Consider the following 225,972-nt stretch of genomic DNA (forward strand, 5'->3'; position numbering starts at 1 on the left):
GCCATCCAGGTGCATGGCGCGATCAAGGGGACGGTGCTGACGGCCTGGCGCATCCTGCGCTGTAACCCGTGGTCGCTCGGTGGCGTCGACCACGTACCTCCCCGGAAGCGTCCGGTCTGGCACCAGCGGCTGAGGAGCCGACTGGGCGGACACCCCGTAGCCGGGGCCGCCGCACAGCCCGAGACTCAGCCCAACGCCCAAGGAGCCTGATACGTGGACACGGTCCTCAAGCCCCTTTATTACGCAGTTTCCTGGATCATCGTCCAGTTCCACTCGTTCTTCAGCCTGATCTTCGACAAGAACAGCGGCTGGGCGTGGGGTCTGTCGATCGTCTCGCTGGTGGTCCTGATCCGCATCTGCCTGATCCCGCTCTTCGTGAAGCAGATCAAGGCCACGCGGAACATGCAGGCGCTGCAGCCGAAGATGAAGGCGATCCAGGAGCGCTACAAGAGCGACCGGCAGCGCCAGTCCGAAGAGATGATGAAGCTCTACAAGGAGACGGGCACCAACCCGCTCTCGAGCTGTCTCCCGATCCTGGCCCAGTCGCCCTTCTTCATCTCGCTGTACCAGGTCCTCAACCACATCGCGCAGGGCAAGACGGTCGGGTTCATCAACGAGGACCTGCTGGCCAGTGCCCGTGAGGCCCACATCTTCGGCGCCCCGCTGTCCGTGAAGTTCCTGGACAGCGCGGCCAAGATCGAGAAGCTCGGTTCCACCGTCACCGACGTCCGCGTCGTCACGGTGGTCATGATCGTCCTGATGTCGCTGTCGCAGTTCTACACGCAGCGCCAGCTGATGACGAAGAACGTCGACCTCACGGTCAAGACGCCCTTCATGCAGCAGCAGAAGATGCTGATGTACGTCTTCCCGATCATGTTCGCCGTCTTCGGCATCAACTTCCCGGTCGGTGTCCTCGTCTACTGGCTGACCACGAACGTCTGGACCATGGGTCAGCAGATGTTCATCATTCGCCGGAACCCCACCCCGGGCAGCCTCGCCTACCAGCAGCGCCAGGAGCGCCTGCGGGCCAAGGGCAAGCTCAAGGAGGACCCGGCCGAGGTCGAGGCCAAGCAGGCCGCCGAGGCCGCCCGCGCCGCCCGCCAGCAGCCCAAGCGGCAGCCGAAGGCCAAGCGCACCGCCACCCCGGCCGCCGGGCAGCAGCCGGCCGGCCGCCCGCAGGCCCGCACCAAGGCGTCGTCGGGCAACGGTGCCGCCACCTCGGAGAACGGTGCCAAGGAGAAGCCCGAGGACGCCAAGCCCAAGCAGGGCGGGGGCTCGTCCCGCGGTGCCAAGTCCGGGCAGCGCAAGGGCGGACCGCAGCGGCCCAAGCACCCGTCGTCCAAGAAGTAACGAAGGAGTCCCACCGTGACGGACACCCAGGACCAGACCCGTGCGGACGCCGCCGAGGGCACCGACCCGCTGACCCGCCTGGAGCAGGAGGGCGAGATCGCGGCCGACTACCTGGAGGGTCTGCTCGACATCGCCGACCTGGACGGTGACATCGACATGGACGTCGAGGCCGACCGGGCGTCCGTGTCGATCATCAGCGACTCCACCAGCCGGGATCTGCAGAAGCTGGTGGGCCGCGATGGCGAGGTGCTGGAGGCGCTCCAGGAGCTGACGCGGCTCGCGGTGAACCGGGAGACCGGTGACCGCAGCCGCCTGATGCTCGACATCGCCGGCTTCCGGGCCCGGAAGCGCGAGGAGCTCGCCAAGCTGGGTGCCCAGGCCGTCGCGGACGCGAAGCAGAGCGGCAAGCCGGTCAAGCTCGACCCGATGACGCCGTTCGAGCGCAAGGTCGTCCACGACGCGGTGGCCGCCGCCGGGCTGCGCAGCGAGTCCGAGGGCGAGGAGCCCCAGCGCCGCGTGGTCGTCCTGCCGGTGTGACCTGCTCCCGTTTCCCGGTAGCTTCGGCCCCGTCTGTGCGCAGACGGGGCCGATCCTTGTCAGCCTGACATCGGACTCCGGTGCTTGGAGTCCCACCGATTCGTCGATACGCAGAGTCGTCGATACAACGTGGTACGGAAGGACGGTTCACTGTGGAAGAGGCAGCGGAGCTCCCCCCGGCGCCCCCGGAGGCACGGGCGGTTTTCGGTGACCGCTTTCCGGACGCCGTCCGCTACGCCGAACTGCTCGCCGACGCGGGCGTCCGGCGTGGGCTGATCGGCCCGCGGGAGGTCCCCCGGCTCTGGGAACGGCACCTGCTGAACTGTGCGGTGCTCTCCGAGGCCGTCCCCGAGGACGTCTCCGTGTGCGACGTGGGCTCGGGGGCCGGCCTGCCGGGCATCCCGCTGGCCCTGGTCCGTCCCGATCTCCAGATCACCCTGCTGGAGCCGCTGCTGCGGCGGACGACCTTCCTCTCCGAGGTCGTCGAGTTGCTCGGCCTGGACCACGTCACGGTCGTCCGGGGGCGTGCCGAGGAGGTCCTGGGCAAGCTTCAGCCGGTGCACGTGGTGACGGCGCGCGCCGTGGCCCCGCTGGACCGGCTGGCGGGCTGGGGGGTGCCCCTGCTGCGGCCGTACGGCGAGATGCTGGCCCTCAAGGGCGACACCGCCGAGGAGGAGCTCAAGGGAGCCCGCGCCGCGCTCAGCAAGCTGGGTGTCGAGCGGACCTCGGTGCTCCAGGTCGGCGAAGGCGTGGTGGACCCGCCGTCCACGCTGGTGCGGGTCGAGGTCGGGGAGAGCCCCGGCGGTGTCCGCTTCGCGGCCAAGCGGGCCAAGGCCGCCCGGGTGAGCCGGTCGCGTCGGCGCCGCTGATTACTCCGCCCGGCGGCACCGGGAGTGCTCCATACAAGCTGCCTAAACTATGCATCACGGAGTGTCGTGATGAGGTAGCCCAAGGTCACGGGCATCGTGTTTCACGTGAAACATCGCTCGTTGCTGCAAGGGATCATCGGTCGTGGCCGTGCGGCCGCGGCTCGCGACCGCCGGCCGGCCGACGCTGTGGAACCTCCCCCGGTATCCACAGGAACGGCGGATTCATCCACAGGAGAGTGGGCCTCACTGGTTCGTACCCGGCGAACCATGGCAGGCTCTCCCCATCGCGAGCCTGATGTCGAGGAGAGTGAATCCTTGCGGTCCGACGCCAATATCGCGGGGCCGATGGCCGACCCGGTCCCCGGTCCCCGCCCCGCCGACTCCGAACCGGCGCCCGGCCCTCTGGGTGCCGCCGAGGTCGTTTCACGTGAAACCCGGATGCCGCGGCCCGACCAAACCCGGGTCATGGTGGTGGCGAACCAGAAGGGTGGCGTCGGCAAGACGACGACCACCGTGAACCTGGCGGCCTCCCTGGCGCTGCACGGCAACCGTGTGCTCGTCGTGGACCTGGACCCACAGGGCAACGCCTCGACCGCGCTCGGCATCGACCACCACGCCGATGTGCCGTCCATCTACGACGTCCTGGTGGACCAGAGAAAGCTCTCCGACGTCGTACAGCCGGTCCGGGACGTGGAGGGCCTCTTCTGCGCACCGGCCACCATCGACCTGGCCGGTGCCGAGATCGAGCTCGTCTCCCTGGTGGCCCGGGAGAGCCGGCTGGACCGGGCCATCAAGGCGTATGAGCAGCCGCTGGACTACATCCTCATCGACTGCCCGCCCTCCCTGGGGCTGCTGACGGTCAACGCGCTGGTCGCCGGCGCCGAGGTGCTGATCCCGATCCAGTGTGAGTACTACGCGCTCGAGGGCCTGGGCCAGCTGCTGCGGAACGTCGAGCTGGTGCGCGGCCACCTCAACCCGAAGCTGCACGTGTCGACGATCCTGCTGACCATGTACGACGGACGCACCCGGCTCGCCTCCCAGGTGGCCGACGAGGTACGCAGCCACTTCGGCCAGGAGGTGCTGAGGACCAGCATCCCGCGCTCGGTCCGCATCTCCGAGGCGCCCAGCTACGGCCAGACGGTGCTCACCTATGACCCGGGTTCCAGTGGCGCGTTGTCGTATATGGAGGCGGCCCGCGAGATCGCGCTCCGGGGCATCGGCGTGCATTACGACGACAGCAGGGCCCATACCGTGGGCCATCAGCCGGTGGGGCACCAGCCGGTGGGTCATCAGCAACAGCAGGACCAGCACAGCATGTCGGAGGGGCTGCAGTGAGTGAACGACGTAGAGGACTGGGCCGTGGGCTCGGGGCACTGATCCCGGCGGCGCCGAAGGGGGCGGAGATCGGCACCCCCACGGTGGGGCCCGGTGCCACGTCGCCCACTGCCGTGCCGCTGCTGACCGCTGAGCGGGGGCCCGCGCCGTCCGGCGTGATGCCTCTTGAGAGCGGGGCACCCGTGGCGGAGCCGGCGGACGTCCGGAAGCCCGAGCCGGAGGCCCAGGCCACGGAGACGGTGGCGGGGGCCCACTTCGCCGAACTGCCCCTGGACTCCATCACGCCCAACCCCCGACAGCCCCGGGAGGTCTTCGACGAGGACGCCCTGGCGGAACTGGTCACCTCGATCCGCGAGGTGGGTCTGCTCCAGCCGGTGGTCGTCCGGCAGCTCGCGCCGGAGCGCTATGAGCTCATCATGGGCGAGCGCCGCTGGCGCGCGTGCCGTGAGGCCGGGCTCGAGAGCATCCCGGCGATCGTCCGGGCGACGGAGGACGAGAAGCTCCTCCTGGACGCCCTCCTGGAGAACCTCCACCGTGCGCAGCTGAACCCGCTGGAAGAGGCCGCGGCCTACGACCAGTTGCTCAAGGACTTCTCCTGCACGCATGACGAACTGGCGGACCGCATCGGGCGGTCGCGCTCGCAGGTCTCCAACACGCTGCGACTCCTGAAGCTCTCGCCCGAGGTGCAGAACCGGCTGGCATCCGGGGTGCTGTCGGCGGGCCATGGACGGGCGCTGCTCGCCGTGGACGATGTCGAGGAGCAGGAGAAGCTCGCCCGACGCATTGTGCAGGAGGGTCTCTCCGTCCGGTCGGTGGAAGAGATCGTCCAGCTGATGGGGTCCCGGACGAAGAAGTCGGCCAAGGCCAAGGGACCGCGAGCCGGCGCCCGGGTGTCCCCGGCCCTCAGCGATCTGGCGTCCCGGCTCTCCGACCGCTTCGAGACACGGGTCAAGGTCGACCTCGGGCAGAAGAAGGGCAAGATCGTCGTCGAGTTCGCTTCGATCGAGGACCTTGAGCGGATCCTCAGCACGCTCGCCCCGGGCGAAGGCGGAGTGCTGGAGCAGAAGCTGTCGGACGGAAACACCGAGGACGCGGACGGCTAGGGTTTCGGCCGGGTCCACCCCCGGGGCGGGGCGTGTTCTACGGGAAACGCGATGTTTCACGTGGAACACGCCCCGCCCCTTTGCCTTTGTCGGCTGTCGGCTCAAACGCCCGGTGGATACGATGCGTTGAGGTATGGCACCACCACGTCGGGCATGCGAACGCAGTTGACGGAGGAACGAGGCCATGCGAACGGTGAGCCGGACCGGACTGGTGGCGACGGGCCTGGGCCTGGGCGCGGTCGGCGGTTTCGTCGGCGGCCTGCTCAGGGAGCGCAGCGCGCTGAGCGCCGCCCGCGGCGCGGCACAGGTAGGAAGTGAGGAACTGGCTCCATGGGGCGTCGCCTCGTACCGCTCACTCTGGACAATCTGCCGGACCTTCCCAAGCGCTGCCGGGCGTGCGTGTTCTGGGAGCTTGATCCCGTCAGCGGGGAGGCCGCGCTGAGGGCGGGCCGTCCCGAGCTGGAGAAGGAGGCGTGGATCTCCGCCGTGCTGCTGGAGTGGGGTTCCTGTGGCCGGGTCGTCTATGTGGACGACGAGCCGGCGGGGTTCGTTCTCTACGCTCCACCGGCCTATGTGCCGCGGGCGACGGCGTTTCCCACGAGTCCGGTGGCCGCGGATGCCGTTCAGCTCATGACCGCCTGGTTGGCACCGCGGTTCCAGGGCCAAGGTCTGGGCCGGGTCATGGTGCAGACCGTTGCCAAGGATGTGCTGAGGCGCGGGTTCAAGGCGATCGAGGCGTTCGGTGACGCGCGGTGGAAGGAACCCGCGTGTGTCCTCCCGGCCGACCATCTGCTGGCGGTGGGCTTCAAGACGGTGCGGCACCACCCGCGGTACCCCCGGCTCCGGCTTGAGCTGCGGTCCGCGCTGTCCTGGAAAGAGGATGTGGAGCTGGCGCTGGATCGACTGTTGGGAGCAGTGCAGAAGGAACCGGCGCTACGCCCGTTGTAGCCGGGGCATGAAACGGGGTCCGTCCCCTGAGGAGACGGACCCCGTTTCACGTGAAACGTCAATGCGCTTTTACTTGGTGTGGATGACGTCCGACAGCTCGCGCTCCAGGGCGGCCTTCGGCTTGGCGCCCACGATGGTCTGCACGACCTCGCCACCCTTGTACAGGTTCAGGGTCGGGATCGACATGACGCCGTACTTGGCAGCGGTGCCCGGGTTCTGGTCGATGTTCAGCTTGACGATCTCGATCTTGTCACCGTACTCGGCGGCAATGGCCTCGAGCGAGGGAGCGATCTGACGGCACGGGCCGCACCATTCGGCCCAGAAGTCCACCAGCACGGGCTTGTCGCTCTTGAGGACGTCCTCGTCGAAGGACGCGTCGGTCACGGCCTTGAGAGCCATTGCGGTCTCCTTGGTTGTTCTCTGTGGGGGAAAAGGGGTCAGGCGCTCTGCTCGGGCTCGCGGACGTTCTCGCCGTCGCCGAGGGCGGCGAGGTAGCGCTCCGCGTCCAGGGCGGCGGAGCAGCCGGTGCCCGCGGCGGTGATCGCCTGGCGGTAGGTGTGGTCCACGACGTCACCGGCGGCGAAGACGCCCGTGAGGTTGGTGCGGGTGGAGGGCGAGTCGACCTTGAGGTAGCCCTCGTCGTCCAGGTCCAGCTGACCCTTGAGGAGCTCGGTGCGGGGGTCGTGACCGATGGCGATGAAGAGGCCGGTCACCGGCAGCTCCGAGGTCTCGCCGGTCTTGACGTTGCGCAGGGTCAGCCCGGAGAGCTTGGCGTCGCCGTGGATCTCGGCGACCTCGCTGTCCCAGACGAAGGAGATCTTCGGGTCGGCGAAGGCCCGCTCCTGCATGGCCTTGCTGGCGCGCAGGGCCTCACGGCGGTGGATGACCGTGACCGACTTCGCGAAGCGGGACAGGAAGGTGGCCTCCTCCATCGCGGTGTCGCCGCCGCCGACCACAGCGATGTCCTGGTCCTTGAAGAAGAACCCGTCGCAGGTGGCGCACCAGGACACACCGCGTCCGGAGAGCTCGTCCTCGCGCGGCAGGCCGAGCTTACGGTGCTGGGAGCCGGTGGCCACGATCACGGCCTTGGCCCGGTGGACGGTGCCGGCGGAGTCGGTGACGGTCTTGATCTCCTCGGTGAGGTCGACGGCCGTGACGTCGTCCGGGATCAGCTCGGCGCCGAAGCGCTCCGCCTGGGCCCGCATGCTGTCCATGAGGTCCGGGCCCATGATGCCGTCGCGGAAGCCGGGGAAGTTCTCGACCTCGGTGGTGTTCATCAGCGCACCACCGGCGGTCACGGCGCCCTCGAACACCAGCGGCTTCAGCGAAGCACGGGCGGTGTAGAGCGCGGCCGTGTAGCCCGCGGGCCCGGAGCCAATAATGATCACGTTGCGGACGTCGCTCACGGGTGTCTTCCTTGTCTCTGCCGACTGCTGACTGGGTCCTTGCTGGGTCTCACCCCACCCAACGGATCCTACGGGGCGAGCATTCCCCCAGGGACATCGCAGCGGCCGGGGAGACGGCTCAGGAACGCGAGACCGTCTCGCGCGCCAGCACCTTTCCGGGGCTCCCGGAGGAGGTGACGACACAGTCCGCCGCGACGACATAGACGTCAACGAGTGCGGCGTCACGGGAGTGCGGGTAGATGACCAGGTAGGTATCCGTGCCGGTGAAGCGCTCTTGGCGCACCGCGAGGGCGCGGTCAGGGCGGCCGATGCCCTCGCGCACGCAGAAGGGGGCGCTGCCCTCCGAAGAGCCCTGGTAGGTCTCGGCGCCGTCCTGCGCGCGCATGCCGCGTGTCTCAGCTGGCTTGAGGTTCGACAGCGCGTCGTGGACTCGCGTCTTCAGCTCTGCCACGGCCACGGGGGACGCGTCCGTTTGCGGTGTGGCACGGTCCCCCCCATCGTCGCCCGCGCCCTGAATAAGGAAGCTGCCCACGCCGATGGCGGCCGCGGCGCAGGCCGTACCCAGAAGCGTGCGGCGCCAGCGCCGGCCGCGGGTGGGCGACTGGCGCCCTGGGCCGACGGCGCCGCGCGGGCGGCCGGCGGGTCGTTCACCGGCCGGTGTTTCACGTGAAACCAGACGCTCCACGTCGTGGGCGGGCTCATACGATGTTTCACGTGAAACAGGACCCGTGATCGCTGCCGCCGCTGTTTCACGTGAAACGGTCGCGACCGCCTCCTGGGGCGCCGTCGCGTCGAGCAGTGCCTCGGCGGCGAGAGCCGCGTCGATCCGGCCGGCGACGTCCGCCGGCATCCTGGCGGGACCGGGCAGGGTGCCCAGCAGCTCACGGATCTCGTCGAGGGAAGCCCGGACGTCGTCGCAGACCGCGCAGTCGGCCAGGTGCTCCCGCAGGTCCGCGCTGCGCGCGGGAGAGAGCACGCCCTCGGCGAGTGCGGAGATCTCGGAGACCTCCGGATGCCCGTCCGTGTCGGTCGTCGAGGTCACGCTCGCCCACCTCCGCCCTTCACTGGGTTCACGTCACTCCGTCCAGCCGGTGGTGGGACGGACGTCCCCTGCGACCGGTTCCTTTCCCTCTCGGTACGAGGGCTACCCCTGCCGCCGGGGTGCAGATGGGTGAGCAACGGCAGCAGTCTCGCCCGTGCTCTGGCGCACCGACTCTTCACCGTGCCCACGGGAACATTCAATACGGCCGCCGCCTCGGCGACGGGATAACCCTGCATATCGACCAGGACGAGGACGGCCCGCTGGTCGGGCGGCAGCGTCGCGAGGGCTCTCAGCAGCTCTCTGTGGAGATCGCTCCGCTCGGCCGGTTCGGCCGCCGACTCGTGGGGCTCGAGGAGATGCTCGAGCTTCTCGGTCTCGGCGAGCGGCGAGGTACGGCGTGCGGCGGCCTTACGCGCCCGGTCCAGGCAGGCGTTCACGGTGATCCGGTGCAGCCATGTGGTGACGGCCGACTGGCCGCGGAAGGTGTGAGCGGCGCGGTAGGCGGAGACGAGGGCGTCCTGTACGGCGTCGGCCGCTTCCTCCCGGTCGCCAAGGGTCCGGAGGGCTACGGCCCAGAGCCGGTCGCGGTGGCGCCGGACGAGTTCACTGAAGGCGTCGGGGTCCCCGGCGACATGCAGCGCGAGCAGCTCGCTGTCACTGTCGGCCGTCGGCGTCCGCTGCTGCCGTCCGTCCTCTGCGATGGCACTCACCCCGCCCTGAGAGCGCTGTCCCGCGCGCGATCTGTTGTTGGGACCAACTTAGAGAGGAGGGGGATTGACTGGGTAGGGGCCAGGGGTCTCTCGGTCAGCGGCCGCGGAAGCGGACTTCGGTGATGCCCTGCTTGTGGCCGGCCTTGCTCCACTCTTCCTGCGGAGCGTTGGGCATGGCCGTGATCCACACCAGGACGTACCGCGTCTTGGCGGGCTTCTTGAGCGAGAGCTTTGCCTTGACGCTGTTCTCCGTGACCTCGGACAGCTTCTTCAGGTCGCTGGGCGGGCCGGAGGGCGTCAGGCCGTCGCACGCGTAGAGCGTGATCGTGGTTCCTCCGGGGTGGAGCATGTCGATCTCCGCCTTGGTGACCTGTTCCTCCTTGCCGAGGTCATAGACGATACCGACGCCGTCCTTGTAGGAGTTGGGCGCGAGCTGGTCATTGAAGGAAAGCGTCCGCCAGGCTGTCCCGTCCTGCTTGTCATAGGTGTTCGGCACCTGCTTGGGATGCTGGAAACCCCCGTCCGTCGCGTACTCCTGCGCGTTACGGATCTTCAGCAGATGGCTGGTGACCTTCTTTTTGGCCTCGTTGTCCGACAGCTGTGACTGCTGGGGGTCGTCATCCGAGTCCGTGTGCTTCAGCAGCGTGTCCGCGAGCTGCCAGCTGCCCAGGCCCAGTGCCGCGATCAGCAGCGAGGAGACGATCCACTTGATGGCGGTGCCGGTACGGCTCTGCAGTGGAGGCGGCGGGGTGACCGGAGCGGAGTGGGCGGCCTGCGGGCCGTAGGCGCCGCCCGCCGGGGGGCGGGAGTAGGCCGGGGTGGCGGAGAAGGGCGTCTCCGGAGGGCGGATGCGCGGCATGGCCGAGACGGCCTTGGCGAGTTCCTCCGGCGTGGTGCAGGGCGGCTCCTGGCGGGACGCGGTGGCGCCGTCGTTGACGAGCGCGCGCATTGCCAGCTGGGAGAGCCCTCGGTGGACACCGGCCCGCACCTGGTCGGGTGGGATGAGACCGACGTCCTTGGGCAGGCCGGACAGGCCGTGGGCGTCGCCCTCGTACGGCCAGCGCTGGGTGAGGGCGGCGTACAGGAGGGCGCCGATGGCCTCGGTGTCGGTGCGCTGGGGGGTCTCGGAGGTGATGCCGCGGAGCGCCGCCATCACGGCCAAGCCGCGGATGCGGTACTGCCCGGAACCGGTGCGCAGCACACAGCCGGGGCCCAGGCGCAGATGGGAGAGGCCCTCGCGGTGGGCGGCGGCCATGGCCTGCGACACCTGGCTGACCAGCTGGTACGCGTCGAAGGCGTCCATGGGCCCGGAGGCCAGTACGGAGGTCAGTTCGGTGGCGTCGGGCAGCCACTCGTGGACGACGTAGACGAGGTCGTCCTCCTCGACGGCGTCGAGGACCTGGACGAAGCGCGGGTCACCCAGCAGCGCGGCGGAGCGGGCCGCCGAGAGTACCGTGCGGGCCCGTGGGTGCTCGGCCGGCAGCAGATGGACGCCGACGGCCCGGCGCAGCTTCTCGTCGACGGCACGCCAGCTGCTGAATCCCTCCAGACGGGTGACGCACTCCTCCAGGCGGTACCTTCCGGCGAGCTTGTGACCGCTGTGCAGTTCGGGCGCGCGGGGGCCGCGCGGGGCCTTTCCGCCTGTCGTGCGCTCGGCGCCCGAGGGCGCACCGGCGCCGCTCTCCTCGGTGTTCCCGGCCTCCGTCCCGTCGGCCGTGGCCTTGTCCGCCTTGGCGGTCAGCGACGGTTCGTTCTGCGCGTCGCTGCTGTCTGCCACGTCGACGGCAGCCGTGCTCCGTTCCGCCACCGTCGCTCCTGCCTCCCCGTCCGTTGCACCCTGTCCGCAGCCAAGACAATTGTGCCCACACTCCGTCGCCCTGCACGACACGCGACGACGGGTGATGGTTGTGCTCCGGTCAGCGTCCCAGACGCCCGCGGACCATGCCGACCATGGCGTTGACCTCTTCCACGCGCATGCGTTTGGCGGCGATGTAGAAGACGCCGAGCAGCATGACGCCACCGCCGATCAGGGCGGCGAGCGAGCCGAAGACGCCGGCGCCGAGGACCTGGCCGATGCCGTAGGCGATGGCGCCGCCGATGAGCGTGGCGGGGACGCACGCGCCGATGAGGCGGGCGTACGTACGCACCACGCGCGCGCCGTCCAGATCGCCGCCGAGCCGGTTGCGCAGCCTGCGCCATGCGACCCCCACACCGACGGCGTAGGCGAGACCGTAGGAGACGCCCATGCCGACCACGGCCCAGCGGGCGGGCAGCACGAAGTAGCTGAGCGCCGAGCCCGCGGCGTTGACCGCCGCGACGATGACCGTGTTGTAGAAGGGGGTGCGGGTGTCCTCGTACGCGTAGAAGGCGCGGAGGACGACGTACTGCACGGAGAAGGGGATCAGGCCGAGGCTGAAGCCCATGAGGGCGTAGCCGAAGAAGCGGGCTCCTTCGACGCCGCCGGATCCGAAGAGCAGCGTGCAGATCGGGATGCCGAGTGCCAGGAAGGCGAAGGCGATGGGCACGATCGCCACGGCCGAGGTGCGCAGGCCCTGCGAGATGTCGTCCCGGACGGCGCTGGTGTCACCGTCGACGGCCGAGCGCGACAGGCGCGGCAGCATCGCCGCCATGATCGAGACGGTGAGGATCGCCTGCGGCATGTTCCAGATGAGCTGGGCGTTGATGTAGGCGATGATTCCGGTGCCCTTCTGGCCGCTCTCGGCACCGGCGGCGGTGGCCAACTGCGTGACGACCAGGTTTCCCGCCTGGTTGGCGAGCACGAACAGCACGGTCCACTTGGCCAGCTTCGCGGCCTTGCCGAGACCGTGGCCGCGCCAGTCGAAGCGGGGACGGATCTTGAAACCGGCCGCCCTGAGGTAGGGGATCATCGCCAGGGCTTGGACGACCAGGCCGAGGAGAGTGCCGACGCCCAGAAGTCGGACGCCTTCTGGAGGGATCGTGTGCTCGCTGAGGTCCGAGCTCCCCGCTGTGCCGTACACCCAGAGGAACAGCCCGAAGGTGGCGATGACGACGACGTTGTTGAGGACGGGCGTCCACATCATCGCGCCGAATCGGCCTCGAGCGTTGAGAATCTGCCCCATCACCACGTGCACGCCCATGAAGAAGATGGTGGGCATGCAGTAGCGGACGAAGGTGACCGTCACCGAGTTCGCGTCGGGCTTGTTGGCGAAGTTGTTGGACATCAGGGGGACGAGATATTGGGCCCCCAGCACAGTGATCAGGGTGAGCACACCGAGGATCACCGCGACCAGCGTCAGCAGCCGGTTCGCGTAGGCGTCCCCACCGTCGGCGTCCTCCTTCATGGAGCGCACGAGCTGGGGGATGAAGACCGAGTTGAGGCCGCCGCCGATGGTCAGGAAGAAGATCATGGCGGGCAGCTGGTTCGCCACCGTGTAGGTGTCGCCCAGCACACCGGCGCCCAGGGCGGCGACGATCATCGCCTGCTTGACGAAGCCCAGCAGTCGGGACGCCATCGTGCCCGCCGCCATCAGGGCGCTCGACTTCAGCAGGCCCGCTGCCTTGCCGCCCTTCGCAGCCGGGGCCGCGGGGGCGGGTTCGGGCTCCACGAGGGGCTCGGCCGCGGGGGGCTCCACGGCGGGCACCATCGGCTGGGTGTGTTCCATCGAGGGAGACGTCGCGTGCTGGCCGGGTGCCGGGACCTGCCGACCCTGCGGGCGCTGGGGCTCGTAGGGCTGCTGCTGGTCGCGGTAGAGGTGGGCGAAGGCGTCGCGCTGGGGCGGGGTGGGCGCCGTCCGGTCGGGGAAGCCGCTCACGCTGCCGATGAGCTGGGTCGCGTCCTCGGAGCCGGGCTGTGGCGCGGGCGGCCACGCCTGCTGCTGCGGGTACGAGGGCGCGGGCGGTGGGGGAACGGGGGGCCCGCCCTGCGGCTGCCCGTACTGCTGCTGTCCGTACGCGGACTGTCCGCCCTGGGGGAAACCGCCCTGCTGCGCCGCGCTCTCGTCGGTCGGCGCCTGGCCGGGGTACGGCTCGGCGGGGTAGGGGTCTCCGAGGTACGGGTCCGGGGCGTACGGGCCCGGCTGCGGCGGCTCCTGGGCACCGGGCGGCGCCGGCGGGTACTGGTCCCGTCGGTCACCTCCCGCGCCCCGGCCGCGGTCACCGTCGTACGGCGCGTTCATCCCTAGCCCACCTCATCCGTCCGCGGCCGACCGGCCCCACGACACGTCAACGTTCCACTTTCTCACCCGGCCGGGAGGGCGTACCGCTCCCCGTTCCGGTGTCCGCCGCCGGGTCCCCCGGCCGCTCGGGCTCGCCGCCGCCGTTGTCGCCGCCGTCCGAGGGGCCCTCGCCCCCGGCCTCCGGGCCGTCACCGGCGCCGTCATGGCTGCCCGATCGCTTGCGCTTCAGGTAGATGCGGAGACCCGCGAGGACGAGGAGGAGGACACCTCCGGCGATGACCAGCAGAACCATAGGGGTGATGGATGTGACATGCACAATGAAGTCCATCTCCTTGCCCACCTGCTGGCCGTCCGCAGTGTAGAGGCGGGCATGCACCTTGACCGGACCGTTTGCATAGGCCCGGGTCTCGAATTTCACCGACTGGCTGTGCCCGCCGTCGATCTTCACGGGCTGCTTGTCCGTGACCTTCAGTCGGTTCGGCTGCGTGGACTCCAGCTGCAGGTACAGGTGGTCGATGCCCTGGAGCAGCCCGTTCTTCACGGTCACCGGGATCGTGGCGCTGCGGCCGGAGAGGGTCGCGTCGGACTTCTCCACCAGCTTGACCTGGTCCTGCAGGGTGGCGAGGTAGGACTGCACGGCCGCGCGGAAGTCGGCGGCACCCGCCGGGTCACCGCGCCACGAGGTGGACATCTCGCGCATGATCGCGCTGCCGAAGGGGATGACGACCCGGTCCGGAGAGGTCAGGATCGTCTTGAAGGAGGACAGACCCTGCTGTGTCTTCTGGATCTCCGTGAACGCCTCGGTGGGCAGCTCCTGGGCGCGGAGGGCGTCCGGGTACGAGCCGGGGCCCGGAATCCGGCGGCCGGCGGCGGGGTCCGGCTTGGCCTTGGCCGCGTCGCTCAGCCGGTCGAGCGGCTGGGTCCAGCGCCCGGCGGACAGTCCGCCCAGCGCCGTCGCCATCGCCTGGGCCTGGCTGGTGGTCGGCATGCGCTGGGGAGCGACGACGATGCTGCGCTCGTTCTCCGGCGCCTGCTTGTTGATCATCAGGCTCTGGGCGAGGAACCGCTGCACCGCGAGCGAGGCGTCGCCCGCACGCGTCATATCGCCCTCGAAGGCCGTGGAGAGGCGGGCGTCGGCGACGATGGCCGTGTTCCCCCCGCCGATCTGGCGGGCCGCCGTGGGGGCGTACGGGGAGCCGTCCGGCTCCCTGAGGCTGTCGCTGCGCGTGATGATGTTGTGGGCGCCGGCCGAGGTGCCGACGTCGACGACGGAGCGGTCGATGGCGCCGTCGATCGGCCAGGCGAAGTCCGTGCGCGGCTTCACCTGGAGGATGGTGTCCACGGTCATGGCCGCGAGCTCGGTGGCCGACTGGAGGTGGCCGAGGTCGCCGCCGCGGTGCGCCAGCGAGGCGATGTCCGGATCGCCGAAGGGCAGGGCGACGACCTCCTTGCCGTCCACCGCCGTCTGGAGCTGGCTGAGCCACTGCTTGGCGACCGCCTGGCCCCGGCCGGGGACGTTCTTCCCGCTCGGTCCGGCGACCTGGTAGCTCTTGGTCATCGCCTCGACGGTGGCCAGCAGGTCGGGGTCGATCACCCAGGTGACGTGCAGGTCCTTGCCCAGCGCCACCAACTGCTGGAGGCGGCCGCCCGGGGCCAGCTCAGCGGCGAGGTCGTCGTTGGGGAAGATCGGCGTCTGCTGCTGGTCCGACTCGGTGCGGGCCGTGAGGTGCGTGTTGGAGATCAGCGGCCAGAGGAAGGTGACCTTGGTCTTCTTGCCCTCGGCGCCGGACGGCTGCCACGGCAGCAGAGTGCGGCGGATGCCCAGCACCCGCTCGTACTGCTGGTCGCTGGTCTGCCCGGAGAACGAGACGCCCAGCGGGTAGACGCCGTCCCGGTCCAGGTTGAGGTCCTTCGCGGGGACGGTCAGCGTGAACTCACGGGAGATCCCCGGCTGGAGCTTCCCGATCTTCTGCGTGTGACCGTTCAGCTCGGGGCCGTCGCCGCCCGAGGAGAAGGGCGTCCGGTCGCCGATGTCGTCGATCTCGCTGCGCGTCGAGAGCAGTCCTCCCACCCGCAGGCCGATGTGTCCGGCACTGACCGTGGACCGGCCCTTGTTGGTGACCGTGCCCGAGATCGTGATCTTGTCGCTCTGGGTGGGGGCGACCGGGGTCAGGGAGTCGATGGAGATCGCGACAGTGCGGGAGCCTGTGCCGTCGGCGCGCGCCGTGGGCGCGGTGGTGAGCTCGGTGGCGCCCAGGAGTACCAGCAGTACGGCGAGCAGGGGCAGTATCACCCGGATCCGGTGGAAAGCGGCAGGAGGCGTCGTCCCCCGGAACGTCTCCTGGAACTCTGCCGCCTCGGCCACGCGCTCGCCCGTCCCTCGTCGTCGTCAGTGGTCGTCGGATGTGCGTCCACGAATGGTAACGAGGCGCGCTGTGCCGAAGTGCTGCGGACCGGAGCGCAAGATCACCGGAGCGGGTCGATGCCCAGGCTGTGGCGGTTTATGACGGTCCTCACACAGCTCCGCCGATAGAGGGCGGCTATCGGCGTCCGGCCACGTACCCTTTCCTGTTGTGCCGAACGCCAACAACAGCCACTCCGTGCCGACGAACGAACTGAACCAGGTGCAGCGCCGCGCCGTGAGCGAGCTCCTGCGGGTGTCCCCCGTGGCAGACGACCTCGCCCAGCGCTTCCGCGCCGCCGGGTTCACCCTCGCCCTGGTCGGCGGCTCGGTACGGGACGCGCTGCTCGGCCGGCTCGGCAACGACCTGGACTTCACCACCGACGCCCGGCCGGACGACGTGCTGAAGATCGTCCGGCCGTGGGCGGACACGGTCTGGGAGGTCGGCATCGCCTTTGGCACCGTCGGCTGCCGCAAGTCCGGCTTCGATCTTGAAATCACGACTTATCGGTCGGAGGCGTACGACCGGACCTCCCGCAAGCCGGAGGTCTCCTACGGTGACTCCATCGAGGAAGACCTGGTCCGCCGCGACTTCACCGTGAACGCCATGGCCGTGGCGCTTCCGGAGAAGGAGTTCATCGACCCGCACAACGGCCTCGAGGACCTCGCCGCCCGGATCCTGCGGACGCCCGGCACCCCGGAGGAGTCCTTCTCCGACGACCCGCTGCGCATGATGCGGGCCGCCCGCTTCGCCGCCCAGCTCGACTTCGAGGTGGCGCCCGAGGTGGTCACCGCGATGAAGGAGATGGCCGAGCGGCTGGAGATCGTCTCCGTCGAGCGGACCCGGGACGAGCTCAACAAGCTCATCCTCTCCGACCACCCCCGCAAGGGCCTCCGGCTCATGGTCGACACGGGCCTGGCCGCCCTGGTCCTGCCCGAGCTGCCGGCCCTCCGGCTGGAGCGCGACGAGCACCACCGGCACAAGGACGTCTACGAGCACACCCTCATCGTCCTGGAGCAGGCCATCGACCTGGAGGCCCCGCGCGACGAGCCGGGTGGCGGCCCCGACCTCACCCTGCGGCTCGCCGCCCTCCTGCACGACATCGGCAAGCCGCGGACGCGCCGGTTCGAGAAGGACGGCCGGGTCTCCTTCCACCACCACGAGGTGGTCGGCGCGAAGATGACCAAGTCCCGGATGACCAAGCTCAAGTACCCCAACGAGTTGGTGAAGGACGTCTCGCGCCTCGTCGAGCTGCACCTCCGCTTCCACGGCTACGGCACCGGCGAGTGGACGGACTCGGCCGTCCGCCGGTACGTCCGCGACGCCGGGCCCCTGCTCGACCGGCTGCACAAGCTCACCCGGTCCGACTGCACGACGCGCAACAAGCGCAAGGCGCAGGCGCTCTCCCAGGCGTACGACGGGCTGGAGCGGCGCATCGCCGACCTTCAGCAGAAGGAACAGCTCGACGCCATCCGCCCGGACCTGGACGGCAACGACATCATGCGGATCCTGGGCATCGCTCCGGGGCCCCAGGTCGGCAAGGCGTACCAGCACATGCTGGAGCTGCGGCTGGAGAACGGTCCCATGGAGCACGACGAGGCCGTCGCCGCTCTGAAGGAGTGGTGGGCCGCCCAGGGCTGACCCTTCCGGCGGCGATGTTTCACGTGAAACGTCGGGGGTCGTCGGTGGGCTCCGGCTCGCTCTCGGGCGTCGATGTTTCACGTGAAACCCGGTCTCGGGCCGCCAGCGCGGTGGCCGTCACCGCGTAGAGCACGGCGACGGTGACAACCAAGGGCACGGACCGGCCATCGTGCGGCAGCATCAGGGCCGCCACGGCCGCAGCACCCACGAAGGCGACGTTGAAGAGGACGTCGTAGAGGGAGAACACCCGGCCGCGGAAGGCGTCGTCCACCGATGCCTGGACGACTGTGTCCGTCGAGATCTTGGCGCCTTGGGTGATGAGTCCCAGGATGAAGGCGGCGATCAGCATCGGGGTCGGCTCGAAGGGGAGCCCCAGGGCCGGTTCGAGTACGGCGGCGCCGCCGGCGCAGACGACCATCCAGCCGAGCTGTCCGAACCTGCCGACGGCCCAGGGGGTGATCAGCGCCGCCGCGAAGAAGCCGGCCCCCGAGACCCCGACCGCGAGCCCCAGCAGGGCGAGGCCGGCGGAGTCGGTGTCCGTCCAGGCATAGCGGCACAGCATCAGCAGGGTGACGGTCAGGGCGCCGTAGCAGAAGCGCATGAGAGTCATCGCGGCGAGCGCGTGGGCGGCGGGCCGGCGGTGGGCCAGATGGCGGAGTCCGGCCGTCAGGCCGCGGACGGTCACTCCGATGGCCGTCCGCAGGGTGGCCGGTGATCGGTTGGTGTCCGGGCCCAGCAGGCCGGGCGGCATCCGCAGGGCGCTGAGGCCCGCGCAGAGGTAGAGCAGGGCGCCGACCAGGACGACCAGGGCGTCGGAGGCGCTCCCCTTGGGGGCGGCGAGCCGGACCGCGAAGGCGATTCCGCCGCCGGCGGTGGCGGCGAGGGTGCCCGCGGTGGGTGAGACCGAGTTGGCCATCACCAGCCGCTCCCGGCTGTCGACGACGTGCGGCAGGGAGGCGGAGAGGCCGGACAGGACGAAGCGGTTGACGGCCGTCACCGAGAGGGCCGAGGCGTAGAAGAGCCAGTCGGGTACCGCGGCGAGGATGAGCACGGCGGTGCCGACGGCCAGGACCGAGCGGACCAGGTTGCCGTGGAGCAGCACCTGGCGGCGGCGCCAGCGGTCCAGAAGAACGCCGGTGAAGGGGCCCAGCAGCGAGTAGGGGAGCAGCAGGACGGCCATCGCCGAGGCGATGGCGGCGGGGGACGTCTCTTTCTCGGGGGAGAACACCACGTAGGCGGCGAGCGCGACCTGGTAGACGCCGTCCGCGGCCTGGGAGAGCAGCCGTACGGTCAACAGGTGGCGGAAATCGCGCAGTCGGAGCAGGACGCGGAGATCACGCACAACGGGCATGCCGCACAGCCTCACACACGGGACAGGCCCTCGGGGGGATTCCCTCCGAGGGCCTGTGCGGGACCTGTGTGGGTACCCGGAAGGGTCAGCGCTCGACTTCGCCCTTGATGAACTTCTCGACCTGGTCGCGCGCCTTGTCGTCGAAGTACTGCACCGGCGGCGACTTCATGAAGTACGAGGAGGCCGACAGGATCGGGCCGCCGATGCCGCGGTCCTTGGCGATCTTCGCGGCGCGGAGGGCGTCGATGATGACACCGGCGGAGTTCGGGGAGTCCCAGACCTCCAGCTTGTACTCCAGGTTCAGCGGGACGTCGCCGAAGGCGCGGCCCTCGAGGCGGACGTAGGCCCACTTGCGGTCGTCCAGCCAGGCCACGTAGTCGGACGGGCCGATGTGGACGTTCTTCTCGCCGAGCTCCCGGTCGGGGATCTGGGAGGTGACGGCCTGGGTCTTGGAGATCTTCTTGGACTCCAGGCGCTCGCGCTCGAGCATGTTCTTGAAGTCCATGTTGCCGCCGACGTTCAGCTGCATCGTGCGGTCCAGGATGACGCCCCGGTCCTCGAACAGCTTGGCCATCACGCGGTGCGTGATGGTGGCGCCGACCTGGGACTTGATGTCGTCGCCGACGATCGGGACACCGGCCTCGGTGAACTTGTCCGCCCACTCCTTGGTGCCGGCGATGAAGACCGGGAGGGCGTTGACGAAGGCGACCTTGGCGTCGATGGCGCACTGCGCGTAGAACTTGGCGGCGTCCTCGGAGCCCACCGGCAGGTAGCAGACGAGCACGTCGACCTGGCGGTCCTTGAGGACCTGGACCACGTCGACGGGGGCCTCGGGGGACTCCTCGATGGTCTGGCGGTAGTACTTGCCGAGACCGTCCAGGGTGTGGCCGCGCTGGACCGTCACGCCGGTGGCGGGCACGTCGCAGATCTTGATCGTGTTGTTCTCGCTGGCGCCGATGGCGTCCGCGAGGTCGAGACCGACCTTCTTGGCGTCCACGTCGAACGCGGCCACGAACTCGACGTCGCCCACGTGGTAGTCGCCGAACTGCACGTGCATCAGACCCGGCACGCGACCGTTCGGGTCGGCGTCCTTGTAGTACTCGACGCCCTGCACCAGCGAGGCGGCGCAGTTGCCCACGCCGACGATGGCTACGCGAACCGAACCCATTCCGGTTGCTCCCTGTTCGTTCTCGACGAAGCCCTGCTGTGTGCAGGGCTCACTGGTCCGGACCGGTGCGTCTGTCACGCCCGGCCCGCTCGCTCTCGATCAGCTCGTTCAGCCAGCGGACTTCGCGCTCCACCGACTCCATGCCGTGCCGCTGGAGTTCGAGGGTGTAGCTGTCCAGCCGCTCGCGCTCGCGGGAACGGGCGAGAGAGGCACGCATCTTCTCCAGCCGCTCCTCGAGCCGGCTGCGGCGGCCTTCCAGTACCCGCATCCGTACGTCCCGCGAGGTCTGTCCGAAGAACGCGAAGCGGGCGGCGAAGTGCTCGTCCTCCCACGCGTCCGGACCGGTGTGCGCGAGCAATTCCTCGAAGTGCTCTTTTCCCTCTGCCGTCAGCCGGTAGACGATCTTCGCCCGCCGTCCGGCCAGGGACGCCGCCTTGGCGTCGTCGGGAGCGCTCCCTTGCTCCTCCACCAGCCAGCCGTTCGCCACCAGGGACTTCAGGCAGGGATAGAGGGTGCCGTAGCTGAACGCCCTGAACACCCCGAGCGAGGTGTTCAGGCGTTTCCGCAGCTCGTAGCCGTGCATGGGGGACTCGCGGAGCAGGCCGAGGACGGCGAACTCGAGGATGCCGGAGCGTCTGCTCATGTTTCGCCTCCTTGTCCCCCACAGCCTAGTCCTTTGCTCCTGTGTCTTTACTGGTCCCTTATGCCGAGCTGATGTATCGACTCGATACATCCAGACGATAGAACGAGCCTCCTGAGTCGACAAGGGGAGGGACGGTGAACGAGGTCACATCACCGGTTCGTGGGACACGAGCGGCCTGAATTGGAGTGAACATCCCCAGTAGTCGCGATTTGACCGTGCGTACTCTGTGCGCCATGCAGACCACTGGGAACCGGGTGACGCGACATGACGTCCTCGTCCCGGATGCAGTGCGCCCGGCCGTTCAGGGGGCCGGATCGCACCGGGGGGAACGCAAGCCACCTGCCGCTTCCAGGCGATAGCGCCTGCCCGAGGAAGTAGTCGTTCGATGAGCGAGCATCGCCGTAAGCCGCCCCAGCCGCAGGGCGGCGGACGAGCCGCGGCCCGGCGGGCGGCGCAGCAGCCGACGCCCGGCCGCCGCGCCGCACCACGCGGCGGCCCTACGCTGCCCGGCCGGGGCCGGACCGAGGAGCCCCGGACGGGGAGCCGTGCCGAAGCCCGGCGGGCGGACCGGCGCGGGGCCGGGCCGGGAGGGCGCAGACGTCCGCCCGGCGGCGCGGGGCCGGGCCGGGCCCGGCGGGACGGCGGCAGGCCGGGGAAGAAGCGGTTCATCGACTACCCGCGGGCCGGCCGGGCCGGCTGGCGGCGCTGGATCCCGTCGTGGCGCCTGGTCACCGGGTCGATCGCGTCGTTCATCGGGCTGATCGTGGGCACGGTGGGCGTGGCCCTGGCCGTGGTGCAGGTTCCGAGCGCCCAGCTGGCTTCGAAGGTGCAGAAGAACGTCTACTACTGGTCCGACGGCAAGCAGATGGTCGTGGCCGGCGGCGGCAGCCTCAACCGGCAGATCGTGCCGATCTCGCAGATCCCGATGTCGATGCAGAACGCGGTGATCTCCGCCGAGAACGCCAGCTTCTACAAGGACTGGGGCGTGGACCCGATGGGCATCGCCCGCGCGGTCGTGAAGATGGCGCAGGGCGGTGAGACGCAGAGCGGTTCGACGATTACCCAGCAGTTCGTCAAGAACACGTACCTGAGCCAGGAGCAGACGCTCAAGCGCAAGGCCACCGAGCTGCTGATCTCGGTCAAGGTCGGGGCCACCCAGGACAAGCACGACATTCTCGCCGGCTATCTCAACACCGCCTACTACGGCCGGGGGGCCTACGGGATCCAGGCGGCGGCGCGCGCGTACTACGACAAGGACTGCGCGGACCTGACGCCGAGCGAGAGCGCCTATCTGGCGGCGACGCTGAACGGTCCGAACCTCTACGACCCCTACGGGGGCCAGGGGCCGGCGGCGACGCCGGAGAAGAACACCAAGCGGGCCACGGACCGCTGGAAGTGGACGCTGGACCGTGAGGTCCAGGTCGGCCACATGGAGGCCGCCGAGCGGGACAAGTGGGTCGGCCAGGGCTTCCCGCAGCCGCAGAAGCCGAAGCCGGCGACCAACCGCGCGGGGCAGATCGGCTACCTCACCGACCTCGCCGACAACTACATCACCGCCCACTCCACGATCAGCAAGGGCGAGCTGGACAAGGGCGGTTATCAGATCTACACGACCTTCGATCGGAAGAAGGTCAACGCCCTGGCGAAGTCCGTCGAGGACGTGCGGAAGGCGAACCTCAAGCCCGATGTGCGGGACGTCGACAAGTACGTCCAGTTCGGCGGGGCGTCGGTCGAACCGGGTACCGGGAAGATCGTGGCCATCTACGGCGGCGAGAACGCCCTGACCCACTTCACCAACAACGCGGACTACACCGGCGTCCAGGTGGGCTCGACGTTCAAGCCCTTCGTGCTGGCGGCGGCCATGACGCACGGGAAGCGGAACCCCGCCCTCGGGGCGCAGCAGAGCGACAGCCAGCGCACGCTCGTCTCACCGGAGAGCATCTACAACGGTGACAACAAGCTGACCCTGCGGATGTACAACGGGACCGTCTGGCACGACCAGGACGGCCGGGAGTGGCACCAGAAGAACGACGGTGACGAGGACAAGGGCCTGATCAGCCTCCGTACGGCCATGCAGTTCTCGGTGAACACGCCCTACATCCAGCTGGGCATGGACGTGGGCACGGACCTGGTCCGGGAGGCGGCGCTGGCCGCGGGGCTGGACAAGGAGCAGTTGGCCTCGATCACCCCGACCTTCTCGCTGGGCACCTCCGCGCCGAGCGCGATCCGGCTGGCGGGCGCCTACGCGACCTTCGCGGACAGCGGCCGGCAGATCGACCCGTACTCCGTCGAGAAGGTGGAGAAGGACGGCAAGCCGGTCTACCAGCACGAGAAGAAGAGCACCCAGGCGTTCAGCGCCAACGTCGCGAACAACGTCACCGACGTGCTGAAGACGGTCGTCGAGGCGGGCACCGGTACGGCGGCCAAGCTGGGCGCGCGGCCGGTGGCGGGCAAGACGGGGACGACGGACGGGAACCGCTCGGCGTGGTTCGCTGGGTACACCCCGCAACTCTCCACGGCCATCGGGATGTACCGCGTCGACCCGAACGCCAAGAACCAGCAGTTCCTGTCGATGCGCGGGGTGGGCGGCAAGCCCACCATCCACGGTGCCTCGTTCCCGGCGGAGATCTGGGCCGACTACATGGGCAAGGCCCTCAAGGGCACCCCCATCCGGCAGTTCGACCCGCCGCAGCCCATCGGCGAGAAGATCTTCGGCGACGGCGCCAGCCCGTCCCCGGCCCCCGCGCCGTCGGCGTCGCCGTCCGCGTCGCCCTCGGAGTCGGCGCCCGCGTCCCCGTCCGCTCCGCCGTCCCCGACGCCGCGCCCCACCCGGACCTGTGGGCTGCTCGACCCGCGGTGCCGGCTAGGTGACCACGGCCACAAGGACGACGGCGGGCCCGGTGGCGGCCCGGCCGGGTCCACGGGCGGTGAGCCCGGCGGGCCGGGCGGCCAGGAGGGCGACTCCGGAGGCGGCGACGATCAGATGCCGCCGGGCCAGAGCAGGCGGCAGGGCGGCGGCCTCTTCGGCGGGCCGTTCGGCTGACCGGCCAGCTGGTCGGCGGGCTGGTCGAACGGCGCCTCTGAGGGCGCACGGAAACGCGGGGACCGTTCCGTTCACTCGGAACGGTCCCCGCGTTTTCCACAAGTGCGGGCTTGTCCCCAGGTTGTCCACAGCCGCCAGCGGGCCCGGGAGACGTACGGCAGGATGGGCGCATGAGGAGCGTGCGGGACGACCGGTTGGTGCGGCCCACCCAGGAGGACGAGGTCGCCGCGGCCGGCAGTGAGCTGATCGGCGGACCGGCCGGACGGCGCGCGCTGCCCGGCGGGTGGCGGACGCCGGTGCGGGTGGTCGTGCTGGTGATGATCGGCATGTTCGCGCTCGGCATGGTGCAGAAGGTCCCGTGCTACGACCACGGCTGGTTCTTCGGCGCTACCACCCAGTACACCCACGCCTGTTACTCCGACATCCCGCACCTGTTCACGGGCCGCGGCTTCGACCGGGGGCTGATTCCGTACCTGGACGAGATCCCCCGGTCCATGGGCGACATGGACTACCTGGAGTACCCGGTCCTGACCGGGGCCTTCATGGAGGTCGCCGCGCTGCTGACACCGGGTGGCGGCGCTCAGCACCGGGCCCAGCTCTACTGGTTCGTCAACTCCGGGATGCTGCTGGTCTGCGCCGTGGTGATCGCCTTCTGCGTGGCCCGGACGCACCGGCGGCGGCCCTGGGACGGGCTGCTGGTGGCCCTCGCGCCGGCGTTCGCGCTGACGGCCACCATCAACTGGGACCTGTTCGCGGTCGCCCTGACCTCGGTGGCGCTGCTCGCCTGGTCGCGGGGGCGCACCGGTACGGCGGGGGTGTTCATCGGGCTGGCGGCGGCGGCCAAGCTGTATCCGGTGCTGCTGCTGTGGCCGCTGTTCCTGGTGTGCTGGCGGGCCGGCCGGTGGCGGGAGTTCCGGGCCACACTCTCGTCGGCGGTCGTCACCTGGTTGGTGGTGAACGTGCCGCTGATGCTGGTCGTGGACGGGCCGATGGCGCCGATCCGGGCCGGCTGGGCGAAGTTCTACACGTTCAGCCACGACCGGCCGGTCGACTACGGGTCGCTGTGGCTGCTCGTCTCCCAGCGCACGGGAGATCCGATGGACGACGTCAACGTCTATGCCTCCGTGCTGATGGTCGTCGGCTCGCTGGCGATCGGCGCGCTGTGCCTGTACGCGCCACGCCGTCCGCGCCTCGTCCAGTTGGCCTTCCTGGAGATAGCGCTCTTCGTCGTCGCCAACAAGGTCTACTCGCCGCAGTACGTGCTGTGGCTGATCCCGCTGGCGGTCCTGGCCCGGCCGCGGTGGCGGGACTTCCTGGTCTGGCAGACGTGCGAGGTGCTCTACTTCCTCGGCATCTGGTTCCACCTGGCGTACACGGGCGACGGCGACAAGCACCAGGGGCTGCCGCAGGACGGCTACCAACTCGCGCTGGTGCTGCACCTGCTGGGGACGCTGTACCTGTGCGCGCTGGTCGTGCGCGACGTCCTCAGGCCGGACCGGGACGTGATCCGGCGGGACGGCTCGGACGACCCGTCCGGCGGCCCGCTCGACCGGGCGCCGGACATATACGTCCTCGGCCGGACGCGTCCGCGGGAGTGGCGGGACGAGCGTCCGGAGACCTTGCGGGTCCAATGGGGCTCCGGGAGCGGCGGCACCGTCTAGCCGGCCGCCGCTCCGGGGCCGCTCACCACGGAGGGATCAACGGGGGGCTCAGTGATCCAGCAAACGGTCGAACTGGGTGGTGGTGTGCCGCAGGTGGGCCACCAGTTCGTCGCCGACCTGCGGCGCGGGGGCGTCGTTGGGCACGAAGAGGATCGACACCTGCATGTGCGGGGGCTCGGCGAACCAGCGCTGCTTGCCCGCCCAGACGAAGGGCGACAGGTTGCGGTTCATGGTCGCCAGGCCCGCGCGGGCGACGCCCTTGGCGCGCGGCATCATGCCGTGCAGCGCCTTCGGCGCCTCCAGGCCGACGCCGTGCGAGGTGCCGCCGGCCACGACGACGAGGTAGCCGTCGCCGGCCGTCTTCTGCTGGCGGTAGCCGAAGCGGTCGCCCTTGGAGACCGGCGTGACGTCCAGGACCGCGCCGCGGTACTGGGTGGCGTCGTGGTCGCCGAGCCACAGCCGGGTGCCGATCCGGGCCCGGAAGCGGGTCTGCGGGTACATCTGCTGGAGCCGGGCCAGGTCCTCGGACTTCAGGTGGCTGACGAACATGGTGTGCAGCGGCAGGTGGGCCGCGCGCAGCCGCTCCATCCACGCCGAGACCTCGTCGACGCCGGTGGTGCCGTCGGCGCGGTCCAGGGGCAGGTGTATCGCGAAGCCCTCCAGGCGCACGTCCTCGATGGCGGCGTGCAGCTTGGGCAGGTCCTCCTCGCTGATGCCGTGCCGCTTCATGCTGCTCATGACCTCGATGACGACGCGCGCGCCGACCAGGCCGCGCACCCCCTCGACCGAGGAGACCGAGCGGATCGCCCGGTCGGGCAGCGGCACCGGCTCCTCGCCGAGCCGGAAGGGGGTGAGCACCAGCAGGTCACCGCCGAACAGGTCCTTGGCACGGGCCGCTTCGTAGGTGGTGCCGACGGCGAGGGTGTCCGCGCCGAAGCGGATCACCTCCTCGGCGAGGCGTTCGTGGCCGAAGCCGTAGCCGTTGCCCTTGCAGACCGGGACGATGCCCGGGAACTGCTGGAGGACGGACTGCTGGTGTGCCCGCCAGCGCTGGGTGTCGACGTAGAGCGTGAGCGCCATGGCCGGTCCCGGAACCTTTCCCTGAGTGTGGATGGAGCTGTCGGATCAGCGGCGCGACATGTAGATGTCGAGGGCCTTGTGCAGCAGCTTGTTGAGCGGGAAGTCCCACTCGCCGAGGTACTCGGCCGCCTGTCCGCCCGTGCCGACCTTGAACTGGATGAGGCCGAAGAGGTGGTCGCTCTCGTCCAGCGAGTCGCCGATGCCGCGGAGGTCGTAGACGCTGGCGCCGAGCGCGTAGGCGTCGCGCAGCATCCGCCACTGCATGGCGTTGGACGGCCGGACCTCGCGCTTGTGGTTGGCGGAGGCGCCGTAGGAGTACCAGACGTGCCCGCCGACGATCAGCATCGTCGCCGCGGCCACGGCCTCGCCCTCGTGGATGGCGAAGTAGAGCCGCATGCGGTTGGGGTCCTCGGTGTTGAGGGCGGTCCACATGCGCTGGAAGTAACTCAGCGGGCGCGGGCGGAACTTGTCGCGCTCCGCGGTGATCTCGTAGAGGTGCTGCCAGGTGGCCAGGTCCTCGTAGCCGCCCTGGACGACCTCGACGCCGGCCTTCTCGGCCTTCTTGATGTTGCGGCGCCACAGCTGGTTGAAGCCCTTGTGGACGTCCTCCAGCGAGCGGTTCTCCAGCGGCACCTGGAAGACGTAGCGCGGCTGGACGTCGCCGAAGCCGGCCCCGCCGTCCTCGCCCTGCTGCCAGCCCATGCGGCGCAGCTTGTCGGAGACCTCGAAGGCGCGCGGCTCGATGAACGTGGGCTCGACGTCGCGCAGGCGCTTGGCGTCCGGGTCGGCGATGCCGGTCTTGATCGCGTTGGCGTCCCAGCGGCGGATGACGACGGGCGGGCCCATCTTCACCGAGAACGCGCCCTGCTTCTTGAGGTGGGCCAGCATCGGCTGGAGCCAGTCCTCGAGGTTCGGGGCGTACCAGTTGATCACCGGGCCCTCGGGCAGGTAGGCCAGGTAGCGCTTGATCTTGGGGAGCTGGCGGTAGAGCACCAGGCCCGCGCCGACCATCTGGCCGGTCTTGTCGAACCAGCCCAGGCTCTCCGAGCGCCACTCGGCCTTGACGTCCGCCCAGGCCGGCACCTGCATGTGACTGGCAGCGCGCAGGCTCTGGATATATGCCAGATGCTGCTGTCGGCTGATGGTCCTCAGGGTCAGGCTCATGCGGGGCGCTCCTCGGCAGGTGTGTCCCCAGGGTCGGGGCTCCGGCTCTCGCGCCGAAGCCTACTGCGACCGGGGAGCGCCCCGTTTGGGCGTACGGTCCGTTATCCGATCACACCTCCGAAGAGGCCGCCGTGGGCCATGCCCAGGAAGAAGCCGATGGCGGACGCGCCCAGGCCGATGATCAGCAGGAAGCGCTCGCCCGTGGTGGCGGAGATGAACTGGCCCCACGCCCCGGTGAGGATCCCCACCAGGCCGCTCCAGGAGCTGAGCAGGTGGAGGTTGGACCAGGCGGAGGAGACGATGGCCAGCAGGCCCAGGACGACCGTCGCCGCGACCAGGGTGTTCTCCCGTGGATGCGGCTTTCCGTCGCTGTTGAGCACCGTGTTGATGAACGAGCGGGGGTTCCTCGATGTGGGAGTCCGGCGGACTGCCTGTGTCATGGGTCTACCTCCTGAAGGCAGGCGGCGCGGTGTAGCGCCGGTCACACCCGGTGCGTCCAGAGTGAAGGGGCGGGCGGCCGGATTTCAACCGGACGCCGTGGTGCGGGTACTCTGGACGGTCTGCATCGGTATCTGCCCGGACCCGGCTTCCGTCCCGGGGGCGACCCAGGGACTTCCCGCTGATCGTCCGTGCGGTTGGCATCGGCCTCGGTGTCAGTGTCAGCCGATACCGTTGTTCACGCATCACGACCCTCCTGCCACGGATCGACCGTGGCCGCTGAGTCCAAAGGAGGTGGGTTCCACATGCGTCACTACGAGGTGATGGTCATCCTCGACCCCGATCTGGAGGAGCGCGCTGTCTCTCCCCTGATCGAGAACTTCCTCTCCGTCGTCCGTGAGGGCAACGGAAAGGTCGAGAAGGTCGACACCTGGGGCCGTCGTCGTCTCGCTTACGAGATCAAGAAGAAGCCCGAGGGCATCTACTCGGTCATCGACCTGCAGGCCGAGCCTGCGGTCGTCAAGGAGCTCGACCGCCAGATGAACCTGAACGAGTCGGTCCTCCGGACCAAGGTCCTCCGTCCCGAGACCCACTGAACCCCTTCGGTTCAGAGGTAATCGGGCTGTATCGCAACGAGTAGCAAGCAGCCAGCAGCACACCCGCCGAGAGGTTCACCCATGGCAGGCGAGACCGTCATCACGGTCGTCGGCAATCTCGTCGACGACCCCGAGCTGCGCTTCACCCCGTCCGGTGCGGCGGTCGCGAAGTTCCGCGTCGCGTCCACTCCCCGCACCTTCGACCGCCAGACCAACGAGTGGAAGGACGGCGAGAGCCTCTTCCTCACGTGCTCGGTGTGGCGGCAGGCGGCGGAGAACGTCGCCGAGTCGCTCCAGCGCGGCATGCGCGTCATCGTGCAGGGCCGGCTGAAGCAGCGGTCCTACGAGGACCGCGAGGGCGTCAAGCGCACGGTCTACGAGCTCGACGTCGAAGAGGTCGGCGCCAGCCTGAAGAACGCGACGGCGAAGGTCACCAAGACCACGGGTCGAGGCGGCCAGGGTGGTGGCTACGGCGGCGGCAACGGCGGTGGCCAGGGTGGCGGCGGCTGGGGCTCCGGTCCCAGCGGTCCGCAGGGCGGCGGGGCTCCCGCCGACGACCCCTGGGCGACCGGCGCTCCGTCCGGCGGCCAGCAGGGCGGCGGCGGAGGTGGCTGGGGCGGCGGCTCCGGCAACTCCGGCGGCGGCTACTCCGACGAACCGCCCTTCTAGGCCCTCAGGGTCTGGAGCCAGGCCCTCCGGGGCCCGGGCCGCCCTCCGTGGCGGTCCGTGGGCGACAGCAAAAACTTCTTGATCACACTGGAGAGAGACAATGGCTAAGCCGCCTCCGCGCAAGCCCAAGAAGAAGGTCTGCGCTTTCTGCAAGGACAAGACCGCTTACGTGGACTACAAGGACACGAACATGCTGCGGAAGTTCATTTCCGACCGCGGCAAGATCCGTGCCCGCCGCGTGACCGGCAACTGCACCCAGCACCAGCGTGACGTCGCCACGGCCGTGAAGAACAGCCGTGAGATGGCGCTGCTGCCCTACACCTCGTCCGCGCGATAAGGGAAGGGTGACCAAGTAATGAAGATCATCCTCACCCACGAGGTCTCCGGCCTCGGCACCGCCGGTGACGTCGTCGACGTCAAGGACGGCTACGCCCGCAACTACCTGGTCCCGCGCGGTTTCGCGATCCGCTGGACCAAGGGCGGCGAGAAGGACGTGGCGCAGATCCGCCGCGCCCGCAAGATCCGCGAGATCGCCACGATCGAGCAGGCCAACGAGGTCAAGGGTCAGCTGGAGGGTGTCAAGGTCCGCCTGGCCACCCGTGCCGGCGAGGCCGGCCGCCTGTTCGGCTCCGTGACCCCCGCCGACATCGCTGCCGCGATCAAGGCTTCCGGTGGTCCCGAGGTCGACAAGCGCCGTGTCGAGGTGGGTTCGCCCATCAAGACCCTGGGTGCCCACCAGGTGTCCGTGCGTCTGCACGCCGACGTCGTCGCCAAGCTCGGCATCGAGGTCGTCGCCGCGTAAGCGGAACGCCGCTCCCCAGTGGGGTGGTGTGAGGAAGGGCCGTACCCCTCGGGGTGCGGCCCTTCCGGCGTTCGGGCGGCGGGGGCGTCAGGCCCGTACCGCACCGGTGACGAGCCAGCGGCCGGAGCGAATGCGCAGCCACAGCGTGACCATCCGTACCGCCATCATCAGCGCCATCGCCCACCACAGAGCCGTGAGCCCGCCGCCCAGCCGCGGGACGAGCAGCGCCACGGGCGCGAAGATCGCGAGGACCGCCAGCATCGCCCAGGCGAGGTACGGGCCGTCCCCGGCGCCCATCAGCACCCCGTCCAGGACGAAGACCACCCCGGCCACCGGCTGGCTGAGCGCGGCCACCAGGAGGGCGGGCAGCAGCGTCCGGCGGACGTCCGGGTCGGCGGTGAACAGCGGGGTGAACAGCGGCCGGGAGGCCACCACCAGGATGCCGAGCAGGACGCCCGTGCCGATCCCCCACCGCACCATCCGCCGGCAGGCGGCCCGGGCGCCGTCGGTGTCACCCGCGCCCAGGTACCGGCCGATGATCGACTGGCCGGCGATGGCGATGGCGTCGAGGGCGAAGGCCAGCAGGTTCCACAGGGAGAGCACGATCTGGTGGGCGGCCACCTGCCGGTCGCCCAGCCGGGCGGCGACCGCCGTGGCGATCAGCATGACGGCGCGCAGGGCCAGGGTGCGGACGAGCAGCGGCACACCGGCCCGGGCGCAGGCCCGGATCCCCGCGGCGTCCGGGCGCAGCGACGCGCCGTGCCGCCGGGCGCCGCGGACCACGACGACGAGGTAGGCGGCGGCCATGCCGTTCTGCGCGACGACGGTCCCCCAGGCCGAGCCGGCGATGTCCCAGCCGGCGCCGTAGACGAAGACGAGGTTGAGCGCGGCGTTGGCGGCGAAGCCGGCGACGGCCACGTACAGCGGGGTGCGGGTGTTCTGCAGGCCGCGCAGGACGCCGGTGGCGGCGAGGACGGCGAGCATGGCGGGGACGCCCAGGGCGCTGATCCGCAGGTAGGTGACGGCGTGCGGGGCGGCGTCGGCGGAGGCGCCGAAGGCGTCGACGAGGGCGGGGGCGCCGGGGAGGACGGCGAGGGCGATGACGGTGCCGAGCAGCAGGGCGAGCCAGATGCCGTCCATGCCCTGCCGGATGGCGGCCGGGAGGTCGCCGGCGCCGACGCGGCGGGCGACGGCCGCGGTGGTGGCGTAGGCGAGGAAGACGCAGACGCCGACGGCGGTGGTGAGGAGCGGGCCGGCGATGGCGAGCCCGGCGAGGCGGTCGGTGCCGAGGTGGCCCACGATGGCGGTGTCGGCCATGAGGAAGAGGGGTTCGGCGACGAGCGCGCCGAAGGCCGGCACGGCCAGGGCGAGTATCTCGCGGTCGTGTCGCCGGGCGGGGCGCGGTTCGCGCGCGAGGGCGTCGCTCATATGTGCCATTCAATCTTCCACAGGTAATGAGCGCAACTGACAGGTGTCTATTACCTTGGATGGCGGGGTGTGATCTTCTCTGCGCCGTTTGTCGCGATCCGGCCCCGGCGGGAAAACTTTTTCTCCTCAACAGCCGGTGGATGGGAAAAGCCCAGGTCAGGGGCGCTTGGGCGGAGTGGGTGTGGGGTTGTCCACAGCGGTTTCCCCCGGCTCGTGCACAGGATCGGGGGAGTTCTCCACAGGATGGGGCCGGTCGTCCACACCTCCTGTGGATAACCAGATTGGCTGACGGTGCCCGCGGCCCTACCGTGGACCGGCGCCCGCCGTCCGTTCCCGTCCCGTCCCGCGCCTCCGGACCACCCCGTCCGGCTCCGCGCGGACCGTCGGAAACCGCGTCGAACCCGATGTGCCGGAACCGGAGTCGGGCGTCCTGTTTGTCGGTGCCGTGCCGTAAGAAAGAGGTGCACGGCGAGGTCCGCGCCGCGGACGGGAGGAGGTGGCGGGGTGAGCGTCCACGAGCCCATGGACGGCCCGTGGGGCGATGAGGGGCCGGGCGACCGGCTGCCGTTCCCCCGCTCCCGCCGGAACGACGGAAAGGGCCGCGGCGAGCGGCGCGACGGGGACGAGGGCGGCGACTGGCAGGGCCCGCAGGGCTCCCAGGGCGGTCAGGGAAGCGGCTTCGAGCGCGTCCCGCCGCAGGACCTGGACGCCGAGCAGTCGGTGCTGGGCGGCATGCTGCTCTCCAAGGACGCCATCGCCGACGTCGTCGAGATCCTCAAGGGCCACGACTTCTACCGGCCCGCCCACGAGACCGTCTACCAGGCCATCCTCGACCTCTACGCGAAGGGCGAGCCGGCCGACCCGATCACCGTCGCCGCCGAGCTCACCAAGCGCGGCGAGATCGGGCGCGTCGGCGGTGCGGCCTACCTGCACACCCTGGTCCAGACGGTCCCCACCGCCGCCAACGCCGAGTACTACGCCGAGATCGTGCACGAGCGGGCGGTCCTGCGGCGGCTGGTCGAGGCGGGTACCCGCATCACCCAGATGGGTTATGCGGCCGACGGTGACGTGGACGACATCGTCAACAGCGCGCAGGCCGAGATCTACGCGGTCACCGAGCAGCGGACCAGCGAGGACTACCTGCCGCTGGGCGACATCATGGAGGGCGCGCTCGACGAGATCGAGGCCATCGGCTCGCGCAGCGGCCAGATGTCCGGCGTCCCCACCGGCTTCACCGATCTCGACGCGCTGACCAACGGCCTCCACCCCGGCCAGATGATCGTCATCGCGGCCCGTCCCGCGATGGGCAAGTCCACGCTGGCGCTGGACTTCGCCCGCGCCTGCTCCATCAAGCACAACATGCCGAGCGTGATCTTCTCGCTCGAAATGGGGCGCAACGAGATCGCGATGCGACTGCTGTCCGCCGAGGCGCGGGTGGCCCTGCACCACATGCGCTCCGGCGCCATGACGGACGAGGACTGGACGCGGCTCGCCCGCCGGATGCCGGACGTCTCCCAGGCCCCGCTCTTCATCGACGACTCGCCGAACCTGTCGATGATGGAGATCCGGGCCAAGTGCCGCCGCCTGAAGCAGCGTCAGGACCTCAAACTGGTGATCATCGACTACCTCCAGCTGATGCAGTCCGGCGGCTCCCGGCGGGCCGAGAGCCGGCAGCAGGAGGTCTCGGACATGTCCCGTAACCTCAAGCTCCTCGCCAAGGAGCTGGAGCTCCCGGTGATCGCCCTGTCGCAGCTGAACCGTGGCCCCGAGCAGCGCACCGACAAGAAGCCGATGGTCTCCGACCTCCGTGAGTCCGGGTCCATCGAGCAGGACGCCGACATGGTCATCCTGCTGCACCGCGAGGACGCCTACGAGAAGGAGTCCCCGCGCGCGGGCGAGGCCGACATCATCGTCGGCAAGCACCGAAACGGTCCGACGGCGACGATCACCGTGGCCTTCCAGGGCCATTACTCGCGGTTCGTGGACATGGCGCAGACCTGACGGGCGGCGCTGTAGGGTCTCGGATCCCGTGTCGGTCCCGCCCGTCGGCGGATCGCGTCCGGCCCGGGGTGGCGCCGCAGTGGAGGTGTCGGCAGCTGTTGACCGTCAACACGGGCGAACAGGTCCTGGGGCTGTTCGACGTCCTTCCCGACACCTTCGCCAAGATCCCGGAGACCCTGGACACGGCGTCCAAGAAGGACGTCGTCAGCCGCATCGAGCGAGCGGTATCCGTGCGTGAGTGGAGGGAACGGACGGGTGCCGAAGCGGGTTTGTGATGCCCAGGTCACAGCGTCGGCGCGGTGAAGAAGGCGATCAGCTCCTGGGGTATGGGGTTGCGGCCGGCCACGGCGGCGGCCTCGGCGCCGCGCGGGAACAGGGCCCGCTCGTACGCGGCGAGGGCGGACTCGACGTCGTCGGGGTGCGCGGCGAGGGCCTTGCCGAGTTCGGCGCCGTCGACCATGGCCAGGTTGGCTCCTTCCCCGTTGGGGACGGAGAGGTGGGCGGCGTCGCCGAGCAGGGTCACTCCCGGCACCCGGTCCCAGCGGTGCGCGGCCGGGAGGTCGTACAGGGGGCGCAGGACGGGGGTGGTGTCGGCGGCCGTGATCAGGGCGGTGAGTTCCGGTGCCCAGCCGGCGTATTCGGCGGCGAGGCGTGTGGTGGTCCCGGCGGGCACGGTGGTCCTGGTGGTCCCGGTGGAGCCGGTGGGTTGGGTGATGGCGAATCGGTTCCGCGGTCCGGGCGCGGTGATGTAGGCGCGGAGAGTCCCGCCCCTCTCCCGGTGGGCCACCAGCCATCTCCCGTTCCGGTCGGGGTCGAGCGCGACGAGCGTTCCGCCGCCGACCGCCTTCGCGGTCGCCGGGTGCCGGGTGTCCGCGTCATGCAGGCAGGTCTCGACGACGGACCGGCCGACGTACGCGGGGACGGCGTCCGAGACCAGCGCCCGGATGCGCGACCACGCGCCGTCCGCGCCGACCAGCAGGCTCGCGACGGCGGTGGTGCCGTCGGCGAAGGCCACCTCGTGGCGGCCCCCGGCCAGGGTGCGGACGCCGGTGGCCTTGCGGCCCCATCGGACGGTACCGGCGGGGAGCGCGTCGAGCAGGATCCGCCGCAGCTCACCGCGTTGCACCTCGGGGCTTCCGCCCGCGCCGTCGTCACCCCTCTCGAACAGGACGGTCCCGTTCCGGTCGAGGAGTCGTATCGCTTGCCGGCCGGGCAGGACGATGCCGTGGAACTCGTCCGTCAGCCCGGCCGCTTCGAGGGCGAGTCGGCCGCTGTGGCCGTGGATGTCGAGCATCCCGCCCTGCGAACGCGCCGTGGGAGAGGGGTCCGCCTCGTGGACCGTGACCGGGATGCCGTGCAGGTGCAGGACACGGGCCAGGACGAGGCCACCGAGGCCGGCGCCGATGATCGTGACGGGGGTGCGCATGGGGCTCCTCGGGGGGAGGGGGCGGTTGATCGGGGGTGGATCACCGGTCGTTCGGTCGTTCGGTCTTTCGGTTGGGGGCGGAAGTGGGGTGGTTCGTCCGGCCGTTCGGGCGCGCGGCGGGCGGCGAACGGCGGGCGGCGCGCGGCGGGCGGTAGGCGGTAGGTGGCAGACGGCGGGTTCAGACGACCAGGACGCGGCGGCCGCGCGTGTGTCCGGCCCGGCTGTCGATGTGCGCGGCGGCGGCGTCGGCGAGCGTGTACGACTTCTCGACCGGGATGTGGAGCCTGCCGCGTGACATGAGGTCGACGGCCTCGGCGAGGGCCCGCGGGACGTCTCCGGTCACGCCGGAGAACCGGGCTCCGTGTTCCGGTGCGCCGAGGTCGGCGATGGAGACGACCTTCCGCGGGTCCCCGGTCAGTTCGACGAGCTGGCGGATTACACCCGAGCCGGCCAGGTCGAGCGCCGCGTCGACGCGGCCGATCCGCCGGACCCGTTCGGTCCAGCCCTCTCCGTAGGTCGTGGCGAGGGCGCCCAGTCCGCGCAGGTAGTCCTGGTTCGCGGCCGAGGCCGTACCGATCACCGTGATGCCACGGTCGCGGGCGATCTGCAGCACCGCCGATCCGACACCCCCGGACGCGCCGCTGACCAGCAGCGTCTGCCCGGGCCGCACACCGGACTCGCGGATGACGCGCAGCGCGGTCTCCACGACGGAGGGGTACCCGGCGGCCTCCGCGAAGGTCAGGCCCTCCGGCATCCGGGCCCAGGCCGACAGCACGGCGTACTCGGCGTAGGTGCCGGAGCCCCGCCCGAAAACGGCGTCGCCGACCTCCACCCCTTCCACGCCCTCGCCGACCTCGTCCACCACTCCGGCGGCGTCCTGCCCCACCCCGGCGGGCAGTTCGACCGGGCGGGTCTCCTGGAACTGGCCTTCCCGGATCCTCCAGTCGACGGGGTTCACGCCCGCCGCCCGCACGGCGACGCGTATGCGGCCGGGGCCCGCGTGGGGCTCGTCGGCGTCGACGAGGCGGAGTACGTCGGGGCCGCCGAACTCGGCGAAGGTCACTTTCTTCATGTGGGGACCGTAGCACTAACGGTTAGGGTTTTGTAGCCGTTACTGGAATGTGCCCGGGGTGACGCCGAAGGGCGCCGCCCCCTTCGGGGCGGCGCCTGTCGGCCTTGACCGCCGTGCGTCAGCGGCAGTTGACCCACTTGTTGGAGCCCTGGTTCCAGACCGTGCCGCCGGTCCCCTTGGTGCCACGGGCGAGTACGGCGCTGTCGCCGTGGTAGTTCTTGGCGCCGTACCACTGGTAGTCGCACGAAGTGCCGTGGTTGTACCAGGACTTGAAGCCCTGGAAGACGGAGTACTTGGTCAGGTCCGCGTTGTTCCCCGCGACCTGCTGCCGGTGGCCGGTGTAGTTCTGGCCGGACCAGACGCAGAAGTAGCCCGCCGGGCAGTCCGACGCCGCCTGCGCCGCGGTCGATGCCGCGCCGGCGACCCCCGCGGTCCCGGCCAGCAGACCGCCGGTCAGCGCGACGCCGCCGGCCAGGACCGCGAACTTTCTCGTCATGCGCATGTCGTTCCCGCCTTCGTAAGACGTGGGTGGACCGGCCGCACCGGCCGGTTCGGTGATGAGACTGCGGGCGGCGGGGCCGGTGAGGCCATGAGTGGCGCGGAGTTGGTGAACTCAGGGGATGTCCCAGGCGGTGAGCTGCTGGGACGCGGTCCCGGGTGACGGGGTGGTGAGACGGGCTGAGGGGTGTTGGGCCTAGTTGTTGACCTGTGGGTCAAAAAAACGCTAGCCTGACGATCATGGGAAGGCCGAAGCAGTTCGATCCGGACCTCGCCGTCGAGCGGGCCATGGAGGTGTTCTGGAGCAAGGGGTACGCCGCCACCACGCCCCAGGATCTGGTCGACGCGCTCGGCATCGGCAAGGGCAGCCTCTACAACGCCTTCGGCAGCAAACGGGAGTTGTTCGAGCGGGCGCTGTGCCGGTACCGCGACAGCCAGGCGCTCGCGCTCATCGAACTGCTGGAGGCCGACGGTCCGGTCAAGGAGCGGCTCCGCCGGACGCTGCGCCTGCTCGCCGAGATGGATCTCGCCGACCCCGTCCGCCGGGGTTGCATGGCCGTCAACACGGCAGCTGAGCTGGGCGGCAGGGATGAAGAGGCCGTCGCGCTCGTCCGGCGCATGTTCGACCGTACCGAGGACGCTTTCCGCGCCCTGGTCGAGGAGGGGCAGCGAGCGGGGGAACTGGCCGCCGGCCGTGATGCCCAGGGCCTCGGGAGCCTCCTGCTGAACACGGTGATCGGCCTGCGGCTGATGGCCCGGGTCGCCGACGGCCCTGAACGGCTGGACCGGGTGATCGACGCAGTGATCGACGGCCTCTGAAGTGCGCGTTGAGGGGATTTGACGTGTTCTGACGCGCTCTGAAGGGCGGCCGCCGGGGAGCGGCCCCCAGCGCGTCCGCGCGGCGCCACGCCCCAGTCGCTCGACCGCTCACCCGTCGGCCTCCCCTGCGCTCTTTTTGTACCTTCAATTCAAGAATGATGAGGAACCATGGATCTCCACCTCACCGGCAAGACCGCCGTCGTCACCGGCGCGAGCCGCGGCATCGGCCTGGCGACCGTCCGTTCGCTGGTCGCCGAGGGTGTCCGCGTGGTCGGAGCGGCCCGGACGGTCACTCCGGAACTGCGCGAGACGGGCGCCGTGGCCGTCTCCGCCGACCTGGGCACGCCCGAGGGCGTACGCACCCTGGAGGAGCGGGCCCTCACCGCCCTCGGCGGCATCGACCTGCTGGTCAACAACGTCGGCGCCGGGGATGACGTCGAGCCGGGCGGCTTCCTCGACGTGGACGACGACCAGTGGCGGGGCGTCTTCGACCTCAACCTCATGAGCGCCGTACGTGTCTCCCGGTTCGCCCTGCCCAGCCTCCTCGAGCGGCGCGGGACGATCGTCAACGTCTCGTCGGTCAACTCCCGCCTCCCCGCGGTCGGTCCCATCGCGTACAGCGCGGCGAAGGCGGCGCTGACCGCGTTCGGGAAGTCCCTCAACGAGGAGTTCGGCCCGCGGGGCGTGCGCGTCAACACCGTGTCCCCCGGCGTCGTCCGGACCAGCATCTGGGCGGGGCCGGAGAGTTTCGGCGGGCGGGTCGCGGCGGCGGCCGGGGTCGAGGACTACGACGCCTTCCTCCAGGGCCTGCCGGCGGCGTTCGGCATCACCACCGGGCGGATCACCGAGCCGGAGGAGGTCGCGGCGCTGATCACGTTCCTGCTGTCCGACGTGGCGGGCAACGTCTCCGGCGCGGACTATGTGATCGACGGCGGGACGGTCAAGGTGCTGTGACCGGACGTCAAGGTGCTGTGACCGGACGGTCAAGGCGCTGTGACCCGCGCGGCGGCCGACTGCCTCCCCGGCGTCAGTACGCCACGGTGAACCGCGCCGCGCGGTGCCTCGGCCGCTCCGCCTCGTCCAGCAGGGCGACCGCGAAGTCCTGGTACGAGATGGTCGAGTTGCCGTCGGCGTCGACCAGCAGCTCGTCGGTGCCCGAGCGGTAGCGGCCCGTCCGTTCGCCGTTCACCAGCAGGGCCGGCGGGCTGGCGTACGTCCACTCGACGTCGGGGCCGGCGGCGCGGACGAGGGCGTACTGGTCTGTGCTCGCCCGGGCGATCGGCCGCCAGGCGTCCTGCACCCAGGCGGGGTCGTCGAGGACGGTGCGTCCGCCGCCGCCCGGCACGGTCAGGCTGCCCGCGCCGCCGACGACCAGCAGCCGGGCGCCGGTTCCGGCGACGCCGGCGAGCAGTGCCTTGGTGGCGGTGACCAGGTCGTGTTCGCGGCCCGGCGCCGGGCGGACCGCGCTCACCACGACGTCCTGGCCGGCGGCCAGCCGTGCCACGTCGGCGGGGTCGGCGGCGTCACCGGTGCGGTGGGCCGCCGCGGCGGGCAGCCGGTCGTAGCGGGCCGCGTCCCGGACCACGGCCGTGACCTGGTGGCCACGGGTCAGTGCCTCGGCCGCGATGGTGCTTCCGGCGTTTCCTGCCGCGCCGAAGACGGTGATGCGCATGGTCGTTCTCCTTGTGGATGTTGTTGAAGAAGTCGAAGAAGCGGGTCAGCGGGTCGGCGCGGCGGCCTCGCGCCGGGCCGCCGACGGGCGGAGCTGGGCCGCGACGAGGGAGCCGAGGACGATCAGACCGCCCAGCGACTGGAGGGCGGTGAGCCGCTCCCCGACGGCGATCAGACCGATGGCCGTGGCGACGAGCGGGCTGAGCAGGCCGAGGAACGTCACATCCGTGGCGGGGAGTTCGCGCAGTCCGCGGAACCACAGGGCGTAGGCGAGCGCGGTCCCGACGGCGGAGAGGTAGGCGTACCCGGCCAGGTTGCCGGCGGTCAGGCCGGCCGGCGGAAGGCCCTCGACGAGCAGGGCGACCGGTACGAGGAGCGCTCCGCCGGCCACCAGTTGCCAGCCGGTGGTGGCGAGGAGGGGCGCCGGGGACGGCCAGCGCTTGCTGAGAACCACGCCCGTCGCCATGAGGAGGGCTCCGCCGAGCGCGGCGGCGACCCCGACGCCGTCCAGCCGCGCCTCGGCCCGGAGGACCAGCAGGCCGACGCCCGCGACGCCCGCGATGCCGGCTATGAGGGTGCGGGTGGTGAGCCGTTTGCCGAGGAGGCCGGTGGAGAGGAGGGCGGCGATCAGGGGCTGTACGGAGCCGACGGTGGCCGCGACGCCACCGGGGAGGCGGTAGGCGGCGACGAAGAGGAGGGCGAAGAAGGCGCCGATGTTGAGCGTTCCGAGGACGAGCGCGCGCCACCACCAGTCGCCGCGCGGCAGCCGTCGGGTCAGGGCCACCAGGAACAGGCCGGCGGGCAGCGCCCGCAGGACCGCCGCCAGCAGCGGGCGGCCCGGAGGCAGCCACTCGGTGGTGACGTAGTAGGTGGTGCCCCAGAGGGCCGGGGCGAGCGCGGTGAGGAGGAGGACACGCAGTCGTTTGCTTAGCACGAAGATAAATTAGCTCACCGCTAAGCTAAGTTGATCGCGGAGGTGAGGTGATCTACCTCACCGCTAAGGCATTGCTAGGGTGGATACGTGGCAGATCATGTCGACCTCGTGCTGGAACAGTGGGCCGCCCAGCGGCCCGACCTGGACGTCTCGCCCATGGCCGTGTTCGGCAGGCTGAGCCGGCTCAAGCGGGTGGTCGACGCCGAACTGGGGCGCACCTTCGCCGCCCACGGCCTCGACAGGGCCTCGTTCGACGTCCTCGCCACCCTGCGCCGCAGCGCGCCCCCGCACCGCCTGACGCCGACCGAGCTGATGCGGGCCGGAATGGTCACCTCCGGCGCGATCAGCCAGCGCCTCGACCGCCTGGAGGGGCGTGGCCTGGTGGTCCGCACCCCCAACGAGGAGGACGGGCGCGGCGTCCGCGTCTCCCTGACGGACGAGGGGCGCGAGCTCATCGACCGGGCGCTCCCGGAACACCTCGCGACCGAGCGGCGCCTGCTGGGTCCGCTGTCGAACGAGAAGCGGGACCGGTTCGTCGAGACGTTGCGGGAGCTCCTGGAGGAGCTTGAGGGGCCGGCCGGGCCGGTGGGAGCGGCGTGCTGCCACAACTCCGGGCGGACGAGCGGGGCTTGCTGCGCCGTGTGAGGCCCCCACCGGGGCGTCCGCCGGCTCAGGGACGCCGGACTGCCGCTCGTCGACGCGGTGTCCGTGCTCGACGGCCCCGCGCTGGGCGCCGACCGGACGGCCGGCGGCGGTCCCGGCTCCGTACTGCTGCGCGCGGAGTGCGACGAACTCGTCCTCACCAGCGGGGAGATCGGCGGGGGAACCGCCGGCGTCACCCTGCGCGCCGGGTGCACCGGGCCGCCGCTGCGCGTCGCCTTCGATCCGGCGGTGCTCCTGCCGGCCCTGGACGCGGGTGTCGGCCCGGACGTGCTGCTGGAGATCGCGTCCTCCGCCGGCCCGGTCGTCGTGCGCTCGGCCGACCAGGGGAGCTTCACGACGCTCGTCATGCCGGTCCGCGACACCTCGGCCGCTTCCGACCGGCAGGGTTGATCGCCGGCGGTGAAGGCAGGCGCTCGGACGGGCAGGGGCGGGGCGCTCATCCCGTGAGGGGCGGGAGCGTCAGGACGGGCCTGGTGAGGGCGGGGGTCAGACGGCCCAGGGGAGCGCGCGCGAGCCCGGCTGGCCCGGTATGGACACCTGTCCGTCGGCGCGCATGGCGACGATCGCCTCGGCGCCCGCGTCGTCCGCCGCGCGCACCTGGCGCAGCACGCCGGGCGGCAGGACGGCCGCGCCGCCCGCGGGCACGGTCGTGGTGGTCCCGTCGGCGGTGAAGGAGAGCGCGCCGCTGAGTACCGTCCACACCTGCTCGCGGTCCATGACGTGTTCCGGGCCTGCGGCGCCCGCCTCCATCCGGACGCGCCATGTGCTGAGTTCGGCGCTGCCGACGCTGGGGGCGGCGAGGTGCGTCATGACGGCGTTGGGGGTGGTGGTCGTGCGGTCGGGGGACGGGGTGATGGCGTGCATCGCGTTTCTCCGAGGGTCGGGATGGGAAGGCGGCGCGAGAGTGAGTAAAGCAGCTTTACTCGCCCCTGGTGCGGATGAGTAAAGCAGCTTTACTGTCGTGTGTCAGCATGTTTCCGTGACCGACGACCCGATCAGCCGCGCCGACCCCTTCCCCGGCCTCGAACTCACCTTCCTGCTGGGCATGGGCTTCCAGCTCCTGCTCGGGGAGTTCAACGCGCGGCTGGCGCAGGCGGGTTACGGGGACCTGCGGCCCGTGCACGGCATGGCGTTCCAGGTCCTGCGCGGCGAGGGCGCCACCGCCAGTGAGCTCGCGGAACGGCTGGGAATGACGAAACAGGCGGCGGGGCAGCTCGTCGACCAGTTGGAGAAGACGGGCTACGTCCGCAGGGAGCCGCATCCGGCGGGCGGGCGGCGGAGGCTGGTCGTCCTCACCGAGCCGGCCCACGCCCATCTGGCCGTCGCCGGGCGCGTCATGCACCGGCTGGAGGCCGAGCTCGGCGACCGGTCCGACGGGCCCGACCTGCCCGTCCTCCACGCCGAACTCGCCCGGCTCGTCCGTGTCGTGGGCGGTGACGAGCCGCCGCCCCTGCGGCCCGTGTGGTGAACCGCTGCGTCAGCTGGGGGCGATCCAGGGCAGCTCGGCCGCGAGTTCCTGCCGCAGGCGGCGCAGAGGACGGGCGCCGACCAGGGTCAGGACGGGCTCGCCGGAGCGGAACAGCGTCAGGGTCGGGGCCGACAGCACGCGGTGGGCGGCGGCCGTCGCGGGGTTGAAGTCCACGTCGAGCGCGACGACCTTCAGCCGGCCCGCCTCGGCCGTCGCCAGTTCGGCGAGGACCGGGGCGATCTGGCGGCAGGGGCCGCACCAGTCGGCGGTGAACTCCACGAGGACGGGCAGGTCGGCGGCGAGGACCTCGTCGTGGAAGGTGGCGTCGGTGACGGGGGTGACCGGGGTGGCGGTGGTTGTGGGCATGGGAAGCCGATCCTCCGTGAGTGAGGGATTCCGGGTGCGTGGGAGGGGGTGGGGAGGGGTGGGGTGTTCAGGCGTGGCTCGCGTGGCTTGCGCGCCCCGCGTCGCACGGCGTCAGTTCGCAGCGCGGCGGCGGGCCGCCCGGGAGGTCGGCCTCCGCTTCCAGCGCGGCGCGTGCCCGCTGGGCGCGGGCCAGTTGCGCGCTCACCTCGGCGCGGACCTGCGCCAGCCGCTCGATGCACTCGTCCAACTCGGCGAGTTTGCGCCGGTAGACCTCCAGGGACGCCGGACACGAGTCCCCGGCGGGGTGGCCGGCGCGCAGGCACTCGACGAACGGACGGGTGTCCTCCAGGCCGAAGCCGAAGTCCTGGAGCGTACGGATCTGGCGCAGCAGCCGCAGGTCGGCCTCGTCGTAGTCGCGGTACCCGTTGCCCGCGCGACGGGCGGGCAGGAGCCCGAGCGACTCGTAGTGCCGCAGGGCGCGCGTGCTGATGCCGGCCCGTTCGGCCAGTTCCCCGATCCGCATGAACCGACCGTAAACGTTGACGCGGACGTCAAGGCCAGCCCGAGGCGGGAAGTGACTGTTTAGGCTGCGGAAATGACCAGGGACCACGAGAGCACCATGAGCACTTCCGGCATCACGGAGACCGATCGTTTCGCAGACCTGCTGCCCGCGACCCGCAGGACGCTCCTGCACCTCGTCGCCACCACCCAGGTCCAGGGCCGGGCACCGTCCCTGGTGGCCGCCCTGGTCCGGGACGGGCGGCCGGTGTGGGCCGCCGGCCGGGGGGAGGTGGACGGCCGTGAGCCCGATCCGGAGGCGACCCAGTACCGGATCGGGTCGATCACCAAGGCCCTGGTCGCCGTACTCGTCCTGCGGCTGCGCGACGAGGGCCTGCTCGACCTGGGCGACCCGCTCGGCCGGCACCTGGACACACCGGCCGGCGGGGAGGCGACCGTCGCCCAACTCCTCTCCCACAGCTCCGGCCTGGCCGCGGAGTCGCGCGGTCCGTGGTGGGAGCGGACGGACGGGGACCTCCGCCCGGCGCCGGAGGACCTGTTCGGCGAGCGCCCGCAGCGGCACCGGGCCGGGGAGCTGCACCACTACTCCAACACCGGTTACGCCCTGCTCGGCGCGCTCGTCGAGAAGCTGCGGGGCGAGCCCTGGTACCCGGTCCTGCGCCGCGAGGTGCTGCTGCCGCTGGGCATGGAGCGGACGACGTACGGGCCGGAGGGCCCCCACGCGGAGGGCTGGGCCGTGCACCCCTGGGCGGACGTCGTCCTTCCGGAACCCCTCACGGAGACCGGCCTGATGGCCCCGGCGGGGCAGCTCTGGTCGACCGCGGCCGACCTGGGCCGGTTCGCCGCCTTCCTGGCGCGGGGCGACGAGCGGGTGCTCTCCGCCGCGTCCCTGGCGGAGATGCGGCGGCCCGCGGTCGAGCCGCAGAACGCGGACTGGAGCGCGTCCTACGGCCTCGGTCTCCAGCTGATCCGGGTGGACGGCCGGGTCCTGGCCGGTCACGCCGGGTCCATGCCGGGGTTCGTCGGGGCCGTGCTCGCCTCCCCGGAGGAGGGCCTGGCGGCCGCCACCCTCGCCAACCAGACGTCCATGCCCGAGGTCGTGTCGCTCGCCGCCCGGCTCGTGCTGGCCACCGCCGATGCGGAGCCTCGCATTCCGGAGCCGTGGCGCCCGGACGAGGACGCGGACCTCGCGCTGCTGGAGCTCACCGGCCCCTGGTACTGGGGGCCCCGGGCCATGCTCCTCCGGCTGGGAGCGGGCCGGACGCTGGACCTGGCGCCGCTCGCCGGCGGAGGCGTGCGCGGCTCGCGGTTCCGGCCGGAGGAGGACGGGACGTGGACCGGCCTCGACAACTACTTCGCGGGCGAGACGCTCCGGGTCGTCCGGCGGCCGGACGGCACGGTGAGCCACCTGGACCTCGGCAGCTTCGTCTACACCCGGGAGCCGTACGCGCCGGAGGACGCCATCCCGGGCGGGGTGGCGGAGGGCGGCTGGCGCTGAGCGGCCTCCCGGGCGGTGGCTCGGGCCTCGGGGCGGCCTGTCCCGACGGGGCTGGTACGGGCTTGGGGCGCGGTCGTTCCGGCGGGCCGGTTCGGGTTCCGGGCGCGGTCCGTCCCGGCGGGCCGGTTCGGGCTCCGGGCGGGTCGTCCCGACGGGCTGGTACAGGCTTCGGGCGCGGTCCGTCCCGACGGGCCCCACAGGCACCCGCGCGGGTCCGTCCCGGCGGCCCGCCGCGCGCCCCCCGACCGGTCCCTCCAGGCGGCTCGGTACGGCCCCGTGGGGCCCGGCGTAGGGTCGGGGCAGAGACCGGCGGGCGCCGTGAACCGGCGCCACCACATCCTGGAAGGCACCGTGACCGCGAACACCGCACCGGACCTGCTCGACCTCGCGCCGCTGGGCGCGGACCACTTCGCCCGCATCGAGGACAAGATCGCGGCGCTGATGCGCACCCGCGAGACCGTCGTCACCATGCAGGGCGAGGCGCTGCTGCCGCTGGAGGCGTGCATCCGCTCGGCCGTGCGCCCCGGCAGCACCGCCCTCAACGTGATCACCGGGCCGTACGGCGAGACGTTCGGCGGCTGGCTGCGGTCCTGCGGCGCCGACGTGGTGACGGTGTCGGCGCCGTTCAGCGGCGCGGTGAGCCCGGAGCGGATCGCCGAGGCGCTGCGCGCCCACCCGGAGATCGAGTTCGTCAGCCTGGTGCACGCCGAGGCGGCCACCGGCAACACCAACCCGGTCGCCGAGATCGGCCGCGTGGTGCGGGAGCACGGCGCGCTGCTGATGCTGGACGCCGTCGCCTCCGTGGCCGCCGAACCGCTGCTCACCGACGAGTGGGGCGTGGACCTGTGCGTCATCGGCGGGCAGAAGGCGATGGCCGGTCCCGCGGGCGTGTCCACGGTGTCGGTCAGCGCCCGCGCGTGGGAGCGGATCGCGGCCAACGAGCAGGCGCCCCGGCGCTCGTACCTGTCCCTGCTGGACTGGAAGGAGCGCTGGATCGACGGAGGGCGCGCGGTACTGCCGCACGCCCCCGCCCAGTTGGAGATGCTGGCCCTGGAGCAGGCGGCCGACCGGATCGCGGCCGACGGGCTGGACGCGGTGATCGGCCGCCACCTGGCCGCCCGGGGCGCCACCCGGACGGGCGTCCGCGCGCTGGGCGGCCTCACCCCGTACGTCGTCCGGCGCGAGCACGCGGCGCCCGCCGCGACCACGCTGCGCGCGCCCGAGGGCGTCGACGCCCGGGAGGTCGTCGCGGCGGCCCTGGCGGCCGACCCCTCCGTACCGCTCCAGGCGGGCGGCGGCGCGCTCGCCAAGGAGATGATCCGGGTGAACCACTACGGGACGGCCGCCTCCCGCGCCACCGTCCTGGACTCCCTGGCCGCCCTCGCGGCGGGCCTGCGGACGCTCGGCGTCGCGGTCGCGGACGACGACGAGGTGCTGGCCGCGGCGGGGGCGGAGTGGGACGGTCTCGTCCGGAGCTGACCCGAGGAGTGCTGAGGCGGCCGGTGCGCGGGCCCCGCGCACCGGCCGCCTCGCCGTACGGAGACACGTGTCAGGGCCCGTGTCAGGGGCGTGACAGCCGCGTGTCAGGGTCGGCCGCGACCGTGGAGGCATGAACGGTTCGGCGATCGCGGTCTCGGGACTGCGCAAGACATACGGTGATCAAGTAGTCCTCGGCGGGATCGACTTCGAGGTCCCCGAGGGATCGGTCTTCTCCCTGCTCGGCCCGAACGGCGCCGGCAAGACGACGACCGTCAACATCCTCACGACACTGGCGAAGGCGGACGCCGGCACGGTGCGCGTCGCCGGGCACGATGTCGCTACCGGGACGAAGGACGTCCGCGCGGCCATCGGCGTCACCGGGCAGTTCGCGGCGGTGGACGAGCTGCTCACCGGGCGCGAGAACCTCCGGCTGATGGCGGACCTGAAGCGCGTCCGCGCCGCCGGCCGGGTGGTGGCGGGGCTGCTGGAGCGGTTCGACCTGGTGGAGTCGGCGGACAAGCCGGCGGCGGCGTACTCCGGCGGCATGCGCCGGAAGCTGGACCTGGCGATGACGCTGGTCGGCACCCCTCGGATCATCTTCCTGGACGAGCCGACGACCGGGCTCGACCCGCGCAGCCGCCGCACGATGTGGGACATCGTCCGCGGACTGGTGGCCGATGGCACCACCATCTTCCTCACCACGCAGTACCTGGAGGAGGCCGACGAACTCGCCGACCGGATCGCGGTGCTGAGCGGCGGCGCGATCGCCGCCGAGGGCAGCCCCGACGAGCTGAAGCGGCTGATCCCCGGCGGGCACGTGCGGCTGCGGTTCACCGACCCGGCCGCGTACCGGTCCGCCGCCGACGCCCTGCGCGACGTGCCCGCGGACGACGAGACGCTGTCGCTACGGATCCCCAGCGACGGCAGCCAGCGCGAACTGCGCGCACTCCTCGACTGGCTCGACGCGGCCGGTGTCCAGGCCGACGAACTGACCGTCCACACGCCCGACCTCGACGACGTCTTCCTCGCCCTCACCGACAACTCCCGCACCGACAACGCCCGCACCGACCGCACCCGTACCGACAACACCCGCAAGGAGGCGATCGCTCCGTGACCACGCTCCCCGCGCCGCTGGCCGACTCGTTGATCATGCTGCGCCGCAACCTCAAGCACACGGTGCGGAACCCCGTCACGGTGTTCCAGGCGCTCCTGTTCCCGATCGTCATCATGCTGATGTTCGTCAAGGTGCTCGGCGGCGGCTTCGCCGTCGGCGAGAAGTACATCGACTACGTGACGCCCGGCCTGCTCGTCATGGCCGTCAGCTACGGGCTGGGGACCACGGCCGCGGCCGTCAACTCCGATATGACGAAGGGCGTCATCAACCGGTTCAAGGTCATGGACGTCTCCAGGGGCGCCGTCCTGACCGGCCACGTCGTCATCACCACGCTGCGCTGCCTCGTCGCCTGCGCGGCCATCGTCGGGGTCGCCTTCGCGATGGGCTTCGACCCGGGGGCGGGCGCCCTCGACTGGCTCGGCGTGGTGGGGATGATCCTGCTGCTCGGCTTCTCGGCCGGCTGGCTCACCGTCGCCCTGGGGCTGGCCGCGAAGACCGTGGAGTCGGCGGGCATGGCCACCGTCCCGCTGATCATGCTGCCGTTCCTGAGCAGCGCGTTCGTACCCGCGGACACGATGGGCACGGGCGTGCGGCAGTTCGTCGAGTACCAGCCCTTCACCCCGATCATCGAGACGCTGCGCGGGCTCCTGGCGGGGCACCCGTCGGGCGGCGACGCGGCCGCGGCGGTGGCCTGGTGCGTCGGGTTCGCGGTGCTGGGGTACGCGTGGGCGGTCGCGACGTTCAAGAAGCGGGCCTGACCGGCGGATTCGCGCGGTGTGGCATACGGCGGCCGCACGGCGGCTCGGCCTCCGCCGGCCGTACGCCGGCGTGGCTCCGGCACTGGCACGGACGGCCTCGCCTCAACGCGGCCCCGGCAACTGCACGGGCGGCCCCCACCGCAACATGGTCTCCGGGCAGCCGCACGGGCGGCCCCGCCTCAATGTGCTCCCCGCCGGCCGCACGGGCGGCCTCACCCCAACGTGGCCTCCGCCAGCCGCATCCAGCCGCCGTCCTCCGCCCCCGCCGCGGCTCCCTCCCGAGCCGCCGCCGCGAATCCCGTCTCGCCGAGCCGCTCCCGTGCCACCCGCTCGATCCGGGTCGCGTCGGGATGGGAGCGGTCCGGCAGCCCGCGGACGGCGGCGCTCGCCGCGAGCAGCCGCGCCGCCTGCGCGTGGTCGCCGCGGCGCAGCGCCAGGTCCGCGACCCCGACGAGCACCTGAGCGACCAGCGGCGTGAGCCCCGCCTCGGCCGCCGCCGCGCAGGCCGCCGCGCGGTGCGACCGCGACTCGTCGAGGTCGTCGGTGAGGTAGGCGAGCAGATCGTGGCGCCCCGCGCGGACCTTCGCCTGCTCCGCCTCATCGCCCCAGAGGGCCGTCGCGGTGCCGAGCTGCCGGCGCGCCTCCTCCGTGTCACCCCGCCACCGGGCGAGTTCGGCCTGTGCCAGGGCCAGGTCGATCAGCGCGTCCGGCCAGGTCACCCGCTCCGCGCGGCGCCGCGCCTCGGCGAGGGCCGCCGCGGCGGCCTCCTCGTCGCCGAGCAGCCGGTACAGGCGGGCCTGCCGGGCCCGCATCCGGATGACGTCCTCGGTGGCGCCGACCTCGGTGACGGCGGCGATCGCCTGCTCGTAGTGCGCGCACGCGGCGGCGAACTCCCCGCGCACGGCGATGCGTTCCGCCAGCTCGGTCAGGGCGATCGAGATCCCGTACCGTTCGCCCAGCGCCCGGAACTCGGCGACGGCGCCCTCCAGGTACGCGTCCGCCTCCCGCCCGCCGTGGCCCAGCATGACCCGCATCTTGCCCAGGTGCCAGCGGCCCAGGGCGCGTACCCACGGGTCCTCGTCGTCGAGCAGCGGCTCGAACGCGGACAGGGCCGCGTCGGGCGCCCGCAGCATGCGTTCGAGCGGGTCGACGAGTCTCAGCAGCGGGTAGCGGTGGTGCCCGTTCCGGCCGAGCCGGTACGCCTCGTGGATCCAGTGCTCCGCGTGGCGCTCGTCGCCCTGCCCGCCGCTCACGAACAGCACCACCAGCCCGTACGCCATCGCCCGGACCTCGTCGTCCGCCGCGCCGGGCGCCGCGGCGGCGGCCGTGACCAGCTCATGGCCCTCGGCCTTGTGCCCGCTGAGCCACCAGTACCAGCCCGCGCCCGCCGCGAGCCGCATCGCTGCCTGCGCCTCGCCGGCCGCGAGCGCGCCGCGCAGCGCCGCGACGATGTCGTCGTGCTCGGCGTCGAGCGCGGCCAGCCAGTCGAGCTGCTCGGCGCGGCGCAGGTGCGCGTCGGCGGTCTCCGTGAGCCTGGTGAAGTACGCCAGGTGCGCCCGGCGTGCCGCTTCCGACTCGCCCGCCTCCGCGAGGCGCCGCGCGGCGTACTCCTTGATCGTGCCGAGCATGCGGTAGCGCGGGGCGCCCTCGCCCTCGGCGACCAGCAGGGACTTCTCGGTGAGGGCGGTGAGGAGGTCGAGGACGTCGTCGCGGTCGAGGACGTCGCCGTGGTCGGTCACGCCCTCGCGCTCGCGTGCGTCATAGCGTGGGACGCCGTCCGCTTCGTCCGCGCAGACGTACTCGGCCGCCTCCAGGCTCGCCCCGCCGGCGAACACCGCCAGCCTGCGCAGGACCGCGCGTTCGGCGTCGGTGAGCAGCTCCCAGCTCCAGTCGACGACCGCGCGCAGCGTCCGGTGGCGGGGCAGCGCGGTCCGGCTGCCGCCGGTCAGCAGGCGGAAGCGGTCGTCGAGCCGGGCGGCGAGCTGGTCGACGGACAGGGTGCGGAGCCGGGCCGCGGCCAGTTCGATCGCCAGCGGCATCCCGTCCAGCGCCCGGCAGACGCGCGCCAGCGTCGTCAGGGTGCGGCCGTCGGCCGCGAGGTCCCGGCGCACCGCCCCGGCCCGGTCGCGCAGCAGCCGGACGGCGGGGGACGACGCGATCGTGTCCGGGTCCGCGTCCGCACCCGGCAGGGCCAGCGGTTCGACGGGCCACAGCGCCTCGCCGGTGATGCCCAGCGGCTCCCGGCTCGTCGCCAGGATGCGCAGCCGTCGGCACTCGCCGAGCAGCCGGTGGGCGAAGACCGCCGCGGACTCGATGACGTGCTCGCAGTTGTCCAGGATCAGCAGCGCCTCCCGGTCGCGGACCGCGGCGACGAGCCGGTCCGCCGGTTCCGCGTTCGGGGGGCCGCCGAGGAGGGCGTCCCGGAGGCCGAGCCCGGCGAGCGCCGAGTGCGCCACGTCGGCGACGTCGCCGCCCGGGCCGAGGGCGGCGAGCTCCACCAGCCAGACTCCGTCCGGCAGTTCGCCGAGCAGTGTGCGCGCGGTCTCCGCGGCCAGCCGGGTCTTGCCCGAACCGCCCGGGCCCAGCACCGTCGTGAGCCGGTGCCCGGCGACGAGCTCCCGGACGGCGGTGACGTCGGCGTCCCGGCCGACGAAGGAGGTCAGCTCGGCGCGCAGGTTGGTCTTCGGGGTCTCCTCGCGCCGCGCCGCCTCGCCGCGCAGCAGCGCGACGTGCAGGGCGGCCAGGTCAGGGGAGGGGTCGGCGCCCAGCGCGTCGGCGAGGGCCTCCCGCGTCCGCTCGTACACCAGCAGCGCCTCGCTGTCGCGGCCGGCGGCGGCGAGGGCGCGCATCAGCGCGGCGGCGAACCGTTCCCGCAACGGGTGCGCGGCCACCAGGTCCGTCAGCTCCGGGACCGTCTCCGCGCCCCGCCCGAGGGCGATCTCCGCGTCGAACCGGTCCTCCGCGGCGGCCAGGCGGAGCGCCTCCAGCCGGCCGGCCGCGGCGTCGAACGCGGCACTGTCCCGCAGGGGGACGTCCTGGAGGGCCGCGCCGCGCCAGAGTCCGAGGGCCTCGCGCAGGAGGCGGGCGCGCTCGGAGGTGTCCGCTGCGCGGGTGGCCGTTGTACGGGGGTGCGGCGTGTGGGGGTTCGCGGTGTGTTCCGTACGGGCGTGGGCGGCGGTGACGAGGCGTTCGAACCGCACGGCGTCGACGGCGTCAGGGTCCACGGCCAGCCGGTAGCCGTCCGTCCGGCCTTCGACCGCGTCGCCGTCCGGCAGTGCCTTCCGCAGCCGGGAGGCCAGCCGCTGCAAGGCGTTCGCCGCGTCGGAGGGCGGGTTCTCCCCCCAGATCCAGTCGACGAGCGCCGCCTTCGGTACCACCCGGCCCGGTCGGAGCGCGAGGGCGGCGAGCAGCGCGCGCAGCCGCGCGCCCGGCACGTCGACCAAGGCGCCGTCGTTCGCGCGTACCTCGAACGGACCCAGCATCCCGATCTGCACCCGCTGATTTTGCCATGGGCGTTCGGTGGCGCTCGGTGGCGTTCGGCGCGGCGTTCGGCGGCCCTTTCGGGCCGATCCGCCTGGGGAGCCCACTTGATCCACCGCGCTAGAATCGGAATCCGCATCCCGTTTCCGATCCGCCCGCCACGAGTCCCCCACGAGGCCCACACCATGTCGCGGAACCCCGCTCCGCCCCCCTCCGGCACCCGCCCGGGTCCGCTTCGGGCGGACGCGCGCCGCAACCGTCAGCTGGTGCTCCAGGCGGCCCGATCTGCTTTCGAGGAAGCGGGGTTGAGCGTCCCGCTGGGGGAGATCGCGCGTCGGGCCGGGGTCGGCACGGGTACCGTGTACCGCCATTTCCCGTCCAAGGAAGCGCTGTTCAGGGCGACTGTCGTGGACCGGGTGCGGCTTTTCACCGACACCGCGCGGGAGTTGGCGGACGCCGCCGACCCCGGTCCGGTGTTCTTCCGGTACCTGGCGTCGGTGGTCCGCCTGTCGGTGCGGAACAAGGGCCTCTGCGACGCCCTGGAGGCGAGCGCGGAGGGCCGCTTCGACCCGTCGCCGGGAGTGGAGCGGGATTTCCGCGAGGCGCTGTCCGTCCTGCTCGACCGTGCCCAACTGGCCGGTGCCGTACGGCGGGACGTCGCGCTCGACGATGTGCTGGTCCTGCTGCTGGGCTGCCTCTCGATGGAGCAGCGGCGGGGCTCGCACGGCGAGCCGGGGCGGATGACGGCCCTGATGTGCGATGCCCTGCGGCCGGGCCGCAACGTGACGAAACTCCCCGCTCCGGCGCCGGTTCGGCGTAACGAAACAGGTTGCCCGGTGTGCGGGGCCGCGCTGCCCACCGCCCGCACCGGACGGCCCGCCCGCTACTGCGGCGGGGCGTGCCGGCAGAAGGCGCACCGGGAGCGGACCCGGGGGCGCGCCCTGTAAAGCGGCGGGGGCTGAGGGGCCGCCGGATCCGGGCGGCTCAGAGGTGGTACTTGAAGCCGAGGTGCGACGCCTCGAAGCCCAGCCGCTCGTAGAAGCGGTGCGCCTCCACCCGGGTCGCGTCCGAGGTGAGCTGGAGCAGTACGCACCCCTGGCGGCGGGCTTCCTCGATGGCCCACCGCATGAACCGGCCCCCGACGCCGTTGCCCCGCTCGTCGGCGTGGACGCGGACCGCCTCGACGAGCGCGCGCTTGGAGCCGCGCCGGGAGAGGCCGGGGATGACGGTGAGCTGGAGGGTGCCTATGGTGCGGCCGTCCCGGACGGCGACGATCAGCTGCTGGTGCGGGTCGGCGTCCAGCGTGCGGAACGCCTCCAGGTAAGGGGCCAGGTCGTCGGGTGTCTCCCGACGGGAGCCGAGCGGGTCGTCGGCCAGCATGGCCACGATGGCGGGGATGTCGTCGGCGGTCGCGCGCCGGAACTCGATGTCGCTCATGATCGCGACCTTATGTGCCGGTCCGCGTCGGCACGAGGGCCGGCGCGGGGGTCGTCATGTGGCCGTGGGAATCGTCACGAGACGGGAGCGAGGGATTCCACGGCGGCGACGAGGGGGGCGAGTTCGGGCCTGGCGGCGGCCTCCCGGAGCGCTTCGCGCAGGGCCGCGTCATTGGTCGGACGGGCCTCGGCCAGCAGCGCGAGCCCGGCCTCGGTGACGTCGGTGTAGATGCCGCGACGGTCGGTGAGACACAGGTAGCGGGTCAGGAGGCCGCGATCCTCCAGCCGGTTGACCAGGCGCGTCGTGGCGCTCTGGCTGAGCACCACCGCGTCGGCGACCTCGTTCATGCGCAGGTGGCCGCCCTCGCCGCTGTGCTGCCGGCTCAGCACGTCCATGACCGAGAACTCGCGGACGCTCAGGCCGTGCGCGGCCTGGAGCGCACGCTCGATGTGCGCCTCGATCCGGCCGTGCAGCGCGGAGAGGGCGCACCAGCCCTGTGCCAGGCCGGCCAGTGCGGGGTCCAGGGTGCGGGACATGGGGCCCTCCTTGTTCGGTCGTCCGTCGGTCGTCCGTCGGTCGGCGACGTTGCGCACGGGTGTCGGTGTCGGTGTCGGTGCGGGTGCGGCTGTGTGTCCGCCGCGTGTGCGGTCTTGGGGCCGCCGTTACCAGGATATCGCGGCAGCGCAATAGTCGGCGCTTGCAAGTAAAGCGCGTCTGCAATTATTGTGGACGCCGGTTGGAGCTGCGCGCATGGACCGGCGGGCAGTCCGGTCGCGTACACGGGCGCCGGGCCGCCGACGGCCTGCCCGGCCCGGCGCCCGTACCGACGGACCGGGGTGCGCACCACCCGCCCGCCCCGCCCGTTCCCGCGCTCCGGGCCGACGACGTCCCGGACGCGGCGCGTACCCGACACCCACCCGGCGCGTATCCGACCTGTCCCGACGGACCGCAAGCCCTCCCCCGACCCAAGGAACCCCCTCATGCCCCTCGCCCTGCTGGCGCTCGCCATAGGCGCCTTCGGTATCGGCACCACCGAATTCGTGACCTCGGGCCTGCTCCCCGAGGTGGCGGAGGAATTCCACGTCTCCGTCCCCACCGCCGGCTGGCTCACCACCGGCTACGCGCTCGGCGTCGTCGTCGGCGCCCCGATCCTGGCGATCCTCGGGAGCCGCGTCTCCCGCAAGAAGATGCTGATCTCCCTGATGGGCCTGTTCACCGCGGGCAACGCGCTGTCCGCCGTCGCCCCCGTCTTCGGCCTGATGCTCGCCGGCCGGATCGTCGCCTCCCTCGCGCACGGCGCGTTCTTCGGCATCGGCGCGATCGTCGCTGCGGGGCTCGTCGCCCCGCAGAAGAAGGCCGGCGCCATCTCGATGATGTTCACGGGACTGACGGTCTCCAACATCGTCGGCGTCCCGTTCGGCACCCTGCTGGGCCAGAGCGCGGGCTGGCGCGTCACCTTCGGTGTCATCGCCGGCCTCGGGCTGCTCGCCATGCTGGGCATCGCCACCCTCGTGCCGCGGCTGCCGCACCCCGAACGCGTACCGGTCTCCGGCGAACTCGCCGCCTTCCGCAACCCGCAGGTGCTGCTCGCCATGGCCATGACCGTGCTCGGCTTCGGCGGCGTCTTCACCCTCAGCACCTACATGGCACCGGTGCTCACGGACGTCGTCGGGTACGCGCCCTCGTCCGTGACCTGGCTGCTGGTCCTGTTCGGCTTCGGGATGTTCGGCGGCAACCTCATCGGCGGCCGGTTCGCCGACCGCGCCCTGATGCCCATGCTCTTCACGGCGCTCGGCGGGCTCACCCTCGCTCTCGCACTGCTGCCGCTGGCCGCCGAGAACAAGGTCACCACGGCCATCGCCCTGCCGCTGATCGGCGGGTTCGGCTTCGCGACCGTGCCGCCGCTCCAGAAGCGGGTGCTCGACCAGGCCGCCGCCGCCCCGACCCTGGCCTCCGCCGGCAACATCGGCGCCTTCAACCTGGGCAACGCCATCGCGGCCTGGCTCGGCGGCCTGATCATCTCCGCCGGGTTCGCCTACACGACACCGGCCTGGGCCGGCGCGGCGATGACCGCCGGTGCTCTGGTGCTCGCCGTCGTCTCGGCGGCCCTGGCGCGGCGGACGGCGGCCGCGGACCGCGCCGCCGGGGCGGCTTCCGGCGCCCCCGGTACCTCCGACGCCCGGCAGGCCGTCGCGGTAGGACGCTGACGGGGCCGGCCGGCCGGACAGGGCGGGGCTGAGCGGGGCGGGGCCGCCCCCGGGGATATTCCCTCGGAGGCGCCCCGCCCCCCGACCTACGCTTCCCGGCATGAGCAGACTGCACTTGTTCGACCTCGACGGCACTCTCCTGCACGGTTCCGCGGCGGCGATCGAGATATCCCGGCAACTCGGCTGCGAGCGCGAGATCGACGCCCTGGAACGGGACTTCTTCGACGGGCTGATCGACCCGGCCGGCTTCGCGGCGGCCGCCTGCGCGCTGTGGGGCGAGGCCCTGACGGACGCCGTGGTGAGCGCGGCCTTCGAGAACGCGCCGTGGCTGGAAGGGATCAAGGACGTCTGGGCGGACATCGAGGCCCGGGGCGAGCGCTGTGCGGTCATCTCGCTGTCCCCCCAGTTCTTCGTGGAACGCCTCACGGGCTGGGGCGCCCACGCCACCCGCGGCTCGCGGTGGCCGGCGATCCCGTTCCGCGAGCCGGTGGACCCGGCGGGCATCCTCAACGCCGAGGCGAAGGTGCGGATCGCGGACGAGCTCTGCGCCGCGTACGGGCTGACGCGCGCGGACTGCGTCGCGTACGGCGACTCGATGTCCGACGCCCGGCTCTTCGCCGCCGTCCCGGTGTCCGTCGCGGTGAACGCCGACCACCACGTCCGCGACGTCGCCTCGCTCGCGTACAACGGCCTTGACCTCAGGGAGGCTTACGCACTGGTCGCGGACGGGCGCGGGTGACCCCGGCCACGAGCGCGCCGGGAGCCGGCCCGTGGGTAGGGATCCGGCCTCCGCGTCGGCGGACCGCCCGTGCGTCGACCGTCCGTCGCCCAACCGTCCGTTCGAACCGGGAACCATAACCGCAACCGGCCCTCCGCCGCCCGAAGTTCCGTGAAACGGTCGTGGCGTGAGCGCGGGCTGGCATGCTACCCGGCACCGAACACCCCATCACCCCAAGGGGATCGCGGGCACGCTCGGCTCGGCCGGGCGGCGTGGACCGACGAGAGATGGTCGAGGCGAGAGACGAATGGACGCTCCGAGCCGTCCGTCGCCCGAAGGCGGCGCACCCGGCAGGCGAGGCGACTGGGGCTGGTTCACCCCACCCGGTGGATCCCCGGCGGCCCACGGCCGGCCCACCGCCCAGGAGCACCGGGACCCACCCCTCCCGGGCGACTTCCCCGGCCCGGACACCCCCCGTCGCCCCGACGCCACCACCGCCGTCCGCGGCGCCTTGCGCGCCGGCACCCGCCGCCGCACCGCCCCGGAACCAAGCACCCCGGCCGGGCATGCCCGCCCCGCCGCCGACGGCCCGCGCCGCGCCGCCGGGGAGGACGCCCGGGGCGTACGCGGCGGGGCCGGCGGTGCGGCCGGGGTCGGGCCTGGCCGCACCGCCGGGGCCGGCACCGGCCGTACGGAGGCGTCTGGCGGTCGTACGGACGCGTCTGGCAGTTGTACGGACGCGCCCGGTGGCCGTACGGACGTGCCTGCTGGCTGTACGGACGTGCCTGCTGGCTGTACGGACGCGCCCAGTGGCCTTGCGGACGTACCGGGCGCCGGGCGTACTGACGTGTCGCGCAGCGGGCGTACCGACGTGTTGGGCGCTGGTCGTACCGACGTGCCGGGCGCCGGGCATGCCGGCGTAACCGGCGGGCGTACCGGGGTGCCCGGTACCGGCCTTACCGACGTGTCGCGCAGCGGGCGTACCGACATGTCGGGCGCTGGTCGTACCGACGTGCCGGGTACCGGGCACGCCGACGTATCCGGCACCGGCCGGACCAACATGCACGGCACCGGTCGTACGGCCGTGCGGGGCACCGGCCATACCGGCGTGCCGGGCAGCGGGCATGCCAACCTGTCCGGCGTCGGCCGTACCGACGTGCCCGGTGCCTGGAGTGGCACCTCCACCGGGCGCTTCCGCGACGACGTCGGTTTCGGTGCCGAGATCGGCACCGGCTACGGCACCGGGCACCGGGCGGCGGTGGACGACGGTCCGCAGCGTCCCGGCGGCCACCCGCAACCGCACACCGACGTCGCGGGGACGGCGCCCTTACCGGCTGCCGATCCGACCCGCACGCCGGTCGGCGGTCCCAGAGCGCCGGGACCGGTTGCCCGTGCCGGCGCTGCTGCCGGTGGTGTCGGTCAACGGGGCGGCGGCACACTTCACTTGGCGCGCCCGCCCGCCGTCACCGAGTCCGGCGGCCCCCCGAACGCTCCCGCCCCCTTCGGGCACGGTCGGAGCGCGGAGGAGCCGCACGGCGGTGCCCAGTCCCGTACACCGGCCGCCACACCCGTCCCGCCGATCGCCGCGGCCGCCCCGCCGACGCCGACCGCCACCCCAGCGACCGCCGCAGCCGCTCCGTCGGCCGCCACAGTCCCTCCGCCGACGCCGAGGGCCACAGCCACCCCAGCGACCGCCACAGTTCCCCCGCCGGAGGCGACCGGCGCAGCCGGCAGCGCCGATGGCGCCGCTGATGACGCCACCCCGGACAGTGCCCTCATCCGCCGCACCCTGGCCGAGATCGAACCGATCGCCGACACGGTCGTCTCGCACTTCTACGCGCTGCTCTTCCTCCATCACCCCCAACTGCGCGACCTGTTCCCCCCTGCCATGGACGCCCAACGCGACCGGCTCTTCAAAGCCCTGCTGACGGCGGCCCGGCACGCCGACGACCCGGCGGCCCTCACCGCGTACCTCTGCCCGCTCGGGCGCGGCCACCGCAAGTACGGAACCCGGCCCGAGCACTACCCCGCCGTGGGCGAGAGCCTCATCGGCGCTCTCGCCCGCTACGCCACCCGCACCTGGAGCCCGGCGGCGGAGGCCGCCTGGGTGCGGGTCTACACGGTGGTCTCCCAGACCATGATCGACGCCGCCGCCGAGGACGAACCGGGCTCACCTCCCTGGTGGCACGCGGAGATCGTCGGGCACGAACTCCGCACACCGGACATCGCCGTGCTCACCCTGCGCCCCGACCAGCCGTACCCCTTCCTCGCCGGCCAGTACACCAGCGTCGAAACCCCCTGGTGGCCGCGCGTGTGGCGGCACTACTCCTTCTCCTCCGCCCCCCGCCCGGACGGACTGCTCTCCCTCCATGTCAAGGCCGTCCCCGCCGGCTGGGTGTCCGGTGCGCTGGTCCACCGCGCCCGCCCCGGGGACGTCCTGCGACTCGGTCCTCCCGCCGGTTCCATGATTGTGGACCACACCACTGACAACGGGCTGTTGTGCCTCGGCGGCGGCACCGGCATCGCCCCGATCAAGGCGCTGGTCGAGGACGTCGCGGAGCACGGCGGCCGCCGGCCCGTCGAGGTGTTCTACGGCGCCCGGCACGCCGGCGACCTCTACGACATGGACACCATGCGGGACCTGGAACGCACCCACCCCTGGCTGTCCGTACGGCCGGTGGTCTCCGACGGCCCGACGAGCGCCCTCAGCGGTCAACTGCCGCACGTCGTCCGTGCGTACGGACCGTGGAACGCGTACGACGCCTACCTTTCCGGGCCGCCGGGGATGATCCGCAGCGGCCTGGACACCCTGGTCGGGGCCGGCATCCCGACCCATCGAATACGCCATGACGGGAACGACGGACTTCTGGCGGAGGCGAGAGGCTGATGCGGGCGGACGAGCGGGTGGATGCGGAGGAGCGGGCGAATACGAGCGGGCGGGCTGCGACGGACGGACTCGCAGCAACGGACACGCTCGCGGTGACGGGTGAAGCCGCTGTGTCTGACGGGCTCGCGGCTCCGGACGGGTGCGCGGTGACGGACGGGCCCGCCGTGACCGACGGGACGGCGCTGGCGGAGCCGTCGGCTCCACGCCCCGGCAGCGCGGGCGAGCACGCCTTGCAGAAGCGGTTCGGCACCGTCGAGCGCGCCGACCGTTTCTACGCCGAGCAGACGCTCGCCCACGTCAACTCCGCCATGCGGGAGTTCCTGGCCCGGCAGGAGATGTTCTTCCTGGCCACCGCCGACGCGAGCGGGGCCTGCGACAACAGCTTCCGGGCCGGGCCGCCCGGGTTCCTCAGGGTGTTGGACGAACGGACCCTCGCCTATCCCGAGTACCGGGGCAACGGGGTCCTCGCGAGCCTGGGCAACATCGAGGAGAACCCCCGGGTCGGCATCCTGCTCGTCGACTTCTTCCGCGACCGCGTCGGCCTCCACGTCAACGGTCGCGCCAGGGTGGTGGAGGACGCCGAGATGCGGACCGCCCACCCCGGCCTGCCGGTTGAGGTGGCGCCCGGCCGCCGTACCCCGGTCTGGGTGGAGATCACCGTGGAGGAGGCGTACGTGCACTGCGGCAAGTACATCCCCCTGCTGATCCGGGCCCGGGAGGGTGGGACCGGAGGGGCCGGCGGGGCCGGGGAACCCGCCCTTCCGGCGGCCGGCAGCCGCCGGAAGGGCGGCGACTACTTCGGGACCGCCGCCGGCCGCCCCTGAGCGGCCTCCCCGGATCCGCCCCGGACGCCGGCTTCAAAGACCTCAAAGACCTCAAAGTCTCCAAAGACCTCAAAGGGTCGAAAAGGCTCAAAAGGCGAGAGGCCCTACCCCAGATCGTCGGCGAGCAGCGCCCGCACCCCCTCGACGTTCTCGAGCAGATAGTCGCGGAGCGACGGCGGCACGACCTCCACCGAGGCGATGCCCTCGCGGGTGAACGGAACCCGGACGACCTCGTACGTGCCGCGCGGTTCGTCGACCTCCGGGCCGTGCCGCAGGGCGAGGTCCATCGAGGCCAGGCGGCAGACGAAGAAGTGCTGGACCTTGACGCCGCCGGGCACGGTCCGGTCGTCCGGGTCGGCGGGGTCGGGGACGTGGAGGACGGTGTCGACGAAGGCGGGCACGACGTCCACCACCTTCGCGCCCAGTTCCTCGTCGACCTCCCGGTGCAGGGCGGCGATCACGGTCTCGTCGCCGGCTTCGACGCCTCCTCCCGGGGTGATCCAGTAGGGGGCCTCCCCGGGTTTGGTGCGCTTGATGAGGATGAGGTGCAGCTCGCCGGAGCCGGAGCCCGGCTCGCCTTCCAGCAGAATGGCGCGGGCGGTGCGTTTGACCACCGGTCGTACGGTCATAAGCGACATCTGCCGCGTCACACCCGTCGCGAAACCCCTTCCTCACCAGGAAACGGCGGCGCGCAGCAACCACTCGTGTGCCCGGGCCAGATGCGGGTGGGCCAGCGTGCCGGTCCGGACGACGAGGAAGTACGTGCGCAGCGGCGGCACCGGCGGGTTGAGCAGGGCGACTACCTCCCCGGTGTCCAACGCGTCCTCGCAGAGGTAGCGGGGCAGGACCGCGATGCCGGCGCCCGCGATGACGCAGGACAGCACCGCCCGTAGGTCGGGGGCGATGACGGCACCGGTGGTGACGGGCTTGCTGTCGAAGACGGCGGCCCAGTAGCGGCTGACGAACGGCAGGCTCTCGTCCACCTCCACCACCGGCAGGTGCTCCAGGACGGCCACGCCCTTGTCGCGGACGACGGCCGCGCCGCCGAGCCGGGCCGCCCAGCGCGGCGCCGCGACCAGGACGTGCTCCTCGTCGCAGAGCGGGGTGGCGGTCAGCAGCCGGCCCCGGGGGCGGGACGTGGTGACGGCGAGCTCGTGGTGGCCGGCGGCGAGCCCCTCGAAGAGCGGTTCCGACATGCCCTGGGCGGCGCGCACGGTGAGCCCCTGGATGATCAGCGGGCTCAGCGCGGGCAGCACGCGCAGCGCGGTGAACTCCGGCGGTCCCGCCAGGTGGAGGGTGCGGTGCGGCCACTGCTCGTCGAGCCCGGACTCGGTGATCTCCAGCAGGGCGTCGACGTGCGGGGCGATCCGGTGTGCCAGTTCGTCGCCGAGCGTCGTGGGGGTGACGCCGCGTGCCCGGCGGAGGAAGAGCGGGTGCCCGAGTTGCCGCTCCAGCGTGCGGATCTGCCCGGTGACCGCCGGCTGGGAGAGGCCCAGGAGGGCGGCGGCGCGGGTGAAGGAGCCCGCCCGGTGGACGGTGACGAAGGTGCGCAACAGGGTCAGATCCATGCCGTCTCCCCGGGAGGTCCGCCACCGACCGTAGAGGAACTATAAATAAGTCGATAGGGCTGTGCCGCCAGGGTGATTGGACACTGACGTAGAGTCAACTAGCCTTGGTCGCGCGGTTCTTCTTCTCGCGGACCGCGGCGGCTCAAGCCATGAGGGGGGAGGCTTGAGCCGCCTTCGCGCTGCCGTGGGCCTGTCGTGGTTCGGCCGCGGGCCTGTCGTGGTTCGGCCGCGGGCCTGTCACTGCGGTGCGTTCGGGCGGCGTCGGGCCGTACCGGTCCTTGAATCTCCGTGTCGCCAAGTCACTTACATGTGCCGTGCCTTGTCTGTTTGTCGACGGATGACGACGGATGACGACGGGTGACTACGGACGGCATACCGACACCGGCGGTTCGGCCGTCCTGTCGATGTCTTCCCGGGCCGCTGTCCCGGGCCCGCCCCGGGCTGACCGGCGCGCGGAACGCGGCGCGACGCGTCACGCCGACAAGGTGTGCGCCGGGGCGCGCCCGTGGCACTCTGGGGCGCATGGATGAGTTCTCCGCCGGCGCGTCCCCGGACCCTCCGTACCCATGGCGGTCGCCGGCCCTGCCCGGTGAACCGCCGTACTACACCACGGACACGTGCGCCGGCTGCGGCGCCATCGTGCACGGCATCCACGGCCGCTGGACCTGCGCCGCCTGCGGGGCGTGCAGCCCGTACCAGGAGCCCCCGGAGGGCTGGTCGACGGAGATCACCCCGGAGGAGCTGGCCGCCAACACGGTCGGGTACGACCCTCCGCCGGCCGGCCGGTGACGCGGCTTCCGCCCTCCCGCCCTTCCGCCTTTCCCTACGTGCCGCGTCAGTCCGTACCGCGTCGGCCCGTCCGGGCCGCGTCAAGTCAGTGCGGCATCCGTGCCGCGTTCATCCGTGCCGCGTCAGTCCTTGTCGTCCGGCAGGATCACATGCATCGCCCAGGCCACGATCGAGATGATCACGCCGCCGACCAGCGCCGGTCCGAAGCCCCCCACGTGGAACGCGAGATCGAACTTGCCGGCCAGCCAACTCGTCAGCAGCAGCATCAACGCGTTGATCACCAGAGTGATCAGGCCGAGCGTGAGGATGAAGAGCGGGAACGAGAGAAGTTTGACGACCGGCTTGACGAGAAAGTTGACGAGGCCGAACAGGAGCGCCACGACGAGCAGCGTGACCGCCTTGGCGGCGGTCGTCTCGCCGGCCAGGGTGATGCCCTTGAGCAGCCAGATCGCGACTGCGAGGGCCGCCGCATTGGCGATCGTCTTGACTACGAAATTCTTCATACGTGAGATCGTGGCAGACGCGACCGACAGGTGGGATCGGCGATCGGCGGCACGGCCGGCGACCGGAGGAGGAGACGGCGGATGAAGGCGTTCCGGCTGGATGAGCTGGAGGCGGAGCGGGCCGCGAACGAAGGGGCGTACCTGCAGTTCCTCAAGGAACGGAACATGTCGGTCGGCCTCTACGCGCTCGACGCCGGGGATGTGGACCCGCAGGGCCCGCACGCTCAGGACGAGGTGTACGTGGTCGTGAGCGGCCGGGCGTCGATCACCGTGGGCGCCGAGACGACGGAGGTCGGGCGGGGCAGTGTCGTCTACGTCCCGGCCGGGGTGACCCACCGGTTCCACCACATCAGCGAGGACCTCCGGGTCCTGGTCGTCTTCTCGCCGCCGGAGAGCTGACCCGGCGCACCGCTGCGGCCCGCCAGGGCGCCGGTCCGGCCGCCTGGATGCCGGTCCGCCCGCCCGGACGCCTGGTCCGCCCGGCTGAGGGTCCCTGCCGGGCCCCGGATCTCAGGGTCGCCGGCACCCATCCCGTAGGGGAAGGTTCAGGGATGTACGGGGGCCGCGGCGGCCCCGTTCGCACCCCGGTCCGCCCTAGCATCGAAGCAGGCCGGGGCGACCGCTCCGGACGGCCGGTGACACCGGTGGCACACGACCCGCCCGCCGCTCGCGCCGCGGACGGCGGAGTGGCACGGCGGCCGTGATCCGACAACGACGCGCGAGCGGAGAGCAGGGAACGACATGGGTCAGAAGGGGATACTCGCGGGACTGCCGTGGTGGGTGAAGTGGATCGCCCTGCCGGTGCTCGTGTGCGTGGTGTTCGGCAGCCTGATCATCAGCGTGCTGGGGATCGTCATCGACGTTCTGTTCAAGGCGCTGCTGCTGGTGGCGCTGATCGGTGGCCTGATCTTCGTCGTCAAGAAGTTCACGGGGTCCTCGTCGTCGAAGGGCGGCGACTGGTAGGTCCGTCGCTCCGGCGAATTCGTCAACTCAACGAATCGGAACGCGGGGAGTAACTTCGGCCGTCAGCCGGTACGGCCGGTTCACCCCGGCACCGAGTGTGCGAGGAGGGGCGGGATTTCCGCCCCTCCGGCATGTCCCGGCATGATTCCAACCGGTTTGCGCGGGGCAGGAGTAGGGCGGACGCGGATCGCCCGTTTCCTCATCGCCCCGGCATCGTTCCTCGTCGCGCCGACGGCCCCGCCCGCCGTCGGTACGCCGTCGTTCCGCTGCCCGACAGCCGCCTGACGGCCGTGTGTCGGGTGTCCGTCGGGTGTCCGCCCACTGTCCCGCCCCGGCGGTGGACGGCCCGCACTTTGGCCAGTTCTCTGCTTATGCCCGCCCGGAATCCGGCGGAACGACTCCGCGCCGTAGTCGAGTCGCTACTCTCCAGAGTCGAAGAGCCGTAAGCTCCCTCTCAATCTCTATCGGTAACTGAAAAATCACTCCTTGTGATCCACAGGGCGTTGTTGTCAGACTATGGCGTCATGAGTAGGGCCATGAGGATCCAATCCCGGCCAAACCGACAAAGACGGGGCATTGGGCGATGCGCGACACAGTTCAGGCAGAAGTGATCATGACGTTCCTCGTCTCCGAGGAGCTGTCCTTCCGTATCCCGGTGGAGCTGGCCTATGACAGCAGCGATCCCTACGCGGTGAAGTTCACCTTTCATCTGCCCGGCGACGCCCCGGTGACCTGGGCTTTCGCAAGGGAGTTGCTGCTAGACGGGTTGAGCCAGCCCTCGGGCGAAGGCGATGTGCACATCGCCCCCGCCTCCGCGCAGCACCTCTCGGACGTCTTCATCCGTCTGCAAGTGGGCGGCGAAGGCGCGCTGTTCCGGGCCGGGGCGGCGCCCCTCGTGGCCTTCCTGGACCGGACGGACCGCGTCGCCCCGCTCGGCGAGGAGCGCTCGGTCGCCGATTTCGACTACGACCTGGCCGCGGCGCTCGAGAGCATCCTCGCCGGCAACACCGAGGGGCAGAACGCCGGTTAACGCGCCGGCGCGCCGCCACCGCCCCCGGCCGGGCCCCCGGCGGGCCGCTCGACCGGCACCCGCTCGGTGCGCGGGACGGGGCCGCCCGGCGCGGCGGCCGTACCCCGGTCGGGGATCCCGGCCCCGGCCCCGGCCCCGTGGCCGCCGTCACCGCCGTCGGTGCCCCCTGCGGCTCCCGGAGCCCGGCCGCCGCCCCTTCCACCGGTGCCACCGGTGCCGACGATGCCGTCGTGGCCCCCGGCGCCATGGGAGCCGTCGATGCCACCGCTCATGGCCGACAGGAGCTGCCGCGCCAGCCCCAGGCCCGTACCGCCCAGGGTCAGCGCCTTGGCGAACGCCTCCGACAGGCCGTCCGCGCCGTTCAGCACCACCATGTGATCCACGCTTCCGAACGCCTGGGCGCCGGCCCCGACGATCTCGGGCCACTTCTCGGCCAGTTGCTGGGCGACCACCGCGTCCTGGTTCTCCGCCAGCGCCGCCGCCCTCGCCTTGATCGCCTCCGCTTCCGCCAGCCCCCGGGCCCGGGCCGCCTCCGCCTCCGCGAGGCCCCGGGCCCTGGCCGCCTCGGCTTCCGCCAGCCCGCGCGCCCGGGTGGCCTCGGCCTCCGCGAGACCCTGCGCCTTCGCCGCTTCCGCCTCCGCCAGGCCCTGGGCCTTGGCCGCCTCGGCCTCGGCCACGCCCTGCGCCTGCCCGGACGCGGCCTCCGCCTCACCGGTGGCCCGTGTCGAGGCCGCCTCGGCCAGGCCGCGCGCCTTGGTGGCCTCGGCCTCGGCCGCGGCCTCCGTCTTCACCCGGGTCGCGTCGGCCGCGGCGGCCAGCTCCGTCTCCCGGGCCAGCGCCTGCGCCGCCGAGATCCGGGCGTCCCGCTCGGCCTCCGCCAGGGTGCGCGTCTTGTACGCGGCCGCGTCGGCCGGCTTCCGGACGTCCGCCTGGAGCTGCTGCTCCCGGCGCCGCGCCGCCAGTTCCGCCACCCGCGTCTCCTGGACCACGACCTCCTGCTGCGCCGCCGCCTCGGCCAGCGGCCCGGCCTGCCGCGCCTTGGCCGCGGCGCCGTCCCGCTCGGCCTGGTACCCGGCCTGGAGGATCTCGCTGTCCCGGGTCGCCTCGGCCATCCGCGCGGCCGCCGCCTGTTCGGCCTCGGTGGCCAGCCGGTCCGCCTCGGCCTGGGCGATCCGGGCGTCCCGGTGGACGGCCGCGGCGTGCGGCGCGGACAGGTTCTTGATGTAACCGGTCGGGTCCTGGATCTCGTGGATCTGCAAGGAGTCGATGATCAGGCCGAGCTTCTCCATCTCGGTGCCGGAGGCCGCCCGCGTCTCACCCGTCAGCCGCTCCCGGTCACGGATCATGTCCTCCACGGTCAGCCCGCCGACGATCGACCGCAGATGCCCGGCGAACACGTTGTGCACCCGCTCCGACATGAACTTCTGCTGGTCCAGGAAGCGGCGGGCCGCGTTGGCGATCGAGACGAAGTCGTCGCCGACCTTGAAGATGACCACGCCGTGGACCTTGAGCGGTATGCCCTGGTTCGTCACGCAATCCACGTTCAACTGCGCCTCGTTGAGGTCCAGGGACAGCTTGCGCACCACCTGTACCCCGGGTAGGACCAGGGTGCCGCGCCCGGTGACGATCCGGAAGCCCATGCCCTCGCCCAGGCCCTCCGTACGGTGCTTCGAGCCGGAGATGACCAGGGCCTCGTTGGGTTCCGCGACGCGCCACATCAACTTGAACAGCCCTACCGCGAGGGCGATGGCCACCACGACGGCACCCGCCACGATTCCGATGAACATGTCCCGTTTCCCCCTTTTGTGTTGTGGCCCGGCGGGCGGCGGCGGTGGTGGTCAGCGGTGGTCGTCGAGCGCCTCTGCCCTCGTCGTCGGCCGTCGTCGGCGGTCCCCGGTCGCCGTCCCCGGTCGCCGTCACCGGCCGTCGTCAGGCGGGTCAGCCGTAGGCGGATGTCACATAGACCGTGCGGGGCGGCTGGTACTCCACGACCACCACGAGCGTCCCCCGCGTGATGCGCTCGCCCGGGTCCACCGCGTACGCCAGGAACGCCTCGGCACCCCCGCGCACCCGGAGCATCACCTCGCCGACCAGCCCGGGGCCGATCGCCCCCGTCACCCGGCCCGTCTCCCCGATCACCGGCACCCCCCAGTCCGGCCGTCCCGCCGACAAGCACCTGCGCGCGGGCGCCCGCCGGCACCCGTACCGTCCGGGCCCCGCGCTAGTGCTTCGCCCGGCGGCGTCGTCCGCCCCCGGACCGCGCACCGCCGCCGCCCCCGGTCTCCGCTCCCTCACCCTCAGTGTGCCGGTCGGCACTGACAACGAGCGCCGCCAGCAGCGTCGTCACCGGCACCGAGAGCACGAGACCGATACTGCCGACCAGCGTCCGTACGATCTCCTCCGCGACGACCTCGCTCGTGGCCACCGTCCCCACGCCGCTGTCGGCGATCGAGAACAACAGGAGCAACGGCAGTGACGCACCGGCGTACGCCATCACGAGCGTGTTGACGACAGAGGCGATATGGTCCCGCCCGATGCGCATCGCCGCACCGTACAATTTGCGCCAACTCGCCGAGGGATCGGCCTCCTTCAGCTCCCACACCGCGGACGTCTGCGTGACCGTCACGTCGTCGAGGACGCCCAGCGAGCCGATGATGATCCCCGCCAGCAGCAGGCCCTGGGTCTCGATGCCCGGAAAGAGGCCGTGGACGAGCGCGGTCTGGTCGTCGGTGTTCCCCGTCAGCCGCGCCCAGTCGATGAACCACGACCCCAGCACCCCGATGACCAGCAGTGAGGTGAGCGTCCCCAGGACCGCCACCGAGGTGCGGGCGTTGAGGCCGTGGCACAGGTACAGCGCGATCAGCATGATCGCGCTGCCGCCGACCACCGCGACCAGCAGCGGATCAGACCCCTGGAGCACCGCGGGGAGGATGAACAGCGTCAGCACGCCGAAGCTGATGACGAGGGCCACCAGTGCGAAGACGCCGCGCAGCCGTCCGATGGCCACCACCGCCAGCGCGAACAGACCGGCCAGCAGGCCGACCGGGAGATCGCGGTCCACGTCCATCACCGAATAGCGCAGGTTCTCGGGCGCCTTGGGGGCGTAGGCGAGGACGACCCGCTGCCCCACCGTGTACTGCCGGGACGCGCCGGGGTGCACGATCTCGGTGAACGTACGGCCCTTGTCCGGACCCGAGGCGACTTCGATGACGGCCGACAGACAGGGACCCTCGGCCGGGGCCGGACCGCCCGACGCCGCGCCGGGCTGCGGCGGAGCCTGGCCGTCCCCCGGCCCCCCGGCGGAGCCCGCGCCTCCCGCGCCCCCGGCGCACGCCACTTCCTCCTGCTTCACCACCCGCCCCGACTCCGTGTGCCGGTCGAGCCCGAGTCCGGTGTGCGAGTGCGGCGGCGCGCCCCCCGGCCACAGCACCACCAGCCCCACCAGCACCGCAGCCGTGAACGGGATCAGCACCGCCGCGATCACTTTCCGCAGCCTGTGGGAAACGGGAGTGACGGGTCCGTGGCCGTGGCCATGGCTGTGGCCGTGCGCGTGAGAGCCGTGCCCATGCCCGTGCCCGGCCCCCGCGTCCGCCCCCGGCCGGAACCCCTTCCGCCGTCTCCGCCCCCGCCCCCTCCCTCGACCATGGCCGGATTCATGCGGCGCGGAGGGCGGCCGGGGCGGGGGAACGGCGTTGCTGGGGGTCATCGCCCGATCATCGCAAGCCCCTCTGGCACTCCGACGCCGGTAGGCGCTAGCGTTGTGTCACCTTTGCAATCGCGGGAGCTCGGAGCACCGGGCTGAGAGGGCGCTGACCTCCGTACGAACGGTACGGAAACCGCTGCGTCGACCGCTGAACCTGTTACCGGGTAATGCCGGCGTAGGGAGTTACGGTCATATGACCTCGCAGGACGCACGCACGTCTGCCGACTCGTCCACCACGCGACCGACGGCCGAGGCCACGGGTCGTACCGGACAGACCGGACGGATCGGCTGGCACAAGGACTACGTCACCGGCTCCCGCCCCGACCTCCGGGTCCCGGTGCGCCGGGTGCACCTGACCAATGGACAGGACGTACAGCTGTACGACACCTCGGGCCCCTACACGGACCCGGACGTCACCACGGACGTCCGCCGGGGCCTGCCGCCGCTGCGCGAGAACTGGATCATCGGCCGCGGCGACACCGAGGAGTACGCGGGCCGCCCGATGCGCCCGGAGGACGACGGCATCAAGCACACGTCGCCGCGCGGCGGTCTGAAGAACCTCGACGCGGTCTTCCCCGGCCGCCCGCGCCAGCCCCGCAGGGGGCGGTCCGGCACCGCCGTGACGCAGCTCGCCTACGCGCGGCGCGGTGAGATCACCGAGGAGATGGAGTACGTCGCCCTCCGGGAGAACGTCTCCCCGGAGACGGTCCGTGAGGAGATCGCGGCCGGCCGGGCCGTGCTTCCGGCCAATGTGAACCACCCGGAGATCGAGCCGATGATCATCGGCAAGAAGTTCCTGGTCAAGGTGAACGCCAACATCGGCAACTCGGCCGTCACCTCCTCCATCGAGGAGGAGGTCGAGAAGATGACCTGGGCCACCCGCTGGGGCGCCGACACGGTGATGGACCTCTCCACCGGCCGCAACATCCACACCACCCGCGAGTGGGTGCTGCGCAACTCCCCCGTCCCCATCGGCACCGTGCCGCTCTACCAGGCGCTGGAGAAGGTGGACGGCAAGGCCGAGGAGCTGAGCTGGGAGATCTACAAGGACACGGTCATCGAGCAGGCCGAGCAGGGCGTGGACTACATGACCGTCCACGCCGGCGTCCTGCTGCGCTACGTCCCGCTGACCGCGCGCCGGAAGACCGGCATCGTCTCCCGGGGCGGCTCGATCATGGCCGCCTGGTGCCTGGCGCACCACAAGGAATCGTTCCTGTACGAGAACTTCGAGGAGCTCTGCGAGATCCTCGCGGCCTACGACGTGACGTACTCCCTCGGCGACGGCCTCCGCCCGGGTTCGATCGCGGATGCGAACGACGAGGCGCAATTCGCCGAACTGCGCACGCTGGGCGAGCTCAACACGATCGCGAAGCGGCACAACGTCCAGACGATGATCGAGGGCCCGGGCCATGTCCCGATGCACAAGATCAAGGAGAACATCGACCTCCAGCAGGAGATCTGCGAGGAGGCGCCGTTCTACACGCTCGGCCCGCTGACGACGGACGTCGCCCCGGCGTACGACCACATCACGTCGGGCATCGGCGCGGCGATGATCGCCTGGTGGGGCACGGCGATGCTCTGCTACGTCACCCCCAAGGAGCACCTGGGGCTGCCGGACCGCGACGACGTCAAGACCGGCGTCATCACATACAAGATCGCCGCACACGCCGCCGACCTGGCCAAGGGCCACCCGGGCGCCCAGGAATGGGACGACGCGCTCTCCGACGCGCGGTTCGAGTTCCGCTGGGAGGACCAGTTCAACCTGGCCCTCGACCCGGACACCGCCCGCGCCTTCCACGACGAGACGCTGCCCGCCGAACCGGCGAAGACCGCGCACTTCTGCTCCATGTGCGGGCCCAAGTTCTGTTCGATGAAAATTAGCAGAAGCATCACAGAGCGGTTCGGCGGCGCAGACGCGGACGGGACGGCCACGCCTGAGGAGGTAGAGGCAGGGATGATGCAGAAATCGAAGGAGTTCGCGGAGGCCGGCAGCAGGGTTTACCTGCCGATCGCGGACTAATCGATCGTTTTTGGCAGACAGGTTCGGATGGTACTGCCCATCTGCCTTGCCTGCCGCTTGCCCCTCGTCGACGGAGTTGTCGACGAACTCGACCAAGCACTCGTCGAGAGGCCCAAGCGTCGACATGGCGCGAGCTTGGACTGCCGACCGTCAAGGGGTCGGTACCGGAAGCAGTACCGACCCCCATCGCGACCACTACTTGTGATCAAGAACGGCGGCTCACCGGTTCTGAACCCACCAGATAAGCCATGTGCCGGCGGCGGTACCGAGGGCGCTTGCTGCTCCTCCGACGAGCCCGTGCGCGCCAGTCCGGCACAGAGCCCGGATAGTCGGACGGGTGGCCCGCTGGCGGCCCGTACGGGTGGCGCGGCTCGACGGCGCCTCGGTCTGGCCCGTAGGCTCGGGTGTATAGCTGATGGCTCTCTCCTGTCGTCGCTGAACGTGGCGTTATGCGGGTGGGAGACCCGTCGGACTACGTGAGTGGCCCCCTGTTGGCGCAGGGGGCCACTGTCATGTCACCTCCAGGTGTCGGAGACCTGCTGGACTACGTGGTGACGGCAACCCGTTGGCGCGGTGCCAGGTGTGAAAGCCCCAACTTAGGGAAGTCACCCGGCCGTTCCCGTCTCCGAAGAAGCGTATCGATAGGTGGTGACACAGCAGAGGTGTAGAAAGATGTCGCAAGACATCAGGGGTGGCGGAAGGGAGGAGCGAATCAGTGCCAGCGCATCCGAAGGTCCCCGACCCGTCACAGGGCCTAGTGCAGAAGTTCGCCTATGACCTGCGGGATCTGGGGCGGCAGAAACTGCCGATTCCGGTGGTCGCGCAGAGGTGCAACGGCGCGGTATCTCGAGCTGCACTGTACGGAGCGCTATCCGGCACACGGCTTCCGGCGCCTGTGACTGTGGGCACTCTCCTGCGTTGGTGGATCGGTGATCCATCGGCGGAACGGTCGACACGCGCGTACTTGTCTGTGCTTCCTGGCTGGGCGTGGCTCGGCAGATTGCCAGGAGATCACCAGGGCGTTGACGCTGGCTGGGAATGGTATGACCGGTATGTAGAGGTGCGTCTCTACGTTGAGGCGCAGGACCGTCCTCGAGCCAAAGCTGTCAGCATCCCGGTTCCGGAGGAACATCAACGATTCATCGCAGCTCTGCGGGATCTGGTGGAGTCAACCGGACTGTACGAGGAGCGATGGCTGGTCTTCGGGGGGAACACCCGCCAGGTCAACGGCTACTTGGCGGGCCAGCGCATCCCGCAGGACGCGGCCCTGCGTGGAATAGCCAAGAAGTGCGCGAGGTACAACGGCAAGGATGGCGCTGACACGGCGAAGAACCTCCAGTACCTGGTGTACCTGGCTCAGGAGGCACGCGCAGGGCGGGCCCGGGCCCGGCGTCTTGCCCGTCGCCAGGTACGAGAGCAGGGTGAGCTGCCGCGGTAGGCGCGAGGCTATCGCTGTGGAAGAGCGCCTGGTCCTGCGCCTCCTGCCCAGTAAGGCCCTAGCCCACGGTCGGTGAGGGCCTGCTTAGCTGATGCAGCTTGACCATGCTGATCGACGAGTTGATCCACCCCTCTCTCCGTTCGCGTGCCCTCTGGGATGCTGGGTGTTGACGGCGAGAGGGGTAACTCACATGCAGTGGAAGACCCACGGTGAGCGACAGATCTACACCAATCCCTGGGTGAACTTGTGCCTCGTGGACGTGGAGCAGCCGGACGGCCGGCGGTGGGAGCACCACGTTGTCCGGCTGCGTCACTTGGCTGTCGCGGCGGTGGTGAATCACCGGCGGGAGGTGCTGATGATGTGGCGCCACCGCTTCATCACGGACTCGTGGGCCTGGGAGCTGCCCATGGGGCTGATCGAGGAAGGCGAGACCCCGGAGGAGGCTGCCGCCCGGGAGGTGGAGGAGGAGACCGGTTGGCGGCCGGGGGCCATGAAGCAGTTGATCTACGCGGAGCCCGCCAACGGGATCACGGACTCGCAGCACTACGTGTTCCGTGCGGACGGGGCCACGCACATCGGCCCGCCCACGGAGAAGAACGAGTCCGACCGGATCGAGTGGGTTCCGCTTGATCAGGTCCGGGGCATGATCGACCGTCGCGAGGTGGTCAGCAGCGGGTCCCTCGTTGGCCTGCTGTACCTGTTGATGGAAGAGGGAGTCCGCTGAGGGATCAGCGTAGGGCGGCCTGGAGCTGGGTTTCGAAGTTCCGGGCCGCCGGCTCCTTGCGGTAGGGCACCAGCCGTTGGCGGAACTCCCGGAAGTGCCCGACGACGCGTTCGGAATCGATCGTGGCGGTGAGCGGCAGGGCTTCGCCCGCCGTCTGGCATGCCTGATCGAGATTGCCGCGTTGGAGCTGGATGTTCGCCAGCCAGAAAGAGTGGAAGGCCCGCCCGCGGTGGTTGCTCGGGTGGGCCCGACGGAGGGCGTCGGCAACCAGGGGTTCGGCTGCGGCTGCCTCTCCGAGCTGGCCCCGCGCGATCCCGGTGTCCACGGTGAGCTTGGCTTCATCGAAGTAGGTGACCCACGACGGGTCCGGGTCCGCAACGGAGATCCGTTCGAAGTACCGGTGAGCTTCGCTGATCGCGGAGTGGGTCGCCGATCGGTCTCCGATCGTGGCGTGGGCGAACGCCTCCCGCATCGACAGCATCGACATCACGCGCGGAGTCCCGCCGTGCAGGCGCGCGCAGTCCTGAGCGGCCGTGGACAAGGCGACAGCATCCGTCGGACGGTCCTCGTAGGTCGCTTGCAGGCTCATGCACGACAGCACGTTGGCCATGAACGGTCTGCTGTCGATCGCCTTCGCCATTTGCAGGGCTTCCGTGAAGTACATGCGAGCCTGGCTGTACTGCCGAGCGTCGAAGTAGGTCCACCCGGTCAGCCGGGCAAGCTCGGCGGCCACTCCGTACAGGCTTTGCCGGAACTCTTCGCCGTGCGCCTCCTTGATCAGTCCGACGACGTACCGGAGTTGCCCGACGACCGCTGGCCGGAGGGCTTCTCCTCCGTGCTCGTCGTCGCGCCGCCAGTAGTCCTCAATCGAGGAGTGCAGCGCGCGGACGGTGGAGGGGCTGAGCTTCGGGCCGGCGGCCACGGCCAGAATGCTGTCAAGGTCGGCTCCGGGGAGGGCCGGCGCCGGGTTCGCGGCCCCGAACAGCGAAGGGGGAGCCTCGTCCGGAGTAGCCTCCTCTGCTGTTGGCGCTTCCCACTCACGGCGGGCCAGCCCGAGCATGTGACCGGGGATGCGGAGCCCGTCGGCTACCCGTTCGATGACGTCCATGTCGCGGATGTTCCGCTTCCCGGACGCGATCTCTCCAACCCGGCTGGCTGTCAGACTCACCCGCTGCCCGATGCCGAAGTAGTGGATCCCGCCCCGTCGCGCGGCGAGCCTGAAGATCTGGGAGAAGTCGCGTTCCCGGCAAGCGGAAATCATCGCTTCGCTTGCGAGCAGTCTCTCCGGAAGCCCCTGGGGCCGCGAGCCATGAGTCATGCGGGTACTCCGTGTCCGGGCGCCTGCACTGATCGACGCTGATGAGCGTCAGGGGGATGCTACCCACTTTGGGTATCCCGTTGGGCCTTACTCGCCATACGGCCCGGCCGCGAGGCTGTTGCTCATGGAGCACACGACTGTACTCACCAACGTGCCGCCGGTCGTGCGGCGTTGGCCTAGGCACCCCTGTTCCGTCAGACGGGCCCGAGAGGAACTACGCGTCACCTTGAGGCGCTGGCGCATGGCTGCCGTCGAAGACGCGGCCGTCCTTGTGTTGTCCGAGTTGATGACCAACGCGGTCGTCCACGCCCGTGTTTCGCCCGGGCGGCAGGTCGCGACGAGGTTCACCTCCGAGGGGCGCCGGCTGCACCTTCAGGTCGAGGACGCCGACCGCCGGTGGTCCGACCTGTCCCTGCGGGACGGCGAGGGCGGTCGGGGGCTCCTCCTGGTGGAGGCGCTGTCTCGGCAGTGGGGCGTGAGCGAGCGGAACGGCGTCGGCAAGTCGGTGTGGGCACTGCTCGAAGTGCCGGTCGAAGGGATGGAGGGGTGAGCATGCGGGTCTGGTCACAGAGGGTCCGGCGCGGCGACACCGTCCTCGACCGGGGCGAAGAGCGGGAGGTCAAGGCCGTCCGCATCGAGGACCGGGCGGGCGGGCGTGAGGTGGTGCTCGTCTTCAAGGCCGGCGGTTTGCTGAGGCTCGCCGGTACGGACTCGGTGGAAGTGGTCCCTGACGGGGGGACCGCCCGGCGTCGCGACACCCGATGAGCGAACGCCTCATAAGCCGGGTCCTCTCCAACCTCTCCTACCGTGTCGAACAGTGGTGGTGGTGCCGTGTCTCGAACCGTCGGATCTACAGGGAGATCACCACCATGGACCGGGAGCTTGCCATGCGAGTGCTGAGCGAAACGACGCGGCGTCGCATGGCTGACCGGCGGACATCCGCCACGACTGATCGAACACAGCCCGACTAGACCAGGGCGGGACGCGAACGAGATCGGCGCGTCTTGCTCTCTTTCAACTCCCTTGACACGAGATCACCCTGAGCGGAAGCGTCGCTTCTCCATTCCACTTGGGAGTGCTCGCCGTCAACCGTGTCTAGGGGGCGGCGGTTGCTCCATCCGCCGTCGACGGTTCGGCTCTCCCAAATGGGTCGGGAGGGCCGGACCGTCCTCACCACATGGAGATGCAAGACCGGACCACCCCCGAGCCGGGAAGCAACCGGGGTGGTCCGGCAGGGGCGCGAAGACCCCGGTGCTGATAGTACCGGGGCCTTCGTCGCGTCTGCGCACGGAGTGCCCTGCCGGACCACGGGCCAACGGCCGGTGAAAGGAGGCAGGTTCATGCGCGGCGCGGACGATGGGGCGTTCGAGGGCATTGGCGCGGAGTTCGACCCTGATGCGGTGGTGTGGGTGCGTGGGGTGGATTACGTGGCCGGTTGGCGGGAGGCCCGGGAGGCTGCGGCGGAGCTTGAGACGGCGCTGACGGCGGTCGGGGTTGAGGTGGAGGGTACGGCGGCGGCGCAGACGCGGGGTGATGGTTCGGGGGTCGTGCGGGTGGTCTGGAGCCCGGAGACGGTGCGGGCGGTCGCCCGGTTGATCTGCGATACGGCTTAGGTAGTGCTCCTGGAGGGTGTGATGGCGACTGTTGATACCCCGAGACCTGCTGCGGTCCGTGCTGCGGGCCTGGTGGTGGGGGCGTATTTACAGCACTTGCGCATCCTCCGGGGGTGGCACCAAGAGGATGCCGCTCGGGTCCTGGGGTGCAGCATCAGCACCGTGAGCCGGCTGGAGGGCGGGCAGGTCTTCACGCGCCGTCACGCCAGGGTTTTGATACGCCACCATTACGGGGTTCCGAAGAAGTGCGCTCGGGCCGTCGGTGAACTCGTGCGGGTCAGGGATTATGCCGAACAGGTGGGGGACATGGGTCCGGGCTGGCATGACCGTCTGGCCCTGTGTGAGCAGCGGGCGGAGGCCATCACCACGTACACGGCCACGGTCATTCCCGTTCCGCTGCGGACCCCGGCCTACCACCGGGCATTGGCCGTCACCGGGGCGTCCGCCTTTTCCGCCCCTGAGCGGATCCCGCGCCAGTTTCTCGACAACCAGGTGCACACGCTGTTCCTGGACAGCGCCGTTCTGGAACGGCCGGTTGGTGGTGGCCTCGTCATGGCCGAGCAGATCGATCACCTACTCCGCCTTGCCTGGGAGGGCAGGGCCGCGGTCCGGGTGGTCCCCAGCGAAGCCGGCACACCCGTCGGTGAGGCGCATCTCAGCCGTCTCACTCTTCAGGGGAGCTGGCTGTATGTTCGGGAGTCGATAGGTGCGGTGTACACCGCCGAAGTTGCGTCGCTGCCTTCGGAGGACCCCTTTGTTGACGCGCTTGCGCGGGTGGCTCTGACGGCGGACCGGAGTCACCAACTACTGGTGCGGGCGCGCAAGCACATGGACATGCTCGGTTCCCTCCCTCCTCGTGAACAACCCGCCTGACCATCCCGCACCACAGAAAGTCAGCCACGACGGACAGGCGGACGGCGACGCGCCTGTCACGTGTGCCTCGCTCAGCCCACCTGCGGCCTCAGCCACGCTGTTAGGTCTTTCACCGCGCCGTCGTCACGGCGCGCTGAACTGCTGGCCGGCGGAGCCGTTCTCTGCTCCTCCGGCGCTCGCGGCATTGCGGGCGGCCTGGCGCTCGTCCGGGACCGGCCGTCAGGCCGCAGCCCGGGCGAGGGCGCCGGGGCCGCCCGGCGCGCCGACGGTGCGCCCTTGAGGAAGTAGAGAAAGTTTGGACCGATCCGGGATCGTCAGGTTCGGGCGGGGGCGGTGTCGGCGGTGAGTCGGTAGGTGTACTGGGCTTCGGCGGCGTTGGCGGTGAGCTGTTCGAGGATGAGTGGCTGGTGGTCGGTGCCGTGGGTGATGCGGGTGGAGATCACGACCGGGGTGGCGTTGGGGAGTTCGAGGGCGGTGCGTTCGTCGGGCTGCGGCATCCGGGCGCTGACGGCCTCGCTCCACGTGAGCTGGTGTCCGGCCTCGGCGAGTGCGGCGTAGACGTCTTCGGGGGCGGTGTCGGGGGAGTGGGCGAGGGGGGTGTTCTCGGCGGTGGCGAACGGGATGAGGGTGCGGTGCAGGGCGCGGGTGCCGGTGCGCGGGTCGCTCAGGAGCCGGTCGGCTGCGAACAGTGCTTCGCCCTCGGGCAGTTCCAGCAGGGGTGCGGTCGTGGCCGTGGTCTGTGTGCGGTAGACCGTGGGTTCTTCGACCGTTTCCCACTGGTGCCCGAGGGCGAAGGTGTTGTCCGTGCGGTGGATGCTGCGGTTGACGGCGAGCGTCGGGGCGGCGGTGGCGCGGACGAAACTGCCCTTGCCGTGGATCACCTCGATCAACCCCTCCGAGCGGAGGGCGGCGACGGCGTTGCGGACGGTGGGCCGGGAGACCTTGTAGCGCTCGATGAGCTGAGTCTCTGAGGGGAGCGGCGCTCCCGGGGGGAACTCGCCGGCCGCGATGGCGTTGCGGATCTCGGCGGCGACCTGCTGATACAGGGCGCCGGGGCGCTGGATGTCTCCCACAGTCGGGCTTCCCCTTTCGCTTCGGGTCGGCCCCGGTCGCTCTCCGGGGCACTGACGTCAGGTGACAGGCACTCGGCCCTACCTCTTACGTCACTCGTCAGCATAAGCACTTGCGCGGCTCCCTTCCAAGGCTTCATAGTCGTCACTCGTAAGCACGAGTGACGACCGGTGAGTTGAGACGGTCGTCTCGATCGGCCTGGGAGGCCACTGTCATGCAGTCCATTCCTGTGGACGTCAGCCGGCTCGGCGTACTGCGGTGCGCCGTCGCGCCGGAACCGAAGATCGCCAACTTCGACACCGGGGAGGTCAAGAAGGACAAGGAAGGCAACACCGTCTACACCGTGGGCGTGATGGTCCGTCAGCAGGCGCGTCGGGTCTCCGTCATCGAGGTGGCCGTGCCCGGCGAGCAGCCGGGCGTGGTGGAGGGGGTGGAGGTGCGGATCACGGGCCTGGAGGCGTTCGCCTGGGCCATGGGTGACCGGCACGGCGTCTCCTTCCGCGCCTCCGCCATCACCCCCGCACCCGAGCCCGTGCCCACTCGGCCCCCGGCAGCGTCGGGGAAGGGGGGTGACCGGTAGTGGGACCGATCCTCCTCGCGTTCTTTCTCGCGGCCCTGGCCTGGCTGGTCGTCGCCGGTGCGGCGCTGCGGGAGCGGCATCCGGCGGTGTTCTGGTACCTGACCGGCTACCCGGTCACCGCCGTGCGGGTGGTGCGCACCTGGCGGAAGGTCGCCGAACTTCACGACCTGGCCGTTTCGCGCGGGCCGTCTCGGGGCGTGCTCGGGGACCTGGTGGTCAAGGGGCAGGCGTTGCGGCCGATCCCGCCGCGCATCTCCTTCCCCAAAGCGACCCGTACGGGGTTGTCGGTGATGGTGCGCCTGCACCCGGGGCAGACCCCGGCGGCGTTCATCGCCGCCGCTGACGCCCTGGCGCACGCCTGGAAGGTCCACGCGGTCCGCGTCACCTCCCCGGAGCGTGGCCTGGTGCATCTACTGGCCACCGCCGGTGATCCGCTGGCCCGTCCCGGTCTCGCGCACGCTCCGGCCGCGCACCTGTCCGCCCTGGTCGGGATTCTCGAATCGGGCGGCGCGTGGGTGATCAACCTCCGGCAAGTGCCGCACTGGCTGATCACCGGCGCCACCCAGTCCGGCAAGTCCACCCTGCTCGCCCGGCTCGTGACCCAGCTCGCGCCGCAGAACGTGGCGCTGGTCGGCATCGACTGCAAAGGAGGCATGGAACTGGGCCTGTTCGAACCCCGTCTGTCCGCCCTGACCACCAACCGGCGTGAAGCCGTCGCCGTCCTCGGCGCCCTCGTCGCCGAACTCCAGATCCGGATGCGGATCTGCCGCGATGCAGGGGCCCGCTCGATCTGGGACCTGCCGGCCAAGGAACGGCCCGTCGCGGTCGTGGTGATCGTCGATGAACTGGCCGAGCTGTACCTGTCCGACGGAACCCGGGAGGGCAAGGCGGAGGTGGAGAAGTGCTCCACCTACCTCCTGCGCATCGCTCAGCTCGGCGCGGCGCTCGGCGTGCACCTGGTCGTCGCCGGACAGCGCGTCGGCTCCGACCTCGGCCCCGGCGTCACCGCCCTGCGCGCCCAGCTCTCCGGCCGGGCCTGCCACCGGGTCAACGACCCCGGTACCGCGGAGATGACCTTGGGTGACCTGAACAAGGACGCGGTCGCGGTCGCTCAGGCGATCACGGCGGAGGAGAAGGGCACGGCTGTGTGTACCGGGCCCGACGGTGGTTGGGACCGTGCTCGATCCCATCTGACCACTCCCGACGAAGCACGGCGCACCGCCGAGAAGTACAGCGACCTGACACCCGACCTGGACGAGGTCCACCACGCACTGCTGCTGGCCGGTGGCGGGGAGGTGCCGCAGTGAGCGAGAACACCGCCATCCCCCTCGTCGTCGTCTTCGGCCTGATCACCGTCCTGCTCATCCGTTCTCGGGATGTGCGCTGGTGGCAGGCCCTGGTTATCGCCCTCTTCGGTGTCTACGTCGGACAGACCCCGTTCCTCTTCACGATCAACAGCTTCGTGACGTGGTTCCTGTCCGGCTTCACCCACACCTGACCCCCGAACGGGAGCCCTCCATGCCCATGCGGCCCGTCCCGTGCCCCTACTGCCGTGGCGAACGACGCGTTCGCACCCCCTCCGGCCGCTGGCGCCGCTGCCGCTGCTGCCGCGGACACGGCACCACCCGCTGACCCCGACCACCCACCAACAAGGAAGGACCCGCGCCATGGACGACACCACCCCACCACCCATTCCCCGTGCCGCTACGGCGGCCCACCCCGGAAGGTCACCACCATCACCACCGCCACCACAACGGCTGACCGGCGCGCCGTCCTCGACCGCGTGGCGCGCCTGCGTCAGCTCCCCCTGATCGACCAAGAGATCACCCACCTCGCCAACACCCCCGGCTTCACCCGCTGGCTTGAGCAGGTCACCGCCACCGGCGGCTGCGCCCGCCCGGTCCACCTCACCGGCCACACCACCACCGTGGACGCGGCAACCGGCGAGATCCTCCACCACTACGACACCCGCGACGAACCCGGCGAACGCCTCCTCGTCCGCTGCCGCAACCGCCGCCGCACCGTCTGCGAACCCTGCTCCCGCCTCCACGCCGGCGACACCTACCACCTCGTCCGCGCCGGCCTCACCGGCGGCAAAACCGTCCCCGCCACGGTCACCACGCACCCGCGCCTCTTCGTCACCCTGACCGCCCCCGGCTTCGGCCCCGTCCACCACACCACCACCGACGGAACCCGATGCCGCCCCCGACGCGGCGCCCGGCGCTGTGAACACGGCCGTCCCCTCGGGTGCGCTCACACTCACCTGCCGGACGACCTGGCCGTGGGGCAGCCTCTCTGCCCGGACTGCTACGACTACACCGGCCACGTCCTGTGGCACGCACATGCTGGCGAACTCTGGTCCCGCTTCACCCGCACCCTCCGCCGCCACCTCGCCACCACCGCCGGGATCCCGCAAACCCGCTTCCGTGCTCACGCCCGGCTCTCCTTCGCCAAGGTCGCCGAGTACCAGCGACGCGCGGCCGTCCACGTCCATGCCGTGGTCCGGCTCGACGGTCCGACCGGCCCGGACGACCGGCCGCCCGCCTGGGCCACCACGGCCCTCCTCGCGGACGCCGTGCGAACCGCGGCCTCCCGCATCACCGTCCGCACCCCCTACAGCCCTGCCCTCGGCGAACACACTCTCCGCTGGGGCACCCAACTCGACGTCCGCCCCCTCGACACCGGCGACCTGGCCGACGACGCCGTTGCCGCCTACATCGCCAAGTACGTCACCAAGAGCACCGCCGAAACCACCACCGGCACCGACCACCCCATCCGAACCTTCGACGACATCGCAACCACCCCCGCAACGCCGCACGTCCGCACCCTCATGCACACCTGCTGGCGCCTCGGCGGCCTCCCCGAACTCCAGCCCCTCCGCCTCCGCGCCTGGACTCACGCCCTCGGCTACCGAGGCCACATCCTCACCAAATCCCGCGCTTACTCCACGACGTACAGGGACCTCCGTGAAGTTCGCGCACAGTACCGGGGTGCTCCAGCCCTGTCGGAGCAGAACCGCACGTTGAGTCGGTCGGCGTGGCGCTACGTCGGTGCCGGTCACGGGCCCGGCGCCGCGCTGATCGCGGAGTCTGCTGCCCATGAGCTGCTGCTGAACCAGATCACTGCACAAGAGGCGTTCGAAGGCTCCGGGGGCTTCCAGTGAGCCGCTCCAACGCTCCGGCCGGCAGGCATGAGCGAGCTGAGCGGGAAGAGGCGGCGGTGGCTGCCTGGGTCGAACGTCATGTTCGGGAGTCACCGCCGCTTTCAGATGATCAGCTCCGGTCGCTGGGGGAAATCCTCGGCGTAAGGCTCATCAGGCGGTCCGCCAGACCGGCTTGAGGAGTTCCACGTCGAACGTCTTGTTTCCCTTGCCACCGGGCACGGCGATCACCGCGTGAAGAACCTTCTTGATCGCGGTCCGCTGCTGTGTCAGCGTTTTGTCTCCCCACGAGGCGGTGATGTCCTCGCGCGCCGCCTCGGCCTCGGCCTTCATCGCGAGGTGGTGAGCCTGCTCCGCTCGGAGCTGCTTGACGCGGGCTTCGAGCGGTGCGAGGTTCCGGAAGAACGCCTCGTCGTCGATCTCGCCTTTCTGCCAGCGCTGCTCCAGGGCGTTCCGGCTCTGCACCGCGCGTTCCAGGTCATCGGCTCGGGGCCACTCGGGGATTTCCTCGCGGGCCGCCTCCGCCTCGGCCTTGAGCTTCGCGATCACCAGTCGCTCGATGTGCTCGTCGGTCTTGTCGCCCCGCTTGTACGTCTTGTTGCATCCGCCGTCGACCGTCTTCTTGCAGAAGTACGCGTGCTTGTACTTGAGCCAGTCGTTGGCCTTGACGCCGATCATCTTGCTGTTGCAGATCGTCCCGTCCTCCAGCACGTTGCCGCAGCGCATGATGCCGGTGAGCAGGTACTTGTGAACAAGCCCACCGCGCGGCAGCCCTTTCCCCTGGCCGCGTTCGCGGATCTTGGCGGTGATCGCGTACCACTGCTTCGGCGTAATGATCGCCTCCCACGCTCCCACGATGGGTTGGTCGTCGCCGTCGCGAACGAGCTCTCCCTTGAGCTCGCGGTAGCCGCACAGCCGAGGGTTGACGAGTACCTGTTTCACGGTCTGGTACTGGAAGAGGTTCCCCCGGCTCGTGAGGTAACCGGCTTCCTTCCAGCGGCGGGTGATTTCCGAGATGGACGCCCCGGCAAGCACGTCCTTCACGGCCTGCCGGATGGCTTCGGACTCCACGGCGTCAAGCGTGACCTTGTCGTCCTGCCACCCGAAGGGGCGCCACGCGGACACCGGTTGGCCTCTCAGCGCACGACTGCGGTGGCTGTTCCGGGTCCTCCGCTGCTTCTTCCGGGTCTCGCTGAGAGACATGGCAACCCCCACCAGGCCCTTGATCTCGAACCCTTCGGCGTAGAGGTCCTGGACTCCGTTCGAGTCGTGGTAGACGCGGTCTTCGTGGGCGGTGAACGCCTTGAGGTAGCGCTCCCAGTCGCTGGGCCGGCGGTACAGGCGGTCGTCGTTCGCAGCCATCACGCCGTGGATCGGGTAGCCCTCGGGCGTGGTGCCGACCGTCAGGTCGTTGATCAGTTGCTCGAAGTCGTCCCGGACGACGGTCTCCTTGCTCGCGCTCTTGTCGTTGTCCGTGTACCGGTAGACCACAAGCCAGTGGAACTTCCTGGCATCCTCGGACATGTCGCGATGCTGGTCCTCGACGCCATGGGCGTCCTTCACTCGGCCGTCGAACGAGATGCGGGCGTAGCAGACCACGCACTTGAGCGCCGGATCCGCCGCAAGCATGGCGCGCACTTCCTCGACCGAGGGCAAGCCCTCCGGTGTGCCGCGCAGCTTGCTGATCTTCTCTTCCCGTGACGTCACGTAGGTCCCCCCTGGGTCCGTGAAGCGGGTGGTGCCACCACGCTAGGCCATGTGGGGGTTCTATGTATGTTCTTCTCGATGAAGATCTCCCAGGACATCCGCCGCGAGCACGGCGGTGACCTGGGCGGGAGTGGCACCGAGGCCGACATCGAGGCCGGAATGCGGGCCAAGTCGGAGGAGTTCGCCGCGTCCGGCAACCGCGTTTATCTGCCGCTCGCCGACTGATAGCGGACGTGATGGCGGGGAGCTCCACTTGGTGGGGCTCCCCTGGCGGATCTGCAGCGGATTGTCCGGTTCCTCTGTTCGTCGTGAGACTGACGGGATGAACGACATATCCCTGAGCAAGGGCGCCAACTGTGTGGTGCCCGCGACCGCAGTGCACGCCGTGCTCCGTTGGAAAGCCGTGCCGGGAGCGCCGGACGTCGATGCCACGGCGCTGCTCCTCACCGCCGGCGGAACGGTGCGCGGGGACGGCGACTTCGTCTTCTACAACCAGCCGCGGCACGCCTCGGGTGCCGTCGCGCACCGGGGCAAGCGGACGGAGCCGGACGGTCTCGTCGCCGACACCGTCGCGGTCGACCGGAACGGCCTGGAGGCAGGCGTCGAACGGGTCGTCCTCTGCGCCGCGACGGACGGCGGGACGTTCGGCGAGGTGAGCGGGTTGACGCTGGAGCTGCTGGACGCGGCGACGGGTGCGGCGCTGGTCCGGTACGAGATGTCCGGCGGGCCGGAAACGGCGTTCGTGTGCGGGGAGTTGTACGTGCGCGACGGCCGCTGGAAGTTCCGGGCGGTCGGCCAGGGGTACGACACCGGGCTGGCCGGGCTCGCCACCGACTTCGGTGTCGCGGTGGAGGACGACTTCGGTGTCGCGGTGGAGGGGGACGAACCGGTTCCGGCACCTCCCACCGCGTCCGCCGAGGAGCACCTGCCCGTCGATCTGCGCAAGCGGCTGGCGCTGCGCAAGGAGCAGGTGTCCGTCAGCCTCAGGAAGCACGGCGCCGACGGGCTCCGGGCGCGTGTGGTCCTGGTGCTCGACGCGTCCGGCTCGATGAGCGAGCTGTACGACGACGGTGTGGTCGCCGGGGTGGTGGAGCGGATGGCGGCCGTGGCCGCGCAGTTGGACGACGACGGCGCGATGGGCGCGTGGGTCTTCGCCGACCGCCCGGCCCGCCTGCCCGATCTGCTGCTGGGCGGTCTGCCGGAGTGGATCTCCCTGCACGTGCGGCTGGACGACCCATGGCAGTACGGGCAGGGGGAGCGTCGCGCCGGGCAGGTCGCCATGAGCCGGATCGGCTGGGGGAACAACGAGCCGAAGGTGATCGCCAAGGTTCGCGAGGACGTCCGGAAGGAGCCGTCCGCCGACCCGACGCTCGTCCTGTTCTTCTCCGACGGCGGTGTGTACGAGGACGAGCGGATCGAACAGCAGCTCCGGGCGGCCGTGAAGGAGCCGGTGTTCTGGCAGTTCGTGGGGCTGGGACGGGCCGACTACGGGGTGCTGGAACGGTTCGACACCTTGCCGAACCGTTCCCTCGACAATGTCGGGTTCTTCGCCGTGGACGACATCACCACCCTTTCCGATCAGGAGCTCTACGACCGGCTGTTGTCCCAGTTCCCCGCCTGGGTCGTCGCGGCCCGGCGGGCCGGCGTCCTCGGACCGGAAGCCTCGCGGCCGGCGCCGTGAGCGGCGCGGGCCTCACTCCCGGCCGTGGGACCCGCCGAATTCCGGACCGGTGTAGTCCGGGCTGCTGAAGCGGGGCCGGAGGTGGGGGCCCGGCTGCTCCTCGTGGCTGGAGAAGCCCGGGCTGGAGAAGCCCAGCCGCGAGGTGCGGCCTCGCTCCTCCCGCGGCCCCGGGACGTACGAGGAGTCGGGCGCGACGGGCGCGTCGGCCAGGGCCTCCCGGAGGAAGGGCAGGACGCCGCGGTGCAGCAGGGCCTCGTGCCAGGCGTCCCGGGCCCGGTCGGCGTCCAGCGTCAGCCGGTCGTGACGGGAGGGGCCGGCGGTGCGGGACGCGCGGGAGGGACCGGACGCTCCGGTTCCGGGGGCGCCCGGACGGCCGTTGCGCAACGCCGCGAGCAGCAGTGCGCCCATGGCGATGAGCGCACCGGCGGCCGTGAGGCCGGCGAACCACCAGCCCACGGTCACCATCGGCCGGGCGACCGAGCTTTCGGTGCCGATCACCTTGAGCACATAGCCGATGACGAGGAACAGGAAGGCGGCTATCCCGGCGAGAACCGGTGCCAGGACGGTGAGCACCGCCCCGGCGCCCGCTCCGGAGGCGTCCGGGCCGGCGCCGCCGCCGTTCTCGTACCGGCCGCGTTCCGGGGAACCGGCCGTGGCGGAACGGTGGTGCGGTCTGCGCAGTTCCTCACGCGCCCGGACGTAATTCCGGTATTCCGGCAGCGCGTGCGCCGAAATCGCGGTCATGGCCCGGAGGGCCGAAGTCCGCAGCTGTTCGGTGTCGAGTCGCCGTCCTTCCGCGGCGATCAGTGCGCTGATCTCCGGATCCCGGTCCGCCGAGCGCAGTGCCAGGTCCAGGACCCGCTCGAATTCCGGGCGATCCTCGGCCAGCAGATGCGGAGCGCTGTTCATGTGCATCCCCCGATGCTCCGTAGGGCCCTTGGCGCCGACGGCGCCTGCATGGGGCGGAAACGGAGGAGAGCCTGCTACGGATAAGCCGATGGTAGAGCCGCACCGGCGCGGGGTGACAGTGCGTTTCGCGAATTCCCCCGCGGCGGCGGGAATCCCAACCTGCCCATGAACCGGTCGGATAATCCTCAGTCGGCGAGCGGCAGTTGCACCACCAGCAGCTTTCCGGCCATGGTGACGCCGCCGTCCATGGCGAGGGCCAGACCGTCCGCGTACAGGTGCGGGCCGTCCACGACGGGGGCGCTCTCCTCGCCGTCGGAGTCCTCGCCGGGCACCTCGCCGAGGAGGTACGGAATAGGGCTGTGGCCGTGCACCACGCGGCTGCCGCCGTAGGTCTCCAGCAGTTCGCGGGCGGCCATGGAGCCGGACTCGTCGCGGAAGGCGAAGCGCTTGGTGAACTTGCGGAACAGGTCCCAGCACTCGTCGGGGTCGTTGCGCTGGAGGGCCTCGGTCACCGCGTCGTTGACCGCCTCGATCGAGTCGCCGTACTCCAGGTAGGCGGTGGTGTCGGAGTGGACGAGCAGGTGGCCGTCCTCCTCCGCCATCGCGTCGAGCCGCGACATCCACTGGAGGTGGTGGTCCTGCAGCCGCTCCATGTCGGTGCGCTGGCCGCCGTTGAGCAGCCAGGCGGCCTGGAACGAGGCCGTTCCGGCGCCCGAGTTGACGGGGGTGTCGCCGAACCGCTTGGCGCCGATGAGCAGCAGCTCGTGGTTGCCCATGAGCGCCTTGCAGTAGCCGCCGGCCGCCGCGGCCTCGGCGGAGAGCCGCATGACCAGGTCGATGACGCCGACGCCGTCGGGGCCCCGGTCGGTGAAGTCGCCGAGGAACCACAGGCGGGTGTTGCCCGCCGCCCAGTTGCCGTGCGCGTCGACGATGCCCTGCGCGGCGAGGGCCGCGTACAGCTCGTCCAGGTAGCCGTGGACGTCGCCGACGACGTACAGCGGGCCCGGGCCGCCCGGGACGGGGTGGTGCTGCGGCGCGGTGATCGGGGTCAGCTCGACGGTGGGGACGTCGTGCGGCGCCTCGCCGTACGCCTGGGGCTGCCGGGGCTCGATGACGGGCAGGTCGCGCGCGGTGGGCGTGTAGCCGTCGAGGTGCCCGGGGTCCTCGGCGGCCAGGCGGTGAACCGCCTCGTCCCCGAGGTGGTGAACCGCCTCGTCCCCGAGGTGGTGGCCGTGGTCTTCCACGAGATGGTGCCCGTGGTCCTCCCCGACGTGCTCCCCCAGGTGCGGAGGGGGCAGCGGATGGGTGTATCCGGGCAGGGCGTACCCCGGGTAGGGCGAGATCGCCTCCGCGGTCCGTCCCGCAGGTCCCTGTCCGGCCCCCTGAGCCATCGACCCCTCCACCGTCGCGCCGCAGTGCACCTTGTGGACCCTGCCTGGTCATGGCGGCCCGTGGTGTCGTGCGCCCATCATAGGAATGACCGTCGCGGCTTGTGACGCACCAGGGGCCGTCAATCGGGGACGGAACCCGGGAGCGCCGGTGTTTTGCCGGGTATTGGCGGTTTTGCTCCCCCTTGTCGAGGTGCTCGTGTGTGGTGGCCCATAGGAGGAGCGTGGTTGACGGGGGTCGGGTCGGGGGTGCCCCGGCCTCTTCCCCTGCCCCCCGCGACGCGACGCCGCCTCGCCGCGAGGGACGGTCCGGCCGCCTGCCCGACGCGGGCGGATCAGCTCTCGCCCGGCCCGCGCGGCGCGCCCACCGTGCCGCGCGGCGGCCGGCGCTCCGACGAGGTCCGAATGATCAACTCGGTGGATATGACCTGCTCCACCGGCCGCCCGTGGTCCAGCCCCTCGATCGCGTCGATCAGCAGCTGCACCACCGCCGTGCCGATCCGCCGCGGCTTGAGCGACAGGGTGGTGATCGGCGGTTCGGTGGTGGCGTAGACCGTGGACTCGCTGCAGCAGACGAGCAGCAGGTCGTCGGGGACCCGGAGGCCGTAGCGGCGGGCTGCGGCCAGCAGGTCGGTGCCGTTGGGGTCGAAGAGGCCGTACACGGCGTCGGGGCGGTCCGGGCGGGCGAGCAGCCGGTCGGCCGCGACCGCGCCGGCGCACGGGTCGTGCGCGGGGTACTCCTCGTACACCGGGTCCTGTCCGCTCCGCTCGCACCAGTCCAGGTAGGCGTGGGTGGAGAGACGGGTGTAGGTGTCGGTGGACGTGCCGGTGAGCAGCCCGATGCGGCGGGCGCCGGCGGCGGCGAGGTGGTCCAGGATGCCCAGGACGGCGGCCTCGTGGTCGTTGTCCACCCAGGCCGTCACGGGCAGCGAGCCGGCGGGACGGCCGTCGGAGACGACGGGGATGCCCTGCCGGACCAGCTCCGAGACGACGGGGTCGTGGTCGGACGGGTCGATCACCACGGTGCCGTCCAGGGCCACGTTGGACCAGACGTCGTGCCGTGACGTCGCCGGGAGGATCACCAGGGCGTAGCCGCGGGCGAGCGCGGCGGAGGTGGCGGCCCTGGCCATCTCGGCGAAGTAGGCGAACTCGGTGAAGGTGAAAGGTTCATCCCCGTAGGTGGTCACGGTCAGACCGATGAGGCCCGATTTGCCCGTACGGAGGGTGCGGGCGGCCGCGGAGGGCCGGTAGCCCAGCCGGTCGGCCACCTCGCGGACGTGGCGGCGGGTCGCGTCCGGCAGCCGGCCCTTGCCGTTGAGCGCGTCGGAGACGGTCGTGATCGAGACACCGGCGGCGGCGGCCACATCACGGATGCCCGCCCGTCCCTGCCGGGTGCCCCGCCGGGCGGTCTCCGTCCGGCTCACCTGGTGCTTCCCTGCTGCTGTCATGGCGAGCCGATAGTAGGGCTCGGCCGGTGCCCGGTCGGGGGCCCGCATTTTGGAGTTGACAGGTACGTTTCTGCATGCCGGAACGGGCTCAATGACCATGGAAGTACAGGCAGTTGTCCCGGCTCACAGTGAACCGTTGGCCCCTGGCATATCTACGTCTGATGAAGGTGCCAGGTCTCGAAGAGGTCTCAACTCACCTTCACGGGGGATGCGCGCCAGGGCGCTCGCCACGGCGCACGATCGTCGGACTGGCGCGCCCGGAAGTCTGGACGCCACCCGGGGCAATCCTCATAAGGTGTGCAGTATTCACGTGCACGCGGCGGTGCCACGTGGGCGCTGCCGGCCTGTGCGCCGGGTCACGCGCCCCCGTGGCCGCGTGTGCTGACGTGTGCTGACGAGTGCGGATTCCCGGGTGGCCGGATGCGCACGGGATGCGGAGGAGGACCCGCGGTGACCGAGAAGACCCCCAGGCTGCGTCCGGCCCTGGACGACGTCCCCACCTACAAGCCCGGCCGCCCGGCCGCCAAGGACGGACCGGTCGCCTACAAGCTGTCCGCCAACGAGAACCCGTACCCGCCGCTGCCCGGGGTGCTGGAGGGCGCGGTGGCGGCCGTCGGGCAGCTCAACCGCTACCCGGACATGGCCTGCGCCGGACTGATGGCCGAGCTCGCGGACCGCTTCGACGTGCCGATCTCCCACCTGGCGACCGGCACCGGCTCGGTCGGCGTCGCCCAGCAGCTCGTCCAGGCCACGGCCGGCCCCGGCGATGAAGTGATCTTCCCCTGGCGCTCGTTCGAGGCGTACCCGATCGTCGTCCAGGTGGCCGGTGCCACCCCGGTGCCGGTCGCGCTGACCGAGGACGACCGGCACGACCTGGACGCGATGGCCGCCGCGATCACCGAGCGGACCCGGCTGATCTTCGTCTGCAACCCCAACAACCCCACCGGCACGGTGGTGCACACCGCGGAGCTGGAAGCCTTCCTGGACCGGGTGCCCTCCGACGTCCTGGTGGTGCTGGACGAGGCGTACATCGAGTTCATCCGGGACGCGGACGTGCCCAACGGCATCGACCTCTACCGGACCCGCCCCAACGTCTGCGTGCTGCGGACCTTCTCCAAGGCGTACGGGCTCGCCGGACTGCGGGTCGGCTTCGCCATCGCGCACGAGCCGGTCGCGGCGGCGCTGCGGAAGACCGCGGTGCCGTTCGGTGTGACGCAGGTGGCGCAGGAGGCGGCCGTTCTCTCGCTGCGCAGCGAGAAGGAACTCTGGGAGCGGGTGGACGCGCTGGTGGCCGAGCGGGCCCGGGTGGTCGAGGGGCTGCTGGCGCAGGGGTGGCCGCTGTCGGACACCCAGGCGAACTTCGTCTGGCTGCGGCTGGGCGAGCACACCGAGGCGTTCGCGGCGGCCTGTGAGCGGGCCGGGGTGATCGTGCGGCCGTTCGCGCCGGACGGGGTGCGGATCACGATCGGCGAGACCGACGCCAACACGATCTTCCTGCGGGTGGCGGGGGAGTTCCGCAAGGAGATGTCGCTCTAGGCGGCGGCCGCACTCGACGGACCAGGCGCCGCGTACCCCTTCCCGGGGGTGCGCGGCGCTTTTGCGCGTGCTGCCGTGGTCGCTCGGCCTGCCGGGCCTGCCGGACCTGCTGGGACTTCCGGGGCTTCCGGGGTGGGATCCGCAGTCTGGGGAGCTCCGGTCACCGAGCGCAAGAGCCGAAGGGGGTACCCCCGTGCTTGACCGAAAATCCCATGCGCCATAATTGCTTGTGAATGTGAACGCGTTCACAAGCTCGCCCTTTATGTGGCCTTTCACCCGGTCATAGTGGGGCGAAACGCCGACGGGGAGCGTCGGTGAAGCGCCGGCACGGGGTGCCGGTGACGCAAGACGCAAGGAGGGACCGAGTGAATCTGGCTCTGGCGCCGGAGACGCTGGCGCGTTGGCAGTTCGGTATCACGACCGTCTATCACTTCCTCTTCGTCCCCCTCACGATCAGCCTGGCGGCGATCACCGCGGGTCTGGAGACGGCCTGGGTCCGCACGGGCAAGGAGAAGTACTTCCACGCCACCAAGTTCTGGGGGAAGCTCTTCCTGATCAACATCGCGATGGGGGTGGTCACCGGCATCGTGCAGGAGTTCCAGTTCGGCATGAACTGGTCGGACTACTCCCGCTTCGTCGGTGACGTCTTCGGGGCGCCGCTCGCGATGGAGGCGCTGCTGGCGTTCTTCTTCGAGTCCACCTTCATCGGGCTGTGGATCTTCGGCTGGGACAAGCTGCCCAAGAAGATCCACTGCGCCTGTATCTGGATCGTCGCCCTCGGCACGGTCCTGTCCTCGTACTTCATCCTGGCCGCCAACTCCTGGATGCAGCACCCCATCGGCTACGCGGTCGACAAGGCGACGGGGAAGGCCCGGCTCACCGACATCTGGGCCGTGCTCACCCAGAACACCACCCTGGTCGTCGTCTTCCACACCCTGACCGCCGCGTTCCTCACCGGTGCCGCCTTCATCGTCGGCATCTCCTCGTTCCACCTCTGGCGGGCCAAGCGCAAGCGGATCAAGGGCGAGGAGCTCGGCGAGAAGCAGCGCAAGCAGCTCCCCGCCATGCTCGCCTCGCTCCGCGTCGGGCTCGTCGTGGCCGTGATCGCCGGCATGGGCACCGCGATCAGCGGTGACGAGCTGGGCAAGGTCATGTTCGAACAGCAGCCGATGAAGATGGCCGCCGCCGAGGCCCTGTGGGAGAGCCAGTCGCCCGCGCCCTTCTCGGTCTTCGCGGTCGGCGATGTGTCCAAGGGGCACAACAGTGTCGAGATCGAGATACCCGGTCTGCTCTCCTTCCTCGCCCACAACAACTTCACCGAGACCGTCCCCGGCATCAAGGACACCGCCGCCAAGGAGGCGGCGCTCTACGGCGGCAGTCCGGACGACTACATCCCCAGCATCTTCATGACCTTCTGGGGCTTCCGCCTCATGATCGGGTTCGGGATGACATCCTTCGTCGCCGGTCTCGTCGGGCTCTGGACCACGCGCAAGAAGTTCTGGCTGGCCCCCGAGTACCGCTCCGGCGAGGACGAGATCCCGCGGCTGATGCTCACCAAGCGCCGCGAGATGAACCCCTTCCTCACCAAGTGGTCCTGGCGGATCGGCATCCTGACCATGGGCTTCCCGCTGATCGCCAACTCCTTCGGCTGGATCTTCACCGAGATGGGCCGCCAGCCCTGGGCCGTCTACGGCCTGATGAAGACCGGCGACGCGGTGTCGCCGGGCGTCGGCCAGGGCGAGGTGCTCACCTCCATGGCGGTCTTCACCGCGCTGTACGCGGTGCTCGCCGTGGTCGAGGTCAAGCTCCTCACCAAGTACGCCAAGGCCGGGCCCGACACGGACGAGAAGCCCCCGGCCAAGGACCCCCGGCTGCGGTTCCCGTCCGGCGGGCCCGGCGCGGGCGAGGCCGCCGAGGAAGCCGACAAGCCGATGACCTTCGCCTACTGACGCGGCCGGCGGAGAACGGAGAACCGACCATGCACCTCCACGACTTCTGGTTCCTGCTGATCGCCGTCCTGTGGATCGGCTACTTCTTCCTCGAGGGCTTCGACTTCGGCATCGGCGTGCTCACCAAGGCGCTGGCCGGGGACCGCGCCGAGCGGCGCGTCCTGATCAACACCATCGGCCCCGTCTGGGACGCCAACGAGGTGTGGCTGATCACCGCGGCGGGCGCCACCTTCGCGGCCTTCCCCGACTGGTACGCCACCCTCTTCAGCGGCTTCTACCTGCCGCTGCTCGCCGTCCTGGTCTGCCTGATCGTGCGCGGCGTCGCCTTCGAGTACCGCCACAAGCGCACCGGTGAGCGCTGGCAGCGCAACTGGGAACACGCCATCTTCTGGTGCTCGTTGATTCCCGCCTTCCTCTGGGGTGTCGCCTTCGCCAACATCGTGCGCGGAGTGCCGATCGGTCCCGACAAGAACTACTCGGGCGGCCCGCTCGACCTGCTGAGCCCTTACGCCCTGCTCGGCGGCCTCTTCACACTCGTCCTCTTCACCTTCCACGGGGCGCTGTTCGCCGCGCTGAAGACGGTCGGCGACATCCGGCACCGGGCGCGGACCTTCGCCGGTGTGTCCGGTCTGGTCGCGGGCGCCCTCGCGGTGGCCTTCCTGGCCTGGACCCAGGCCGAGTCGGGCAACGGTCGCAGCCTGCCCGCGCTCGTCGTGGCCGTCGCGGCCCTGGCCGCCGCGCTGGTGCTGAACCGGCTCGGCCGGGAGGGCTGGGCGTTCGCCCTGTCCGGCCTGACCGTCGTGGCCGCCTTCGCCATGGTCTTCCTCGCCCTCTTCCCGGACGTCATGCCCTCCTCCACCGACGCCCGGTGGAGCCTCACCGTCACCAACGCCGCCTCCAGCCCCTACACGTTGAAGATCATGACGTGGGTCGCGGGCTTCATGACCCCCGTGGTCGTGGCCTACCAGGCGTGGACGTACTGGGTGTTCCGCAAGCGGATCGGCACCCAGCACATCCCCGCGGCGCACTAGAGCACCAGTGGACCGGCAGCCCATGAAGCCCGTCGACCCCCGCCTCCTCCGCCACGCGTCAGCGACCCGCCGCTTCCTGGCCGCCTCGGTGCTGCTCGGGCTCGTCGGGGCGGGCCTGGTCATCGCCCAGGCCATGCTGATCGCGGACACCGTCACGGGCGCCTTCCGGCACGGCCGCTCGCCCGGCGACCTGGGCGTGCCCCTCGCCCTGCTGGCCGCGACCGCGGCCGGCCGGGCCCTGGTCGCCTGGCTCACCGAGCTGGCCGCGCACCGGGCGAGCGCCGCCGTCAAGTCCCGGCTGCGCACCCGGCTGCTCGGCCACGCCGCCCGGCTCGGCCCCGGCGCGGTGAACACGGGCGAGCTGACCACCCTGGCCACCCGGGGCGTCGACGCGCTGGACGACTACTTCGCCCGCTACCTCCCCCAGCTCGGCCTCGCGGCCGTGGTGCCCGTCGCCGTCGTCGCCCGTATCGCCGGCGCCGACTGGGTCTCGGCCCTGATCATCGTCCTCACCCTCCCCCTCGTCCCGCTGTTCATGGCCCTGATCGGCTGGGTCACCCAGTCCCGGATGGACCGGCAGTGGCGTCTGCTGGAACGCCTCTCCGGACACTTCCTCGACGTCGTCGCCGGGCTGCCCACGCTCAAGGTCTTCGGCCGGGCCAAGGCCCAGGCCGCGTCGATCCGCGCGATCACCTCCGACTACCGGCGCGCCACGCTGCGCACCCTGCGCATCGCCTTCCTCTCCTCGTTCGCCCTGGAACTGCTCTCCACCGTCTCGGTCGCCCTGGTCGCGGTCGGCATCGGCATGCGGCTCGTCCACGGCGAACTCGACCTCTACACCGGCCTGTTGGTGCTCGTCCTCGCCCCGGAGGCGTACCTCCCGCTGCGCCAGGTGGGCACCCACTACCACGCGGCGGCGGAGGGACTGGCCGCCGCGGACCGGGTCTTCGCCGTACTGGAGACCGCGCCGCCCGCGGCGGGCACCCGGCCGGCACCCGACGCCCGCGGCGCCGTGCTCACCGTCGACCGGCTGGTGGTCCGGCACCCCGGCCGGGACCGGCCCTCCCTGGCCGAGACCTCGTTCGAGGTGCGGCCCGGGGAGACGGTGGCCCTGACGGGCCCCAGCGGCGTCGGCAAGTCGACCCTGCTGAACGTGCTCCTGGGCTTCGCCCGCCCCACGAGCGGGCGGGTGTCGGTCGGCGGTACGGATCTGTCATCGCTCTCCCCCGAAAGCTGGCGGGACCAGGTGGCCTGGGTCCCGCAACGGCCCCATCTCTTCGCCGGCACGATCGCCGAGAACGTCCGGCTGGCGCGGCCGGACGCCACCGACGCACAGGTGCGCGAAGCACTCCGTGCGGCCGGTGCCCTCGACTTCGTCTCCATGCTGCACCACGGCACTGACACTCGCCTCGGCGAGGACGGCGCCGGCCTGTCGGCCGGTCAGCGCCAACGGCTCGCGCTGGCCCGGGCGTTCCTCGCCGACCGGCCCGTCCTGCTCCTCGACGAGCCGACCGCGAACCTCGACGGCGAGACGGAGGCGGCCGTCGTCGAGGCCGTCCGCCGCCTCGCCGCCGGCCGGACGGTGCTGCTGGTCGTCCACCGGCCCGCGCTGCTGGCGGTGGCGGACCGGGTGGTGCGGCTGGAGCGCGGCGTCGCGGAGCGCGACGATGCGGGGGGAGAGGTCGCGAAGCGCGCCGGGCGGGCGGGCGCGGTGGCGCAGAGGAGTTCGGCCATTGACGAGGGCTCGGCTGTCCGTGACGGCTCGGCCGTTCACGAGGGCCCGATCGTCCGCGAGGGCTCGATCGTCCGCGAGGGCTCGACCGTCCGCGAGGGCCGGACCGTCCGCGAGGAGTCGGCCGAGAACGTTTCTCCGCTCCCGCCCCCGCTTCGGACCGCCGCCTCCGCCGTAGCCCCGACCTCGGCCCCCACCCCACCACCCGCACTTCCCCCAACCACCTCACCCCTTGCCCGAATCCGCGCCGAGGGCCGCCCCTTCCGGTCCCGCTTCCTGCTCGCCCTGCTCCTCGGCAGCCTGGCCCTCGGTAGCGCGACCGGCCTGATGGCGGTCTCCGGCTGGCTGATCTCACGCGCCTCGCAACAGCCGCCCGTCCTCTACCTGATGGTCGCCGTCACCGCGACCCGCGCCTTCGGCATCGGCCGTTCCGTCTTCCGCTACGCGGAACGCCTGGTCTCGCACGACGCCGTGCTGCGCGCCCTCGCCGGCCTGCGGGTCTCCGTCTACCGGCGGCTGGAGCGGCTGGCGCCCGCCGGACTGCGGGACGTCCGCCGCGGCGATCTGCTGTCCCGGCTGGTCTCCGACGTGGACGCGCTCCAGGACTACTTCCTGCGCTGGCTGCTGCCCCTCGGTTCGGCCGTCCTCGTCGGCGCGGCCTCCGTGGGTCTCACCACCTGGCTGCTGCCGGAGGCGGGCGCGGTGCTCGCCGCCGGTCTGCTCGCGGCGGGGGTCGCCGTGCCGCTGCTGTCGGCGGCCGTGGCGCGCCACGCGGAGCGGCGGCTGGCGCCGGCGCGCGGCGAGCTGTCCGCGCACGTCGTCGACCTGCTGGCCGGTACGGCCGAACTGACGGTCGCGGGCGCCCTGCCCGCCCGGCTGGCGCGGCTGCGCCGGGCGGACGGCGTCCTCACGGCCATCGCCCGCCGGGCCTCCGCCGCCACCGCGCTCGGGGCCGGGCTGACGGCCCTGGCCTGCGGGCTCACCGTGGCGGGCGCGGCCTGGGCGGGTGTGGCGGCCGTGCACGACGGGCGCCTCGACGGCGTCCGGCTGGCCGTCGTCGTCCTGCTGCCGCTCGCCGCGTTCGAGGCGGTGACGGGGCTGCCGCTCGCCGTGCAGCACCGGCAGCGCGTCCGCCGGTCCGCGGAGCGGGTGTACGAGGTGCTGGACGCGCCGGAGCCGGTGCGCGACGGGACGGAAGCGGCCCCTCCGTCCCCCTTCCCGCTGCGGCTGACCGGGGTCACCGCGACGTACCCCGGCAGCACCGCCCCCGCCCTGAAGGGCCTCGACCTGGAGCTGGCCGCCGGGCGGCGGGTGGCCGTCGTCGGTCGGTCGGGGGCGGGCAAGACGACGCTCGCCCAGGTGCTGCTGCGCTTCCTGGACGTCACGTCGGGCGCGTACACGCTCGCGGGCCGCGACGCGTCGCGGATGGACGGCGACGGGGTGCGGCGGCTGGTGGGGTTGTGCGCCCAGGACGCGCACCTCTTCGACAGCTCTCTCCGCGAGAACCTGCGCCTCGCGCGCCCCGGCGCGAACGACGCGCACCTGCGCCGGGCGCTGGCCGACGCGCGCCTGCTGGAGTGGGTGGACTCGCTGCCCCAGGGGCTCGACACGCCGGTCGGCGAGCACGGCGCCCGGCTCTCCGGCGGGCAGCGGCAGCGGCTGGCGCTGGCCCGGGCGCTGCTCGCCGACTTCCCCGTGCTGGTGCTGGACGAGCCGGCCGAACACCTCGACCTGGCGACGGCCGACGCGCTCACCGCGGACCTGCTGGCGGCGACGGAGGGCCGGACCACGGTACTGATCACGCATCGGCTGGCGGGGCTGGAGGCGGTGGACGAGGTGATCGTCCTGGACGGCGGCCGGATCGTGGAGCGGGGTCCGTACCGGGAACTGGCGGAGGCGGACGGAACGTTCCGTTCGATGCTGGAGCGGGAGCGGGCCGAGCACGACATGGTGCATCCGCCGCTTTCCCTGGCAAAAGGTACTTATTAGGCTCTGTTCATGCCCGCCACCGAGGAACCCGCCACCGAGGAACCCGCCGCCGGGGAACCCGCCGAGGAACCCGCTCCCCAGGAATCCCACGACACCCGGGAATCCCACGGCATCCCGCACCCGGCGCCGCCGTACGGGCCGATGGACCCGGTGGCCGTCGCCACGGAGGCCACCCGCGGCCTCCAGGGCATGTCCACCGAACTCACCGGCCGGGTCCCGCAGCTCCTGGAGGCCATGCGGTCGGTGGGCACGGGCCTGGAACTGCACTCCACCCTCGACCGGATCGCCCGGACCGCCGCCGAGCTCGCCGGCGCCCGGTACGCGGCCATCGCCGTCAACGGCGCGGCCGACCCGTCCGGCGAGGGCCTGGCCGACTTCGTCACCTACGGCGTCCCCGACGCGGACACCGCCGACGACGAGGTTCGCGACGGCGAACCCTCCGCCGACCGCGAGGTGCTCGACGCCCTGCTGCGCCACGCGGGCCGCCGCGCGGCGGACGGTGTTCCGGAGGGCACGCCGGGCGACGTCCTCGCCGTCCCGATCCGCGTGCAGGGCGAGGTGTTCGGCAACCTCTACCTGGCCGGGAAGCTCGGCGGTGGCGTGTTCGGCGTCGCCGACCTGCACATGGTGAAGATCCTCGCCACGGAGGCGGGCATCGCGATCGGGAACGCGCGGGTCTATGAGCAGGGCCGGCAGCGGATGCGCTGGATCGACGGCTCGGTCGCCGTCACCACCGCGCTGCTCTCCGGCGGCGACGCCGAGGACGCCCTCGCCGTCGTCGCCGAGCAGGCCCGCCGGCTCGCGGAGGCGGACGCGGGGATCGTGCTGCTGCCGGACGGCGAGGGCGGGCTGGAGATAGTGGTCGTCTCCGCCGACGATCCGACGGGGCTGCTGGGAACGGTGATGCCGCCGCATAGCCCCGTGGTGTCCCAGCTCCTCGCCGGCGAGCCGGTGTTCATCGACGACTCCGCCACCGACCCCCGCATGATCACGGCGGTGGCGCCGCGCTTCGGCCCGAGCATGCTGCTGCCGCTGCGGAGCGGCGGGCGGGTGCTCGGCACCCTGGCGATCCCACGCCGCCGGGGCGCCCGGCGGTACACGGCCACCGAACGCACCCTGGCCGCGCAGTTCGCCGCCCAGGCCGCGCTCGCCCTCGTCCTCGCCGAGGCACAGCGCGACCGGGAACGGCTCGCCGTCTACGAGGACCGCGACCGGATCGCCCGCGACCTGCACGACCTCGTCATCCAGCGGCTGTTCGCCACCGGCCTGCTGCTGGAGAGCGCGCAGCGCAGGGCCGTGGTGCCGGAGGTGCGGACGACCGTCGGGCAGGCCGTGGACGAGCTGGACCGGACCATTCAGGAGATCCGGACGGCGATCTTCGCCCTCCAGCAGGGCCCGGCCGAGGCGCCCGCCGGACTGCGGACCCGTGTGCTGCGGGAGATCGGCACGGCCGCCGTCCCGCTGGGCTTCCAGCCGTCCGTGAACTTCGTCGGCCCGGTCGACGCGCTGGTCGGCGAGGGTACGGGCAAGAACCTCATCGCCGCGCTGCGGGAAGCGCTGTCCAACGCCTTCCGGCACGCGCACGCCTCGCGCATCGAGGTCGTCGTCGACGCGACGGCCCGCCTGCCGGACGGCCGCGACGCCGTCCGCCTCACCGTCGCCGACGACGGCGTCGGCCTCCCGGAAGGCGGCCGCCGCAGCGGCCTGCGGAACCTCGCCAAACGGGCGGAGTCGCTGGGGGGCTCGTGCGTGTGCGGCCCGGGGCTGGGGGAGGGAGGCGGAGGGACGGGGGTGGTGTGGGAGGCGCCGCTTTAAGGGGGCTTCAAGGGGGCTTCAAGGGGGCGGCGGGGTGGGGTCCGCGGTGTCCGCCGTACGGGACCCCGGGCCCGTACGGGCGTCGCCTGATCGGTCCCCCTGCGGAAGCGGAGGCACCGGGTCCCGGGTCACGATCGCGTCCATGCGCCGACTTCAGCGTTCCCATACCGGCGGCGGCCGGCGGCCTCCCTCCGCCGGCGGCGGTCAGCCGTTCCCGGCAGGTGACGGGCGGTCGTCCCCGGCAGGTGACGAGTGGTCGTCCCCGGTCGGCGGCGGTCAGTCGTCCCCGGCAGGTGACGAGCGGCCGTCCCCGGTCGGCGGAGGCCGGGGTCCTTCCCCCGCCGACGGCGACCGGGAACGGTCCCGCACGGGTGGCGACCGGCAGCCGTCCGCCGCCCGCCGCGCCGACCGGCAGTCGTTCGGCGTTCGCGATGGTGACCGGCAGTCGTTCGGCCTTCGTGACGGTGACCAGGAGCGGTCCCGCCCCGGCGGTGACCGGCAGCCGTCTGACATCCGCCGCGCCGACCGGCAGCCGTTCGGCCTTCGCGACGGCGACCGGGAACGGTCCCGCATGGGTGGCGACCGGCAGCCACTCGCCACCCATGGCGCCGACCGGCAGCCGTCCGCCACCCGCAGCGCCGGCCGGCCGCCGTTCCGCCCCGGCGGTGGCCCCGGCGGCGTCGGCGGTCGGCCACACCCCCGCCGCGCCCCCCGCCGCACCCCGCGACGGCTTCGTCGTGCGAGCTGCCTGGTCCTCTGCGCGCTGGCCGTCACCGTCTCGCCGGTGCTCGGCTCCCGGCCGCCCGACTCGTACGCGGCCCCGGGCCGGCTCGCCCGCGCCACCTCGGACGTGTACCGGCTGACCCGTGAGGAAGCCCGGGTCAGGGAGCGCTACGCCCGCGCCGAGCCCGCCGCGCGGGAGCGGCGGCGGGAGGCGGACCGGCTCGCGGAGCGGCTGAACGGCCTCCGGTTCGTCTCCGGGGTGCTGCGGGAGGACGCCGGCGCCGCCGCCCGGGCGCAGTACCGCACCGGTGGTTTCACCGCCCGGGAGAGTTCACGGCTGCTGGACGACCCGCTGGAACTGCTCTCCGTCCAGGAGGACGACACCGGACGCCGGGAGTGGCTCGCCCGGCGGCTCGGCGAGACGGACGACCGGAGCCGGGCCCTCGCCGCCGAGGCGCGGGCGACGGCCCTGTCCTGGCAGGTCCTGGACCGGGACGCCGCCCGGATGCGCACCGCCCTGGACGCCATGGCCGACCGGCTGACCGAGGCCCGCGGCCGGCTGGACGCGCTGGCCGCCGCCGAGGTGGCCGAGGGCCGCTGCCGGACGGCCGACCGCGACGCGCTCGAACCGGACGAGGGCGAACGGCCGGGCGGCGACCTGTCCCGCCGCGGCTGGACGCGTCCGGTTCTCGGCTACCGGCTCTCCGCCGGTTACGGCGGCTCCGGCGCGAACTGGTCCGGAACGCACACCGGCCAGGACTTCGCCGTACCCACGGGCACGCCCGTGCGCTCGGTCGGGCCGGGCACGGTGGTCTCCGCCGGCTGCGGCGGCGCGTTCGGCATCAGCATGGTCATCCGGCATCCGGGGGGCTGGTACTCGCAGTACGCGCACCTGGCCGCGCCGTTCGTGGCGCCGGGGCGGCGGGTGCGACCGGGGGAGTGGATCGGGCTGTCGGGGACCACGGGGAACTCGACCGGCCCTCATCTGCACTTCGAGGTGCGGACGACGCCGGAGTTCGGGTCCGCGGTGGATCCGGTGGAGTGGTTGCGGCGGCGGGGGGTCGGGGTGTGAGGGCGCACCGTTCCTGAGGCGCGCCGCGCGCGCTTCCGTACACGCCGGGCGGGCTGGATCTCCAGCCCGCCCGGCGTTTGAGAATCGGCGGCCGGGGCGCGGGACGTAGAGCCGCGATCACTGCGTGTAGCCGGTGCGCCTGTTTTCGGACGGTGGCTCGACAGGCGTATCCGCGCGCTCCGCTTATCCGACACGCCGTCAAACAGCCTGGTCACGCCCGTATTTGAGGCCGAAAAACGACCTCCGCTTATCACATTGCCATGCACAGGCCATGGTGTATGGTTCCGACCGCTGTCACCCAGAGTGCCGCTTTGGCCAGTGGTCCCCTCACTGGTCGATCATGCCGGCGCCCCGGAGGGCAGTGCGCAACTCCCCCACAGCGGCGCCCGCGTGACCCGGATCCGATCGGCCGGAACCGGATCGTGAGCGCCGCGGAAAGGTTTGCTCATGTCCGGAAAACGGGCCAAGAGACGGGTCCTGAGACCCGTCCCGCTGACCGCTCTCGCGGGCGTCGGCGCCTGCCTTGCCGTCGCCGCCGTCGTGCCGTCCGCGTTCGCCTCGGGTGCCGCGCGTACCGAGGCCGGTTCGGCCGCCGCCCCGAGCGGCACCTGTACGATCCGCTCCGCGGACAAGCACACGGAGGCACCGCCCAGTTGCCTCGGCGTCACCGCCGCCCTCGACCACCTGCCGGCCGTCGGCGAGCAGGCCACCCTCACGGTGAACGTCACGGCGCAGACGAGCGTCAAGAACGCCGGGCTGTCCGTCCAACTGCCGCCCGGCCTGCGAATATCCGACAGGGACGCCGGCCTCGCCGCGCCCACCGCCGACTCCTTCGGCCAGCGCACCGGCCGGAAGCTGGCCCTGACCCCCGGCACCCGCACCGTAAAGCTCAAGGTCAAGGCCGTCGCCGCCGGACCCGCCCAGATTCAGGCGGACATCAGCGACATCGACCATCCGGACCCGCGCCGCGCCGGGCACGATTCGGTCGAACTGACCGTCGGCGCCACCAAGGGCTCCACCGGCAAGGGCGTCGCGGTCTCCAAGGGACGCGCGACCAAGGACGCGGGCCGCGGCCCCGGCACCCGGGAACCGCGCAAGGTCGCCCCGAAGTCCCCCGCCCCCGCCCGTTCCGCGGGCGCCTCCGCGCCGACCGTGGGGGCCCAGGTCTGCGTCGGCGGCACCTTCCGCAACCGCTTCCAGTCCGCCGAGGGCGGCGCCTGGAACGCCAAGGCCAACCGGGACGAGCCGGTCAGCAACGCCAACGTCATCCTGTGGGGCAAGCCGACCGCCGACGGCGGCACGCGTCAGCTGGCCGCGGGGATGACCGGCAACGGCGACGGCAAGTTCAACCTCTGCTACACCCCGAGCACCTCCGTCACTTCCGCCGCCTGGGTGGAGTTCCGGACGCAGGCCGGGCGGATGTGGTCGGTGGTCGACGCCAACGGCGGTCTCTACGCGACGTCCTCGTACGCGCTGAACAACCTCTCGCGCAGCACCAGCCTCGGCAACGTGTACGCCAACTCCGGGCAGAGCCGGGCGTGGCACGTCCTGGACACCCTCAACAAGCTGTGGTGGAACCGCGGTTCCACGACGGACTGCTGGGCGTCCAGTGAGCAGGGCGGCCGCTGCTCACCGATCACCGTCCAGTGGTACCCCGGCTCCACCGACGGCACGTACTGGAACGGCGGCGAGGACAAGATCCACCTCGCGGACAACGACCCCGACTCCGAGCACACCACCGTCCACGAGGCGGGCCACGCCCTCCAGGGCAAGCTCTACCGGGGCTGGTGGCCGCGGGTGACCAACTGCTCGCCGCACTACGTCGACCGCACCTCGTCCACCAGCTGCGCCTGGACCGAGGGCTACGCCAACGCGGTGGCGTTCCACACCTTCGGCGACACCACCTACTACTGGGGCAACGGCGCTTCGCTGAACCTCGCCAACGACCGCTCCACCCGCGGCATCGACCCGGGCGACGCCTGCGAGGCCCGCGTCGCGACCGCGCTGGTCGACCTGTGGTCCCAGGTGGACGGCGGCTGGACGAAGAGCAACACCATGATGTCCCGGGACACGCAGTCCAGCTTCCGCGAGTACTTCGTCACGGACCGGCCCGCCTACGGCCTGGACACGGGCGCGACGGCCCGCGACATCATCTGGAAGCACACCATCTGGTACTGACGGTGCTTGACGGTACCGACCGATAGGTGGTGAACGCCGAGCGAAGCGCTCACCGGCACGCCACCCGCACGATCCGCTCGATCACCGCCGCCACTCCGTCCTCGTTGTTGGCGGCGGTGCGGTGCGTCGTGGCGGCCAGCACCTCGGGGTGGGCGTTGGCCATGGCGTAGGAGGTGCCGGCCCAGCCGAGCATCTCCAGGTCGTTGGGCATGTCGCCGAAGGCCACGACCTCCTCGGGCGTGATGCCGTGTGCGGCGCAGTAGCCGGCGAGGGTGCTGGCCTTGCTGACGCCGAGGCCGCTGACCTCCAGCAGCGCGGTGGGGCTGGAGCGGGTGATCGAACCGTGCTCGCCGGCCGCGGTACGGGCCAGGGCGAGGAACGCGTCGGGGGCGAGCTCCGGGTGGTGGGCGAGCAGCTTGAGGATGGGCCCGCGGGGTTCACCGCCCCCTCCCGTGACAGGAGCCTCGGCCAGGCCCGTGACGGGAGCCGCGGCCAGGAAGTCCTCGGCCGGTCCGACCGTCGCGTGCGGGTCGAGCTGGTACGGCGGGTACGCCGGCTCGTAGTGGAAACCCGTGGTGCACTCGACGGCGAACGAGGTGCCCGGGACGGCGGCGCGCAGCCGCTCCACGACGGCCAGGGCGTCCGCCCGCTCCAGCGGCCTGACCTCGACGAACCGGCCGCCGTCGTGGAGGTCCACGACGGCGGCGCCGTTGGCGCAGATCGCCAGGCCGTGGCCGTGCACATGCGCGCTCGCGACGTCCATCCAGCGTGCCGGGCGCCCGGTGACGAAGAAGACCTCGATACCGGCCGCCTCGGCGGCGGCCAGCGCGGCCACGGTCCGCTCGGACACCGTCTTGTCGTCCCGCAGCAGGGTGCCGTCGAGGTCGGTGGCGATCAGCCGGGGTATCGGGGCGGTCCGGCCGGCGGCCGGGGTCTCGGGCTGCTCGGTTGCTGAAGTCACGGTTCCCATTGTCGGATACCGGACGCCACGCGGCGCACGGGTGTGCGCGGCGGCGCGCTTTTGAGCCAGGGATCCCCTGGGCTGCGATGCGCATGTGGCCTGTATCAACCCGAGGGACGTGGTAGCGGCAGGGAGGCGAGACGTAGGCTCCGACGCATGAGTCTGCGCCTGAGCACCGTGATCCTCCCTGTCGACCGCTGGCACCAGGGAGGCCGCGCGAAGTGGCAGCGCGCCGAGGAGCTCGGTTTCCACGCGGCGTACACCTACGACCACCTCTCGTGGCGCTCCTTCCGCGACGGCCCCTGGTTCGGCGCCCTGCCCACCCTCACCGCCGCCGCCACGGCGACCGAGCGCCTCCGCCTGGGCACCCTCGTGACCTCCCCGAACTTCCGCCACCCGGTGACCCTCGCCAAGGAGCTGATCTCCCTCGACGACGTCTCCGGCGGCCGGGTCACGCTGGGCATCGGCGCGGGCGGCAACGGCTTCGACGCGACCGCGCTCGGGCAGGAGGCGTGGACGCCGAAGGAGCGGGCGGACCGGTTCGCCGAGTTCGTCGCGCTGCTCGACCGGCTGCTCACCGAGGGCGCCGTCACCCAGGAGGGCGCCTTCTACTCGGCCGTCGAGGCCCGGAACGTCCCCGGCTGCGCGCAGTCCCCCCGGCTGCCCTTCGCCGTCGCGGCGACCGGACCGCGCGGGCTGCGGCTCGCGGCGCGGTACGGGCAGGCGTGGGTGACCACGGGCGACCCGAAGCTGTACGAGACGGGCACGCCCGCCCAGTCGGACGCGGCGCTGCGCGCACAGGCGGCGAAGCTCGACGCGGCGTGCGAGGAGACCGGCCGCAAGCCCGCCGAACTGGACAGGATCCTCCTCACGGGCTTCACCCCGGACCGCTCCTCGATGCTCGACTCGGTCGACGCCTTCGTGGACTTCGCGGGCCGCCAGCGGGAAGCCGGCTTCACCGAGATCGTCCTGCACTGGCCGATCCCCGACTCGGACTTCGCCGCGGACCAGTCCGTCTTCGAACGCATCGCGACCGAGGGCCTGTCCCAGCTGGACTGAGCGCCGGCACCCGGCCGAGGGTGTGCATATCGCAGTATGCTCGCCGTTATGGCGGACACGACGCGCATCACGGTGACGCTGCCGACCGAGCAGGTCGCCGAGCTGAGGAAGATCACCGACAACGTCTCCGGCTACGTCGCCGAGGCGGTGGCCCGTCAGCTGCGGCACCGGCTCCTCGGCGCCGATCTCCTGCACCACCAGGAGGAACACGGGGCCTTCACGGAGGAGGAACTGGCGGAGGCCCGTTCCCGGATCTTCGGCGCGGCGGACGCCGACGGACCTGCGGCGGACGCCGACGGTCCGGGCGCGGACGCCGACGGTCCGGGCGCGGACGCCCACGGGCCGGGCACCGGCGTCCGCGGGCCGGCGAGCGCGGCGTGAAAGAGCACGTCGAGACCGTCGTCCTGGACTCCCAAGGGGTCTCCGCCTGGATCGCGCAGGACCGGAAGCTCCTGGCGATGTTCCAGGTGTTCCACGCCATGGGTGCCGATTTCGTCATCGGCGCGAACACCATCGTGGAAGTCAGTCACGCGCGGGTGAACATGTCGCGGCTGCGCTGGATGCTCTCCCGCGTCAAGGTCGAGCCGGTGACCGAGAGCGCGGCGCGGGCGTCGGCGGAACTGCTGAAAGCCGCGGGGTCGCACGGCCACACGTACGCGATCGACGCGACCGTCGCCGAGGTGGCCCTGCGCCAGCCCGGTCCGGTGGCCCTGCTGACCTCCGACGTCGACGACATGGCACGGCTGTGCGGCGACCGTGTCCGGATCATCGGGCTGTAAGCCCCGGACGGGCGAGGGCGGACGGGCGGAACGGGCGTCGGGAGAGGGAGAATCGTGTCAGAGGGGTCTTTTCCGGCGCTCTCGGAGGGGTGACGGAGAGGTCTCTCCCGGGGCGCCTCTTCCGGGGCGCTCTCCCGGGCGCCGTGCGAGGACTGGGAGGCCGCCGTGCGGAAGACGACGCGAGGGACGCGATTCGCTCCCGACCGCGGGCTGACCACCCGCATGGTCGGCACGATGTTCTTCATCGGCCTGCTGTACGTGGTGGTCGTCGGCGTGCTGGTGGTGCTGCTGCGCGGGGCGTGGCCGATCGTGCTGATCCTGGCCGGAGGGCTGTTCGTCGCCCAGTTCTGGTTCAGCGACCGGATCGCCGAGTTCGGGATGGGGGCGCGCGAGGTGACCCCGCGCGAGGCCCCCGAACTGCACGGCGCGGTGGACCGGCTGTGCGCCCTGGCCGACATGCCCAAGCCGCGCGTGGCCGTCGCCGACACCGACGTCCCCAACGCCTTCGCGACCGGCCGCAACCGGAACAACGCCCTGGTCTGCGCCACGACCGGGCTGCTGCGCCGGCTGGAGCCCGAGGAACTGGAAGGCGTCCTGGCGCACGAGCTGAGCCATGTCGCGCACCGCGACGTGGCGGTGATGACCATCGCCTCCTTCCTGGGCGTCCTGGCCGGGATCATCACCCGCGTCGGCCTGTGGGGCGGGCTGCGCAGGGTGGGCGGCCGGGACACGAACACGGCCATCCTGATGGTGGTCGTCCCGCTGGTCAGCGCCGTCGTCTACGCCGTGAGCTTCCTGCTCACCCGGATGCTGTCGCGCTACCGGGAGCTGTCCGCCGACCGCGCCGCCGCCCTGCTGACCGGCCGGCCGTCGGCGCTCGCGTCCGCGCTCACCAAGGTCACCGGGCAGCTCGCCCGGATCCCCACCCGCGACCTGCGGCAGGCCGAGCCGTTCAACGCCTTCTGGTTCGCCCCGGCCCTCTCCCGGGAGACCCTGAGCGGCCTGCTCTCCTCGCACCCCCCGCTGGAGCGGCGGCTGGACCAGCTGGGCAGGATCGCGGCGGCCCTCGGACGGGCGGGGTGACGGCGACCCATGGGCCTCCTGGACGTGATCCTCGGGCGCACCAAGCCCGTCCGCCCCGACCTCGACCGCCTCTTCGCCCTGCCGTCCGCCGCCCTGACGCTCCGGGCCGGTGCCGGGCTGGAGCCGACCGGGCGCGGCTCCGTCTGCTTCGCCAGCGTGGAGGGCGGAGCCTTCGACGCGCTGCGCGAGGACGTCCGGCGGCTGCTCGACGCGGACACCGCGCGCGGCGGGACGCCCGTCGAGTTCCTGCGGGACCCCTACGGGTACACCTGGCTGCTCGCCCAGGAGCCGCCCGACGACGTCCCGGCCCTGGTCAACGACCTGCACGCGGTCAACACGCTGCTGGAGGACGCCGGGTTCGGGCCCCAGCTGCTCTGCTCGCTGCTGGGCTTCCGGGACGGGCGCGGGCGCCCGCTCGCCCTCGTCTACCTCTACAAGCGCGGCACGTTCTACCCCTTCGCGCCCATCGAGGGCGGCCGGGAGCGACGCGATCACGAACTGGAGCTCCAGGCGCGGGCGTTGCTCGCCGACGACCTGCGGATCGAGGAGGACCTGAGCCGCTGGTTCCCCGTGTGGGGCGCGCCGGGCCTGTAGCGGGACTACGCCCGGTGCCGCTCGGCCAGGCCGTCCATCGCCCGTGCCCGCACCTCCCGTTCCGCCGCCGCGGCCACGAAGGCCCCCACGCCGTCCGGGCCGACCAGCTCCCGTACCGCGTCCACCGTCGCGGCGGGCAGCTCCACCGCGGCCCGCGCCTCGGCCGCCGCGCCCGCGGGCGCGCCGCCGGTGACCTCGCCCAGGTGGCGCCGCAGGTTCCGGACGGCCAGCAGCCGCATCGCGCGGGCGAGTTCGGCGTCCACGGTCTGCTGGGCGAGCGGCCGCAGCCGGCGGACGAGGGCGGCGGCCCGTTCCGCCTCCTCCTCGGTCGGCGCGTGGTCGAGGTACGGCCGGAAGACGTGCTCGGTGGTGAAGTCGAGGAAGCGGCCGGCGAGGTGCTCGACCTGGGCGCGGACCTCCCGCAGGTGGGTGAGGATGGCCCGCAGGGGGACGCCGGAGGCGTGCAGTTCGGCGGCGACGGCGAGCAGCTGCGGGCTCGGGACCAGGAAGGTGTCCGGAGCGCCCGGCACCGGTTCGAGGACGCCCAGCTCCACGGCGTCCTCGACGGCGGCGTCGTCCGGCCCGCCCCCGAACCGTTCGACCAGGTCGGCGCGGGTGACGCGGCCGGTCCGCTCGTCCGACCACGGCCCGTCCACCTCCGCGACGAGCCCGAGGATCCCGCCGAGCCCCCGCCCGGCGTCCCAGGCGTCGAGCAGTTCCTTGATGCTGGCGAGGGTGTAGCCCCGTTCCAGCAGGTCGCCGATGCGTCGGAGCCGTTCCAGGTGGGCGTCGCCGTAGACGTTCGCCCGGCCGCGCCGCTCGGGCTTGGGGAGGAGGCCCCGGTCCTGGTAGGCGCGGATCGTACGGACCGTGGCGCCGCTGAGGTGGGCCAGGTCCTCGATCCGGTACGCCGGCGGTTCGCTCACGGGGTACTCCTCACAGACACCACGCGTCACTCTACGACGCGACCGCGCCGCCCGGCGCCCGCCCCCGGCTCGCCGCGGGCGAGGCCGCCAGGTAGGCGACGGCCCTGCTCAACGACCCTTCCTGGGAAGGGTGGTAGGAGCGCCTGAGGTAGCGCGGGATGGCCGCGCCCAGCTCGCCCCAGGTGGGCAGCAGCCCCTTGTCGACGGCCCGCTTGTGGTGCCGCAGCGTGTACCGGAGCCGCTTGGCGAGCCGGGGGTCGTGCCGGATCAGATAGGCCGCGCCGCGTCCCCACAGGTACGTCAGGATGGGCGCGGTGATCGCCATGCCGAGGACGCGGCGGGCGTAGCGCCCCGGCTCGTCGCCACCGCAGTGCTGGTACATGTCGAAGGCCACGGAACGGTGTTCCACCTCCTCGGCGCCGTGCCAGCGCAGCAGGTCGAGCATGACCGGGTCGGGCCGGGCGGCGTCGAGGGCGTCGGCCCGCAGCACCCAGTCGCCGAGGACGGCGGTGAACTGCTCCACCGCCGCGATCACCGACAGCCGGAACCGCAGCCACTCCCGCTCGGAGACCGGCAGCCCGAACGGCGGGCGCTCGCCGAGCAGCACGTCGAAGAGGAAGTCGACCTGTCTGGTGTACGGGCCGGTGTCCAGCTTCTGGTGGGCGAGGTGGTCGAGGACGTAGGAGTGCTGGACGCTGTGGGTGGCCTCCTGGCCCATGAACCCCTTGACGTCCTTGAGCAGTTCGGGGTCCCGGACCAGCGGCAGGGCCTCCTTGAAGACCTTGACGAACCACCGCTCGCCGGCCGGCAGCAGCAGGTGCAGCACGTTGATGACGTGGGTGGCCGTCGGCTCGTCGGGGATCCAGTGCAGCGGCGTCTCCCGCCAGTCGAAGGAGACGCGCCGGGGGGTGATGGGGTGGTGCTCGGTGGCCATGGGGGAGCCTCCTTCGAAGAGGTGGGTCGGTGGCCGCGTCAGAGCCGGGGCTCGGCCCGGGCGACGGCCCGGCGCAGGCGGGGCGCGAAGCGGGCGAGCAGGCGGAGGCCGTGCGCCTCGGGGGTGACGGGGACGACGGGCAGGTCGTCGTGGACGGCCCGCAGGATCGCGTCGGCGACCCGCTCCGGCGGGTAGTTGCGCCGCCCGTACAGCCGGGTGGTCCGCTCCCGCAGCCGACGCTGCTCCTCCTCCGGGACGCCGGTGAACAAGGTGGCGGACGTGATGCCCGTGGCGACGAAGCCGGGGCAGACGGCGGTGACCCCGATGTCGCGGTCGCCGAGTTCGGCGCGCAGGCACTCGGAGAGCATCAGCACCGCCGCCTTGGAGGTGCTGTAGGCGGACAGCGTCCGGGAGGGCTGGAAGGCGGCGGCGGACGCGGTGTTGACGATGTGGCCGCCCTCGCCGCGCTCGGCCATCTGCCGGCCGAAGAGGCGGCAGCCGTGCAGCACGCCCCACAGGTTGACGTCCAGGACCTTCCGCCACGCCTCCGGCGGCGTGTCGAGGAACGCCCCGGCGACGCCGATCCCCGCGTTGTTGACCAGGACGTCCACCACGCCGTGGGCCTCGGCCGTGCGCGCTGCCAGCTTCTCCATGGCCGCCTCGTCGGAGACGTCGACGCATTCGGCCCACGCGCCGGGCGCGCCGAGCAGCCGGGCGAGCTCGGCGGTGCGGGCCGCGCCCTCCGCGTCCCGGTCCACCGCGACGATCCGGGCGCCCGCCTCGGCGAAGGCGAAGGCGGTGGCCCGGCCGATGCCGCTCGCGGCGCCCGTCACCAGGACGAGCCGACCGGCGAAGCGCTGCCCGTACCGCCGCGCGCCGTCCTTTCCGGCGGCGGACAGGGGACGGCGGACCGGGCCGGCCGTCGTGCCGTCCTCCTGTCGGTCGACGAACTCGGTGATCCAGGCGGCAAGTTGCCCCGGCCGGGTGCGCGGCACCCAGTGCCCCGCGCGCACCGTGCGCCGCACCAGGCCGGGTGCCCAGCGCTCCAGGCCGTCGTAGAGCCGCTCGGAGAGGAACGCGTCGTCGGTGGGCGTGACGAGCTGCACCGGGGCGTGCGCGTACGCGTCGGGGCGCGGACGGCGCGTCCGCTCCCGCACGTTGTCGCGGTAGAGCCAGGCGCCGTGCGCGGCATCGGTGGGCAGGGACGCGGTCGGGTACGGGCCCTTCGGCAGTTTCTCGGACCGTTCCAGTACGTCCGGCCACCGCTTCCCGAGCGGTCCGCGCCAGGCCGCCTCCGGCAGGACGGGCGTGTGCAGCGCGTACACGTACCAGGACCGGGCGCCCTGGCCGAGCAGCTGGGCGGCGCGGCGCGGGGTGGGCCGGGTGGCGCGCTCCTTGATCCAGTGGCCGAAGTGGTCGAGCGAGGGTCCTGAGACGGACGTGAAGGAGGCGATGCGCCCCTCGGTGCGGCGGACGGTGGTGAACTCCCAGCCCTGTACGGATCCCCAGTCGTGGCCGACCAGGTGCACGGGGGCGTCGGGGCTCACCGCGTCCACGACGGCGAGGAAGTCGTCGGTCAGCTTCTCCAGGGTGAAGCCGCCGCGCAGCGGGCTGGGCGCCGTGGACCGGCCGCAGCCGCGGACGTCGTAGAGCACGACGTGGAAACGTTCCTGCAAGCGTCGTGCGACCGGCGCCCACACTTCCTTGCTGTCCGGGTAGCCGTGGAGGAGGACGACGGTGGGGTCGGTGGTGTCGCCCAGTTCGGCGACGCACAGTTCGACCCCGCCCGACCGCACCCGCCGCTCCCGCGCCCCGTCGAGCTCCGTGCCGAAGGCGTTCATCGTCCGGTTCCCTCCTGTCCGTCCCGTCCCACCGCTTGCCGTCGCCGTACATGGGGAAGATCGTCGTCCAGCCAGAACGCGCTCTCCTCCGGATCCCGCGAGTCGGTCACCACCAGCAGCTCCTCGAACTTCACGCCCGTCCCCCGGAACCCGAGGTGCGGCTCGACCGCCCACAGCCCGGGGGCGGGCGGGTGGTCGGAGAACCGGTACGGGCTCCACAGCGGCGACCAGCCCTCCCGGTGCCCGTGCAGCGCGTCGGAGGCGAGCCCCTTCAGCGCCTGGGTGCCGAAGCCCAGGACTCGTGGCGACCGGCGCCGGTCCCGGACCCGGCCGACCTTGTGGGCGATCACCCCGAAGGGATAGGCGCGGTGCCGGTTGGCGTACCCCTGGCGCATCATGAGCCGGTCGACGTCCTCGTAGACCGTGCGCAGCGGGCGGCGCTCGCGGACGCCGCGCAGGACGAGGTCGCGGTGGTCGAGGAGGTCGTCGAGCATCCGGGCGTGCAGCGGGTCCGGGCCGAGGCAGCCGGAGTAGCCGACGTCGGCGGTGTAGCCCCGGTACACCGGCGCGAGGTCCAGGACGAACGGCATCCCGGGCGCCAGCCGCCGCCCCGACGGGAAGAACTGGGTGGGCACCCGGAAGCCGGTGAAGGCCGTGCGGTCGCCGAACCAGGCGAAGGGCAGGTGGAACCAGTCGCGCACCCCACGCCGCCGCAGCCACTCCCGCTGCAGCCGGGCGGCGTCGCGCTCGGTCATCCCGGGGACGAGCTGGGCGGCGACGGCCTCGGCGCAGGCGTAGGCGAGGCGCTGCACCTCCCGGAAGCCGGCCAGGTCCTCTGTGACGTGCGGTGACGCTCCGGTCTTCATGACGCAACCGTCCCTGCCGGTGCGGAAGTTGACATCGATGAATGTGACAATATTCGGAGGCGGCGTCAAGGGGTGGGACGCAAGGTGCCCCCGACACCCGGTCGCGCGTCCCCGACATCCGCTCGCGTGTCCCTGATGTCCGGCTCCGTACTTTCGGCCCATCCCCTACGGGACGGTCAGACCCGAGGACTACACCGAAGCCGTCATCCAGACTGACGCCCGATGTGGTCCGCGCCACTACCGTCGTTGACGTGACAGTGATCGCCACCGAAAGCCTCGGCAAGCGGTACCCCAAGGTGACCGCGCTCGACCGGCTCTCCGTCGACATCACCCCCGGCGTGACCGGCCTGGTGGGCGCCAACGGGGCCGGCAAGTCGACGCTGATCAAGATCCTGCTGGGGCTCTCCCCGGCCACCGAGGGCCGCGCGCGGGTGCTGGGCCTGGACGTGGCCACCGAGGGCGCGGCCATCCGGGAGCGGGTCGGCTATATGCCGGAGCACGACTGCCTGCCGCCCGACGTCTCGGCCACCGAGTTCGTCGTGCACATGGCCCGGATGTCCGGGCTGCCGCCGGCCGCCGCGCGCGAGCGCACCGCGGACACTCTGCGCCACGTGGGCCTCTACGAGGAGCGCTACCGCCCGATGGGCGGCTACTCCACGGGCATGAAGCAGCGGGTGAAGCTGGCCCAGGCACTGGTCCACGACCCGCGCCTGGTGCTGCTGGACGAGCCGACGAACGGCCTCGACCCCGTCGGCCGCGACGAGATGCTCGCCCTCATCCGCCGGGTCCACACCGACTTCGGCATCTCGGTGCTGGTCACCTCCCACCTGCTCGGCGAGCTGGAGCGCACCTGCGACCACGTCGTCGTCATCGACGGCGGCCGGCTGCTGCGCTCCTCCGCCACCAGCGACTTCACCCAGGCCACCGGTTCCCTCGCGGTCGAGGTCACGGACACCGACGCCCACCCGGACGGGACGGCCGCCCTCGGCGCCGCCCTCACCGCCGCCGGTCTCGCGGTCCGGGCGGCCGGCGGCCTCGAAAGCGGTGCCGGGTACGCGGGGGCGGGCGGCGGGCACGTCCTGCTCGTCGACGTCGCCGGCGACGAGACGTACGACGTCGTGCGCGACGCCGTGGCCGGGCTCGGGCTCGGCCTGGTGCGGATGGAGCAGCGCCGGCACCGCATCGCGGAGGTGTTCCAGCCCGCCGCCGGTACCGACTTCGATGACGCGAACCGCGGAAGCGCGCAGAAACGGGGCACCACCCATGCCGCCTGAGACCACGGCCACGCCCGCCCAGGACGTGATCCACAACATCGGCTACCGGCCGTACACCGGCCCCCGCCTGGGCCGCGGCTACGCCCGCCGGGCGCTCTGGTCGCAGAGCCTGCGCGGCGCGTACGGACTGGGCCGCTCGGCCAAGTCCAAGGTCCTGCCGATGACGCTGTTCGCCGTGATGTGCGTACCGGCCGCGATCATCGTCGCCGTCGCGATCACCACCAAGATGGACGAACTGCCGGTGGAGTACACGCGGTACGCGATCCTCCTCCAGGCCGTCGTGGGCCTGTACCTCGCCGCCCAGGCGCCGCAGGCCGTCTCCCGGGACCTGCGCTTCCGGACGGTCCCGCTCTACTTCTCCCGCCCGGTGGAGCGCGTCGACTACGTGCTCGCCAAGTACGCCGCGCTGGCCTCGGCGGTGTTCCTGCTCACCGCGGCGCCCCTGCTGATCCTCTACGTGGGCGCCCTGCTCGCGAAGCTCGACTTCGCCGCCCAGACGAAAGCCTTCGCCCAAGGACTGGTCTCCGTGGCCCTGTTGTCCCTCCTCTTCGCCGGTCTCGGCCTGGTCGTCGCCGCGCTCACCCCGCGCCGCGGCTTCGGCGTCGCCGCCGTGATCGCCGTCCTGACCATCTCGTACGGCGCCGTGAGCACCGTCCAGGGCATCGCCTACGCCCGGGACAACACCGACGTCATCGGCTGGCTGGGCCTGTTCTCGCCGATCACCCTGATCGACGGCGTGCAGACGGCGTTCCTCGACGCCACCTCCAGCTTCCCCGGCGGCCACGGCCCGGGCGCCGGCGCGGGAGCCGTCTACCTGCTGGTGGTCCTGAGCCTGATCGCCGGTTCGTACGCCCTCCTCATGCGCCGCTACCGGAAGGCGGGTCTGTGACCAGCGCCCGCCCATCGCCCGACCGCCACCCCGCACGCCTCCGAAGGAACGGGCCGCGCCCATGAGCGAGATCCGCATCGACAACGTCTCCCGCTGGTTCGGCAACGTGGTGGCCGTCAACGACGTCTCCATGACCATCGGCCCCGGCGTCACCGGCCTGCTGGGCCCCAACGGCGCCGGGAAGTCCACGCTCATCAACATGATGGGCGGCTTCCTCGCCCCCTCCACCGGCACGGTCACCCTCGACGGGACGGTCATCTGGGGCAACGAGGAGATCTACCGGCACATCGGCGTCGTCCCCGAGCGCGAGGCGATGTACGACTTCCTCACCGGGCTGGAGTTCGTCCGCGCCAACGCCGAGCTCCACGGCTTGCCCGACGCGGCGGCCCGCCGGGCGCTGGCCACGGTCGAGATGGAGTACGCGCAGGACCGCAGGATCTCCACGTACAGCAAGGGCATGCGGCAGCGCGTCAAGATGGCGTCCGCCCTGGTCCACGACCCGTCCGTGCTGCTGCTCGACGAGCCGTTCAACGGCATGGACCCCCGGCAGCGCATGCAACTCATGGATCTGCTGCGGCGGATGGGGGCCGAGGGGCGGTCGGTGCTGTTCTCCTCGCACATCCTGGAGGAGGTCGAACAGCTCGCGGCGCACATCGAGGTCGTGGTGGCCGGACGGCACGCCGCGTCCGGCGACTTCCGCAAGATCCGCCGGCTGATGACCAACCGGCCGCACCGCTACCTCGTCCGCTCCAGCGATGACCGCGCCCTCGCCGCCGCGCTCATCGCCGACCCGTCGACCTCCGGCATCGAGGTGGACGTCCAGGAGGGCGCGCTGCGCGTCCAGGCCGTGGACTTCGGCCGGTTCACCACCCTGCTCCCGGCCGTGGCCCGCGCGCACGGCATCCGCCTCCTCACGGTCTCGCCCTCCGACGAGTCCCTGGAATCGGTCTTCTCCTACCTCGTCGCGGCCTGAGCATCCTGAAAGGAGGCGCCGAACCCATGCACTCCCTCTACCACCCGACCGTCGCCCGGCTCACCTACCGGGGACTCCTCGGCCGCCGCAGGGCCGCCGTCCTCTTCACCCTCCCCGCCCTGCTGCTGATCATCTCGGCGGCGGTCCGCCTGCTCACCGGCGCCGACGACGACACGGCCACCAAGGTCCTGGGCGGCTTCGCGCTGGCCACCATGGTCCCGCTGATCGGCGTCATCGCCGGAACGGGCGCGATCGGCCCGGAGATCGACGACGGCTCGGTCGTCTACCTCCTCGCCAAGCCGGTGAAGCGCCCGACGATCGTCTTCACCAAGTTCCTCGTCGCGACCGGGGTCACGGTCGTCTTCTCCGCCGTCCCGACCCTGATCGCCGGCCTCCTCCTCAACGGCGACAGCCAGCACATCGCCCTCGCGTACGCGATCGCCGCGGCCGTCGCCTCCGTCGCCTACAGCGCCCTCTTCCTGCTGCTCGGGACGCTCACCCGGCACGCGGTGGTCGCGGGCCTGGTGTACGCGCTGATCTGGGAGTCCCTGTTCGGCAACCTGGTCCCGGGCGCGCGGACGCTCAGCGTCCAGCAGTGGGCCCTGTCCCTGGCCGAGCGGATCGCCGCTCCGGGCGCGATCTCCTCCGACGTGGGCCTCCCGGTGGCACTGGCGCTGCTCGCCGGGGTGACGGTGGCCGCCACCTGGTACGCGGGCGAGAAACTGCGGAAGCTGACGCTGGCGGGGGAGGAGTAGGGCGGCCGGGTCCCCTCCCGCAGAGGAGGGGGCCCCGGGCCCAGTGGTCCCCCCCGGTCGTTCGGCTACGCGTGCTCGGCCAGGAAGGGCAGCATGACCTCCGCCATCTCGTCGGGTACCTCCTCGGCGAGGTCGTGCCCGGCGTCGAAGACGTGGCCGGTGACCCGGTGCGCGAACATCCGCATCTGGGACTCGTTGCGGTCGCCGATGAAGGCCGAACCGCCGAGGGCCAGCACGGGGATGTCCAGCTTGTTCCGGGCCGCCAGCCGGTTCTGCTCGGCGTCGACGAGCATCGCCCGGTAGATCGACAGCATGGCGCGGATGCCGCCGGGCATGGAGTAGCAGCGCACGTACTCCTCGATGGCGTCCGGGGTGGCGCTGTCCGGGTGGCTGCGCTCGTTCTTGATCATGTAGGTGATCAGTTCGCGTTCGTGTCCGGCGATGAGCATCTCGGGCACGTCCGGCTGGAAGTAGAAGCCCAGGTGCCAGAAGTGCATGCCGGCCGAGACGTTCTCGTGGGTGAGCGCGGCGTGGTCCTCGAAGCCGAAACCGGGGAACAGCGCTTCGGCGAAGACCAGGGAGCGCACGTGAGCGCGGTGCCGGGCGGCCAGCTGGTAGCCGATCACGGCGCCCCAGTCCTCCCCGGCCACGCTGTAGGCGTCGTGCCCGAGGTGGGCCATCAGCGCGGCGATGTCGTCGCTCATGGTCGCGGAGTCGTAGCCGTCCGCGGGACGGGCGGAGTCGCCGAGGCCGCGGAGGTCGGGCACGACGACGGTGTGGTGCGGCGTCAGCTGGGGGACGAGGTGCCGCCAGTGGTAACCGGTCTTCGGCACACCGTGCAGCAGCACGACCGCCGGGCCGGATCCGGCCGTCCGGTAGTGCAGGCTCGTCCCGTTGACGGCGGCGCGGCCGGTGCGGACGGGCGCCTGGTGATGGTCGAGAATCATGGTTCCGCCTTCCGGTCTGCGATGCCCGGTGCCGCTCGGCCGGGCCCGCGGCCCGTTCCGGCGACCTGTCCGGATCGCCCGCTGTCCTATCTGGATCGGCCGATACGGATTCCGGGCGGGAAAAAGTCAGTCGAGCGTGGTCAGCGCGACCTCCACGAGAGGTTCCAGGGCGCGGACATCCGGAGTGATCTTCGAGGAGACGAGGAGTCCGTTGAGGAACGTGACGAGGAAGCCGGCCAGGGTGTACGCGTCGTGCCGCGCCGAGATCTCGCCGCGCTCGGCGGCCGCCCGCAGCAGGTCGGCGAGCGCCTCCTGGTTGGCGGCGAGCACATCCCGTACGACGCGGCGGGTCGGCCGGTCCTCGGGCAGGCGCTCGGTGACGGCGTTGACCAACAGACAGCCCCGACCGCCGTGTTCGACGGCGATCCGGATCCGCTCGACCAGCAGCGCGCGGATCGCCGAGCGGGCGTCCGCGCCCTCTTCGAGACCGCTCAGGGCGGCCGCCGCGAAAGTGCTGCGGTAGTGCTCCAACGCGGCCCGGTACAGGCCGTCCTTGTCGCCGAACGCCGCGTACAGGGACCCCTGGCCGATCCCGAGGTGCCGGGTGAGGTCGCGCACCGAGGTCGCCTCGTACCCGCGCGTCCAGAACAGCTCCATCGCGCGGCCCACCGCCGCCTCGGTGTCGAACTCCCGGGTCCTCGCCATGCGGCTACCGTAGCGTTTCTGGATCGAACGATCAAGAATAAGGGACGCTCCGGCCGGGGGAGGGGCCGCGGTGCCTCGCACGGACCGCGTCAGCGCCCGCGGTGCCTCACACGTACCGTGCCAAGGCCCGTGCCACAGTCGTCTGTTCCTCCTCCAGCCGCGAACCCCCGTCCTCGACGGTCCACAGCGAGTTCTGGAGCGCGCGGGCCAGCGTCCAGCGGGCCGCCCGTCCCCGGTCCAGGCTCAGTACGTCCGTCATCAGGTCGAAGCGCCGGCGTACGGCCCGTTCCACGTCCCCGGTGGCGACCAGGTCCTCCCAGCGGTTGTCGAACGCGGGCATCAGGTCGAAGCAGGGGTCGCCGACGAGCGGCACGGGGTCGATGGCCAGCCACGGCCCGCGGTCGGCGGCGGTGCCGGTGCCGGGGAGCGGCGCGAGCACGTTCTCGTAGTGCAGGTCCCAGTGCAGCAGGCGGTCGCCGGGCTCGTCGGCCACCTCACGGACGGCCTCGGCGCAGTCGGCGAGAAGACGGCGCTCGTCCGCGTCGTCCAGGGCCGTCAGGGCCTCCGGTACGGCGGCGAGCATCTCCCGGACCACGTCGCCGAGGTGCCGCAGGCCGTCCGGCACGGGAGCGGTGTGCAGCCGCGCCAGCAGTCCGGTGAGGGCGAGCAGCGCGGCTTCCGCGTCCGCGACGCCGTCCAACGACCGTGCGGGGTCGAGGCGTTCGAGCAGCATGGTGCTCGTCTCGGGGTCGTGTTCGAGGAGCCGGACCGCGCCCCGGCCGGACCAGGCGCGCAGCGCGAGCGGCTCGCCGGCCCGTTCCTCGTCGACGGGCTGGAGCTTGAGCGCCGCCGGGGTGCCGTCCTCCCGGCGTACGGGCAGGACGAGCGCCACGTAGCCGTGGGCCGGCTCCCCGTCGGGCCGCAGGTTCCAGCGGTCGAGGAAGCCGGCCGCCAGGCCGGGCAGGCCCGCGATCCACTCGGCGGCGTGCTCGGGGTTGTGCTCCTCGTGGTGCTCGGCGAGCTTCGGCGGGACGGTGATCGGGGGCGGGGTGGGCACGGGTCGCACGCTCCTCACGGGTGGCAGCGGGGCTCACCTCATGGTGACCACCGCCCTCACCTCACGGATGACAACAGGTCTCACCCACCCCCAACGTCTCAGATCTTCCGATCGCGCCCGGCACCGAGACCCAGGAACACCAGCGCCAGGCAGGCGACGAGGAGCACACCAATCGGCAACTCCCATCCACCCGTGGCCTGGTGGACCGCGCCGACGGCGAACGGGCCCACGGAAGCGAGCAGATAACCCCAGGTCTGTGCCATGCCGGAGAGCCGGGCCGCGGTGTGCGCGTCACGGCTGCGCAGCACCATCAGCGTCAGCGCCAGGCCCAGCGTGCCGCCCTGGGCGACGCCCATCATGGTCGCCCACACCCAGGCGCCCGCGACGGGCGCGAGCAGCAGCCCGGTCGCCCCGCCGGCCAGCAGCAGGACGACGCCGACGGCCAGCATCCGCTGGTCGCGCAGCCGCCCGGCGAGGACGGGCACCACGAACGAACCGGCCATCTGCACCAGCGTGTAGAAGGCGTAGACGAGGCCCGCCTCGCCCTTGTCCATGCCGTGGTCGGTGAAGACGGTCGGCATCCAGGCGATGCACACGTACGCGATCAGCGACTGGGTGCCCATCAGCAGGGTGACCTGCCAGGCCAGCCCCGAACGCAGCAGGTTCGGGCCTTCGGCGGCGGTCCCGCCGGCCGTGGGGGCGGTGACGTGGTGGCCGCCGCGCCGGGCGATCAGCGCCTGCGGGATCCACACCACGACGGCGACGGCGGCGAGCAGGGCCCAGGAGGCGAGCGAGCCGCGCCAGCCGCCGAGGGCGTTCTCCAGCGGGACCGCGCAGGCGGCCGAGACGGTGGCGCCGAGGATCATCGCCGTCGAGTAGAGGGCGGTCATGCTCGCGGCCCGGTCCGGGAAGTCCCGCTTGATCAGGCCGGGCATCAGGACGTTGAGGAAGGCGATCGCCGTGCCGACCAGCGCGCCGCCCACGAACAGCGCCACCACCGGCGGGGCGACGCGCACCAGGATGCCGCCGCCGAGCAGGACGAGCGCGGCGCACAGCACCGGCTCGGTGCCGAAGCGCCGGGCCAGCCGTGGCGCGGCGATCGAACCGAGCCCCATGAAGACCAGCGGAATGGTCGTGACCAGGCTGCTCGCGGTCGCGTTCAGCCCGAAGTGGTCGTTGATCTCGCCGACGAGCGGGGAGACGCCGGCGAGGGCGGCCCGCATGTTCAGCGACGCCAGGACGATGCCCGCGAGGACCAGCGCGGGGTGCGCCCGCAGGGCGCGGACGGCGGTGGGGGTGGGGGCCGCCGAGGAGGGCTCCTCGGCGGCTATGAGGGGTGTCTGGGGCCTCGATTCGGACATGTGGTGCCTTTCGGGTGGAGCTCGGGGGTGGCGGGGCGGGCGCGGGGGAGGTGCGCCCGGCGGTCACGGCCGCCGGTCGGCCAGCAGCGCCTCGACCGCCTGCTTGGGGCGTTCGAGCAGCGCCCGCGTGGCACGGACGGCCGCCTCGGGATCCCCGGAGGCGATGGCCTCCATGACGGCGTGGTGGTCGCCGTGGATGATGCGCGGCATCTCCCGGTCGTCCAGCGCCGTGAGCAGCGCCTCGCGCACGGAACTGCTGAACCAGGTGTACGTGGCGGTCAGCGCGGTGTTGTGCGCCGCCTCCACGACGGCCTTGTGGAACTCGATGTCGTGGTGCGCGTACAGCTCCACGCTGCCGGCGTCCGGCTGACCGTGGTCGTCCTCCAGCTCCGCCTGGGCGTCCAGGGCGGCGCGCATCCGCTCCAGGTCGGCGGGCTCGTGCCGGACGGCGGCCAGCCGGGCGGCCTCCGCCTCCAGCGCGATCCGCAGCTCCAGGACGTCGCGGACGCCGGCGCGCTGCACGCCGCGCATGATCTCCGCCGGGTCGGAGGTGGACACGACGAACGTGCCCTCGCCCTGCCGGGAGCGCAGCATCCCCGCGTGCACCAGGACGCGGACGGCCTCGCGGACGGTGTTCCGCCCCACCTGGAGCTGCTCGGCGAGGGCGTGCTCGGTGGGGATGCGCTCGCCCACCGGCCACTCGCCCGCGGCGACCTGGGCGCGGAGCTGCTCCACGACGGTGTCGACGAGGGACTGGCGTCCTGCTGCTCGTAGTGCCACGGGGTTGCCTCCGGCTGCCGCTTCGTTTCCCACACCGGGTGACCCGGTTGCCCAGTCATCCTACAACTGCCGCGTCGCCTCCCTATCGAGTCGGCGACGGCCGTTCCGTGCGGCGGGGGCGGGCCGCCTCACAGCCGGGCCGCCTCACGGCCCGGCCGCCCCACACCCCGGCCGCGTCACAGCCCCAGCCGCACCAGTTCCCTCCGCGAGCTGATCCCCAGCTTCGGGTAGACGTTGGACAGGTGGTACCCGGCCGTCCGCGGGCTGATGAACAGCCGCGCGCCGATGTCCCGGTTGCTCAGCCCCTCCGCCGCGAGCCGCGCCACCTGCGCCTCCTGCGGCGTGAGCCGGTCGAGGAGACCGGGCGCGGCGGCCGGCGCGCCCTGGCTCTCGCCGGAGGCGCGCAGCTCCGCGCGGGCCCGCTCCGCCCAGACGACCGCCCCCAGCCGGTCGAAGGTGTCGAGCGCGGCCCGCAGCGGGGGCCGCGCCTCGGACGTCTGCCGCCGCCGGCGCAGGTGCTCGCCGTAGAGCAGCTCGGTACGGGCCCGCTCGAAGCCGGAACCCCCCTCCCGGTGCAGCTCCAGCGCGCGGACGAAGCGGGAACCCGCGGCGGCCGGGTCGGGGGCCAGCAGCGCGCGGCAGCGCTCCGCGACCGCCTCCGTCCACGGCCGCGGGTACGCCGCCGCGTGCCGTTCGTACCAGGCCAGGGCCGACTGCCCGCCCTCCGGCCGGTCCAGGCGGGCCGCGGCCTCGACGAGGTCGGGGAGGCTGCCGATGACGCCCTGCCGGTCGGGGCCGCCGGCGACGGCGGAGAGCCGGTCGAAGGCCGCCTCGGTGCGGCCGAGGCCCAGGTCGAGCAGGGCGAGGGCGCAGGCGGCGTGCACCGTGCCGGGGGCCACGCCCCGCGCCAGGGCCTCGGCGGTCAGCTCGCGGACGGCCTCCTCGTCGCCCCGGACGGCGGCGAGCTGGGCCAGGACGGTGGCCAGGTGGACGCGGACGCGGGCGTGCCCGGTGTCCTCGGCGACGCGCATCCCCTCGGTGGCGGTGGCCAGCGCCTCCCGGTGCAGGCCGAGGAGCAGTCGGACCCGGGCGAGGAGCATCTGCACCAGGGCCAGGGTGCCGATCGCACCGCTCTCCCGGCACCGCCGCTCCAGCCCGACGGCCAGGTCCCGCGCGGCCGGCAGGTCGCCCGCGAACAGGTGCCACCAGCCGAGGCGCACCGCCTCCCGCAGGTCCGCGGCCGACTCCCCGTCGGCGCCGATGAGCTGCCGGACGGCGTCGGCGCCGGCGTCCGGGTCGCCCGGGCCGCACCGGTGCTGCCCGGCCGCGAGCCGGGCCAGCGCCGCGATCCGCCCGGCCTCGGGCACCCCCAACTCGGCCGCCCGCACGGCGGTACGGTCGAGGGCCCCCTGGTCACCCGCGTGCCAGGCGGCCTGCGCGGCCTGGAAGAGCAGCGGCCCGACGAGGTCGGGGGCGGGCCCGGCGGGGGCCGGGGTGTACCGGCCGGAGTCCGGGGCTACCCGGTCGGGGGCCGGGGTGGCCCCGACGAGTTCGGAGGCGTGCCCGGCCGGCTCCACCGCGTCCCGGTCGGGGCCCGAGGCGACCCGGTTGGCGCCCGCGACGGCCCCTGCGGGGCCCGATGCCTGCCCAGCGCGGCCCGAGGCGGGATCCGCGACAGCCTTGGCGGCGCTCGACGCCTCCCCGGCGGGGCCCGCGACGGCCTCGGCGACACCCGAAGCGTGCCCGGCAACACCCGATGCCTGCCCGACGAGGCTCGGGACGCCCCCGACGAGGTCCGGAACGACCCCCGTGAGCAGCGCGTACGCGTCCCGGGAGCGGCCCTGTTCGTCGAGGGCCTCGGCCTTGATCCGTACGGCGCCGGCCAGCGCGTCGGGGCCGTCCGCCAGTGCCACGGCCCGGCCCGCGAGCTCCTCCGCGTGGGACGGCCGCCCGGCGTCCGCGGCGGCCCGTGCCGCGGCCGTGAGGCGGCGGCAGCGGCCGGCGGCGTCCGGGGTGAGTTCGGCCGCCCGCTCGTACGCGGCGGCGACGGCGCGCGAACTGCCGCGCGCGCGGGCGCGTTCGGCGCTCTCCTCCAGCAGCCGGGCGGTCTCCGGGTCAGGTCCGGTGGCCGCGGCGGCGAGGTGCCAGGCCCGCTGGTCCGCCTGGTCGGGGCGGCCGGCGAGCGCGTCGGCCAGCGCCCGGTGCGCGGCGATCCGCCGGCTCGCCGGCGCGTCCTGGTAGACGGCGGTCCGCACGAGCGGGTGCCGGAAGGCGAGCCGGCCGTCCACGAGGCCCAGCAGCCGGGCGCGTTCGGCCGCTTCGAGGTCGTCCAGGGAGGCGTCGAAACGTTCCGCCGCGCCGAGCACCGTCGCGAGGTCGGCCCCGCCCGCCGCCGCGGCGACGAGGAGCAGGGACCTGGTGCGGTCCGGCAGCGCCGCGACGGCCGTGGTGAACGCGCGCAGCAGCCTGCTGTGCGGGGGCAGCGCGGCCATGCCGTACGGGGAGGCGTACCGTTCCGCCTCGCCCTGGACGGTGGGGAGTTCGCGCAGGGCGAGCGGATTGCCCGCGGCCTCCTTGAGAACGAGTTCGCGCGCGTGCCGCGGCAGGCCGGCGGCGGACTCGTCCAGCAGCGCCCCGGCGGACTCCGCGTCCAGTCCGCCGAGCCGCAGCTCGGGGACACCGGGAGCGGGGAAGGCGGGCGCGTCGTCCTCGCGGACGGCCAGCAGGACGGCGATGGGCTCGGCGCCGAGCCGGCGGACGGCGAACAGCAGGGCGTCCGCCGACTCCCGGTCCAGCCAATGTGCGTCGTCGACGACGCACAGCAACGGCCCTTCCTCCGCGAGACCGTCGAGGAGGGTGAGCACCGCGAGGCCGACGAGGAAGCGGTCGCCCCCAGTGCCGTCGGACGCCATGCCGAAGGCGGAACGCAGCGCCTCCGCCTGGGCCGCGGGCAGCCCGGCGACGCGGTCGAGCACCCCGGAGAGCATCAAATGGAGCCCGGCGTACGGAAGTTCACCCTCCGCTTCGACGCCGGTGCCGCGCAGCACCCGCATCCCGGCCTCCCGCGCGGCACGGGCGGCGTGGTCGAGGAGCACGGACTTGCCGATGCCGGCCTCGCCGCGGAGCAGCAGGGCGCCGCTGCGCCCTTGGCGGGCGTCGGCGAGGAGCCGGTCGAGCGTGCGGAGTTCACCGGAGCGTCCATGAAGCATGCCGGTCACAGTATCCGCTGGTCAGAGCCGTGCGAAGGGGTGAGGTCAGGCCGTGTAGGGCACCTCGTCGCGGGCCTGCCGCAGGGCGCGGCCCCACCAGACGAGCTGGTCGAGCATGCGCTTGGCCGCACCGTTCACCACGGCCGCGTCCAGCGGCTCGCCGTCCTTGTCGAAGCGCTCCCAGGCCATGTGGAAGCTGACCGTGTCCCGGACGGTGACGGCGTGCAGCTCGGCGAAGACCTGCCGCAGGTGCTCCACGGCGCGCAGGCCGCCGCTCACCCCGCCGTAGGAGACGAAGGCGACGGGCTTGGCCTGCCACTGGGGGAAGTGCCAGTCGATCGCGGCCTTGAGGGAGGCGGGGTACGAGTGGTTGTACTCGGGCGTGATCACCACGAAGGCGTCGGCAGTGGCCAGTCGCGGGGTGACCGCGGCGACCTCGGGGGTGGGCTCACCGGACAGGGTGTTCGGAATGCCGGCGTCCGCCAGGTCGATCACGTCCACCTCGAACCCGGTGTGGGTGCGGGCCTCGCGGACGAACCAGTCGGCCACGGTCGGTCCGAACCGGCCCTCACGGGTGGAACCGACGATGACGGCGAGGCGGAGGGGAGCGGTGTTCACAGTGGCACGTCCTTGACGGTGGGAGGGGAGGGGCGGCCGGCCGATCGGCGGCCTCCCGGCGACATCGAGAACGCTACGGAGCCGGCCCCCGCCCCCACATCTGTCGGATGACCAGGTCTCGGTGACGGGTGACCGGGCCGCCGAACCCGGTCGTCCGGCAGATGTGGCGGCGGTCCCCGCGGACCTAGCGTCGCCGCCATGAAAGCCGCCACCGTGAACACCACCGCCCCGATCGCCACCGCACCGATCACCACCTCCCAGGCCCCCCGCCGCCCGGCCGTGACCCTCGCGCTGGTCCTGCTCGGCATGCTGACCCTGGCCATGTCGATGTCCGGCACCACCGTGGCGCTCCCGGACATCGGCGCGGACCTCGGGGCGTCCGGCGCGAGCCTGCAGTGGGCGGTCACCGGCTACTTCCTGACGGCGTCCAGCTTCATGCTGGTCACCGGCGCGCTGTCCGACCTCTTCGGCCGCCGCCGCGTCTACCGCGCCGGAGCCGCCCTGTTCACGGCCGGCCTGCTGCTGAGCGCCACCGCCACCGACGTCCTCGTCCTCGACGCGGCCCGCGCGGTCGCCGGCCTCGGCGCGGCCGGGGTGATGGCGAGCGGCGGCGCGCTGCTGGCCACCACCTTCTCCGGCCCCGCCCGCACCAAGGCGTACGCCGCCCTCGGCACCACCGGCGGCATCGGCCTGGCCGCCGGGCCGACGATCTCCGGGGCGCTCGTCGGCGGTCTCGGCTGGCGGTCCGGGTTCCTGGTGTTCGCCGTGGTGGGAGCGGTGCTGCTGGCCGGCACCTTCCTCGTCGCCGAGTCGCGGGCGGCCGTCCGGCCGCGCCTGGACGTGCCCGGCGCCGTGACGTTCATCGCCGCGCTCGCCCTGGTGATGACCGGTGTCACCCAGGGCCCGCAGAACGGCTGGTCGCACCCGCTGGTCCTGGCCTCCTTCGGCGCCGGCGCGCTCCTGCTCGCCCTCTTCGCGGTCCTCCAGCGCCGCTCGCCGCACCCCGTCCTCGACCTGACCCTGGTCCGCGACCGCCGCTACCTCGCCTGGACGCTCGCCGGACTGACCGGAGCCGTCGGCTTCGCCGGCACGCTGACCTACCTGCCCACCTACTTCCAGGGCGTGAACGGCGTCTCGGCGGGCGCGGCGGGTACGACGATGCTGCTGCTGACCGCCCCCGTCCTCGTCGCGCCGCTGGTCAGCGGCCAGTTGGTGAACCGGGGCGTGCCCGCCCGCCTGGTGATCACCGTGGCCATCGGGCTGGTCGCCGCCGGCAACGCCTGGCTGACCGTCCTCGCCCCGGGCGGCGGCGTCGCCCCGCTGGCCGGCCCCCTGCTGACGATCGGCATCGGCACCGGACTGGCCAACGGCATCATCGACGGCCAGGCCATGAGCCTCGTCGACCCGGAGCGCTCCGGCACGGCGGCGGGTTTCCTCAACACCGTCCGCGGCGGCGGCCAGGCCATGATGATCGCCGCGCTGGGCGCGGTGATGCTCAGCCTCCTCCAGAGCCGCCTCGGCTCCGCCGGCCTCGCCGCCCGCGTCACCTCCGGCCACCTCGCGGGCCCGGACCACGCCCACCTCGCCCAGCAGTTCACCGGCGTCTGGCACACGGTCCTCTGGGGCATCGCCGCCCTCACCGCCCTCCTCTGCGTCACGGTAACCACCCTGCTCCGCGCCCCGCGGCCGGCCACCGCGGAGTGAGCCCCTCCCACACCGGCACCGGCACCGCGAACGGGCCCGGAAGGCACCCGCCTCCCGGGCCCGCGGGCTGTGCGGCCGCCTGGAGGCTCTCGCCGACACCCTCGGCCGTCCGCTGTCCGGTCCGGAACGCCTCGGTTACGGTCGAGTGATGGAACGGGACGAACCGGAGGCAACCGGTTCCGGACAACGGTCCGTCCGCGTCCGCGTGCGCCGGTACGGACGGGGGGTGGTCCAGGCCCGGGACCTCGTCCGCTCCTGGGTCCGCTCCGCCCCCGGCACCCACATCTGGCTGCTCGTCATCGGCGTCACCAGCCTCGTCATCGCGGCGGCCAGCGAGGGGCTGGAGACCTTCCTCCTCCACCGCACCAGCAGCAACATCCACGAGCTGAACAAACACCCGCTCCAGTCCCTGCTCATCAGCGGATTCTGGATCGAGAAGCCCTCGTCGTTCCTGTTCTACGCCGTCCTCTTCGAGCTGGTCCATGCCAACGTGGAGCGCTGGGCCGGTACGTGGCGGTGGCTGCTCACCGTCGGCGTCGCGCACATCGCGGCCACTCTGATCAGCCAGGAGGTGCTGCTCGTCGCCATCGAGCACCACGCGGCGTCGCGCGCGATGCGGCACGTGGTGGACATCGGGGTCTCGTACGGCCTGGCCGCGGCGGCCGGCCTGCTCACGTACCGGATCCCGCGGCCCTGGCGGTGGGGGTGGCTGGTGGCGCTGGTGCTCTTCTTCGCCACGCCGCTGGTCGCCGGTGGCACGTTCACGGATGTGGGGCACGCGGTCGCGGTGAGCGTAGGCCTCGCGTGCGGGCCGCTGGTACGGGGGCGGCGTGGCTGGGGGCGGTGAGCGTTCGCCTTCGGCGGGTGGTGCCCCGGTCCCGCCCTTTCACCGTTTCTTGCAGGGGTTGCGCCCCCGCACCCCCGAAGCGCCCTGCGGGCGAGCGGCGGAGCCGCGAAAAGGGGTCTGGGGCGCAGCCCCAGGAAACGGTGAAAGGGCGGGACCGGGGCACACCCCCCCCCTCACCCGAAGAGCCGCTCCACCACGACGGCGATGCCGTCCTCGTCGTTGCCCGCCGTCACCTCGTCGGCGACAGCCTTGAGCTCCGCGTGCGCGCCGGCCATGGCCACGCCATACCCCGCCCACCCGAACATCGGGATGTCGTTCGGCATGTCGCCGAAGGCGATCGTCTCGGACGCCTTCACCCCGAGCCGCCGGGCCGCCAGCGACAGCCCGGTCGCCTTGCTCAGCCCGAGCGGCAGCAGCTCGACGATGCCCTCACCCGCCATCGTGACGTCCACGAGCCCGCCCGCGGCGGCCCGCGCGGCGTCCGCGAGGGCGTCGTCGCCGAGCCGCGAGTGCTGGAGGTAGAGCTTGTTGAGCGGTTCGGCCCACAGCTCCGCCTGGTCGGTGACCGGGACGGGCGGCCGGGGCCCCTCCTGGAGCCGGTACCCGGCGGTGACCAGCAGGTCGCCGTCGAGCCCGTCCCGGGAGGCGGCCAGGTGGAGCGGGCCGGTCTCGGCCTCGATCTTCTCCACGGCCAGCGCGGCCACCCGCCGGTCGAGCGTGACCGACGTCAGCAGCCGGTGCTCGCCCGCGTGGTAGACCTGCGCGCCCTGCCCGCACACCGCGAGGCCCCGGTAGTCCAGCGCGTCGAGTATGTGCCGCGTCCACGCGACCGGGCGGCCGGTGACGACGATGTGCGCGGCTCCGGCCGCCGCCGCGAGGGCGAGGGCGGCGCGGGTGCGCTCGGAGACGGTCTCGTCGGACCGCAGCAGCGTGCCGTCGAGGTCGGTGGCGACGAGACGGTACGGGGGCGGGGGCGCGGACGTCACTTGGCGACCGGCTCCAGGACCTCGCGGCCGCCGAGGTACGGCCGGAGCACCTCGGGCACCCGGACCGTGCCGTCGGCCTGCTGGTGGTTCTCCAGCAGCGCGACGATCGTGCGCGGCACCGCGCACAGCGTGCCGTTCAGCGTGGCGAGCGGGCGGACGTTCTTGCCGTCGCGCATCCGCACGGACAGCCGCCGGGCCTGGAACTCGTCGCAGTTGGACGTCGAGGTCAGCTCGCGGTACTTGCCCTGGGTCGGGATCCACGCCTCGCAGTCGAACTTGCGGGAGGCCGAGGCGCCGAGGTCACCGGTGGCCGTGTCGATCACCTGGAACGGCAGCTCCAGGCTGGTCAGCCACTGCTTCTCCCACTCCAGCAGCCGGGCGTGCTCGGCCTCGGCCTCCTCCGGAGCGACGTACGAGAACATCTCGACCTTGTCGAACTGGTGGACGCGGAAGATGCCCCGGGTGTCCTTGCCGTACGTACCGGCCTCGCGGCGGAAGCAGGGCGAGAAACCGGCGTACCGCAGCGGGAGCTGCGAGGCGTCGATGATCTCGTCCATGTGGTACGCGGCGAGCGGCACCTCGGACGTGCCGACCAGGTAGAAGTCGTCCTTCTCCAGGTGGTAGACGTCCTGCGCGGCCTGGCCCAGGAAGCCGGTGCCCTCCATGGCGCGCGGCTTGACCAGCGCGGGGGTGAGCATCGGGGTGAAGCCGGCCGCCGTGGCCTGGGCGATGGCGGCGTTGACGAGGGCGAGCTCCAGGAGCGCGCCGACGCCGGTGAGGTAGTAGAAGCGCGATCCGGACACCTTGGCGCCGCGCTCGACGTCGATCGCGCCGAGCGACTGGCCGAGCTCCAGGTGGTCCTTGGGCTCGAAGCCCTCGGCGGCGAAGTCGCGGGGGGTGCCGACGGTCTCCAGGACGACGAAGTCGTCCTCGCCGCCGCGCGGTACGTCGGGGTGGACGAGGTTGCCGATGCCCAGCAGGAGGCGCTGGGCCTCCGCCGCGGCCTCGTCCTGCTCGGCGTCGGCGGCCTTGACGGCGGCGGACAGCTCGCCGGCCTTCTTCAGCAGCGCGGCCTTCTCGTCGCCGGTGGCCTTGGGGATCAGCTTGCCGAGCGCCTTCTGCTCGGCGCGGAGTTCGTCGAAGCGGACGCCGGACGACCTGCGCCGCTCGTCGGCGGAGAGCAGCGCGTCGACGATGTCGACGTCCTCTCCACGGGCGCGCTGGGAGGCGCGCACACGGTCGGGGTCCTCACGAAGCAGGCGAAGGTCAATCACCCCCCCAGGCTACCGTTGACCGTCACGATCACTCGACGCGATATTCCTCTTCGGGCGGTTTTGCCCCATTCCGGGTGGTTTTCACGGCTTTCCGGGACCGGTCGCGAAAGGGTGGAAAACCCTGAGGCGCACGAGGGGTGAATTCGGTGATCCGGCGCGAAAAGGGGAGAGGTCGACGAATCGTCCCATGGTGCCGGGGAGGCTGGGGAAACCAGGCGGTTGTCCACAGGAACAGCAGGTTCCGCTTTGTTGTCCACAGGGTGTGCGCGAAATCTGTGGACGTCGGAAGCGGATCTTCCGGCTGTTTTCCTTATCGGCCACGCTTTGGCGGCTTTCTGGCGGATAAACCTTGCTCCGACACTCTTTCGAGTGGAGATTTCCCGCTCTTAAGGGTTGTTCGAGACCTTTCGGCTGACTGCGGGGCGGTGGACGATCCCACCACCGGGCGCCCGGCCCTGTGGACGATCCGGTGGATTGCTAGAGAGATTTGTCGACGTTGACCGATTCGTTCCACCCGGCGGAGTCTCGTTCTGTCGACTTATCCCCAGGAGTGGGTCGCCCTGTGGATAACCCTGTGGACGAACCGGCGGCAGGCCCCGGCAGGCCCCGGCGGACCCCGGGGCGCCCCTCAGGCCCGCCCGTCCTGGCAGCGCGCCAGCCACTCCGCCGCCGCCACGAAATCGGCGTCCGACGTCCCCGGCCGCGGCGCCGCTCCCGCCGTGGGCGGCTCACCGTCCGCGCTCGCGCGCGGATACGACCCGAGGAACCGCACGTTCGGGCAGATCCGCTTCAGGCCCATCAGCGTCTCGGCCACCCGCCGGTCCGTGATGTGCCCCTCGCAGTCGATGGAGAAGCAGTACCGCCCCATGCCCTCGCCCGTCGGCCGCGACTCGATCCACGTCAGGTTGACGCCCCGCGCCGAGAACTCCTGCAGCAGTTCCATCAGCGCACCGGGGTGGTCGTCCCGCAGCCATACGACCATGGACGTCCGGTCGGCGCCGGTCCGGGCCGCCGGCCGCGCCGGCCGCCCCGCCAGCACGAACCGCGTCTCCGCGTTCCGCGCGTCGTGGATGTCGGTGACCAGCGGCTCCAGACCGTACGTCGCGGCGGCGAACTCCCCGGCGAACGCGGCGTCGTAGCGGCCCTCCCGCACCAGCCGCGCGCCGTCCGCGTTGGACGCCGCCGACTCCCAGCGGGCGTCCGGCAGATGGGCCGCCAGCCACTTGCGCACCTGCGGCTGGGCGACCGGGTGCCCGGTCACCGTCTTGATGTCGCCGAGCTTCGTCCCCGGCCGGACGAGCAGGGCGAACGCGATCCGCAGCAGCACCTCGCGGTAGATCATCAGCGGGGTGCCGGTGGCCAGTTCGTCCAGGGTCGCCGTGACGCCGCCCTCCACCGAGTTCTCGATGGGCACCAGCGCCGCCGCCGCCTCGCCGCCGCGCACGGCGTCCAGCGCGGCCGGGACGGAGACCTTGGGTACCAGCTCGCGCGTCGCCGCCTCCGGGAGCGTGCGCAGCGCGGCCTCGGTGAAGGTGCCTTCGGGACCGAGGTAGGTGTAGCGGCTGGCCGACATCACGCGATACTCCTCCGAACGGTCCGCTGCGTCAGAGCGGGCTGCCGTCACGATACCGAGCGGGAGGGGAGGGCTCCCCCGCCCGCCCAGCCGTTCACCACCACTCACCACACCCCCCCGCCTACCCCTCCAGCAGCCGCTGCCCCACGTACTCGCCCTCGGCGCAACCGCCCGGCACCGCGAAGAGCCCGCTCGCCTCGTGCCGCAGGAAGCGCGACAGCCCGTCCCCCCGGTCCAGCTTCCGCTGCACCGGCACGAACCCCTTCATCGGGTCCGCCTGCCAGGCCACGAACAGCAGCCCGGCGTCCGGGGCGCCGTCGTCGCGGAAGCCGTCGTGGTACGAGAAGGCGCGGCGCAGCATCGTCGCGCCCCGGTTGGCGGAGGGCGCGGCGACGCGGACGTGGGCGTCGCCGGCGATGGCCAGCGCGCCGTCCGGCCCGATCTTCTCCAGGTCGACGGGGGTCGTCTCACCGCCACCGGACAGCGGGGCGCCGTCCGACTTGCGGCGGCCTATCACCCGCTCCTGGCGCTCCAGCGGCAGGTTGTCCCAGGTGTCCAGCAGCATCCGGATGCGCCGCACCACCGCGTACGAGCCGCCCGCCATCCACGCGTCGGGCCCCTTGCGGTCGCGCGGGACGAAGATCTTCTCCTCGAAGTCCGGGTCCGTGGGCTTGGGGTTGTTGGTGCCGTCGACCTGGCCCATCAGATTGCGCTGGGTCATCGGGCGCGGGGTGGCGCCGGGGGTGCGGTTGAAGCCGCTCATCTCCCAGCGCGGCCGGACGGCGTCGCCGGCCTGCTTGCGGAGCAGCCGCAGCGCGTGGAACGCCACCAGCGCGTCGTCGGCGCCGATCTGCACCCAGAGGTCGCCGTCGCCGCGCTTGGGGTCGAGTGCGTCCTGGGTGAAGGCGGGCAGCGGTTCGAGGGCGGCGGGCCGCCGGTCCGTCAGGCCCGTACGGTCGAAGAAGGTACGGCCGAAGCCGAAGGTGACGGTCAGCGAGGACGGCCCGGCGTCCAGCGCGATGCCGGTGTCGTCGCCCTTCGGCGTCCGGCCCTCCGCCAGCTCCGCCGCCGTCGCCGACCAGCGTCTGAGCAGGGCGGCGGCGGCCTTGCGGTCCGCGCCCGGCGCCAGGTCGAAGGCCAGCAGGTGGCCGTGGGCCTGCGCGGGGTCGGCGATGCCGGCCTGGTGGTCGCCGTGGAAGGGGACGGTCGCGGAGCCGACGCCGGACAGCGGGTCCGGGTCCTCGCGGACCGCCTCCGCGACCGAGGCGCCGCCCAGGCCGCCGACGACGAGCCCGCCGGCACCGACCGCGCCGGCGGTGCCGAGCAGCCGCCGCCGGGACAGCCCGTCCGGCTTCCCCTGGGGTTCCGTCTTATCGGCCTTATCGGCCTTATCGGCCTTGCCGTTCTTGCCGTTCTTGGCGGCCTTGCCGTTCGGGGCGGCCTTGGCGGTCCGCCGCGTCGTGGTCTTGCCGGAAGTCTCAGCCATCAGTCTCAGCCATCACAGTCTCAGCCATCAGTCGATCTTCACGTCTTCGATCTCGGTGACCTGGTCGATCTCGGAGGTCCGTACGGTCAGGGTGAGCTGCCACCGACCCGCCATGGGCAGCTGGAATCCGGAGGCACGCGACCGGCCGGCCGACAGGCGCTTCAGCGGCGCCCGCAGCGGGCCGATGCCCTTCTCCTTCTCGGTGAACGAAACCGCCACCTCGGGGACGTCCACCGGTCGCCCGGCGGGGTCCGTGAGCGTGACGTCGACGGTGTTGGTGCCGGAGCGCCCCGGGGCGACGGTGACGCGGGCCGTGCCGCGTCCGTCCTTCCCCCCGGTGTCGTACGCGATCCTCGCCTCGACCGGTCCGGCGGCGGACGCCGACGGACCGCCGTCCGTGCGGCCGGCCCGCTTCTGCTCGGTCTCGGCCCGGCCCGGCTGGGTGGTGGTGAGGACGGTGGTGACGGCGAGCAGCACCACGGCCACCACGGCCTCGGCCAGCACGGCGCGGCGCAGGCCGGACCGGCCCTCGTCCGCGGCGCGCTCCCGCCGCCCGGCGGCCTTGGCCATCGCGGCCCGCTGCCGGGCGAGTTGGGCCGCCCGCTCGGGCGACGCTCCGGCGGCCCCGCCGGGCTTCTCCGGTACGGCCTTGGGACGCGGCCCGCGGGCGGGCGCCCGGTCGCCGATCCGGGCCGTCCAGCGCCGCGAGAACGCCGCCAGGACGACCAGCACTCCCACCAGTCCCACCTTGACCAGCAGCCACCGCCCGTACTCCGTACCGGTCAGCGCGGCCCAGCCGCCGACCTGCCGCCACGCCTGGTAGATCCCGGTGGCGACCAGGACGCAGACCGCGGTGAAGGCCAGCCGGGAGAACCGGCGGGCCGCGCCGCCGGGCAGCGGCTCCTCCGCCCCCAACGCGGCGAGCAGCGCGGCGAGTCCGCCGAGCCATACGCCGACGCCGAGCAGGTGCAGGACGTCGACGGGCATGGCCACCCAGGGCTGGAGCCCGGCCGAGGCGTGTTCGGCCGCCGCCCAGGTCGCCGCGAGCCCCGCGGCCACCAGCCCGCCGCCGGCCCCGAGCCCCCAGGCGTACGCCCGCCGCCCGCCGCCCGGCCGGGCGTGCTCGCCGAACACCACGGCCAGCACCACCGCCGCCGCGCTGAGCAGCAGCAGCCGGGTCAGCAGGGCCGCGCCCGGCCGGCTCGACAGCGCGTCCCCGAGCAGCGACAGGTCGAGGACGGCACCGGGCCCCCGGCCGCTCGTGTACGCGCCGCGCAGCAGCGACAGCGCCGCCGTCGCCAGGAACAGCGCCACCCAGCCGCCGACCGCGACCCGCCGCACCCCGCGCCCGGTGTGGCAGACCGCGGCGAACACACAGCCGCCGACGAGCAGCGCGAAGCCCGCGTAGGCGGCGTACCGCGCGGTGTCGTAGAGCGTCCCGACCACCGGGTCCGTCCCCTTGACCGCCGCCTTCACCGTGGTCGCCGAGGGTGCGCCGACGGAGAAGGTGAAGGCCCCGGCCACCGGGTGGCTGTCGGCGGAGACCGCCTGCCAGGCCACCGTGTACGTGCCGTTCGCGATCCCGGTCCGCAGGGCGACGGCCGCCGTCTCGGACCGGCCGTCGACGTGCGCGGGCCGCCCGTCGTCGACGCGCGCGCCCTTGGGGTCCAGGACCCGCACCGAGTCGGCGCCGAGCAGCACGCCCTCGGAGAAGGTCAGCCGGACCTGGCGCGGCGCCTCCGGCACCACCGAGCCCTGGCGGGGGTCGGTGGCGGTCAGCGCGGCGTGCGCCGACGCGGTGCCGGCGCCGGCGGTCAGCACGCAGAGCAGGGCGGCGGCCAGCGCGCCCAGCAGGCCGCCGAGCCGGCGAACGGTTGTGCTCATGCCGCGTCAGTCCTTGGGCCGGTACGACGCGTCCTCGACCGGCACCTGGATCCTCACCGGCGCCGACGTGGCGAAGTGCAGCGTGAACTCGATCTTCTCGCCCACCTTGGGCAGGTGGTCGAGCTTGCCCAGCATCAGGTGGCTGCCGCCGTGCGCGAGGGACAGGCTGCCCTTCGCCGGGACGTCCAGCTTCTCGGCGTGCTGCATCCGCGAGCCGTCGGTGGTGTGCAGGGTGACGTCGCGGGAGAGCGGCGTGGTGACCTTGGTGAGCTGGTCGGTCGAGTCGCCGTCGTTCTTGACGGTGAAGTACGCCGCGGCCATGTCGTCCATGGCCGGCCGGGGCATATAGGCCCCGCTGACGGACAGTTCGGGCTTGTCCGAGGAGCCGGTCCCGTAACCGGCGATCGCCACCAGCGCGCCGGCCAGCAGCAGCGGAACGGCCGCCACCGCGGCGAGGGCGGACTTGCGCATCAGGGGTTCTCCCCCTTGACGATCTTCGGGAGCCCCTTGGCGTACTGGTCCGCGGTGGTCTCGGCCGTGTAGAGCCAGTGGCCCTTGTCGTCCTTCGGCGAGAACCCGACGACCTGCGCGCCGTGGCTGACGGTGACCGAGCCGTCCTTCTCCTTCTTCGGCTTGTCGACCAGGATGCCGAGCGGCTTGGCCGCCGCCTGGATGGTGTCGAACGAGCCGGTCAGGCCGACGATGTCCTGGCCGCCCTGGGCGTCCAGCCACTTCCGCATCCGGGCCGGGGTGTCCCGCTCGGGGTCGGTGGTGACGAAGACGATCCGCAGCTTCTCGCGGTCGGCCTGCGGCAGCTTCTTGGCGGCGGCGGCCATGTCGGAGACCACGGTCGAGCAGACGTCGGGGCAGTAGGTGTAGCCGAAGTAGAGCAGCACGGGCCGGCCCGCGGTCTCCTTGACCAGCTGGTACTGCTTCTCCGAGGTGTCCTTGAGGACCAGGTCCGGCTTGGCCTTGGCGTCGTCCAGCGTGATCGGGGACTTCTTCGGCTCGCCGCCGGACACGTCGGCGATCGGCTTGTCCTCGGCCTTGTCGTCGGAACCGCCGCAGGCCGACAGGGTGAGCGCGGCGGCGAGGGCCAGCACCGTGCTCGCGGTCTTGGTACGCATGCGCATGGAGTGCTTCTCCAGGTGTGGGTTCGGGGATGGGGGCCGGCGGCCGCCCGGTGCGGCGCCGGCCCTGGCCGTTCCGTGCGTCAGGCCGCCGTGCGGCGGCGCCCGGCGAACACGCCGAAGGCGGCGCCCGCCACACCGACGACGATGCCGACGACGCCGAGGACGCGCGCGGTGGTGTCGGTGGAGTCGCCGTCACCGTCGTCGGAGGCGGCGGCCGGGGCAGTGGCGCCCTTGCCGTTCTTGTCGTCCGCCGCGGGCTTCCCGGCGGCCGGCTTGTCGACGAGCTTCAGGACGGGGGCGGGGTGCTCGGGCTCCTCGCCGCCCGGCTTCGACGGGTCGATCCAGCGCACCACGTCGTCGTCGGAGTACGTCTGGAGCGCCTTGAAGACCAGCTCGTCGGCGTCGGTGGGCAGCTGCCCGACCGACAGCGGGAACTGCTGGAAGTTCCCGGGCTCGATCTTGCCGCCGGTCCAGACGACCTTGCTGACGGCCTCGTCGATGGACTTGCCGTGCATCCGCACCGGCTTGTCCAGCTTGGTCTTCTCGACCTTCACGTCCCAGCCCGGCACCGCCTGTGGCATCACGGAGACGAGTGGGTGCTTGGGGTCGAGGGCCAGCTCGACCTTGACCGTCGAGGCGTTGTCCTTCTCGTTCGGCACCTTGATCGAGATCGTGCTGTAGCCGCCCTTCTCGGCGGTCCCGGGCTGCACGCTGACGTGCGCCGAGGCGGGCCCTGCGAGGAACAGCACCCCGGCAGCGGCGGCGGTGCCGACGGCGGCGAGGTGGCCGGCGCGGACGGCGGGACGGGTGCGGGCAGCGGGCATCGTGGTCTTGGTGTTCATGCGAAAACACTCCCTGTGCAGGAGGGGGCGGATGGGGTGGCACGCGTACGGCCACCACGCGTCCGCCCTCCCGCCGTACAGGCGGAGTGCGACGCGTGCTCAGGCCGCGAGGGTGAACCGCGGCGGGCCCCGCCTGATCAGGACGTGCCGGCACTCCGGCTCGCGCGCCGGCCGCTCGTCGTCCGCGCCCGTCCGCCGCGTGCGCACGACCGGCTGCCGCGGGGCGCCGGCCAGGAAGGCGCGGACGAGGCCCGCCGCCGCGCGCAGCGCGCGGACCAGCGTGGCCTCGACGACGGCGCGCGCGGGCCGCTCCGACAGCCGCACCAGGCGCCACAGCGCCGCCTCGCCGCGCCACAGCAGCCAGCCGACGGCCAGGGCCGCGAGCAGATGGCCGAGCAGCATGGCCGGCGAGGGCATCAGGACGTGCGCGACGGCGTCCCACGGCCCGTCGCCGCCGTGGGCGGTTTCGGTGGCCGGGGCCGGGGCGCCGAGCCCGGCGTCGGTGAGGATCCGGCGCGCCTCCGCGGGCGAGGCCGGGGGCCGCTGGTTGCACAGCAGCCGGCCGGCGAAGGAGACCAGGGGTCCGTCGTGGCCGGTGCGCGGGGACGCCTCCGGGCCGCGCTGGCCCACGGCGAACAGCGCGTGCAGCGCCACCTGGCCCACCGCCAGGCAGGCCGCGATCCCCGGCAGCGAGCGCTCCCGCCCGGCCAGCGGCGCGACGAGCCCGAACACCACCGCGAACCCGGCCGCCAGCGTCCACACCGGGACGGGCGCGCAGGACGCCAGCGCGTGCCCGGCCGCGGACAGCAGAACGCAGACCGCGGTGAACACCGCGGCCCGGAGCAGTCGCAGATCGGCGCCGGCGCGCGCGACGGGGTGAGGCATGGCCGCGCCATCATCCCACCGGACGCACGCCCTCCCCACGGCAGGGTCCACCGCATACCCCAATGCGCCGTCCCGTCGCATCCGCCGAATGAGCGGACTCACACGCCCGGCAGGCTTACCACGTGTCGCGCACGGCTATAGGTATCGGTATGTCGAGCCGCGGCCAGGAGGCTGAGCATGAGCATCTGGTGGTCACTCCATTTGCGGCGCGAGGCTGCGAGCGTCCCGCTCGCCCGGCGGTTGCTGGTCGGTGCGATGGAGACGGCCGGGGTCGACCCCGAGACGGCCTACGACCTGGCGGTCGCCCTCAGCGAGGCGTGTGCCAACGCGGTCGAGCACGGCGGTGACGCGTCCACCGGCTACCGGGTGACGGCCCGCATCGACGGGGACACCTGCCGCATCGAGGTCACCGACTCCGGGCCGGGCTTCGCCTCCCCTGACAGCTCCCCCGACAGCTCCTCCGAGGGCTCCTCCGAAGGTTTCTCCGAAAGCTCCTACGAGGGCTCCTACGAGAGTCGCAAGGGCCCCGCGGGCCCCGCCGGTCTCAGGGCGCGCCGCCGCCTCCCGCGCCGCGCCGAAGCGCGGACCCCCGCCCCCGTCCACGACGAGCACGGCCGGGGCCTGTTCCTCATCGAGTCCCTCACCGACCACGTCCACGTCCGCAACCGCCCGGGGCGGCAGGGCGCGGTCGTCACCTTCGACAAGATCCTCAAGTGGCGCGAGGACGCGCTGCTGAAGGCTTCCTGAGTCCGGCCGCGTCCCGTCGGCCCCGGCGGCGGGCGTTGAGCCGGGCGGCCTGGCGCGTCAGATGGTCGCGCTCGGCGAGCGTGGGCGCCTTGAGGGCCGCCTCGGCGTACAGCCGCGCCGCCTCCGCCAGGTCGCCGTCGCGCTCGTGGAGGTACGCCGCCACGGCGGTGTAGCGGGGGATGGGGTCTCCCCCGCTCGAGCGGAGCCGAGAGCTCGGGAGCGAGGCGTCCAGCGCCGCGAGCGCCGCCAGCCCGGCGCGCGGCCCCTCGGCCTCCCCGACGGCCACCGCGCGGTTGAGCCGGACGACCGGGCTGTCGGTCAGGCGCGCGAGCTCGTCGTACCACTCGACGATCTGCGGCCAGTCCGTCTCCTCGGCGGTCGGCGCGTCCGCGTGCAGCGCGGCGACGGCGGCCTGGGCCTGGAACTCGCCCAGCCGGTCGCGGGCCAGGGCCGCCTGAAGGATTCCGACGCCCTCGGCGATCAGCGCGGTGTCCCACCGGCTCCGGTCCTGCTCGGCGAGCGGCACCAGGCTCCCGTCCGGCGCGGTCCGGGCGGCGCGCCGGGCGTGGTGGAGCAGCATGAGCGCCAGCAGCCCGGCCACTTCCGGATGGTCGACGACGGCCGCGAGCTGCCGGGTGAGCCGGATGGCCTCGGCGGCGAGGTCGACGTCGCCGGAGTAGCCCTCGTTGAAGACGAGGTAGAGGACGCGCAGCACGGTGGCGACGTCACCGGGCCGGTCGAACCGCACGTCGGAGACCGTGCGCTTGGCCCTGCTGATCCGCTGGGCCATGGTCGCTTCGGGTACGAGATAGGCGCGGGCGATCTGCCGCGTGGTCAGCCCGCCGACGGCGCGCAGCGTGAGCGCGACCGCGGACGCCGGGCTCAGCGACGGGTGCGCGCACAGGAAGTACAGCCGCAGCGTGTCGTCCACCGAGGGCGCGGGCCCGGGCGGCGGCTCCTCCTCGACGCGGTCCTCCCGCCGGCGCCGGGCGGCGTCCGCCCGGGTCGCGTCGAGGAACTTCCGCCACGCCACGGTGACCAGCCACCCCTTCGGGTCCCGCGGCGGACCGTCCGGCCAGACCCGCAGCGCCTCGACCAGCGCGTCCTGCACGGCGTCCTCGGCCGCCGCGAAGTCGGCTCCGCGGCGGACGAGGACGGCGAGGACGCGCGGCGTGAGGCTCCTGAGCAGGACCTCGTCCATCAATGGCACTCGGTGATGCCGGGCGTCGCGGTCAGGAACGGCCGCACCTCCAGCCACTCGTGAATCGGCTTCCCGCCGGCCCCCGGCGCGGCCGACAGCTCCCCGGCCAGCTCGACCGCCCGCTCGTGGCTGTCGACGTCGATGATCATCCAGCCGGCGATCAGATCCTTGGTCTCGGGGAACGGCCCGTCGGTCACCGGCGGCCGTCCCTCCCCGTCGTAACGGACCCACTCCCCCTCGGGAGCGAGTGCGTTCCCGTCCACGAACTCCCCGGTCTCCTCCAGCCGGGCCGCGAAGTCGTGCATGAACCGCACGTGCGCCGAGATCTCCTCCGGCGTCCACTGATCCATGGGCACGTCGTTCACCGGAGCCGGGGCGCCGCGGTAGTGCTTCAGCAGCAGGTACTTGGCCATCGTGGGTTCTCCCTCGGTGCTGGTGCGGCCCATTGTGGCCACGTTCACACCGGGGACGGAGCAGGACGGGGTTTCTCGACATCGGCGGCCGAAGATTTTTCGCGCGCGGGCATCCCTCAGGCCGTCCGGCGTTCGAGGACCTCGCGGCGAAGCCGCGATGCGGGGTACGGGGCTCGCCCCCAGGAATCGGCGAAGTGGGGGTCCCCCCTCTGGGGGAGGGGCCGGAGCACTCCCACCGCCGGCCCGCGACCGCGGAAATCCGCTGGCGGCGGCGGAATGCCCGCTGCTACGTTCCGGCCGTACCCGCCGGGGCCCGGCCCCGAACAACCCCGAAAGAATGAGGTGTGTATGACGACCCGGCCCGCGCCGAGCGCCCCTCGCCGCACCGCCTGACACGCGAAACGCCCCGAGGACCGCTCGGCCCCTCCTGCTGACAGCGAGAACTTCCCAGCGAGGAGACCCCGGGTGTCCACCCACCACCACGACCGCGCTCACCGGAGCGAGTCCACCCATGCCCGTACCACCACCGCCGGCTTCGGCAGGACCGACACCTTCGCCTGTGTCCACTGCGGCCTGACCGTCTCCGCCGGCGCGGCCGACGGCCGCCGGCGCGACCACTGCCCGTCCTGCCTGCACTCCCGGCACGTCATCGACCACGGCGACGGCGGCCCCTCGGAGTGCCTCGGCCGGATGACTCCCATCTCCATCGCCGTGCTGCGCACCGGCGACTGGATGGTCGTCCACCGCTGCGTACGCTGCGACGAACTCACCTCCACCCCCGTCCGCGCGGACGACAACCGGCTGATCCTGATGCGGATGGCCGTCCGTCCGCTCGCCCAACCCCCGTTCCCGCTCGAGGCGTTCGGGGACATCTGAGGCGCGGGGGAGAGGAGACGACCATGCCGCGACGCAAGAACCCGCGGGACGACGGTGGTTCCCGCCGCCCGCAGCGCCGCAAGGACGTCCTGCGCGGACAGGGCGGCCACCGGACGGCCGACTTCCGGTGCGCCGGCTGCCGGCTCGCCGTGTCCCTTGCCGCACCCGGCACGGCGCACCGCAACCACTGCCCGCACTGCCTGGTCAGCCTGCACGTCGACGGACGCGTTCCGGGCGACCGGGCCGCGTCCTGCCGGGGCCGGATGGAGGCGTTGAGCCTGTCCGTCCGCCCGGACGGCGAGTGGCTGATCATCCACGAGTGCCGGTCCTGCGGCGAACTGAGCGCCAACCGCATCGCGGGGGACGACAACGCCCTCGTCCTGATGCGCCTCGCGCTCCGCCCGCTGCGGGACGTCAGGGCCGAGGCGAGCGGCGCGCTCCTGGCGCTGTGAAACGGCGGCGGCGCGGCCGGATCGGGGAAACCCCCGCCCGGCCGCGCCGCCGCCGATGGGCCTTCCGGGCTCAGCCCTTGAGGCGGCCCATCCACGCCTCGACGTCCGAGGACGTCCGGGGCAGGCCGGCGGAGAGGTTCCGGTTGCCGTCCTCGGTGACGAGGATGTCGTCCTCGATGCGGACGCCGATGCCGCGGTACTCCTCGGGCACGGTCAGGTCGTCGGCCTGGAAGTAGAGGCCGGGCTCGACCGTGAGGACCATGCCGGGCTCCAGGACGCCGTCCACGTAGGTCTCGGTGCGGGCGACCGCGCAGTCGTGGACGTCCAGGCCGAGCATGTGGCCGGTGCCGTGCAGGGTCCAGCGGCGCTGCAGGCCGAGTTCCAGGACGCGCTCGACCGGGCCCTCGACGAGGCCCCACTCGACGAGCTTCTCGGCGAGGACGCGCTGGGCGGCGTCGTGGAAGTCGCGGTACTTCGCGCCCGGCCTCACCGCGGCGATGCCGGCCTCCTGCGCCTCGTACACGGCGTCGTAGATCTTGCGCTGGAGCTCGGTGTACGTGCCGTTGATCGGCAGCGTCCGGGTGACGTCGGCGGTGTAGAGGGTGTGGGTCTCCACACCGGCGTCGAGCAGCAGCAGCTCGCCGGCGCGGACCGGGCCGTCGTTGCGCACCCAGTGCAGGGTGGTGGCGTGCGGGCCGGCGGCGCAGATGGAGCCGTAGCCGATGTCGTTGCCCTCGACCCGGGCGCGGAGGAAGAACGTCCCCTCGATGTAGCGCTCGGAGGTGGCCTCCGCCTTGTCGAGGACCTTCACGACGTCCTCGAAGCCCCGGACGGTGGAGTCCACGGCCTTCTGGAGCTCGGCGATCTCGAAGGCGTCCTTCACGAGCCGCTGCTCGCTGATGAAGATCCGCAGCTCCTCGTCGCGCTCGGCGGTGACCTTGTCGGTCAGCGCGGCCTCGATGCCGGCGTCGTGGCCGCGGACGGCGCGGACCGGGCCGGTGGCCTTGGCGAGGGCGGCGGTCAGCTCGCGCACGTCGGCGCAGGGCAGGCCGTAGAGCCGCTCGCCCTCGGCGAGGCTGTACCGGCGGCCGACCCACAGCTCGCCCATGCCGTCGAGCCAGAACTCGCCGTTCTCGCGGTTGGAGCGCGGCAGCAGGTACAGCGTGGCGTCGTGGCCGTCCGCCGTCGGCTCCAGGACGAGGACGCCGTCCTGCGTCTGGTCGCCGGTGAGGTAGACGTACTCGGTCGAGGCGCGGAAGGCGTACTCGGTGTCGTTCGAGCGGGTCTTGAGGTTGCCCGCGGGGATCACCAGGCGCTCGCCCGGGAAGCGCGCGGAGAGCTCGGCGCGGCGCCGCGCCGTCTCCTCGGCCTGGGGTATCGGCCGCAGGTCGCGCAGCTCGGTGTCGGCCCAGCCGCTCTTCATGTTCTCGGCGAGCTCGTCGGAGACGGCCGGGTAGAGGCCGTTCTTCCGCTGCTTGATCGGCTCGTCGCCTTCGGGGTTCTCGGGCGCGGGCTGCTCGGTCATGCTTTCCTCCTCGAACGGGGCCGCCCCCCATCGTAGGTGGGCGGGGGAGCGCCGCGAGCGGCCGGAGGAGGGGCATACGTCCGGATTCACCTGCGGACGAGTCGGGACGTATCAGTCGAAGTGTGCCACCAGGAGGACGACGTCCTCGCCGGAGCGGAGTTCGTCATATCCGCCGGACGGGTCCGTTCCGTCGCCCGACCCCCGGCCGGCGGCGGCCGTGGCGTCGGTGTCGTCCGGCAGGACCGCGCGGAGGACGTGGTCGGCCACCGCCTCCGGGTCGCGCCGCGCCGCCCGGGGGACGCTCGCCGCCGCCGCGTGCAGCCGGGCGAAGGCCCGGTCCATGGCGTCGCCGGTGCGGTGCAGCAGCCCGTCGCTGTAGAGCAGGAGCGTCTCGCCCGGCGCCGGTTCGATCTCGACGCTGGGCGCCTCCCAGCAGGCCAGCATGCCCAGCGGCGCGGAGAGCGAGGTCTCGACGTACTCGGTGCGGTGGTCGCCGATGATCAGCGGTGAGCAGTGGCCCGCCGCGGCGACGACGACCTTGCGGCTGGCCGGGTCGCAGTAGGCGAAGAGGGCCGTGGAGGAGCGGGCGGGTTCGGTCAGCCGCAGCAGGAGTTCCAGGTCGGAGAGGACGGCGACCGGATCCTCGCCCTCCATCACCGCGTACGCCCGCAGGGACGCCCGCAGCCGGCCGGTCGCCGCGACGGCGGACGGGCCGGATCCGGTGATCCCGCCGACGGCGAGGCCGAGCGCGCCCTCGGGAAGGGGGAGCGCGTCGTACCAGTCGCCGCCGCCGCGCGGCCCGGTGCGGTGCCGTACGGCGAGCCGGATCCCGGCGACGCGCGGCAGCCGGCCGGGGAGCAGCTCGTCGTGGAGCGCGGCCAGGGCGGTGCGGGCGCGGCCGAGCTCCAGCAGCCGGGCCAGGTGCCCGGCCGCGTGGGCGCAGTAGCGGGCGGCGAGCCGCCGCTGGCGCTCGGTGGGTTCGGCCGGTTCGTCGTAGAGCCAGACGGCGGCGCCGATCCGGCGGTCCGGCGGGGGCTCGGCGGGGCCGTCCTGGGTGGGACGGTCCTGGCCGGGGCCGTTCTGACCGGGGCCGTTCTGGCCGGGGGGCGGCGAGGGGGTGTCCGGCGGGGCGGCGGCGTCCAGGGGCATCGCGTAGCTGGCGGCGTATCCGAGCCGGGCCGCGACCTCGCGGTGCCGGGGGTCCAGGTCCTTCTCCCCGGGGATGTCGGGGCGGGCGGTGCCGGAGCGGGAGCCGACGGGCGGCAGTCCCTCCAGGAGGTGAACGTACGGATGGGACGCGGCGGAGGGGGCAGGCGCGGGGGGCGACTGACGCGAGGAAGGGGAGGAGGGGGAGGGGGATGACGGGCGAGAAGGGGCTGAAGAGCAAGAAGGGGCTGACTGCGAGGCTTGAGAGACATCCGGGGTCTGTGGGGTCTCTGCGATCTGTGAGCTGTCCGGGCTGTCCGGGCTGTCCGGGCTGTGCGGTACCTGCGGGCTGTGCGGAATGGTCTCCAGATGGCCGAGGTCCGCGCGGCCGAGTCCGAGCGTGGCGGTCGCCGTACGGCCGGAGTCGTCGACCGGGTGGAGGGTGACCAGGCCCCGACCGGCGCCCAGGAGGGTGGCGCCGGCGCGCAGGAGTTCGCACAGCGCGTCGTCCAGGTCTGTGGTGCGGGTGAGGCGCTCGGTGAGTTCCTGGAGCGTGGTGAGGTCCGAGACCCAGCCGGCGAGGCGGTCCTGGACGAGGCCGTCAGGGCGCTGGGGGCCGCGGGGAGCGCCGGTGTTCGAGGGGGCTGAGGCGCCGGACGGGTCTGTGGCGCCGGACGATTCCGTGGTGCCGGACGGGTCCGTGGTGCCCGTGAGAGGGGAGTTGACGGCGTTCGCGGGGCACGCGGCGAAAGCAGAAGCCGCGGCGGGGGCGGGGAGGGACGGATCGATTCCGGCCACTTTCGGGAGGTGGGGGGCGCTCATGGCCGTCTGCTCCGCCGGACCCGTGCGGAGACGGCCCCGGGGCCCGCCCCGGAGAGTGTCCGCAGGGCTCCGGCGTCCGGTTTCGACCAGCCCGTCGGCCTGCGTGTTCCATGGAATAGCACCGCAAACCCCCTGTCGTGGTGCGCGCTATCGGTGACTCCACATGTACACGCCCCGGTGAGGCGATGTCCAGCATTGGACCAGTGGGAATGATGGTGTCTGAGGGGTTTTGAAGTTGGCCGGAAAATAGTGTCGTGCTCGCCGAATTGCGGTCGACTGGCCGTGCTCGACAGCGCGTCACCGCCACCGCGGTGGGTACGTACTTGAGGAAGGGCAGGGGGAGTTGGGGGCGCCCCGGAACCCGGCGGAACACCCGGGCGTCTTACCCGGCAACGGCCGTGCCCGTCCCCGAGTGGCGTGGGGGAACCCATGCCGTGGGCGAGGGGCGTACCGGCCCCAGCACCAAGCGCCATACGCGCGCCACCCTCCGCCATGTTTCACGCTCGGCCCCAGGCGTGATGCGCTGCGTTGTACGCGCAGTGACCTGTGATCCATGTGGTGCGCCGACCATGAAGCGCGGCGGCGCGTCGAGTGCCGCGCGAAGCGGCGCCCGTAGTGCCATGTAATGCGACACGCAGTGCTGCACCTGCAACGAATGCAGTGCCCTGAAGCAACGAATGCAGTGCCCTGACGGCCCTGGTCTCTCCGACCGGGGCCCACCTTCGGCGTTCACGGAAAGGAACGAGCGCTCATGCGCGAGATCCTCGGAAGGCGACGCAAGCTCTCGCTCCGGCGGCCCGGCCGGTCCGCGGTGGTCACCGCGGCCCTGACCTACGCCACGGAGTGGCAGTGGCCCGTACTCCCCGGTGTGGGCCTCCGGCCCGGCATCGGCCGCGTGCGCGAATGCGGCTGCGCCCACCCGGACTGCGCGGTACCGGGCGCCCACCCGTTCGACCCGGGGCTGCTGGCGGCCACCACGGACGCGCGGATGGTCCGCTGGTGGTGGACCAACCGCCCGGAGGCACCGGTCGTCCTCGCCACCGGGGGGCGTGCGGCGAGTGCCGTGAGCCTCCCCGCGATCGCCGGGGCGCGCGCGCTGGCGGCCTTCGACCGCGCGGGCGTGCGCCTCGGTCCGGTGGTGGCCACACCGACGCGCTGGACGCTCCTGGTGGCGCCCTACTCGCTGGAGGTCCTCGGCGAACTGCTGCACAGCCAGGAGTGGGTGCCGGGTTCGCTCCGCTTCCACGGCGACGGCGGCTACGTCGTCCTCCCCCCGTCCACCACGGGCCCCGGCCGGGCCCGCTGGGAGCGCGCGCCGCAGCCCGTCGGAACACCGTCCTCCGGGGTGTCCGGGCGGAACCGCCTCGGCCGGTCGGCGTCCGGGCGGGCCGCGGGCGGCGCGGCGGCGGGGGCGCGGCCGTGGCTGCCGGACGTGGCCTCGGTGGTCGACGTCCTGGTCGAGCAGAGCGCGGCCACCGGGTCGACGGGCGGCGGCAGCCGGCTGGCGTACTGAACGGCCGTACCGGAAGGGCCGGATCCGAACGGCCGTACCGGCTCCGCGCATTGGCCGGTCGTACCGGATGGCCGCACCGGAAGGCCGGGTACCACGGCCCACTTCGTCCCACCACTGTCGGAGAACGCATCGCTCGGGCGCGGCTCGCCCGTGGAGCGCGTACGGACGGGAGACGCACGCGCTCTCACTCGTACGGGTGCAAGCCGCGCCGAGAACTGCGGGATTCGGGTGGTCAACGGCGGGGTGCCGGGGGTGGGGGCCGCTATGTTCGGGGACCGGGCCTGCGTCGGAAGCGGTGCCGGTCGAACGCCGGTGGTCGTCGGCGGGTTCCGACCGGACGCCCCTCCTGGCCGCGCCGGTCCGGCGGGGCGCGTTCCGATCGCCCCGCGTCCAGTGTCCGCGGCGAGTCGCAGGTGGTCCCATGGAGCGTGCGTCCGGTGTGCCCGGCGTGTCCCAGCAACGTGCAGCGAATCTCCGGATGGTCGCGCTCGCGGCCGTGGTGGCGCTCGCCGTCGTCCTCCCGCTCGCGGCGGCGACCGCGGGCCCCGCGGCCCCGGCCGGCCGGTCGAAGGCCGGGCCGGACCGGAAACCGGCGGGTGTCCGTCCGGCCGGCGCCGAGCGTTCCGGGGCGCTCGGGGGCCTCGGCGACACGGCCGGTGACGCGGTCGCGGCGGCCGGCGCGCTGACGGACGGCGCGCGGAAGGGGACGGGCGCCGACGGCGGCCCCGGCGCGCACCGGGGCGCGCGGTCCGCGGTCGCACCCCCCGCGGGCCCGGACGAGCCGCCGGCCGTGACCCGCTGCGGCCCGGAACTCGAGTCCCCCGAGGGCCTGGAGGCCCAGACCTGCGTGCAGACGGAGGGCACGGAGACCTGGGCGCGGACGTACTACCGGAACGGCATCGACGATCCGGTGACCGGCGTGTTGACCTTGATGGCCCCGGACGGCGGCTCGCTCCAGGTGCGCTGCCCGATGCCCGCGACGGACGCCCCGGACACCTGTGAGACCCCCCGGCGGCGGACTGTGCGCGGACATGGCGCGTATGCGGCGGTCGCGGAGATCGCCTCGGCTGAAGGGAAGCTGCTCCTCCGCTCCGGCAGCAACTCACCGGAGAGCGGGGACGATTAGCCCGCCCCGCGCGGAACGTCCGGCTCCGGCACGGGGCCGGCGTCCGCCGCCGCCGTCGGACCGCCTCGCGGGAACCGTCGCCGCCGGGCGGGAGAAACGTCGTGGCCTCGGCCTGCGGGCTTCTGGGAGGGGGCATCGGGGCGGTCCGGCGGTTCCCGCGGGGCGCGCTCCCGGAGACGCCCGGTGATCCACGGCGGGGTCCGCCGGCGTCCGGGCATGGAAGCGCCCGATCGCTGGCGACGGGGGATGCACCAGCGACCGGGCTCCTAGAACGGTAACAAGAGATCGGCGGTTCGCAAATTCGATCGTGGATTTCCGGACGCCGATTTCCGGGCTGACAGCGGGAGTTGTGACAGGAGTCACGCGAGTGACGGTCGCTGAACCCCGGAACCGGCGCTTCCGCGGGAGTGCGAAGCGCGGGCCTCCGGGGCCCGGGCTGCTGACCGGAGCGTCGGCCTCCGCCCCGGATGCGGACGGGGAGCCGGAAGCGGTGGGGTTGCCCCTGGCCCGCCCTTTCACCGTTTCCTGAGGCTGCCGCCCCAGACCCCCCTTCGCGGCTTCGCCGCTCGTCCTCAAGCGCCGGACGGGCTGATATTCAGCCCGTCCGGCGCTTGAGGACAACCGCGCGGAGCACGGTTCCGGGGGTGCGGGGGCCGGCCCCCGCAAGAAACGGTGAAAGGGCGGGACAGGGGCACCCCACTCCGCGCCCACCCGGGCGCTAGGCTCGCGCCCGTACGGGCCGGAGCATCCGGCCGGCAGCCGGCGGGCCGGCGGGCGGACGTCCGGAGCGGACGACCGGACGCCGGGAGTCCGGCGACAGGAGATCCGGTACCGGAGATCCGGACGTCGGGCATCCGGAAACGGAGCGCCGCCGCGCCGGAACCCCGAGGCCCGGAGTCGGAAGCATCGATCGGGAGACACGCACGCCATGGCCAAGAAGCGCCGACCCCAGACCAAGGCCGCCGCACCGCGGGCCGTCGACGGGCCGATCCCCGTCGTCGGTGCCCGCGAGCCCTGCCCCTGCGGCTCCGGCCGCCGCTACAAGGCGTGCCACGGCCAGCAGGCCGCCCACGCCTCGGCCGAACTGGTCCAGCGGCCGTTCGAGGGCCTGCCGGGCGAGGCCGACTGGGTCGCCCTGCGCGAGCTGGTGCCCGCCGCCACCGTGCGGCTCACGCTCAAGGACGGGCTGCCCGAGGGCGTGCCCTCGGTGACGCTGGCGACCGTGCTGCCCATGGCCTGGCCGGCCCTGCGCCGGGACAACGGCGCCGTCCTGCTCGGCCTGCAGAACGACACCGCGACCGGTGACCTCAGCCGCGACCTCGCGGACACCCTCCAGCGCGCCCTCGCCGCCGAGCCGGGCACCCCCGTCGGCGGTTCCCGGACGGGCGGCGACGGGCCGCGGCTCCAGGACCTGCTGGACCTCTCGGCGCCCTTCGAGCCGGAGGTGCACACCGGATTCGAGTTCTGGGTCGAGAACGCCGAGAACGCCACCGGCGAGGTCGCCGCCTCGCTGGAGCGGGCCAACGCCGCCGCGATCCCCACCGTCCGGCTCGCCGGGGTCGAGGGCGCGTACTGGTGCGAGACGCCCGAGAAGAACCACCTGCGCTGGGTGATGACCCACCCGGAGGAGAAGCTGCTGGACGCGCTCGCGCGGCTGCACGCGGCCGGTGAGTCCTCGCTCGGCGAGGGCACCCGGCTCGTCGGCTCGTTCCGCGCCCACGGGCTGACCGTGCCCGTCTGGGACCTGCCCACGGGCGTGGCCGCGGCGGACGTCGAGAAGCCGGCCGCCGCGTTCGCGGAGCGGCTGAACAAGGCGCTCGCCGACGAGTCGCCGCTGTCCGGCGAGGAGCGCCGGGCCCGCAGCGGCCTGACCAGCCGTCAGGTCACGCTGAACTGACGGTTCCGGAGCGGCCCTTCCGCCCCACGGGCGTCGCCGGCCGGTCGGTCGTCCGTCATCCGCCGTCCGTCACTCACCGTCCGGCCCCCAGGGGCCGGGCGGCGCCGGGCGGCCCCCGGAAGGGGCGCGTCCGAGCGCGCGGCGGGCTACACCAGCCCGTCCAGATCGGAGAAGTCCAGCTCCGGCGCGAGGTCGACGCGCGTAGCGAAACCGGCGCGGGCGGAGAGCGCGGCCCATACCGTCACCTCGCCCGAGGTGTCACGGACGCCCCACTCCTGGGACAGCGCGCTGATGATGTTGAGCCCGCGCCCGCCGCGGGCCGTGACCGAGGGAGTGGCCGGAAACGGACGGGTCGGGCCGCCACCGTCGGTGACCTCCACGGTGAGCCGTCCGCGCTCGTCCACCCGCCAGGCGGCGAGGACGCCGCCGTCGCCGTCGGCCCGTGCCGGGCCGCGCTCCCGGCTCAGCGGGCGCCCGTGCCGGTACGCGTTGCTGAGCAACTCCGAAAGAATCAGTACGGCGTCGTCGATGACCGGATCCGGTACCCCGCTCGTCCGCAGGTCCGCACGCATGCGGTGTCTCGCTTCGCCCACACCGGCGGGACCATGGGGTACGGCCATGACCGACGACGTGGGCACCTCCTGTGCCACCACCAACGCCACCCCCGAGACCTCCTTTGCCCCACGTCAGGGGATGAATGCCCCAATGGCCTGGACCGGAAACCGGCCACTCCGGGTCCGGTGGGGGCACTCGGGCCGGCCGGACACGGGCCGAACGCGCCGGGGCACACCCTGTCATGAGCGCGGGGGCGTGCGGACGCGCCCGACGGCGCGCGGAGTTCGGGAGGCGCGCGGTCAGCGCCGTCCCACCTGAGTGAGCACCGCCTTCGGCCGGTTGGTGATCACCGCGTCGACGCCCAACCGCAGGCACAGTTCGACGTCCTCGGGCTCGTTGACCGTCCACACGTGCACCTGGTGCCCCGCCTGATGCAGCCGTGCCACGTACCCCGGGTGGGAGCGCACGATCCGGATGCTGGGCCCGGCGATGTCCACCCCGGGCGGCAGCCGGCCGTCACGCAGCCGCGGCGACAGGAACTGCATCAGATAGACGGCCGGGAGCGCGGGCGCCTCGGCGCGGATCCGGTGCAGGGAACGGGCGGAGAAGCTCATCACGCGGACCGCCGGGGGTTCCCCGGGCGGCGGCCGGTCCAGGCCGAAGCGGCCGAGCAGGGCGAGCAGCCGCGCCTCCACCAAGCCCGCCCAGCGCGTCGGGTGCTTGGTCTCGATGGCGAGCTCGACGCGCCGGTCCGCGTCGACGACGAGTTCGAGGAGCCGCTCCAGGGTGAGGACGGCGGTGTCGGCCGGATCACCGGGGTCCGTCGTCTCGGTGTCGGGCGCCTCCGCGTCCGTGGCGCGCCCCTTCCACGACCCGAAGTCGAGCGCCGCCAGATCGGCAAGCTCCAGGGACGAGACGGCCCCGCGCCCGTTGGACGTGCGGTTGACCCGCCGGTCGTGGACGCAGACGAGGTGCCCGTCCGCCGTCAGCCGCACATCGCACTCCAGCGCGTCCGCGCCGTCCTCGATCGCCTTCCGGTACGCGGCGAGGGTGTGCTCCGGCGCGTCCTCGGACGCGCCGCGGTGGGCGATGACGGCCGGCGGGCGGCTCCCGGGGCGGGACGCGGGGGCCCGGTGCGCAGTGGTCACCGCGTTATGGTGCCACCGCCTGGCACAATCGCGCATGGGCGCTTGTGTCCGGTCGGTCCGCTGTGTCCGGTCGGTCCGCTCGCCGCACCGCCCGGCCGGGCCCTCCGGCCACCCGGCCTTCCGGTTGACCGGCCGCTGTCCGGCCACCCGGCCGCTCCGGTGGACCGCCACCGCCGACCCGCTCGTCACGGGGGCCACCCGGCCACCGGTCCGCGCGGCGCGGAGGCGCACAGGGTCCGCTTACGGCGGCCTGACGGGCGATGGGAAAGGCTGGCGGGGGTAGGTGTTCCGGCGTGGCCCCACCCGTCCCGCAGCGGCTCCGGCCGTGAACGAACCGACGTACGTGATGAGGAGACCACCGTGAGCACCGAGAACGAGGGCGCCGCCGTTCCTTCCGCGGGTGGTTCGCAGTCGGGATCTCCGGCTCCGGAGGCGGCGAAGGAGGCGACTCCCCCCGCGGCACCGCCCGCGCCCGCGACGCCGCCGGCCGGCTCGTCCGCGGCGGAGGGTGGCGAGGGACGCACCGAGCGGCTCCCGACCGTACCGCCGCACGCGCCCTCCGCTTCTCCCGGCCCTTCCGCCCCCGGGACGCCTCCGCCGCCCGCGGACCAGGGCGCCTGGTACAACGCGGCCGGCGCTCCGGCCGCGTACGGCGCGACGCCGCAGGACGGCACCGGGCACGGCGGCCCGCTCGTCCCGCCGGCCGCCCCCTGGGGCGCGCCCGAACCGCCGCGGCGCCGGCGCGGGGGCGGCCTCGCGGCGGCCGTCCTGGTGGCGGCCCTGGTCGCCGGCGCGGCCGGCGGCGGCATCGGCTACTGGGCGGCGAACCGGAACGACACCTCGTCCACGACCGTCTCGGCCCCGGGCGACCCGAAGACCGCCAGCCGGACCCCCGGTTCCGTCGCGGACATCGCCGCCAAGGCGCTGCCGAGCGTCGTGACGATCGAGGCGCAGAGCAGCGGCGGCGAGGGCGGCACCGGCACCGGCTTCGTCTACGACACCGAGGGCCACATCCTCACCAACAACCACGTCGTGGCCTCGGCCGCCGACGGCGGCCGGCTGTCCGTGACGTTCTCCAACGGCAAGCAGTACGACGCGGAGGTCATCGGCCGCGCCCAGGGCTACGACGTCGCGGTCATCAAGCTGAAGAACCCCTCAGGGGCCAAGCTCAGCCCGCTCCCGCTCGGCGACTCGGACAAGACGGCCGTGGGCGACGCGACGGTCGCGATCGGCGCGCCGTTCGGCCTCTCCGGCACCGTCACCACGGGCATCGTCAGCGCCAAGAACCGTCCCGTGGCCTCCAGCGACGGCGGCGGCAGCGGCAACGCCTCCTACATGAGCGCCCTGCAGACCGACGCCTCGATCAACCCGGGCAACTCGGGCGGCCCGCTGCTCAACGCGCAGGGCGCGGTCATCGGCATCAACTCGGCCATCCAGTCCGCGAACAACGGCGGCGGATTCCCCGGCGCCCAGGGCCAGTCCGGCAGCATCGGGCTGGGTTTCGCGATCCCCATCAACCAGGCCAAGAACGTCGCCGAGCAGCTCATCAAGACCGGCAAGCCGGTCTACCCCGTCATCGGCGCCACCGTGAACATGAAGGACGGCGGCACCGGCGCCCGCATCGCCGACAACGGCACCGACGGATCCGCGGCGGTGACCCCCGGCGGCCCGGCGGACAAGGCCGGTCTCAAGTCGGGCGACGTGATCGTCAAGCTCGGCGACACCAAGATCGACAGCGGCCCCACCCTGATCAGCGAGATCTGGACCCACAAGCCCGGCACCAAGGTCCCCATCACCTACGTGCGCAACGGCAAGCAGACGACGACCGACATCGTCCTGGGCGAACGCACCGGCGACAAGTAACCCCGGCACGGACCCGGCGTGACCGCCCCACCGCCCCCGGCAGGTCTCCCCGCCCCAACCCGCACCCGGTAGGCTGTCCCCCGCGCCGCGGCGGACAGCCCGGCGCGGGGAGGCTTGCCCGAGCGGCCTAAGGGAACGGTCTTGAAAACCGTCGTGGCAGCGATGTCACCGAGGGTTCAAATCCCTCAGCCTCCGCCAGGCCAGCATTGATGCAGGTCAGAAGGGGTGTCCCGGTCCGGGGCGCCCCTTTCGCGTTGGGGCCTTGTCTCACCTTGTGACGCCCGTTTCCCGGGTCTGATCAGCGCGTGCGGACCAGGCGCGGACCAAGCAGGGGCGGCTCTGGCCTTGGGCGCCCTGGAGCTCCGACGACCCCAGTCCCCCTGTCTGGATGTGGTCGTTTTAAGCTCCAGAGAGGAGGGGGTGGAGCAATGCACGCGCCGAATGTTGTTGGGGATTGGCAGGAGTACCAATCGGAGGAGTGGGCTGGTCTGCGAGTCCGAGTACACGGTCTCAAGAAAGCTGTGCCACCACGTGGCCGCGATGACAAGGCCAAGGGGTTGTCGTACGTCAGCTTTCTCGTGACGTTCGAGAACCGCGGCACTGAGTACTTCACTATCGATCTGTACTCGGGACTCAGGCACTTCGACGTCCGGGTGGGCCGGGACGGCCATGGTGCGTTCATTGATGAGTACGGGTCTGACGTCATCAGAGGGTTCAACCTCTATCCCCAGCGGCGGGTGACGGCAACCCTCTACGTGGCGGCGACGGCCGCGAAGCTCAAGCAACTGGACATCCAGGTCAGCCCCGACATCGACGGAGACCCGGCGTTCGGATACGTCTGGGTCGGCGGACTCGGAGTGCACGAGGGGTCCACGCGTCTCGGGCGGCGCGCGTCAACGGCGCAGCCGAGTGTGGCCAACGAGGTAGAGCAGTTTTTGAAGCAAAGCGCCCCCGACGACGCCTGATCTCTGTCCGCAGCCAACGCAGAACTCCTCCTGAACCCACTGATGAGGTCCAGGAGGAGATTCGGTCGCCCGCAGGAAGATCAATCCGCAGAGTTGAGAGCCCGGTCGATGAGCTGGTTCGCCTTCTGCTGGACGCCATTGATGATCTTCGCGTAGAAGTGGTAGAGCACGGCGATGCTGTGGCCGGCTCGTCGGGCGACCTCCGCCGGTTCGACGCCGGCCTTGAGCCAGAGCGAGATGCCGGCGTGTCGGAGGGAGTACGGCACCTTGGCCAGAGGGGTTTTCAGCTCCTCCGGAGTGAGGACCTTCTCCCGGGCTGCCTCCCACAGGTCGCAGTACTCGGTTGAGCGGACCCGGCCACCATGAACGGCCCAGAAGAGTCGGCCGTCTGGAGCGACTCCGTGCGTCTTGATGTGCTCGCGGACCATCCGGACGAAGACCGGCGGGATGGGGACCGATCGCGTTGCTCGCCGGGCGCGTCGTTTAAGGCCGCGCTTCTCGTAGGACTTGCCGTCGTCGGTCCAGCCCGAACCAACCTCTGGACGGCTCTCTTCAAGGGCGGCCCGCTCACGCGGGCCGCCGCGCGCTGGCGGCCCGTGGCCGCCGCCGCTCCTGTCTGCCGCCCCGCTCCGGCGGCCCCCGTCCACTCAGCGCGCAATGCCAACCGAGCGCGACGACCAGGACCAGGAAGTTCCTCGTACGGCCCATCGCCAACACCATCAGGCCGACAGTGCCGAGGCCAGCCGTCCAGCCGCCGCGTCTGACATGTGCACCCCACAGCCCCGAACCGCCCGCCTCCCTGCTGTTGTCCGCCGTTCGCGCCAGCGCCCGCGATGGGCCGGGCGAGCATGCAACGCAACGGCCGGCGCGACACCGGCCGTGACGCAATGAATAGCGTGGCCGGCGTACGTGGGTGGTTGCTGGAGGCACACGTGGCGGGTGGTCGTCACAGTGCGGGCGCGCGGTGGCTGACTGGTGGGGGTGGCCGCCCACACAGGCGAGTGGTGGGTGGCCCGCAACTCCGAGGCGCGGCAGGGAGTTCATTCCGACGAGATCGTCTTGAGGGCCAGAGCTCGCAGCGGTGCGAGGCGTACGCGGGCCGGGCCGTAATAGACGGCGTTCGTACAGATCACCAGGTAGCGCCCGGTCGAGGGGGCGAGGTACAGGCTGGTGCCGGTGAAGCCGTGGTGATACGCGACGGACCCGCCGGCGGCGAGAATCCACGACAGACCACGGTCGAGGCCCGGTTCGATCGGAGCGTGGGGGACCAGACTGGAACGGAGCCAGTCACCCAACGGGCCGCTCTCGTCGGCGGACAGCAGGGCTTGGGCGTAGGTGGCGAGGTCGGCCGGGGTGGAGAACACTCCGGCGTGACCGGCCACGCCTCCCATGAGCCCGGCGTTGTCGTCGTGAGCGGCACCCCAGATGCGCGGGGCGCCGGGAAGTCGCTGTTCGGTGGGGGCCACGCCGGAGGTACGGGCGACCGGGCCGTAGAACGTGCTGCGCATGCCGAGCCCGCCCCACATGTCGGCTGCCAGTTGGTCGAGGGGCCGGCGGTGAAGGTGGGTGAGGGCGAGGCCGAGGAGGATGTAGCCGCGGTTGATGTAGCGATGGGCGCCGGGGGTGTCCTCCAGCGGTTCGCGACACAAGAGCTCGTGCAGCGGCAGGTCCGCGCCACGGTAGTGGTCGAGCCGGGTGGAGGCGCGGAGGCCGGAAGTGTGAGTGATCAACTGCCGTACGCTGGCTTCCCCGCTGGGGGCTTCCCCGCTCATCACCGGAAGGCTGTCGCGGATGGGAGCGTCCAAGTCGATCAGCCCGTCCTGGACGGCCCGGCCGACGAGCGGCCAGGTGGCCACGACCTTCGTCAGCGACGCGATGTCGTAGACCGTGTGCACCGAGGGCGGCTGTGATCCGCACTCGGGAGCGACCACGCCGGCCACCATGACCTCCTGGCCGTGACCGGCGGTCCCCGCGACGACGACACCGCCCGGACTCGCACCGTCGGCCACCACTTCTTGCAGCGTCTCCCCGAGGCGGGCGGTGTCGTCGGCGCTGAACGGTGCGGGCATCTAGACCTCCGGTTCGATGGTGACCTCGGCGCCCAGCCTGGCCAGGTTCGGGAGCAGATGGCCGTAGCCGCGCCGCAAGTGGTGCAGACCCCGGATCGTAGAGGTGCCGTCGGCGGCCAGGGCGGCGATCAGCAGTGCCGCCACCGCGCGGATGTCGGCTGCCTGCACGTCTGCGGCGTGGAGCCGTCGGGGGCCGTGCAGGCGGATCATTGACCCCGTGACGGTGAGCTCCGCGCCGAAGGCCCGCAGCGGGACGACGTGAGTGTCCCTCCGGGGGTACACCCACTCACCGATCAACGAGGGCCCGGCGGCCTGGGTGAGTAGCGCTGCCAACTGCGGGGCACTGTCGGTGGGGAAGCCGGGATGCGGCCCGGTGGCGACCTCCACCCCGGACAGGGCCCTCACGAGCTGCACGCGGACGGTCTGGCCGTCGGCGGCGAGAGCGATGCCCGCGTGGGCAAGTGCGGTGATCAACCCGACGGGGAGGTGGTCGAGGGTGATGCCGTCCAGGTCCACGCACCCCCCGGTCGCGGCAACCGCCATGGCGACGGTGGCGGCCTCGATGCGGTCGCCCACGATCGCGAAGGTGCCGCCGTCGATCCGGTCACTCCCCGATACGTGTAGCCCCTCGACGTCCCAGTGGATCGCGACGCCCCGAACGGCGAGGAACCGACAGGTCTCGATCACCTCGGGCTCGATGCTCGGGCTCGTGATCAACGAGGCACCCGGGATGCGTGCGGCCAGGAGCACCGCCGTCACCGTCGCTCCCAGACTCGGCCCGTATGGGGTGTTCACGTCCACGGTGAAAGCACGCAGGCCGCGTCGCCCGGACAGGACCCGGAGCTCTGTCGGTGTCGAGACGACCTCTGCCCCGGCGGCCCGCATCGCCGCCAGATGGCGGTCGATCAACCGGGGACAGAACGCGTCACCACCGGGGTAGGGAAAGGTGACCTGCCCGGCACGGGCAAGGACAGCGGATGCCAGGACGGCGGTGGTGCGGATCTGCCGGCCGAGTTCGTACGGAACCACCGGCCTCAGCGTCTCGGCCGGGCTGACCATGAATTGGTTGCGGTCGAACATGGCGCCGACACCGATGTGCCGGAGGATCTGGGCACAGACGCCGGTGTCCACGATGTCCGGCGCCCGCACCAGGACCAGCGGGGTATCGGCCAGGAGCGCTGCCGCGTACAGGTGAAGGGCGATGTTCTTGCTGCCCTGCACTGGATACCGGCCGGTCAGTGCTCGGTTTCCGGTGACTTTCACGAGACCGTCAGACGAGATGGTCATGGTCACCTGACCCGTGACCCGGCAGGCAGGAAGCCGCCGATGTGGTTGTGGGGGTAGACCACACTGCGGGGGCCGATCAGTGTCCCCGGTGACAGCACTGTCCCGGCGGGCAATGCGACCTCGTCACCGATGACCGCACCGAATTTCGTCTGGCCGCTGCTGATCCGGCGCCCGTCCAGGGTGACGGTGATTTCCTCGATCGCCGGTTCGGCGACCGGCCCGCGGTCGCAGCGCAGGCCGGTCGTGGAGCAGAAGGCTCCGAGGTTGACGCGGTACCCGACCACCGAGTCGCCGACGAAGCAGGGGTGCTTGGCGAAGACGTGTCCGGCCAGCAGGCTCCGGGTGATGTCCGCCCCGAACCCGATCCGGCAGCCGGGGCCGATCACGGCGTAGTCCCGCACCAGAGCGCCGGCCCCGATGACCGCCCCGCAGCAGACCAGGACGGGGCCGACCACTTGGGCTCCGGCTTCGATACGTGCCCCCTCCTGCACGATGACGTCGCCCTGGCACAGGGCTCCGCTCTCGATCGTGCCGCCCCGGTCTGCGTCCAGGCCGCACGCGGTGGGGTCGTCCAGGTCCGCGACCACGGCCGGCTTGACGTCGAACACGGTCTGGCAGCGTGCCAGCAGCCGGGCGAGGTAGGGGCTGAGCGCGTTGAGGTTGAGGTAGTAGCCCGTGCTGAGCCGCACGTCTTCCGCCGTCGCCGCGGAATCGGGAAGGTGCTGCTGCATGGGGATGCCTCCATAGCGTCGAAGGGCCGATGTGCAGGAAGTGCGCGCGCCAGGGGCGCGACCGGAAGTGGAGGGACGCTGAGGGCCCCGGCACCCCGAAGCGGGTTCGCCGCCGGGTACCGGAGCCGGATCAAGCGGGGGTGTCAGTGACCGGGTCGGTGTCCGGGGCCACGACCGCGAAGCCCGGGTGCAAGGACTCGGCGTTCATGTCCCGATCGACGATCACCGCCAGGAGGGCGAAGGCGGTAGCCATCGCGCCCAGCCAGACGGCCACGGCCCCGGCTTCCGGGTCGATTCGACGCCGGTAGGCGCTCATCACCGCGACCCCTCCGATCGGGCCCGTTCACGAGCGGCCATGGCTCGTTCGACCTGGAGGCTCACCGCATACAACTGGCCCGGTTCGAGGACCAGTTCCGTGCGAACCGCGCCTCCGTCACGAAGACGCACCTCAACCGCGAACCGGGTCTCCTCCGTCGCGTGGTCGTATCGGGCGTCCCGTTGCATCAGGGCCACGCGATCGACCATGGGGGCGCCACCGGACTCATGGCGCCCCTGGTCAGCAGCCGCGCTGTGCGTCACTTCATCCAGGGGAATACCGGTCCTGGCTGTTCCTGTGCCATGCATCTTGGGATCACCGTCTCTTCTGCTCGCCAGGCCCGCCGAACAGGGACGAACCGGCGGCCGGGCTGTGGGCATGGGTGTCATGCAGAGGCTTGGACGATCAGTCGGCGATGCCAGTTAAGGGCGGGGCGAGAAGCGCGGTAACCCCACGCAGGGGGCACCCATGATGGGTACATTCCGTGGGGGGTACTACCAACTCAGGGGGTAGGCATGGAACTTCCGGCGTCACCGGCAGCGCTTCCACCAGCACTTCTGAATGATCGGCGTGTCGCCGAAGCGCTGGCCCGCCGTGATGTCGGCGCCTTGTTCGCACTCGCTCACGAGGCGGGCATCAGTTTCAACCGCATCAGCGAGGCGTGCGGCATCCGTGCCGAACGCGTGAGCCAGATAGCTAGGGGGCATGGGACCGTCACGTCCCTTTCCGGCCTGGAGCGGATCGCTGACGGGCTCCGGATCGCCGGCCGGTGTTTAGGCTTGGCCGAGAGGCCGTGGGAGAGCGCGGGTACGCGAACTCCCCAACAGCATCGAGAAGATGGAGAAGATCCGATGAAGCGCCGCGATGTAGTCCGCGGCGCGCTCGCTGCCGGTCTGGCAGGTTCCGGGCTCGCCGCTTTGACCACCACCCGCCACGACATCGACGCCGCTCTGGCCGCCGACCATACGTCGTCCGATCTCGGTTTCTGGGAGAGCACCGCCGAGCGGTACGGATACGGCTACCACGGCCAGGCGCCGGCCGACGTGCTGGCGAACCTCGCCGGGGACTTCGGCGAGCTGAGGGCACTTCTGGCTCGACCGCAGACCGTCAAAGGCCGGGCCACGCTGTGCTACGTGACCGGCCAGATGGCGGGCATGGTCGCGATCGTCCTGCATGATCTCGGCCAGGACCGCGAAGCCCATCGATGGTTCCGTACGGCCGGCCGGGCTGCCGAGCAGTCGGGGGACAACCTCCTGCACGCGTGGGTCCTCGGGCGCGAGGCGATGGTGCCTCTCAACTACGGGGCTCCACAGGCGGCCGCACACCTGGCCGAACAAGCCCGGCACCTGGCGGGAGGCAAACCCAGCGCAGCCGCTGCATTGGCCTCGGCCGTTGCTTCGCGCGCTTACGCCAGCGGCGGCCACCGGGAGAAGGCCCTCCGCGCGGTGGCCGACGTCGAAACTCTTGCGGAGCGGCTCACGCCCCAGCAACATGCCGATACCTGGTTCGGCTACCCGATGCAGAAGCACCACGTCCACATGAGCCAGGCCCTGACTCTGCTCGGGGAGACCGACCGGGCATACGAGACCCAGGGACAGGCGCTTGAGCTGTCGCGCATGCCGTCACACATGACCCGAGCGCTGATCGCCATTGATCAGGCGGCCTGCCGGGCCCACGACGGCGACCGAGCCGAAGCGGCGCACATCGCCGCCCAGGCGTACGGTGGTCTGCCGACCTCCTATCAGACCGGTCTCACCCAGACTCGGGCGCTCGCCCTGTACCGGACGCTCCCCAGGGATACCCCCGGTCGCCAACAGCTCGCGGGTGCGCTGGGAGTCGCCGGCTGACCCGGGGGGGCGTTCCCGGAGCTTGCGGACCAGGCGCGGACCGGGGAGCAGCCCGAGGGCCGAGGAGGACAGTCTCTCCGCAGGTCAGGGCGGTACGCGGTCTGATCTGCGGCACGGTCTTGAAAACCGTCGTGGCAGCGATGTCACCGAGGGTTCAAATCCCTCAGCCTCCGCCGAGGTCAGCGGTGATGCGCCGGCCGGAAGGGGTGCCGACCTCAGGGCGGCACCCCTGGTGCATTTCTAGCGCTTTTCCACGCTTGCCAGGTTGCTGCGGCCGGATTCCACGCCGTCCTTGGAGACGGCGACCACGTAGTAGGTCAGGCGGTCGCGGCCGGTGTTCGTGTCCAGGAATTCCAGTCGCCCGTCACCCGGGTTCCGGAGGGTGCCGGCGAGCGTGAAGGCGGGGCCTCCGTGCTCCTTCCGGACGTAGACGCGGAAGGACGGGGCGTTGTCGAGGGAGCGCCAGTACAGCTTCACGCCCTGGGGGGTGTCGTAGGCCTCCAGGGCGAACGGGGGCTGGGGCGCTCCCCGGAATTCGGGGGTGAAGCGGACGGTCTGCGCGGAGCGCTTTCCTTCCCGCTCGTTGACGGCCACCGCGCTGAGGGCGTACTCGTACGTGGTGCCGTCGACCGTGGGGTCGTCGGTGTACGAGAGCACGCTGCTGCCGCTCTTTCCGATGGCCTTCCAGTCGTGCTGGGCATCCCGGCGCCAAATGCGGTAGGCGATCACGTGGTCCTCGTAGGGGCTCTTGTCCCAGGAGAGTTTGGCGCGCCGGCCGTCGATGCCCGTCACCTTGAGACCGGTGGGAATTCCCGGCTCGCCGGGGCGGCGGATCTCAGGGGTGAAGGAGACGGGCGCGGAGCGTTCCGACCGCGTCTTCTCCGCGACCGCCACGACGGCGTACTCGTACGCGGTGCCGTCGTCCTTGGGGGTGTCGATGGCCGAGGTTCCGGCGGTCGTGGCGGTGAGTTCCCAGTCGTGGCCGGCGGCGCGGCGCCAGACCTGGTACTCGCGCACGTCCGGCTCGGTGTTCTTCGCCCAGGAGAGTTCGGCCTGCTTGCCGTTGGCCGAGACCACCTTGAGCCCGGCGGGGGCGGACGGTGCGGCGGGGGCGGGCGGGGTGGGCTTGGGCGTGGTGACGCGCACCTCGGCGGAGCGGGCGGAGACGTTGCCGGCCTTGTCGACGGCGGTGACGGCGTAGGCGTAGCCGCTGCCGTCCTTCGCCGGGCGGTCGGTGAGGGACGTGCGCGTCACCGGCTTCGCCCCGCTGACGGTCTGCCACGGCCCGGGCTTGCCGGTGGCCGGGAGGGCGCGGCGGTGGACCTGGTAGCCGGCCAGGTCGAGTTCGCTGTTCCCGGCCCAGGTCACGGTCGCTTTGCCGGACGCGGTGTCGTAGGCGGCCCGCGTTCCGGCCGGGGCCAGCGGCTTGACCTTGTCGTCGGGTTTGCCGGTGACCGGCGCATAGGTGAATTTCACGGCGGCCGGGCCCGTGACATTCGCGTACTCGACGCGGAGAGTGTGTTTCCCCTGGGGGACGGTGATCCGGACGGACTTCTTCCGAATTCCCTTCGCGCTCTTCCAGAGGTCGATCGCGCGGGTTTTGTCCACGTAGACGCGGACGCCGCCCTGGATTTCCGTGGCGAGGGTGAAGGGGCCTCCGGAGCCGAAGTCACGGGTGGTCGTCCAGCGCACGCCGAAGTTGTCGCGCGGCAGGCCCGCCGGGGCGCCGTTGCCGTAGTTCTCGGCTATCGCGTGGTCGCAGCCGGTCTTCTTCGGCTTGCCCGCGAACGTGGTGCCGGCGAAGAACTCGGCCTTCCAGACGCCGGGAGCGCAACCGGAAACGGGTGCCGCGGAAGCGGGACCGGTCGGCACCGTCAATCCCAGTGCCGCGGAGGCGATGACGAGCGTGGTCGCCGATGCGCGACGTACGGCGTTTCTTCCGTGCATGCTAAATGGGTCCTTGCTGTGAAACGGATGGCGCAAGGATGTGGGGGGAACGCCGTCGTGATAGTGCCATGCGACCGGTGGTCTTGCGAGCGGAGGCCGCCGCTCCGGGTGAAGCGGCGGCCCGGGACGTCAGAAGAGGTCGCGGTACTGGTTGAAGCCCGTGCCGATCTTCGTCTTGGCCTTGAAGGGCGCGGCGGCCTTGCCGGTGCCCTTGTAGAGCCACAGGTCGCCCTTGGGGTCGCGGGCGAGGAGGTCGCTGTGGCCGTCGGCGTCGACGTCGCCCGTGGTCACCAGCTTGTCGAAGCGGTTCCAGCCGCCGCCGACGCGCGTGCGGGCGGCGAACGGCTTCCGCGCGTCGCCCGTGCCCTTGTAGAGCCAGAGGACGCCCTGCTTGTCGCGGGCGACGATGTCGGCCTTGTTGTCGCCGCTCAGGTCGCCGAGGCCGGTGATCCGCGTGTACTGGCCCCAGCCGGGGCCGATCCGCACGCCGGGGGCGAGGGTGCCGTCCGCCTTGGTCGGGAAGCGCCAGAGGACGCCCTGCTTGTCGCGCGCCACCAGGTCGGGGTGGGCGGCGTGGGCCAGCGTGCCCGGCGAGAAGACGTTGTCGTACCGGCCCCAGCCGCCGGCCACCCGCTTCAGCTTCCCGTTCCGCCAGAGGTTGAGCGTTCCGTCGTCCATGACGTGGTACGCGCCGTCCTGACTGCCCGTCAGGTCCGGATCCACCGACACGCCGTACTTGAGGTGGGGCCAGACGTAGGCGCCCGAGCGGGCGTCGAAGCCGCCCTTGCCGTCGGGCAGGTAGGCGTACATCTGGCCCGACGGCAGGATCCCGGACAGGAAGAAGAACGGCGCGACGGGCGTCGGCCGGTGCCGCGCGGCCTTGGTGCCGCCCTGGCCGCTCTGCCCGGCCGCCGCGGCGGTGCCGGCGGCGCCGCCGATCAGGGTGGACGCGAGCGCCGCCGAGGCGGCGAGACGCGACAGGGTGCGCGCCTGCCGGGAGGAGTGGGTCACGTGGGACTCCAGGGGTCGTACGGAACGGAGTGCGGGCGCCTCTGAGGTGCTGAGGCGCCCGCATCATTCTCCGGTTCTTCGCACTGGTGGCCCAACGCATTTCGGGGAACGCCGAAGGGCCCCTCGCGACCGGCGCCGTGTGCTCCGGATCACCTTCCGCCGCCGGTCACGTTCGTTTCCCCGGATCCGTCAGTGCGGTGTCAGCGAAGAACACGGCGGCGGTTCGGCCGCGGTGGCAGTGGATCGAGGAGGAGATGGCGATGGCGAAGCGGTCGATCACGGCGGAGGTGCCGGCGGTCTCGCGGATGTCCGACCCGGTGGAGCTCGTGCCCGAGATGGCGGAGGTGTCGGCGGCGCTGTTCAAGGCCGTGGGGAACCGGACGGTGCCGCGGCGGACGATCGGACTGGTGCACCTGCGGGCCGGTCAGATCGTCGGCAACACGTACCTGACCATGCTGCACACCGACCTGCTGCGCAAGGCCGACGAGACCGAGGAGCGGATCACGGCGGTGTCCTCGTGGCAGGACGCGCCCTGCTTCACCGCGGCGGAGCGGGCCGCGCTGGCCCTGGTCGAGGCGGTGTTCCAGCCGTCGGCGTGGGGCGAGCGGGTGTCCGACGAGCTGTACGCGCAGGTGGCCGAGCACTATGACGACAAGGCGCTGGCCACCCTGACGATCGCGATCGGCCAGGTCGGGTTCTTCGTCCCGCTGGCCCTCGTCGCCAAGCCGGTGCCCGGACGGACGTTCTCCGAGCCATGGAAGTAGGGGCAGTAGGGGCAGTAGGGGCAGTAGGGGAAGAAGGGGAAGTAAGGGCAGCAGGGGCGGTGCGGTGGTGACGCCGTTCGCCGGGCGGCGGGGTGCCGCCCGGCGGACGGTGGCGTTCAGGAGGCGGCCCGGCGCCGGACCGGGGTGAGCAGCGTCAGGTGTGTCCCCGGGCGTCCGGCGCGGCGTCCGGCCACGGTGGGGTACGTGCCGACGGCACCGGCCGGCCGCCAGTGGTCGCCCAGGCGCTTGGCCGTGTACATGGCCTCGTCGGCGGCGCGCAGCAGCTCGGACAGGGCGGCACCCGGGCGGTGCGCGGTGTGACAGAGGCCGATGGAGGCGCGAGGGGAGAGTGTGACGGTTCCCGCGTCGAGGGGCGCGGAGAGCCGGGCGGACAGGCCGTACGTCAGCTCCTCGTCCAGGTCGGCGTCGGGGGCGAGGCGGACGACCGCGGTGAACTCGTCGCCGCCCAGCCGCGCGGCGAAGCCGCCGCGCGAGGCGCACCAGGCCGCGAGCCGGCGGCCTACCGCGGCGAGGACCTGGTCGCCCACCGCGTGCCCGTGGGTGTCGTTGATCTGTTTGAACCCGTTGAGGTCGAGCAGCAGCACCGCGGCCTGCGGGTGGCGCACCGCGCGCGGGGCTCGGGCCGTGAACTCCTCCCGGCGCATCAGCCCGGTGAGCGGGTCCGTGCGGGCGGTACGGAGGCGGCGGGCGAGGACGAGGGCGTGGGCGGCCCAGCCGAGGGTGGGGGCGGCGATGGGCAGGACCTGGCATATGAGGTTCGTCATCATCGGTTGCCTTCCTGTGCGATCGCTGGTGCTTGGGGGCGTTCCTGGCTTGTCGGCCGGCGGGGGCGCCGGGGTGCGCGGGGTGCGGGGTCGCGGAACTGCGAGGTCTCCGGGCTGCGAAGTTGCCTTGCGGGGTGCTGCGTTGCGTGCGCGGCCGGTGTGCTGACGTGCCGACGTGCTGGTGTGCCGACGTGCTGGTGAGCTGACGTGCGGGTGCGCTGACGTGCCGGTGTGCTGCCGGACTGGACGAGCCGCTGTGTCGCCGGACCGGACGAGCTCGTGCGCTGCCGAACCAGTGCGCCGGAGTGCCGGTCCGTCCCGGGTGCGCTCGCGGCCGTGCGCCCGTGCGGTGTGGCGCCTCACCGCCCGGACTCCCTCTTGGTGCGCGGGAGTTCGGGCGAGGCGGGCGCGGTGCACATCCCTTGCCCCGTTCCGCGCCGGAGGAGCGGTGGGTGGCGGGAGCGGGGGGCGTGGGGTCGGATCGGTGGTGAAACGGTTCGCTAGGTGGGGATTTCGGGAGTTCGGTGGGGTGAGGGAACGGTGTGTGACCGGATGCGTGGGCCTGTGGAGGTGGTGAAGGTTTATCCATGCAACGTCATGCTTGCGAGGGAATGGGGAGTCGCAGGGGGTTCGGTGGGGATTCGGTGGGCAAATCTGCAGTCGCGACGTCGTTGATCCGCAGGGCGGCCGGCCAACCGCCTTGCACCGCAGCGCAGTTCCCCTATGGAGGCATGACATGGCAAGCACCCGCACAGCAGCCCGTATCCTCGCCGCCGTAGCCGCCCTCCCGATGGCGGCGCTCCTCTTCGCCGGTTCGGCGCAGGCCGACGACGGTCCCCGTGGACAGCTCGCCAACCGGGGTTCCAACGCGGCGATCGCCGGCGTCGTCGGCAGTGGTGTCGGCGGCAGCAACCATGGGAACTCCACGACCAGCCAGCAGGTCGCGACGGGCGCGGGAGCCACGAACCAGGAGAACACGGCGAACGTCACCGGCTCAGGCCATACCGCGATCCAGCAGGAGAACGTCCGGGTCGTCTTCGCCCATATCCACGACGACTGAGGGGCCGATCCGCGCCGTCGCCGAGAACCGCCCGGGGTGACCGGGGAGGCGGCCGAGGTGACCGGGCCGGACGGGGCCGCCAGGGCGGTCGCGGCGGACGGGCGGAGAGGCAGTTCGGTGAGGGAAGGTGCTGAAGGGGCCTGAGGCCCCGGAGGCGCCGGGGGTTGAAGAGGCGCCGGGGACGCCGACATGGGCCGGGCACGGCGGTCGGCGATGTCCGGCGGCCGGGCGGTGAGGTGGACCGGCGGCCGGATGGCGGCGCGGGCCCGTAGGAAGGGAGCGGCATCGGGCAGCAACAGACAAGCCAAGAACAGGAACAGGGCCGGGTACAGGACCGGGCACAGGGTCAGGGTCAGGAAAAAGGTCGAACGGCCGCGCGAGGGCGCCCCCATGCCCGTCGCGCGGCCGCTCGCCCACAGCGGCGGCGGAGTGGCGCCGGAGCGGTGGCGGAGTGGCGTCGGGGCACCGGTGGAGCGGCGTCGGAGTGCCGGTGGGATGGTGCCGGATCGGCGAAGGGGCCTACCGAAACGACCGGTTCGTCACCCTGGAGCCGGAGTTCCCACGTCCGGGCTGCCTTTCGGGCCAGACGGATGAATCGAGGGCGTGTCAGCGAAGGCCCATGGGATCCTGGACCTTGACTTCGCCGTATGGACGCACGAAGAAGGATCATCGGATATCTCGTCGCCCTGATGGCGGGCGTGGCCCAGCTCCCGGCCGGCTACGCGCCCGCCACGGCGGCCGACGCGAACGCGCCGATGGCCAAGGCCCGCGCCGTGTTCCGGGGCCGGGCGTTCGACACCTGCCAGGCCCCCTCGCTGGTCACCCTGCGGGCGTGGAAGACCTCCCCGTACCGGGGCGTCGGCGTCTACTTCGCCGGTGACGGGCGGGCCTGCCCCCGCCAGCGGTGGCTCAGCCACGCGTGGCTCACCGGCGCCCGCGACCTGGGCTGGCGCGTGCTTCCGCTGTACGTCGGCTCGCAGTCGCCCTGCGTCCGCTCGGAGACCAAGCGGGCCATCCCCATCGGCGACGAGCCGGAGGACCAGGGGGCCGAGGAGGCCGTCGAGGCGGTGGAGAAGGCGCGGCAGCTCGGCATCCTGCCGGGCAGCCCGATCTACCTCGACATGGAGGCGTACAACGACAAGGACGAGGACTGCGCCGCGGTCACGCTGGCGTTCGTCCGGTCGTGGAGCAGTACGGTCGCCCGGCACGGCTACGTCTCCGGCTTCTACAGCAGCGCGGAGTCCGGCATCCGGCACATGGAGCGGGCCCGGCGCGCCGGCGTCAAGTCGCTGCCGTCGGTGATGTGGTTCGCGCGCTGGCGCGTCGCCGCTTCGACGGCCAACGAACGTACCCTCTCCAAGAGCGCCTGGCAGCCCCACCGGCGCATCCACCAGTACGCGGGAGAGGTCTCGGAGACCCACGGGGGCCGGAAGCTGACCATCGACCGTGACCTCGTCGACGCTCCGGTGGCCGTCATCGGGTGACGCCGGGGGTGGGAGCCGGACCGATACCGACGTGGGGGGTGGGGACCGGAACGATACCGGCGCGGGGGCTTGGCGACCGGCGTGGGGACATGGTGTCCGGCGTGGGGGCTTGGTGCCGGACCAATGCCGGCGGTGAGTGCCTGGGAGCCGGACCGGCGGTACGGATACCGGGGCCCTGGGAGCCGGACCGGTCCGGACACCGGGGCTCAGAGGCCGGACCGGTACCGCTGTCGTGGCCCGGGCGCCCCACCGATACCGGCGCCGGGCGAACCGGCGGGGCGGGACCGGGCCCGAGGCTGACCGAGCCGGGGGCGGGACCGGACCCGACGCCGGTCGGCGCGGAGAGGCCGGACCGATACCGACGTCGCGGCGCCTACCCCTCCAGGAGGTGGGGGCAGCCTCACCCGTACGACCTGAGAGGGAGCGGTCTTCGGCACCTACGGCCGATCCGCCGGGTACAGGGGCGCTCCTAGCGTTGAGGCATGACCACGACCGTGTGCCCCAGTGCGTCCACTGCCGTGTACCCGTCGTTCTCGTCGTACGTACGGGCACGCGGTCCGGTGCTCCAGCGCACCGCCCGCTCGCTGACCGCGAACCCCTGCGACGCGGAGGACCTGCTGCAGACCGCGCTGACCAAGACCTACCTGGCCTGGGAGCGGATAGAGGACCACCGGGCGCTCGACGGTTACGTCCGGCGCGCGCTGGTGAACACGCGCACCTCGCAGTGGCGCAAGCGGAAGGTCGACGAGTACCCCTGCGAGGAGCTCCCCGAGCGCGAGGCGCCGCCCACCGCGGACCCGGCGGAGGCGCAGGCGCTGCGCGACGCGATGTGGCGCGCGGTGCACCGGCTCCCCGACCGGCAGCGGGCCATGGTCGTCCTCAGGTACTACGAGGACCTCACCGAGGCGCAGACCGCCGAGCTGCTCGGCGTCTCGATCGGCACGGTCAAGAGCGCCGTCTCGCGCGCCCTGGGGAAACTGCGGGAGGACCCGGAGCTGGCCCGGGCGGCGTGACGGGCCGCGGCGGTACGCGCTCCGCGTCCGTGGCGCGCGCCACCGCCGCCCTGGAAGACGAAGCAGCGGGGGACGAAGCAGCAGGGGACGAAGCAGAAGACCAAAGCGGAAGATCAAGCCCCGCCGAGGTAGTGACGTACCACCGGAAACGCCACCAGAATCACCCGGGAACGACCTGACGACCTTCGCGTGGCGGCCCAACCGGCCGCCACAGGTGCGAAACAGGCGAAATGGGGAGGCCCCTGGTGCAGAGCACGATGCAGGACGTACCGCTGACCGTCACTCGGATACTGGTCCACGGGACCGTGATCCACGGGCGGGCGCAGATCACGACCTGGACAGGGGACGGCACACCGCGCCGGCGGAGCTTCGCGGAGGCCGGGGCGCGGGCGACGCGGCTCGCGCACGCGCTGCGGGGACTGGGCGTCGCCGAGGACGACGTCGTCGGGACGCTGATGTGGAACAACGCCGAGCACGTCGAGGCGTACTTCGCGATCCCCGCCATGGGCGCCGTGCTGCACACGCTCAACCTGCGGCTGCCCCCCGAGCAGCTGGCCTGGATCGTCCGGCACGCGGCCGACCGCGTGGTGATCGTCGACGGTTCGCTACTGCCCCTGCTGGCGCCGCTCCTGCCGAAGCTCGACTGCGTCGAGCACGTGATCGTCTCCGGCCCCGGCGACCGCTCCGTCCTGGCGGACTGCCACGCCCGCGTGCACGACTACGAGGAACTCCTCGCCGCGCAGACCGCCGACGCCTACCCCTGGCCCGAACTGGACGAACGCCGGGCCGCCGCGCTCTGCTACACCTCCGGGACGACGGGCGACCCCAAGGGCGTGGTCTACAGCCACCGGTCGCTCTACCTGCACTCGATGGAGATCAACTCGGCGGCGACGTTCGGGCTGAAGCAGGGGGAGATCTGTCTTCCGGTCGTCCCGATGTTCCATGTGAACGCTTGGGGGTTGCCGCACGCCGCCTTCATGGCGGGTACGTCGCTGCTGCTGCCCGACCGGTTCCTCCAGCCCGCACCGCTCGCCGAGATGATCGAACGCGAGCGGCCGACCCTGACCGCCGGGGTGCCGACCATATGGCAGGGCCTGCTGGCCGAACTCGACGCCCGCCCGCGTGACACGTCGTCCCTGGGGGCGGTGATCAGCGGTGGCGCGCCCTGTCCGCCGTCCCTGATGAAGGCGTTCGAGGAGCGGCACGGGTTGCGGGTGGTGCAGGCGTGGGGGATGACGGAGACGTCGCCCCTCGGCTCGATCGCCCACCCGCCGGCCGGCCTCACCCCCGAGGAGGAGTGGCCGTACCGCGTCACCCAGGGCCGTCTCCCCGCCTCGGTCGAGGCGCGGCTCGCCGGTCCGGACGGCGGCTTCCTGCCGTGGGACGGCACGTCGGCCGGCGAACTGGAGATCCGCGGGGCCTACATCGCCGGGGCGTACCACGGGGGCGCGGACGGCGAACCGACTCGTCCCGAGGACAAGTTCAGCCCCGACGGCTGGCTGCGCACCGGCGACGTCGGAACGATCACTCCCGACGGCTACCTGACCCTCACCGACCGCGTGAAGGACGTCATCAAGTCGGGCGGCGAGTGGATCTCCTCCGTCGAGTTGGAGAACCACCTCATGGCCCACCCGGAGGTCGCCGAGGCGGCCGTCGTGGCCGTCCCCGACGAGAAGTGGGGCGAACGGCCGCTCGCGGTGGTGGTGCTGCGCGACGGTCACTCGGCGGAGTACGAGGCCCTGCGCGCGTTCCTCGGGGAGCGGGTGGCGCGCTGGCAGCTTCCGGAACGGTGGGTGCGGGTTCCGGCCGTGCCGAAGACGACGGTGGGGAAGTTCGACAAGAAGGCGCTGCGGCGGCAGTACGCGGAGGGGGAGCTGGAGGTGACGGTACTGCCGCCGGTGCGGGCGGGGGAGTGAGCGGATGCCGCTGTCGGGTTCCCGGGGTTCCCAGGGAGGGGCCTGGAGGGGGACCCGTCGGTGTCTTGTCCCGGGCGGCTCGCGACCAGTGTCTCGGCGGTGGCCCGGATCGCCCCCGTCCGGGGGCGGCGGCGCCTTGCCGGGCCGGTGACGGCGGTGGTCAGGATGCGCGACCGATCCTGATCGCCGCTATCCGCAGCAGCGGTAACGACCCTGCTTCGCCGCGTACCGTCGGGTCGGGTCTCTGTGTGGGGCAGTTTCTGCGAGGTCGCGGTGCCTGGTCGGGTCTCTGTGCGGGGCCGCTTCCACGGGCCGGGGCGTCCTGTCGGGCCTCCCGCACGGGGGTGCTTCCGCGGGGCGGGGTGTCTGGTCGGGCCACTGAGCGGGGCTGTTTCCGCGAGGTCGCGGTGCCTGGTCGGGCCTCTGTGCGGGGCCGCTTCCACGGGCCGGGGGCGTCCCGTCGGGCCACCCGCACGGGAACGCTTCCGCAGGCTGCGGTGCCTGGCCGGGCCACTGCGCGGAAACGCTTCCGCAGGCCGGGGCGTCCGGCCGAGCCACCGGTAGGCAACAGCCGGTTCGGTGTCCCCCGCCCCCCTGCCGTCAGCGCTCCCGCCCGACCGCCGTCAGCGTCCGGCCCCCGACCGCTGTCAGCGCCACCACGCCCGACCGCTGTCGGCGCCCCACGCCGGACCGCCGTCAGCGCTCCCGCGCCACCAACGCCCCGCCGACCCAGCCCGCCACCGCGCACACCGCGGCGATCACGCACACGCCGTCCCAGCCCCAGTGCCCGAACGCCGGGCCGGCGAGCGCCGACGTGATCGCGCCGCTCGCGAACGAGCAGACGACGTAGGCGGTGTTGGCCGCGGAAGGCGTCGAGGTGGCGCCCAGGGCGCGGGTCTGGTTGGCCACCTGGCCGGCCGTGAAACCGGCGTGCAGCAGGATCGCGCCGGCGCACAGCGCCCACAGGTGCTCGCCGCCGAGCCAGAAGAGGGGAAGGGAGACGACCGCCGCCGCGTAGCCCGTGGCCATCACCCGGTGGGTGCCGAAGCGGTCGATCAGGGTGCCCGCGAGGGGCGAGGCCGCGGCCGAGGTGAGGCCGAAGAGGCCGAACAGGCCGGCCGTCGCCGTGGACATGGCGTACGCGCCGTGCTCGTCCGTCAGCAGCAGGACGAGCGTCGTCCACAGCGCGCTCCAGGTGCCGAACACGCCGGCCTGCCGGACGCACGCCGCCCGCAGGGCCGGCGAGGAGACCATCAGGCCGGGCAGCCCGGCGATGACCCGGAGCGGGTGGGACCGCCGGATGGGACGCGTCTCGGGCGGGAGCACGGCCGCCGTCAGCACGCCGATGGCCAGGGTGAGCACGGCCGCGCCGAAGAAGACCGGCCGCCAGCCGTACGCCTGGCCGGCCAGGCCGCCGAGCACCCGGGCCGCGACGCTGCCCGCGAACAGGCCGGTCACCACGGCCCCGACGTGCCGGCCCCGGCGTTCGGCCGGCGCTCGCTCGGCGACCAGGGGGACGAGCAGCTGCGGGACGACCGTGGCCGCGCACGCCACGAGGACGGCCGCCGCCAGCGCGGGCGTACCGCGCATCAGCCCCGCCGCCGCGACCGCCACGGCCGCCACGGTGGAGAGCATCCACACCAGCCGTCGCCGGTCGGCGGTGTCGCCGAGCGGGGCGAACAGCAGCAGGCCGACGGCGTAACCGAGTTGGCCGACCGACGCCACCCAGCCCACGGAGGAGGAGGGGACGCCGAAGTCCTTGGCGATCAGACCGAGGAGCGGGGTCGCCAGGTAGATGTTCGCGGCCGTGATGGCCGTACATACGGAGATGACGGTCAGGAGGAGGCCGGTCCGCGGGCCTTTCCCGCCGGCGCCGGGGAGAGAAGTGAGGGCGGTGGTGGCGGCCGGAGCCGACGTGGGCTGGGAGGTCGTGGCGGATGTGGCGGGTGTGGCGGTCATCGCGGGAGGTGCTCCCCACTTTCGGTAGGACATCGCGTCGCGCGCTAGCAACCAACTGGTTGGTTGAAGATATTCCCGACAGTGCCCCACCCTTGTCAACCAATTAGTTGGTTACTCTGGGTGGCATGGCAGGAGTAAGGGACCCCGAGGCCACCAAGGCCCGTATCTTCGAGGCGGCCACCGCCGAGTTCGCCGCGCACGGCATCGCCGGCGCCCGGGTGGACCGCATCGCCCGCGAGGCCAAGGCCAACAAACAGCTCATCTACGCCTATTTCGGCAACAAGGCGGAACTGTTCTCACAGGTCTTGGAGGCCCGGCTGACCCAGCTCGCCGCCGAAGTCCCCGTGGACGCCGAGGAGGTCGACACCTGGATCGACCGCCTGATGGACTACCACGCCGCCCACCCCGAGCTGATCCGCCTGATCTACTGGGAGGGTCTGGAGTACGGCACCGACACCTTCCCGCACGAGGACGAGCGCAAACGGCACTACGACCGCAAGGTCGCCGTCTTCGCCGAGGCCCAGCGCAAGGGCGTCATCAGCTCCGAGATCCCGCCCGCCGACCTGCTGTTCATGCTGATCGCCCTGGTCTCCTGGTCCACCGTGCAGCCGCAGATGCGCCGCGTCCTGACCGGTGACACGGACGAGGACCGCGCCCGCCTCCGCGCCTCGGTACGGGCCGCCGCGCGGCGCATCGTGAGCTGAAGGCCGCGCGCCTCACCCCGGGTTGGTGCCGATCTTCGTGAGGAGGTCCACGATCCGGCTCTGCACCTCGGCGCTGGTCGAACGCTCGGCGAGGAAGAGAACCGTCTCGCCGGAGGCCAGCCGGGGGAGTTGGGCCGGGTCGATCCCGGCCGAGGTGTAGACGACCAGGGGCGTCCGGTTCAGGAGCCCCTGCGCCCGCAGCCAGTCCAGGATTCCGGCCCGGCGGCGGCGCACCTGCATGAGGTCCATCACCACCAGGTTGGGACGGATCTGCTGGGCCAGCGCCACGGCCTCCGCGTCCGTGGCGGCACAGGCCACCTGGACGCCGCGCCGCTCCAGCGTCGCGGTGAGGGCGTTGGCGATCGGCTCGTGCTCCTCGACGAGCAGCACCCGGGCCGGGTGCATCTCGCTGTCGCGCGGCGCCAGCGCCTTGAGGAGGACGGCCGGGTCGGCACCGTAGGCCGCCTCCCGCGTGGCCTGTCCGAGACCGGCGGTGACCAGCACCGGAACCCCGGCCGCCACCGCCGCCTGACGCAGCGCCTGGAGGGCGGTGCGGGTGATCGGACCGGTGAGCGGATCGACGAACAGCGCGGCCGGGTAGGCCGCCATCTGCGCGTCGACCTCCTCGCGCGAGTGCACGATCACCGGCCGGTAGCCGCGCTCGGTCAGGGCCTGCCGGGTGGACGTGTCCGGGGCCGGCCAGACGAGGAGGCGGCGCGGGTTGTCGAGCGGCTCGGGCGGCAACTCGTCGTCCACCGGCGGCGGAACGGGCTCGCCGGGGTTGATCTCGACGGCGCCGTTGGGGCCGTCCAGCGGCTCCGGGCCCTCGGCGCCCTCGTCCGGCGCCCCTATGGCGAAGGCACGGCCTTCCGGCGCGGCGGCGGGCGGCCGGGCGCCGAGCGGACCGGGGCGGTCGGTGCCGGGGCCGGGCCCGAGCGGACCGCCCATGGGGCCGGGGCGCGGGGCGGCGACGGGCGCCTGCGCGCCCCGCTCACCGGCGTTCTCGGCAGGGTTGCCCAGTTTGCGCCGCCGCCCGGAACCGGCCGACGCGCTCGGGGTGCCGCCGGGCGGAGTCTCCCCGCCCTGCTGGGCGTAGGGCGCGCCCTGCCCGAGCGTGCGCACGCTGATCGCCCGGGCGACGTCACCGGAGCCCGGCAGCGCCGACGCGCCCGGTTCCTCGGCGAGCGCCCGGCGCGCACGCCGGCGCCCGGTGGGCGGCACGCCGGCCGAACCGTCCGGATCCGCGACGGCATGGGGGACGTCCTGCCCGGCCGGCGTGGCGGGACCGGCGATCCCGGGCGTGGCGGACGGCGGCACCGGCGAACCGGGCTGCCCGGCCGCTCCCTCGGGACTGCCGGGGCCGAGGGGAGTGTCGGAACCTGTGGGGCCGACGGGGCTGTGGTGGCCGCCGGGGCCGACGGGGATGGCCGTCCGGCCCGCTTCGGGCTGCCCGGCATCGGCAAGGCCGGCGCGCTCAGGACCTCCGGCATGGCCAACGTGACCGACGTGGTCGGTGTGCCCGGCATGCCCGACGTGGGCGGGGTGTCCGGACTGGCCGGTCTGATCGGCGGGCGTGGTCTGACCGACGGGCCCGACTCCGGTACCGCCCGCACCCGCGAGGCCCACGCCGGGCCGGCCCGCACTGGGCTGGCCGATACCGGCCTGGTCCATACCGGCCTGCTTCATACCGGCCTGCTCCGCACTGGCCCGATCCGCACCGGCCTGACCGGCCTCGACCGGGCCGGAGTGCCCCGACGCGGCGGGCGGAGCGGCGGGCCCGACGGGCCGGGCGGGGCTCATCGGCCCTGCGGCACCCATCGGCCCGGCGGCACCCATCGGCCCGGCGGCGCCCATCGGCCCGGCGGCGCCCATCGGCCCGGCGGGGCTCATCGGCCCGGCGGCGCCCACAGGCCGCGCGGCGACGGGCGCGCCCGGCTGCCCGGCCGGCAGCGGCACAGAGCCGTCAGGCCCGGCCGCCGCGCCGTTGCCCGCGCCGTCGCCCACGCCACTGCCGACACCGCCGCCTACGCCGCCGCCGACACCGTCGACCCCGTGGCCGTGACCGGAAACGCCGCGGTCGCCGCCTTCGCGCCCGGGACCGCCATGCCCGGATCCGCCATGCACGGCACTTCCCTGCCCGGATCCGCCGTGCCCGGATCCGCCGTGCCCAAGCACCGCCGGATCCATCGGTCCGCCCTCAGCGGCCCCGCCGCCGAGCGGTCCGCCCTGCGCCGGTACCGGCCGCCCCTGGACGGGTTCGGCACCCGCGCCGGGGGCCGGCTTGCGGTCGGCTTCGGCCGGCGGCAGAGCGAACGCGGCGCGCGGAACGTCGGGTTCGGCGTCGGCCTGGCCCGGGATCGGCCGCTCGGGCGCCTCGGCGAGAGCGCGCCGGGCACGACGCCCGGTGGGCGCGGCGACGGCCTCGGCGGCCGAGTCGGGTCCGCGGTCCGCCTCGGCGGGCGGCAGCGCGAAGGCCGTGCGCCGGGTGTCCGCGCCCATGGCCTCCGCCGGTTCGGCCGCGGCGGCCTCCCGCCGGGCCCTGCGCCCGGTCGGCTGCGCGGGCGCGGCCACCTGCGGCGGTACGAGCCCGGTGCCCGGCGCCGCGGGGTCGGGGCCGCGGCCGTGGCGGTTGGCCCGGACCCGCTCGGCGCCGGCCGCCTCCTCCTCGTCGGGGCGTGCCGGACCGCGCCGGCGTCCGGTCGGCTGGGCGGGCACGGGTGCGCCGGGTACGGAACCGGGGTGCTGCGCCGCGCCCCCCGGACCGTCGACGGCGGACGGCGTGGGGCCGAGAGGCACCGCGGCGTTCGGAACAGCGGGCTGCGCGGCGCCGGAGGCACCCGTGCCGGGAGCGTCCCCGGAAGACGAACTACCTTGCCGTGCCTGCGGAACCGGGTACGCCGGATGCGCTCCGGCGACCGGGTGCGACAGATGCGGTGACGGATGGGGCGAAGGGGAAGCCTGCGGCCGAGGAGCCGGCTGGTTCGGCTGCGCCGCCTGGTTCTGAAGAGGTGCTCCAACCGGGCGCACCGCGGCGTTCGGCACATGCGAGACGGCCGGACCACCGGGAGGCGTACCTCCGGCCGGCCCGGCGTCATCGGCGCCCCTGGCAGCCCCGGAGCCCCCGGCACCCGCGGCAGGAACCGCCACCCCGGCGGCACCCGCCGGCCCTACCGCACCTCCGGAACCCCCAGGCCCCCGCGACGCTTGAGAGCCCTCACCCCCGGCAACACCACCGGAAGCCCCAGGACCACGAGACCCACCAGGACCCGCGGAACCTGCGGAGCCCTCACCCCCGCCAACTCCCGCAGAGACACCAGAAGCACCAGAAGCACCAGAAAGAGCACCAGAAGCGCCAGAAAGAGCAGCAGAGGCGGCAGAAGTGCCGGAAGCGCCCGAAGTGCCAGACGCAGCACCAGTCACAGAGCCCCCGGCCGTCCCAACCCCCGGATCCGCGGCCACCCCGCTAGCACCGCCGGCCCCAACCGTCCCCCGAGCCACGGCCGTCTCTACCGATCCCGACTCCGACCCGGATCCCGACCCCGACCGCTGCCCCGGCATCGGCATGATCGTCGTCCCGCTGCCGATGCTCGGCGGCGAGTCCGGCCGGTCGGACGGGGAGACGGGCCCGGCCTCCGCCGAGACCGGCACCTCCAAGACGTACGCCTTCCCGCCCCCGCTGCCCGGCACGTCGTGGGTCTGGAGGACGCCGCCGTGCCGCTGGACGATGCCGCGCACGATGGGTCCGTGGACCGGGTCGCCGCCGGGGTGCGGGCCGCGCACCTCGATCCGGACGGCCGTGTCCCGCTTCGCGGCCGCGACGACGATCGTCGAGTCGCCGGACGGCGCCGTGCCGGCGGCGGCCTCGCCCGTCGCGTCCACGCCCGCGACGTCCGCGATCAGATGGGTGAGCGCCCGGGCGAACCACTCCGCGTCGATCTCGGCCTCTATGGCCGGCGCGTGCACCGCGAACTGCGCACGGCCGGGACCGATCAGCTCGACGGCGCCCTCGACGCCGGCGGCCACGACCTCGTCCAGGGCGGTCGCGACCCGCTCCAGCCGCCCCTCGCCCGCCTCCAGCCGCTGGTAGGCGAGCACGCTCTCGACCAGCCGGGCCATCCGCCCGTAACCGGCGGCGAGGTGGTGCAGGATCTGGTTGGCCTCGGGCCACAACTGCCCGGCCGGATCGGCGGCCAGCGTGCCGAGCTCGCCGCGCAGCCGCTCCAGCGGCCCGTGCAGCGAGCCATCGAGCACAGCCACCAACTGCGCGTGCCGTGCGGCCAGCGCGTCGTACGGACGGCGGTCGGTGAACGTCATCACCGCGCCGACCAGCTGGTCGCCGTCACGCACCGGCGCCGTCGTCAGATCGACGGCCACCGCGCGCCCGTCCTTCGCCCACAGCACCTGTCCCCGCACCCGGTGTTTGCGACCGGAACGCAGCGTGTCGGCGATCGGCGATTCCTCGAACGGGAACGGCGTGCCGTCCGCGCGCGAGTGGTGGATCAGCGGGTGGAGTTCGCGTCCGCCCAGGTCGCTGGCGCGGTAGCCGAGGATCTGCGCGGCGGAGGGGTTGACGAGGACGACCTTCCCCGCCGTGTCCACGCCGACCACGCCCTCGGCCGCCGCGCGCAGGATCATCTCCGTCTGGCGCTGCTGGCGGGCGAGTTCGGCCTCGGTGTCGATCGTGCCGGTCAGATCGCGGACGACGAGCATCAGCAGCTCGTCGCCGGTGTACGGGCCCTGTTCTGCGTACGGGGTGCGGCTGTCGGGAAGGTTGGCGCTGGTCACCTCGACGGGGAACTGGGTGCCGTCGGTCCGCCGGGCGATCATGCGCGTCGGCTTGGTGCGCCCACCGTTCGTCCGGTCCTCGGGCAGCCGCATCGAGCCGGGGATGCGGCGCGAGTCGAACGCCGGCAGCAGGTCGAGCAGACCGCGTCCGACCAGCCCGGTGCCGGGCACCTCGAACGTCTCCAGCGCGATGTGATTGGCGTTGACGACCGTGCCGTTGCAGTTGACGAGCAACAGCGCGTCGGGCAGGGCGTCGAGTATGGCTGCGAGGCGAGCAGCGCCTCGGGATGGCCTGCTGCTCACTGCGACGCTTCCTCCCTGTTACCGCACGGTGCGACCCGCGGGACGGGGGGCACCCCCAGCGACGGCTGGGGGAGTTCCGCCGCCCCTGCGGCGTGTTGCTGGGGGGAAGTCTACGGGCTGTGGAGTCCGGCGCGACGGCGGTCGAGGGGTGCGGCGACCCCTGCCGTGCGGCGTCAGGGAAGGGCGGTGTGTCGTCCGGGGGGTTGGGCGGAAGGAATGGTTCCGCAGAGAGCCGAGGTCGGAGGCCGGTGAGGGGCGGAGTGACGGCCGGTGACGACGGAAGTGGTCGTCAACGGTCGTGGGCAGTCGGAAAAATCCCGAAGCGGGACAGAGTCGGGCCGATCCGGACAAGGAAGCCCGGTCACCCCTCCGACGGGTGCGCGGGTTCGCCCAGGAGGCGGGAGAACCGGTTCCAGCGCGCCATTTCGCACCCGTTCACCCGGCTGAAGTCCGTGTCGACCGGGCGCCCGGCCCATGTCCCGCTCACATGCGCCCGCTCCGGGCCGCCGTAGATCATCGTGCACTGCGCGTCGGTCGGCACCGGTGCGAAGAGGTCGCGGTCCCAGCGCGTCTGCCCGTCGAGCTGGTCGCACGCGCCCTGCGGATCGGGGACGGTGCCGAACGTCGGGTGGCAGCGCAGCTCGTACCGGCCGTCGTGGCGTCCGCTGTCGAAGATCACGACAGTGAGCCGGTCCTCCGGCGTGCGCCCCTGGATGCCCGCCGACGCGTTCCCCGGCGCGCTCCCCGACATGCTTCCCGACGCGTTCCCCGGCGCGGGCGTGGACCCGCCGCCCACCCCCGGCAGCGGCGCTCCCGTGGCCGGCGCCTCCCCGGGTCCCGGCGGGATCGGCAGCGGGCGGGCGGTGGCGGGCGAGGCGCCGATCAAGGGGAGCAGCAGCGGTACGAGCACGGCCGCCGCCAGGGCGGGACGGCCGACGGGCCGGTCGGCGCGCCGGTTGCCGAGGCGGCCGGAAGGACGAGGCCGAGAACGGGGGCGGTGGAGCGGCATGCGGGAACTCCGTGGGTCGCGGGGTGGTGCGGCCCGGCGGACCGGCCGCATCCTCACCCCTCTAACGCCCGGATGCGCCGTGCGTTGCGCGCCCGGAACCGCTTTGCCCGGGGGCCGTCGGGCCCGGTACCGTAGAGTGCGATTGGTGGCGAGCCCCAGGGCTGTGTCATCATCTGCACGCAACATCCGCGTACGCGCGGGTGTGCTGGAGGCGTCGCCTAGTCCGGTCTATGGCGCCGCACTGCTAATGCGGTTTGGGTCTTAAAGCCCATCGAGGGTTCAAATCCCTCCGCCTCCGCAGCCGGGAGCCCCGGCCGTCGATCCGACGGCCGGGGCTTTTCCGTGTTCCCGCTCCATGTTTCCGCGGGGCTGCCGTGTCCCGTAGGACGTTTCCGCGGGGCTGCCGTGTCCCGTAGGGCTTCCGTGCGGTTTCCTCAGTGTTTCCGCAGGTCAAGAGGGGTTGCGGCAATGGATTTCGTCTCACGGCGCAGTTCATGTAATGTTGTTCCCGCAACGCCGACCGGCAAGAAAGACCGCCGGGAAGCCGAGCGCTCGTAGCTTAACGGATAGAGCACTTGACTACGGATCAAGAGGTTGCAGGTTCGAATCCTGCCGAGCGCGCAGCCGAGAGACCGGTGCCACAGTGTTGGACCCGGTCTCCCGACCGTCGCGGGGTGGAGCAGCTCGGTAGCTCGCTGGGCTCATAACCCAGAGGTCGCAGGTTCAAATCCTGTCCCCGCTACTCGATCCGAAGGCCCGGTACTCAGGTACCGGGCCTTCGGCGTTCCCGTACCCGGGCCCGGCCCCGGACGCGCCGAAGGGAGCTCCGTTCCGTGCGAGACGACGAGATCACCTCCTTCTGGCGCGCCCTCGGTCTGCCGGGTCTGATCGACGTGCACGCCCACTTCATGCCCGAGCGCGTCCTCACCAAGGTCTGGTCCTACTTCGACGCGGCCGGGGAACGGATCGGCCGCCCGTGGCCGATCACTTACCGGGACGCGGAGGACGACCGGGTGCGTACCCTGCGCGCCTTCGGGGTGCGCGCCTTCACGTCGATGATCTACCCGCACAAGCCGGGCATGGCGGACTGGCTCAACGCCTGGGCGGCGGACTTCGCGGCCCGGACGCCGGACTGCCTGCACACCGCCACCTTCTTCCCCGAGCCGGGAGCCGTCCGGTCGGTCCGGGCGGCGCTCGACGCCGGCGCCCGGATCTTCAAGGCGCACCTCCAAGTGGGCGCGTACGACCCCTGCGACCCCCTGCTGGACGGGGTGTGGGGGCTGCTGGCCGAGGCGGGCGCGCCGGTGGTGACGCACTGCGGTTCGGGTCCGGTGCCGGGGCCGTTCACCGGACCGGGGCCCGTCGGGCGGGTGCTGGCCCGGCATCCGGGGCTGCAGCTGGTCGTGGCCCACATGGGCGTCCCGGAGTACGGCGCCTTCCTCGATCTGGCCGAGCGGTACCCGGGCGTGCACCTCGACACGACCATGGCCTTCACCGACTTCATCGAGGACGTGGCGCCGTTCCCGGTCGAGGAGCGCCCGCGGCTGGCGGCGCTGGGGGACCGGATCCTGTTCGGCAGCGATTTCCCCAACATCCCCTACGGGTACGGGCACGCCCTGGCCGCCCTCACCCGGCTCGGGCAGGACGAGGACTGGCTGCGCGGGGTGTGCCACGACAACGCGGCGCGGCTCCTCGGCCTCCCGGGACTGGCTGCGCGGGGTGTGCCACGACAACGCGGCGCGGCTCCTCGGCCTCCCGGGACCGGACGGCGACGGCGGTGCGCCGGCCGCTGGATGACCACGGCCGACGACACTCTCTCCTCCCCTCGTAGCGCGGATTCTCAGACGTTTCCCAGACAGCCGAAAGGCGGCTCTCAGGGGCCCGGCGCACCCTCATGGGCATGACCATCGCATCGACGGAAGCACGCCCCCGCCCCGCCCTCGGAGCCCCAAGTGCCCGGCCGTACCTTGCCGTAGGCGATCTGGTCCTGGACGAGGCGAACCGGGAGGCGATCCGCGGCGGCACGGCGATCCCGCTGACGGCGACGGAGTGCGCGCTGCTGCGCCAGCTGATGCGGGAGCCCGGCCGGGTGCTCAGCAAGACGCTGCTGCTGGACCGGGTGTGGGCGCACTCCTTCGGCCCGGGAGACCGGGGCAACGTCGTCGAGCTCTATATCTCCTATCTGCGCAAGAAGATCGACGCCGGCCGGCCGCCGATGATCCACACCCGACGCGGCATGGGGTACGTCCTGAAGCCGGCGTCCTGACGGCGGCCGGAGGGGCTGCCCTCACGCTGCTCGCTCCCCACTGGCGGCTGCTTCTACGATGCTTCTACGGTGTACGGCAAATTCCCTGTACACCGTAGAGCCCTCTCTTGTACGGTGTAGACCGATCACGTCGGCCTGCCCTGCAAGGAGCCCGCCATGGCGGCGTCCACCCCTGTCTCGTCACCCCCTGCGGAAGCACCGCACCCCGTCCGTCACCCCACTCGCTGGGTGATCCTGGGCGTCATATGCCTCGCGCAGCTCACCGTGCTGCTCGACAACACCGTCCTCAATGTGGCGATCCCGTCGCTCACCACGGAGATGGGCGCCGCGACCGCCGACATCCAGTGGATGCTCAACGCGTACTCGCTGGTGCAGTCCGGTCTGCTGCTCACCGCAGGCAACCTCGCCGACCGCTACGGGCGGAAGAAGATGCTGGCCACCGGGCTCGCGCTGTTCGGCCTGGGCTCGCTCGGCGCCGGACTGTCGGAGACCACCGGCCAGTTGATCGCCGCGCGGGCCGGCATGGGCGTCGGCGGCGCGCTGTTGATGACCACCACGCTCGCCGTCGTCGTCCAGGTCTTCGACGACGAGGAGCGCACCAAGGCGATCGGCGTCTGGGGCGCGGTGGGCTCGCTGGGCTTCGCCTGCGGGCCGCTGATCGGCGGCACCCTGCTCGACCACTTCTGGTGGGGCTCGATCTTCCTGGTCAACATCCCGGTGGCGGTCATCGGCCTGGTCGCCGTGGTCAAGCTGGTGCCCGAGTCGAAGAACCCGGCCGGCGACCGCCCCGACCTCCTCGGTGCCCTGCTCTCCACCCTCGGCATGACCGGCATCGTCTTCGCGATCATCTCCGGCCCCGAGCACGGCTGGACGTCCGGCCGGGTGCTGCTCCCCGGCGGTGCCGGTGTCCTGATCATGGCCGCGTTCGTCCTCTGGGAGCTGCGCATCCCGTACCCCATGCTCGACATGCACTTCTTCCGCAACCGCCGCTTCGTCGCGGCCGTCATGGGCGGGATCCTGGTGGCGCTCGGCATGGGCGGATCGTTCTTCCTGCTCACCTCGCACCTGCAACTGGTGCTGCACTACGGGCCGCTGGAGACCGGGCTGCGGATGACGCCGCTGGCCCTGATGATCGTCGTCCTCAACCTCACGGGCGTCGGCGCCCGGCTGATGACGAAGCTCGGCGGCCCGCTCACCATCGCCGGCGGTATGACGCTGCTGGCCGCCGGCCTGGCCGTGATCGCCTGGACCGGCGACCACGGGTACGGCGGGATGCTCGCCGGCCTGCTCCTAATGGGCGTCGGCATCGCCCTGGCCTCCCCCGCCATGGCCACCGCGATCATGTCGGCCATCCCGCCGGAGAAGGCCGGGGTCGGCGCGGGCGTCAACGGCACGCTCCAGGAGTTCGGCAACGGGCTCGGCGTCGCCGTCCTCGGCGCGGTGCTCAACTCCCGCTTCGCCGCGCTGCTCCCGGCCGTCGCCGCCGGGGCCGGCTCGCTGCCGGAGGCCCTGGGCAAGGCCCGGACGGCCGCCCAGCGCTCCGAGGTGCAGGACGCGTTCGCGTCCGGTGTGCAGGCGGGCCAGCTCGTCGGCGCGGCGGCCGTGCTGGCGGGCGGCATCGTGGCGGCCTTCCTGCTGCGCAGGGCCGAGCGGGCCGACGCCGCGGCGGCTCCGGCGGCTGCGGGTGGCTGAGAGTGAAGCCGACGGCGCCGCCCGGACTGTCGGTGCTCACGAAGCGGACGACCCCGCCGACGCGGACGGCGCGACCGGCAGGGCCTAGCATCAGGACGGAGCAGCGAAGCGGTGGAAAGGGAACGCATGGCCGGCGGCAATCGCGCGGGGAACCCGAGGACCAGCATCTGGCTGGCCGAAGGGAAACCCGCCCCGCGGCGCAGGGCGTCCGCGGACCGGTCCCGGGAGCAGCCGGGCTCGCTGGACCGCGAGCGGATCATCGCCGCCGCCATCCGCCTGCTCGACGCCGAGGGGCTGACCAAGTTCTCGATGCGCCGCCTGGCCGCCGAGCTCGGGGTGACCGCCATGTCGGTCTACTGGTACGTCGACAACAAGGACGACCTCCTCGAACTGGTCCTGGACGAGGTGAGCGGCGAGATGGCGCTCCCCGACCCGGACGCCGAGGACGCCGACTGGCGCGACCAGCTGCGGCAGCTCGCCCACGAGTACCGGGGGATGCTCGTCCGGCACCCGTGGGTGGCCCGGCTGGTCGGCCAGTACCTCAACATCGGCCCCCGGTCGATGCGGTTCAGCGACGCCACCCTGAGGGTGCTGCGGCGCAGCGGCGCCGAGCCGAGCCGGATCTCGGGTTCGCTGGGCGCGCTGTTCCAGTTCGTCTACGGCTTCGCCACCGTCCAGACGCTCTACGAGGAGCGCTGCCGGGACGCGGGCCTCGACCAGCAGGAGTACCTCAAGGAGGTCTCGGACTCGCTGACCGAGAGCCCTGACTTCGCGGAGCGGTACAGCGAGAGCATGGCGATGGCGCAGCGGTTGCGCGAGGAGCCGCTCGAGGACCTGTGGGAGCGCGACTTCACCGTCGGGCTGGACACGGTGATCGCGGGCATCGAGGTGATGCGGGACCGCTTGCGGGACGAGGAGGCGTAGCCTCCCGGGGGCAAACGCCACGGCCCCGAATACGACGGACGCCCCCGTCCGCGAAGGACATCTCCTTCGCGGACGGGGGCGTCGCGTTGACGGACGGGGGCGTCGCGCCACCCGCCGGCGGAAAGCACTCGGCCCCGGAAGCCGTGCGCAGGCCGTCCCCTGCCTTGTGTGCGCACCGCTTCCGGGGCCGTTCGCCCGGGGTCTTCTCATGCCGTTCGGCCCCGGGCCGCCGGCCGGTCGTCCCCGCTCGTGGACGTCCGGCCGGAGTCTGTGAGGCGCGGGCCTCAGACCGCCTTCGCGGGCTCGGCGTCCTTCGCCGGGGCGGAGGAGTCCGCCGGCGCGCCGGGCCGGCCCTTGAGGGCCACTTCCTTGATGAACAGGGTCAGCAGGAAGGCGATCAGCGCGGTCGGGGCGGCGTAGGTGAAGACGTCGCCGACGCCGTGCCCGTAGGCGCTCTCCATGATCGAACGCAGCGGCTCGGGCAGGTGCTTGACGTCCGGGATCCCGCCGCCGCCACCGCCCTGCTTGGCGATGGCCGCGCCCTTCGGGCCGAGGGCGATCAGACCGTCCTTGACGTAGTCCGTGACCCGGTTGGCCATGACCGCGCCCAGCGCCGAGACGCCGACCGCGCCGCCGAGGGAGCGGAAGAACGTGACGACGGAGCTGGCGGCGCCGAGGTCCTTGGGCGCGACCTGGTTCTGCGCGGCGAGCACCAGGTTCTGCATCATCATGCCCATACCGAGGCCCATGAGCGCCATGTAGCAGGCGAGCTGCCAGTACGGGGTGTCGTAGCGGATGCTGCCCAGCAGGCCCAGGCCGGCGGTGAGCAGGACGCCACCGGAGACCAGCCATGCCTTCCAGCGACCGGTCTTGGTGATGATCTGACCGGAGACGGTCGAGGAGATGAACAGACCGGCGATCAGCGGGATGGTCATGACGCCGGACATGGTCGGCGTCTCGCCACGGGCGAGCTGGAAGTACTGCGAGAGGAAGACGGTGCCGGCGAACATCGCCACACCGACGAAGAGGCTGGAGGCCGAGGCGAGGGCGATCGTCTTGTTGCGGAACAGCCGCAGCGGGATGATCGGCTCGGCGGCCTTGGACTCCACCAGGATGAAGATCGCGCCGAGCGCGACCGAACCGCCGACCATGACGGCGGTCTGCCAGGACAGCCAGTCGTAGTTCTTGCCGGCCAGGGTCACCCAGACCAGCAGCAGCGTGGCGGCGGCGGATATGAAGAACGCGCCGAGCCAGTCCACCTTCACCTGCCGCTTGACGACCGGGAGGTGCAGGGTGCGCTGGAGCACGATCAGGGCGAGGACCGCGAACGGCACACCGACGTAGAAGCACCAGCGCCAGCCGAGCCAGCTGGTGTCGGTGATCACGCCGCCGAGCAGCGGACCGCCGACGGTGGCGACGGCGAAGGTGGCGCCCAGGTAGCCGCTGTACCGGCCGCGCTCACGCGGCGAGATCATCGCGGCCATGACGATCTGGGCGAGGGCCGACAGACCGCCGACGCCGATGCCCTGGACGACACGGCAGGCGATGAGCATGCTCGTGTTCTGCGACAGACCGGCCACCACGGAACCGGCGACGTAGACCACCAGCGCGGCCTGGACCAGCAGCTTCTTGCTGAAGAGGTCGGAGAGCTTGCCCCACAGCGGCGTCGACGCGGTCATCGCGAGCAGCGCGGCGGTGACGGTCCAGGTGTAGGCGGACTGGCTGCCGTGCAGATCGTGCATGATCTTCGGCAGCGCGTTGGAGACGATCGTCGACGACAGGATCGCCACGAACATGCCGAGCAGCAGCCCGGACAGCGCACGCATGATCTGACTGTGCGTCATGTCGATGCCGGGCGCGTCGGACGGTGCGTGATCGGTGTGGCTGTCCCGCACACCTGGCGGTGTGGTCTTGGCCATGGACTTCCTTTTCGTGATGCTGTCGGGCGGTCAGTGGGGTGTACGGGCCGACGGGCAGGCCGCGAGGTCGTGCGCCGGGGAGGCGCCGCCGGGGGCGACGGGCCGGTGGCACTCGCCGAAGCTCTCCCGCAGCCGGGCGAGCAGACCGACGATCTGCGTGATCTCCGCGTCGCTCCAGTCACCCAGGCAGTGCGCCAGGGCCTCGGTGTAGCGGGCGCTGACGTCGTCCAGCAGCGCCTCGCCGCTGGGGGTGAGGCGCAGCAGCCGGGAGCGCTTGTCCAGCCGGTCCGGCTGCCGGTCGAGCCAGCCCCGTTCCGCGGCGTACGCCACATGGCGGCTGGTCACCGACATGTCGACGACCAGCAGCTCCGCGAGCTTGCTCATCCGCATCTCGCCGTACCGCTTGAGCAGGGTGAGCACGATGACCGAGGTGGGCGGGCAGTCGGGGGGAAGGACCCGGGCGAGGCCGCGCTTGATGACGCCGATGGCGCTGAGCTGCTGGGCGAGCTCCTGGTACTGCTCGTGCGCGGCCAACGGATCCTCCCGTTTTTAAGTTGCTTAGGGCAACCATAGAGGTTGTTGGTTGCTGAAGGCAAACGAAAAGCGGTAAAGAGGAGTAAAGGAGGGGTCAAGTTCAACGATCAAATGATGAGTGACGGGGACGTGACGGAGCGCGGCGCCGTCGGGTGGCCGGGAGCGGCAGAGCTGCCCACCAGGCACAGGAGTGGGAGCGGTGCCCCGCGCGCGGGGGCGGGCCGGGCTTCGCTAGGGTCCTGGTCCATGGCCAACCCCCATCAGCAGCGTCCCGAGGGCAACTACGACCCCGCGGGCAGCACTCAGATGTTCCGCGCCTTCGTCGACGAGGGCGCTCCCGGGCCGCGCGCGGCCGCTCCGGCGAGCCATGGGCGCTCGTCCTCGTCCGGTCCCCGAGTGGGTGTGATCCTGGGCGTCGTGGCCGTGCTGGCGGTCGTGGCGGCGGTCGCCTGGCTCGCGCTCGGCTGAGCCGGGACGCGGCTCTCTCGACTCGCTCGGCGGCTCTTCGCGCACACCACCCTGGGCGTGCGCGCACACGGCGGCTGCCTCCCCGGGGGCGGGATGTCCGCCGGGCGGGTGAGGGGTCGGTCCCGCGGCCGTCCATGGGTGGGGCGGCGGGCCGGGTGTGCCGGCGCCGGAGGCGCCGCGTACCAGCCGGACGGCCCGGCGGCCCCCGCCGCGACCTGCGTGTCGCGGCCCGCCGCTGCCGTACCGGGGGTCGGTCGACCGGTGGTCCGTCCTGCCTGCTGTGAGGTGCTGCTCGGCCGGTCCCGGTGGGTGGACGAGTAGCGGGTCGGGGCGGCTCAGTCGGAGATGAGGCCCTCGCGGAGCTGGGAGAGCGTCCGGGTGAGCAGCCGGGAGACGTGCATCTGCGAGATGCCGACCTCCTCGCCGATCTGCGACTGCGTCATGTTGGCGAAGAAGCGGAGCATGATGATCTGGCGCTCGCGCGGGGGCAGCTTGGCCAGCAGCGGCTTCAGCGACTCCCGGTACTCGACGCCCTCCAGCGCCGTGTCCTCGTAGCCCAGCCGGTCGGCGAGCGAGCCCTCGCCGCCGTCGTCCTCCGGCGAGGGGGAGTCCAGCGAGCTGGCCGTGTAGGCGTTGCCCACCGCCAGCCCGTCGACCACGTCCTCCTCGGAGACGCCCAGGCACAGGGCCAGCTCGGGCACGGTCGGGGAGCGGTCGAGCTTCTGCGCGAGCTCGTCGCTTGCCTTGGTCAGGGCGAGCCGCAGCTCCTGCAGGCGCCTCGGCACCCGCACGGACCAACTGGTGTCCCGGAAGAAGCGTTTGATCTCGCCGACGACCGTGGGCATCGCGAACGTCGGGAACTCCACCCCGCGTTCGCAGTCGAACCGGTCGATGGCCTTGATCAGTCCGATGGTGCCGACCTGGACGATGTCTTCCATCGGCTCGTTGCGGCTCCGGAACCGCGCCGCCGCGTAGCGCACCAGGGGGAGGTTGAGCTCGATGAGGGTGTCACGGACGTACGTACGCTCGGCGCTGTCCCGGTCCAGGGCCGCCAGCCGCAGGAACAGGGAGCGGGAGAGGGTGCGGGTGTCGATGGCTTCGCAGTCGTCGAGCACGGCGTGCGGTGCGTCGTTGGTGAGCACCTTCGCGCTGCCCAGGTCTACGGACATGCCACCCCCTTGAGGTCGCGGACGGATCACAGCACACCCCCGGCCGCGGATTCGGCCGAGGGTGCAGCCCCCACCTGAATACCGGAGGCTGCGCTGTGGCAAACGCAGTTCCAGCAGAATGTCACATGTCGGCAACGCGCTGTAGCGTCAAGTCGACATATCTGCCAGGGAGTCCGGAGCGGGTGTCACCCACAAGGGTTAGGCATCGATACGGTTTGCGGATCGCAGCCGGGCGAAGCTCCGTGAGAGCAGCCGCGACACATGCATCTGCGACACCCCCAGCTCCGCGCTGATCTGCGACTGCGTCAGATTGCTGTAGTAGCGCAGCAGCAGGATGCGCTGCTCGCGCTCCGGCAGCTGGACGAGCAGGTGGCGCACCAGATCGCGGTGCTCGACCCCGGCCAGCGCGGGGTCCTCGTACCCGATCCGGTCCAGCAGACCGGGCAGCCCGTCGCCCTCCTGGGCGGCCTCCAGCGAGGTGGCGTGGTACGAGCGGCCGGCCTCGATGCAGGCGAGCACCTCGTCCTCGCCGATCCTGAGGCGCTCGGCGATCTCGGCGGTGGTCGGCGACCGGCCGTGCAGCACGGTCAGGTCCTCGGTGGCGCCGTTGACCTGCACCCACAGCTCGTGCAGCCGGCGCGGTACGTGCACGGTCCGCACGTTGTCGCGGAAGTACCGCTTGATCTCGCCGACTACGGTGGGCATCGCGAACGTCGGGAACTGCACCCCGCGGTCGGGGTCGAAGCGGTCGATGGCGTTGATGAGACCGATGGTGCCGACCTGGACGACGTCCTCCATGGGCTCGTTGCGGCTGCGAAAACGCGCCGCGGCGTACCGCACGAGGGGGAGGTTGGCTTCGATGAGGGCGGCGCGCACGCGGGCGTGCTCCGGCGTGCCGGGCTCCAGGGTGGCGAACTTCTTGAAGAGCACCTGCGTCAGCGCCCGGGCGTCCGCGCCCCGGCTCTCCCGCGTCTGCGGCTCCCGCGGGGGTTCCTGCCGGGTCTCCTGCTGCGCTTCCTGCCGGGCTTCCCGGCGGGTCTCCCGCGGGATCTCCCGCTGGGCCTCCCGCGGCGGCGGGGGGTTCTCTTCTGACGCCGACGTCTCCTCTGACGCTGTACGGGCCGGCACGGTCACACCACCCCTTCGCGGTCAGCTCCAGGTCAACTCATCCGTCAAAAGCGGTCATAGCATCACAAGACATGTCCACTGTGTGCAAGCACCGCATAATGCCGTGTTGACCACGCGAAAAAGGCCCCTCGCCGTGGTGGCGAGGGGCCCGCGCCGGGGCTCCGGCAGGGATCGGGGCTCAGAACGGATAGTCGGCGATCACCCACGTGGCGAACTCCCGCCACAGGCCGACACCCGCCTGGTGGGCCGGGTGGTCGAGGTAGCGCTGGAGCGCGTCGGGGTCCTCGACGGCGGAGTTGATCGCGTAGTCGTACGCGATCGGGCGTTCGGAGACGTTCCAGCCGCACTCCCAGAAGCGGAGCTCGGGGATCTCCCCGCCCAGCTTCTCGAACGCCTGGACGCCGGCGACGACGCGGGGGTCGTCGCGCTCGACGCCCTCGTTGAGCTTGAACAGGACGAGGTGACGGATCATCGGATGGCCGCCTTCCGGACGACGGGGTGCACGAAGGGGGATGCGGGACCTGTGGCGCCAGGGCCCGTGGCGCTCGTGGGCTCCGGCCGGCGGGGGCTCACTTGATCAGCTCGGTCATGAACTCGCCGATGCTCTTGGCGGCGTCCGAGATCCCCTCGAAGCCTATCTGGACGAGCTCCGCGGCCCTGGCCGGGGAATGGATGATCGTGTAGCCGATGAAAACGGCGAGCACCCAGAACGTGATCTTCTTGGCCTGCGCCATGCCGTTGTCGCCTCCCCGTCCGCCTTCTTCTCGTCGAAGTCCCCCGTAGCGCTTGCGAGAGTCTATCCGCACAGATGCGCGAAGCCGGGAGGAGTCGCTTGGGTGCGGATTGCCGGGGCATTTCCCGGGCGGCCGTCGCCTGGCACCCCTTGCGGTGGCGACCGTTCACACCACCTTTAAGGACTTAAGCCCCGGCGAAGGGGGTCCTTCGCCCACCCGTCCGCCGATTTCCGGAGCGGAGGATGGGGGAGTGCCCGCCGGATCTGGCAGGAATCCGGCGGGCCTGGGACATGGAACCCCTCTGCGGGGTCCGGGCCGCGAGCTTCCCCCTGACTGCGGCCCGTACTCGGGGTCCGTGTCCTCATGGGGGGAAGCGGCTTGTCCCCCCGATGCCGCTTCCCCCCGCCTTCTCCTTCCGCCTTCTCCTCGCCTTCTCTCCTTCTCGTCCGGTCTCCTCCGGTTCTCGTCCGGTTCTCGTCCGGTTCTCGTCCGGCGTGAGGGCCTCTCCGCCTGCTCCCGACGGGCACTCCCGGCCAGGTATGTGCAATTCCGGCGATTCCGCCGCCCGAATCCGTACAACCCTCCCGGCGATACCGCCGAATTTTCCAACACGGATGAACTCTGGGTCAGTTGAGGTGAGAAGGGCCCGGCGTCGGGGCACCAGAAAGGCACACGGCCCGAGGCGCTCACCGGCTCGCCGGAGCGGCCGTCCCGGTGCTGTCGCGTGGAAACGGGATCCGGTGTGCTGCGGTATCTGAGCGAGGGAGAACGGTGAGGTTCGCATGGGCGGGTACGAGCTCGCCTTCACCATGCGGGAGCGTGTGGCGGGGGGAGCGGTCACCATTGAACTGTCCGGAGAGATCGACATCCTGGCCGAGCAGCAGCTCGGCCCCCGACTGGAGGCCCTGGCCGGCCGCCACCGCGCCGACCTCGTCATCGACCTGCGCGGTGTGACCTTCCTGGACGCGAGCGGCCTCCGCCTGCTGCTCCGCGCCCGCAACCGGGTGGCCCGCGGCGGCGGCCGGCTCCGGGTGGTGCGGGGCGGCCCGCGAGTGTCCAAAGTGATCCGCATCGTGCGACTGGAACCGGCCTTCCACTGGCTCGACGCGCCCCCGGGCTCCTCCGCCGCGCCCCCGGGCTCGTCCACCGCGCCACCGGGCTCCTCCGCCGCGCCACCGGGCCGGACGGCCGGGCGCGGGCCTACGGGCGCGACCGCCGCCACCGCCCCGGAAACCTCCGGCCCTTCGGGCGCAACCGTGGCACCGGTCGCGACGCCCACAGCCCCCGCCGAGGGCGAACTGCCGTGCGGCCCGCGCGACGGAACCGTCCCGGCGTAGCGGAAACCGAGACGGAGCACGACGAGGGGCCCGACCTGCATCAGGTCGGGCCCCTCGTCTGAAGAGCGGTAGCGGTGGGATTTGAACCCACGGAGGAGTTGCCCCCTCACACGCTTTCGAGGCGTGCTCCTTAGGCCGCTCGGACACGCTACCGAGAGAGAGCTTAGCGGACGAGTGGCCGTGGGCCGAAATCGGTATCCGGGGAGGGGTGGGGGAGGTGGTCAGCGGGTGCGGAAGAAGTCGGTCAGGAGGGCGGCGCACTCGTCGGCGAGGACGCCGGTGATGACCTCGGGGCGGTGGTTGAGCCGGCGGTCGCGGACCACGTCCCAGAGGGAGCCCGCCGCGCCCGCCTTCGCGTCGGCGGCGCCGTAGACGACGCGGTCGAGCCGGGAGAGGACGATGGCGCCGGCGCACATCGTGCACGGTTCCAGGGTGACGACGAGGGTGCAGCCGGTCAGCCGCCATTCGCCGACGGCGCGGGCGGCCTCGCGGACGGCGAGCACCTCCGCGTGGCCGGTGGGGTCGCCGGTGGCCTCGCGCTCGTTGCGGCCGCGGCCGATGACCGTGCCGTCCGGGGCCAGGACGACGGCCCCGACCGGGACGTCACCCGTCCCGGGGGCCCGCGCGGCCTCCTCCAGGGCGGCCCGCATGGCGGGGAGCCAGGGATCGCGGACGGGGTCGGGACCGGGCGGGCGACCGGGGGCGGCGTCGTTCATGGCACCAGTGTGGGCGAGGTCCGCCGGCCCGCGCCCCGGCGGCCGTCAGCGGACGGCCTCCAGGACGTCGGTGCAGCCGAGGACGTCCGCGATCTCGCCGAGGGCGTCCCCGTTCAGGGCGAGAAGCTCCCGTTCGCCGATACCGACGTCCTCCAGCAGCCGGGGGTCGCCCAGCGGGCCGCTCGGCACCGCCGCCGTGGCGGCGTCCGCGGCCTCGGCCTCGTCCTCCGCGGGCTCCGGCTCGCCGTCCTCGGTGCCGTCGAGGTCGAGGGTGTCGAGATCGTCGGCGTCGCTGTCGTCACGGCCGACGATCTCGTCGACGAGCATGGAGCCGTAGGAACTCCGCTTGGCGAGCACGCTGTCGGAGAGGAAGATCCGCGGGTCGTCCTCTCCGTCCACCCGGACGATGCCGAACCAGGCGTCCTCCTGTTCGATCAGCACCAGGACCGTGTCATCGGCGATCGAGGTCTCACGGGCCAGGTCGACGAGGTCGGACAGGGTTTCCACGTTGTCGAGGTCTGTGTCGCTCGCTTCCCACCCGTCGTCGGAGCGCGCGAGCAATGCGGCGAAGTACACCGTGACTCTCCCACTGGTCATAGGCGGTGCCGGGCCGGACGGGGACAGCACCCCGCCCACTCGGAATCGTGGCAGAAACCTGGCCGTTGCGAGAGGTCTTCCGCGCTGCGTCGTGCAGTAGTCCGAGAGATTCGCGGGACTTTCCGGGGGCGTTCCGGGCCGCGCGGCCCTCCGGGGACGTCCCGGGCGGCCATCCGGGGTGTGTTCGAGGGTCGCCCCGGAGCGCCTTCCGGGAAACCCCGGGAAAGGGCGGCGGCGTGACGGCCGTCACCGGGACGGCGGCCGCCGCCGCCCGCTCGGCTCGGCATCCGCCCATCAGCCGCTCGCCGTCCGCTCACCATCTGAACGTCCGCATGCGCATCTGCTGGCGCATTCTCGCCGCCCGCGCGCGGCGCGGCTGCACCCGGTCGCGGAGCTCCCGGGCCTCGTTCAGCTCACGGAGGAACTGGGCGCGCCGGCGCCGCCGCTCCGCGTCGTCGTCCAGGGGGGTGTCCGGTTCCCGCGGACGCTCGCGGGAGCGCTCCCGGGCCCGTTTCCCCGAAACGGCCGGTTCCTCCGGGCTTTCCGCCTGGCTTCGGGGGCCCTTGCGGGCTCCGGTTCCGCTTTCGTCACGCTCGGCCATGCGCAGCACCACCTCGTGCCGAGGGTCTCGCCCGGCGGAGCAGGCCGGGCGTACGTGCCCACTTTCCCCCTTGGCGGTGGTGTGATGCCACCGTGGGGCCGGGAGCCGGTGTCCGAAAGCTCGGATAATGTCGATGTCATGCGGATCCACGTCGTCGACCACCCGCTGGTGGCGCACAAACTCACCACGCTGCGCGACAAGCGCACCGACTCCCCCACGTTCCGGCGGCTCGCCGACGAGCTGGTCACCCTGCTCGCCTACGAGGCCACGCGGGACGTGCGGACCGAACAGGTCGACATCGAGTCGCCGGTCACCGCGACCACCGGCGTCAAGCTGTCCCACCCGCGCCCGCTGGTGGTGCCGATCCTCCGGGCCGGCCTGGGCATGCTCGACGGCATGGTCCGGCTGCTGCCCACGGCCGAGGTCGGCTTCCTGGGCATGATCCGCAACGAGGAGACCCTCAAGGCGGAGACGTACGCGACGCGGATGCCGGACGACCTCTCGGGCCGCCAGGTGTACGTGCTCGACCCGATGCTGGCCACCGGCGGCACGCTGGTCGCGGCGATCCGTGAGCTGATCGCGCGGGGCGCCGACGACGTCACCGCCATCTGCCTGCTGGCCGCCCCCGAGGGCGTCGAGGTGATGGAACGTGAGCTCGCCGGCACGCCGGTGACCGTCGTCACCGCCTCCGTGGACGAGCGCCTCAATGAGGACGGCTACATCGTGCCGGGCCTCGGGGACGCGGGCGACCGGATGTACGGGACGGCCGGCTGAGCGGCGCCGTTCGGTTCGGCGGCTGTTCGGTTCGGCGGCCGTGCGGTTCGCCGGCCGTCCGATGTGCCGGGTGACCGGTTGCCGGCTACCGGCTGACCGGCCATTGGCGACCGGCTGACCGGCTGACCAGACGGGCGGACAGGCGGAACGGGGGCCGGGGGCCGCCGGACGTCGGCGCCTCACCCCGCGCCGCGACCAGCGACCCGCGCTTCGTCAGCCCGCGCTCAGCACTTCGCCGCGCTCTTCGAGGGCGCCGGGGACGACGGGGCCGGGTGGGGCGCGGCGGGTGCCCGGCTCGCGTCCGGGGCGGGCCTGAGCTCCTTGAAGCCGGCGCCGATGATCAGGTCGATGTCCGTGCCCTTGCGGACGTCGCTCTTCACCGTCGCCTCGCCGACCTGCTCCTGCAGGACGCGCATCGCGCCGTCGGCGTCGTCGGGCGAGCCCAGCAGCAGCGCCGTCCCCTCGACGTTCTTGTCGTAGGGCGCGGGGGCGTTGCCGACCTTGCCGATGCGGAAGCCGCGCGCCTTCAGTTCGTCCGCGGTCGTCTTGGCCAGGCCGCTGCGCGGGGTGGCGTTGTAGACGTTGACGGTGATGTCGCCGGGGCGGGGCAGTTCGCGCGGCGCCGACCGGCCGGCGGCCCTGGCGTCCGTCGTGTCGCCGTGCCCGTCCCGGCCGCAGTCGGCGCTCTTCCGGGCCGCCTGCGGGGAGCCGCTCCCGCCGCCCGAGAAGACGTCGACGAGCTGGATCGTCCCCCAGCCGCCCAGCCCCAGGACGGCCACCGCGGCGACCGCGGCGAGCACGACCCTCCGCGGATTCCTCGGCCGGCGCATATGCGGGAACCGACGGCCCGTGATGCGGTACTTGCCGCCCATGCCAGGAGGGGTGAGCATGCTCATGGGCGCAGCGTAGTGCGGGCGGGGGCCGGTGCCTACTAGATGATCAACGGTTGCGCCGACCCCAACCCAAAAGGGCCAATAACGGCCGGAAACGGCCGTGAACGAAGGGGCCGGAGGGGCGGATGGCCCCTACCGGAGCGATGACCGGACCGGCGCGCGACCGGCGCGCGACGCTTTCGGGGCGTCAGTCCAGTTCGAGCACGCGGGCGTGCAGCACTTGGCGCTGCTGGAGCGCGGCGCGCACGGCGCGGTGCAGGCCGTCCTCCAGGTAGAGGTCGCCCTGCCACTTCACGACGTGGGCGAAGAGGTCGCCGTAGAAGGTCGAGTCCTCCGCGAGCAGCGTTTCCAGGTCGAGCTGCTGCTTGGTGGTCACCAGCTGGTCAAGGCGTACCGGGCGCGGGGCGACGTCCGCCCACTGGCGGGTGCTTTCCCGGCCGTGGTCGGGGTACGGCCGACCGTTTCCGATGCGCTTGAAGATCACACGGAAAGCCTACCGGGCCGGTGGTGCCGAGCGCAGCCATGGCACGGGAGTCGGAAGGCGACAATCGGCCGCATACCGGAAGCCGTGGCCGGTTCAGCGCTCCGGCGCCGCCGTCCTTCCCCGTCCCGTCCCCTGTTCCCTCTCCCGCTCCCGCTCCTGTTTCGCCTTCTGCTTGGCCGCCTGCTTGAAGGCGCGGACCTCGCGCAGGGAGTCGGGGCCGGTGATGTCCGCCACCGACCGGTGGCTCCCCTCCTCGCCGTACGGGCCCGCGGCCTCCCGCCAGCCGTCGGGCCGCACCCCGAGCCGCTTGCCCAGCAGGGCGAGGAAGATCTGTGCCTTCTGCCGGCCGAAACCCGGCAGGTCGGTGAGGCGGCGCAGCAGTTCGGGACCGGTGGGCACGTCCCGCCAGACGGCGGCGGCGTCGCCGTCGTACCGCTCGGCGAGGTGGCGGCAGAGCCGCTGGATCCGCTCGGCCATGGCGGCCGGATAGCGGTGGACGGCCGGTTTGGCGGCGCAGAGCTCGACGAACGCCTCCGGGTCGTACACGGCGATCTCGTGCGCGTCGAGGTCGTCGCGGCCGAGCCGCCGGGCGAGGGTGTACGGGCCGGTGAAGGCCCACTCCATCGGGATCTGCTGGTCGAGCAGCATCCCGACCAGGGCGGCGAGCGGGCTGCGGGAGAGCAGCGCGTCGGCGTCCTCCTGCTGGGCGAGCCGGAGGGTGTGCTCCATGGGACCGATGGTCTCTCGGGGGCGCGTGCTTCGCATGCGCGGGCGCCGTGCGGCACCGCCCGGGCCGCTCAGTCCCTGGACAGGAGCAACCGCTCCACGCCCTTGGGGTCGGTCCGGAGGCACTCCTGGACCTGCCGGGCGAACGGGTCGGGGAAGATCTCCTCGTCGCCGGCCTCGACGCCGTCGGCGATGGCGCGGGCCGCGTCGGCGGCCGACGCCGTGGGGACGTCGCCCAGGCTCTTCAGGTGGCCGGTGGCGTAGCGCAGCATGTCCGTCTCGACGGGACCGGGGAAGACGGCGTGCACGGTGATCCCGCGCGGGGCGAGGTCCACCCGGACGGCCTGGGTCAGCAGGGCGAGCGCGGCCTTGGACGCGGGGTAGGCGCCCATCGCGGGGGTCCCGGCGAAGGCGCCGACGCTGACGATGTTGGCGACGGCGCCGCCGCCGTTGCGTTCCACGACGGGCGCGAAGGCGCGCAGGACGTGCAGGGTGCCCAGCCAGTTCGTCCGCATGACCGCCTCGACGTCGGTCAGGTCCATCTCCAGCAGGTGGCCCATGCCGTGCCGTCCCGCGTTGTTGACCAGGAGCGTCACGTCGGGCGCGGCCTCGGCGGCGGCCGTGACGGCGGCCGGGTCGGTGATGTCCAGGGTCAGCGGGACGATCCGGTCCGGGGCCTCGGCGACCAGCGGTTCCAGCGTCCGGGGGTCGCGCGCGGCGGCGTGCACGCGGGCGGCGCCGCGGGAGAGGAACTCGGTGACCAGAGCGCGCCCGATACCGCGATTGGCGCCGGTCACCAGGGCGACGGCCTCGTTGATCCGCACGGTGGCTCCTTCGCTTCGGCAGGCGATCCAGCCGGTGCCACCCGGTGCCGCTCGGTGCCACCCGGTATCCGCCTCGTGCCTGTTCGGTACCCGCCTGTTCGGTACCCGCGCGCGGGGCCGGATCCACACCCGCGGACGTACCCCTGGTCAGGGCCGGCGCGGCCGGCGCGCTGGAGTCCGTACGTCCGGCTGCTGCGGTGGGCGGGGAGCCGGGGGAAGGGCTGAGCGCGGGGAAGGGCCGAGCGCCCGCTAGAGCGATCGTTCCAGTGGTGCTACTGTGACTCCTGTCTGGATAGAACGTTCGTTACAGCGGGCGTGCCCAAGCGATTTATGTGGGGGAAGTACGTGGAAACCAAGCGCATCACCGTGAACGGCGTCGAGCTCGCCTACGTCGAGCAGGGCGAGGGCCCGCTCGCCCTGCTCCTGCACGGGTTCCCGGAGACCCCGGTGACGTTCCGGCACCTGATGCCGGTCCTCGCCGAGGCCGGGTACCGGGTCGTCGCCCCGTACATGAGGGGCTTCGCGCCGAGCCAGGTGCCGGCGGACGGCAGCATGCTGATGAAGGACCTGGTCGCGGACGCGAACGCGCTGCACGAGGCACTGGGCGGCGACGGCGACGCGATCATCGTCGGTCACGACTGGGGCGGGTTCACCACCTGGGGCGCCGCGTCGCTCGCGCCCGAGCGCTGGTCGAAGGTCATCGTGGCCGACGTCCCGCCGGTGCAGTTCTACGCTCGCCGGGCCGCGGTGCCCGAGCAGATCCACAAGAACAGCCACTTCTACTTCATCCAGATGGGCGTGGCCGACCAGATCATTCCCGTGAACGACTTCGGCTACATCGACTGGCTGTGGGAGCACTGGAGCGGCAACACGGGCTTCGACGCGACCGAGGACCGGCAGGCCGGCAAGGACGCCCTGCGCGACCCCGCCAACCTCCGGATGGGCCTGGGGCTCTACCGGCAGAACTTCCCGTCGGACAAGTTCGGCACCGACGAGTGGGAGATGGGGCACCTGCTCTCGAAGCTCCCCACGCAGCCGACCCTCTACCTGCACGGCAGTGAGGACCCGGTCGTCGACGAGGAGATCCTGGCCGACATCGTGGCCGCGCTCCCCGAGGGGTCGGACGGCGCGCTGCTGCAGGGCGTCGGCCACTTCCCGATGGTGGAGGCCCCGGAGGAGGTCAACAAGCGGATCCTGGCGTTCCTTGGCAAGTAGGCCCGCGCGACAGGACGTACGCCCTACTCGGCGCGTACGTCCTGCTCGGCTCCCGCCGTCGCCCGCACCGCCCGCGCCACCTCGCGGGCGGTGCGGGCGAAGGCGTGCACCGCGCCGGTGGTGTCCCCGGCGCGCCACACCAGCCCGTAGTCCACGGGCGCCGCGTCCTCGAACGGCAGGTACACGACGCCCGGCCGGGCGTAGTACGTCGCCGTGTGCGCCGCCGTCAGCAGGGCCCCCTTGCCGCCCGCGACGAGCATCAGCGCCTCCTGCAGGTTGGTGACCCCGGGGCCCCGGCCGATCGCGCGGCCGCCGGGGGTCCGCGCCGGGACGTGGTACTCCAGCAGGTAGTCGGGCAACGGCCCGGCGATCGTCAGGAGTTCGACGTCCGCGAGGTCCTCCAGGGAGACGGCCGTCCGCGCCGCCAGCGGATGCCCGTCGGCCACCGCGAGCACCCGGGCCTCCGTGAACAGCACCGGGCTCCCGCCCAGGTCGTCCTCGCGTACCGGGAACTCCTGCAACTGGATGTCGAAATCCCCCTTGCGGAGCTGCCCGTAGGGGTCGGAGAGCGGTACCTCGCACAGCTCCACCCCCAGGCCGGGGCGGGCCGCGCGCAGCGTCTCGGCCGCCCTCATGGCGATCTCGCCCGCCAGCGGCCCGGTGAACCCGACGTGCAGCACCCCGCTGACCCCGCGCGCCGACGCGGTGGCCCGGGCGACCGCCGCCTCGATCGCCCGGTGGTGCGGTGCCACGTCGTCGCGGAACCGCCGGCCCAGCGCGGTGAGCTCCACGCGCCGGCTCGTACGGACGAACAGGGGCGCGCCCAGCCGCCGTTCGAGCCGCTGGACGAGCTGGCTGACCCGCGCCCTGGACAGCCGCATGCGGTCGGCGGTGCGGCCGAAGTGCAGTTCCTCGGCCAGGATGAGGAAGCAGTCGAGCTCGTCGCGTTCCACGGTGTCCCCCCGGATGTCCGTCACCTTGATCGGTAAGCCTGGCTGAACGAACGTCGCGTTCTTCGCCGTTGTTCCCCCAGGGGCGCCGGACGGAGGGTGGGAGCTCTGAAACCCCCTCCCATCACCGAGGAATGCACATGTCTGCGCGTCAATGGGGCGTCCTCCTCGTCCTGTGCGGTGCCGTCTTCCTGGAAGGCATCGACGTGGCCATGCTCAACGTGGCCCTCCCCGTCATCCGGGCCGACCTCGGCCTGTCCACCGGCGAGCTGCAGTGGGTGATGAGCGCCTACGTGCTCGGCTACGGCGGCCTCATGCTGCTGGGCGGCCGGGCGGCCGACCTCTTCGGGCGGCGGCGGATGTTCATCTCCTGGCTGGCCGTGTTCCTGCTCTTCTCCGGGCTCGGCGGCTTCGCCACCGAGGGCTGGATGCTGATCACCGCGCGCTTCGTCACCGGCGTCGCCGCCGCGTTCATCACCCCGGCCGGACTGTCCGTCATCACCACCGGCTTCGCGGAGGGCGCCGAGCGCGACCGCGCGCTGCTGATCTACTCCGGTACCGGCGCCGGCGGCTTCTCGCTGGGCCTGGTCGCCGGCGGACTGCTGGGCGCGGCCGACTGGCGGTGGGTCTTCTTCGCCCCGGTCGCCGTCTCCGCCGTCCTGCTGGCCGCCGCCCTGGTCCTCATCCCCCGTTCGCCCCGCCCGGAGCGGGCGCCGGGGGAGAGCATGGACCTGGCCGGGGCCGTCACCGCCACCGCCGCCATCGTGCTGCTCGTCCTGACCGTCGAACGCGCCGCGCACGGCAGCGCGGTCACGACCGCGGCGACGGCGGTCGCCGGGCTCGGGCTCCTCGCGGTCTTCGTCGCGGTGGAGCGGCGGACGGCGTCCCCCCTCGTCCGGCTCGGCATCCTCCGCGCCCCGCTGGTCCGCTCCAACCTCGTCGCCCTGCTCTTCGCGGCGGGCTTCTTCGGCTTCCAGTTCCTCGTGGTGCTCTACCTCCAGGAACTGCGCGGCTGGTCCACGCTCCGGACGAGCTTCGCCATGATCGTGATCGGGATCGACGCCATCCTGTCGCCCACCCTGACCCCGCGCCTCGTCCGGCGGTTCGGCAACGCCCGGCTCATCCTCGGCGGCATGCTGCTCGCGGCGCTCGCCTACGCCCTGTTCCTGCCGGTGGGCGCCGACTGGACGTACGCGCTGATGCTCCCGAGCCTGGTCACCCTCGGCCTGGCGTTCTCGCTGGCGTACGGGCCGCTCACCATCGTCGCCACGGAAGGCGTCGACGAGGAGGAGCAGGGGCTCGCGGGTGGGCTGCTCTACACCTTCTTCCAGTTCGGCGCGGCGCTCGGCCTCGCCGGGGCCACGGCCGTGAACATCGCCGCCACGCCCTCGTCCGGATCCCCGGCCGCCCTGCTCGACGGGTACCGGGCGGCGCTCCTCGTGCCGTTCGGCGCGGCCGTCCTCGCCGCGGTGGTGGCGGCGTTCGGTCTGCGGGGCCGGAAGGCGGAGGCCGCGGTCGCCGGCCGGGGTGTGGAGGCGGGCGCGGGTGCGGGCGCGGGCGTGGACGGAGGCGCGGGTACGGACGCGGGCGCGGGTACGGAGGGGGCGGTACGGGCGCCGGTCGCCCCCTGAGCCGTCCTGCCGCACCCCCACCGTCCCCCCGACCGAGGAGTCATCCCATGACCGCCCGCGCCGCTGCCTTCGACGACATCCGGGACACCTTCCTCGCGTACGTCCGCGAGATCCGGTACGCCACGATGGTGACCGTGGACCGGCGGAACCGTCCCCGGGCCCGCGTGCTCCTTCCCGTATGGGAGATCGTCGACGGGCGTCCGGTCGGCTGGCTCGCCGCCTACCGGACGCCCGTCAAGACGGCGCACCTCGCCCGCAACCCGCACACCACCTACGCCTATTGGAGTCCCCGGCAGAACGCGGCCTTCGTCGACAGCGTCTCCACCTGGGCCGACGACGACGGGTCCCGACGGCACGCCTGGGACCTCTACGTCCGGGGCGGCCCGCCGGGCGTCGGGTACGACCCGGTGCACTACTGGCGGGGCGGTCCGGACGACCCTCGGTACCACGTCATCCGCATCGATCCGTGGCGGATCCAGGTGGTACGGGGAACCGACCTGCGGAGCACGATCTGGCGGGCGGCGGAGGGGGGTTGAGTAGGACCGACGCCCGGGGCTCCGGGAGAACTCCGGGGGCCCCGGGGCTCGCCCGGAGCCGAAGCCCTCGGGGGTGTCAGCCGGCCGATGGCTCCTTCGTGTTCGCCGGTTCCTCCGGTGGCGTCTCCGACGGTCCCTTCGCCGGTCCCTTCTCCAGGCCCTTCGCCAGCCCCGGCGGCAGCGCTCCCGTGTGCACCACGCCCAGCCGCTGTGTGGCCCGCGTGAGCGCCACGTACAGGTCGTTCACCCCCATCCGGCCCGGCTCGACCACGAACACCGTGTCGAACTCCAGCCCCTTGGCCTGCCGGGGATCCAGGAGGACGACCGGTCGCGTCAGGTCCGGCGCCGGGCCGGCGGAGGCGTCCGGGAGGGCGGACGACAGGGCGTCGAGGAGGCCCCGGGGCGCGATCACCGCGAGCCGTCCCTCCGGATGCTCGGCGAGGGTCGCCGCCACGGCCTCCGCGACCGTCCCGGCAGGCTGGTCCGTCCGGTGCGCCCAGGGGCGTACGCCGGTGGAACGGACGGAACGCGGCGGCCGGAACCCCGGATTCCCAGAGGCTCGGACCACCTCCGCCGCCACCTCCATGATCTCCGCGGGCGTACGGTAGTTGACGCCCAGCCGGACGTGCTCCCAGCGGTCGCCGACGTACGGCGCGAGGGCCGCCTCCCACGAGCCGCAGCCGCCCGGTTCGGCGGTCTGGGCCGGGTCGCCGACCAGGGTCATGGACCGGGTCGGGCAGCGGCGCATCAGCAGCCGCCAGGTCATCGGGGACAGCTCCTGCGCCTCGTCCACGATGATGTGGCCGAACGCCCAGGTGCGGTCGGCCGCGGCGCGTTCGGCGGCGCTGCGGTGGTCGGCCTCCTCCTGGCGCTCCGCGAGCCGCTCCGCGTCCACCACGTCGTGCGCGGCCAGCACCTCGGAGTCCTCGTCCTCCAGGTCCTCGAACTCCTGGGTGCGGGAGCCGTACGACATGTCGAGCACGCCCTGCGCGTAGGCGATTCGTTCCTGCCGGGCGGCCTCGGCCGCGGCTTGGGCGGCCGAGTCGTCCTCGCCGAGCAGCTCGGCGGCCTCGTCCAGCAGCGGTACGTCGGCCGGCGTCCACGGCCCGGCGTCCCGCCGGATGGCGTCGGCGTCCGCCGGGGGCAGATGGCAGGGGTCGGAGAGGAAGTCCGCCACCAGCCGGTGCGGGGTGAGCGCCGGCCACAACGCGTCGATGGCCGCGTGCACTTCGGGAGCGGCGGCGACGGCCTTGCCGAGCTGGGCGGCGTCGTCGGGGCCGAGGAGGTTCGGGCCCCCGTAGGGATCGGCCCCGATGCGGTCGACGAGTTGCGCGGTGAGGGCGTCGATCACGGCGAACGCGAAGGTGGGGCGCGCGAGGTTGTGCGGCAGCCGCGTGGCGCGCGCCCGGTCGCGGGCCGTCCGCACGATCGCTTCGTCGAGCACCAGGTCGCCGTCGTCGTGCGGGATCACGATCTCCGGGTCGGGCAGCGTCTGCCGGTCCCGGACGTACGCGGCCAGCGCGTCCGCCATCGCCGCGGCGCCCTTGACCTCGGCCGCCCGCGGGGTGTCGGTGCCGGTGGCCGTGGTGCCGGGGAACAGTTCGGCGGGCGTGGCGAGCAGCACCCCGGTCTCGCCGAGGGAGGGCAGCACCTCGCCGATGTAGCCGAGGAACGCCGGGTTGGGGCCGACGATCAGCACGGCGCGGCGGGCCAGTTGCTCGCGGTGGGCGTAGAGCAGGTACGCGGCGCGGTGCAGCGCGACGACCGTCTTCCCCGTACCGGGGCCGCCCTCCACCACCATGACGCCGCGGTGCGGGGCGCGGATGACGCGGTCCTGCTCCGCCTGGATCGTCTGCACGATGTCGTGCATCCGCCCGGTGCGGGCGGCGTCCAGCGCGGCGAGGAGGACGGCGTCCGCGTCGCTGCCCTCCAGGCCGGTGCGCTCGGGGTCGGTGAGGTCGAGGATCTCGTCGTGGAGGGCGGTGACGCGGCGTCCCTCGGTGCTGATGTGGCGCCTGCGGCGCAGGCCCATGGGCGTGTGGCCCGTCGCCAGGTAGAACGGCCGGGCGACGTCGGCCCGCCAGTCGATGACGAGGGGTGTCCGGTCGGCGTCGTCGCGGCGGATGCCGATCCGGCCGATGTGGTGGTCGCGGCCGTCGCGGAACGCCAGCCGGCCGAAGCAGAGACCGTTCTCCCCCGCGTTGAACGCGGCCAGCAGCCCCGACCGCTCGGCGACCAGCACATCGCGCTCCAGCCGTGCCTGGAAGGTGCCGCCACCCGGCGAGGCGAGGGCGGCGTTCATCCCGGCTTCGGCCTCGTCGCGGAGTTCCGCGAGGCGTGTGTGGAGGTTGTCGATGAATTCCTGTTCGTTGCGCAATTCCTGGGCCGACGCGTTTGACACTGTGACTCCCGCCCCGATATCATGGCCTTACAAAGCTTTTCTATGCCCTGTTTTCGGCATGGCATAGAAACAATCAATATACGCGAAGAAATGCCCCGGCTGTCAATATGCCGGGGCATTTGTTGTTTTGGCGCCGCCCTTTTCGATCTCTGTTTGGCGGGGCTTGGCGGGGCTTTTCGCGGTCGGGTGGTGGGCCGGTGAGGGCGGGGTCAGGCGGGGCCGGGGGTGTGAGCGCCTGATGAGGTGAGTGCCTGGCGGGTCGGTGGTTACGCGATCGGTGGTTATGCGATCGGTGGTCTCGCGGTCGGTGATGCGGAATCAGCGGTTGCGGCGGCTGCTGGAACGGGGTCGCAACAAGGCGGCGGTCAGCACGGCGGGCGTGGTGAGCAACAGGGTGAGCGTGACCACGGAAGTGTGCGGTACGAGGGGGTTGCCCCGCGCCGCCACCGCGTTCCGGTAGATGTGATGCGGCGGAATGGGGACGTGCGGCACGGGGATGTGAGCCGGCGGAATCGGCGCCGGGATGTGGCTCTCGGCTGGGGGTGGTGCGGCGGGCGATGCCGGTGTGACCAGCGAGGGCGGTGCGGCCGGCGCCGGCCGCGCGGGTGCCGCGGCGGCGGGGGCCGATGCGGCGGAGCGGGCGGGCGGGTTCGCCGTGACCGGGGTTGCCGGACGGGCTGGTGGTGCGGGCGCGGGTGCTGCCGGGGCGGGTGCGGCGGGCGCTGCCGGAGCGGGCGCGGCTGGGGCCGCGGCGGCCGGAGGGGCTGCGGGGGCTGCGGGTGCGGGTGCTGCCGGTGCGGCTGGGGCGGCGGGGGCCGGTGCGGCGGGAGCCGCTGGAGCAGGAGCGGGAGCCGCTGGGGCAGGTGCGGCCGGCGCCGGAGCGGCGGGTGCCGGAGCGGCCGGCGCCGGGGCGGCGGGTGCGGGCGCGGCCGGAGGAGCTGCCGGTGGGGCGGCGGGTGCGGCAGGGGCCGCCGGTGCGGCGGGTGCCGGAGCTGCGGGTGCGGGCGCCGCCGCGGGTGGAGCCGCCGGAGGGGCCGCGGCCGGCGGAGCGGCCGGGGCGGCAGGAGCGGGTGCCGCCGGGGCTGCGGGCGCGGGTGCCGCCGGAGCGGTTGCCGCCGGGGGAGGCTGGGCCTGGCAGCCCAGCCGCACATGGGCGGTCACCCGGAGCACGCCCGCCCCGACGGCCAGGCAGCGCACCCCGTCGTCGTCCACGTTCGCGCGCACCGCGCCACCCAGCGCGCGTACGCGCACATGCGACGGCGGATGCGGCGGCAGCAGCCTCGGCACGTGGTGGACGACCGCGTGCAACGAACTGTTGCCGGCCGTCGCGTCCGCCTCCAGGTCGTCGGCGGCGGCCTCGCCCGCCAGCCCGAAGACGGCGAGCGCCGCCAGCGCCGTCAGCCGTCCCGCTCTCAGCCATCCCCGCACCCGTACAGCCTGGCCAAGAGCGCGGTCCCATGGGCTGGTTCGGGTACGCGTTCCACCGATGGGGTGGAAAAACCCGGGAATTCACCCAGAGAGGTTTGGCGCGGAGGGGCCCGGCTCCCTGAAACCGCCGACTGTGTGGCGGCCGGGCCGTCCGTGATGCGCGTCGCCAGGCCGTCGCGTACGCGCCGAAGCCCGTACGCGAACTCCTCGTCCCGCTTCTCGCGCGGGGGTCAGGGCAGCCAACGAGCCGCACAGCACGCGCAGTTGGCGGTGCGTGCCACGCCGGCCGCCCCCTCGGCTGCGGGCTGCGCGGCCACAGGCCCAGGACCCACTCGCGTCCGGTCCGGCCGCTCCGGGGCACCGCCCTCGGTCACGCCGCCTCGCCGATGCTGGCACGGTCGGGTCCGCTTTTTCCGCCAGGAGGCCCGCCGTCTCGAACAGCGCGAGGATCCCCTCGGAGAGCCGCACGGCGTTCGGGCCGAGCCGGGTGAGGCCGAGTCCGCCCAGCGCGAGGGCCGGCCAGGGGTCAGGAGGATCCGCAGCCCGTGCGCGGGCAGCGGCCGGCGGCCTCGCGCCAGTCGGCCGATCCGGCCGCGGCGGGCGCCTCGATCTCGCCGTACGCCTCGTCCACGACCGACTCGATCAGCTCGTCCTTGGTGGACGCGTGCGGGTACATCGACGTGGCACCGGCGTTCAGCGGGCGCCGAGCTTCCGCATGCGCAGGGCTTCCGGGCCGTCCGAGCCCAGCAGATCGAGGGCGGCTGGGACGATCTGCTCCCGGCTCAGGACGGGCTGCCCGCGTCGAGGCCGGCGCGGCGTTCGGCGAGGGCCGGGTACCGGTGGTCTTCTCGACGCCGGCCGACGGCACGGGGTGCTGCCGCGTCGGGATGCGGGGCGCTCCGAAGGCCGCGTGAGGACCGGACATGGGGGTGCCCCGACCCTTCCCTCAGACGAGGCGCCATCATGTCACCGGCTCTAGTGGTGAAGGAGGTGCGCGGGTGGCGCGAGGAACCGGAGCGGGCATGGCGGGTGGTGTGGAGTGGACCATCCAGCAGGTGGCGCGGCGGGCCGGGGTCACCAGTCGGACGCTGCGCCACTACGACGACATCGGGCTCCTCCCGCCGTCCCGTGTCGGGGCCAACGGCTACCGCTACTACGACGTGGACGCGGTGGCCCGGCTGCAGCGCGTCCTGGTGCTGCGGGACCTCGGGCTGAGCCTGCCGGTCATCGCGGAGGTGCTGGACCGGGAGGCCGACGAGGAGACGGCGCTCCAGGAGCAGATCCGGCTGCTGGAGGCCGAGCGCGAGCGTGTCGACCGGCGGATCAGGGCCGTCCGCCGCACCCTCGACGCCCGCCGCTCGGGGCAGGACCCCACGATGGACATGATGCTGGAGGGGTTCAACGACAGCTACGAGGACGAGGTGGTCGCCCGCTGGGGCGAGCGCGCCTTCCGGCTCAGCAACGAGTGGTGGCACGGGAAGGACATGCGGGAGCAGCTCGCCTGGAAGCGGGACACCGACGAGCTCGTCGACGCCTGGGCCACGGCCTGGCGGGAAGGCGCCTCCCCGCGTTCGGACCGGGCGCAGGCGCTCGCCGCCCGGCACGTCGCGTGGCTCGGCGCGATCCCCGGCACGCCGGTGGCCGACGGGGACCGCGAGCAGGCCGGCTTGATGGTGCGCTGTCTCGGGGACATGTACGTCACGGACCCCGACTTCGCGACGACGTACGGGTCCGTGGAGGGCGCGGCCTTCGTCCGGGACGCGCTGCACGAGTACGTACGGGTCACCATGTCGTCCGCTCCGTGAAGCCACCGGGATCCGGGGGCGGGGCCCTCCCCGGCTGGGGGTGTGAGGGCCGAGGCCGGGCGGAAGAAAGCTCCGCCTCTGGCGCCTCAGCCCCCTCCCCCTTACCTTGGCCCCGGTGGGCACCCCCATCGAACAGCTTGCCGCGTCTCCGGCGGTCAACTCCTGACGTCAGGGGACGACTTCAGACAAGAGGTGAGTCTTGTTCCTCCACCGTCACAGACGTTCACCGGGCTTACCGTCCCGCCGGGCCGGACGTTCAGGACGCGGCCGAATATGGTACGGCCGCGTCCGCGTCGCCGCCGCGCTCCTCGGGCTGACGGCCGGTGCCGTCGCCGCGGGGCCGGCGCTGGCGACGCCCGACGCGGGCCCGCGGGGCCAGCAGCAGTCCCTGGTCCGTCCGATCGACCCGCAGAACTGGCGCAACCCCGACGACATGACCTGGGCGGAGTACCGCTCGGTCCCCGGGACCCGCTGGGCCGACCCCGCCCTGCAGCCCACGCAGCGCAAGTTCAAGGGCGCGCTGGTGCTCCTCGACTACCCGGACGAGGAGTTCTCGGTCAGCAAGCCGGCTGGCGCAGGCCGGTTCGGCAACCCCCAGCCGCCCGCCTCCGGAATCCCCCGCGACCGCGTGCCCGCCTTCTACCGCGACTTCCTCAACAAACCGGGCACCCTCAACCACGGCCACACGATCAACGAGTACTGGATGGAGGACTCCGGGGGCCGCTTCGGGGTCGATCTGACGGCGTTCGGGGCGTACCGGCTGCCGTGGAAGTCGTACCAGTACGGGATCGAACCCGGGATGAACCCCGGCGCCTGCCCCCGCGGCGACACCTGCGGGAAGGACATCAGGGCCGACGGGAAGCGGGCCTGGGTCGCCGACGTGGGCGCCGACCAGGCGGGGAAGTTCGACTTCGTCTTCTACCTGACGGCGGGTGTCGACGAGTCGTCCGCCTGGCAGGAGTTCGGGCAGATGAAGTTCCGGTCGGCGGCGGACGTGCCCGCCGCCTGGGGGCCGCCGTCCCCGCTGGCGTCCGGTGGCAACGCGGCGAAGACCCGGTACGTGCCCTGGACGTCCTGGCAGGCCGCCGCCCGGATCTGGCCGAACGCGGCCGACGGCTCGTCCACCCAGGCCGAGAGCTCCGGCATGGCGACGTTCGCCCATGAGCTCAGCCACATCCTGGGCATCGGGGACAACTACAACAACCCCTACGGGACGCCCCTGAGCCGTAGTTACACCGGGATCTGGGGGATGCTCTCGCGCGGCTCCTTCAATGGACCCGGCGGCCCCCACACACGATGGCGGATCCCCGCGACCGCCGGCGGCTCCATGGGCGCCCAGCACGTCCTGCGGGACAAGATGAAGCTCGGCATCGTGGACGACAAGAACGTCCTCCGCCTCGACCGCGACGACCTCAAGAACCAGGGGCTCATCGTGGCCCGCGTCACTGCCCGCTCCGCACCACCCGGTGACAAGGGCCTCTCCGGCATCAACGTCAGCATGGGCCGCGACCTCTCCCCGGCCTGTGACCGCGCCAAGGACCCGCTCTGCGACGGCGGCGGCTACGACAACTACACCGTCGAGGTCGTCGACCGCATGGGCATGGACTCCTTCACGCCCGACCACGGCGTGCTGATCAGCAAGACCAAGAACGCCGACCGCGCCCCCTTCGCCTGGGTGATCGACGCCCACCCCGAGGACATCGGCATGGTCGACTTCAAGCGTCCCGACGGCACCCTCCAGAAGATCACCATGGGCGACTACCGGCAGCTCAGCGACGCCCTGTTCCACGCGGGCGCCGACTCCGGCAGTTCCTACGAGTACGTGGACCAGGCCAACCGCCTGCACTTCTACGTCCTCGACATCCAGCGCGACGCGACCGGCGTCCTCTCCTACAGCGTCGGCGTGAAGTCGCTCGACGGGACCGGCCCGCAGGCGCGTGGTGCCGCGCTGGGCCGCGGTACGGCGCAGGGCCGGCCGGTCGACGGCCGGGCCCGGTGCACCTTCGACCTCGCCAACACGGGCCGCCCAGCGGAGGCCGACGACGGCTACCGCTCGTCCGACGTCTACCGGCTCTCGGCCACCGCCTCCGGCCGCGGCTGGACCGCCTGGCTCCCGAACCGCCTCGCGACCGCCCGGGCCGGCGCGTCCGTGCCGGTCGACGTGTCCGTGGCGGCCGCGCGGGACGCCGCGCGCGACGGGAAGATCACCCTCACGGCCCGTTCGGAGAGCGACCCCGGCCGGACCGCGACGGCGATCTGCACGCTCCGCAAGTCGGGTCGGTAGTAGCGGCGTTGGTACGGGTGAGGGGCGGCGCGGGCCGCGCCGCCCCTCACCCCCGCCCCGCGGTCAGCCGGTTTTGAAGGACTTGCGCAGGGACGCCCGTTCCTCCCAGGAGTCCGCTCCCGGGCCCTTGGCCATGTCGGCGAAGAAGCTGTCGTGCCGGACGAGGAACTCGGTCCGTTCCTCGTCGGTCATCGAGCCGAGGTGTTCCAGGCCCTCGAAGTACGCCTCGCGCGCGCCGCCGGGCGCGAAGAGCATGAGGAACTCGGCGGGCTCGCCGGAGATGTTGCCGAAGGAGTGGACGCCGCCCGGGGGTATGTAGAGGTAGTCGCCCTGCGAGGCGTCGAACCACTGGTCGCCGTCGAAGACGTGGATCTCGCCCGACAGCACGTAGAACGCTTCGGACATGGTCTTGTGGAAGTGCGGGCTGGTGCCGCCCACGGCCGGTCCCATCCGGTTCTTGTAGAGGCCGAACAGGCCGTCGGTGGAGAGCCGGGTCGAAAGGTAGTGGTACGTGTTCCCGTTGGGGGCCGTGTACTCCGGCGGGGCGTCGGCGCGGCGGAAGGACGCCGAGATCTCGCCCTCGTCGCCGTCGTAGCGGATCTCGGGGTAGTCGGGGGACAGGAAGGACACCGTGTGCTCCTCAAGATGTGGTTCGGTCGGGGGCCGGGGGCGGTGCGTAGAGGTGGAGGAAGGCGCGTACGCCGTCCGTGACGATCTCCTCGACCTCGGCGTCGGGCAGCGGGACGGCTCCGTAGTACGAGCGCATGAGGACGTCGTTCATGGTGAGCGTGTTGAGGCGGTGGGCGGCCCGTGCCGCGTCGTCGAAGGCCAGCAGCCCCCGTTCGGCGATCTTCTCCAGGTAGGGGGCCAGCCGCAGGTGGGCGGTGGGCGGGCCGTGAGCCGCCCAGGTCTCCAGGAAGGCGGCCGGCAGCCGGCTCGCCTCGGTGTGGATGGTGCGGACGAGCGCGAAGTGCTCGGGGAACTCGGTCACCGACCGGGCGCGGTCCAGGCAGAAGGCCGTGAGGTCGTCCTCCAGGTCGACGATCTTCCGCAGGTGCCGTTCCATCAGCGCCCGTACGGTCTCCGTGACGGCGTCGGCGCCCTCGACCGCGACCGAGCGGAACAGGTCCTCCTTGTCCGCGTAGTGGTTGTAGATGGTGCGCTTGGCGACGTCCGCCTCCAGGGCGATGGCGTCCAGGCTCGCGCGCGCGTACCCCTCCCGGCCGAACACGCGCCTCGCGGCCTGGGAGATGGCCCGGCGCTTGTCGGGCAGACCGCGTGAACGGGGGTGTGCGGTGGGGGACATGGGGTGCTCCTTGGCGGTCGGGGCCGCATGGTGGTCATGGCGGCGAGCGGTGCATCAGGCGCCCTGCGCAGGGGGTTTGGCGGTTTAGTTGTTGATCTCCCGTAGGGGACAGGGGCGTTGGGCCGCGCCGCACGTTACACAGCGTCGGTACGTTACTCAACCGTTCGGTGCAATGGATGCACTGGGTAGTGCAACCCGCGGTGGCGGAAGGGGGCGAACGGCCCTCATGGTGTCCCTGTAGTGCTCACCCCTGTCCGTGAGCTGAGGGTTTGGGCGCTTATCGGGGGTGCGATTAAGTCAAGATTCACCTGACCCTTGCCCGGACGGTTGCCCGGATCCGGTGCATGATTTTGAATCGCAGACAACGGGCGGTAACGGCCGTCACACAGATAAAGAGCATTCCGCTTGGTGCCGGTGGTGACCCTCCCGGACGCGGTCCGGGTAGGCGGGGTGACCCCGGAGGGCAAGACCGGCCGAGCAGGTCGGAACGGTGTGTGGTCAGTGTCCGGAAAGCGATGGCGGCGACGACCCCGCCCCCTCCCGACGGAGCTTCCGTGGGGCGGGCGGGCAGCCGTGGTCCGCGGCGGACTTGGCCGGGCGCGAGCGGGCGCCCGGTAACGGGGAGAAGAGGCGCACAGATGCGGGACAGCCGGCAGCGAAACGATTCCGACCTGCGAAAACACCGTGAGGAGCTGGTTCTCAGACACACCGCTGCGGTGATGTCGAGCGCCGGGCGCGGGCCCGGCGGCGTCTGCCGCGTGGTGCCCTTCGACGAGCAGCCGCTGGTCGGGGACGACGCGGTGCGCCGGCACTTCGAGGCCATGCTGGCGGCCTTCCCCGACCTCGAACACGAGGTGCTGGCCATCCACCACACGGCCGACGTCGTCATCCTGGAGAGCCGGATCAACGGCACCCAGGCGGCCGACTGGCAGGACATCCCCAACCGCGGCAAGCGCATGGAGCTGCCGGTGGCCGTACTCTCCCAGTTCGACGGGGAGTTCCTCGTCGATGGGACGCTGTACTACGACCGCGTGGTGGCCGCGCGGCAGCTGGTCTGAAGCGTGGGACGGGGGGTGCCTGCGTGATGACGCCGTACCTCACGCCGGCGGCGGGTGAGCGGTCGTCGGCGGGGCTGGATCTGTTCTGTCTGCCGTGCGCCGGGGGTGGCGCCTCGGCCTACGAGCGGTGGCAGGAGCGCCTGGACGCCCACGGCGTCGGGGTGCGCGTGCTGCCCGTCCGGCTGCCCGGCCGCGAGGAGCGGGCGCACGAGCCGCGGTTCACCCGGCTCGCCGACCTCGTCGCCGAGCTGGACGAACAGCTCGACGAGGCGCTGTCCCGGCCGCACGTGCTGTACGGGCACAGCATGGGCGCGTTCGTGGCCCACGCGCTGACGCTGGCCCGGCAGCGGCGGGGTGCCGCGCCGCCGCGCGCCCTGGTGCTCAGTTCGCACCGCGCGCCGCACGTACGGCCGACCCGGATCCTCGATCCGGACGCCGACGACGAGACGCTCGCCGACGCCCTCGCCGAACTCGGCGGCATTCCCCGGGAACTGGCCCGGAGGCGGCGGTTCCGTGCCGCGTACATGCCGCTCGTCCGGGACGACCTGCGGCTCTGTACGGGCTGGGTGGAGCCGGCGGACATCGAACCGCTGGCCGTTCCGCTGCACCTGTTCGCCGGGGCGGACGACCACCTGGTGCCCGTACCGGCGATGGCCGCGTGGCGGGACCACGCCGGCCGGGGCAGCGAGCTGCGGGTCCTGCCGGGCGGGCACTTCTTCGTCCGCACGCACACGGAACGGCTGCTGCGCGAACTGGCGGCCGTGGTGGCACGGTACGCCCCGCCGCTTCCGGTGGTCTGAAGCGGGACTCGACAGAGGGAACGGCGACGTGAGGAGCAAGGAGGCTGCTCGCATGCTGGTCACGGAGGGGTCGGGAGAGGCCGGCGGGGTGGGAAGCGGCCGGTGTGGGGGAGAGGGCGGGGGTGGGGACGCTCCCCGGGGGTTCGCTCCGGGAGCGTTCGCCCCGGAAGGGGAAATACCGGAAGGGTTCGCCCCGGATGGGGACGTTCCTAGGGGGCGGGACGCCCCTGGGGCACCCGTTCCCCACGGGACGGTCGTCCCCGGGGCCGTCCCACAGGGGTTCGCCCCTCACGGGCCCGGCGATCTCGGATTCGGTGAACTCCTCGGGCGGGAGGGCGAACTCCGACGCGTACGGGCGTGGTTGGCGCGTCCGGCGGCGCGAGCGCGGCTGCTCACCCTGACGGGTCCCGCCGGAGTCGGCAAGAGCCACCTCGCGCATGCCGCCGTCACGGCCGGGGGTGACGGCGGGGTGGAGGAGGCCGGCGGATTTCTGGGCCTGTCCCCACCCCCACCGACGATCTGGGTCGACCTCGCCGACGCACCGGACGCCTCCGCCCTCTGGACGCGCCTGGGCGCCCGCGACGCCCACGAGGCGGCCGGCCGGATAGCGGACGGCGGCCTGCTGCTCGTCCTGGACAACGCCGACCGCCTGGTCGCCGACATCGCCCTCGACGTGGCCGCCCTGCTGCGCTCCTGCCCGGGCCTGCGCACCCTCCTGACCAGCCGCGTCCCCTTGGACATCCGCGCCGAGCGGATCCTCCCCGTCGGCCCGCTGCCCACCGGCCCCGGCTCGCCCGCCGAGGCCCTGTTCGCGGAGCGGGTGCGTCCGTACCACCGGCCCGGAGTCGACAGCGGGCCCGGGCAGCTCGCCGTGGGGGAGATCTGCCGGCTGCTGGACGGGGTCCCGCTGGCCGTCGAGATGGCCGCGGAGGCGGTCGGTACGGAGGGGCCGCGCGCCCTGCTCGAACGCCTGGAGCGCGGCGACTGCGACCCCGGACGCCACCGGGCGCGCGACACCCCCGAGCGGCACCGCAGCGTCGCCGCCGCCCTGACCTGGGCCGCCGGGACGCCCGCGGAAGGGGACGCGGCGCTGCTGCGGGCCCTGTCGGTGTTCGACACCTACGTCGACCCGGTCGCGGTCCGGCGCGTCACCGGGCTCGGCCACGCCGCCGCGGTCGCCGGTATCGACGCGCTGCTGCACAAGAGCCTGCTGCTGAGCGCTCCCGGGCAGGACGGCGAACCGGAACTCCGCCTCACCTACATGGCCCGCGCCTACCACCGGGCCCGGCTGGCCGCCGACCCCCGCGAGCTGCGCCGCGTCCTCGACGGGCACGCCGCGCACTGGTCCGCGTACGCCCAGGACACGGCGGAGGCCCTGCGCGCGGGCCGGCACCTGGACCAGGTCCTGCCCGCGGTCGCCGCCCGACTCCCCGACATCCTCAGGGCGGCCCGCCACCTGACGTCCACCGGCGACCACCTCGCCGCGCTGCGCCTGACGACCGCCCTGGAGGTGCCGCTGCTACGGCACTGCCTCGCCCCGGAGGCGGCGCACGAGGCCGAGGCGACCGCCGACGCGTGGGCCGCGGAGACGGCCGGCCGGCCCGCCGCCCGGGCCGCGGGCGGCGAGGTGGCGGCCGGGGCGCTCGTCGCGGTCGGGCGGTGGGCCGTCGACCGCGGGGAGTACGCCCGCGCCGCGCGGGTGCTGGAACGGGCGGAGACCGTCGCGGCCGAACTCCCCGTCGCCCGCGCGCGCGTCGCGGTCGCCACGGGCGAACTCCTCCGCCGTCGCGGCGAGTCCGCGCTCGCCGTCGGCGTACTGGACCCGGCCGTGCGCCGGCTCGACGCCGAGGGCGACCGGCGGACCGCCGCGCTGGCCCGGCGCGCCCTGGCCCTGCTGCGGGCCGCGCACGCCGACCCGGAGGCCGAACGGCCGCTGCTGCGCGCCCTGGACGACGTACCGGACGACGCCGCGCTCCGGGCGTCGCTGCTCACCGCGCTCGCCCGGGTCCGGCGGGCGCTCGGGCGGGACCGGGAGGCGCACGAGACCGCCCGGGAGGCGGCCCGGCTGCTCATGGGCATCGGCGACCCCGCGCAGGTGGCCGAGGCGCTGGAGACCGTGGCCGTCACCTCCGGCGGCGCGGACGGCGACGAACAGCGGCGGCACGCCGTCGCCCGGGTGCTGGCGCACGCGGAGGCCGTCCGGCGCCGGTACGGCGTCGTCCCCGACGGCGACGACGCGGCCGGCGAGCTCGCCCGGGACCTCGCACGGAGCCCCACCGCCCGCCCGCTGCGGGAACTGCGCCGCGACGCGGAGCGGGTGTCCCTGCACGACGCCCTCGTCGCCGCCCTGTTCGCCCCGCCCCCGGCCGACGGACCCGCGCGCACGGCCCGCCGGGGCACCGCCCCGCACGGTCTCACCCCACGGCAGCACCAGATCGCGCTCCTGGTCGCGGAGGGCCTCACCAACCGGCAGATCGCGCGGCGGCTGGGGATCTCCGAGTGGACGGTGACCAATCATCTGCGCGTGGTGATGCAGAAGTTGGGGTGCGCGTCACGGGTGCATGTGGTGCGGGCGGTGCAGGGGGGTACGGCGTGAGGGGTTTGGGTGTTCAGGGCGGTCCTGTCCCTCGCGTCCTGTCCCTCACGTCCTATCCGTCTCGTCTTGCCCGTCTCGTCCTGCCCGTCGCGTCCCATGCCGGAGGGGGCGCCCCCGAGGCGGAAACCGCCACCGAGCGCGCCCCCGAACGGACCTGTGCGGACCTCTCCGGATTCCCGCCGGAGCCCTGGCCGACCTCTCCGGGCCCTCACCGGAGCCCCTACGGCCCACCGGATCCCCGGATCCGGACACGTGCCCGGCTCAGAAGACGAGCGGGCCCGGGGTCTGCAGGGACACCGCCGTGCAGGTGTTGGCCGTGCCGAGGACGTTCAGGCTGAGGGACGAGTCGCCCGAGCCCGCGGCGGGGATGTAGGAGTCGAGGCGGTCGCCGGCCGCCACCGGGCCGGTGAGCGGGCCGACGACGACCGGCTGCCCGGCCGGCGTCGCGGCGTTGGCGGTGCCGCTGAAGGAGGCGATGCCGCCGTCGGCCTTCCGCAGCCGCAGCGTGGCGCTGACCGAGTCCGCGGGGATGTCCGCCGGGGCGATGCCGCCGCTGGTGGAGAAGCGGATGGAGCCGACGCCATGGTCCGCCGAGCCCTCGATCGTCAGGTCGGTGACGCCGAACCGGCCGCAGTCGTACCGGGCGGTGACCGTCTGCACACCGGAGGAACCGGCGGCGGCAGCGGCCGGTCCGGCCGTGGCGAGGCCGCCCAGGAGCAGGGCCGCGGTGGCGACGGAGGCGGCGGTGAGCTTCTTTCGCATGGTCGGTTGCCTTTCCACTGAACGGATGGTGTGTGGAAACGTCCGGGCGGCGGATCCACCGCCCGTCGATCACCGGTGGCGTGGGATGGCTCGCCACCGGGGCTTCGGGGACGGTCGGCGGACACCGGTCCGCCGTGCCGTCGCGGCTGCCGTGTCCGGGCGGCCGGGGTCACCCCGCCCGGGTCGCCGGCCTCCCGGTCGCCGGCCTCCCGGTCGCCGGCCTCCCGGTCACCGGTCGTCCGGCCGACCTCGGATCACCCCGTCCCCGCCCCGTCCCCACTCCGCCACCGGACCGCCGCCGCCCCCGCGAAGTCCCCCGCGTGGGCGAAGCCGGCGAGCATCAGCAGGCTGCCGTCGGGGATCCGGCCCTCGCGGAGGCCGTGGTCCAGGGTGATGGGCACGGCGGCGCCGAAGAGGTTGCCGAACCGGTCGAAGGTGTCCAGGTGCCGGGCGGGATCGAGAGAGAGCCGGGTGCGCCACTGCTCCAGGAACATCCGGTTCGGCTGGTTGGTGATCAGCACGTCCAGGTCGTCGATCCCGAGCCCCAGCTCGCCGCACAGCCCCGAGACCACGTCGGGTACCAGCCGGTTGCCGCGCTCGACGATGTCCTTGACCCGGCCGGGGGTGAACCCGACGTGCATCTGGCTGGTCCCGGGCTCCCAGTACTTGCGGCCGTCGGAGAGGGTCAGGCCGCAGTCCCGGGTGTACTCGCCGTGGTTGGCGACCCGGATGCCGAGCACCGGCGATTCCGCCGACGCGGCCACGAGGGCCGCCCCGCAGCCGTCCCCCGGGATGACCGCCTCCGGGAGCTTGCGCACCTCGGACTGGGTCATCACCGGCCCCGCGCAGTTCTGCACGTTCAGCAGCAGCGCGGACCGGGCCTGCCCGGTGCCGACGAGGGCCCGCGCCAGCCGCAGCAGGTGGACGAAGGAGGCGCAGCCGCCGTTGTGCGCGTCGATCACCCAGTCGGCCCGGATGCCGAGCCGGTGCGCCACCTCGGCGCCCGGGCCGGTGAACGGCACTTCCGGCAGCAGGGTGTTGGTGAGCACCACGTCGACGCCGCGCAGCGTGTCCCGCCCGACGCGTTCGGCCAGGGCGTTCGCGGCCCGCTCCATCATGTCGGCGGGCGTCTCGTCCCGGGCCGCCTGGTGGCGGAAGCGCGGCGCCTTGAACATCGTCTCCGCGCCGAAGCCCTCTGGTCCGCCGTCGGCGTCCTGATCCCGGTGGGCCAGGAAGTACTCGGTGCCGACCGGTTCCCCGGGCAGGTAGGAGGCGACTTCGAGCAGACTGACGTCATGGAGCGGTCTGACGTCCGGGTACGGTCCGGCGTCCCTCATGAGGCGGCGTCCCCCCGGAACCGGTGCTCCAGGATCTTCTTCAGGTTGTCCATCTCCACCTGGTGGCCCGCGTAGAACAGCGGCCACATGTCACCGACCCACGGCCGCTCCGGCGAGGGCGCCAGCTCGGGGTAGGGGTTCTTGTCGTAGTAGGGGTGACGGCAGTTGGTCCAGATGACGACGGAGCCGGGCTTGTTCAGGACGGTCTCCGCCGGGACGATCCGGTGGAGGTAGTTCATCCACAGCTCCTCGCCCTGGTCCCACGCGCACCGGATGTCGACGGTGAGGGCGTCCGGGTCGCCGTCGATCCGCATGAAGATCTTGGTGGCGTCGTCGAGCAGGACGTCCCGGCCCTGGTACACGTCGGGGACGTCGGTCGGGGCGAAGTCGCGTGTGCTGTAGGTGAATTCGTTGAGGTGGCGGATGTCCGTGAGGTACTCGTACACGGCCCGGGGCGGTGCGTCGATGTACTGGTGGACGGTGACGAACCTCCCGTACACCTCGTCGTAGGTGAAGCTCTCCTTGGTCAGCTCCGCGGCGAGCGCCATGGCCTCCTCGCGCGGGGTCGTCTCCCAGCGCAGCAGGCCGGGGACGTCCTTGATGCCGTCCGGGATCGGGGCGGGCGGGACGTAGCCGGGGAGGGGAGTGGGCTGACCGCTGGGCCGGTCGACGGAGGTGGTCATGCTGGCGCTGCTCCTTCACGGGCGGGGGCGGGCCGTCCGGTGCCGGCGGGTACCGGCTGCTGCCGGAAGGGCCGGAACGGCGGCATTTCGGAGGGATCGACGTCCACGCAGATCAGCGCGGGCGCGGCGGTGGCGTGGGCGCGGCCGAGGGCCGCGGCCAGTTCGCCGGCGGTACGGACGGTCACGGCCGGCAGGTCCGGGAACAGCGCGGCGGCGCCGTCGCCGATCCGGGCCGGGCGGAAGAGGTTGTAGGAGTAGTCGCCGGAGAAGTACAGCCGCTCGCGGGTGGCGCACATGCCGTGCGCGTTGTTGTTGAGCACCACGAACGTGACGGGCAGCCGGTGTTCGACGGCGGTGTGCACCTCCATGCCGTGCATGAAGAACGCGCCGTCACCGGCGACGACGCAGGCGCGGCGGCCGGTGGCGAACGCGGCGCCGATCCCGGCGCCGAAGCTGTGGCCCATCCCGCCCATGCCGAGCGCGGCGACGAACCGGCCTCCCGGAGGCGTGTCGATGTGGTGGGTGGCGACGGCACCGGCATTCCCGGCATCGGCCACCACGGTCGACCCCTCGGGCAGGGCGGCCGAGATGACCAGAGCGGCCGTCCGCATGTCGAGGGGGGTGTCCGGCGGGGGAGGCGGGGGCGGTGCGACGTGGGTGGCGATTCGCGGGTGGTCGTCTTCGGTCGGCGGTGCGACGTGGGTGGTGGGCCGCGGGTGGTCGTCTTCGGTCGGCGGTGCGACGTGGGTGGCGATCCGCGGGTGGTCGTCTTCGGTCGGCGGTGCGACGTGGGTGGTGGGCCGCCGGTGGTCGTCTTCGGTCGGCGGTACGACGTGAGTGGCGATCCGCGGATCGTCGCCTTCGGCTGGCGATACGACCTGTGCGGCGGGCCGCGGGTGCTCGCCTTCGGCCCGCGGTGCGACGCCAATGGCGGGCCACTCGTCGCCGCCACCGGCCGGCGGTACGACACGTGCGTCGAGCCCCCCGCCATCGCCATCACCCACCGGCCCCACGACGTCCGCCAGCAACTCCAGTTCGGCGCCGAGAGGACCGGTGAGGCGGACGAGTTCCCCGTGAGCGTCGAGGAAGGGGGTGCGCGGGTCGACGCAGATCACCGGTACGGCCTTGAGGCGGTCGTCCAGCCCCGCGCCGGTCATCTGCGGCAGCCGGGTGCCGGCGAGCACGACGGCGGCCGCCCGCTCCAGCGACTCCTGCGTCGCGTCCGTCCCGTTCGCACCGGCGATGCCCAGGTAGCGCGGGTCGCGGGCGTCGAAGACGTCCTTGGCGTCGGCCGCCACGGCGACACGGGCGGGCAACGCGGCGGCCAGCCGGGCGAGTTCCGTCCGGGCGTCGACGCGGGCCACCCCCTCGCCGGCGATCACGGCGACGCCGCCGGGGCGCCGTACCGCATCCCGCAGCAGCTCGGCGGCCCGGGAACGCTCGGCCGCCGCCGTCAGCGCGGGCGCCGCCGGGGCCGGCGGGCGGGGCGGCGCCCAGGTGGGGAGCACGGCCTGCTGGACGTCCTTGGGGAGCAGCAGCACCGCGGGCCCGGGCCGGGCGGGGTCCGTCGCCGCCGCGAAGGCCCGCGGCAGGGCGTCGGTGATCGCCTCCGGTTCGTCCACGCGGGCGCAGTGCACGCCGAGTTCGCCGAACAGGCGCGCCGCGTCGATGGAACCGGCGAGCCCGCTGGTCTCCTGGAAGGAACCGCGGCCGTCCAGGGCCGCCGGCGGCTGGCCGACGAGGACGACGGCCGGGACGAAGGACGCCCGGAGCTCGGCCACGCCGGGCACCAGGTTCATCGCGCCGGCGCCCGAGGTGGACGCGATCACCGGGACGCGCTGCGACGCCCGGTGGTAGCCGTCGGCCATGGTGGCCGCGGAGAACTCGTGCTTGGCCACCACGCCCAGCGGGCCGTCCTGCGCCTGGTGCAGCGCGTCGTACAGGTCCTCGATGTTGGCGCCGCCGACTCCGAACACATGGCGGACGCCCTGCCGGTGCAGGAAGTCCACGACGAAATCGACCACGCGGGGTGAACTGCTCATGCGGCCGGCCCCCTCCGACAGTGGTGTCGCCCATTACAGGCAGCGCCGTCCGGGCCGGACAATGACCCGGTCCTGCCGGTCGACAGGGTGGCCACCGGCAGGGTCCTGCCGGTGCGGGACGCCGGGCGCATGGCAGGGGAAACGTCCGCCGCATGGCAGGGATCTGCCATGTCGTCCTGTCACGTGCACACCGGGCCGGGGCCATAGGTTGCCGACACATCCGACCAGCCGACCATCCGGCATCCGCGCGGGAGGCCCCTGAGCGCCGGTCTCCCAGCGGAAGCAGAGCGAACAGGAGCAGGAGGACGCATGGGCAGGGTTACGGCCGAGAACGCCGCGACCGCCGCGTCGGCCACGTCCGGAACGGCGGGCCGGGCGGCGGGACTGGTGCTCGCGGTGACCTGCGGAGCGCAGTTCATGGTCATCATCGACGACACCGTCGTCGCGATGGCGCTCCCCACCATCCGCACGTCGCTCGGCTTCGAACAGGCGTCGCTGGCCTGGGTCGTGGACGCCTACATGCTGCTCTTCGGCGGCTTCCTGGTGCTCGGCGGCCGCTGCGCCGACCTCTTCGGCCGGCGCCCGGTCTTCCTCGCCGGCCTCGGCGTCTTCACCGTGTCGTCCCTCGCCTGCGGCCTGGCCCGGAACCCCGAGACGCTGATCGTCGCGCGCGGCGCCCAGGGCTTCGGGGCGGCCCTGCTCAGCCCGGCGGCCCTGGCCATCCTGATCACCACGTTCTCCGCGGCGAAGGAGCGGCGCAAGGCGCTCGGCGTGTGGGGCGGTCTCACCGGCATCTCCGGTGTCTCCGGGGTGCTGCTCGGCGGGGTCGTCACCGACACGGTCGACTGGCGGTGGGTCTTCTACATCAACATCCCCGTCGGCGTCCTGCTGTTCGCGCTCACCCTGCGCCCCGCGCTCGCCGACCGCGAACCGCCCGCCAAGAGCACCTCGACCGACACCACGGGCGCCCTGCTCATCACCTCCGGTCTGCTGCTGCTCGTCTACACCGTGATCAGCACCGGCCACCGCCCGTGGGGGTCCGCGGCGACCGTCCTCGGTCTCGTCGGCGCCGGCGTGCTGCTGGCCGGGTTCGTGGTGCGGGAGTCGCGTGCGGCGCAGCCGCTGATCCGGCTGGGGATCTTCGCCCGGCGGCAGATCGCGGTGGCGAACCTGATGATGCTGCTCGCCGCCTCCGGCCTGTACGGCATCTTCTTCTTCCTCACCCAGTACATGCAGATCCTGCAGCACTGGTCGCCGCTGCGGGCCGGGCTGTCCTGGGCGCCGTTCGGCGTGACCATGGCGGTCTTCTCCGGTCTGGCGATCCAGCTGCTGCCGAGGCTCGGCAGCCGGGTGCTGTGCCTGGTCGGCCTCGGCGCGGCCACCTGCGGGCTGGCGCTGCTGCTGGGCTCGCCCGCCGAGGCGTCGTACGCGTCGGACATCCTGCCCACCCTGCTGCTGTGCGCCGCCGGCTACGGGCTGGCCATGGTGCCGATGGTGGTGGCCGCGGTGAGCGGGGTGGCGAAGGCGGACTCCGGCGCCGCGTCCGGCGTCCTCAACACCGGCCAGCAGATCGGCGGCGCCACCGGCCTGGCGGTGCTGGCCGCGCTCGCGAGCGGCCGGCTGGACGACGGACTCGCCGACGGGGAAGCGCTGCCCGACGCCCTGTTGAGCAGCTTCCACTCGGCGTTCCTCGTCGGCACGGTGCTCAGCGGGTGCGCGGCGGTGCTGGCGCTGGCCCTGCCCGCGCTGCGGACGGAGTTCGATCCGGAGACGGCGACGGGGGTGTGATCCGCCGGGCCGCTCCCGGCCGCGCCGTACGACACCGGTGTCCCCCTCGGGCCGACCCTTCGCACCCGTCCCGCCCCACCCATCCCACGCCTTGGCCGAGCCCCGCTCAGCGAGAAGGAACCACCATGTCCCACCACCAGGCCCCACCACCGGCCTTCTTCGCCGACACCGAGATCCCGGACGGCGGGGACCACCTCCGCCTGCACCTGAACGAGAACCCGTACGGCCCCCCGCCCGGCACGGTCGAGGCGGTCCGCGACGAGGCCGACCGCCACCTCAACCGCTACCCGGACGCCGACTGCCGTCTGCTGCGCGAGGCGCTGGCCGCGCACTTCCGGGTGCCCGCCGACATGGTCGCCGTCGGCAACGGCACGGACGAACTCGTCCTCGTCGCCTCGCTGACGTTCCTCCGCGAGCCGGGCACCACGGTCCTGACCACCGCCACCACCTTCCCCGGTTACGTGGTGTCCGCCGCCGCCGTGGGACGCGTCCCCGTCACCGTCCCGCTGGACGGCGCCGATCTCCCCGTCGGCGCCCTGGCGGAGCGGATCGCCGCCGGCGCCGACCTCGCGTTCGTCTGCAACCCGCTCAACCCGACCGGGGCGCTCCTCGACCGCGCCGCCGTCTTCCGGCTGCTGGACGCCGCCGACCAGGGCGGTGGCGTCGTCGTCTTCGACGAGGCGTACATCGACTTCGCGGGTCCCGAGCACGAGTTCGCGCTGGAAGCGGTCCGGGCGGGCCGCCGTGCGCTGGTGACCAGGACGTTCTCCAAGGCGTGGGGGCTCGCCTCGGTACGGATGGGGGTCGCCGTCGGTCCCGCCGACCTGATCGCCCGGCTCTCCGCGACCGCGGGCGCCCTGCCGTTCAACGTCAACCGGCAGGCGCAGCGCGCCGTCCTGCGCGCCCTGGAACACCCCGACCACCTCGACCGCGTACGCGCCGCCAACGCCCGGGCCAGGGAACTCCTCCGCAAGTCCCTGGACGCCCTGGGCCTCGTCCACGCGCCGTCGGCGAGCAACTTCGTGATGGTGGACGTGCCGCCGCCGGGCGACAGCGCCCGGTTCGCGGCCCGGCTGGCCGCCGAGCACCGGATCTTCGTCCGGGCGCTCGACGCGCTCGGCATGCCGGGCCGGCTGCGGATCTCGGTGGGGACGGAGGCGGAGGTGGAACGCCTGGCGGGCGCGCTGGCGGCGGTGTTGGGGGACGGGGGGCGGGAGGTGCGGCCGTGACGTCCGAAACCCCTTAGGGGTGCGTGGAGTTCACCCGTCACCACCGCAACCCGCCTTCCACGCGGGCAAGATGGTTTCCGCCGTCGAGCGCCCGGCCCGCCCGCCGCCGTCGTGGCGCGGGCGGACTCCGTCCCGTGCCGCCGCCCCGTCGGACGCCTGGCGAGCCGCGCCGGTCCCTGCCGACCTCCGAGCCGGTCCCTGCCGAACCCCGAGGAGTACCGATGACCGCCCAGCCCTCCTTCGCATCGCTCGCCTCCGGCCACCGGACGATGCTGCTGGCCCACCGCGCCATGGTGCGCGACCTGGACCGCGTCGCCCGCACCGCCGAGGGGCTCGCCGCGGCCCCGGACGCCGAACGGGCCGAGGCCCTCCGCGCGTACATAGAGAAGCTGTCCCAGATCATCGAGCACCACCACGAGGGGGAGGACGAGTTCCTCTGGCCGAGCCTCCGCCGGCTCGGGGCCGACGAGGCGGCCCTCACCCTGATGACCACCGAACACGACGAGCTGGCCAAGAACCTCCGCCACTGGCACGAGACGGCTCGCGGGCTGGGTGCCGACCCGTCGGCGGCGGCCGAGCTCGCCCGCCTGACCCACCCGCTCCGCGACGAGCTCGCCCGGCACGCGGCGGACGAGGAACGCGAACTCTCCGGCCGCCTCGCCCCCGTCCTCGACGAGAAGGTGTGGAAGGGGTTCGCGGCGCACATGCGCAAGACGGCGCCTTCCTGGACGCTGAAGTTCATGCCGGCCTGGCTGTCGTCCGTGGCGGGCCCGGACGAGCGCTCGGGCGTCCCGGCGCCGCCGGTGGCGGCCCTGTTCAAGGGCTGGCTGGAGAAGCGGCAGCGGGCGGCGTTCGGCGACGATCACCGATCGTGAGCTCCTGGCATCCGTGCCGGGCGGCAGAGGAACCCGGCCGGTGAGGCCGGATGACCGACCCGGACACGACGTGGCACCTCACGAACGGCGACACCCTCGTCGACCGCACGTTTCACCGGTCGAGCCGGACCGCGAGCGCGGCGATGTCGTCGTCCAGCCCGCCCCGGCTGTACCGGAGCAGATCGCGATGGAGGGCGTCGAGCAACGCCCGTGGCCGCGTCGGCGTCTGCGTCCGCATCCAGTCCTGGAGCGGGAAGAACGCCCCGCCGTGCCCACGGGCCTCGGTGACCCCGTCCGTGTAGAGCAGCAGGATGTCGCCGGGGGAGACGTCGAAGACGTCGACGCTGTACGTGTCGCCGATCAGGTCCGCCAGGTTGAACAGCGGCGAGGGGGCGCTGGACTCCAGCACCCGGAGCCCCCCGTGGCCGAGCAGCAGCGGCGGGGGGTGCCCGCAGTTGAGGATGCCGATCCGGTCGCCGTCGTGCGGGATCTCGACGAGCAGGGCGGTGGTGAAACGTTCCATGAGGTCGTCGGGGGGAAACGCGGCGCTGTACCGGGTGCTGCTGGCCTCCAGCCGGCGCGCGAGATCGCCCAGGCCGGGCACGTCGTACGCGGCCTCGCGGAACGAGTTCACCATGGCCGCCGCCGCCCCCACCGCGGGCAGCCCCTTGCCCCGTACGTCCCCGATCAGCAGCCGCACCCCGAACCGGGTGTCCGCCACCTCGTAGAAGTCGCCCCCGATCCGCGCCTCGGCCGCCGCCGCGATGTACAGCGACTCGATCTCCAGGCTCCCGCACCGCCGCGGCATCGGACTCAGCACCACCTGCTGCGCCGCGTCCGCCACCAGCCGCACCTGGAACAGCGTGCGCTCCCGCTGCAACCGCACATGACTCCCGTACGCCGCCGCCACGGTCACCGCCACGATCCCGGCCGCGGTGTACCCCGTCCCCAGGTCGGGGAACACGATCCCCAGCCCGATCATCAACAGCAGACAGATCGTCCCCAGCAGCACCGTCGGCAGCACCGGCCACATCGCCGCCGCCAGCGCGGGCGCCGCGGGCAGAAGGCGGCTGAACGCCATGCTCCGCGGTGTGTTGTACGCCAGGCTCGCGATCACGACGGTCAGGAGCACCGGCGACAGCAGGGTAAACAGCTCCCGCCCGGGCCGACGCCGGAACCACAGCCGTCCAGGCTTGATCACATTCCATAGCATAGCCAGGCAACCCGGACATGGCTTTCCGGCGCAAACGCCCTGGGCGGCCTCCGGGGGTACGGGTAGCGCAAACGCCAGAGGGCCGACCCGCTGACGCGGACCGGCCCTCTGAGCTGGCGGAGGATACGAGATTCGAACTCGTGAGGGGTTGCCCCCAACACGCTTTCCAAGCGTGCGCCCTAGGCCTCTAGGCGAATCCTCCGCCGCAAACAATACAAGACGTGGAGCAGTGCTCGCGAACCCGATCGGCGGCGAGATCGTCGGGAGGGGGTGGGGTCGGGGGGAGGGGGCCGGGGTGGGGGTGGAGTGCGCTAGGGTGGGGGGCAAGCCCCTCACGTGGCGCTATCTCACCCAACTCCCCCAGGGCCGGAAGGCAGCAAGGGTAAGTGGGCTCTGGCGGGTGCGTGGGGGGCCCTTGTGTTTGCCGGGGTCTGTGGGAGCGGTGCGGCAAGGCGGCCCCCGGGGGAAACTGTGAGCGAGGCCACTTGTCAGTGGGGCCCGATATCGTCGTAGGTGTGTCGTCCCTCGCGCTCTACCGCCGCTACCGCCCCGAGTCCTTCGCCGAGGTCATCGGGCAAGAGCATGTCACCGCCCCGTTGCAGCAGGCGCTGCGGAACAACCGGGTCAATCACGCGTACCTGTTCAGCGGGCCGCGCGGCTGTGGCAAGACGACCAGCGCGCGCATCCTCGCGCGCTGTCTGAACTGCGAGGAGGGGCCGACGCCCACCCCGTGCGGGCAGTGCCAGTCGTGCCGGGACCTCGCGCGGAACGGGCGGGGCTCGATCGACGTGATCGAGATCGACGCCGCGTCCCACGGTGGTGTGGACGACGCCCGTGAGCTGCGGGAGAAGGCGTTCTTCGGGCCGGCCTCCAGCCGCTACAAGATCTACATCATCGACGAGGCCCACATGGTCACCTCGGCGGGCTTCAACGCCCTGCTGAAGGTGGTCGAGGAGCCGCCGGAGCACCTCAAGTTCATCTTCGCGACCACCGAGCCCGAGAAGGTCATCGGGACGATCCGGTCGCGGACGCACCACTACCCGTTCCGCCTGGTCCCGCCCGGCACGCTCCGCGAGTACCTGGGGCAGGTCTGCGAGCAGGAGAAGATCCCGGTCGAGGACGGGGTGCTGCCGCTCGTCGTCCGGGCCGGTGCCGGTTCCGTGCGTGACTCGATGTCCGTGATGGACCAGTTGCTCGCCGGTGCCGCCGAGGACGGTGTGACGTATGCCATGGCGACGTCCCTCCTCGGGTACACGGACGGGTCGCTGCTCGACGCCGTCGTCGACGCGTTCGCGGCCGGTGACGGCGGCGCCGCGTTCGAGGTCGTGGACCGGGTCATCGAGGGCGGCAACGACCCCCGCCGCTTCGTGGCCGACCTCCTGGAGCGGCTGCGCGACCTCGTCATCCTCGCCGCCGTCCCGGACGCCGCCGAGAAGGGGCTCATCGACGCCCCCGTCGACGTCGTGGAACGCATGCAGGCACAGGCGTCCGTCTTCGGCGCCGGAGAGCTCAGCCGCGCCGCCGACCTCGTCAACCAGGGGCTGACGGAGATGCGCGGCGCCACGTCTCCCCGGCTCCAGTTGGAGCTGATCTGCGCGCGGGTGCTCCTCCCCGGCGCGTACGACGACGAGCGGTCCGTCCGCGCCCGGCTGGACAAGCTGGAGCGGATGGGGCTGAGCGCCGGACCGGGCGCAGGCGGGTTCATGGGCGCGCCGCAGGGCGGCCTCTCCGCCGGGTACGAGCCGGGGCCGCAGGGGCACGCTCCTGCCGGTGTTCCTGGTGCGCCCGGTGCCCCCGGCCTTTCCGGGCCCGCCGCCGCCCGTGCGGCCGTCGCGGGCTCCGTCCCGGGGGGCGGGGGCGTTCCGGGCGGTGCGCAGCCCGCGGCGGCTCCCGCGCCATCGGCTCCTGCGGCCGCTCCGGCACCGGCTCCCGCCGGGCCCGTGCCCGTGCAGCCGGACGCGGCAGTTCCGCAGCCCGGCGCCGCCGCTCCTCGGCCGGGTGCGTGGCCGACGGCTACCGCGCCGGGGCAGGGGCCGGCTGCTGGTCCTGCGGCTCCGGCGGCGTCGACGGCTCCCGCCGGTGGGACGCCTGGCGCTCAGCCTGGCGCTTGGCCGACCGCCGCCTCCCCGCAGCAGGGGGGCGCCCAGCCGGGCGCCCGGCCCGGTGGCTGGCCGACCGCGGCCACACCGGCCACCCCGCCCGCGCAGGCACCTCAGCAGCAGCCCCAGCAAGCCCAGGCACCGCAGCCCCAGGCCAACGGCGGCGGCAGCGTGGACCAGGCGCGTCAGATGTGGCCGCAGATCCTCGACGCGGTCAAGAACCGCAGACGTTTCACGTGGATCCTGCTCAGCCAGAACGCCCACGTCAGCGGCTTCGACGGCACCACGCTCCAGGTGGGCTTCTCCAACGTCGGGGCGCGTGACAGCTTCGCCAACAGCGGCAGCGAGGACGTCCTCCGGCAGGCGCTCAGCGACGCCTTCGGCGTGCAGTGGAAGATCGAGCTCGTGGTGGACGCGACCGGTGGCGGCGGTGGTGGAGCCGGTGGCGCCGGTCCGGCCGCCGGCCCCGGTGGCGGCTTCGGCGGCGGCGGTGGCGGCTACGCGGGCGGTGGCACGTACGGCGGTGGCGGTGGCGGCTTCGGGGGGGGCGGAGGCGGCTTCGCGCAGGGTGCCGGAGCGCCGGCCGCTCCCCGTCCGCAGGCCGCCGCCCCGGCTCCCGCGCCTGCTCCGCAGGCCCCTCAGGCCCCATCCGGCCCGGCGGCCCCGCAGCAGGCCGCCCCGGCCGCCCCGGCGCAGCCCTATCGTGAGCCGGAGCCCCCGTCGGTCTCCATCGAGGACGACATGCCCGCCGAGGACGACCCCGACCTCGATGACACCGCCCTCACCGGCCA

At 72.5% G+C, this 225,972-nt stretch carries 190 protein-coding genes, 7 tRNA genes, 1 other RNA gene and 7 pseudogenes (2 of these 205 cut by a window edge); 105 read left to right on the top strand and 100 right to left on the bottom strand.

The features are described from left to right. The 7 genes from yidD to J7W19_RS16140 form a co-directional block, all read left to right on the top strand. On the top strand, positions 1-210 hold the 3' portion of the coding sequence (gene yidD, locus J7W19_RS16110) for a membrane protein insertion efficiency factor YidD (RefSeq protein ID WP_004939828.1). The gene continues 108 nt to the left of window position 1, outside the view; 210 of the gene's 318 nt are visible here — the last part of the coding sequence; its start codon lies beyond the left edge, outside the window; it ends in the stop codon at positions 208-210. Between the two features lie 3 nt (positions 211-213). Then, positions 214-1,350, top strand: coding sequence for a membrane protein insertase YidC (gene yidC, locus J7W19_RS16115; protein WP_004939826.1), 1,137 nt, complete (start codon positions 214-216; stop codon positions 1,348-1,350). Between the two features lie 15 nt (positions 1,351-1,365). Beyond that, complete coding sequence (locus tag J7W19_RS16120) at positions 1,366-1,887, top strand: Jag family protein (RefSeq protein ID WP_004939824.1); 522 nt, start codon at positions 1,366-1,368, stop codon at positions 1,885-1,887. Between the two features lie 152 nt (positions 1,888-2,039). Further along, the gene (rsmG, locus tag J7W19_RS16125) at positions 2,040-2,756 is read left to right on the top strand and encodes a 16S rRNA (guanine(527)-N(7))-methyltransferase RsmG (RefSeq protein ID WP_004939822.1); all 717 of its coding nucleotides are present in this window, start codon (positions 2,040-2,042) and stop codon (positions 2,754-2,756) included. A gap of 267 nt (positions 2,757-3,023) precedes the next feature. Continuing rightward, positions 3,024-4,091, top strand: coding sequence for a ParA family protein (locus tag J7W19_RS16130; protein ID WP_078587699.1), 1,068 nt, complete (start codon positions 3,024-3,026; stop codon positions 4,089-4,091). Further along, positions 4,088-5,194: a ParB/RepB/Spo0J family partition protein gene (locus J7W19_RS16135; protein WP_040887877.1), complete on the top strand. Its 1,107-nt coding sequence runs from the start codon at positions 4,088-4,090 to the stop codon at positions 5,192-5,194. The genes J7W19_RS16130 and J7W19_RS16135 overlap by 4 nt, the downstream gene beginning before the upstream one ends. A 330-nt stretch (positions 5,195-5,524) precedes the next feature. Then, on the top strand, positions 5,525-6,142 hold the full coding sequence (locus tag J7W19_RS16140) for a GNAT family N-acetyltransferase (RefSeq protein WP_210455340.1): 618 nt from the start codon (positions 5,525-5,527) through the stop codon (positions 6,140-6,142). A gap of 69 nt (positions 6,143-6,211) precedes the next feature. Here the strand turns inward: J7W19_RS16140 and trxA are convergent, their stop codons facing one another. From trxA to J7W19_RS16175, 7 genes are all read right to left on the bottom strand, one after another. After that, positions 6,212-6,541, bottom strand: coding sequence for a thioredoxin (gene trxA, locus J7W19_RS16145; protein ID WP_004955420.1), 330 nt, complete (start codon positions 6,539-6,541; stop codon positions 6,212-6,214). Positions 6,542-6,579: 38 nt separating this feature from the next. Beyond that, a complete protein-coding gene (gene trxB / locus J7W19_RS16150) occupies positions 6,580-7,548 on the bottom strand; it encodes a thioredoxin-disulfide reductase (RefSeq protein WP_004955418.1) in 969 nt (322 codons plus the stop codon). Positions 7,549-7,666: 118 nt separating this feature from the next. Then, positions 7,667-8,590, bottom strand: coding sequence for a zf-HC2 domain-containing protein (locus J7W19_RS16155; RefSeq protein ID WP_004955416.1), 924 nt, complete (start codon positions 8,588-8,590; stop codon positions 7,667-7,669). Then, positions 8,587-9,300, bottom strand: a complete 714-nt coding sequence (sigM, locus tag J7W19_RS16160) for an RNA polymerase sigma factor SigM (protein ID WP_004955414.1) — start codon at positions 9,298-9,300, stop codon at positions 8,587-8,589. The genes J7W19_RS16155 and sigM overlap by 4 nt, the downstream gene beginning before the upstream one ends. Positions 9,301-9,394: 94 nt before the next feature. Next, positions 9,395-11,107, bottom strand: coding sequence for a protein kinase family protein (locus J7W19_RS16165; protein WP_004955411.1), 1,713 nt, complete (start codon positions 11,105-11,107; stop codon positions 9,395-9,397). Positions 11,108-11,216: 109 nt separating this feature from the next. Beyond that, positions 11,217-13,457 carry a murein biosynthesis integral membrane protein MurJ gene (gene murJ, locus J7W19_RS16170; protein ID WP_004955409.1) on the bottom strand — a complete coding sequence of 747 codons (2,241 nt, stop codon included), beginning with the start codon at positions 13,455-13,457 and terminating at the stop codon, positions 11,217-11,219. Positions 13,458-13,503: 46 nt separating this feature from the next. After that, on the bottom strand, positions 13,504-15,822 hold the full coding sequence (locus J7W19_RS16175) for a DUF6049 family protein (RefSeq protein ID WP_411848837.1): 2,319 nt from the start codon (positions 15,820-15,822) through the stop codon (positions 13,504-13,506). Positions 15,823-16,030: 208 nt separating this feature from the next. Between J7W19_RS16175 and J7W19_RS16180 the strand changes: the two genes are divergently transcribed. Further along, positions 16,031-17,500, top strand: coding sequence for a CCA tRNA nucleotidyltransferase (locus J7W19_RS16180; protein WP_004950651.1), 1,470 nt, complete (start codon positions 16,031-16,033; stop codon positions 17,498-17,500). A gap of 19 nt (positions 17,501-17,519) precedes the next feature. On the opposite strand, the gene J7W19_RS16185 is transcribed toward J7W19_RS16180, so the two are convergent. The 3 genes from J7W19_RS16185 to J7W19_RS16195 form a co-directional block, all read right to left on the bottom strand. After that, on the bottom strand, positions 17,520-18,851 hold the full coding sequence (locus J7W19_RS16185; protein WP_004950653.1) for an MFS transporter: 1,332 nt from the start codon (positions 18,849-18,851) through the stop codon (positions 17,520-17,522). An 85-nt stretch (positions 18,852-18,936) separates the two neighbouring features. Beyond that, positions 18,937-20,019: an inositol-3-phosphate synthase gene (locus J7W19_RS16190; protein ID WP_004950656.1), complete on the bottom strand. Its 1,083-nt coding sequence runs from the start codon at positions 20,017-20,019 to the stop codon at positions 18,937-18,939. Positions 20,020-20,068: 49 nt separating this feature from the next. Then, on the bottom strand, positions 20,069-20,662 hold the full coding sequence (locus J7W19_RS16195; RefSeq protein ID WP_004950660.1) for a PadR family transcriptional regulator: 594 nt from the start codon (positions 20,660-20,662) through the stop codon (positions 20,069-20,071). A 385-nt stretch (positions 20,663-21,047) separates the two neighbouring features. Between J7W19_RS16195 and J7W19_RS16200 the strand changes: the two genes are divergently transcribed. Next, positions 21,048-23,705, top strand: a complete 2,658-nt coding sequence (locus J7W19_RS16200) for a transglycosylase domain-containing protein (RefSeq protein WP_004950663.1) — start codon at positions 21,048-21,050, stop codon at positions 23,703-23,705. A 170-nt stretch (positions 23,706-23,875) separates the two neighbouring features. Further along, positions 23,876-25,366 carry a glycosyltransferase family 87 protein gene (locus tag J7W19_RS16205; RefSeq protein ID WP_040891553.1) on the top strand — a complete coding sequence of 497 codons (1,491 nt, stop codon included), beginning with the start codon at positions 23,876-23,878 and terminating at the stop codon, positions 25,364-25,366. Between the two features lie 48 nt (positions 25,367-25,414). Here J7W19_RS16205 and J7W19_RS16210 read toward each other — a convergent pair whose 3' ends face one another. From J7W19_RS16210 to J7W19_RS16220, 3 genes are all read right to left on the bottom strand, one after another. Then, positions 25,415-26,446, bottom strand: a complete 1,032-nt coding sequence (locus tag J7W19_RS16210) for an alanine racemase (protein WP_004950669.1) — start codon at positions 26,444-26,446, stop codon at positions 25,415-25,417. A gap of 45 nt (positions 26,447-26,491) precedes the next feature. Beyond that, entirely contained in the window at positions 26,492-27,610 is a 1,119-nt protein-coding gene (locus J7W19_RS16215) for a lipid II:glycine glycyltransferase FemX (RefSeq protein WP_004950672.1), read from the bottom strand. 101 nt (positions 27,611-27,711) lie between these two features. Continuing rightward, a complete protein-coding gene (locus J7W19_RS16220; protein WP_051072700.1) occupies positions 27,712-28,050 on the bottom strand; it encodes a hypothetical protein in 339 nt (112 codons plus the stop codon). A 303-nt stretch (positions 28,051-28,353) separates the two neighbouring features. Between J7W19_RS16220 and rpsF the strand changes: the two genes are divergently transcribed. The 4 genes from rpsF to rplI all read left to right on the top strand — a co-directional run bounded on the left by rpsF (position 28,354) and on the right by rplI (position 30,115). Next, on the top strand, positions 28,354-28,644 hold the full coding sequence (rpsF, locus tag J7W19_RS16225; RefSeq protein ID WP_004950685.1) for a 30S ribosomal protein S6: 291 nt from the start codon (positions 28,354-28,356) through the stop codon (positions 28,642-28,644). Positions 28,645-28,725: 81 nt separating this feature from the next. Next, positions 28,726-29,313, top strand: coding sequence for a single-stranded DNA-binding protein (locus J7W19_RS16230; protein WP_004950689.1), 588 nt, complete (start codon positions 28,726-28,728; stop codon positions 29,311-29,313). Between the two features lie 100 nt (positions 29,314-29,413). Then, on the top strand, positions 29,414-29,650 hold the full coding sequence (gene rpsR / locus J7W19_RS16235; protein WP_004950692.1) for a 30S ribosomal protein S18: 237 nt from the start codon (positions 29,414-29,416) through the stop codon (positions 29,648-29,650). Between the two features lie 18 nt (positions 29,651-29,668). After that, positions 29,669-30,115 (top strand): 50S ribosomal protein L9, encoded by a 447-nt coding sequence (gene rplI, locus J7W19_RS16240; protein ID WP_004950693.1) that lies wholly within the window; start codon positions 29,669-29,671, stop codon positions 30,113-30,115. Positions 30,116-30,202: 87 nt separating this feature from the next. Here rplI and J7W19_RS16245 read toward each other — a convergent pair whose 3' ends face one another. Beyond that, a complete protein-coding gene (locus J7W19_RS16245; protein ID WP_004950696.1) occupies positions 30,203-31,543 on the bottom strand; it encodes an MATE family efflux transporter in 1,341 nt (446 codons plus the stop codon). A 504-nt stretch (positions 31,544-32,047) separates the two neighbouring features. On the opposite strand from J7W19_RS16245, the gene dnaB reads away from it, so the two are divergent. Both dnaB and J7W19_RS16255 read left to right on the top strand, forming a co-directional pair. After that, complete coding sequence (gene dnaB / locus J7W19_RS16250) at positions 32,048-33,544, top strand: replicative DNA helicase (protein WP_004950700.1); 1,497 nt, start codon at positions 32,048-32,050, stop codon at positions 33,542-33,544. Positions 33,545-33,603: 59 nt separating this feature from the next. Beyond that, positions 33,604-33,819, top strand: a pseudogene (locus J7W19_RS16255) (hypothetical protein); the annotation flags it as partial. An 8-nt stretch (positions 33,820-33,827) separates the two neighbouring features. On the opposite strand, the gene J7W19_RS16260 reads toward J7W19_RS16255, so the two are convergent. The 3 genes from J7W19_RS16260 to J7W19_RS16270 form a co-directional block, all read right to left on the bottom strand. Continuing rightward, positions 33,828-34,970, bottom strand: a complete 1,143-nt coding sequence (locus J7W19_RS16260; RefSeq protein WP_004950708.1) for an FAD-dependent oxidoreductase — start codon at positions 34,968-34,970, stop codon at positions 33,828-33,830. Between the two features lie 178 nt (positions 34,971-35,148). Further along, the gene (locus tag J7W19_RS16265; protein WP_040891558.1) at positions 35,149-36,042 is read right to left on the bottom strand and encodes an NADP-dependent oxidoreductase; all 894 of its coding nucleotides are present in this window, start codon (positions 36,040-36,042) and stop codon (positions 35,149-35,151) included. Positions 36,043-36,160: 118 nt separating this feature from the next. Then, on the bottom strand, positions 36,161-36,544 hold the full coding sequence (locus J7W19_RS16270; RefSeq protein ID WP_004950714.1) for a peptidase inhibitor family I36 protein: 384 nt from the start codon (positions 36,542-36,544) through the stop codon (positions 36,161-36,163). 236 nt (positions 36,545-36,780) lie between these two features. Here J7W19_RS16270 and J7W19_RS16275 point away from each other — a divergent pair, with 236 nt between their 5' ends. Next, positions 36,781-37,359: a TetR/AcrR family transcriptional regulator gene (locus J7W19_RS16275; protein WP_004950718.1), complete on the top strand. Its 579-nt coding sequence runs from the start codon at positions 36,781-36,783 to the stop codon at positions 37,357-37,359. A gap of 168 nt (positions 37,360-37,527) precedes the next feature. Next, entirely contained in the window at positions 37,528-38,313 is a 786-nt protein-coding gene (locus J7W19_RS16280) for an oxidoreductase (protein WP_004950721.1), read from the top strand. Positions 38,314-38,386: 73 nt separating this feature from the next. Here J7W19_RS16280 and J7W19_RS16285 read toward each other — a convergent pair whose 3' ends face one another. Together J7W19_RS16285 and J7W19_RS16290 are read right to left on the bottom strand one after the other, a co-directional pair. Beyond that, complete coding sequence (locus tag J7W19_RS16285; RefSeq protein WP_004950723.1) at positions 38,387-39,031, bottom strand: NAD(P)-dependent oxidoreductase; 645 nt, start codon at positions 39,029-39,031, stop codon at positions 38,387-38,389. Positions 39,032-39,076: 45 nt separating this feature from the next. Then, complete coding sequence (locus J7W19_RS16290; protein WP_004950726.1) at positions 39,077-39,964, bottom strand: EamA family transporter; 888 nt, start codon at positions 39,962-39,964, stop codon at positions 39,077-39,079. Positions 39,965-40,051: 87 nt separating this feature from the next. Between J7W19_RS16290 and J7W19_RS16295 the strand changes: the two genes are divergently transcribed. Continuing rightward, the gene (locus J7W19_RS16295) at positions 40,052-40,609 is read left to right on the top strand and encodes a MarR family winged helix-turn-helix transcriptional regulator (protein WP_201768251.1); all 558 of its coding nucleotides are present in this window, start codon (positions 40,052-40,054) and stop codon (positions 40,607-40,609) included. Between the two features lie 57 nt (positions 40,610-40,666). Continuing rightward, positions 40,667-41,017 carry a MerR family transcriptional regulator gene (locus tag J7W19_RS32985; RefSeq protein ID WP_004950732.1) on the top strand — a complete coding sequence of 117 codons (351 nt, stop codon included), beginning with the start codon at positions 40,667-40,669 and terminating at the stop codon, positions 41,015-41,017. 96 nt (positions 41,018-41,113) lie between these two features. Here the strand turns inward: J7W19_RS32985 and J7W19_RS16305 are convergent, their stop codons facing one another. Beyond that, complete coding sequence (locus J7W19_RS16305; protein ID WP_004950734.1) at positions 41,114-41,491, bottom strand: cupin domain-containing protein; 378 nt, start codon at positions 41,489-41,491, stop codon at positions 41,114-41,116. Between the two features lie 181 nt (positions 41,492-41,672). On the opposite strand from J7W19_RS16305, the gene J7W19_RS16310 reads away from it, so the two are divergent. Further along, positions 41,673-42,095 (top strand): MarR family winged helix-turn-helix transcriptional regulator, encoded by a 423-nt coding sequence (locus J7W19_RS16310; protein WP_078588186.1) that lies wholly within the window; start codon positions 41,673-41,675, stop codon positions 42,093-42,095. A 9-nt stretch (positions 42,096-42,104) separates the two neighbouring features. Here J7W19_RS16310 and J7W19_RS16315 read toward each other — a convergent pair whose 3' ends face one another. Next, positions 42,105-42,461: a thioredoxin family protein gene (locus J7W19_RS16315; RefSeq protein WP_004950742.1), complete on the bottom strand. Its 357-nt coding sequence runs from the start codon at positions 42,459-42,461 to the stop codon at positions 42,105-42,107. Between the two features lie 67 nt (positions 42,462-42,528). Further along, complete coding sequence (locus J7W19_RS16320; protein ID WP_004953798.1) at positions 42,529-42,984, bottom strand: MerR family transcriptional regulator; 456 nt, start codon at positions 42,982-42,984, stop codon at positions 42,529-42,531. Positions 42,985-43,056: 72 nt separating this feature from the next. Between J7W19_RS16320 and J7W19_RS16325 the strand changes: the two genes are divergently transcribed. The 4 genes from J7W19_RS16325 to J7W19_RS16340 all read left to right on the top strand — a co-directional run bounded on the left by J7W19_RS16325 (position 43,057) and on the right by J7W19_RS16340 (position 47,829). Further along, positions 43,057-44,478 carry a serine hydrolase domain-containing protein gene (locus tag J7W19_RS16325; protein ID WP_004953794.1) on the top strand — a complete coding sequence of 474 codons (1,422 nt, stop codon included), beginning with the start codon at positions 43,057-43,059 and terminating at the stop codon, positions 44,476-44,478. A 351-nt stretch (positions 44,479-44,829) separates the two neighbouring features. After that, positions 44,830-45,957 carry a pyridoxal-phosphate-dependent aminotransferase family protein gene (locus tag J7W19_RS16330; RefSeq protein WP_040892391.1) on the top strand — a complete coding sequence of 376 codons (1,128 nt, stop codon included), beginning with the start codon at positions 44,830-44,832 and terminating at the stop codon, positions 45,955-45,957. Positions 45,958-46,087: 130 nt separating this feature from the next. Continuing rightward, positions 46,088-47,071, top strand: coding sequence for an ATP-binding cassette domain-containing protein (locus J7W19_RS16335; protein ID WP_004953788.1), 984 nt, complete (start codon positions 46,088-46,090; stop codon positions 47,069-47,071). Further along, the gene (locus tag J7W19_RS16340) at positions 47,068-47,829 is read left to right on the top strand and encodes an ABC transporter permease (RefSeq protein ID WP_004953785.1); all 762 of its coding nucleotides are present in this window, start codon (positions 47,068-47,070) and stop codon (positions 47,827-47,829) included. The genes J7W19_RS16335 and J7W19_RS16340 overlap by 4 nt, the downstream gene beginning before the upstream one ends. 212 nt (positions 47,830-48,041) lie before the next feature. Here J7W19_RS16340 and J7W19_RS16345 read toward each other — a convergent pair whose 3' ends face one another. After that, complete coding sequence (locus tag J7W19_RS16345; protein ID WP_004953779.1) at positions 48,042-51,323, bottom strand: BTAD domain-containing putative transcriptional regulator; 3,282 nt, start codon at positions 51,321-51,323, stop codon at positions 48,042-48,044. 171 nt (positions 51,324-51,494) lie between these two features. On the opposite strand from J7W19_RS16345, the gene J7W19_RS16350 reads away from it, so the two are divergent. Next, on the top strand, positions 51,495-52,256 hold the full coding sequence (locus tag J7W19_RS16350) for a TetR/AcrR family transcriptional regulator (protein WP_051072755.1): 762 nt from the start codon (positions 51,495-51,497) through the stop codon (positions 52,254-52,256). Positions 52,257-52,293: 37 nt separating this feature from the next. Here the strand turns inward: J7W19_RS16350 and J7W19_RS16355 are convergent, their stop codons facing one another. Continuing rightward, the gene (locus tag J7W19_RS16355) at positions 52,294-52,746 is read right to left on the bottom strand and encodes a GNAT family N-acetyltransferase (RefSeq protein WP_004953775.1); all 453 of its coding nucleotides are present in this window, start codon (positions 52,744-52,746) and stop codon (positions 52,294-52,296) included. Positions 52,747-52,820: 74 nt separating this feature from the next. Further along, entirely contained in the window at positions 52,821-53,282 is a 462-nt protein-coding gene (locus J7W19_RS16360) for a MarR family winged helix-turn-helix transcriptional regulator (protein ID WP_004953771.1), read from the bottom strand. A gap of 444 nt (positions 53,283-53,726) precedes the next feature. Between J7W19_RS16360 and J7W19_RS16365 the strand changes: the two genes are divergently transcribed. The 4 genes from J7W19_RS16365 (at position 53,727) to J7W19_RS16380 (ending at position 59,382) form a co-directional block, all read left to right on the top strand. Then, complete coding sequence (locus tag J7W19_RS16365) at positions 53,727-54,953, top strand: MFS transporter (RefSeq protein WP_004953768.1); 1,227 nt, start codon at positions 53,727-53,729, stop codon at positions 54,951-54,953. 100 nt (positions 54,954-55,053) lie between these two features. Further along, the gene (locus tag J7W19_RS16370) at positions 55,054-55,692 is read left to right on the top strand and encodes an HAD family hydrolase (RefSeq protein ID WP_040892389.1); all 639 of its coding nucleotides are present in this window, start codon (positions 55,054-55,056) and stop codon (positions 55,690-55,692) included. 967 nt (positions 55,693-56,659) lie between these two features. Beyond that, the gene (locus J7W19_RS16375) at positions 56,660-58,558 is read left to right on the top strand and encodes a globin domain-containing protein (RefSeq protein ID WP_233478115.1); all 1,899 of its coding nucleotides are present in this window, start codon (positions 56,660-56,662) and stop codon (positions 58,556-58,558) included. A gap of 110 nt (positions 58,559-58,668) precedes the next feature. Next, entirely contained in the window at positions 58,669-59,382 is a 714-nt protein-coding gene (locus J7W19_RS16380) for a pyridoxamine 5'-phosphate oxidase family protein (protein WP_233478116.1), read from the top strand. A 104-nt stretch (positions 59,383-59,486) separates the two neighbouring features. Here the strand turns inward: J7W19_RS16380 and J7W19_RS16385 are convergent, their stop codons facing one another. Both J7W19_RS16385 and J7W19_RS16390 read right to left on the bottom strand, forming a co-directional pair. Further along, the gene (locus J7W19_RS16385) at positions 59,487-60,011 is read right to left on the bottom strand and encodes an NUDIX domain-containing protein (RefSeq protein ID WP_004948407.1); all 525 of its coding nucleotides are present in this window, start codon (positions 60,009-60,011) and stop codon (positions 59,487-59,489) included. Between the two features lie 42 nt (positions 60,012-60,053). Continuing rightward, the gene (locus J7W19_RS16390) at positions 60,054-60,950 is read right to left on the bottom strand and encodes a LysR family transcriptional regulator (protein WP_004948402.1); all 897 of its coding nucleotides are present in this window, start codon (positions 60,948-60,950) and stop codon (positions 60,054-60,056) included. A 522-nt stretch (positions 60,951-61,472) separates the two neighbouring features. Between J7W19_RS16390 and J7W19_RS16395 the strand changes: the two genes are divergently transcribed. Beyond that, positions 61,473-61,739, top strand: coding sequence for a hypothetical protein (locus J7W19_RS16395; protein WP_004948400.1), 267 nt, complete (start codon positions 61,473-61,475; stop codon positions 61,737-61,739). Between the two features lie 122 nt (positions 61,740-61,861). Here J7W19_RS16395 and J7W19_RS16400 read toward each other — a convergent pair whose 3' ends face one another. Further along, positions 61,862-62,242: a phage holin family protein gene (locus tag J7W19_RS16400; RefSeq protein WP_004948398.1), complete on the bottom strand. Its 381-nt coding sequence runs from the start codon at positions 62,240-62,242 to the stop codon at positions 61,862-61,864. A gap of 81 nt (positions 62,243-62,323) precedes the next feature. Here J7W19_RS16400 and J7W19_RS16405 point away from each other — a divergent pair, with 81 nt between their 5' ends. The 3 genes from J7W19_RS16405 (at position 62,324) to J7W19_RS16415 (ending at position 64,235) form a co-directional block, all read left to right on the top strand. Next, positions 62,324-62,641: a cupin domain-containing protein gene (locus tag J7W19_RS16405; protein WP_004948395.1), complete on the top strand. Its 318-nt coding sequence runs from the start codon at positions 62,324-62,326 to the stop codon at positions 62,639-62,641. A 342-nt stretch (positions 62,642-62,983) separates the two neighbouring features. Next, positions 62,984-63,205, top strand: coding sequence for a DUF5326 family protein (locus J7W19_RS16410; RefSeq protein ID WP_004948392.1), 222 nt, complete (start codon positions 62,984-62,986; stop codon positions 63,203-63,205). A gap of 583 nt (positions 63,206-63,788) precedes the next feature. Continuing rightward, positions 63,789-64,235, top strand: coding sequence for an SsgA family sporulation/cell division regulator (locus J7W19_RS16415; RefSeq protein WP_004948386.1), 447 nt, complete (start codon positions 63,789-63,791; stop codon positions 64,233-64,235). Here the strand turns inward: J7W19_RS16415 and J7W19_RS16420 are convergent. The 3 genes from J7W19_RS16420 to J7W19_RS16430 all read right to left on the bottom strand — a co-directional run bounded on the left by J7W19_RS16420 (position 64,232) and on the right by J7W19_RS16430 (position 67,941). Next, a complete protein-coding gene (locus J7W19_RS16420) occupies positions 64,232-66,022 on the bottom strand; it encodes an SPFH domain-containing protein (RefSeq protein ID WP_004948383.1) in 1,791 nt (596 codons plus the stop codon). The genes J7W19_RS16415 and J7W19_RS16420 overlap by 4 nt on opposite strands. A 151-nt stretch (positions 66,023-66,173) precedes the next feature. Further along, positions 66,174-66,374: a hypothetical protein gene (locus J7W19_RS16425; protein WP_040890849.1), complete on the bottom strand. Its 201-nt coding sequence runs from the start codon at positions 66,372-66,374 to the stop codon at positions 66,174-66,176. 82 nt (positions 66,375-66,456) lie between these two features. Further along, complete coding sequence (locus tag J7W19_RS16430; RefSeq protein WP_078588112.1) at positions 66,457-67,941, bottom strand: YibE/F family protein; 1,485 nt, start codon at positions 67,939-67,941, stop codon at positions 66,457-66,459. 190 nt (positions 67,942-68,131) lie between these two features. Between J7W19_RS16430 and thiC the strand changes: the two genes are divergently transcribed. The 3 genes from thiC to J7W19_RS16445 all read left to right on the top strand — a co-directional run bounded on the left by thiC (position 68,132) and on the right by J7W19_RS16445 (position 72,120). Then, entirely contained in the window at positions 68,132-69,958 is a 1,827-nt protein-coding gene (gene thiC, locus J7W19_RS16435) for a phosphomethylpyrimidine synthase ThiC (protein WP_004948376.1), read from the top strand. A gap of 1,162 nt (positions 69,959-71,120) precedes the next feature. Beyond that, positions 71,121-71,396 (top strand): hypothetical protein, encoded by a 276-nt coding sequence (locus J7W19_RS16440; RefSeq protein WP_004948373.1) that lies wholly within the window; start codon positions 71,121-71,123, stop codon positions 71,394-71,396. A 190-nt stretch (positions 71,397-71,586) separates the two neighbouring features. After that, positions 71,587-72,120: an NUDIX domain-containing protein gene (locus tag J7W19_RS16445; protein WP_004948372.1), complete on the top strand. Its 534-nt coding sequence runs from the start codon at positions 71,587-71,589 to the stop codon at positions 72,118-72,120. Between the two features lie 4 nt (positions 72,121-72,124). Here the strand turns inward: J7W19_RS16445 and J7W19_RS16450 are convergent, their stop codons facing one another. After that, on the bottom strand, positions 72,125-73,438 hold the full coding sequence (locus J7W19_RS16450) for a hypothetical protein (protein WP_004948369.1): 1,314 nt from the start codon (positions 73,436-73,438) through the stop codon (positions 72,125-72,127). A 124-nt stretch (positions 73,439-73,562) separates the two neighbouring features. On the opposite strand from J7W19_RS16450, the gene J7W19_RS16455 reads away from it, so the two are divergent. The 4 genes from J7W19_RS16455 to J7W19_RS16470 all read left to right on the top strand — a co-directional run bounded on the left by J7W19_RS16455 (position 73,563) and on the right by J7W19_RS16470 (position 75,924). Then, entirely contained in the window at positions 73,563-73,988 is a 426-nt protein-coding gene (locus J7W19_RS16455) for an ATP-binding protein (protein ID WP_078588113.1), read from the top strand. 2 nt (positions 73,989-73,990) lie between these two features. Beyond that, entirely contained in the window at positions 73,991-74,203 is a 213-nt protein-coding gene (locus tag J7W19_RS16460; RefSeq protein WP_040890841.1) for a hypothetical protein, read from the top strand. A 575-nt stretch (positions 74,204-74,778) separates the two neighbouring features. Beyond that, positions 74,779-75,051, top strand: coding sequence for a hypothetical protein (locus tag J7W19_RS16465; protein ID WP_004948360.1), 273 nt, complete (start codon positions 74,779-74,781; stop codon positions 75,049-75,051). Between the two features lie 21 nt (positions 75,052-75,072). Continuing rightward, the gene (locus J7W19_RS16470) at positions 75,073-75,924 is read left to right on the top strand and encodes a helix-turn-helix domain-containing protein (protein ID WP_158688799.1); all 852 of its coding nucleotides are present in this window, start codon (positions 75,073-75,075) and stop codon (positions 75,922-75,924) included. Positions 75,925-76,238: 314 nt separating this feature from the next. Here J7W19_RS16470 and J7W19_RS16475 read toward each other — a convergent pair whose 3' ends face one another. Beyond that, positions 76,239-76,997, bottom strand: coding sequence for a GntR family transcriptional regulator (locus J7W19_RS16475; protein WP_004948352.1), 759 nt, complete (start codon positions 76,995-76,997; stop codon positions 76,239-76,241). A 212-nt stretch (positions 76,998-77,209) separates the two neighbouring features. Here J7W19_RS16475 and J7W19_RS16480 point away from each other — a divergent pair, with 212 nt between their 5' ends. From J7W19_RS16480 to J7W19_RS16495, 4 genes are all read left to right on the top strand, one after another. Further along, positions 77,210-77,575, top strand: coding sequence for an SCO3933 family regulatory protein (locus J7W19_RS16480; protein ID WP_040890838.1), 366 nt, complete (start codon positions 77,210-77,212; stop codon positions 77,573-77,575). Then, positions 77,575-78,882, top strand: coding sequence for an FtsK/SpoIIIE domain-containing protein (locus J7W19_RS16485; protein WP_004948345.1), 1,308 nt, complete (start codon positions 77,575-77,577; stop codon positions 78,880-78,882). Before J7W19_RS16480 ends, J7W19_RS16485 begins: the two co-directional genes overlap by 1 nt. Then, entirely contained in the window at positions 78,879-79,073 is a 195-nt protein-coding gene (locus J7W19_RS16490) for a hypothetical protein (RefSeq protein ID WP_004948343.1), read from the top strand. Before J7W19_RS16485 ends, J7W19_RS16490 begins: the two co-directional genes overlap by 4 nt. A gap of 285 nt (positions 79,074-79,358) precedes the next feature. Further along, on the top strand, positions 79,359-80,738 hold the full coding sequence (locus J7W19_RS16495; RefSeq protein ID WP_004948340.1) for a replication initiator: 1,380 nt from the start codon (positions 79,359-79,361) through the stop codon (positions 80,736-80,738). 150 nt (positions 80,739-80,888) lie between these two features. Here the strand turns inward: J7W19_RS16495 and J7W19_RS16500 are convergent, their stop codons facing one another. Beyond that, complete coding sequence (locus tag J7W19_RS16500) at positions 80,889-82,442, bottom strand: recombinase family protein (protein ID WP_004948338.1); 1,554 nt, start codon at positions 82,440-82,442, stop codon at positions 80,889-80,891. Positions 82,443-82,511: 69 nt separating this feature from the next. Between J7W19_RS16500 and J7W19_RS16505 the strand changes: the two are divergent. After that, positions 82,512-82,667 (top strand): annotated as a pseudogene (locus J7W19_RS16505) (thiamine biosynthesis protein ThiC); the annotation flags it as partial. A 97-nt stretch (positions 82,668-82,764) separates the two neighbouring features. After that, on the top strand, positions 82,765-84,123 hold the full coding sequence (locus J7W19_RS16510) for a VWA domain-containing protein (RefSeq protein WP_004948332.1): 1,359 nt from the start codon (positions 82,765-82,767) through the stop codon (positions 84,121-84,123). Between the two features lie 12 nt (positions 84,124-84,135). On the opposite strand, the gene J7W19_RS16515 is transcribed toward J7W19_RS16510, so the two are convergent. The 3 genes from J7W19_RS16515 to J7W19_RS16525 form a co-directional block, all read right to left on the bottom strand. Further along, positions 84,136-85,038, bottom strand: a complete 903-nt coding sequence (locus tag J7W19_RS16515) for a hypothetical protein (protein WP_004948329.1) — start codon at positions 85,036-85,038, stop codon at positions 84,136-84,138. A 179-nt stretch (positions 85,039-85,217) separates the two neighbouring features. After that, on the bottom strand, positions 85,218-86,423 hold the full coding sequence (locus J7W19_RS16520; RefSeq protein ID WP_004948326.1) for a metallophosphoesterase: 1,206 nt from the start codon (positions 86,421-86,423) through the stop codon (positions 85,218-85,220). 332 nt (positions 86,424-86,755) lie between these two features. After that, entirely contained in the window at positions 86,756-87,868 is a 1,113-nt protein-coding gene (locus J7W19_RS16525) for a LacI family DNA-binding transcriptional regulator (RefSeq protein ID WP_040890846.1), read from the bottom strand. Positions 87,869-88,288: 420 nt separating this feature from the next. Here J7W19_RS16525 and hisC point away from each other — a divergent pair, with 420 nt between their 5' ends. The 7 genes from hisC (at position 88,289) to J7W19_RS16560 (ending at position 101,893) form a co-directional block, all read left to right on the top strand. Next, the gene (gene hisC, locus J7W19_RS16530) at positions 88,289-89,404 is read left to right on the top strand and encodes a histidinol-phosphate transaminase (RefSeq protein WP_411848838.1); all 1,116 of its coding nucleotides are present in this window, start codon (positions 88,289-88,291) and stop codon (positions 89,402-89,404) included. Positions 89,405-89,769: 365 nt separating this feature from the next. Further along, entirely contained in the window at positions 89,770-91,353 is a 1,584-nt protein-coding gene (locus J7W19_RS16535; RefSeq protein WP_004948317.1) for a cytochrome ubiquinol oxidase subunit I, read from the top strand. 29 nt (positions 91,354-91,382) lie between these two features. Continuing rightward, the gene (gene cydB, locus J7W19_RS16540; RefSeq protein WP_004948315.1) at positions 91,383-92,384 is read left to right on the top strand and encodes a cytochrome d ubiquinol oxidase subunit II; all 1,002 of its coding nucleotides are present in this window, start codon (positions 91,383-91,385) and stop codon (positions 92,382-92,384) included. A gap of 22 nt (positions 92,385-92,406) precedes the next feature. Then, positions 92,407-96,105, top strand: coding sequence for a thiol reductant ABC exporter subunit CydD (gene cydD / locus J7W19_RS16545; RefSeq protein WP_210455342.1), 3,699 nt, complete (start codon positions 92,407-92,409; stop codon positions 96,103-96,105). Positions 96,106-96,246: 141 nt separating this feature from the next. Continuing rightward, positions 96,247-97,920: a GAF domain-containing sensor histidine kinase gene (locus J7W19_RS16550; protein ID WP_040891437.1), complete on the top strand. Its 1,674-nt coding sequence runs from the start codon at positions 96,247-96,249 to the stop codon at positions 97,918-97,920. A gap of 142 nt (positions 97,921-98,062) precedes the next feature. Beyond that, positions 98,063-99,715, top strand: a complete 1,653-nt coding sequence (locus tag J7W19_RS33670; protein WP_106429698.1) for a peptidoglycan DD-metalloendopeptidase family protein — start codon at positions 98,063-98,065, stop codon at positions 99,713-99,715. Positions 99,716-100,162: 447 nt separating this feature from the next. Further along, positions 100,163-101,893 carry a hypothetical protein gene (locus J7W19_RS16560; RefSeq protein ID WP_004950189.1) on the top strand — a complete coding sequence of 577 codons (1,731 nt, stop codon included), beginning with the start codon at positions 100,163-100,165 and terminating at the stop codon, positions 101,891-101,893. A 49-nt stretch (positions 101,894-101,942) separates the two neighbouring features. Here the strand turns inward: J7W19_RS16560 and J7W19_RS16565 are convergent, their stop codons facing one another. Then, positions 101,943-102,863, bottom strand: coding sequence for an HAD family hydrolase (locus J7W19_RS16565; RefSeq protein WP_040891423.1), 921 nt, complete (start codon positions 102,861-102,863; stop codon positions 101,943-101,945). A gap of 147 nt (positions 102,864-103,010) precedes the next feature. On the opposite strand from J7W19_RS16565, the gene J7W19_RS16570 reads away from it, so the two are divergent. The 5 genes and pseudogenes from J7W19_RS16570 (at position 103,011) to pspAB (ending at position 106,369) form a co-directional block, all read left to right on the top strand. Continuing rightward, entirely contained in the window at positions 103,011-103,913 is a 903-nt protein-coding gene (locus tag J7W19_RS16570; RefSeq protein WP_004950185.1) for an LLM class flavin-dependent oxidoreductase, read from the top strand. 48 nt (positions 103,914-103,961) lie between these two features. Continuing rightward, positions 103,962-104,207 (top strand): annotated as a pseudogene (locus J7W19_RS16575) (hypothetical protein); the annotation flags it as partial. An 83-nt stretch (positions 104,208-104,290) separates the two neighbouring features. Further along, positions 104,291-104,692: a hypothetical protein gene (locus tag J7W19_RS16580; RefSeq protein ID WP_004950182.1), complete on the top strand. Its 402-nt coding sequence runs from the start codon at positions 104,291-104,293 to the stop codon at positions 104,690-104,692. A 165-nt stretch (positions 104,693-104,857) separates the two neighbouring features. Further along, positions 104,858-105,775, top strand: coding sequence for a zinc metalloprotease HtpX (gene htpX, locus J7W19_RS16585; RefSeq protein ID WP_040891420.1), 918 nt, complete (start codon positions 104,858-104,860; stop codon positions 105,773-105,775). A gap of 9 nt (positions 105,776-105,784) precedes the next feature. After that, positions 105,785-106,369 carry a PspA-associated protein PspAB gene (pspAB, locus tag J7W19_RS16590; RefSeq protein WP_004950177.1) on the top strand — a complete coding sequence of 195 codons (585 nt, stop codon included), beginning with the start codon at positions 105,785-105,787 and terminating at the stop codon, positions 106,367-106,369. 5 nt (positions 106,370-106,374) lie between these two features. Here pspAB and J7W19_RS16595 read toward each other — a convergent pair whose 3' ends face one another. Genes J7W19_RS16595 through J7W19_RS16610 form a run of 4 tightly spaced genes read right to left on the bottom strand, consistent with a single transcriptional unit; the run spans position 106,375 to position 110,936 of the window. Then, the gene (locus tag J7W19_RS16595) at positions 106,375-107,295 is read right to left on the bottom strand and encodes a MerR family transcriptional regulator (protein WP_004950174.1); all 921 of its coding nucleotides are present in this window, start codon (positions 107,293-107,295) and stop codon (positions 106,375-106,377) included. Between the two features lie 31 nt (positions 107,296-107,326). After that, the gene (locus tag J7W19_RS16600) at positions 107,327-108,229 is read right to left on the bottom strand and encodes a metal-dependent hydrolase (RefSeq protein WP_004950173.1); all 903 of its coding nucleotides are present in this window, start codon (positions 108,227-108,229) and stop codon (positions 107,327-107,329) included. 38 nt (positions 108,230-108,267) lie between these two features. Next, on the bottom strand, positions 108,268-110,070 hold the full coding sequence (locus J7W19_RS16605; protein WP_004950170.1) for an SDR family oxidoreductase: 1,803 nt from the start codon (positions 110,068-110,070) through the stop codon (positions 108,268-108,270). After that, positions 110,067-110,936: a M24 family metallopeptidase gene (locus J7W19_RS16610; protein ID WP_004950168.1), complete on the bottom strand. Its 870-nt coding sequence runs from the start codon at positions 110,934-110,936 to the stop codon at positions 110,067-110,069. The genes J7W19_RS16605 and J7W19_RS16610 overlap by 4 nt, the downstream gene beginning before the upstream one ends. A 257-nt stretch (positions 110,937-111,193) precedes the next feature. On the opposite strand from J7W19_RS16610, the gene J7W19_RS16615 reads away from it, so the two are divergent. The 4 genes from J7W19_RS16615 to J7W19_RS16630 all read left to right on the top strand — a co-directional run bounded on the left by J7W19_RS16615 (position 111,194) and on the right by J7W19_RS16630 (position 114,827). After that, a complete protein-coding gene (locus J7W19_RS16615) occupies positions 111,194-112,210 on the top strand; it encodes an ABC transporter ATP-binding protein (protein WP_004950167.1) in 1,017 nt (338 codons plus the stop codon). After that, positions 112,200-113,099 carry an ABC transporter permease gene (locus J7W19_RS16620; protein ID WP_004950165.1) on the top strand — a complete coding sequence of 300 codons (900 nt, stop codon included), beginning with the start codon at positions 112,200-112,202 and terminating at the stop codon, positions 113,097-113,099. The genes J7W19_RS16615 and J7W19_RS16620 overlap by 11 nt, the downstream gene beginning before the upstream one ends. A 61-nt stretch (positions 113,100-113,160) precedes the next feature. After that, entirely contained in the window at positions 113,161-114,072 is a 912-nt protein-coding gene (locus J7W19_RS16625) for an ABC transporter ATP-binding protein (RefSeq protein ID WP_004950164.1), read from the top strand. A gap of 26 nt (positions 114,073-114,098) precedes the next feature. Beyond that, complete coding sequence (locus tag J7W19_RS16630; protein ID WP_004950162.1) at positions 114,099-114,827, top strand: ABC transporter permease; 729 nt, start codon at positions 114,099-114,101, stop codon at positions 114,825-114,827. A gap of 65 nt (positions 114,828-114,892) precedes the next feature. On the opposite strand, the gene J7W19_RS16635 is transcribed toward J7W19_RS16630, so the two are convergent. From J7W19_RS16635 to J7W19_RS16665, 7 genes are all read right to left on the bottom strand, one after another. Continuing rightward, a complete protein-coding gene (locus J7W19_RS16635) occupies positions 114,893-115,774 on the bottom strand; it encodes an alpha/beta fold hydrolase (protein ID WP_004950160.1) in 882 nt (293 codons plus the stop codon). Positions 115,775-115,900: 126 nt separating this feature from the next. Further along, positions 115,901-116,479: a TetR/AcrR family transcriptional regulator gene (locus tag J7W19_RS16640; RefSeq protein ID WP_004950157.1), complete on the bottom strand. Its 579-nt coding sequence runs from the start codon at positions 116,477-116,479 to the stop codon at positions 115,901-115,903. 106 nt (positions 116,480-116,585) lie between these two features. Then, positions 116,586-117,536, bottom strand: coding sequence for an aminoglycoside phosphotransferase family protein (locus tag J7W19_RS16645; protein ID WP_004950155.1), 951 nt, complete (start codon positions 117,534-117,536; stop codon positions 116,586-116,588). 98 nt (positions 117,537-117,634) lie between these two features. After that, positions 117,635-118,897: a CynX/NimT family MFS transporter gene (locus J7W19_RS16650; protein ID WP_004950152.1), complete on the bottom strand. Its 1,263-nt coding sequence runs from the start codon at positions 118,895-118,897 to the stop codon at positions 117,635-117,637. Between the two features lie 63 nt (positions 118,898-118,960). Next, positions 118,961-119,677, bottom strand: coding sequence for a FadR/GntR family transcriptional regulator (locus J7W19_RS16655; protein ID WP_040891417.1), 717 nt, complete (start codon positions 119,675-119,677; stop codon positions 118,961-118,963). A gap of 176 nt (positions 119,678-119,853) precedes the next feature. After that, positions 119,854-122,886, bottom strand: a complete 3,033-nt coding sequence (locus J7W19_RS16660; RefSeq protein ID WP_040891415.1) for a helix-turn-helix transcriptional regulator — start codon at positions 122,884-122,886, stop codon at positions 119,854-119,856. Between the two features lie 45 nt (positions 122,887-122,931). Beyond that, positions 122,932-123,504, bottom strand: coding sequence for an NADPH-dependent FMN reductase (locus J7W19_RS16665; protein WP_004950145.1), 573 nt, complete (start codon positions 123,502-123,504; stop codon positions 122,932-122,934). A gap of 198 nt (positions 123,505-123,702) precedes the next feature. Here J7W19_RS16665 and J7W19_RS16670 point away from each other — a divergent pair, with 198 nt between their 5' ends. Both J7W19_RS16670 and J7W19_RS16675 read left to right on the top strand, forming a co-directional pair. Next, a complete protein-coding gene (locus J7W19_RS16670) occupies positions 123,703-125,208 on the top strand; it encodes an MFS transporter (RefSeq protein WP_004950143.1) in 1,506 nt (501 codons plus the stop codon). Positions 125,209-125,356: 148 nt separating this feature from the next. Further along, positions 125,357-126,055, top strand: coding sequence for a rhomboid-like protein (locus tag J7W19_RS16675; RefSeq protein WP_004950141.1), 699 nt, complete (start codon positions 125,357-125,359; stop codon positions 126,053-126,055). A gap of 173 nt (positions 126,056-126,228) precedes the next feature. On the opposite strand, the gene J7W19_RS16680 is transcribed toward J7W19_RS16675, so the two are convergent. The 9 genes from J7W19_RS16680 to J7W19_RS16720 form a co-directional block, all read right to left on the bottom strand. Continuing rightward, positions 126,229-127,041 (bottom strand): HAD family hydrolase, encoded by an 813-nt coding sequence (locus J7W19_RS16680; RefSeq protein WP_004954107.1) that lies wholly within the window; start codon positions 127,039-127,041, stop codon positions 126,229-126,231. Next, positions 127,038-128,315 (bottom strand): serine--tRNA ligase, encoded by a 1,278-nt coding sequence (serS, locus tag J7W19_RS16685; RefSeq protein ID WP_004954109.1) that lies wholly within the window; start codon positions 128,313-128,315, stop codon positions 127,038-127,040. The genes J7W19_RS16680 and serS overlap by 4 nt, the downstream gene beginning before the upstream one ends. A 628-nt stretch (positions 128,316-128,943) precedes the next feature. Beyond that, entirely contained in the window at positions 128,944-129,888 is a 945-nt protein-coding gene (gene pheA / locus J7W19_RS16690) for a prephenate dehydratase (RefSeq protein WP_004954112.1), read from the bottom strand. A gap of 121 nt (positions 129,889-130,009) precedes the next feature. Beyond that, complete coding sequence (efeB, locus tag J7W19_RS16695; RefSeq protein WP_004954113.1) at positions 130,010-131,374, bottom strand: iron uptake transporter deferrochelatase/peroxidase subunit; 1,365 nt, start codon at positions 131,372-131,374, stop codon at positions 130,010-130,012. 27 nt (positions 131,375-131,401) lie between these two features. Continuing rightward, entirely contained in the window at positions 131,402-133,258 is a 1,857-nt protein-coding gene (locus J7W19_RS16700) for a copper resistance CopC/CopD family protein (protein ID WP_004954115.1), read from the bottom strand. Positions 133,259-133,264: 6 nt separating this feature from the next. Beyond that, positions 133,265-133,729, bottom strand: a complete 465-nt coding sequence (locus tag J7W19_RS16705; protein WP_004954118.1) for a copper chaperone PCu(A)C — start codon at positions 133,727-133,729, stop codon at positions 133,265-133,267. Next, the gene (locus J7W19_RS16710; RefSeq protein WP_004954120.1) at positions 133,729-134,391 is read right to left on the bottom strand and encodes an SCO family protein; all 663 of its coding nucleotides are present in this window, start codon (positions 134,389-134,391) and stop codon (positions 133,729-133,731) included. The genes J7W19_RS16705 and J7W19_RS16710 overlap by 1 nt, the downstream gene beginning before the upstream one ends. 80 nt (positions 134,392-134,471) lie before the next feature. Then, positions 134,472-135,233 (bottom strand): YcnI family copper-binding membrane protein, encoded by a 762-nt coding sequence (locus J7W19_RS16715; RefSeq protein ID WP_004954122.1) that lies wholly within the window; start codon positions 135,231-135,233, stop codon positions 134,472-134,474. 99 nt (positions 135,234-135,332) lie between these two features. Next, positions 135,333-136,118: a hypothetical protein gene (locus tag J7W19_RS16720; protein WP_004954125.1), complete on the bottom strand. Its 786-nt coding sequence runs from the start codon at positions 136,116-136,118 to the stop codon at positions 135,333-135,335. Positions 136,119-136,295: 177 nt separating this feature from the next. Between J7W19_RS16720 and J7W19_RS16725 the strand changes: the two genes are divergently transcribed. Next, the gene (locus tag J7W19_RS16725) at positions 136,296-136,865 is read left to right on the top strand and encodes an ATP-binding protein (protein WP_004954128.1); all 570 of its coding nucleotides are present in this window, start codon (positions 136,296-136,298) and stop codon (positions 136,863-136,865) included. Here J7W19_RS16725 and J7W19_RS16730 read toward each other — a convergent pair. Beyond that, on the bottom strand, positions 136,828-138,066 hold the full coding sequence (locus J7W19_RS16730) for an RNA polymerase sigma factor (protein ID WP_004954130.1): 1,239 nt from the start codon (positions 138,064-138,066) through the stop codon (positions 136,828-136,830). The genes J7W19_RS16725 and J7W19_RS16730 overlap by 38 nt on opposite strands. Beyond that, positions 138,066-138,479, bottom strand: a complete 414-nt coding sequence (locus J7W19_RS16735) for a YciI family protein (RefSeq protein WP_004954134.1) — start codon at positions 138,477-138,479, stop codon at positions 138,066-138,068. The genes J7W19_RS16730 and J7W19_RS16735 overlap by 1 nt, the downstream gene beginning before the upstream one ends. Before the next feature lie 465 nt (positions 138,480-138,944). Here J7W19_RS16735 and J7W19_RS16740 point away from each other — a divergent pair, with 465 nt between their 5' ends. After that, the gene (locus tag J7W19_RS16740; protein WP_004954136.1) at positions 138,945-139,355 is read left to right on the top strand and encodes an RNHCP domain-containing protein; all 411 of its coding nucleotides are present in this window, start codon (positions 138,945-138,947) and stop codon (positions 139,353-139,355) included. Between the two features lie 23 nt (positions 139,356-139,378). Continuing rightward, entirely contained in the window at positions 139,379-139,807 is a 429-nt protein-coding gene (locus tag J7W19_RS16745) for an RNHCP domain-containing protein (RefSeq protein ID WP_004954139.1), read from the top strand. Between the two features lie 70 nt (positions 139,808-139,877). Here J7W19_RS16745 and J7W19_RS16750 read toward each other — a convergent pair whose 3' ends face one another. Together J7W19_RS16750 and J7W19_RS16755 are read right to left on the bottom strand one after the other, a co-directional pair. Beyond that, positions 139,878-141,332, bottom strand: a complete 1,455-nt coding sequence (locus J7W19_RS16750; RefSeq protein ID WP_004943055.1) for an aminopeptidase P family protein — start codon at positions 141,330-141,332, stop codon at positions 139,878-139,880. A gap of 111 nt (positions 141,333-141,443) precedes the next feature. Next, positions 141,444-143,300: a PP2C family protein-serine/threonine phosphatase gene (locus J7W19_RS16755; RefSeq protein WP_004943057.1), complete on the bottom strand. Its 1,857-nt coding sequence runs from the start codon at positions 143,298-143,300 to the stop codon at positions 141,444-141,446. A gap of 751 nt (positions 143,301-144,051) precedes the next feature. Between J7W19_RS16755 and J7W19_RS16760 the strand changes: the two genes are divergently transcribed. The 3 genes from J7W19_RS16760 to J7W19_RS16770 all read left to right on the top strand — a co-directional run bounded on the left by J7W19_RS16760 (position 144,052) and on the right by J7W19_RS16770 (position 147,836). Next, entirely contained in the window at positions 144,052-144,813 is a 762-nt protein-coding gene (locus J7W19_RS16760; protein WP_004943059.1) for a bifunctional DNA primase/polymerase, read from the top strand. Positions 144,814-145,291: 478 nt separating this feature from the next. After that, entirely contained in the window at positions 145,292-145,939 is a 648-nt protein-coding gene (locus tag J7W19_RS16765; RefSeq protein ID WP_004943061.1) for a hypothetical protein, read from the top strand. A gap of 928 nt (positions 145,940-146,867) precedes the next feature. Continuing rightward, on the top strand, positions 146,868-147,836 hold the full coding sequence (locus J7W19_RS16770; protein WP_004943064.1) for a DUF5926 family protein: 969 nt from the start codon (positions 146,868-146,870) through the stop codon (positions 147,834-147,836). 146 nt (positions 147,837-147,982) lie between these two features. Here the strand turns inward: J7W19_RS16770 and J7W19_RS16775 are convergent. Together J7W19_RS16775 and J7W19_RS16780 are read right to left on the bottom strand one after the other, a co-directional pair. Continuing rightward, positions 147,983-148,634: pseudogene (locus J7W19_RS16775) on the bottom strand (ATP-binding protein). Between the two features lie 56 nt (positions 148,635-148,690). Beyond that, a complete protein-coding gene (locus tag J7W19_RS16780; RefSeq protein ID WP_004943068.1) occupies positions 148,691-149,539 on the bottom strand; it encodes a glycerophosphodiester phosphodiesterase in 849 nt (282 codons plus the stop codon). Positions 149,540-149,899: 360 nt separating this feature from the next. On the opposite strand from J7W19_RS16780, the gene J7W19_RS16785 reads away from it, so the two are divergent. The 3 genes from J7W19_RS16785 to J7W19_RS16795 all read left to right on the top strand — a co-directional run bounded on the left by J7W19_RS16785 (position 149,900) and on the right by J7W19_RS16795 (position 152,367). Then, entirely contained in the window at positions 149,900-151,402 is a 1,503-nt protein-coding gene (locus tag J7W19_RS16785; RefSeq protein WP_004943070.1) for a S1C family serine protease, read from the top strand. Positions 151,403-151,510: 108 nt separating this feature from the next. After that, positions 151,511-151,600: transfer RNA gene (locus tag J7W19_RS16790), tRNA-Ser, on the top strand. Between the two features lie 230 nt (positions 151,601-151,830). Then, positions 151,831-152,367 (top strand): hypothetical protein, encoded by a 537-nt coding sequence (locus J7W19_RS16795; RefSeq protein ID WP_040889298.1) that lies wholly within the window; start codon positions 151,831-151,833, stop codon positions 152,365-152,367. An 80-nt stretch (positions 152,368-152,447) separates the two neighbouring features. On the opposite strand, the gene J7W19_RS16800 is transcribed toward J7W19_RS16795, so the two are convergent. The 5 genes from J7W19_RS16800 to J7W19_RS16820 all read right to left on the bottom strand — a co-directional run bounded on the left by J7W19_RS16800 (position 152,448) and on the right by J7W19_RS16820 (position 156,770). Beyond that, positions 152,448-153,014 (bottom strand): site-specific integrase, encoded by a 567-nt coding sequence (locus J7W19_RS16800; protein WP_275450986.1) that lies wholly within the window; start codon positions 153,012-153,014, stop codon positions 152,448-152,450. A gap of 393 nt (positions 153,015-153,407) precedes the next feature. Next, positions 153,408-154,436: a serine hydrolase domain-containing protein gene (locus tag J7W19_RS16805; RefSeq protein ID WP_004943076.1), complete on the bottom strand. Its 1,029-nt coding sequence runs from the start codon at positions 154,434-154,436 to the stop codon at positions 153,408-153,410. Next, the gene (locus J7W19_RS16810; protein WP_078587935.1) at positions 154,437-155,723 is read right to left on the bottom strand and encodes a UDP-N-acetylglucosamine 1-carboxyvinyltransferase; all 1,287 of its coding nucleotides are present in this window, start codon (positions 155,721-155,723) and stop codon (positions 154,437-154,439) included. Positions 155,724-155,725: 2 nt separating this feature from the next. Continuing rightward, entirely contained in the window at positions 155,726-156,454 is a 729-nt protein-coding gene (locus J7W19_RS16815; RefSeq protein ID WP_004943082.1) for an LbetaH domain-containing protein, read from the bottom strand. A gap of 130 nt (positions 156,455-156,584) precedes the next feature. Then, the gene (locus J7W19_RS16820) at positions 156,585-156,770 is read right to left on the bottom strand and encodes a hypothetical protein (protein WP_004943084.1); all 186 of its coding nucleotides are present in this window, start codon (positions 156,768-156,770) and stop codon (positions 156,585-156,587) included. Between the two features lie 515 nt (positions 156,771-157,285). On the opposite strand from J7W19_RS16820, the gene J7W19_RS16825 reads away from it, so the two are divergent. Together J7W19_RS16825 and J7W19_RS16830 are read left to right on the top strand one after the other, a co-directional pair. Continuing rightward, positions 157,286-158,617 (top strand): hypothetical protein, encoded by a 1,332-nt coding sequence (locus J7W19_RS16825; RefSeq protein ID WP_040889303.1) that lies wholly within the window; start codon positions 157,286-157,288, stop codon positions 158,615-158,617. A gap of 63 nt (positions 158,618-158,680) precedes the next feature. Continuing rightward, positions 158,681-158,790: transfer RNA gene (locus J7W19_RS16830), tRNA-Ser, on the top strand. 67 nt (positions 158,791-158,857) lie between these two features. Here J7W19_RS16830 and J7W19_RS33510 read toward each other — a convergent pair. Together J7W19_RS33510 and J7W19_RS16840 are read right to left on the bottom strand one after the other, a co-directional pair. Next, the gene (locus tag J7W19_RS33510; RefSeq protein WP_004943091.1) at positions 158,858-160,564 is read right to left on the bottom strand and encodes a fibronectin type III domain-containing protein; all 1,707 of its coding nucleotides are present in this window, start codon (positions 160,562-160,564) and stop codon (positions 158,858-158,860) included. A gap of 129 nt (positions 160,565-160,693) precedes the next feature. Continuing rightward, positions 160,694-161,575: an FG-GAP repeat domain-containing protein gene (locus J7W19_RS16840; protein WP_004943092.1), complete on the bottom strand. Its 882-nt coding sequence runs from the start codon at positions 161,573-161,575 to the stop codon at positions 160,694-160,696. A gap of 260 nt (positions 161,576-161,835) precedes the next feature. Here J7W19_RS16840 and J7W19_RS16845 point away from each other — a divergent pair, with 260 nt between their 5' ends. Continuing rightward, a complete protein-coding gene (locus J7W19_RS16845) occupies positions 161,836-162,339 on the top strand; it encodes a carboxymuconolactone decarboxylase family protein (protein WP_004943094.1) in 504 nt (167 codons plus the stop codon). A 116-nt stretch (positions 162,340-162,455) separates the two neighbouring features. Here J7W19_RS16845 and J7W19_RS16850 read toward each other — a convergent pair whose 3' ends face one another. Further along, the gene (locus J7W19_RS16850; protein ID WP_004943096.1) at positions 162,456-163,127 is read right to left on the bottom strand and encodes a GGDEF domain-containing protein; all 672 of its coding nucleotides are present in this window, start codon (positions 163,125-163,127) and stop codon (positions 162,456-162,458) included. 733 nt (positions 163,128-163,860) lie between these two features. Between J7W19_RS16850 and J7W19_RS16855 the strand changes: the two genes are divergently transcribed. The 4 genes from J7W19_RS16855 (at position 163,861) to J7W19_RS16870 (ending at position 168,597) form a co-directional block, all read left to right on the top strand. After that, positions 163,861-164,184 carry a hypothetical protein gene (locus tag J7W19_RS16855; RefSeq protein WP_004943098.1) on the top strand — a complete coding sequence of 108 codons (324 nt, stop codon included), beginning with the start codon at positions 163,861-163,863 and terminating at the stop codon, positions 164,182-164,184. 647 nt (positions 164,185-164,831) lie between these two features. Then, positions 164,832-165,668, top strand: coding sequence for a DUF1906 domain-containing protein (locus J7W19_RS16860; protein WP_051072559.1), 837 nt, complete (start codon positions 164,832-164,834; stop codon positions 165,666-165,668). Between the two features lie 482 nt (positions 165,669-166,150). Next, a complete protein-coding gene (locus J7W19_RS16865) occupies positions 166,151-166,681 on the top strand; it encodes a SigE family RNA polymerase sigma factor (protein WP_040889306.1) in 531 nt (176 codons plus the stop codon). A gap of 245 nt (positions 166,682-166,926) precedes the next feature. After that, positions 166,927-168,597 (top strand): long-chain fatty acid--CoA ligase, encoded by a 1,671-nt coding sequence (locus J7W19_RS16870; protein ID WP_004943103.1) that lies wholly within the window; start codon positions 166,927-166,929, stop codon positions 168,595-168,597. A gap of 696 nt (positions 168,598-169,293) precedes the next feature. Here J7W19_RS16870 and J7W19_RS16875 read toward each other — a convergent pair. Next, a complete protein-coding gene (locus tag J7W19_RS16875) occupies positions 169,294-170,556 on the bottom strand; it encodes an MFS transporter (RefSeq protein ID WP_004943104.1) in 1,263 nt (420 codons plus the stop codon). A gap of 125 nt (positions 170,557-170,681) precedes the next feature. Between J7W19_RS16875 and J7W19_RS16880 the strand changes: the two genes are divergently transcribed. Further along, a complete protein-coding gene (locus tag J7W19_RS16880; RefSeq protein ID WP_004943106.1) occupies positions 170,682-171,260 on the top strand; it encodes a TetR/AcrR family transcriptional regulator in 579 nt (192 codons plus the stop codon). 12 nt (positions 171,261-171,272) lie between these two features. On the opposite strand, the gene J7W19_RS16885 is transcribed toward J7W19_RS16880, so the two are convergent. Next, positions 171,273-176,348, bottom strand: coding sequence for a PAS domain-containing protein (locus J7W19_RS16885; RefSeq protein ID WP_078587938.1), 5,076 nt, complete (start codon positions 176,346-176,348; stop codon positions 171,273-171,275). A 361-nt stretch (positions 176,349-176,709) separates the two neighbouring features. Further along, complete coding sequence (locus tag J7W19_RS16890) at positions 176,710-177,357, bottom strand: SSI family serine proteinase inhibitor (RefSeq protein WP_004943110.1); 648 nt, start codon at positions 177,355-177,357, stop codon at positions 176,710-176,712. A gap of 207 nt (positions 177,358-177,564) precedes the next feature. On the opposite strand from J7W19_RS16890, the gene J7W19_RS16895 reads away from it, so the two are divergent. The 7 genes and pseudogenes from J7W19_RS16895 to J7W19_RS16925 all read left to right on the top strand — a co-directional run bounded on the left by J7W19_RS16895 (position 177,565) and on the right by J7W19_RS16925 (position 182,239). Next, positions 177,565-177,655, top strand: a tRNA-Ser gene (locus J7W19_RS16895). 250 nt (positions 177,656-177,905) lie between these two features. Beyond that, a tRNA-Arg gene (locus J7W19_RS16900) sits at positions 177,906-177,978 on the top strand. A 47-nt stretch (positions 177,979-178,025) separates the two neighbouring features. Next, a tRNA-Met gene (locus J7W19_RS16905) sits at positions 178,026-178,099 on the top strand. Positions 178,100-178,190: 91 nt separating this feature from the next. Next, positions 178,191-179,060 (top strand): annotated as a pseudogene (locus J7W19_RS16910) (amidohydrolase family protein); the annotation flags it as partial. A 263-nt stretch (positions 179,061-179,323) separates the two neighbouring features. After that, positions 179,324-179,623: pseudogene (locus J7W19_RS16915) on the top strand (winged helix-turn-helix domain-containing protein); the annotation flags it as partial. Between the two features lie 156 nt (positions 179,624-179,779). After that, a complete protein-coding gene (locus J7W19_RS16920; RefSeq protein WP_040889309.1) occupies positions 179,780-181,315 on the top strand; it encodes an MFS transporter in 1,536 nt (511 codons plus the stop codon). 126 nt (positions 181,316-181,441) lie between these two features. After that, a complete protein-coding gene (locus J7W19_RS16925; RefSeq protein WP_004943117.1) occupies positions 181,442-182,239 on the top strand; it encodes a TetR/AcrR family transcriptional regulator in 798 nt (265 codons plus the stop codon). A gap of 305 nt (positions 182,240-182,544) precedes the next feature. On the opposite strand, the pseudogene J7W19_RS16930 reads toward J7W19_RS16925, so the two are convergent. Next, a pseudogene (locus tag J7W19_RS16930) lies at positions 182,545-184,083 on the bottom strand (MDR family MFS transporter); the annotation flags it as partial. 105 nt (positions 184,084-184,188) lie between these two features. Next, on the bottom strand, positions 184,189-184,692 hold the full coding sequence (locus tag J7W19_RS16935; protein WP_004943121.1) for a MarR family winged helix-turn-helix transcriptional regulator: 504 nt from the start codon (positions 184,690-184,692) through the stop codon (positions 184,189-184,191). A gap of 246 nt (positions 184,693-184,938) precedes the next feature. Here J7W19_RS16935 and J7W19_RS16940 point away from each other — a divergent pair, with 246 nt between their 5' ends. Beyond that, the gene (locus tag J7W19_RS16940; RefSeq protein WP_040889336.1) at positions 184,939-185,160 is read left to right on the top strand and encodes a hypothetical protein; all 222 of its coding nucleotides are present in this window, start codon (positions 184,939-184,941) and stop codon (positions 185,158-185,160) included. Positions 185,161-185,495: 335 nt separating this feature from the next. On the opposite strand, the gene J7W19_RS16945 is transcribed toward J7W19_RS16940, so the two are convergent. The 4 genes from J7W19_RS16945 to J7W19_RS16960 form a co-directional block, all read right to left on the bottom strand. Then, on the bottom strand, positions 185,496-186,329 hold the full coding sequence (locus J7W19_RS16945; protein WP_004943124.1) for an RNA polymerase sigma factor SigF: 834 nt from the start codon (positions 186,327-186,329) through the stop codon (positions 185,496-185,498). Positions 186,330-186,527: 198 nt separating this feature from the next. Then, on the bottom strand, positions 186,528-187,463 hold the full coding sequence (locus J7W19_RS16950; RefSeq protein WP_004943127.1) for an RNA polymerase sigma factor SigF: 936 nt from the start codon (positions 187,461-187,463) through the stop codon (positions 186,528-186,530). A gap of 172 nt (positions 187,464-187,635) precedes the next feature. Beyond that, entirely contained in the window at positions 187,636-187,929 is a 294-nt protein-coding gene (locus tag J7W19_RS16955; protein WP_004943129.1) for a Dabb family protein, read from the bottom strand. Between the two features lie 97 nt (positions 187,930-188,026). Beyond that, a complete protein-coding gene (locus J7W19_RS16960; RefSeq protein ID WP_004943131.1) occupies positions 188,027-188,191 on the bottom strand; it encodes a hypothetical protein in 165 nt (54 codons plus the stop codon). Between the two features lie 782 nt (positions 188,192-188,973). Between J7W19_RS16960 and J7W19_RS16965 the strand changes: the two genes are divergently transcribed. Beyond that, complete coding sequence (locus J7W19_RS16965) at positions 188,974-189,528, top strand: STAS domain-containing protein (protein WP_004943133.1); 555 nt, start codon at positions 188,974-188,976, stop codon at positions 189,526-189,528. A gap of 66 nt (positions 189,529-189,594) precedes the next feature. On the opposite strand, the gene J7W19_RS16970 is transcribed toward J7W19_RS16965, so the two are convergent. The 4 genes from J7W19_RS16970 to J7W19_RS16985 form a co-directional block, all read right to left on the bottom strand. Then, positions 189,595-189,681 (bottom strand) — tRNA-Ser (locus J7W19_RS16970). A 68-nt stretch (positions 189,682-189,749) separates the two neighbouring features. Beyond that, complete coding sequence (gene tadA / locus J7W19_RS16975; protein WP_004943135.1) at positions 189,750-190,244, bottom strand: tRNA adenosine(34) deaminase TadA; 495 nt, start codon at positions 190,242-190,244, stop codon at positions 189,750-189,752. Positions 190,245-190,289: 45 nt separating this feature from the next. After that, positions 190,290-190,820: a tRNA adenosine deaminase-associated protein gene (locus J7W19_RS16980; RefSeq protein ID WP_004943137.1), complete on the bottom strand. Its 531-nt coding sequence runs from the start codon at positions 190,818-190,820 to the stop codon at positions 190,290-190,292. A gap of 334 nt (positions 190,821-191,154) precedes the next feature. Then, positions 191,155-191,442 (bottom strand): hypothetical protein, encoded by a 288-nt coding sequence (locus J7W19_RS16985; RefSeq protein ID WP_004943138.1) that lies wholly within the window; start codon positions 191,440-191,442, stop codon positions 191,155-191,157. A 138-nt stretch (positions 191,443-191,580) separates the two neighbouring features. On the opposite strand from J7W19_RS16985, the gene upp reads away from it, so the two are divergent. Continuing rightward, the gene (gene upp / locus J7W19_RS16990; protein ID WP_004943140.1) at positions 191,581-192,216 is read left to right on the top strand and encodes a uracil phosphoribosyltransferase; all 636 of its coding nucleotides are present in this window, start codon (positions 191,581-191,583) and stop codon (positions 192,214-192,216) included. Between the two features lie 224 nt (positions 192,217-192,440). Here upp and J7W19_RS16995 read toward each other — a convergent pair whose 3' ends face one another. From J7W19_RS16995 to J7W19_RS17010, 4 genes are all read right to left on the bottom strand, one after another. After that, complete coding sequence (locus J7W19_RS16995) at positions 192,441-193,112, bottom strand: LytR C-terminal domain-containing protein (RefSeq protein WP_040889312.1); 672 nt, start codon at positions 193,110-193,112, stop codon at positions 192,441-192,443. A gap of 184 nt (positions 193,113-193,296) precedes the next feature. Next, on the bottom strand, positions 193,297-193,593 hold the full coding sequence (locus J7W19_RS17000) for a type II toxin-antitoxin system VapB family antitoxin (protein WP_004943146.1): 297 nt from the start codon (positions 193,591-193,593) through the stop codon (positions 193,297-193,299). Positions 193,594-193,686: 93 nt separating this feature from the next. Then, positions 193,687-194,322 carry an HhH-GPD-type base excision DNA repair protein gene (locus J7W19_RS17005; protein ID WP_004943148.1) on the bottom strand — a complete coding sequence of 212 codons (636 nt, stop codon included), beginning with the start codon at positions 194,320-194,322 and terminating at the stop codon, positions 193,687-193,689. A gap of 68 nt (positions 194,323-194,390) precedes the next feature. After that, the gene (locus J7W19_RS17010) at positions 194,391-195,143 is read right to left on the bottom strand and encodes an SDR family NAD(P)-dependent oxidoreductase (protein ID WP_004943152.1); all 753 of its coding nucleotides are present in this window, start codon (positions 195,141-195,143) and stop codon (positions 194,391-194,393) included. A gap of 345 nt (positions 195,144-195,488) precedes the next feature. On the opposite strand from J7W19_RS17010, the gene J7W19_RS17015 reads away from it, so the two are divergent. Further along, the gene (locus tag J7W19_RS17015) at positions 195,489-196,358 is read left to right on the top strand and encodes an alpha/beta fold hydrolase (protein ID WP_004943154.1); all 870 of its coding nucleotides are present in this window, start codon (positions 195,489-195,491) and stop codon (positions 196,356-196,358) included. 23 nt (positions 196,359-196,381) lie between these two features. On the opposite strand, the gene J7W19_RS17020 is transcribed toward J7W19_RS17015, so the two are convergent. Continuing rightward, on the bottom strand, positions 196,382-197,311 hold the full coding sequence (locus J7W19_RS17020) for a LysR family transcriptional regulator (protein WP_051072562.1): 930 nt from the start codon (positions 197,309-197,311) through the stop codon (positions 196,382-196,384). 137 nt (positions 197,312-197,448) lie between these two features. On the opposite strand from J7W19_RS17020, the gene J7W19_RS17025 reads away from it, so the two are divergent. Next, complete coding sequence (locus J7W19_RS17025) at positions 197,449-198,939, top strand: MFS transporter (protein WP_004943158.1); 1,491 nt, start codon at positions 197,449-197,451, stop codon at positions 198,937-198,939. A 47-nt stretch (positions 198,940-198,986) separates the two neighbouring features. Continuing rightward, the gene (locus J7W19_RS17030) at positions 198,987-199,475 is read left to right on the top strand and encodes a pyridoxamine 5'-phosphate oxidase family protein (RefSeq protein ID WP_004943161.1); all 489 of its coding nucleotides are present in this window, start codon (positions 198,987-198,989) and stop codon (positions 199,473-199,475) included. Between the two features lie 76 nt (positions 199,476-199,551). On the opposite strand, the gene J7W19_RS17035 is transcribed toward J7W19_RS17030, so the two are convergent. Together J7W19_RS17035 and J7W19_RS17040 are read right to left on the bottom strand one after the other, a co-directional pair. Beyond that, on the bottom strand, positions 199,552-201,852 hold the full coding sequence (locus tag J7W19_RS17035) for a HelD family protein (RefSeq protein ID WP_004943165.1): 2,301 nt from the start codon (positions 201,850-201,852) through the stop codon (positions 199,552-199,554). Positions 201,853-203,830: 1,978 nt separating this feature from the next. After that, positions 203,831-203,980 (bottom strand): hypothetical protein, encoded by a 150-nt coding sequence (locus J7W19_RS17040; RefSeq protein WP_004939513.1) that lies wholly within the window; start codon positions 203,978-203,980, stop codon positions 203,831-203,833. Between the two features lie 322 nt (positions 203,981-204,302). Between J7W19_RS17040 and J7W19_RS17045 the strand changes: the two genes are divergently transcribed. Together J7W19_RS17045 and J7W19_RS17050 are read left to right on the top strand one after the other, a co-directional pair. Further along, complete coding sequence (locus J7W19_RS17045; protein ID WP_233478118.1) at positions 204,303-205,109, top strand: MerR family transcriptional regulator; 807 nt, start codon at positions 204,303-204,305, stop codon at positions 205,107-205,109. Positions 205,110-205,308: 199 nt separating this feature from the next. Then, on the top strand, positions 205,309-207,393 hold the full coding sequence (locus J7W19_RS17050; protein ID WP_004939519.1) for a M6 family metalloprotease domain-containing protein: 2,085 nt from the start codon (positions 205,309-205,311) through the stop codon (positions 207,391-207,393). A 63-nt stretch (positions 207,394-207,456) separates the two neighbouring features. Here J7W19_RS17050 and J7W19_RS17055 read toward each other — a convergent pair whose 3' ends face one another. Continuing rightward, entirely contained in the window at positions 207,457-208,023 is a 567-nt protein-coding gene (locus J7W19_RS17055; protein WP_004939522.1) for a cupin domain-containing protein, read from the bottom strand. A gap of 10 nt (positions 208,024-208,033) precedes the next feature. After that, on the bottom strand, positions 208,034-208,699 hold the full coding sequence (locus J7W19_RS17060; RefSeq protein ID WP_004939525.1) for a TetR/AcrR family transcriptional regulator: 666 nt from the start codon (positions 208,697-208,699) through the stop codon (positions 208,034-208,036). Positions 208,700-209,418: 719 nt separating this feature from the next. Between J7W19_RS17060 and J7W19_RS17065 the strand changes: the two genes are divergently transcribed. The 3 genes from J7W19_RS17065 to J7W19_RS17075 all read left to right on the top strand — a co-directional run bounded on the left by J7W19_RS17065 (position 209,419) and on the right by J7W19_RS17075 (position 213,153). Continuing rightward, positions 209,419-209,757, top strand: coding sequence for an ester cyclase (locus J7W19_RS17065; protein ID WP_051072465.1), 339 nt, complete (start codon positions 209,419-209,421; stop codon positions 209,755-209,757). Positions 209,758-209,783: 26 nt separating this feature from the next. Further along, positions 209,784-210,557, top strand: a complete 774-nt coding sequence (locus J7W19_RS17070) for a thioesterase II family protein (protein WP_004939530.1) — start codon at positions 209,784-209,786, stop codon at positions 210,555-210,557. Positions 210,558-210,918: 361 nt separating this feature from the next. Continuing rightward, positions 210,919-213,153: a LuxR C-terminal-related transcriptional regulator gene (locus J7W19_RS17075; RefSeq protein ID WP_004939533.1), complete on the top strand. Its 2,235-nt coding sequence runs from the start codon at positions 210,919-210,921 to the stop codon at positions 213,151-213,153. Positions 213,154-213,414: 261 nt separating this feature from the next. Here J7W19_RS17075 and J7W19_RS17080 read toward each other — a convergent pair whose 3' ends face one another. From J7W19_RS17080 to J7W19_RS17095, 4 genes are all read right to left on the bottom strand, one after another. Continuing rightward, on the bottom strand, positions 213,415-213,915 hold the full coding sequence (locus J7W19_RS17080) for a hypothetical protein (protein WP_004939538.1): 501 nt from the start codon (positions 213,913-213,915) through the stop codon (positions 213,415-213,417). Positions 213,916-214,169: 254 nt separating this feature from the next. Continuing rightward, a complete protein-coding gene (locus J7W19_RS17085; protein ID WP_004939541.1) occupies positions 214,170-215,252 on the bottom strand; it encodes a 3-oxoacyl-ACP synthase III family protein in 1,083 nt (360 codons plus the stop codon). After that, positions 215,249-215,935: a hypothetical protein gene (locus J7W19_RS17090; RefSeq protein WP_004939543.1), complete on the bottom strand. Its 687-nt coding sequence runs from the start codon at positions 215,933-215,935 to the stop codon at positions 215,249-215,251. Before J7W19_RS17090 ends, J7W19_RS17085 begins: the two co-directional genes overlap by 4 nt. Continuing rightward, positions 215,932-217,977, bottom strand: a complete 2,046-nt coding sequence (locus J7W19_RS17095) for a thiamine pyrophosphate-binding protein (protein ID WP_078587678.1) — start codon at positions 217,975-217,977, stop codon at positions 215,932-215,934. Before J7W19_RS17095 ends, J7W19_RS17090 begins: the two co-directional genes overlap by 4 nt. Before the next feature lie 309 nt (positions 217,978-218,286). Here J7W19_RS17095 and J7W19_RS17100 point away from each other — a divergent pair, with 309 nt between their 5' ends. From J7W19_RS17100 to J7W19_RS17110, 3 genes are all read left to right on the top strand, one after another. Then, entirely contained in the window at positions 218,287-219,765 is a 1,479-nt protein-coding gene (locus tag J7W19_RS17100; RefSeq protein WP_004939546.1) for an MFS transporter, read from the top strand. A gap of 125 nt (positions 219,766-219,890) precedes the next feature. Beyond that, positions 219,891-220,994: a pyridoxal phosphate-dependent aminotransferase gene (locus J7W19_RS17105; protein ID WP_004939548.1), complete on the top strand. Its 1,104-nt coding sequence runs from the start codon at positions 219,891-219,893 to the stop codon at positions 220,992-220,994. Between the two features lie 221 nt (positions 220,995-221,215). Next, the gene (locus J7W19_RS17110) at positions 221,216-221,869 is read left to right on the top strand and encodes a hemerythrin domain-containing protein (protein WP_004939549.1); all 654 of its coding nucleotides are present in this window, start codon (positions 221,216-221,218) and stop codon (positions 221,867-221,869) included. A gap of 112 nt (positions 221,870-221,981) precedes the next feature. Here J7W19_RS17110 and J7W19_RS17115 read toward each other — a convergent pair whose 3' ends face one another. Together J7W19_RS17115 and J7W19_RS17120 are read right to left on the bottom strand one after the other, a co-directional pair. Next, positions 221,982-222,950, bottom strand: a complete 969-nt coding sequence (locus J7W19_RS17115) for a PP2C family protein-serine/threonine phosphatase (protein WP_233478279.1) — start codon at positions 222,948-222,950, stop codon at positions 221,982-221,984. Between the two features lie 246 nt (positions 222,951-223,196). Next, a tRNA-Ser gene (locus tag J7W19_RS17120) sits at positions 223,197-223,284 on the bottom strand. 122 nt (positions 223,285-223,406) lie between these two features. Between J7W19_RS17120 and ffs the strand changes: the two genes are divergently transcribed. Together ffs and J7W19_RS17130 are read left to right on the top strand one after the other, a co-directional pair. After that, an RNA gene (gene ffs, locus J7W19_RS17125) (signal recognition particle sRNA small type) lies at positions 223,407-223,501 on the top strand. A 96-nt stretch (positions 223,502-223,597) separates the two neighbouring features. Next, positions 223,598-225,972: the 5' portion of a DNA polymerase III subunit gamma and tau gene (locus J7W19_RS17130; protein WP_004939551.1), read on the top strand. It continues 61 nt past the right edge of the window; the window shows 2,375 of its 2,436 coding nt (coding positions 1-2,375); its start codon is at positions 223,598-223,600; its stop codon lies off the right edge, out of view.

Origin of the sequence: Streptomyces mobaraensis NBRC 13819 = DSM 40847 (assembly GCF_017916255.1) — a bacterium.
Taxonomy (GTDB): Bacteria; Actinomycetota; Actinomycetes; order Streptomycetales; family Streptomycetaceae; genus Streptomyces; species Streptomyces mobaraensis.

What these genes read in the sequence shown, in the direction of transcription:
- J7W19_RS16130 (WP_078587699.1), top strand. Translation starts at nt 3,024, where the DNA reads ATGGCAGGCTCTCCCCATCGCGAGCCTGATGTCGAGGAGAGTGAATCC.
- J7W19_RS16140 (WP_210455340.1), top strand. Translation starts at nt 5,525, where the DNA reads ATGGGGCGTCGCCTCGTACCGCTCACTCTGGACAATCTGCCGGACCTT.
- trxA (WP_004955420.1), bottom strand. Translation starts at nt 6,541, where the DNA reads ATGGCTCTCAAGGCCGTGACCGACGCGTCCTTCGACGAGGACGTCCTC.
- murJ (WP_004955409.1), bottom strand. Translation starts at nt 13,457, where the DNA reads ATGAACGCGCCGTACGACGGTGACCGCGGCCGGGGCGCGGGAGGTGAC.
- J7W19_RS16185 (WP_004950653.1), bottom strand. Translation starts at nt 18,851, where the DNA reads ATGCCCGTTGTGCGTGATCTCCGCGTCCTGCTCCGACTGCGCGATTTC.
- J7W19_RS16190 (WP_004950656.1), bottom strand. Translation starts at nt 20,019, where the DNA reads ATGGGTTCGGTTCGCGTAGCCATCGTCGGCGTGGGCAACTGCGCCGCC.
- J7W19_RS16195 (WP_004950660.1), bottom strand. Translation starts at nt 20,662, where the DNA reads ATGAGCAGACGCTCCGGCATCCTCGAGTTCGCCGTCCTCGGCCTGCTC.
- J7W19_RS16200 (WP_004950663.1), top strand. Translation starts at nt 21,048, where the DNA reads ATGAGCGAGCATCGCCGTAAGCCGCCCCAGCCGCAGGGCGGCGGACGA.
- J7W19_RS16205 (WP_040891553.1), top strand. Translation starts at nt 23,876, where the DNA reads ATGAGGAGCGTGCGGGACGACCGGTTGGTGCGGCCCACCCAGGAGGAC.
- J7W19_RS16210 (WP_004950669.1), bottom strand. Translation starts at nt 26,446, where the DNA reads ATGGCGCTCACGCTCTACGTCGACACCCAGCGCTGGCGGGCACACCAG.
- J7W19_RS16215 (WP_004950672.1), bottom strand. Translation starts at nt 27,610, where the DNA reads ATGAGCCTGACCCTGAGGACCATCAGCCGACAGCAGCATCTGGCATAT.
- J7W19_RS16220 (WP_051072700.1), bottom strand. Translation starts at nt 28,050, where the DNA reads ATGACACAGGCAGTCCGCCGGACTCCCACATCGAGGAACCCCCGCTCG.
- rpsF (WP_004950685.1), top strand. Translation starts at nt 28,354, where the DNA reads ATGCGTCACTACGAGGTGATGGTCATCCTCGACCCCGATCTGGAGGAG.
- J7W19_RS16230 (WP_004950689.1), top strand. Translation starts at nt 28,726, where the DNA reads ATGGCAGGCGAGACCGTCATCACGGTCGTCGGCAATCTCGTCGACGAC.
- rpsR (WP_004950692.1), top strand. Translation starts at nt 29,414, where the DNA reads ATGGCTAAGCCGCCTCCGCGCAAGCCCAAGAAGAAGGTCTGCGCTTTC.
- rplI (WP_004950693.1), top strand. Translation starts at nt 29,669, where the DNA reads ATGAAGATCATCCTCACCCACGAGGTCTCCGGCCTCGGCACCGCCGGT.
- J7W19_RS16245 (WP_004950696.1), bottom strand. Translation starts at nt 31,543, where the DNA reads ATGAGCGACGCCCTCGCGCGCGAACCGCGCCCCGCCCGGCGACACGAC.
- J7W19_RS16260 (WP_004950708.1), bottom strand. Translation starts at nt 34,970, where the DNA reads ATGCGCACCCCCGTCACGATCATCGGCGCCGGCCTCGGTGGCCTCGTC.
- J7W19_RS16265 (WP_040891558.1), bottom strand. Translation starts at nt 36,042, where the DNA reads ATGAAGAAAGTGACCTTCGCCGAGTTCGGCGGCCCCGACGTACTCCGC.
- J7W19_RS16270 (WP_004950714.1), bottom strand. Translation starts at nt 36,544, where the DNA reads ATGCGCATGACGAGAAAGTTCGCGGTCCTGGCCGGCGGCGTCGCGCTG.
- J7W19_RS16275 (WP_004950718.1), top strand. Translation starts at nt 36,781, where the DNA reads ATGGGAAGGCCGAAGCAGTTCGATCCGGACCTCGCCGTCGAGCGGGCC.
- J7W19_RS16280 (WP_004950721.1), top strand. Translation starts at nt 37,528, where the DNA reads ATGGATCTCCACCTCACCGGCAAGACCGCCGTCGTCACCGGCGCGAGC.
- J7W19_RS16285 (WP_004950723.1), bottom strand. Translation starts at nt 39,031, where the DNA reads ATGCGCATCACCGTCTTCGGCGCGGCAGGAAACGCCGGAAGCACCATC.
- J7W19_RS16305 (WP_004950734.1), bottom strand. Translation starts at nt 41,491, where the DNA reads ATGCACGCCATCACCCCGTCCCCCGACCGCACGACCACCACCCCCAAC.
- J7W19_RS16310 (WP_078588186.1), top strand. Translation starts at nt 41,673, where the DNA reads ATGGGCTTCCAGCTCCTGCTCGGGGAGTTCAACGCGCGGCTGGCGCAG.
- J7W19_RS16315 (WP_004950742.1), bottom strand. Translation starts at nt 42,461, where the DNA reads ATGCCCACAACCACCGCCACCCCGGTCACCCCCGTCACCGACGCCACC.
- J7W19_RS16320 (WP_004953798.1), bottom strand. Translation starts at nt 42,984, where the DNA reads ATGCGGATCGGGGAACTGGCCGAACGGGCCGGCATCAGCACGCGCGCC.
- J7W19_RS16325 (WP_004953794.1), top strand. Translation starts at nt 43,057, where the DNA reads ATGACCAGGGACCACGAGAGCACCATGAGCACTTCCGGCATCACGGAG.
- J7W19_RS16335 (WP_004953788.1), top strand. Translation starts at nt 46,088, where the DNA reads ATGAACGGTTCGGCGATCGCGGTCTCGGGACTGCGCAAGACATACGGT.
- J7W19_RS16350 (WP_051072755.1), top strand. Translation starts at nt 51,495, where the DNA reads ATGTCGCGGAACCCCGCTCCGCCCCCCTCCGGCACCCGCCCGGGTCCG.
- J7W19_RS16355 (WP_004953775.1), bottom strand. Translation starts at nt 52,746, where the DNA reads ATGAGCGACATCGAGTTCCGGCGCGCGACCGCCGACGACATCCCCGCC.
- J7W19_RS16360 (WP_004953771.1), bottom strand. Translation starts at nt 53,282, where the DNA reads ATGTCCCGCACCCTGGACCCCGCACTGGCCGGCCTGGCACAGGGCTGG.
- J7W19_RS16365 (WP_004953768.1), top strand. Translation starts at nt 53,727, where the DNA reads ATGCCCCTCGCCCTGCTGGCGCTCGCCATAGGCGCCTTCGGTATCGGC.
- J7W19_RS16370 (WP_040892389.1), top strand. Translation starts at nt 55,054, where the DNA reads ATGAGCAGACTGCACTTGTTCGACCTCGACGGCACTCTCCTGCACGGT.
- J7W19_RS16375 (WP_233478115.1), top strand. Translation starts at nt 56,660, where the DNA reads ATGTCGGGCGCTGGTCGTACCGACGTGCCGGGTACCGGGCACGCCGAC.
- J7W19_RS16385 (WP_004948407.1), bottom strand. Translation starts at nt 60,011, where the DNA reads ATGACCGTACGACCGGTGGTCAAACGCACCGCCCGCGCCATTCTGCTG.
- J7W19_RS16390 (WP_004948402.1), bottom strand. Translation starts at nt 60,950, where the DNA reads ATGGATCTGACCCTGTTGCGCACCTTCGTCACCGTCCACCGGGCGGGC.
- J7W19_RS16395 (WP_004948400.1), top strand. Translation starts at nt 61,473, where the DNA reads ATGGATGAGTTCTCCGCCGGCGCGTCCCCGGACCCTCCGTACCCATGG.
- J7W19_RS16400 (WP_004948398.1), bottom strand. Translation starts at nt 62,242, where the DNA reads ATGAAGAATTTCGTAGTCAAGACGATCGCCAATGCGGCGGCCCTCGCA.
- J7W19_RS16405 (WP_004948395.1), top strand. Translation starts at nt 62,324, where the DNA reads ATGAAGGCGTTCCGGCTGGATGAGCTGGAGGCGGAGCGGGCCGCGAAC.
- J7W19_RS16410 (WP_004948392.1), top strand. Translation starts at nt 62,984, where the DNA reads ATGGGTCAGAAGGGGATACTCGCGGGACTGCCGTGGTGGGTGAAGTGG.
- J7W19_RS16415 (WP_004948386.1), top strand. Translation starts at nt 63,789, where the DNA reads ATGCGCGACACAGTTCAGGCAGAAGTGATCATGACGTTCCTCGTCTCC.
- J7W19_RS16420 (WP_004948383.1), bottom strand. Translation starts at nt 66,022, where the DNA reads ATGTTCATCGGAATCGTGGCGGGTGCCGTCGTGGTGGCCATCGCCCTC.
- J7W19_RS16430 (WP_078588112.1), bottom strand. Translation starts at nt 67,941, where the DNA reads ATGACCCCCAGCAACGCCGTTCCCCCGCCCCGGCCGCCCTCCGCGCCG.
- thiC (WP_004948376.1), top strand. Translation starts at nt 68,132, where the DNA reads ATGACCTCGCAGGACGCACGCACGTCTGCCGACTCGTCCACCACGCGA.
- J7W19_RS16445 (WP_004948372.1), top strand. Translation starts at nt 71,587, where the DNA reads ATGCAGTGGAAGACCCACGGTGAGCGACAGATCTACACCAATCCCTGG.
- J7W19_RS16450 (WP_004948369.1), bottom strand. Translation starts at nt 73,438, where the DNA reads ATGACTCATGGCTCGCGGCCCCAGGGGCTTCCGGAGAGACTGCTCGCA.
- J7W19_RS16455 (WP_078588113.1), top strand. Translation starts at nt 73,563, where the DNA reads ATGGAGCACACGACTGTACTCACCAACGTGCCGCCGGTCGTGCGGCGT.
- J7W19_RS16460 (WP_040890841.1), top strand. Translation starts at nt 73,991, where the DNA reads ATGCGGGTCTGGTCACAGAGGGTCCGGCGCGGCGACACCGTCCTCGAC.
- J7W19_RS16465 (WP_004948360.1), top strand. Translation starts at nt 74,779, where the DNA reads ATGCGCGGCGCGGACGATGGGGCGTTCGAGGGCATTGGCGCGGAGTTC.
- J7W19_RS16470 (WP_158688799.1), top strand. Translation starts at nt 75,073, where the DNA reads ATGGCGACTGTTGATACCCCGAGACCTGCTGCGGTCCGTGCTGCGGGC.
- J7W19_RS16480 (WP_040890838.1), top strand. Translation starts at nt 77,210, where the DNA reads ATGCAGTCCATTCCTGTGGACGTCAGCCGGCTCGGCGTACTGCGGTGC.
- J7W19_RS16510 (WP_004948332.1), top strand. Translation starts at nt 82,765, where the DNA reads ATGAACGACATATCCCTGAGCAAGGGCGCCAACTGTGTGGTGCCCGCG.
- J7W19_RS16515 (WP_004948329.1), bottom strand. Translation starts at nt 85,038, where the DNA reads ATGCACATGAACAGCGCTCCGCATCTGCTGGCCGAGGATCGCCCGGAA.
- J7W19_RS16520 (WP_004948326.1), bottom strand. Translation starts at nt 86,423, where the DNA reads ATGGCTCAGGGGGCCGGACAGGGACCTGCGGGACGGACCGCGGAGGCG.
- J7W19_RS16525 (WP_040890846.1), bottom strand. Translation starts at nt 87,868, where the DNA reads ATGACAGCAGCAGGGAAGCACCAGGTGAGCCGGACGGAGACCGCCCGG.
- hisC (WP_411848838.1), top strand. Translation starts at nt 88,289, where the DNA reads ATGCGCACGGGATGCGGAGGAGGACCCGCGGTGACCGAGAAGACCCCC.
- cydB (WP_004948315.1), top strand. Translation starts at nt 91,383, where the DNA reads ATGCACCTCCACGACTTCTGGTTCCTGCTGATCGCCGTCCTGTGGATC.
- cydD (WP_210455342.1), top strand. Translation starts at nt 92,407, where the DNA reads ATGAAGCCCGTCGACCCCCGCCTCCTCCGCCACGCGTCAGCGACCCGC.
- J7W19_RS16550 (WP_040891437.1), top strand. Translation starts at nt 96,247, where the DNA reads ATGGACCCGGTGGCCGTCGCCACGGAGGCCACCCGCGGCCTCCAGGGC.
- J7W19_RS33670 (WP_106429698.1), top strand. Translation starts at nt 98,063, where the DNA reads ATGCGCCGACTTCAGCGTTCCCATACCGGCGGCGGCCGGCGGCCTCCC.
- J7W19_RS16560 (WP_004950189.1), top strand. Translation starts at nt 100,163, where the DNA reads ATGTCCGGAAAACGGGCCAAGAGACGGGTCCTGAGACCCGTCCCGCTG.
- J7W19_RS16565 (WP_040891423.1), bottom strand. Translation starts at nt 102,863, where the DNA reads ATGGGAACCGTGACTTCAGCAACCGAGCAGCCCGAGACCCCGGCCGCC.
- J7W19_RS16570 (WP_004950185.1), top strand. Translation starts at nt 103,011, where the DNA reads ATGAGTCTGCGCCTGAGCACCGTGATCCTCCCTGTCGACCGCTGGCAC.
- pspAB (WP_004950177.1), top strand. Translation starts at nt 105,785, where the DNA reads ATGGGCCTCCTGGACGTGATCCTCGGGCGCACCAAGCCCGTCCGCCCC.
- J7W19_RS16600 (WP_004950173.1), bottom strand. Translation starts at nt 108,229, where the DNA reads ATGGCCACCGAGCACCACCCCATCACCCCCCGGCGCGTCTCCTTCGAC.
- J7W19_RS16605 (WP_004950170.1), bottom strand. Translation starts at nt 110,070, where the DNA reads ATGAACGCCTTCGGCACGGAGCTCGACGGGGCGCGGGAGCGGCGGGTG.
- J7W19_RS16610 (WP_004950168.1), bottom strand. Translation starts at nt 110,936, where the DNA reads ATGAAGACCGGAGCGTCACCGCACGTCACAGAGGACCTGGCCGGCTTC.
- J7W19_RS16620 (WP_004950165.1), top strand. Translation starts at nt 112,200, where the DNA reads ATGCCGCCTGAGACCACGGCCACGCCCGCCCAGGACGTGATCCACAAC.
- J7W19_RS16625 (WP_004950164.1), top strand. Translation starts at nt 113,161, where the DNA reads ATGAGCGAGATCCGCATCGACAACGTCTCCCGCTGGTTCGGCAACGTG.
- J7W19_RS16630 (WP_004950162.1), top strand. Translation starts at nt 114,099, where the DNA reads ATGCACTCCCTCTACCACCCGACCGTCGCCCGGCTCACCTACCGGGGA.
- J7W19_RS16635 (WP_004950160.1), bottom strand. Translation starts at nt 115,774, where the DNA reads ATGATTCTCGACCATCACCAGGCGCCCGTCCGCACCGGCCGCGCCGCC.
- J7W19_RS16640 (WP_004950157.1), bottom strand. Translation starts at nt 116,479, where the DNA reads ATGGCGAGGACCCGGGAGTTCGACACCGAGGCGGCGGTGGGCCGCGCG.
- J7W19_RS16650 (WP_004950152.1), bottom strand. Translation starts at nt 118,897, where the DNA reads ATGTCCGAATCGAGGCCCCAGACACCCCTCATAGCCGCCGAGGAGCCC.
- J7W19_RS16660 (WP_040891415.1), bottom strand. Translation starts at nt 122,886, where the DNA reads ATGCTTCATGGACGCTCCGGTGAACTCCGCACGCTCGACCGGCTCCTC.
- J7W19_RS16670 (WP_004950143.1), top strand. Translation starts at nt 123,703, where the DNA reads ATGAAAGCCGCCACCGTGAACACCACCGCCCCGATCGCCACCGCACCG.
- J7W19_RS16675 (WP_004950141.1), top strand. Translation starts at nt 125,357, where the DNA reads ATGGAACGGGACGAACCGGAGGCAACCGGTTCCGGACAACGGTCCGTC.
- pheA (WP_004954112.1), bottom strand. Translation starts at nt 129,888, where the DNA reads ATGTCGGCCAGCCGCTACACCTACCTCGGTCCCGAAGGCACCTTCACC.
- efeB (WP_004954113.1), bottom strand. Translation starts at nt 131,374, where the DNA reads ATGGCTGAGACTTCCGGCAAGACCACGACGCGGCGGACCGCCAAGGCC.
- J7W19_RS16700 (WP_004954115.1), bottom strand. Translation starts at nt 133,258, where the DNA reads ATGAGCACAACCGTTCGCCGGCTCGGCGGCCTGCTGGGCGCGCTGGCC.
- J7W19_RS16705 (WP_004954118.1), bottom strand. Translation starts at nt 133,729, where the DNA reads ATGCGCAAGTCCGCCCTCGCCGCGGTGGCGGCCGTTCCGCTGCTGCTG.
- J7W19_RS16710 (WP_004954120.1), bottom strand. Translation starts at nt 134,391, where the DNA reads ATGCGCATGCGTACCAAGACCGCGAGCACGGTGCTGGCCCTCGCCGCC.
- J7W19_RS16715 (WP_004954122.1), bottom strand. Translation starts at nt 135,233, where the DNA reads ATGAACACCAAGACCACGATGCCCGCTGCCCGCACCCGTCCCGCCGTC.
- J7W19_RS16720 (WP_004954125.1), bottom strand. Translation starts at nt 136,118, where the DNA reads ATGCCTCACCCCGTCGCGCGCGCCGGCGCCGATCTGCGACTGCTCCGG.
- J7W19_RS16725 (WP_004954128.1), top strand. Translation starts at nt 136,296, where the DNA reads ATGAGCATCTGGTGGTCACTCCATTTGCGGCGCGAGGCTGCGAGCGTC.
- J7W19_RS16730 (WP_004954130.1), bottom strand. Translation starts at nt 138,066, where the DNA reads ATGGACGAGGTCCTGCTCAGGAGCCTCACGCCGCGCGTCCTCGCCGTC.
- J7W19_RS16735 (WP_004954134.1), bottom strand. Translation starts at nt 138,479, where the DNA reads ATGGCCAAGTACCTGCTGCTGAAGCACTACCGCGGCGCCCCGGCTCCG.
- J7W19_RS16745 (WP_004954139.1), top strand. Translation starts at nt 139,379, where the DNA reads ATGCCGCGACGCAAGAACCCGCGGGACGACGGTGGTTCCCGCCGCCCG.
- J7W19_RS16750 (WP_004943055.1), bottom strand. Translation starts at nt 141,332, where the DNA reads ATGACCGAGCAGCCCGCGCCCGAGAACCCCGAAGGCGACGAGCCGATC.
- J7W19_RS16755 (WP_004943057.1), bottom strand. Translation starts at nt 143,300, where the DNA reads ATGAGCGCCCCCCACCTCCCGAAAGTGGCCGGAATCGATCCGTCCCTC.
- J7W19_RS16760 (WP_004943059.1), top strand. Translation starts at nt 144,052, where the DNA reads ATGCGCGAGATCCTCGGAAGGCGACGCAAGCTCTCGCTCCGGCGGCCC.
- J7W19_RS16765 (WP_004943061.1), top strand. Translation starts at nt 145,292, where the DNA reads ATGGTCGCGCTCGCGGCCGTGGTGGCGCTCGCCGTCGTCCTCCCGCTC.
- J7W19_RS16770 (WP_004943064.1), top strand. Translation starts at nt 146,868, where the DNA reads ATGGCCAAGAAGCGCCGACCCCAGACCAAGGCCGCCGCACCGCGGGCC.
- J7W19_RS16795 (WP_040889298.1), top strand. Translation starts at nt 151,831, where the DNA reads ATGCACGCGCCGAATGTTGTTGGGGATTGGCAGGAGTACCAATCGGAG.
- J7W19_RS16805 (WP_004943076.1), bottom strand. Translation starts at nt 154,436, where the DNA reads ATGCCCGCACCGTTCAGCGCCGACGACACCGCCCGCCTCGGGGAGACG.
- J7W19_RS16810 (WP_078587935.1), bottom strand. Translation starts at nt 155,723, where the DNA reads ATGACCATCTCGTCTGACGGTCTCGTGAAAGTCACCGGAAACCGAGCA.
- J7W19_RS16815 (WP_004943082.1), bottom strand. Translation starts at nt 156,454, where the DNA reads ATGCAGCAGCACCTTCCCGATTCCGCGGCGACGGCGGAAGACGTGCGG.
- J7W19_RS16820 (WP_004943084.1), bottom strand. Translation starts at nt 156,770, where the DNA reads ATGAGCGCCTACCGGCGTCGAATCGACCCGGAAGCCGGGGCCGTGGCC.
- J7W19_RS16825 (WP_040889303.1), top strand. Translation starts at nt 157,286, where the DNA reads ATGGAACTTCCGGCGTCACCGGCAGCGCTTCCACCAGCACTTCTGAAT.
- J7W19_RS33510 (WP_004943091.1), bottom strand. Translation starts at nt 160,564, where the DNA reads ATGCACGGAAGAAACGCCGTACGTCGCGCATCGGCGACCACGCTCGTC.
- J7W19_RS16845 (WP_004943094.1), top strand. Translation starts at nt 161,836, where the DNA reads ATGGCGAAGCGGTCGATCACGGCGGAGGTGCCGGCGGTCTCGCGGATG.
- J7W19_RS16850 (WP_004943096.1), bottom strand. Translation starts at nt 163,127, where the DNA reads ATGATGACGAACCTCATATGCCAGGTCCTGCCCATCGCCGCCCCCACC.
- J7W19_RS16855 (WP_004943098.1), top strand. Translation starts at nt 163,861, where the DNA reads ATGGCAAGCACCCGCACAGCAGCCCGTATCCTCGCCGCCGTAGCCGCC.
- J7W19_RS16860 (WP_051072559.1), top strand. Translation starts at nt 164,832, where the DNA reads ATGGACGCACGAAGAAGGATCATCGGATATCTCGTCGCCCTGATGGCG.
- J7W19_RS16865 (WP_040889306.1), top strand. Translation starts at nt 166,151, where the DNA reads ATGACCACGACCGTGTGCCCCAGTGCGTCCACTGCCGTGTACCCGTCG.
- J7W19_RS16875 (WP_004943104.1), bottom strand. Translation starts at nt 170,556, where the DNA reads ATGACCGCCACACCCGCCACATCCGCCACGACCTCCCAGCCCACGTCG.
- J7W19_RS16880 (WP_004943106.1), top strand. Translation starts at nt 170,682, where the DNA reads ATGGCAGGAGTAAGGGACCCCGAGGCCACCAAGGCCCGTATCTTCGAG.
- J7W19_RS16890 (WP_004943110.1), bottom strand. Translation starts at nt 177,357, where the DNA reads ATGCCGCTCCACCGCCCCCGTTCTCGGCCTCGTCCTTCCGGCCGCCTC.
- J7W19_RS16920 (WP_040889309.1), top strand. Translation starts at nt 179,780, where the DNA reads ATGGCGGCGTCCACCCCTGTCTCGTCACCCCCTGCGGAAGCACCGCAC.
- J7W19_RS16925 (WP_004943117.1), top strand. Translation starts at nt 181,442, where the DNA reads ATGGCCGGCGGCAATCGCGCGGGGAACCCGAGGACCAGCATCTGGCTG.
- J7W19_RS16940 (WP_040889336.1), top strand. Translation starts at nt 184,939, where the DNA reads ATGGCCAACCCCCATCAGCAGCGTCCCGAGGGCAACTACGACCCCGCG.
- J7W19_RS16945 (WP_004943124.1), bottom strand. Translation starts at nt 186,329, where the DNA reads ATGTCCGTAGACCTGGGCAGCGCGAAGGTGCTCACCAACGACGCACCG.
- J7W19_RS16955 (WP_004943129.1), bottom strand. Translation starts at nt 187,929, where the DNA reads ATGATCCGTCACCTCGTCCTGTTCAAGCTCAACGAGGGCGTCGAGCGC.
- J7W19_RS16960 (WP_004943131.1), bottom strand. Translation starts at nt 188,191, where the DNA reads ATGGCGCAGGCCAAGAAGATCACGTTCTGGGTGCTCGCCGTTTTCATC.
- J7W19_RS16965 (WP_004943133.1), top strand. Translation starts at nt 188,974, where the DNA reads ATGGGCGGGTACGAGCTCGCCTTCACCATGCGGGAGCGTGTGGCGGGG.
- tadA (WP_004943135.1), bottom strand. Translation starts at nt 190,244, where the DNA reads ATGAACGACGCCGCCCCCGGTCGCCCGCCCGGTCCCGACCCCGTCCGC.
- J7W19_RS16985 (WP_004943138.1), bottom strand. Translation starts at nt 191,442, where the DNA reads ATGGCCGAGCGTGACGAAAGCGGAACCGGAGCCCGCAAGGGCCCCCGA.
- upp (WP_004943140.1), top strand. Translation starts at nt 191,581, where the DNA reads ATGCGGATCCACGTCGTCGACCACCCGCTGGTGGCGCACAAACTCACC.
- J7W19_RS16995 (WP_040889312.1), bottom strand. Translation starts at nt 193,112, where the DNA reads ATGAGCATGCTCACCCCTCCTGGCATGGGCGGCAAGTACCGCATCACG.
- J7W19_RS17005 (WP_004943148.1), bottom strand. Translation starts at nt 194,322, where the DNA reads ATGGAGCACACCCTCCGGCTCGCCCAGCAGGAGGACGCCGACGCGCTG.
- J7W19_RS17025 (WP_004943158.1), top strand. Translation starts at nt 197,449, where the DNA reads ATGTCTGCGCGTCAATGGGGCGTCCTCCTCGTCCTGTGCGGTGCCGTC.
- J7W19_RS17030 (WP_004943161.1), top strand. Translation starts at nt 198,987, where the DNA reads ATGACCGCCCGCGCCGCTGCCTTCGACGACATCCGGGACACCTTCCTC.
- J7W19_RS17040 (WP_004939513.1), bottom strand. Translation starts at nt 203,980, where the DNA reads ATGTACCCGCACGCGTCCACCAAGGACGAGCTGATCGAGTCGGTCGTG.
- J7W19_RS17060 (WP_004939525.1), bottom strand. Translation starts at nt 208,699, where the DNA reads ATGTCCCCCACCGCACACCCCCGTTCACGCGGTCTGCCCGACAAGCGC.
- J7W19_RS17065 (WP_051072465.1), top strand. Translation starts at nt 209,419, where the DNA reads ATGTCGAGCGCCGGGCGCGGGCCCGGCGGCGTCTGCCGCGTGGTGCCC.
- J7W19_RS17070 (WP_004939530.1), top strand. Translation starts at nt 209,784, where the DNA reads ATGACGCCGTACCTCACGCCGGCGGCGGGTGAGCGGTCGTCGGCGGGG.
- J7W19_RS17080 (WP_004939538.1), bottom strand. Translation starts at nt 213,915, where the DNA reads ATGCGAAAGAAGCTCACCGCCGCCTCCGTCGCCACCGCGGCCCTGCTC.
- J7W19_RS17085 (WP_004939541.1), bottom strand. Translation starts at nt 215,252, where the DNA reads ATGAGGGACGCCGGACCGTACCCGGACGTCAGACCGCTCCATGACGTC.
- J7W19_RS17090 (WP_004939543.1), bottom strand. Translation starts at nt 215,935, where the DNA reads ATGACCACCTCCGTCGACCGGCCCAGCGGTCAGCCCACTCCCCTCCCC.
- J7W19_RS17095 (WP_078587678.1), bottom strand. Translation starts at nt 217,977, where the DNA reads ATGAGCAGTTCACCCCGCGTGGTCGATTTCGTCGTGGACTTCCTGCAC.
- J7W19_RS17100 (WP_004939546.1), top strand. Translation starts at nt 218,287, where the DNA reads ATGGGCAGGGTTACGGCCGAGAACGCCGCGACCGCCGCGTCGGCCACG.
- J7W19_RS17105 (WP_004939548.1), top strand. Translation starts at nt 219,891, where the DNA reads ATGTCCCACCACCAGGCCCCACCACCGGCCTTCTTCGCCGACACCGAG.
- J7W19_RS17110 (WP_004939549.1), top strand. Translation starts at nt 221,216, where the DNA reads ATGACCGCCCAGCCCTCCTTCGCATCGCTCGCCTCCGGCCACCGGACG.
- J7W19_RS17115 (WP_233478279.1), bottom strand. Translation starts at nt 222,950, where the DNA reads ATGGCGTTCAGCCGCCTTCTGCCCGCGGCGCCCGCGCTGGCGGCGGCG.